This is a genomic window from Thermococcus sp. MAR1 (assembly GCF_012027305.1).
Classification (GTDB): domain Archaea; phylum Methanobacteriota_B; class Thermococci; order Thermococcales; family Thermococcaceae; genus Thermococcus.
In genome coordinates, this window is sequence record NZ_SNUF01000001.1 from 274555 (window position 1) to 495759 (window position 221205).

A 221205-nucleotide genomic window follows, 5' to 3' on the forward strand; every position below is an offset into this window, starting at 1 on the left:
GAGTAAAAGCCTTTCGGCAAAATTTTTAGCGTTCCCGTCGAAATTCCTAACGGTGGGAGAGATGATTGTGATAGACGGTTCCTACGGTGAGGGTGGGGGGCAGATACTGAGGACTGCCATAGCCCTCTCAGTCATCACCAAAAAGCCCGTTAAAATCGTCAAGATTCGCGCTAACAGGCCAAACCCCGGTTTAAGGCCCCAGCACCTCCACGGAATTCTGGCTTTAAAGGAGCTGAGCAATGCGAGGGTTAAGGGAGCGAAGGTTAGCTCAACGGTCTTAGAGTTCATCCCAGGGAAGGCAGAGCCAAAGCACGTCCGCGTTCCGATAAAGACCGCTGGAAGCATAACCCTCGTTCTCCAGGCTTTACTTCCAGCGATGGCCTTCATTGGGGGAAGCTTTGAGATAACCGGTGGAACCGACGTCCCCTGGAGCCCGCCCGTTGATTACCTGAAGAACGTAACGCTCCATGCCCTCGGGAAGATGGGGATTGAGGCCGAGCTCGAAATCAGGCGGAGAGGCCACTATCCCAAGGGGGGCGGGCTGGTAGTTGGAAGGGTCAAGCCATGGGAAGAAAAGAAGCCGTTAAAGGCGCTCGAGTGGAGCAAAATAGAAAGCTTCGCCGGGATAAGCCACGCCACCAACCTGCCGGCCCACGTCGCTGAGAGGCAGGCTAAAGCGGCAAAGGAGAGGATTGAAGAGCTTTACAGCGTCCCCGTGGGAATAGAGACGGAAGTATCGCGCTCCCTCGGGCCGGGAAGCGGCATCGTCGTCTGGGCCGAGACCGATTCGCTCAGGCTCGCTGGAGATGCACTCGGCAAGCGCGGAAAGCCGGCTGAAGTGGTCGGCAGGGAAGCCGCCGACGAGCTCCTCGACCAGCTGGAGCCTAAGAAGGCGGTTGACAGGTTCCTCGGCGACCAGCTGATACCTTTCCTGGCCTTTGCCGGTGGGGAGATAGGTGTGACGGAGGTAACCAGCCACCTGATAACCAACGTCTGGGTCGTGGAGCAGTTCCTCGGCAGAATCTTTGAGGTTAAGGGAGAGATTGGAGAGCCCGGAAAAGTAAAGGTGGTGAAGCGGGCAGAGGTTTAATCCTCCCCAATCTCCACCCCGTAGACTTTCTCAGGGTTCTCGACGTGGATTTTATAAACGTCCTCCTCGGTGAAGAGGCCGTTCTGGAGGAAGGCCTTTGTCCTCTTTGGGACTGTCTTCGGCCCGAGAACTGCACCCGGTCTTCTCTTGTCGTCTATGTAGTCCGTCTCCATCATGAAGCGGTTCCCCTGCTCTATTGCCTCTTTGATGTTCTTCTTGCTCGCGATGATGCTCGGGAAGACTCCGACCTCTTCTGCCACCTTCACGAGGGGCGGTGAGAAGTGCTTGACGACCTTGTACGGCTTTATGCCGACCTCTTTAACGTACTCCCCAAGTTCGCGGAACTTGGCCTCGTCAAAGCTCTCGGTGTGGAGCTGAACCGCGCAGTCGGCCTCTTTGGCCAAACTCATCCCGTACTTCATCAGCTCGATGCTGGCATTCCAGATTTCCTCGCTCACCTCGTAGTGGGGTCTGCCTATCTCGCCTATCGCTATAGCCTTGCCCTCCATGCAGAGCCTCTGGGCGTATTCGAGGGCCTTCATGACTTCGTTTTTAGCGTAGCTTAACCCCTTCTGCTCCGCCAAATAGGCGAACTCCGCAGGGTGAACACCAACGACGGCGTAGGCCTTGACAGGTGTCTCTTTGTTAATTTTCTCGACCAGCTCTATGTGGAAGTCCATCGCCTTCATGAAGTCCTCCGCCTTCAGCCCGGGGAAGCCGTAGTCGTGGGCCGTCTTGTATACGACGACGAGGTGAGTTCCTCCCGCCCTGTGAAACTGCTTCACGGCCTCAAGGAAGAGGCCCTTGTAGGGGTCAACGTGGAAGTGGTCGTCCCAGATTATCATGCCACCACCTCACGACTGGTAGATTTCCAGCTCCTCGCCTTCCTCGCATGGGATTTCGTACTCAAGCATCAAAGCCACTCTATCCCCAGCGACCGCGAAGTCTACCCTTTTGTGGCTTCTCTCTATTCTCATGATGGGACTGACAGCTTTCCCCTTCACCTTATAGCCTGGGTAAATGAGTCCCTCCGTGACCTCACCCACCAGAACCTGTCGATTAATGACTTTGAGGGTCTTTTCAACTCGGAATTTTCCGACGGGTTTCGTGGAGACAACCTCGACTTCATGGTCCTCTATTCTCCCGAGAAGGCGTTTTAGAAAGCTCACATCCACCACCGCAGTATCTCCCTCGGAGAGACGAGCAGATGATCCCTGTGCATGAGCAGGGTGAACACCGACTTTTTCAATTTTATGTCTATGAGTTCGTCCTCGTCTTGGAGTTCTATCACCGACGTCGCAAGATCCTCGAGCATCGGGAGGGGGTTGAAGTCTAAGGTTTCCATGATGGGCGTTTCTAATAGGTACAGGTTGATTCTCCTCTCGTCCCCCAGTTTCTGCTTTATCAGCCCCATGAGGGTGTAAATGCTGCGGACGTCGCTTTGAAGGACCAGCAGTCTCTCCAGGCCAAGGACGAGGTGTACGTACGTGGAATCGCCCGTTATCTTCCGGAGTTCTCTATCGATCTTCTCTTGGTAGACGTAGGGGTCGTTTCCGAACTTTATCTTTGCTATTACTTCCCCTGCTTCCTGGGTTCCTCCGACTTTGACGACCTTCACGTCGGAGTCCTTTATCTGAACCCCCATCAGTCTCAGGTGCGTCATATAAATCGGCAGTGTGTCGAATATGTCCTCGACTATCAGGGGAAGTCCCTTCTTCTTCGAGTATCGTATGAATGCATGGAGTGTGAATTCTATTCCCAGCGATGCCCTGTTCTCGACGATGGTGGTTCCTCCTGGCCAAATCTGCTCCAGCAGTTCGTCGAGATCCCTTTCTTTTATCAGGACGGGTTTTTTGAGGGCCTCCATCAGCTCCACCCCCCTGTGTCTATCCTTGTCTCCATGCCCATCAGGTCTGGATTGATACTCTTCAGGACTTTAACCCCTGCCCCGGTGTGGTACGGTGTCAGTCTGATGACCGTCGTGGAGATTCTTTTCAGCTCGTAAAGGTTCTTAAGGGGAAGGCTTTTCATTATTCCCTCGTTGACCAGGTAGAACGCCTTTCTCCTTTCGTTTCCTGTGAATCTCTGCATGGCCAGTATGATGCGATACGTGTCAAGGGGAGTTCTCGTGACGAGGAAGAGGTTCTCCAGCCCGAGGACGAGGTTTATCATCGGGGAGGGGATTTCCCTGAAAACTTTGACGCTACTCTCCTCGTAGTTTTTGAGGTAAACCCTCGGATCCGGGTGAAACGGAACCCTTGCCAGAACGTTTCCTACCTCGAATTTGCCCCCGGTCTTCAGAACGTAGACGTTGTCCAGGTCCAGGGAAAGTCCCATGGTCTTGGCGCGGATTATAATGGCGTGGAGGGTGTCGAAATTATCATCAATAACGAGGGGGATGTCCTTCTCTCTCGAGTACTCAATGAAGAACTTCAGGACGAATTCGGGGATGTAGGATGTGGTGTATGTTACCAGAACCGTTTCGCCGGGCAGAACAGAGTCGATAATTTCGGCGACCTTTCCCTGTTCCATTGTTCTCACCTTTTAAAGGTTATTTGGGAGGGATATAAACATTTTGGAGAAATCCCCGGCCTGGCACCTTTTATGGGGGGACGTGCGGAAAATAAAAATGGAAAATTTTTTTACCGGCCTAGAGCTTCACCAAGTGCACGGAGCAGGAGATGCACGGGTCGAATGCCCTCACCGTCTCCTCAAGGCGCCCTATCATCCTGCCCTCGTCGACTTCTCCGTAAAGTTCCCTGGCCTCTTTCAGGAGGCTGGCCTCTATCATCGCGTGGTTCAGCGCGGTTGGGGTTATGATGTTGGAGTAAGCGATATTGCCGCTATTGTCTATCCTGTAGTGGTGGATGAGCAGCCCCCGCGGGGCCTCGACGTAGCCGATTCCCTCCCCTTCCCTTGGCTCAACGGGGACGTTTTCCCCTTCGATGCCCCTGTCGAGCAGGGTCTTTGCTATTTCGTTCGCCCTTTCTAGGGAATACACAAGCTCTATCGCCTGGGCCAGGTTGTTGTAGCTGACGTAGCCGGTTTCCAGTTTCTCCCTGTGCTCCTCAAAGAGCCTCCTGGCGGTGGGTGTGAGCATCTCCGACTTCAGGAGAAGCCTCGGTAGCGCTCCGACAAAGAACGCCTCGCCCTTGTAGCGGCTCTGCTTGGCGAAGCTGTAAACGAGGGAGCGCTCCTCTATCCTCTCGGTGTAGTGAAACTCCCCGGGTTCGTCGGATATCAGCTTTTTACCCCAGAGGTAGCCGTCGGTGGCGACGAAGTGTTTCGCTTTTGCCCCGTAGGGGTCTAACTGTGCGAAGAGCCTCACGGCACGTCTTGCCAGTCTTAGAAGGACTTCGCTTTCCCTCTCTATTTCCTCCAGCTCTTCAACGGTCGGATACCTCCCAAATCCTCCCGGCTTGACGTTTATGCCGTGTATCTCCCTGCCGCCCACCATTACCCTGAGCCTGTTGCCAAAGGCTTTGAGCGCCAGTCCCTCCTTCACGAGTTCGCCGTGCTTCGTGGCCATCCTTATTGCGTCGGGGTAGCCGAAGACGTCAGGTGCAACGAGGAGGTATAGGTGGAGTGAGTGGCTCTCAAGGAACTCCCCTATCAGACCGAGCTCCCTGAGGAGCGTTATCTCCTCCGGGACTTCAACCCCAAAGGCCCTCTCGATTCCAATGACCGAGGCAACGCTGTGCGATAAATAGCAGATGGCGCATATCCTCGCTTCAAGGTCCGGAACGTCGTAGTAGTGTCTCCCCAGGGTGAGCAGTTCGAAGAATCTCGGCCCTTCGATGATCTGAAGCCTGACGTCCTTTACCTCGCCGTCCTCGATGACTATCTCGGCTTTGCCGTTGCCCTCAACGCGCGTGAATTCCCGCATCTCAATTATCATGGCTCCCACCTCGCAAAGGTCTTGAACTTCCTTATGATGTACTCGTCATCGTAGCCGAGGCTCTTGAGTATCTCGTACTCGCTGGCCGGGTTCACCTCTCCGGGTAGCGGGCCTCTGCACCCTATGCACCCAAGGCCGGAGCGCACGCAGACGGCTTTGCAGCCGCCGTAGGTTATCGGGCCGAGGCAGGGAAGGCCTCTCTTCACCAGCACACACTCGTACTCGTTGAGCTTGCACTCAAGGCAGACCGGGTAGTCCTTTCTAACGGGCTCGATGCCCTTGGCGATGTCCATGAGTACCTGGTAGACTTCCTCCTTGTCGTACGGGCATCCGGGGAGGGCGAAATCAACGGCGACGTATTCGACGACCGGTTTGGAGTCGAGGGCGCGCATCGGGTTCCCACCGTCTCCGTAGACTGCCTTCAGCTTCTCCCTGATGGGTAGCTCAACGCTCCCCTGAACGGAGCCGTGGGTCGCACATGTCCCCAGGGCTATGAGGTACTCCGAGTGGTTCCTTGCCTCCTTGAGCAGGTTCAGGTCGCGCTGGGTCGAGACGGTTCCCGTTACGAGTGCCACGTCGTAGTGGTTCCCCTCGCTCAGGCTGGTCGCCATGTGGAACTCGGTTATCTCGTAGAACTCGAGGAGGTCGAAGAGCTTCTCGTAGAGGAAGAGAATGTTTAGTGCACAGCCGCCGCAGTCTGTAAGCTCGAAAACCCCCAGCTTGAGCTCCTCCATCATATCAACCCCCTCGTGGAGAGAGCATCCCAGTAGGTGAAGACCGGTCCGTCCTTGCAGACGTACTTGATGGACGTGCTCGTTCCGACGATGCAGTGGCCGCACTTGCCTATCCCACAGCGCATGCGCCTTTCGAGCGTCATGTAAATCCTGCCCGGTGAGAGTTTTCTGTCGAGGAGCTCCCTTATCACGAACTTGTACATGACCGGCGGGCCGCAGATGAGGGCATAGGTCTTCTCCACGTCGAACTCCTCTCCCCTGAATAGGTCTGTGACGACACCCCTGCACACCCTGTCGGAGAAGCCTCTTTCCAGATAGATGCACGATGGACTTTCAACCTCGTAGGCAAGCTTGACGCTACAGTTCATGGCCTCGCCGTGCTTCAGGAGGTGTATTATTTCATCCCTGAAGAGGATGTCCTCGTAGGCCTTCGTGCCGTAGAGGAGCCAGATGTGTTCATATTTTCCTGAATCAATCGCGTACCAGAGGACGGATCTTAACGGCGCCATCCCGAGGCCGCCGGCGACGAGGATAAGGTTCGAGCCCTCCATCTCCTCCATGGGGAAGCCGTTTCCGTAGGGCCCGCGGATCCCTATTATGTCGCCCTCCTTCATCTTGTGTATGAACTTTGTCATTCTGCCGGCTTTTCTAATGCAGAGCTGGAGGTAGCCCTTTCTCGTTGGGGACGAGCATATGCTTATCGGGAACTCTCCGAAACCGCGTATGTCAACGATGACGAACTGCCCGGGCCTGAACTCGAACTTCTCTCCAACTTCGGGGTCGAGGAAGCGTAGTGTGAAGAGCTTCTCCCTCGATGTCAGGTCCTTCACTTCGAGAATCCTTGCGTCGTACGTCTGGTACGGGTTCTCGCTCATTTCAGAGACCCCCTAACCTCCTCAAGAACCTTAACGTGCTCTATCTTCGCCGGGCAGAACTCGTCGCATCTTCCACATCCGACGCAGTTGTAGCCCGCTGACGGGTCAAAGTAGCTCTTGCAGTAGTAGCGGTGCCTGAAGCGGTCCAAGCGGGTCGGCCTGAAGTTGTGGCCTCCGGCAACCAGCCCGTGGTTCTCCATGAAGCACGAGTCGTAGCGCCTCTCGCGGACTGCTTTGTAAGCGTCCATCCAGCGGTCACAGACCTCGTAGCAGCGGCACGTCGGACAGACCATGTTGCAGTTGCCGCAGGCGAGGCATATCTCGGCGTACTTCTTCCACACCGGGCTGTTGTATGCCAGATCGAGCATGTCGGCGAGGCCCTCCTGCGGGAGCTCCTTCTGGAACGCATTTGCGCGCCTCTCCTCGAACTCCTTGAAGTTGGCCAGGTCTTCGTCGGTCACCTCTTCGAACAGCTCACCGTTTTCCCAGGCTATCTCGTGGCCGCGGACGCTGCCTATTCTCACAAGCCATCCGTCGGGCAATTCGTGCAGGAACAGGTCGAAGCCGTCCATGGCGAAGTGCGTGCCGAGGCTCTTGCAGAAGCAGTACTCGTCCGGCATACAGCTTATCCCTATTATCAGGGTCCTCTCGCGCCTGCTCTTGTAGTACGGGTCAGCGGGCTCATCGAGGTACACCCTGTCGAGTATCTTGAGGCCGTGGATATCACAGGAATGGAGTCCAAAGAGAACCATCGGCTCTGCTTCTACCTCATCTTCCCAGCGGCCGTTTTTCAGCCTGAGAATGGCCTCTTTGGGCCTGAAAAAGAACTTCTTTGGCGGGAGCATGGTTCTGTTGTAGTCGAGAGCCATCTCGCTGGGGTCATGAACCTCCTGGAAAGAATATATGCTCCCCTTCCTTACTGGAGCATAGACAGTGCCCCAGGCTTCGAGTGACTTGAAGAACTTCTCAAAGTTTTCGGAAGGCAATTTTATGTATCTCAAGGGCATCACCGCCTCTAACGGGCTTACGATTTTAAGTTTGTAAAGGATTGATTTAAGAATTTTTCAAACAAATGGTTGCCAACCAGACGTTACAAACTTGTACTTTAGTGCACGCTTATAAACATCAAAGTCGAAGTTTTTCCGAAAAACCCTTGCGGTGATGCAAAATGGAATCTTCCCTCGGTTATATCCGCTCTTATCCGCCGGAACCGAGCTCGCTGATTCCCCTTCTCCAGCGAACTCAGGAAAAGTTCGGCTACCTCCCCAGGGAGGCCCTTGAGGAGATAGCGAACTACGTCGGTGTCCCGCTCAGCAGGGTCTACGGCGTCGCTACCTTCTACGCCCAGTTCAGGTTTGAACCCCTCGGAAAATACGTCGTCAAAATCTGCCACGGGACGGCATGTCACGTGAACGGTGCCGTCAATATATCCCAGGCCATAACGGAGGAGCTTGGAATCCAAGAGGGGCAGACGACAGAGGACGGCCTCGTGACGCTGGAGCGCGTCGCCTGTCTCGGATGCTGCAGTTTGGCCCCGGTCATAATGATAAACGACAAGGTCTTCGGAAAGCTGAATCCTGACAAGGTCAGGAAGCTGATGAGAAAGCTAAGGGAGGGGAAGCTCGATGTCTGAAATCAAGGCCATCGCAGTCGGCATGAACTCCTGTGGAATAGCTGCCGGCGCGAGGGAAACCTACGAGGCTATAAAGGCCGAGATTGAGAGAAGAAACCTCGACGTGAAGCTCAAGATAGTCGGCTGTGTCGGCATGTGCTACCGCGAGCCACTGGTTGACATAATCACCGATGATGAGATAATCACCTACGGTCACGTTGACCCCAAGAAGGTCCCCCGGATTATAGAGGAGCACGTCCTCAACGGAAAGCCGGTCGAGGAATGGATAGTCAAGCGCGACTGGTGGGAGGACGGCGAGAGAAAGACGTGGGATGTTGACGGCTACTTCGCAAAACAGAGGAAGATAGTGCTCGAAAACTCCGGCTACATAGACCCCGAGAACATCGACGAGTACATCGCCGTTGGAGGCTACGAAGCCCTCAAAAAGGCCCTCAAAATGGAGCCCGAGGAGATAATAGACGTCATCATGAAGTCCGGTCTGAGGGGGAGGGGCGGTGCGGGCTTCCCGACCGGCCTGAAGTGGAAGTTCGCCAGGGAGGCCAAGGGGGACGTGAAGTATATAGTCTGCAACGCCGACGAGGGCGACCCCGGGGCATTCATGGACAGGAACGTGCTCGAAGGCGACCCGCACCGAGTTATTGAAGGCATGATAATCGGTGCCTACGCGATTGGGGCAACCAAAGGGTTCATCTACGTTAGAGCAGAATACCCGCTCGCCATAAGGAGGCTGAGGATAGCGCTGAAGCAGGCTAAGGAGAGGGGCTTCCTGGGCGAGAACATCCTCGGCTCGGGCTTTTCCTTCGACATCGTCATCAAGGAAGGCGCCGGAGCGTTCGTCTGCGGTGAGGAAACCGCTTTGATAGCATCGATAGAGGGCAGGCGCGGAATGCCGAGACCGAGGCCGCCTTATCCGGCCCAGAAGGGCCTCTGGGGCAAGCCGACGAACATCAACAACGTGGAAACGTGGGCGAACGTGCCGTGGATAATCAAGCACGGCTGGGAGGCCTACGCCTCGATAGGAACCGAGAAGAGCAAGGGGACGAAGGTCTTCGCCCTCTCGGGCAAGATAAAGCACGGCGGAAACGTCGAGGTACCGATGGGAATGACGCTGAGGGAGATACTCTACGAGATAGGTGGGGGGACAAAGACCGGCAAGAGGATAAAAGCCGTCCAGCTCGGCGGTCCCTCGGGCGGCTGTATTCCCGAGTACCTCTTCGACACGCCCGTTGACTACGAGAGCGTGAACGCTACTGGAGCGATAATGGGGAGCGGCGGAATGGTCGTCATGGACGAGGACACCTGTATGGTCGATGTGGCAAAGTTCTTCCTCGACTTTACCGTGAAGGAATCCTGCGGGAAGTGCACCTTCTGCCGTCTGGGCACTAAAAGGATGTGGGAGATACTGGACAGGTTCACCAAAGGCGAGGCAACGGAGGAAGACCTCGAAAAGCTTGAGAGCTTGGCTTATCAGGTCAAGGCCGGCTCTCTCTGCGGCCTCGGGCAGACGGCACCTAACCCGGTTCTGACGACGCTCCGCTACTTCAGGGACGAATACCTCGCCCACATCAAAGGGAAATGCCCCGCCAAGGTCTGCAAGCCGCTCATCAGGTACGTCATAATAACCGAGAAGTGCACGGGCTGTACAGCGTGTGCGATCTTCTGTCCCGTCAAGGCCATCAGCGGCGAGAGGCTCAAGCCCCACGTCATAAACCAAGAGGAGTGCATCAAGTGCGGGACCTGCTACGAGGTGTGCCGGTTCAACGCCATAGAGATAGTCGATGCGGGGGGTGAGTGAGATGGTTAAGATCATAGTCAACGGGAAAGAGATTGATGCCCCGGAAGGAAAGCCGCTCATAGACTTCCTCCGTGAAATAACCCATGTTCCCGGCTTCTGCTACACGAGCGAGCTCGACCCCTACGGCTCCTGCAGGCTCTGTCTCGTCTCCACCAGGAGGGGGGTCACCACCTCGTGCACCCTCAGGCCGATGGAGGGGCTTGAGTTAGAAACGCTGAGCGACGAAGTCGTTTCGATGAGGAAAACGGCGCTTGAGCTAATCCTCTCTGACCACTACGGCGACTGTATCGGCCCCTGTCAGGATGGCTGTCCGGCGCACAGCGACGTTCAGGGCTACCTCTCACTCATAGCGATGGGCAAGTACCACGAGGCGGTCAAGCTGATGAAGGAGAAGTACATCCTGCCGGCTGTGCTCGGAAGGGTCTGCCCGGCCTTCTGTGAGGACGCCTGCAGGAGGAACCTCGTGGAAGAGCCCCTCGCGATAAGGCAGCTCAAGAGGTTTGCCGCCGACTACGACCTTGAGGATAACCCGTGGATGCCGGAGATTCCGCCTTCTACTGGGAAGAGGATTGCCGTCGTGGGTGGCGGCCCCGCTGGATTGGCGTGCGCATACTACCTCAGGACGATGGGTCACGAGGTCACGATAATCGAGGCGATGCCTCACTTAGGAGGAATGATGCGCTACGGAATCCCGCCCTACAGGCTGCCGAGGGACGTTCTGGACAAGGACATAGCGACGGTCATAAACACGGGAATAGAGGTGAAGACCAACACCGCCCTTGGAAGGGACGTGACCCTTGAGGAGCTCCGCGGGAAGTACGATGCCGTCTTCCTCGGCGTTGGGGCCTGGAGAAGCAGAAAGATGGGAATTCCTGGTGAGGATCTTGAGGGAGTGATGCACGGCATAGAGTTCCTCAGGAAGGTCAACACCGGCGAAAAGGTCGAGCTCGGGGAGCGTGTCATAGTCGTCGGCGGCGGAAACACCGCGATGGACGTTGCAAGGACTGCTTTAAGGCTTGGAGCCAAGGTTACCGTCGTTTACCGTCGCTCGAAGGCTGAGATGCCCGCCAACGAGAGGGAAGTTGAAGAGGCCATGGAGGAAGGCGTCGAGTTCCTCTTCCTCACGAACCCGGTGAAGATTCTTGGAAAAGATAAGGTCGAGGAGGTAGAGCTCATCAGGATGCGCCTCGGCGAGCCAGATTCAAGCGGAAGGCGGAGGCCGATACCGATAGAGGGTTCGGAGTTTAGGGTTAAAGCCGACAACGTTATCCTCGCGATAGGCCAGTACTGCGACGAGGAGTTCTTAAAGGCCCTCGGTATCGAGGCAAGGCGCGGAAAGGCGGTCGTTGATGAGGTGACGCTCCAGACGAGCGTTCCAGGCGTATTCGCTGGCGGCGACCTCGTCCTCGGGCCATCAACGGTCATCGAGAGCATAGCCACCGGAAGAAGGGCCGCGATAATGATAGACCTGTACCTCAAGGGCAAGCTAGAGAAGGCTAAAGCCGTTCTCACCGAGCCCGAAAAGCACATCGAGGAAGTTCTAAGCGATGATGACCTTTACAGGGTTCTCTTCGACCTCAGGCCCTACAACCACTGGAAGAAAGTCACCGAGAAGGACTACGAGGGCGTTGAAAGAAAGCCGAGGGCGAAGGTTAGGCTCCTAGACCCGGAAAAGAGGAAAAGAACCTTTGATGAGGTTGAGCCGGCCCTAACCGAGGAGCAGGTTCTTGAAGAAGCGAGGCGCTGTATGAGCTGCGGCTGTATGGAGGTCTTCCGGTGCAAGCTGAGGGAGTACGCGACGCTCTACAACGCTCAACAGCACGCCTTTGAGGGAGAGCAAAAGGGGTTCGAGCTCGACGAGAGCCACCCGTTCGTTACCCTCGACAACAACAAGTGCGTCCTCTGCGGCCAGTGCGTCAACTTCACCCACGAGGTTGCTGGAGAGGGCGTCCTCGACTACCTGTTCCGCGGGTTTAAGACGAGAATCTCACCGCCGCTCGGGGAGAGCCTCGGAGACATGCATGGTCAGTTTATAGGCGAGATGATAGACCTCTGTCCCGTTGGGGCGATAACGGAAAAGACTCCGTTCGTCAAGCCCGGGCCATGGAAGACAACTCCAGTTAAGACCGTCTGCAACGGCTGTTCCTTCGCCTGCGAGATGAACGTTGAAGTTTACGACGGCATGCTCGTGAGGGCTTCAAGGGTAGAAAACTCTTGGAACGGCCACCTCTGTGACGTCTGTCGCTTTAACAGGCCCTGGGCCGAGGATTTAACCGGGCCGCTCCTCAACGGAAAGCCGGTGAGCTGGGAAGAAGCCAAGAAGTTCCTCACCGAGAGGAGCTACGCCCTGATTTTGACGCCGGAGCTTACCAACGAAGAAATAGCCTGGCTCAGGGCCTTCGCTGAGGAGAAGGGCATTCCATTAGGCTCGACAGTTGGTGGAAGCATCTCCACGGCCACACTGGAGGATGTCAGAAACGCCAGGAGGGTTCTCCTGAAGGCAGACCCGGAGAAGTTCCCGCTCCTCAAAGTACTCCTGAAGGACAAGGAAATCGTCGAGGAGGGCTACGACGCGGCCATTCTGGAGGGCCCGGCAGAGCCGCTGGAGGTGCCGACACTGATTCTCCACGAAGGCGTCAATGCCGCTGGTCTTATCAAGGCCGGAATAACTGGAATCCCGGAGAGCGAGGCCTATGTCGTCGTTGGCCGGCCAGCGAAAGAACTGCCCGGGGACGTCCTCGTGGTTCCAGCGGGAGTGTGGGCAGAGAAGAGCGGAACAGTCACCAACGCCTTCGGAATGGAGCTGAAAATGGAGAAGGTGAGGGAAGGCTACTCGCCGGTGGAGCTTTTCTCGTGATTTTTATTTTTCGCTGGTTTCGGGATAACGTTTAAATAGTTCATATGCAATTATCATAATCATGAATGAACTATTTGTGAATAGAACTCGGGAACTGGAAGCGTTGAATAGAGCATATGGAAGCAATAGAAAAGAGCTCGTAATAATCTATGGCCGGAGAAGGGTAGGAAAGACTGCCCTTGTTAAAAAATCCGTGGAGGGTATGAGACATCTGTACTTCTTCGCTGAGGAGACTCTAGAGGAGGAAAACCTGCGGGCTTTTCGGAGTTCAGTTGCCAGGGTACTGAAGAACTCTCTTATTGAGAAGGCCGAACTCTCTTGGGAAGAACTCTTCAAGCTTCTCGACGGTTCCGGAGTGGTCATCATAATAGACGAGTTCCCGAACCTGATAAAATCCAATCGGGCTATAGTATCGAAGTTCCAGAAAATCTGGGAGGGACTAAAGGACATCAAGCTCGTTCTGACGGGTTCATCCATAAGCGTCATGGAGAGCCACGTCCTTGGATACAAAAGTCCACTCTACGGGAGAAGGACGCTTTCCATAAAGCTTGGCCCCCTGGGCTTTTTCCATCTGAGAGGGTTTTTCCCTGAGAAGGACTGGAGGGAGCTTGTAAGGATTTATGGTATAACTGACGGCATTCCCGCATACATAAGGGAGGTTCAGTTCAGGCTGAGGGCTGGAGAAAAGCTCGAAGAAGTGTTTCAGCCGAATAAACTCCTATTCGATGAAGCGGAATTCCTACTTAAAACCGAGCTGAGGGAGCCGGCTCGCTATTTCTCCATCCTCAAGGCCATAGCCTTTGGAAAGACAAAGTTCGGTGAGATAGTGAGCTTTACTGGACTTCCAAGTTCAACTGTTTCCCAGTACCTCAGCAACCTTCAGACACTTCACATAGTTGAGGAGAGGCATCCAGTGGGGGAAGCCGAGAGAAGGAGGAACGCACGCTACTACCTGAGTGACCTCTACTTTACCTTCTGGTTCCGCTTTGTCTACCCAAACCGCTCCCAGCTCTTTGACTTTGGCTATATTGAGAACTTTGAGGAAGAGTACAACTGCTATCTTGGTTTAGTCTTTGAGAAGATAGCGGAGCAGTTCCTCAGGGAGCTAAACAAAGCGGGCAAGCTTCCCTTTAGGTTCACGAAAATCGGCCGCTGGTGGCATAGGAATGAGGAAATTGATTTGCTCGCTTTGAACGAGCGTGAGAAGAAGGCTCTCTTCGTCGAGGTGAAGTGGAAAGACCTTAGCTTGAGGGAAGCTAAAGGAGTTCTGAGAGACCTTGGGAGAAAGGCGAGGCTTACAGGCCTTGAAGACGGGGAGAGGTTTTACGGAATGGTGGCGAAGGGTATTAAAGGGAAGGAAGAGCTCAGGGCTGAAGGCTGGTTCGTGTGGGATTTGGCTGATTTCGAAAGGCTTATCTCTTCTGAAAGCGGAGTTTGAGGGGTGGTGCCTTTGTCGCTTTTGCCTTTGGCTGGGATGTTCATCTTTGGGGGGAAGAAGAAATCGAGCGAAGAAAAAGAAACTGCAGTCCCGAAAAACTTGAGAGATAAGGTAAGAATAGTAGTAATGCGCCACGGAAAGGGGTTGTACTACCTGCTCAGCCGCGCAACGCCGGGACAGGACGTTGCAAGAATCCCAAAGGAAACCTCGAACTCATAGGCCTCTACACGGTAGTGCTTAGGCTGGTTGAAGAAGGAAGTTTGAAGAGGCGGAGAAGCTTCTCCGGGCGTTTTAACTGGAACTAAGAGGGATGTAAAAAGTCATGGGGGGTCAAATCACCGCCGGAACGCCCGGAATCCTTGGGAAGGGCTGCACTTCGGCTATGTGCTTTGCCCCGACCATGTAGCGGACCAGCCTCTCTACGCCGATTCCCGCTCCTGCGCTCGGCCTTAACAGGCCAGCCTTGGCCACCTCCAGATACGGTCTGAAGGCTTCGAGGCTTATCCCAGCTTTCTTCATCTTACTGACTATCACTTCATACTCCCACTCCCTCTCGCCGCCGCTTGAGACTTCTCCATAGCCCTCAGGCAGGTAGAGGTCGTAGTTTCTGAAGTGGCCCGGCTTTTCTGGATCCTCCCTGTCGTAGAACTCCCTCTCGATGTCGGTAACCCAGAAGGGCTCGTCCATGACTTTGCTGGCCTCGTCCTCGTCCCCGAACTCCTCCTTTATCTCCTCCAGCGTGAAGCGCTTGAACGGCGGTTTAACCTTCGGAACCTCCCTCTCAAGACCCCAGCTTCTCGCCTCCCTGAAGAGGCCGCTGATGAGTCCCTCGATGAGGCCCATCACGTCGTCCATACTGGCGTAGGCTACCTCGAAGTCGAGCTGGGTGAACTCGTAGGCGTGCCTTCCGTCGTCGGCTGAGCGACCTTCGAGCCTTATGTTCGGCGAGAGGATGAAGAGCTTATCTATCCCCATCGCCACCGCCATCTGCTTGTGGAGTATCATGCTGTGGGTCAGCCTCAGTCTGGAACCGTAGACCTCGACCTCGGGGGGCTTGAGAGCCTCTTCCGCCGCTGGATCCGGCCAGAGCGGGTCTGTGATGGAGCTGAGCATGACCGGCAGCATCCACTTGAAGCCCTTCGCCACCATGTATCTTGTCATATAGTCAATAACTCTCGTCTGTATTTCCATAACTGGTTCAATTTTTCTGGTCACAATTTGGAGAGCGTTCATATATATCACCTGATTTTTGTCACCGGTTTTCTCCTTTATGGCCTTTATGCAAAAACTTTTGGATTTTGGGCAAAATATGACATTAAATTATAGCTATTTTTGAACAATTGACAATATCTTGGCCGTTAATTGACATTTATCAACGACCGCTGGCGATAGCGTTATAACGCCAGCCGAGAACCCTATACGGTGGTAAAGCATGGGAGTGTACATATTCACGCCTGAAGACCTTGTCCGCTACGGCTCCGCAACCGAGGAGGAGCTTGAGGTTTTGAAGAACGCGATTCTCTCCAAGAAGGACATCCTCGTGGTCGGATCGAGCCGCTCCGGAAAGACCAAGCTCGTCGAGGCCCTGATGCATTATATCCCCGATAACTGGAAGGTCGCTGTTATAACCGCTTACGGCGAGTTCAAGCCCTTCAAGCCGAATATAGTTGTCATAGACACCCAGTTCGACAGCCAGCCCCTGGAAAGGCGCACCTCGGACGTTATATCAAGAATAAAGGCCCTGAACCCGGATTACGTTGTTATCGACACCATCCACACTATCGATGTTTCGAGGGTCTTCCGGGAGCTAATAGATGACTACGCGTTTATAGTGACATCCCTTGCCCTTACCAGTGACATAAAGGACGAAGTCAGGCACTGGCTCAGGATAAGCGGCGAGACCTTCGACAAGTTTGACATCGTCGTGGAACTCAGGAGGGACTTCAGGACAGGCAGGAAGAGTATAAACCGGATATACGAGGTAAAGAACGGGGAGCTAAGGCTGGTCATTTAGTCCTTTAGCTTCTTTTTCAGGTCTTTCCACTCATCTTTGACTTCATTTATGATCCTCATCTGTCCTTCCTTTGTTAGATAGCCCTTTCTCCATGAAACGTACAGGACAATGTTGAACGCAGCTGTGACTATCAGCGCGATTAATAGGGAGCTTACCGCAACGCCCGCTATGGTGTGCTGGGTTCTCCTGAACATCCCGAGGATAACGTAGTCCCCCGGCGTCATGTGCCTCATGGGAAGTGTAACCCTCTCAGTGCCCTCCGCGGGAATAATGGAGAGCATATGGTTCCACGTTACGGAATAGACCTTAACGTGAGTACCATTTTCGGCACAGTCGGGAACGGTTAGGTCCCTCTCGAACCACACACAGCTCCCGTCTGGGTTCACAACGGCCCAAACGTCCGTGTGCTCGTAAGTCTGGAAGTAGACCGTGCGGTTGTGGGGAAAGACCTTCACCACTTCTATGTCCTCTGTTGCTCCCCCGTAAACAAGGGCCCGGAAGAACCGGTAGAGCCTGTCTATCAGCCAGTTGCCGAAGTATTCGTCCTTCCAGACTATGTAGTAGTAGATGTTGCCGCTTCCATCACTCATGTAAAGCAGTTCATCCGGGGGGTCATCGGGTAGTGTGTAAACTATGGGGCCATACGTCCTGGCCTCTTCTGTCTCTCTTGGCAGGTAACCCTCAAGTGAATAACCGCTGGTGTAGAGACCAACGCTCCAGAAGATGAAAAAGTTGAGAACAAACCATGCTGCAATCAGCTTCTTTGAGACCATGCCTTCCACTAAAAGATAAAAAGAAACATCATGCCTTAAGCTTTTCTATGACCTCGCGGAGGTTGGCGAGCATCTCCTCGATGTCATCAAAGGTCATGTACCCCATGTTCCCAATCCTGAAGGTCTTCTCCGCCACGCTTCCGTAACCTTTGGCCAGCTCGAAGCCGCGCTCGCGCATCGCGTTGTAAACGTCGACGCCCTTCATTCCCTCTGGAACGACAACGGCCGTTATCGTTGGGCTCTCGTAGCCCGGCTCGGCGAGAATTCCGAGACCCATCTCCTTGACGCCTTCGCGTATCATCTCGCTCCTCTTCCTGTACATTCCGAGCCAGGCATCTTTGCCGCCCATCTTTTCAACAATTCTCAGAACGACGTTGAGGCCGAATATCTGAGGGAGCGGTGGGGTTGAGGGCGTTCCCTTCTTCTTCTCGTTGAACTTCTTGTAGAGCGGCAGGTCGAAGTACCAGCCGCGCTCAGGCATCTTCTCGGCTATCTCGAAAACCCTCTCGCTGACCGCTGCAACTGCCAGCCCAGGCGGGACGCCGAAGGCCTTCTGCGAGCTGGCGAATATCATGTCGAGGCCCCATTTGTCGAACTTTATGTCCGCGCCACCCATGGCTGAGACAGCATCGACGAAGAGGAGCTTGTCATGCTCGTGGACGACCTTCGCCAGCTCGGGGAGCGGGTTGAGGACGCCGGTCGAGGTCTCGTTGTAGGTTATGGTTACCGCAACGACGTCGGGGTTCTTTCTGATGGCCTCGTCGAGCTCCTCCGGCTTGATTGCGTATCCAGGCTCCTTACTCAGGATGGCGGCTTTCCTACCGTTGCTCTCGACCACATCTTTGAACCTGTCCCCAAAGGCGCCTATGGTGGTGACGAGGACTTTCCCTCCCCTCGGGACGGTGTTTCTAACCGCAGCCTCCATGAAGCCGGTTCCGGAGCTCGGGAAGAGGATTATTTCCCCCTTGTCAGCCTCAAGAAAAGCCTTGAGCCTGTTAAGGGTATCAACGTGAACTTCCTTCGCTTCGGCCGAACGATGGCTGAACATCTGGACGCTCATTATCGCGAGAACCTCCGGGAAACAGGCAACCGGTCCTGCCGTGAAGAGCTTGTATTTCGGCTTGACGAGTTCGTAAACCTCTCTGTAGGCTTCTTCATACTCCATGTTGAACCTAAGCTCCATCAGCATCACCTCGGCGGGAGTTTGGAGATGAAATATAAAAAGGGTTCGCTGGGGGTTTGTGGCAATTAGTTGAAACCCCACTCATTTATTCTCCCTATGATTGAAAAATCTTCGGCATGGCCAAGACTTTTAAAATCTTTATCTAACGTTCAGAAGGTGGTCGTATGGAATCCAGACGTCTCGCCGGAATACTCCTGCTCATACTGTCAGCCTTCACAGGCACGATAGCCTTCCGCCTTGCCACTCCGGCCATAGCGTTCTACACCCGTGATATACTACAGGCCTCTATGCTTTCCGTTTCAATCGTCTCGATGTCGTTTGTGCTCGCGAGGGCATTTTCCTCAGTCTTTGGCGGGCTGATGCTCGAAAGGGGTAAGAGGCTCGTCTATATCGGTGCGGTAGCTATGATGGGAAACGCTCTAGCTGTCCAGCTCTATCCCCTGACCTCAACCTGGTTCCAGGTTGCGGGAATAAAGCTCCTCAACGGCTTTCTAAACGGTCTGAGCTGGCCGATGGCGCAGTTCGTCATAGCCGTAGCGACCCCGAAGGAGATAAGGGCGAGGGTTACCGCGGTCTACTTCTTCTTCGGCAGCATCGCTTCCCTCCTTGGAAACTACGTCTACGCCTACACGATAGACCTCGGACTTGCCAAGCAGATGTGGATTTCTTCCGCGTTCTTTGTCCTGACGGGTCTGATAATGGTGGCCAGTTACCTTCTCCTCTACGAGAGAATAACGCCCAAGAGGAAGAAAACCCCCGACGGTGAAAAGCCGAGCCTCGAACCCAAGAGGGTTCTAATCATCGCCTCGCTGATGGCGGTGATAGTGGCTTTCACTTCCGGTGAGATAACCTACGTCTACGTTTCTGAGGCCCTTGGTATGGAGAAGGCAAGAACCGCCACGCTCATCGGCTGGGCGGGTTTCCTCGCCGCGATGCTCAGCTACTTCGCTTCTTGGCTTGCCGACGTGAGGAGCGAGAGGCGGATGGTTCTGCTCACGTCTCTAATGGCTGCGCTCTCACCGCTCCTTGCCGCTGTAAAGACCGCCCCGACGGTTTTCCTGGGGATATTTCTGGCGCTCTTCGCTTTCCAGAGCTTTCGGCCGATTTCCAGAAAGGTTCTTGCTTCATATCACCGCTCCTCCCTTGCCATCGGGGGCGTTAATGGCGTTCAGAACCTCTCGACTTTCCTGGGAGGAATGCTGTTCGGTTTTGCGTACTCGCTGGGCGAGCTTCACGGCATCTTGACGCTCAACCTCGCACTGCTGGCATTCACACCCGTTTCAGTGGTTCTGCTTTGGCAGAGCGTTAAGCTTAAAGGCGGAGGGGAGTGAGTGCCCTTTGGTGGAAACTCCAAAACTTTTATAAAAGCGACGGCAAGCTAAGTTTAGGCTTAGCTCTCATTGGGATTACTGCGGGTGCTGATAACCCCTTGAAGGGGTAACGGGCCGAAGACCCGGCCTTCGGGCTGATGTCCGAAACCGGCGACGGGAGTAGGAAAAGCCCGTAAACCGATTCACTCGGAGGTCAGGCTCATTTGGAGGTGAGAGTATGGGACTGAGACCAGCCAAGATTGATAGGGACGTTGACAAGCCCGCTTACACGAGGAGGGAATATATACGCGGTGCGCCCGGTCCGAAGATAACGATCTTCGACATGGGCAACCTTTCGGCTGAATTCCAGTACGAGGTCAGCCTTCACGCGGAGCAGGCCATGCAGATAAGGCAGAACGCCCTTGAGGCCATCCGTATCCAGGTGAACAGGTACCTCCAGAAGAACGTCGGAAGGAGCAACTACCACTTCAAGATAAGGGTTTACCCGTTCCAGGTTCTCAGGGAAAACCCGATGGCAACCGGAAGGAAGGCCGACCGTTACGGAAACGGTATGAGGAGGCCCTTCGGAAAGCCGATCGGCTTAGCCGCTCGCGTCAGGAAGGATCAGAAGATACTCACCGTCTGGGTGAACGAGAACCACCTCAAGTTCGCCCTTGGAGCGATGCACAGGGCCAAGATGAAGCTGCCCTACAGCGCCTACTACAGGATCTACGACAAGGAAGGCAACGACATCACCAGCAAGGTTCTCTCGACCATGAAGCGCTAAAGCGCAACGCTGAAGCGCAGCGCTTGTCCTCTTCTACATTTTCGTAATGTGTTTTGTGCCCCTGACCGATGGTTTTTGTCATATATTCATAATGATTATTAACGATGCCACCCAACTTAGACTGGTGGGACGATGGTAAGCTCAGGCTTTAGGGCAACCCTTCTCAAGCTCGGTCTGCCAGAGGACAGGCTGGCGGTTCTTGAGGGCAAGGGTGGAGTTGTGGAGGGGGAATTCGAAGGCATAAGATACGTCCGCTTCCGGGATTCTGCCAAGGGCTTTCGACGCGGGACGGTCGTCTTTGAGAACGGCGATGTTGTTCTGGGCTTCCCCCACATAAAGCGCATTGTCCAGCTGGAGAAGGGGGTAAAAAGGGTCTTCAAAAACAGATCCTTCTACGTCGAGGAGAAGGTGGACGGCTACAACGTCCGTGTCGTGAAGGTGAGGGACAGAGTTCTCGCTCTAACGAGGGGCGGCTTTATCTGTCCTTTCACGACCGAGAGGATTCTCGACTTCGTCAACGATGAGTTCTTCAAAGATTACCCCAACCTTGTCCTGGCCGGTGAGATGGCCGGGCCCGAAAGCCCGTACATCGTCGAGGGGCCGCCCTACGTGAAGGAGGACATAGAGTTCTTCCTCTTTGACATCCAGGAGAAGGGAACCGGGCGAAGCCTTCCGGTGGAGGAAAGATATAAACTTGCCGAGGAGTACGGGATCGAACAGGTGGAGAGATTCGGTCTCTTCAACCGCTCTCGTATAGATGAACTTTATGACCTCATCGAACGGCTCAGTAGGGAGAAGCGCGAGGGAGTAGTGATGAAAACGCCCGACATGAAGAGAATCGCGAAATACGTTACTCCCTACGCCAACATCAACGACATTAAGATAGGCTCGCACATATTCTTTGACCTGCCCCATGGCTACTTCATGGGGAGGATTAAACGCCTCGCTTTCTACCTAGCCGAAAAGCACGTTAAGGGGGAAGAGTTCGATGAGTACGCGAAGGCCCTCGGAAAGGCCCTCCTCCGGCCTTTCGTCGAGAGCATCCACGAGGTCGCCAACGGCGGCGAGGTCGAGGAGGTCTTTACGGTGAGGGTGAAGAGCATAAGCACCGCCCATAAAATGGTGACTCACTTCGAGAGGCTCGGTGTGAAGATCCACATCGAGGACATAGAGGATCTGGGCAACGGCTACTGGAGGATAACATTCAAGAGGGTCTATCCCGATGCAACGCGCGAGATGAGGGAGCTGTGGAACGGGCTGGCGTTTGTGGATTGAAGCCGAAAGGCTTAAATTATTATCCTGTCAAAGATTATCTTGGTGAAGATAATGTTTGTCAATCGAAAAGATGAGCTGGCTCTCATTGAGTCTTTCTACTCTTCTGGCAAAAAGGAGATCCTGATTCTCTACGGGCGCAGGCGAGTTGGAAAGACCGAACTCCTAAAGAGGTTTATTCGGGGGAAGAATGCCCTCTATTTTTTAGCCGACAGGGACGGACTGGAGTCAAATGCTAAAAGATTTTACTTTGAAGCGGTGGAGGTTCTTGGACTTCCTAAGCTGGAGGTGAGGGACTTTAGAGAGGCTTTCGAGTTGATAAAGCTCAGGGCACCCGAGAGGTTTGTCGTTGTCATAGATGAGTTCTCCTACCTTCTCCTCGCGGACAAGAATACTCCTGCGGTTTTCCAGCACGTGATAGATGAAATCCTTGACGACCGATTTTTCCTAATTTTGAGCGGCTCGATAATCGGCCTTATGGAAGGGTTGATGAACTATACCAACCCCCTCTATGGCAGAAGAACGGCACAGCTTAAGCTTAAGCCCTTGAACTTCTTCCATGTTCGAGAATACTTCGAAAACGCGCCCATCGAAACCGTCGTGAGGATATACTCGGTAACTGGCGGCGTGCCCATGTACTTCCGGCTCTTTGAGGGAAAGAACTTCGAGGAGGAACTCCTCAGGGTGGCGTTCTCGCCTACGTCCATACTCTACGAGGAGCCAGAGTTCATCCTGAGGGAGGAACTTGGTGACGTGCACAGGTATTATCTAATTCTTGAGGCGATGGCCCTTGGAAAGCACAGGGTGAGTGAGATTGCGAACTTCGCGGGAATCGAGGCAAAGGACATGCCAAAGTACCTGAGGACTTTAATCTCTCTCGAACTCGTGAGGCGCGAGGTTCCCGTTATAGAGTCTGAGAGGAGCAGAAAAGCCCGCTACTATCTCAACGACAACTTCTTCGCATTCTGGTTCCGCTTCGTAAAGCCAAACCGGGGAAGGATAGAGATCGGGACGTTCGAGATGGACTGGAATGCCTTCAACGCCTACGTGGGAAAGGCATTTGAAGATATGGCGAGGCAGTTCCTCATTGAGCTGAACAAAGCCGGAAAGCTTCCCTTTAGGTTTACGAAAATCGGCCGCTGGTGGCACAAGAGGGAGGAGATCGACATCGTTGCCCTCGACGAGGGGGAGAAGAAAGCCCTCTTTGTGGAAGTCAAGTGGAAAGACCTTAGCTTGAGGGAGGCGAGGGGAGTTTTGAATGACTTGGAGAGGAAAAGTGGGCTCGTTGGGCTGGAAGGGTGGGGGAAGTTTTACGGAATAGTGGCGAAGGGCATTAAAGGGAAGGAAGAACTCAGGGTGGAGGGCTACCTCGCTTGGGATTTGGAGGATTTCGAAAGGCTTATCTCTTCTGAAAGCGGAGTTTGAGGGGTGATGCCTTTGTCGCTTTTGCCTTTATCGGGAAGGGGCAAATAAACGTGGCGAGAGTTCCCAAACCCTCCGGAGAACTTTCCGGGGCAAAGCTCGAAGTCCTCTCCATTCTTCACGGCCTCGAATTTGCGGGCTTTTCTGATGAAGCCAAGCAGAAGGCCATCGAGAGACTCTCCGCAAGGATAGGGGAAGTTTCCGCTGAGAAGCTAACGCCCGAGAACCTTCAAAAGCTTGGCCTCTACGCCTTTGCAATCGAGATAATCAAAAGGAACGAGTTTGGGAGAGCCAAGGAAATCGAGGGGTTTTAACGTCTTTTCCTTGCTTCCTTCATTCTGATGTACTCCTCCTTGGTGAGCGGAAATCCTTTAGCGGACTGGAGGAACGAGTTTATCAGCTTCACCTGTTGCCTGAATACCTCGTCGGGGTTCTCCTTCAACCTTTTCACGTACAGCCTTATGAAGGCCAGCCTCTCCTCCATATCGCGCTTAGAACGGTACTTCGACGTTGAGCCTCTCCGCGTAGTCATTTAGCGCCCTCCTGTCTATCCTTTCCTTGAAAAGCTCATAGAGGAAGAACGCGTCTTCGAAGTCCTTATCACTTCCGAGGTAGAGCTTGTACGCTATCTGCAGTTCTATCGGTGAGATGTAAATCCTCCTGCCGCTGAGCTCCGCGGGAATTCTCATCTCAAGGGCCTCCCGGTGGAAGTAGTCCTTTGGAAACTTTATCTCCGCGTTTGGGATTATCTCCCCCTGCCTTGCCATCCTTATTCCCATTCTCTGGAGGAGCATTTCATAGAGGCCCCCGCAGTCCTCTGGGTTGAGGAACTCGAAGCCCCTTAACTTTGCCTCATCGCACATCTTCAGGAACCTCTGCTCCGAAACCCTCTCCATTACAAAGTCCACGTCCTCAGTTCCACGGGAGCGACCGAAGAGAATCGTGACGTAGCCGCTGACTATTACATAGGGAGCGTATTTTTCTATGAGCTCGACCACGTCCAATACGAACTTATCCAGCTCGCTCAGCTGGCGGTTGATTATGATGGGATTTCCAATCCTAATTCCCATGCTATCCCCATTGATTTTTTGCCCCTTGGTGTATTTATCCCTTTCTCGCTCAACTTGTACCCCCGCAAGTTAAAGCTCCCTGAAGACCTTCGCCAACACGGGGTCGGGGATGAGGTATCTGCCCCCTTTCTTTTCCACGTAGCCCGCTTTGACGAGGTTCTCAAGCAAAGCTGAAAAGTTCGAGTCGTTTACGGGGCCAAGCTTCAGGGAAAGGTAGTCTCTAATGTCCTTCCAGCGGGAATAGTTCAACGCTATCGCCTTCAGTATGAAGCGGTATCTTGGGCTGTAGTTGAAGAGCCTCGACAGCTCGTTTCCAGCTATGGCCTTTGCTTCCCTCAGAACTTCCTCCATGGCTTCATTATGTCCGAGCTTTCTCGTTATCCTTATGTATCCGTAGAGGGAGAGCCAGCCTGGAATGCCATCGAGCTCTTCAACGGCCCCTTCGATTTCCCTTTCCGTAACTTTAAACTTGGTCTCTTCGAAGCCCATTCTCAGAAATTCTCTGCTCAGGTCAGGATTAAAACGCTCAAGGGCTATGTCGTGGTGGTATCTGCCGAAGAGAGGCGCTTCAGGGTCGTTAAACTTCAAGAAGTCAAAGAGAAGACCCACCTCTGAGCCGGTGAGAATGAATGTCAGATTTTCGAGGTTGTCGATGGCATAAGCCAAAATCCCATCGTACCTTGTGGCCCCCCCAAAGCGCAGGTACTGGGCCTCGTCAAAGGCTATAACGACCCTTCCGGCTTTCTCGCCGTATTCGTTGAGCGCTTCCAAGAGCTCGGTTATCGAGAAGTCCTTCGAGGTTATCTCCAACCTGAGCCCGGAAACGCTTACCCCTTTGACCCTCTCAAGGAAGAGCTTCGCCTCCTCAACCAGCTTTTTCCTTCCGCTCATTCCTGAAAGGAGCATCTTCCCGATTACGTACCTGTTGACGGATGAGAGCTCGGAGTAGGTCTTTCTCACGTCGACTTTTATCGAGGGATAGGTGAGCTCGTTGAGTGCAACGTTGAGTAGTGAGCTCTTTCCAAGCCTCCTGAGGCCGAGAAGGAGGATTAGCCTTTCTCCTCTTTCCACTGCCTCCTTAAGCTCCCTGAGTTCCTTATCCCTGTCGAAGAGTTCTTCCCTCTTCGTCTTTGGGTAGGGTGAAAACAGCATTAACTTGCACCCCCACAAGTTACTTGCACCCCTGCAAGTTAAAAGGCTTTCCCCCAACCTTTGCTTTCGCAAAGGTTGATCAAAAAGTCTTCGCCGTTAAAAGGGTATGGAAATGTTTGCATGCTATTTTAATGAGGTGTGTTTTAATGGGTTTGTATCAAATTTCATTGATTTTGGGCGTGTTTTACTCTAACTCAGCGCCCGAAGGGCGCCAAAAATGAAAAACATGAGTAAGAGCTGGCAAGATTAAGAATAAACCCATGTAAAAATAGGCTCATTTAAAAGGCATGCCAGTTTTGATGAAACTTTTTCCAGAAAAGTTTCTTAACGTGGGGCGAAGCCCCACTTCGGGGGTTTGAGAGTACAGAGCAAGCTTTAAGAAAGCTTGACCAAAAGTTTGTAATTTTTTGAGGTAGTGCCCTTGAAGAGGGATTCATTTCAAAATCAGCCATTAGGAAGTTGGATTCCTCGAACAGATTTTTTCACATGGGTTCTACTTCAACCGCGCTCCTTCGGAGCGCTAAAAACGCTTGAACCCTCCTGGAACGCATCCTTAGAATGAATTCATTCTGCCCAAAAAGAAGTCCTCAAAGAAATCCACTCCAGAACACGCTTTTCAAGAGGAATCACCAACCTTGATCAAACGTCACGCAGGCGAACAAGCTTTTAAAAAAGCTTGACCAAAAAGAGTCCTCTTCTGTTAAACCAAACAGAGAATAAAAGCGTGCACATTTAAAAACTACTTGAAAACAAGGTTCAATTCTAATGTCTGGCTGTTACTCGGTTTCACTTTCATTCTGGCGTTCTTCGAACGCCTTGTGGGAGCGAAACGTTGTACCAGTGGCAATTGGAGAGTGAACCACTTAAAAACGGGCATTTTTGAGAAAGCACACCTTCTTTCCGCCAGCGCTTGCGAAGCAAGGGCTGATTGCAAAAAAATTATACACCACCCAACCCAAAAAAGGGTGGAACGGTTCGAAAGCCTTTTAAATACTCTCCATAGACCCCACTTCAGCGTTGAAGTTACCATAGCAAAGGATGACGGAAAAATGGCCTGGCACGTCTTCATTCCGGATTCGCTCCTCGAAGAGACCGACGACCCCAAAATCAGGACGTACAAGGTTGGTCAGATAGCCAGGGCCTGCGCTATATTCGGCGTTGAGCATATATGGATCTACAAAGCTGGCGGCAGAGACGGCAGGTTCATCAAAACCATCCTCGAATATGCGGAAACGCCCCAGTACCTCAGAAAGAGGCTGTTCCCCCTCATGCCGGAGCTCCGCTATGTTGGCGTCATTCCGCCGCTGAGAACCCCCCACCACAAGCTTAAGGGAAAACCAAAGGTCGGCGAAATCCGCGAGGGCTTCGCATTCAGGAAAGGGAAGCGGGTTTACGCGGACATCGGCCTTGACGATCTCGCCATGGTGGAGGGGGACGTTGAGGGACGTGCAACCTTCAGAATCGTCTCAGTAAGGCCGCTCAGGGTGATACCGGCAAAGCCTGCTGAGTACTGGGGCTACAGGGTGCATCTCACGGGGAAGTCACTGGCAAAAACACTTAAAAAGGCCAGGCTGGATTTGAGCATCGCGACCTCCAGGAAGGGGCGCGACATTCGAGAGGTGAAGCTTCCCCCGCTTGAGGGGGAGGTCGGATTCATCTTCGGCTCACCGAGGAAAGGCGTGATGGAGCTCCTCGGCGAGGAGGAATATGACTTTGATCTAATCCTTAACACCGTTCCGAATCAGCGGACGAAAACCGTCCGCACCGAGGAGGCCGTCTTGGCCACACTCGCGGTGTTTAATTTCATAAGGAGGGATTGAGATGGGAAAAATACACAGGCCAAGGAGAGGTTCACTGGCTTACTCCCCTAGAAAGAGGGCCAAGAGCATAGTCCCGAGAATCAGAAAGTGGCCGCAGGACAGTGAAGTCAGGATGCTCGGTTTCGCCGGCTATAAGGCCGGTATGACCCACATCCTCATGATAGACGACAGGCCAGGGCTCACCAAGGGTAAGGAAATCTTCATGCCGGTTACTATCGTGGAAGTCCCGCCGCTCTTCGTCTACGGCATTCGCGCATATAGGCAGGGCTACCTTGGACTTGAGACCGCCACTGAGGTCTGGTTCCACGAGCTCAACAACTACGTTAAGAGGAGGATAAAGACCCTGCCCAAGGAGTACAGCGAGGATGCCTTCAAGGAGAAGCTCGGTCAGCTTGAGGACCTCGTCAACGACGGCGAGATAGTCGACGTCAGGCTTCTCGTCCACACCCAGCCGTGGCTCATTAAGCTCAAGAAGAAGCCGGAGGTCATGGAGTACGCCATCGGTGGCGACGACGTTAAGGCCAAGTTTGACTACGCCAAGGAGAAGATAGGCAGGGAGCTCCGCGCCAGCGAGGTTCTCCACGAGGGCGAGCTCCTCGACGTCATAGCCGTCACCAAGGGTAAGGGAACCCAGGGCCCGGTCAAGCGCTGGGGAATCAAGATACAGTTCCACAAGGCTCAGAGGGCTGGAAAGGCCAGGCACGTCGGTAACCTCGGCCCGTGGCACCCGACGAGGGTCATGTGGACCGTCCCGCAGGCGGGTCAGATGGGCTTCCACCACAGGACTGAGTTCAACAAGAGGCTCATAGCGATAGGCGAGAACGGCAAGCTCAAGCTCGACGAGAAGAACGAGATAGACATTACCCCGAAGGGAGGCTTCCCGCACTACGGCATCATAAGGAGCGACTTCCTCATGATACAGGGAACCGTGCCGGGTTCCTTCAAGAGGATCATCAGGGTCAGGCCGGCTATCAGGCCGCCGAAGAAGAAGCCGCCGGTTGAGAGGCCGCAGATAACCTACGTCAGTAGGGAATCCAAGCAGTGAGGTGAGATAGATGAAGGTTAAGGTTTTCAATCTCGAAGGCGAGCCTGTGGAGGAGATAGAGCTTCCGAAGGTCTTTGCCACTCCATTCAGGCCCGACCTCATCAGGAGGGCTGTCATCGCCTCATGGACCCACAGGATTCAGCCGCAGGGTAGAGACCCGATGGCCGGTAAGAGGCGCGTTACCGAGAACATCGGAAAGGGCCACGGAATGGCCAGGGTTGAGAGGATAAAGACCTCCCCGAGGTTCGCCGCCTTTGTTCCCTTCGCCCGCGGCGGAAGGAGAACCCACCCACCCAAGGTTGAGAAGATAATCTGGGAGGACATCAACAAGAAGGAGCGCAGGCTGGCCATAATGAGCGCCATAGCGGCAACGGCCAACTACGACCTCGTCAGGGCCAGGGGCCACATCGTTGACAACGTCCCGCAGGTTCCCCTCGTTGTCGTTGATGACCTTGAGAAAGTATTCAAGACCGCCCAGACCAGGGAGATATTCAAGAAGCTCGGCGTCTGGGACGACATCGAGAGGGCCAAGAAGAACACCAAGATAAGGGCTGGTAAGGGTAAGATGCGCGGAAGGCGCTACAAGAAGGCTAAGGGCCCGCTCATCGTCGTTGCCAAGAACGAGGGAATCGTCCAGGGAGCCAGGAACCACCCGGGTGTTGACGTCGTTACCGTCGAGAACCTCAGTGCGGAACTCCTTGCCCCGGGTACCCACCCCGGTAGGCTTACCGTCTGGACGAAGGGAGCTATAGAGAGGCTTAGGGAGATTTACGGGTGATGAGAGATGGATCCGTACAAGGTCATCATAAAGCCGGTCGTCACGGAGAAGGCCGTGGCGATGATAGAGAACGAGAACAAGCTCACCTTCATAGTCGACAGAAGGGCAACCAAGGCCGATATCAAGAGGGCCGTGGAAGCGATGTTCGAGGTCAAGGTCGAGAAGGTCAACACCCTCATAACCATGAGGGGAGAGAAGAAGGCCTACGTGAAGCTCAAGCCTGAGTACAGCGCAAGTGAGGTTGCTGCCAGGATAGGATTGTTCTGACGGGGTGAGTGAGATGGGAAAGAGTCTGATTCAGCAGAGGAGAGGTAAGGGAACCACGACCTTTAGGGCCCCCTCCCACAGGTACAGGGGTGCCGTCAGGTACGTTCCGCTCAACCTTACCAAGGAGAAGACCCTCGTCGGCAAGGTCGTAGAGATACTCCACGACCCTGGAAGGACCGCCCCAGTGGCAAGGGTCAAGTTCGAGAACGGCATGGAGAAGCTCATTATAGCTCCGGAAGGAGTCCTCGTCGGCGAGGAGATAGCCATCGGGCCGAACGCCCCGATCAAGATCGGCAACACCCTCCCGCTTGCCATGATCCCGGAGGGAAGCTACGTCTACGACATAGAGGGGGTTCCTGGTGACGGTGGCAAGTACGTCAGAGCGGGCGGTGCCTACGCCCTCGTCGTCAGCAGGGAGAAGGACAAGGTCATAGTCCAGCTTCCGAGCGGTGAGCTCAAGCAGTTCAACCCGATGTGTAGGGCCACCATAGGTGTCGTTGCCGGCGGTGGAAGGCTTGAGAAGCCCATCGTTAAGGCAGGTAAGGCCTACTACATCGCCAAGGCAAGGAACAGGTTCTGGCCGAAGCCGAGGGGTGTCAAGATGAACGCCGTCAACCACCCGCACGGTGGTAAGGAGCACCACATCGGCAGGCCGAGCACCGTTTCGAGGCGCGCTCCGCCCGGAAGGAAGGTTGGTCACATAGCCGCGAGAAGAACTGGTAGGAGGAAGTGAAGATGGCGAGAAAGAAGGAGTTTAAGTACAGGGGTTATACTTTCGAGGAACTGCTCAATATGTCACTTGAGGACTTCGCCAAGCTCCTTCCGAGCAGGCAGAGGAGGAGCCTTAAGCGCGGCCTTAGCCCGGAGCAGAAGAAGCTCCTCAGGAAGATAAGGCTCGCCAAGAAGGGCAAGTACAAGAAGCCGATCAGGACTCACAGCAGGGACATGGTCATTCTCCCAGAGATGGTCGGCATGACCATCCACGTCTACAACGGAAAGGAGTTCGTCCCGATAGAGATCAAGGAGGAAATGATAGGCCACTACCTCGGCGAGTTTGCCCTCACGAGGAAGATCGTCCAGCACGGCTCACCTGGTGTTGGAGCCACCAGGTCATCGATGTTCGTGGCCATCAAGTGAGGTGGTATAGATGAGCAGGGGCAGGTTTTCCTACTCATTCCAAAATTTTGACCCGGACAGAATGGCTCGCGCCAGCGGAAGGGACCTCAGGATATCCCCCAAACACAGCATCGAACTCCTCAGGGAGATAAAGGGCATGATGCTTAACGATGCCATCAAGTACCTCGACGACGTTATCGCTCTGAAGAGACCGGTTCCGATGAGGCGCTTCAACGACAGCCAGGGTCACAAGCCCGGCAAAGGCTTCGGCCCCGGAAGGTACCCGGTTAAGGTTGCGAAGGCCGTCAAGAAGGTCCTCCTCAACGCCAAGAACAACGCCGAGCAGAAGGGCCTCGACCCGGACAGGCTCAGGATAATCCACGCTGCTGCCCAGCGCGGGCCGGTACTTCGCGGATACATCCCGAGGGCCTTTGGAAGGGCCACACCGTTCAACGAGCAGACCACCCACATCGAGATAGTCGTTGAGGAAGTTAGGAGGTGAGACTTTTGGCGATCGAGAGATACTTCATCAAGGAAGGCGTTAAGGAGATGCTCATCGACGAGTACCTTGAGAAGGAGCTCCGCAGAGCGGGCTACGGTGGAATAGACATCAAGAAGACCCCCCTCGGAACCAAGGTCGTCATCTTCGCCGCCAACCCCGGCTACGTCATTGGAAGGGGTGGAAGAAGGATAAGGGAGCTCACCAGGACCCTTGAGAGGCAGTTCAACCTTGAGAACCCGCAGATTGAGGTCGAGGAGATCAAGAACCCCTATCTCAATGCCAAGGTTCAGGCGGTAAGGCTTGCCCAGGCCCTCGAGAGGGGCATCCACTTCAGGAGGGCGGCCTACTCAGCCATTAGGGCCATAATGAGGAACGGCGCCAGGGGCGTTGAGATTCGCCTGAGCGGAAAGCTAACCGGTGAAAGAGCGAAAAGCGTCAGGTTCTACCAGGGCTACCTCGCCAAGGTTGGAAACCCTGCCGAGACCCTTGTCAGCAAGGGCTACGCCCAGGCCAAGCTCAAGCTTGGAGTTATAGGTGTCAAGGTCTCCATCATGCCACCCGACGCCAAGCTCCCGGATGAGATCGAGGTCATAGAGAAGGTTCAGGAAGAGGTGAGCACCAATGAAGCCGAGTGAGATTAGGGAGATGAGCATCGAGGAGATCGAGAAGAAGCTCAGGGAGCTCCGCCTTGAACTCGCCAAGGAGAGGGGTGTGCTCACCATGGGGGCCTCGCTTGAGAACCCCATGGTCATCCGGAACATCAGGCGCGACATCGCGCGCCTGTTGACCATAAAGAAGGAGAAGCTTAGGGAGAAAAGGTGATGGTTAGTGCCTAGGATTGTTAACCCTCTGGATGAGATGCTCTTTAAAGAAGTGCTGAAGGAGCAGCAGAGAATTAGAGTCTACATAGAGAAGGCCCGCTACGGAAAGCTTAAAACCATAATCGAGGGCATAGACGAGAAGGAGTTCGACCTTGAAGATATAGCCAAAAAGCTGAAGGCGAAGCTGGCATGCGGCGGAACGGTCAAGAAAGGAAGGATAGAGCTCCAGGGAGACCACAGAGAAAGGGTCAAGAAATTGCTGGGAGACCTTGGATTTTCAGAGGACTTAATAGAAATCGAGTAACGGCAAAGAACATCATCTGGAGCGAGCTCATAGGGCTGAAAGCAAAAATTATAAGGGCATCTCATCCAGAGCTGGTTGGCATCGAGGGCTACGTCCTTGACGAGACGAGGAACACCCTCACCATCGGCGGTGAGAGGGTCTGGGTTATCCCGAAGGACGTGGTGGAGCTCGAGTTTGAAGTTGGCGATAAAAGGATCCGAATCAACGGAAAAGAGCTGATTGGAAGACCCGAGATGAGATTGAAGAAGAGGTGGCGAAAATGAGAGAGATTGGATTGAAGGTTCAGCCTCCCGCTGAGAAGTGCGACGACCCGCACTGCCCCTGGCACGGGCACCTCAAGATACACGGCCGATACTTCGAGGGAATAGTCGTCAGCGACAAGGGCAAGAAGACCGTCGTTGTCGAGAGGCAGCACTACCACTACCTCAAGAAATACGAGAGGTATGAGCTCAGGAGAAGCAAGGTTCACGCTCACAACCCGGAGTGCATCGATGCAAAAGTCGGCGACAGGGTTCTCATCGCCGAGACCAGACCGATAAGCAAGACCAAGAGCTGGGTTGTTGTTGCAGTCACCAAGAGGGCTGGCGAGAGGTGATATAGATGGCGAAGAAGGGTGCAGGTGCTACGAGAGGTATTAGCCCGGTCAGGCCGACTCGCGCTCTTCCGATAGGCGCTTACCTCAAGGTTGCAGACAACAGCGGCGCCAAGGTCATCCAGATAATCGGCGTTGTTGGCTACAAGGGCACCAGGAGGAGGCTCGCCTCAGCCGGTGTTGGCGACATGGTCATCGCCGCCGTCAAGAAGGGAAGGCCGGACATCAGGCACCAGGTAGTGAGGGCCGTTGTCGTCAGGCAGAGGAAGGAGTACAGGCGCCTTGACGGTATGCGCGTTAAGTTCGAGGACAATGCGGCTGCCATAGTCACCCCCGAGGGTGTCCCGAGGGGGACCGAAATCAGGGGTGCCATAGCCAGGGAAGCCGCTGAAAGGTGGGTCAGGCTCGGCAGCATAGCGAGCATAGTGTTGTGAGGTGAGAATGATGAAGTTGAAGACGAGACAGCCCAAGAAGCAGAGGAAGTTCCTCTACAACGCTCCCCTTCACCTTAGGAGCAAGATAATGGCCGCCACACTGAGCCCAGAGCTCAGGAGCAAGTACGGCGTGAGGAGCCTTCCGATCAGGGAGGGCGACAAGGTTCGCGTTATGCGCGGCGACTTCAAGGGCAAGGAAGGCAAGGTCCTTGAGGTTGACCTCAAGAGGTACAGGATACACGTCGAAGGAGTTACTCAGAAGAAGGTCGACGGAACCGAGGTTTTCTACCCGATCCACCCGTCGAACGTCATGATAATAGACCTCAACCTTGAGGACGAGAAGAGGGAGAAGATAATTAATAGGAGGGCTGGTTGATGGCGAGGAAAGGAGCCAAGAGGCACCTTAAGAGGCTTGCCGCTCCGAATCAGTGGTACATCTCAAGAAAGACCTACAAGTGGGCGGTCAGGCCGAGGCCAGGTCCACACAGCATGAGGACTTCCATACCGCTCCTCTACATAGTCAGGGACTACCTAGGCTACGCCAAGACCGCTCGTGAGGCCAGGAAGATACTCAACGAGGGCAAGATCCTCGTTGACGGCCGCGTTAGGAAGGACTACAAGTTCCCGGTCGGAATCATGGACGTTGTTTCCATCCCCGAGACCGGCGAGCACTACAGGGTTCTTCCGAACAGGATTGGCAAGCTCATACTCCACCCGATAAGCGAGAAAGAAGCAAACATGAAGCCGCTCAGGATAAGCAACAAGCGCATGGTCAAGGGCGCGAAGGTTCAGCTCAACCTCCACGACGGAAGCAACCACCTCGTCACCATGGATGAGAAGGACAAGTACAGGACCGCCTACACCGTCCTTATGAAGGTACCCGACAGGGAGGTCATCGAGGTCATTCCGTTCGAGGTTGGCTCGTATGTCTTCGTTACCCAGGGTAAGAACGTTGCGAGGAAGGGTAAGGTCGTCGAGGTCAGGCAGTTCCCGATGGGTTGGCCGGACGTCGTCACCATTGAGGACGAGAACGGCGAGCTCTTCGACACGCTGAAGGAGTACGCCTTCGTGGTTGGTAAGGACAAGCCGGAGATTTCCCTTCCGTGAGGTGAGATGAGATGCAGATCAACAGAGAGGCTATCCTTGCAGACTGGGAAGCTCACCCGATGAGAAAGCCCAGGATTGCGAAGGTCACCATAAACATCGGAGTTGGCGAGAGCGGTGAGCGCTTAACTAAGGCCGAGAAGATGCTGGAGGGGCTCGTCGGCCAGAAGCCCATAAGGAGAAGGGCCAAGCAGACCAACAAGGACTTCGGAATCAGGCGCGGAGAGCCTATAGCGGTCAAGGTCACCCTCCGCGGCGAGAAGGCAGAGGAGATGCTCAAGAGACTCCTCGCTGCGGTTGACAACAAGCTCAAGGCGAGCAACTTCGACGAGCACGGAAACTTCTGCTTCGGTATAGACGAGCACATCAACATACCAGGCGTCGAGTACGACCCGGAGATAGGCATCTTCGGTATGGACGTCTGCGTCACCCTTGAGAGGCCCGGCTTCAGGGTCGCCAAGAGGAAGAGACAGAGGAAGAAGATACCGAACAGGCACAAGCTGACCAAGGAAGAGGGTATTGTCTTCGCTATGGAGGAGTTTAAGGTTACCGTGGAGGGATTGTGAGATGGCGAAGGCTGACTACAACAAGAGGAAGCCCAGAAAGTTTGGGAAGGGTGCGAGAAGATGCATGCGCTGCGGCCAGTACGGCCCAATAATCAGGATACACGGCCTTATGCTCTGCAGGCACTGCTTTAGAGAGATAGCCCCCAAGCTGGGCTTTAAGAAGTACGAGTGAGGTGAGAGGAGATGACTTTGCTTGACCCGCTGGCAAACGCGCTTTCGCATATAACCAACAGCGAGAGGGTCGGAAAGAAGGAGGTCTACCTCAAGCCGGCCTCCAAGCTCATGGGAGAGGTTCTCAGGGTTATGCAGGAGAACGGCTACATCGGTGAGTTTGAGTTCATAGACGACGGAAGGGCAGGCATCTACAGGGTGCAGCTCATAGGAAAGATCAACAAGGCTGGGGCGATAAAGCCGAGGTTCCCGGTCAAGGCCAGGGAGTACGAGGCCTGGGAGAAGAGGTTCCTTCCGGCCTTCGAGTTCGGTATCCTCATCGTCTCGACCTCCCAGGGTGTCATGACCCACAAAGAGGCCATCGAGAAGGGAATCGGCGGAAGGCTGATAGCCTACGTATACTGAGGTGAGAGAGATGCCGATAGACGCGTGGGTAAGGGAAGAGGTTGAGATTCCTGAAGGCGTTGAAGTCACCGTTGAGAATGACGTCGTCAAGGTCAAGGGCCCGAAGGGAGAGCTGGAGAGGGAGCTCAGGTATCCGGGCGTTCAGATCTTTACCGAGGACGGTAAGGTCGTCGTCTTCAAGGAGTTCCCGAGGAAGCGCGACATAGCCATAGCCAGAACCTTCAAGGCCCACATAGCGAACATGATCAGGGGAGTCACCGAAGGCTTCACCTACAAGCTCAAGGTTGTCTACAGCCACTTCCCCATGACCGTCAAGGTTCAGGGTGACGAGGTCGTCATCGAGAACTTCCTCGGTGAGAAGAACCCGAGGAGGGCCAAGATACTTCCTGGAGTCACCGTCAAGGTCATGGGTTCAGAGGTCATCGTGGAGGGCATCGACAAGGAAGCCGTCGGTCAGACTGCCGCGAACATCGAGCAGGCAACCAGGATAACCAAGTGGGACAGGCGCGTCTTCCAGGATGGAATTTACATCGTGGAGAAGGCTGGTAAGCCGATAAAGTTCTGAGGTGTGAGAAATGAACGAGAAGGCGAGACTCCTTAGGATAAGGGCCAGGATCAAGAGGAAGAAGCCCCGCTTCCTTAGGCAGGAGTGGTGGCGCTATCCGAAGTTCAAGAACGACCCGAAGTGGCGCAGGCCGAAGGGAATCGACAGCAAAATGAGGCTCAAGAAGAAGGGTAAGGCTAGGTCACCGAGCATAGGCTGGAGCTCACCGAGGCTCGTCCGTGGGCTTCACCCGAGCGGCTACGAGGAAGTCCTCGTCCACAACGTCAAGGAGCTCGAAGCGATAGACCCGACCAGGCAGGCCGCCAGGATAGCCAGGACCGTCGGTGCCAGGAAGAGGGAGCTTATACTTGCCAGGGCGAAGGAGCTCGGTGTGAAGGTTCTTAACGCGAGGTGAGACTCATGCTCAAGATGCAGAGAAGGATTGCCGCTGATTTGTTGAAGTGCGGTGAGAACAGGGTCTGGATTGACCCGGAGAGGATTGATGACGTCGCGGCTGCCATCACCAGGGAGGACATCAAAAGGCTCATCAACGACGGCGTCATCAAGAAGAAGCCCGTTAAGGGCCAGAGCAGGGCCCGCGCCAGGGCCTACCAGGAGGCCAGGAAGAAGGGACGCCACAGGGGTCCCGGAAGCAGGAAGGGCAAGAAGACCGCCAGGATGGGTAAGAAGGAGCGCTGGATGATGACCATAAGGGCCCTCAGGAAGGAGCTCAGGAAGCTCAAGGCCGAGGGCAAGCTCGACGAGCACACCTACAGGCGGCTCTACATCAGGGCCAAGGGCGGTCAGTTCAAGAACAAGAGGCAGCTCTACATGTTCATGCAGGAGCACGGTATCTTGAAGGAGTGAGGTGAGAGAGATGGCACACGGACCAAGGTATAGGGTTCCGTTCAGGAGAAGGAGAGAGGGTAAGACTAACTATCACAAGAGGCTCGCCCTCCTCAAGTCTGGAAAGCCCAGGCTTGTCGTGAGGAAGACCCTCAACCACCACATAGCTCAGATCGTCGTCTACGACCCCAAGGGAGATAAAACCGTGGTTTCAGCTCACACCAGGGAGCTCATGAGGGACTTTGGCTGGAAGGGACACGGCGGCAACACCCCGAGCGCCTACCTGCTCGGTCTCCTCATAGGCTACAAGGCCAAGAAGGCCGGCGTTGAAGAGGCCATCCTTGACATAGGCCTCCACCCGCCGACCCGGGGTTCGAGCATCTTCGCTGTCCTCAAGGGCGCAGTGGATGCCGGCCTCAACGTCCCGCACAGCGAGGAGATCTACCCGGAGGACTACAGGATAAACGGCGAACACATAGCCAACTATGCCAAGGCTCTCAAGGGGGAGGACGAGGAGCGCTATAGGAAGCAGTTCTCGGGATACCTCGTCAAGGGTCTCGAGCCCGAGAAGCTCCCCGAGCACTTTGAGGAGGTCAAGGCGAGGATAATCGAGAAGTTTGAGGAGGCGAGAGAATGAGCGACCCGAGGGAGATTGCCCAGAGGGTTTTGGAGGAGTGGGAGCCGAGAACTAAGCTCGGCCAGCTCGTCAAAGAGGGCCAGATAACTGACATTCACGAGATATTCCGCAAGGGATACCAGATCAAGGAGCCCGAGATAGTTGACGTCCTCCTTCCGGAGGTCAACATGAGGGAGAACCAGGAGGTTCTCGACATAGCCCTCACCGTCAGGATGACCGACAGCGGCAGGCGCATAAGGTTCCGCGTTTTAGCTGCCGTCGGCAACAGGGACGGCTACGTCGGCCTCGGCATCGGCCACGGTAAGGAGGTTGGAATAGCCATCAGGAAGGCCATCAACTACGCCAAGATGAACATCATCGAGATCAAGCGCGGCTGTGGAAGCTGGGAGTGCCGCTGTAGAAGACCGCACTCAATCCCTTTCGCCGTCGAGGGCAAGGAAGGAAGCGTCCGCGTCAAGCTCATGCCGGGACCGCGTGGCCTTGGTCTCGTTATAGGTGACGTCGGCAAGAAGATACTCAGCCTTGCTGGTGTCCAGGACGTCTGGTCCCAGAGCCTGGGTGAGACCAGGACGACAGTCAACTTCGCCAAGGCAGTCTTCAACGCGCTCTACAACACCAACCGTGTCGCAATCCAGCCGGGCATGGAAGAGAAGTACGGTATCATCGTCGGAAGAGAAATGCCGGCGAACTTTGAGCTGGAGTGAGGTGAGAGAGGATGGCAAAGCTTGCACTCATCAGGCTTAGGAGCGGGATAAGGGCGAGGGGAGACGTGAGGGACACCCTCGCCATGCTCCGCCTCCACAGGATCAACCACCTCGTCCTCGTTGACGACAACCCGAGCTACAAGGGAATGGTTCAGAAGGTCAAGGACTACATCACCTGGGGAGAGATAAACGCCGAGACCCTCGCAGAGCTCCTCAGGAAGAGGGGCAGGCTCCTCGGCAACAGGCCGATAACCGACGACTACGTCAAGGAGAAGCTCGGGATGACCATCGAAGAGTTCGCCCAGAAGGTCGTTGCCGGCGAGATGAAGCTCACCGACCTGCCGAATATCAAGCCGGTCTTCAGGCTCCACCCGCCGAGGGGAGGACTGAAGGGCAGCAAGAAGCGCAGCTTTAAGGAAGGCGGAGCCCTCGGCTACCGCGGCGAGAGGATAAATGACCTCATTGAGAGAATGCTCTGAGGTGGCGAGAGATGATAAGGAGAAAGAAGAAGGTTAGGAAGCTCCGCGGAAGTCACACTCACGGATGGGGCTGCAAGAAGAAGCACCGCGGCGGCGGTAGCAAGGGCGGTAAGGGAATGGCTGGAACCGGAAAGAGGAAGAACACTAAGTGGACCTGGACAATCAAGTACGCCCCGGACCACCTTGGAAAGCGCGGCTTCCACAGGCCCAAGGCCGTCCAGTACATTCCAAAAACCATAAACCTCAGCGACATAGACGAGAACCTCACCCTCTTCCTCGACATGGGCGTTGCCTACGAGGAGGAGGGGAAGGTGGTCGTTGACGTCACTCAGCTCGGCGTCGACAAGGTTCTCGGAACAGGAAAGCTCACCAGGCCCCTTACCATCAAGGCCTACTACGTCACCCCCAAGGCCGAGGAGAAGATAAAGGCCGCCGGCGGCGAGGTTCTCCTCGCCTGACTCCTCCTTTAATTTAACTTTTGGCGGGTGTTAATCATGGGGTTCAGGAACGTAGTGTTCGCAATTGAGAGGTACTTCCCCGAGGTGGAGCGGCCCAAGAGGCACGTGCCGCTCAAGGAGAAGTTCATGTGGACGGGAATCGTTCTGCTGCTGTACTTCGTCCTCGCGGAGATTCCCCTCTATGGAATCCCGGCACAGATTCAGGACTACTTCGCCACGCTCAGGTTCGTCCTCGCCGGAAGGAGCGGTTCTCTTCTGACGCTCGGTATCGGGCCGATAGTCACCGCGAGCATCATCATGCAGCTTCTCGTCGGTTCCGAGATAGTTCACCTCGATCTATCCAATCATGAGGATAGGAGGTTTTACCAGGCGGCTCAAAAACTGTTCGCGGTATTCATGAGTTTCTTTGAGGCAGCTATCTATGTCTTCGCCGGCGCCTTCGGTAGGGTTGACACCAGCATCGGCGCCTTCCAGACAGTTACGACACCCGCCGGTGAGGCGTACATAGGACTCGGCCTGGCGATACTCATTATACTCCAGCTTGGATTCGCCTCGGTCATGCTCATCCTCCTGGATGAGCTGGTCAGCAAGTGGGGAATCGGAAGCGGTATCAGTCTCTTCATCGCCGCTGGCGTTTCCCAGACCGTCATCACGAAGGCTCTCAACCCGGCAACGACGCCCGACTACATCGATCCGGTCACAGGAGGACCCGCGATAATAGGTGCCATTCCAGCGTTCATACAGCACCTGTTCTACGGCGACTTAACCGGAGCCCTCTACAGGGGAACGCTGCCGGATATGATGGACTTAATGGCGACGATAGTCGTCTTTCTGGTGGTCGTCTACCTTGAGAGCATGCGCGTTGAGATACCGCTGAGCTACGGCCGCGTTACCGTTCGCGGAAGGTACCCGATAAGGTTCATGTACGTCAGTAACATACCGATCATCCTGACGTTTGCCCTCTACTCCAACATCCAGCTCTGGGCCAGGCTCCTCAACAACTTCGGCTATACTTTCCTCGGAACCTTCGACGAGAACGGCTATCCGCTGACCGGATTTGTCACCTATCTCTACCCACCCAGGGACATCTACCACGTCATAGCCGACCCCGGAAGGGCCCTTGTATATGCGCTGATGACGATATTCTGGGCCATACTCTTCGGATTCCTGTGGGTTGAGCTTACCGGCCTCGACGCCAGAAGCATCGCCAGACAGCTTCAGGGTGCCGGCCTGCAGATTCCGGGATTCAGGCGCGACCCGAGGATACTGGAGAGGGTGCTCAACAGGTACATCCCCTACGTTACCTTCTGGGGCTCTTTCACCCTGGCTCTAGTTGCTGTGCTGGCGGACTTCCTCGGAGCCCTGGGTACTGGAACCGGAATCCTCCTTACGGTCGGTATCCTCTACAGGTTCTACGAGGAAATAGCGAGGGAACAGGCCACCGAGATGTTCCCGGCTTTGAGAAAGTTCTTCACCAAGTGAGCCTTTCTTTTCTTTCACAAAACCTTTTAAACCCGGTTCGATTACTTCTTCCAGAAACCTCCTTGGGTGAGCGTGATGCCGTTTGTGGTCATGATAACAGGGATTCCAGGGGTGGGAAAGAGCACCATAACCCGATTGGCCCTCAGGAAGACGAAGGTTAGATTCAGGCTCGTCAACTTCGGCGACCTGATGTTCGAGGAGGCAGTTACAGCTGGACTTGTGAGTCACAGGGATGAGATGAGGAAATTAAACCCCGAGATACAGAAGGAGCTTCAGATGAAAGCTGCCAGGAGAATAGTCGAGATGTCCAAGAGGGAGCCGATACTCATAGACACTCACGCCACAATAAGGACGCCAGTGGGATACCTCCTAGGCTTTCCCAGGGAGGTTATTGAGGTCATAAACCCCAATTTCATAGTCATAATCGAGGCCACCCCAAGCGAGATACTCGGAAGGCGCCTCCGCGATCTGAAGCGTGATAGGGACGTTGAGACGGAGGAGCAGATACAGAGGCATCAGGATTTGAACCGTGCCGCTGCCGTGAGCTACGCCATGCACTCGAACGCACTCATCAAGATAATCGAGAACCATGAGGATAAGGGCCTCGAAGAGGCCGTTCATGAGCTTGTTGAAGTACTTAACCTGGCGGTGGGAGAGTATGATTGAGGGAATATACGCTTTCCTTGACAATCTGTTTGGACCCCTGATACAGGCCCACCACCCGATAGTGGTGGTTACGGTCGCAGGCATAATCCTGGGTGGGCTTTTCACCCTGCTGAACTATCTCTTGGTCGACCAGGAAAAGATGAAAAGACTCCAGAAGAAGAGCAAGGAGTTCCAGAAGAAGTACAAGGAGGCACAGGCTGCAAAGGACGAAAAGAAGCTCAAGAAGCTCCAGCAGGAGCAGATGGAGCTCATGAAGCTCCAGAGTGAGGTCATGAAGGACCAGATGTTCAAGGTTACCCTCCTGACGCTGCCGATATTCTGGATATTCTTTGGCTGGCTCAGAAGGTGGTACGTTGAGGTCGGCATAGTGAAGTCCCCATTCAACTTCTTCGTCTTCGACTGGTTCCACAGGCTCTATCACTCCGGACTGCCCGCGAACGAGCTCGGTTACGTCGGTTGGTACATCATGACGTCGATGATAACCGGTTACATCCTTAGAAAGCTGCTCGACATGGGTTAAATTTAAAAACACTCTGAAAATAGGGGTTGCGAGGTGAGAAAAATGAAGCCGATGTACAGGTCAAGGTCATGGAGAAGGAAGTACGTCAGGACTCCGGGCGGAAGGACCGTTATACACTTCGAAAGAAAGAAGCCCAAGGTTGCCCACTGTGCCATGTGTGGCAGACCGCTCAACGGCGTTCCACGCGGCAGGCCGAGCGAGCTCAGGAAGCTCCCGAAGACGGCAAAGAGGCCTGAGAGGCCCTACCCGAACCTCTGCCCGAGCTGCATGAGGAAGGTCATGAAAGCCCAGGTAAGAGCCGGCATAGCCCTCTGAAGGTGTAATCATGCCGAAGGGCTGCCTCGTCATAACGGTCAGTGGTTTGGCCGGTTCCGGAACAACAACACTCTGCCGGAACCTTGCCAGACACTACGGGTTCAAGCACATATACGCGGGACTAATATTCCGGCAGATGGCCCGGGAGATGGGCATGTCGCTCGAGGAGTTTCAGGAGTACGCAGAGCTTCATCCTGAAATCGATCGTGAGGTTGACAGGAGGCAAGTGGAGGCAGCCAAGGAGTGCAACGTTGTTATTGAGGGCCGCCTCGCCGGCTGGATGGTCAAGGATGCGGACCTTAAGATATGGCTCGACGCTCCGATAATGGAGCGCGCCAGGCGCGTCGCGAGGAGGGAAGGTATCTCCGTCGAGGAGGCCTTCGTCCAGATTGCCGAACGTGAGAAGGGCAACAGGAAAAGGTATTTAAACCTGTACGGTATTGACATCGACGACAAGTCGATTTATGACTTGATAATTAACACCGCTAAATGGGGTCCCGATGGGGTCTTCGAGATCGTGAAGGCCGCCATCGACCACCTATACCCCGACGGTGACGCGGGGTCGGGTGCAAACCCGGGCAACAAAAAATGAGGAGGTGGGATGAATGCCAGCTATGGAAGTCGGAAGGCTTGCCGTTATAATTGCCGGAAGGAGGGCCGGAGAGAAGGTCGTCGTCGTTGACGTCATCGACAGGAACTTCGTCCTCGTTACCGGCGCTGGCCTCAACAAGGTCAAGCGCAGGAGGATGAACGTCAAGCACCTCGAACCCCTTCCGGAGAAGGTCAGCATCGAGCGCGGCGCCGACGACGAGGCCGTCAGGGCCGCCCTCGAGCAGGCTGGAATCAGCCTTGAGTGAGACCGAGGCCTTTTGGCCTCCCTTCACTTCTCAACGCTTTTAAGGTCCTTCTCTGGAGACTCTTTTGGTGATGGCATGAAAACTGCACTTATAACGGGTGCGACCGGCGGCATTGGAAGGCTCCTGGTGGAGGCTCTCGTTGGGAGGGACTACCGGGTTATAGGCGTCGCGAGAAACGAGGAGAGATTGAAGGAACTCCAATCGTTGGGCAACTTTGACTATATCGTGGCCGATCTGCGGGAGAGAAACGTCCCCAAAGTTATCAGAAGTGAGTTGGGGAATCTCGGTGTTGAGAGGCTCGACGTTCTCATAAACAACGCGGGCTTTGGTATACTGAAGCCCTTGGTAGAGCAGAGCGAAGATGAGCTGGAAGAGATTTTCAGGGTGAACACGATAGTCCCGGTGACTCTCACCCGTGAGCTCTTGGACTTAATCCCTCGGGGCGGTAAGGTGGTGATGGTTTTGAGCGGTGTGGTTTTCGTGAACGTGAGGGACTTTCCGTCCTACGGTGCCTCAAAGGCGGCCCTTCACTATCTCTCCGTTAATCTGGAGCACGAGCTTGAGAAGAATGGAATAACGCTCATCCGGGTTTATCCCAAGCAGGTCTCCACGCCCTTCTGGAACGACAAGGTTCCAAAGGGGGCACTACACCCTAAGGAGGTCGTCAGTGCAATCTTCACCGCCATCGAAAAGAACAAGCGCGAGGTATTCGTTCCGAGTTATCTTAAGCTCGTGAAGTACCTCCCCCGCTGGCCTGTCTTCAACTACCGCTTCAAGTTCTGAGGGCAGGTTTATAAAGCGCGAACTCGAGGTTACCACGATAACGCTCATCGGGTGATGCTCATGGCGAGGGACGAAGTGAGGAGAATCCTTCCCGCTGACATAAAGCGAGAGGTTCTGATAAAGGACGAGAAGGCCGAGACGAACCCAAAGTGGGGCTTTCCACCGGAGAAGAGGCCGATGGAGATGCACATGCAGTTCGGGATAATAAACCTCGACAAGCCCCCCGGACCGACGAGCCACGAAGTGGTTGCCTGGATTAAGAGACTGTTCAACCTGAACAAAGCCGGCCACGGCGGAACCCTCGACCCCAAGGTCAGCGGTGTTCTGCCGGTTGCCCTTGAGAGGGCAACGAGGGTCGTCCAGGCTCTCCTGCCTGCGGGTAAGGAGTACGTGGCTCTGATGCACCTCCATGGGGACGTTCCAGAGGATAGGATTAGAGCGGTTATGAGGGAGTTCGAGGGCGAGATAATCCAGAGGCCGCCCCTGAGGAGCGCGGTCAAGAGAAGGCTGAGGACGAGAAAGGTCTACTACATCGAGATACTGGAAATAGAGGGCAAGGACGTTCTCTTCCGCGTTGGAGTTGAGGCCGGAACCTACATAAGGTCGCTTATCCACCACATTGGTCTGGCCCTCGGAGTCGGTGCCCACATGGCCGAGCTGAGGAGAACGAGGAGCGGCCCCTTCAAAGAGGATGAAACTTTGGTGACGCTCCACGACCTCATCGACTACTACCACTTCTGGAAGGACGACGGGATAGAGGAATACTTCAGGAAGGCTATCCAGCCCATGGAGAAGGCCGTTGAACACCTTCCCAAGGTGTGGATTAGAGATTCGGCCGTTGCGGCGGTAACCTACGGCGCCGACCTTGCCGTTCCGGGGATAGTGAAGCTCAACAAGGGCATCAAGAGGGGCGACCTCGTTGCGGTCATGACTCTCAAGGACGAGCTGGTTGCACTCGGAAAGGCCACCATGACGAGCGGTGAGATGCTCCAGAAGAGCAAAGGCATAGCGGTAGATGTGGACAAGGTCTTCATGCCGAGGGACTGGTATCCGAAGATGTGGTGAATTTAACGTTCTCTTTTAATTTTCAAAATCAAAGTTGTAATAACTTTTTAATGGGCCTGCTGGAAACTCGGGAGTGTTCTCTATTTGGATGAGTAATGGTTACAAGAATAGGAATACTGGGGTGTGCTCACTAACTTTCAGCATCTTCATGGAAGAGCAAAAAAAGGAATATTGAAAACCCTTTTTTGAGATTGCACTTGACTTTGTTTTGACTGGACATCATAGTGTCCTTTATTGGCACAGGGGTTATATTCAACGCTTCTAGTTTGGAAACTTTTAAAAGGAGATTTTACAAAATAAAGAACAATCCGCCCAATGGGGGGGGAAGATGGTAAGTATTTTGGAAAGACAGGCAGTTAAAGAGGTTGTGAGTGAGTACTTAGAGTCCATGGTTGAACTTATGAAAGAGGACGAAGACAAACCTTTCAATCTTCTTGCACTTGGTTCTTGGCCTGAGCCTAAAGTGTTTCCAGTGGGATTTGGAATGACGTTTGGGACATTTAGAGATTTTGTGTATCCTCCTATCGAATTACAGAAAGCTGGATATCAGACGTTGGATGCTTGGTTAATGATTGGGGAAAAAAGAACGTATATCGTTGGAGTATACAGCCTACGGAAATTGTTGAAAAAGAAGATGACCTTTGTGTTGGCGGCTCTTCCCCACTATTACATAACTTCAATAAAGTTTAAAGAGGGAGGATTTCTTAGTGATCAGAAATTCGAAGTGAAATGGAGGCAATTTCCATTGAAGGATAGCGAATATGATAAAGCAAAAAGTGCTGTCTTTTGGATATATTTCAAGAAAGGCGCAAAAATAGACTATGTAACAGGAAAAGAACCCCCTGCAAAGATTTTTGCTGGATGGTATGAACTGTTACATAATATGGCGGTAAATAAGAAGTGGAATGTGGAAGGGGTCTTTGTGAAGGAGGAGTTTGATATCTAAGACCTCCAATAATTTTTTGGTCAAAAAGACATGTCCTCTAGTGGAAGATTTATAAGTATTCTTAGCTAATAAACTGCACATGAGCCACTACTACTCCGAGGAGCCGAACGTCCCACTGAAGACCAAGACGATAGAGGTCTGCATTAGAGGTCAGTGCTTCAAGTTCATCACCGCCAGCGGGGTCTTTTCATTCGGCAAACTCGACCGAGGAACTGAGCTACTCATAGAGAGCATGATACTTGATAAAGGCTGGCACGTCCTGGATTTGGGATGCGGCTACGGTGCTATAGGAATAGTCGCCTCCCAATTCGTGGACTACGTCGTCATGACCGACGTGAACAGGAGAGCGGTTAGCATAGCGAGGAAAAATTTAAAAATCAACGGCGTTAGAAACGCCGAGGTGAGATGGGGAAGCCTCTATGAGCCCGTTAAGGGCGAAAAGTTTGATACAATCATCACTAACCCCCCGGTGCACGCGGGAAAGGAAGTGCTGAGGGAAATAGTTATAAACGCTCCCCGGCATCTCAACGATGGAGGCCTCCTGCAGTTAGTGATTAAGACGAAGCAGGGGGCAAAGTATATTAAGGCTCTAATGGATGAGCACTTCACCGAAGTGAGAGAGCTGGCGAAGGGGAGCGGCTACCGCGTGTATGCCGGGATCGCCTAGCCTGGGATGGCGCGGGCCTTGAGAGCCCGTGTCCGCTTGGACACCGGGGTTCAAATCCCCGTCCCGGCGCCAAAATCCTCTCTGAAGGATTGAGATGGAGGTGTATTCGTAATGACGGACAACTTCAGACACATCGTCCGTGTAGCGGGAGTTGATTTGGACGGAAATAAGCAGTTGAGATGGGCCCTTACAGGCATCAGGGGTATAGGCATAAACTTTGCCACCATGGTGCTCAGGGTTGCAGGAATCGACCCGTACATGAAGACCGGTTACCTCACCCACGAGCAGGTCAAGAAGATTGAGAAGATACTGGAAGACCCGATAGCCCATGGTATACCAGCCTGGGCGGTCAACAGGCCGAAGGACTACGAGACTGGCAAGGACATGCACCTCATCACCGCCAAGCTTGTCATGGCCTGGCGTGAGGACGTCAACAGACTCAGGAGAATACGCGCTTACCGCGGCATAAGGCACGAGCTCGGCCTTCCGCTCCGCGGACAGAGGACCAGGTCGAACTTCAGACACGGCTCGACCATTGGCGTGAGAAGGAAGAAGAAGTGAGGTGGTTTAGATGGGAGACCCTAAGAGACAGAGGAAGAGGTACGAGACTCCCTCTCACCCCTGGATTAAGGAGAGGCTCGACCGTGAGAGAGTCCTCATGAGGAAGTACGCCCTCAAGAACAAGAAGGAGCTCTGGCGCCACGAGACCCAGCTCAAAGAGTTCAGGCGTAGGGCCAGGCGCCTACTAGCTGCCCGCGGCAAGCAGGCGGAGGTTGAGAGGGCCCAGCTCCTCCAGAGGCTCAACAGGCTTGGCCTCCTTCCGGCCGATGCAGTGCTTGATGACGTTCTCTCGCTAACCATCGAGGACGTCCTTGACAGGCGCCTTCAGACCCTGGTATACAAGAAGGGCCTTGCCAGGACCATCAGGCAGGCCAGGCAGCTCATAGTCCACGGCCACATCGAGGTCAACGGACAGATCATCCGCTCCCCGGGATACCTCGTCCTCAGGGAGGAGGAAGACGCTATAACCTACTCGAAGACCTCTCCTTTCGCCAAGGAGAGCCACCCCGAGAGGATGGTTATTGAACAGGCCAAGCAGGGTGGTGAGGCATGAGCGAGGAGACTCAGCAGGTTAACCTTAAGAAGAAGGAGAAGTGGGGAGTTGCCCACATATACTCCTCTTACAACAACACCATCATCCACATCACCGACCTCACCGGGGCCGAGACGGTCAGCAGGTGGAGCGGTGGTATGGTCGTCAAGGCAGACAGGGACGAGCCATCCCCATACGCGGCCATGATCGCCGCTAGAAGGGCCGCAGAGGAGGCCATGGAGAAGGGCTTCGTCGGTGTTCACATCAAGGTTCGCGCTCCGGGAGGAAGCAAGAGCAAGAGCCCCGGACCGGGTGCCCAGGCGGCTATACGTGCCCTCGCTAGGGCAGGCCTCAGGATAGGGAGGGTTGAGGACGTCACCCCGATTCCGCACGACGGCACCAGGCCGAAGGGCGGAAGAAGGGGCAGGCGTGTCTGACTCCCAACAACTTCTTTTTTGGTGATGCCGATGGAGCCAAAGTTTCAGATTCTTGAGAGAAGGGAGGACTCGATTAAGTTCATCATCGAGGGAGTTGACGTTCCCTTCGCCAACGCCCTGAGGAGAACCATCCTTGCAGAGGTTCCCACCTTCGCCGTTGACGAGGTCGAGTTCTTTGAGAACGATTCAGCACTTTTTGACGAGATAATTGCCCACAGGCTGGCGATGATTCCGCTCACCACCCCGGTTGAGAGGTTCTCGCTTGACTCACTTGAGCTGGATGACTACACCGTCACACTCTCCCTTGAGGCTGAGGGGCCGGGAATGGTCTACTCCGGCGATCTGAAGAGCGACGACGAAGGGGTAAAGCCCGCCAACCCCGACATACCTATAGTCAAACTGGCGGAAGGACAGAGGCTAACCCTCAACGCCTACGCAAAACTCGGTCGCGGAAAGGATCACGCCAAGTGGCAACCGGGCTTCGTCTACTACAAGTACCTGACGAAGATCCACGTGAGCAAAGAAGTCCCGGAGTGGGAAGAGCTCAAAAAGCTTGCCGAGAGGCGTGGTCTTCCGGTTGATGAGACCGAGGAGGAGCTCATCATCACTACCACGAAGGCCTTCTACCTCCCGAGGAAGTTCGAGGCCTACCAGGGCGATAAGATAAGGGAGGAGGTAGTTCCGAGAACGTTCGTGTTTACCGTCGAGACCAACGGAGAGCTCCCCGTTGAGGAAATCGTGGCCATAGCCCTCAAAATCCTCATGCGGAAGAGCGATAGATTTATAAGCGAACTCCATAAATTAGCGTCCGACTGACGCGGGGGTTGCCGAGCCTGGTCAAAGGCGCGGGATTCAGGGTCCCGTCCCGTAGGGGTTCCGGGGTTCAAATCCCCGCCCCCGCACCAGTATTTACGCTCACCCCGTTGGACCTGTCGGTTTCCCACCTGCGAGAGAGCGTTAAGGAGGTATGTTCATGGTCAAGAGAACCGGACCCACTGACATCAATCTGAGGAGGCTCATCCGCTACCTCAGAAAGAAGTCTAACGAGGAAGGGGTTAAGATATGGAAAGACATAGCCTGGCGCCTTGAGAGGCCCAGGAGGCAGAGGGCTGAGGTCAACGTTAGCAGGATCAACCGCTACACTAAGGATGGTGACACCGTCATCGTCCCCGGAAGCGTCCTCGGTGCAGGAAAGCTTGAGCACAAGGTCACCGTTGCCGCCTGGAAGTTCAGCGAGACGGCCAAGAGGAAGATAGTCGAGGCCGGTGGAGAGGTCCTCACGATTGAGGAGCTCATCGAGAGGAACCCTAAGGGTAGTGGAGTAATCATAATGGAGTGATGGGCCATGAGGATAATTAACGCTGAAGGACTCATACTCGGAAGGCTCGCCTCGAAGGTCGCCAAGATGCTCCTTGAGGGCGAGGAAGTCATCATAGTCAACGCCGACAAGGCCATCATCACCGGAAACCGCGAGGACATCTTCGCTAAGTACAAGCAGAGGACCGAGCTGAGAACCAGGACCAACCCGAGGAGGGGTCCGTTCTATCCAAAGAGGAGCGATGAGATCGTCAGGAGAACCATCAGGGGAATGCTTCCATGGAAGACCGACCGCGGGAGGAAGGCCTTCAAGAGGCTCAAGGTCTATGTCGGCGTTCCGAAGGAGTTCGAGGGCAGGGAGCTTGAGACCATAATCGAGGCCCACATGTCAAGGCTCGCAACTCCGAAGTACGTTACCGTTGGCGAGGTTGCCAAGTTCCTCGGTGGAAAGTTCTGAGGTGAGAGAAAATGAAGGTCATCCAGACTGCTGGTAAGAGGAAGACGGCCATTGCGAGGGCCACAATACGGGAAGGAAAGGGCAGAGTCAGGATCAACCACAAGCCAGTTGAGATAATCGAGCCGGAAATCGCGCGCTTCACCATCATGGAGCCGCTCGTCCTTGCCGGTGAGGAGATAGTGAGCAAGGTTGATATCGACGTTAAGGTCGAGGGCGGAGGCTTCATGGGACAGGCCGAGGCTGCACGTGTCGCCATAGCTCGCGCTTTAGTCGAGTGGACCAACGACGTGAGCCTCAAGGAAAAGTTTATGAAGTACGACAGAACCATGCTCGTCGGGGACAGCAGGCGTACCGAGCCGCACAAGCCCAACCGCTCAACCAAGGGTCCGCGCGCCAAGAGGCAGAAGTCCTACCGCTGATAGCTTTCCTTTAATATTCATTCGAGAAGGTGATACGGGTGATAGTTCCCGTCAGGTGCTTCACGTGTGGAAAGGTCATAGGGGACAAATACTACGAATTCAAGGCCCGAGTTGAGAAGGGCGAGGATCCCGAAAAGGTCCTCGACGACCTCGGGATCGAGAGGTACTGCTGCAGGAGAACCCTGCTGAGCCACGTCGAGCTCATCGATCAGGTAATGGTATACAGGGTATACTGAAAAACCACATTTCTGGGGGGCCGTGGGGTAGCTTGGTCTATCCTCCCGGCTTGGGGTGCCGGAGACCCGGGTTCAAATCCCGGCGGCCCCACCAAAATTTGCACGGGTGGTTGGAATGTTCAGGTACACGAGGTTTGAAAAGGCCCGTATAATTGGAGCAAGGGCCCTCCAGATAGCAATGGGTGCGCCCATACTCATCGACGTCCCGGAAGGAATCACGCCGCTCGACGCCGCGCTACTTGAGTTTGAGAAGGGAATAATCCCCCTCACCGTAATCAGGCCGAGCTGATGAAAGATGACCGTGATAGAGAACGTAATCGGCAGGGTCGCGGTGCTCAAGGGGGGCAAGTATTCCGTCGAGGTAGACGTCATAACGAGCTCGGGCTTTGGAAGATTTGCATCCCCAATAGACGAGAACCCGAGCCTTTACATAGCCGAGGCTCACCGCGCCGTGAGCGAAGTTGACGAGATAATCGGGCCCGAGCTGATAGGCTTCGATGCCAGCGAGCAGGAACTCATAGACAGCTACCTCTGGGAGATAGACGGCACCGAGGACTTCAGCCACATCGGGGCCAACACGGCTTTGGCCGTCTCGATAGCGGTCGCCAAAGCCGCGGCGAGCGTCAAGAGGATGCCCCTATACAGCTACATCGGCGGCACATTCACCACCGAGTTGCCTGTCCCCATACTGGAAATAGCGAGTGGTGAGGCCTTCGATTACTATGTGATGGTCAGGGACCTCATGGAGATAACCGACGTGGTTGATGCGGTTAACAGGGTGCTTGAGCATGCAGGGGCCGGTACTGTGGAGGCCTTCTCGAAGGCCACTGAGAAGGCAACCGACGAACTCGGCCTCGAGGTTGCTCTCGGCCTTGTGCAGAAGGTTCCAATGGACATGGAGGAAGTGCTCTCCGTAGTCGAGGACAACAACGTGGCCTACATAAGGCCCCTCGGCGACGAGGAGCTGTTCCTTGAGCTAATCGCTGGCACCCACGAGGTGTTCGTTGACGGCGAGCACCTCTTCCGCGAGAAGGACATACTGGACAGGCGCTACTACAACGCCCTGTCGATAAAGCCTATAAACCTAGGCACGCTCACCGACTTATACAATCTCGTGAACGACGCAAAGTCGGAGAGGATAACCCCCATCCTCGCGGAGGCTCGCTACGAGTCCTCCGATGAGGCATTGGCCCACCTTGCGGTGGGTCTGCGCTGCCCGGCGATGGTGCTCCGCTCGAACTCCATCGCCAAGCTGAATGAGCTGATAAGAATAGCCGAAGATTTGGGTGAAAGGGGTAGGATAATAACCTTTGAAGGATGAGGAGGTGTGAAGAATGGAGGAATACCTTGTTCCACTCGACCAGTACCTTGCCGCCGGTGTCCACATCGGAACCCAGCAGAAGACCCAGGACATGAAGAAGTTCATCTACCGCGTTAGGCAGGACGGTCTCTATGTTCTTGATGTCAGGAAGACCGACGAGAGGCTTAGGGTTGCCGGCAAGTTCCTGGCCAAGTTCGACCCGGCGAACATCCTGGCCGTTAGCGTCAGGCTCTACGGTCAGAAGCCTGTCAAGAAATTCGGCGATGTCACCGGTGCCAGAGCCATTCCGGGCCGTTTCCTGCCGGGAACCATGACCAATCCGAAGGTCAAGAACTTCATGGAGCCGGACGTCCTCATAGTCACCGACCCGAGGGCCGATCACCAGGCCATGAAGGAGGCCATCGAGATAGGAATCCCAATAGTTGCCCTCGTCGATACCGAGAACTTCCTCAGCTACGTCGATGTTGCAATTCCGACCAACAACAAGGGTAGGAAAGCTTTGGCTCTCATCTACTGGATCCTCGCGAGGGAGATACTCTACAACAGGAAGGAGATAGAGAGCAGGGAGGACTTCAAGGTTCCTGTTGAAGACTTTGAGATGAGGATCATCAGAACCTGAGGGGAAAGCTTTTAATTTCCCTCGCTTTACTCTCCCTCGCGCGGGGGTGCCCGAGCCTGGCCAAAGGGGGCGGACTTAAGATCCGCTGCCGCAGGGCTGCGCGGGTTCGAATCCCGTCCCCCGCACCAAAGCTTTAAAAGTCTATGGGGATAGGTGTGTTGGATTAAGATCATGAGGTGATCACGATGGCGAGATTCCCAGAGGCTGAGGCCAGAATCTTTAGGAAGTACATCTGCATGCGCTGTGGCGCTACCAACCCGTGGAAGGCCAAGAAGTGCAGAAAGTGCGGCTACAAGGGTCTCCGCCCGAAGGCAAGAGAGCCGCGCGGTGGAATGGGACGCTGAGGGCTTTAGCCCTCAAGGGTTTCTCTTTTGCACTTTTCTACGCATTATTAAACAGAGAAAGTTTGGAGAAATTCACTCCTTGAGCTTCGAGAGCATGTCCTCAAGAAAGGCTATCCCTTCCTCGAAGAGCTTCTCACCCTCCGGGGTGAGCCTGTAGTACTTCCTCGACGGCTTCCCCGTTTCGCTCTCCTGCCACTCCGCGGTAACGTAGCCATCCTTCTCCAGCTTGTAGAGGACGACGTACGAGCTAACCGTCGCAGGCTCGAAGTTGAAGGCTTCCCTTATCCTCTCCTTGAGCTCATACGCATACATGGGTCTCTCTTTCAGGAGCCTCAGGATGTAGAGCCACAGAACCTCTTTCGTTATCTTGTTCTTGAGCCTCTCCATTGGGGTCGTCATGGTCTCACACCTACTTTTATGCTTTGGAAATATTTTGAAGTCGTGTAATTTAAACGTTTTGGCAAAAACGTTTTATCCTAGGGAGGTTAGTATTATGCAGGTGAGCGTACTATGGAGTTAAACCTAAGCGCAATGGTTGGTGACGTAGGGGTTGGAGGGATAGCGGGTTTCCTAACGGGGTTTGCCTTAAAGAAAGTGATGAAACTGGCGATGGCTTTAATAGGTGCCTATTTGCTCAGTCTCTTCTGGCTTCAGCAGAAGGGAGTGATAACAATAAACACAGATAAACTGTTCAACCTTGCTGGCGATTTAACGACTCAGATTGCAACCCTTGGTCAAAAAGTACTCGGCATTCTACCTGGTACGGGGGCATTCATAGCCGGGTTCTATATCGGCTTCCAAAAAGGTTAAATTTTTCCTCTTCTTTCTCCACCCATGAGCTACGAGCGCCGGGTCATCCTACGCCATTCACTGGCATCGGTGATTGCCCTAGCCCTCACCGGGCTAACCAGGTTTCTGTACAGTGTGGTGATCGCGAGGCGTTTTGGCCTTGAGGCGCTGGGGATGGCGAATTCTCTTATCTCAAAGGCCTTCTTTGTTGCTATACCCCTGAGCTTTTTCGCAGTAGCTCTCGGCAAATACGCCTCTGAGTTCTTGGGTAGTGAGAGGGAGGATGCAATACGCTCCATAACACTCCCTTCGTTTCTTCTCCCACTGGCCGGCCTGCTCCTCATTCCAGTAAATCTTTACCTGGGAGCCCTCGCAACGCTCCGGGGAATCCAGCTGACCCTTAGAAACTTCCTCTACGGCATCCATAGGGGAGAACATTACGCGTACATAATAACCTTGGCTTTCGTGGGCTTTCTGGTGGGGTTTTTGCTTCCCGACATCTTTGCCCCGTACCTGCTCTTCCTGGGACTGATAGCGGTTTTCTCCGTTGCCTATCTGGCGAGGTTTGATTTCGTCGGAAAACCCCGAAAAAGCGAAATGAACCTACTCCTCTCGTATTCCTCCTTCGCATTCCTAGGAACCCTATCAGGCGTTTTCCTGATACAGGCTCCCTATTTCATGAGTGAGTACCTGTCCAGCCCCGAAGTTGCGGGAGTGGTATCGGCAATACTCTCCGCGGCTTTTCTCCTAACGTACCTACCCCAGGTTCTCCAGTCTTCCATAATGCCCATCTTCTCGTACAAATACGGCAGAAACGAGGGTGACTATGTTAGACTCCTTGCCGAGAAGACAACGGCCTTTTTGATACTTGCCACAGGCTCTGCAGTATTTGTCCTAATGATTCTGGGCAGGGAGGTTCTCTCGGCAATATTCGGCTTCGATGTAGGCCCTGCATTCTACCTTGCCCTCATGGCTGTGGAAATTTACATAACCTACAACCCCAGCATAGTCGCCCTGAACTCAACAGCCTATGTTAAGAGGGGGACGTTTGTGGCGCTCTTTGGAGCCTTGGTGGCTCTTCTCGCGTGGTTCTATCTTATACCAGCGTTTGGGGCCATTGGGGTGATAACTGGCTTGGTAATTGGCTATACTATCATACTCCTGGGCGTGGCCCACTATGCAAGAGCCCTTCTGGATATATCCCCCAGAATATACTCCCCCCTGGCCTTGGTGTTGCTTCTTCAGTCCCTAGTGTTCCTGTCGAAGTATGTCCTTCTTGCTGGTTTCTTGCTTTTTCTTGTCTACGAGAGAGGGGAAATAATGGAGGGGATAGACCTCCTCAAATCCTTCCGTGGTAGAGGATCCTGACGAGCTCCCCGGGAAGGCCTTCCCCGCGTATCCTATCCTCTATGAGCTTCTTGTCGTAGTCAACCTCTATGAACTTTGTGTGGAGTGTATCGACATCAACCAGCGCAAACGTTGCCTTGTGCTCCCTTCCGGGTGGAAAACCTATGCTTCCGGGGCAGATAATCCTTCCGTAGCGGGTCATGGCGTTGACCGGATACCTCGGTGATGCCACGAAGAGTATCTCGTAGTCTTTCACTGAACGCATTATTGTCTCGTAGTAGCTCGTCGGCTGTTCCGGGAGAACGATGCCTCCGAAGGGATCGAGTGGGCTTCCGTAAACACCAAAAATGTCGTTCTTTCCAACCCTGTCGACTAGATAAACTGGAAGGTCACGTATAAACTCCCTGCCATCGTGATCGAGCTTTTCCCACGTGTACTTCAGGGCCCGCTTTATATATTCTGGGTAGTTCACGCGATCGATGTAGTCCGGCCCCTCACTATGTGGATCGCTTTCTGCTATAACCTGGTCGAACTCACCGCGGATGACCTTAACACGGTTGTTCCTTATAAGGTCGTCCAGGGCATCCAGGACCTCTCTCGGATACGGGAACAGGCCAACCACGTTTCCAAGGATGTAGTACTTTTCAATTTCGTAGCCCTCCTCTTTGAGGGTCTCTATCTTTTCAAGAGCCTTTGCAAGGGCTGGGAGGTTGCCGTTTACGTTTGCCAGAACCGCAACGTACACCATCCTCCCACCTCCAGTTTTTTCTTACCAAAATATACTAAAAGAGGTAGGATATTTAAATGTTTTGGGTCGAGAGGTAACTTCAGAATTGAGCAAAGCCCTTCTTTTTCCTGTGCCTCACCTCTACGTTCATGCTTACTAGGTAGAGAAGGATGGCGTCCTCCACCATTTATCTCACCTCCTGGAGTTTCTTTGGGTTTTTTGGTGCCTCCTTACAAAACTACAATACGAGTTAGATTGTAAACTTGAGGCCCGAAGTTTGGGTGAGAATACTTTTCGAGCTTCAGTGTTGAGGGTTTGCCTGTTTTGATGTCAAACGGCATTTATAATAACAATCCCATACCCCCAGGAAACCCTAAAACGAGCCGCAGCCTTTTGATGAATCCTTGCCAGACAACGTTCTTTGACAAAAGTTTCTATGGCGGACCGGCGGGGATTTGAACCCCGGACCTGCGGCTTAGGAGGCCGCCGCCCTATCCTAGCTAGGCTACCGGTCCACTGCCCGCTATTCCCTCCAAGGGAAGGGTATTTAAAGTTTACGGTGTATTCTTCCCGGTGGTGAGAATGGTGGACGAGCTGGACCTTAGGATACTCTCTCTGCTCCAGGAGAACGCTAGGCTCTCTTATCGCGAGATAGCCCGCGAATTGAAGGTAGCGGTTGGAACAGTGTATAACCGTATCAAGAGGATGGAAGAGGAGGGGATAATAAAGGGTTTTGCGCCCATTCTTGACTACGAGAAGCTTGGCTTCGGCCTCACTACAGTCATAGGGGTCAAAGCCCAGGGCAGGAGGATAGTTGAGATAGAGCGAGAAATAGCCCAGAGCAACCGGGTGATAATGGTCTACGACATAACGGGGGAGTTCGACATAGTCGTGGTTGCCAAGTTCAAGGACAGGGCTGATATGAACCGCTTTGTCAAGTGGCTCCTCTCGCTGGAAGGGGTGGAAAAAACGAACACGAGCGTGGCGATGCAGGTTGTGAAGGAAGATCTGAGGCTTAAACTAACGGAGGACTAGAACCTCGTCCAAGAAGCGCTTGGCAAAGTCATCAAAGCTCTCAACCGGAAGCTTTACCTCTTTCCCGTTGACTCTTCCCTCGAATACGAGCATCCTGGCGGTTATCTCGCGTATCTTTTTGAAGTCCGAGTTCTTGGCTATTGTGCTCTCAAGGACCTCTGTAAACTCCTCCTCGTTTGCCAGTCTGACCACGCCCTCTATCACGACCTTCCTGCCGCACTCCTCCTCACTACAGACGAATTTGAAGGGGAGGCCGAGCTCGACCTCCACCGGTATCGTGAGGCCATCGGCGTTGTAGATGAACACCTTCATCCGCATCACTCCAGTCTGATAAGGCTCTCGACGGGAATGCTGTAGTCCTTCTTTAAGTGGTCTATGACATCGCCGACGCTTATGAGGAAGAACATGCCAACTGGTTTCGCTCCGGCCCTTCTGCACATCTCAAGTAGAGCTCTCTGGGTTTCACCGCTTCTGATTACGTCGTCAACGATAAGGACGTTTTCGCCCTTTTTGAGTGCCCACTGTGGCAGATAGAGAGTTGTCACGCTTCCAGAGGCGCTCGGCACGTAGCTGACCTCGTAGAACTTCTCGACTCCGACTTCCTTTTTCTTCTTGGCGTAAACGACATCAACGCTGAGCTCCCTGGCAACGTGGACACCAAGGGCGATTCCGTCAGTTGCCGCGGTGAGCACCTTGTCCACGTTCTTGTCCAGGTACCTGCTCGCAACGTCCTCTGCTATGAGGCTCATCAGAGCCGTGTCGCTGAGGACGGGCATGTTGTCGAAGAACCCGTACTCATCGAATTTTATCCTCTTTCTAACCTCCTCCTCTATGTTGATGTAGGGAAGGAGTAGCTCAAGAAGTTCCTTGGTTCTATCCGCACTGGGCAGAACCTTCCCCCTCACGTACCTGTTGAGCACCGTGATGGGGAGGCCGGTTATTTTGGACAGCTCCTCGTAGGTGTAGCTCTTCTTGAGTAGTCTGAGCACCCTGACGAGTCTGAGCTTTTCCTGGACCGACTTTAGCTGACTCATTCTCTCACCTCCGGTGGCCAAAAATTAACAAAAAAATGTTTAAATACGTTTCGGTCACTCCCGGCTCTTCACAACTTTTCTGTGGTAGGACTCTATGAGATCCCCGTACTCGTGTAGCAAGAACTCCTTGGTTATAGGCTCCCCATCGGGATGGTTGATGCCAGGGCAGAAGGAATCCATCTTGACGTAAACCTCCATGAGGTTTCCCTGCTTCACGAAGACGAAGGGATAGAGTCTGCAGGCGAGGGGCCTCTTCTCGTATATCCTGCATCTTTTGGTCTCGGGGTCGAGAAAAACACAGCCACCGTCGAAGGGGCGCTTTTTGAGGGCGTAGCTCAGAAACTTGTCTCCGCGGTAGAACATCTTCTCATAATCAACGAATTCCCAGGCGTTGTAGCCCAGCTCCTCTATTCTGGCTATGTCCTCATCCCTAACCGGTATCTCAAGCTCATAGCAGCATTTCCCACAGTTTTCGATGCACTTAAATTTAAAAGAAGGGTCGTACTCGACTTCGAGGGTGTCGAGGTGAATCCTGGCGACCCACCTCTTCTCCAAATATTCACCCCCTGAAGGAGCTGGCTATTAGTGTTTCAGTGACCTCTATGTTGCTCACCCTCCTCAGCACTTCGTCGTGGAATTTGTCAAGCTCGTGGATATTCTCGACCTCCACGCGGAGTATGATGTCGTATTCCCCGTATACCCTGTATATTTCCTTTATCTTCCCCTCTTTTGCCAGGGCGTTGTAGACTTTCTCCTCACTTCCGGGCCTAACAACGACCAGCACGAAGGCCTCTATCATATGCCAAACCCTCCAAAGTTAAATTTCCTTGCCATCTTAGAAAGCTTTCTCTTGTCCATGCTCTTGAACATCTTCCTCATCTGGTTGTACTGGTGGAGCAGTTCCCTAACCTCAGCTGTGCTCGTTCCCGAACCTCTGGCAATCCTCTTTATCCTTGAGTAGTTGATTATCTCTGGGTGTTCCAGCTCCTCCTCCGTCATGGAGTCCATTATTATCCTGTATCTCTTCAGTTTCTCCTCGCCGACTTTAACCGCATCGTCCGGGAGGGAATAACCCAGCCCTGGAATCATCTGAAGGACCTGCTTGAGCGGCCCCATCTTCTGCATCGCCTCGAGCTGGGCGTACATGTCCTTGAGGTTGAACTTGCCCTTGAGGAACTTCTCGAGGTCTTCCTCCTTGAACTCCTGCGCCTTCTGGAGTTCCTCGAGTTTCTGGAGAAGGCCCTCTATGTCGCCCATACCGAGCAGTCTGGAAACAAAGCGTTTCGGGTCGAAGGGCTCCAAGTCGTCTATCCTCTCACCGACACCGATGAACTTTATGGGCGCTCCGGTCGCGGCCACCGCCGAGAGGGCGCCTCCACCCTTGGCGGAGCCGTCGAGTTTGGTGACTATTATCGAGCCTATCGGGGTTGCCTCCTTGAAGGCCAGCGCCTGGTTGTGGGCCTGCTGTCCGATGGTTCCGTCAATGACGAGAATGACTTCATGGGGTTTTATGGCGTCGCTTATCTGCTTCATCTCCTCGATGAGGCCCTTCTCTTCCTTGTGCCTCCCCGCGGAGTCGACTATGATAACGTCAACACCCTTGGATTTGAAGTATTCAACGCCCTCCCGAGCGAGTTTCACGGCGTCCTTCTCCTCGGGGTCGCCGAAGACCTCTATCCCGAAGGGTTCAACAAGCTGCTTGAGCTGGTGGTAAGCACCGGGGCGCCAGGTGTCCGAGCAGACAAGGCCGACTTTATATCCGCGCTTCTGGAGGTGTCTCGCCAGCTTTGCAACGCTCGTGGTCTTACCGGAGCCCTGAATGCCAACGGTCAGAAGAATCGTCGGCCTCTCCTTTATTTCAAGAGGCTTAGCCTCGGTTCCGAGAAACTTGGTGAGCTCCTCGTAGACTATTTGGATTATATGCTCCTTCTTTGAGGCCCCCGCGGGGGGCTCCTCCTCAAGTGCCCTCTTTTCTATGGTTTTAGTCAACTGAAGAACCAGTCTGACGTTAACGTCCGCCTGGATGAGCGCCCTCTGGATGTCTCTCACGACCTCCTTGATGGTGGCCTCGTCAACGGTGCTCGAACGGGCGAGCTTCCTTAGGGCCGTGTTTAGTGCCTTCCCAAGCTTCTCTAAAGCCATTTTCTCTCACCGTAGTGATGGAGTCTCCAAAGTTTATAAACAGTTGGGTTGGAAAAGTCTCCTAAAATGTATTCATCTGGTTAAATTCGCCTGTTTATTGCTCCTTTTTCTGTTCACATCTGTGCATTAAACATCAAAATCGGTTTGTGTCGCTTTTCTGAGAGAACTCTGTCCTGAACAGTTCATTCGGGTAATTCAACGGCCTGACAAAGCTTTTAAACCCAAAAGGACCCATAATCAATCGAGAGAGCTCAGAAGGGGGTGAGAGAGATGCTTTGGATGGCAGAACTTTACGGTTACATACTTCAGCGCGAGATGGAAAAGGCGAGAAGAAAGCCCATCCCGGAGGAGCTGGAGTACGTCGAGATGCTGAGGGCTTGATTTATTAAGGCTCTTTTCTATTTCCCCTGGGTGGTCATATGAAAATTCACTACGAGTGCATAGCGTGTGCGGTCAATCAGGCTCAAAAGATAACCGAGATGAGTACGGACGACGTAGCTCGGAGGAAAGGGGCGATGCTCTTCATCGCTCAGAGGCTGGGCGAATTTTTCAGGGAGGATTCAGTCCCCGCGACGGACGGCGGAAGACTGTTCCTGGAACTCTATGAGTTCCTGGGAAACGATGACCCTTTCAGGGAGTACAAGAGAATCTCCACCGAGCTTGCTAGGGATGTGACGGAGGGCATAGGACGCGTGGATGACCTGAAAACCGCCCTCAAACTCGCGATAGCGGGCAATCTGGTAGACTTTGCCATTGGTTACGACCCAAAGAAGATCAAAGAAGACGTTCTCAACCTCGCTTCCCAGGAGCTCTATATTGACCACAGCGATGAGCTTTTCTCCCAACTGAGAAACACGGAATCACTTCTCTATCTCATGGACAACTGCGGTGAGATATACTTCGACAGGATATTCATAGAGCGCATACGCGAGGAGTTCCCTGGTCTGGAGGTGTACGTCGCCGCCAAAGAGGGGCCAATAATCAACGACGCAACCGTTGAAGACCTACGCGAGGCAGGATTCGATGAAATTACAAGGATAGTCTCCACTGGCTCCAGGCTGCCGGGAACGCCCTTGGAGTACGCATCGCCCGAGTTTTTACGGCTCTTTGAAAGGGTGGACGTGATAATCGCGAAGGGGCAGGCCAATTTCGAGACTCTGAGCGACTTAAAAGACCCTAGAATCTTTTTCCTGCTCAAAGCGAAGTGTAGCCCCATATCAAGGGAGCTGGGGGTTCCGAGGGGGTCCATGGTTTGCGCAAGGGGAAGATATTAGACGATTGCCGATATTATCTTTGACGAATGTCTATGGGAAAGCTTTTTATATTTTAAAGTAGTACATACTGATGGTGATATTGATGACAACCGTTATTAGACGTGATTCGGAAAGGTTTCTGAGGGAGCTTAGGGCCCATTACGGCGATGTCTGGAGGATGCCTACCAGTAAGTATCTGTCCAAGCCGGATTTCGTTGTTGTTGACCCCAAGAGCGGCAGAAAAACTAAAGTAAGCTTCGTCTCTCTGGACGACGGAGAGGTCGTCGGCGTGGTTTACGACGAGCTCGGCTGAATTTTCGTTTTTTGACTAACCCTTTGTATTCTGTTTGGGGTGTTGGAAATAATTAAATACCCCGATATCGTAAATTTTCCCGGTGGAAATAATGCCCATGGACGTTTATCGTGAAGCTCTTCGGCTGGCTTCTGATATACGGGACAAGTACCTCAGGGCCGTCACCTACGCTAAAATTGGCTATTATATGTACCGTGCCAAAAAACCAGAGTATAAAACCGCCTTCAAATACGCCTTTAATGCGGCCGCCTCAATTGAAAACCCCGTTCTTCTGGTCAAAACACTAATCGAGATAGGGACGTACCTCAGGCGCACCGACTCAAAAACCGCCCAAAAGGTCTTTCACCAGGCTTATGAATCCATACTAACTTTCCCGGAACCCCTGAGGGATGACCTACTTGAAGAGCTGGTCATACGACTTCTTGAACTGGATATGCCAGACGACGCACTCTTCTACGCCACGGATGTTGAGGACTCCGTGAAGCGCAACGATCTGTTTCTGAAGATACTCCGGGTATACCTCAAGAATGGAAACATGCGCAGGGCGAGGCTCATCATAGAGCAGATAGACGAGGAGCCATGGCACTCCATAGCAGCAATAGAGGCCATAAAGGAGCACCTCAAGAGGGAGGAGTTCGGAAGTGCCATCAGGGTTCTCTCCGAGCTTAAGAGCGAGTACTGGCTTGGGGAGGCCATGAAGGAGGTGGCCGTCTACCTGAAGAACTCGGACGTTCCGACGGCGACCTACGAAAAGTTCGTGGACATAGCACTGGGGATGTCCTCCGACACAGGCTTTGACGTTCTGAGGTCCCTTCTCATAGGCCTCGGCAACCAGGGAGAGCTGGACTTCGTCATGGACATCCTGGACAGGGTTTATCCGGACGAGAGGCTCTCGATAATCGAGGGCATAGTCAAGACTTCCGTGGACAAGGAGGACGTCCTCTTTGACTTGATAAACCACCTTGAAGGGGAGGAGTTTGAGAGGATAGCGGGGTTCGTAATGGATCAGCTGCTCTCAAAGCCTGTCCACGAAAAGTATCGCCGCCTCGTTAAGACTATCGGCGAGCGCACGATGGAGGACTCCGTGAGAGTTAAGGTGGCGACCTATCTGGCCAAGCTTGGTGACTTTGAAGAGGCCATTAAGTTTGCCCAACTCGTTCGCGGCCACTACCTCCGCTCACTGGCGTTCGGAAGCATAGCCGTGGCAAAACTTAAGGCAGGGGACATCGACGGAGCCATTGACGCCGCCCTTGAGGTCAAGGATCCCAAGTGGGGTTCGTGGCTCCTCAGCGAGATCCTGACCAAGATACTGGAACTTCACGCCGAGGGAGAGGTGAGCGAAGACATAGAGGAGAGGGCCAAACATCAGCGGATTCTCTGGGAGAAGGGCTAACGTTTTAAGCTTCCCTTCGTTTTTTCTCTCCAGGTGATACCATGCTGAGGATAGCGATTATTGGAGGTTCCGGAGTCTACGATCCGAAGCTGCTCCAGAACGTCAGGGAGGAGTTCGTAAGCACGCCCTACGGAAAGGTCAGGGTCAAAATCGGGGAGTACAGCGGGGAGGAGATAGCCTTTCTCGCGAGGCACGGCGAGGGTCACAGCGTTCCCCCCCACAAGATAAACTACCGTGCCAACATCTGGGCACTCTACGAGCTGGGTGTTGAGAGGATCCTCTCAACCTCCGCCGTGGGTTCCCTCAACGAGGCGATGAAACCCGGTGACTTCGTTATCCTGGACCAGCTCATGGACTTCACGAAAACGAGGCACTACACCTTCTACGACGGCGAGGACAGTCCACACGGGAGAAAATTCGTCGCCCACGTGGACTTCACGGACCCATACTGCCCCGAGCTCAGGAAGGCCCTCATAACCGCCGCCAGAGAGCTGGGCTTTGAGTACCACCCCACCGGAACTTACGCCTGCATGGAGGGGCCACGCTTTGAGACAAGGGCGGAGATAAGGGCCCTGAAGATACTCGGTGCCGACGTGGTTGGTATGACCCAGTGTCCGGAGGCAATCCTCGCGAGGGAGCTGGAGATGTGCTACGCCAGCGTTGCCATCGTCACCAACTTCGCCGCCGGAATAAGCAGGGAGAAGCTCACCCACACCGAGGTCGTTGAGCTGATGGCCCAGAAGAGCGAGGAGATAAAGTACATCCTCATGAAGTCCATCAGGTACATACCGAAGGAGCGTCGCTGTGGCTGTAAGGATGCCCTCAGGGGCGCCACCGGAGACTGATGCCCTTTCCTGTTCTTTTATCCTCTTAAAAGTGCTTACGTTTTGAACTCGAAGTTAAAGAAAGCGTTTAATAGTAGGCCGCCCTAATTTTCCATGGTGATGGAAAGTGAAGTACGACGTTGTTATTATCGGAGCAAGTGCCGGGGGCCTTACCACGGCTATAGCCGCGAAGAGGTTTTATCCCGACAAGAGCGTCCTTGTCATTAAGAGGGAAGATGTCGGAATGATTCCCTGCGGCATCCCTTATGTCTTTGGAACCTTCGAGAGCGTTGACGACGACATTCTCCCGGCCGAGAAATTCTTGGAGCCGCTTGGAGTGGATGTACTGACCGACGAGGTCACCGAGATCGACGCAAGGGCAAGGCTTGTGAGGACCGCCTCGGGGAAGGAGATTGCCTGGGAAAAGCTCGTCATTGCGACCGGTTCAAAACCCGTGAAGCCGGAGTTCCCTGGCTCGGAGCTGGAGGGAGTTTACACCGTTCCGAAAGACTACCGTTACCTGAAGGAGTTCCGCGAGAGGGTTAAAACTGCGGAGAGAATAGTCATCGTTGGAGGCGGCTTCATAGCCCTGGAAGTCGGTGACGAGATACGGAAGCTCGGAAAGGACGTGACCCTCTTAGTCAGAAGCAGACTGCTGAGGAACTCATTCGACCCGGAGTTCAGCAAAATGGTTGAGGAACGGCTGAGGGAGAGGGGTATAAATGTGGTCTACGGGGACGTTGAGAGACTTCTTGGCAATGAACACGTCGAGAAGGTCAGGCTCGTTGATGGGAGGGAGCTTCCTGCAGATCTCGTGATTTTCTCTATCGGCTACCGCCCGAACGTTGAGCTGGCCGTTAATGCTGGGCTCAGGGTTACGCGCTACGGCATCTGGACAGATGAGTACATGAGAACCTCTTACCCAGACATCTTTGCCGTTGGAGACTGCGTCGAACACAGGGACTTCTTCACGGGAAAACCCTACGGTCTCATGCTGGCTTCAACGGCAACCTTCGAGGCCAGAATAGCGGGTGCAAACCTCTTCAAGCTTCAGATCGTCAGGGAGAACAGAAGGACGATAGGCGTCTATTCCACTCACGTTGCAGGACTTACACTGGCCGCCGCTGGTCTGACGGAAGAAGCTGCTAAGAAAGAAGGCTTTGAGGTCATAGTTGGCTACGGTAAGGGCCCGGATAGGCATCCGGCAAAGTTCCCCGACACCTCTATGGTAACGGTAAAGCTCATCTTCTCCCGCGACAGGGGGGCAATACTCGGGGCGCAGATAGCTGGAGGAAAGAGCGTCGGGGAGATGATAAACGTCCTCGCCTTAGCGATACAGAAGCGCCTTACCGCAAGCGAGCTTTACACACTCCAGATAGCCACTCACCCGCTCCTCACGGCCTCGCCTGTCGGCTACCAGATTCTCCAGGCTGCGGAGGATGCCCTGGCGAAGTTGAGAACATGAGGGGCTTTGTGCGATTTCACAGCTTCTTTTTTGTTTTGGCCTTTTGGAAAAGTTGGTCGAAAATATTCTTCTCTCCGAAATGTAAGAAGTAAGTTGTGCAGTAAGAGACATTTGATCAAACTTTTTCTCCAGAAAAGTTTGTGTGGTGCGGTGGCCGGGATTTGAACCCGGGCCAGCGGCGTGGCAGGCCGCTGTCCTAGACCAGGCTAGACTACCACCGCAGTTCAGGCCCGTAGAATACTCACCTTCGGGCGCTTTATAAATCTTTCGGTGAGCTGAGACGGTTAAATTTATAAAGACTCCCTTAGAAGGGTTAGCGGGCAGTGCCCCGGTGGCCTAGTCTGGATAGGGCGCGAGGCTGCGGACCTCGAGGTCCGGGGTTCGAATCCCCGCCGGGGCGCCACAGAAACTTCGTCTTCACAAAGTTGCTCGGTAGGGGCCATTAAAGTCGGTAGCTCCTTCTGGAAAGCTGAATAGCTAAAAATTTTAATTCACCCAACTACTCCGTTGGCGTAGGTTTAACTTTAAATCAACACCCGAATGGCGTTAATAAGAGATAAAGAAATCTTTGCAGGCGTTTTAAGAAAACAAAAACTTGGTGTCAAACCCTCCTCAGCCCCGGGAACCAGACCTTCTTCCCGGCCTTCTCCTTTTCCTCGTCCCACTCGGCAAGTATCTTGACTGCCTCGCTGGCAACTAATGCTGCCTCCTTCTCCCCCGCCTTGCCGAACTCGTTGGTTATCCGGTTGGCGAAGACCGCACAGACGCATCCTGCGCGCAGTCCGTATATGTTCGCGAGGGTGTAGAGCGTCGCCGCCTCCATCTCGAAGTTGGTGACGTTGGCCTGCCTCAGGTCGTCCATTATGTTCTTTGCGAAGCTCGGGAAGTAGCCGTTCAAGCCGGGCCTCCCCTGACCGAGGTAGAAGCTGTCGGTTGATGCGGTTATGCCGAGGTGGTAGCGGACGCCCAGCGTTTCGGCTGCCTCTATCAGTGCGAGGGTGACTTCAAGGTCTGCAACCGCGGGATACTCAACCCTCACGTACTGCTTCGAAGTTCCTTCGAGCCTAACCGCCGCTTTCGCTATAATCAGGTCTCCTATCTCCATTCCCGGCTGGATTGCACCGGTAGAACCGACCCTTATGAATGTATCAGCTCCTATCGCGGCCAGCTCCTCTATGGCTATGGCAGTTGAAGGCCCACCTATTCCGGTGGAGGTAACGCTTATCGGGACGCCTTTGTATTCCCCCGTGTGCGTTCTGTATTCCCTGTGGAAGGCTATCTCCTTCGCCTCATCCCAGAGGGAACTTATCTTCGGCACCCTCTCCGGGTCGCCGGGGAGCAGGACGTACCTCGAAACGTCCCCCGGCTTGCAGGCGATGTGGTACTGGTAGCCCTCCTTCGTCTGGGGTCTCTCGGCTGAAACGAACTTCTCAACCATGGCAACCACCTTTTTATTCCCTGTGCCATAGATATCAACGCATGTCCTAAAAAGCCTTGGGTGGTACCATGCTCGTCTGTTCACACTGTGGAAAAGTGCACCCTGAGACGTTTCGCTTGGCCTGTGACTGCGGCGGGGCACTGTTTGTGGAGAGGGACTACGTCGATTTCTTTGGTAGCCTCAGGCCCCATATCGATATGCGGCGCTACTTAAATTTCCTTCCGGTGGGAGAGGGTTACCTCCCTCCAGCAACGCCGGCGATAACCCCCGTGAGTCCCCTTCGCATCGGCCAGGTCACTGGATTCTTCAAGCTCGAATACCTCCAGCCAAGTGGTTCCTTCAAGGACAGGGGCACCTACGTGACGGTGGCGAAGCTGAGGGAAGAAGGCATCACCGAGGTTGTCCTCGACAGCTCCGGAAACGCGGCTCTAAGCTTTGCCCTCTACGGACTCTCCACGGGAATAAGGGTTCACACGTTCGTTTCCTACGATACAAGTCCCGGAAAGCTCTCACTCCTCCAGCGCCTTGGGGCGGTGATGCACTTCGTTGACGGCGACAGAATGGCCGTTCACAAAAAAGCTAAAGAGTTCGCGGAGCAGAGCGGGATTATCTACGTCTCCCACTGGCTCAACCCCTACTTCATCGAGGGAACAAAGACTATTGCCTTTGAGGTTTTTGAGCAACTCGGCGTTCCCGACTACGTCCTATCGCCGGTGGGCAGCGGGACGCTCTTCCTTGGCCTCTGGAAAGGATTTTCGGAACTTATGAAGATGGGCGTGGTTGATGAACTTCCGAGGCTCGTTGCCGTTCAAGCCTCCGGCTATGAAAGCCTCTGCGAGCGCTCATCAATGAAGAACGACACTGCGGATGGTATAACGATTCCTGAACCTCCCCGGCTTCATGATATGAAGAGGGCGCTTAAGGAAACCCACGGCCTGTGCGTAAGCGTGGAGGAGCTTGAAACAATGGGAGCGCTCAACTGGCTCAAGAGGCATGGCTTCCTCGTCGAGCCGACCTCCGCGGTAGTTCTCGCGGCCCTCTGGAAGCTAATGGAATCGGGATGGATTGGGGGAGGGTCAAGGGTTCTCCTACCGCTTACAGGCTCCGGGCTAAAGATGGTTGAAGGTATTTAAGGATTGAATCCCAAGAATCCTTGGGGGTGGGAGAATGGTTGAGGTAAGGTATCCCGCAGTTGCAGGCAGCTTCTATCCATCTGGGGATGCTCTCATCGAGATGCTTGAGGAGTTCTTGGGCGACCTCAGAGAGGAGGGGAGCGAGAGGGGGATAACCGCTGGAGTTGCACCCCACGCGGGCTACGTCTTCTCTGGCCACACCGCATCGAGGACATACAAGGCAATCTTTGAAGACGGTCTCCCTGAGACCTTCGTAATCCTCGGGCCGAACCATACCGGCCTCGGTTCACCGATAGCAATCTATCCTTCTGGAAAATGGCGCACACCGCTCGGTGACGTCGGGGTTGATTCCGAGATGGCAAAGGCAATAGCCAAGCTCTCGGGTATAGCGGATTTAGACGAGCTGGCCCACAAATACGAGCACTCGATAGAGGTTCAGCTTCCCTTCATCCAGTACCTGGCTGAAAAAGCTGGGAAGGAAGTCAAAATCGTGCCGATAGCCCTCGGCATTCAGGACGAGGAGGTCTCTGAAGACCTCGGAAAAGCTATCCTTGAAGCCTCTAAGGAGCTCGGCAGGGACGTCCTCGTTATTGCCAGCACGGACTTCATGCACTACGGAGCCATGTACGGCTACGTGCCCTTCAGAGCCAGAGCCGATGAGCTCCCGCACAGGATAAAGGAGTGGGACTTCAGGGTGATAAGGAGAATCCTCGACTTCGACGTTAGGGGTATGTTCAGGGAGCTCCGCGAGATGAACCACACCATGTGCGGTCCCGGTGCCGTCGGAACGGCGATAGTTTATTCCCGCCTTGCCGGAGCGCTTGAGGCGGAGCTGCTCCACTATACGACGAGCTTCGAGGTGAGCCGTTCAACCGATGCCATCGTGGGCTACGCGAGCATAGTCTTCAAACGCTGAACGAAAAGGCCATAAGGGATTTCTCCCATTCTTTACCCATGAAGATTGAGGACGCCGTCAAAAAAATCCTTGAGCTTGGAGGGGAGAGGGTAAAGTTCGTGATCCTCTTTGGTTCTTATGCGAGGGGTGAGGCTCGAAAGGACAGTGACGTAGACCTGTGCGTTTACTACGAGGGAAGCCCCGAAGATGCATTCAAATTCCGGATGCTTGTCCTCGGAAGCCTTCCCGAGAATTATGACGTCCAGATTTTCCAGCTCCTTCCGGTTTACCTCAAAAAGGAGTGCCTCCGGGGTAAGGTTCTCTTCTGCAGGGACGAGACTTTCCTCTACGACCTTGCCTATGAAACCCTCAAGGAGTGGGAGGACTTTAGGCGATACTACTACGACTACCTCGGGCTGGAGGCGATAGAATGAGGGTCGAGGTCATACGCTCCAAGATTGAAGAGATACTTGAGAGTCTCAGGCTGATAAAGGAGAACCTTCCCGACGATTTTGAAGATTTTGAGTCACTCGGAATAGTCAAAGACGGGATCTACAAGCGCGTTGAGTTTGCAATCCAGAACGTCATCGACATATGTGCGATAATAAACTCCGACCTGAGACTCACGATGCCGGAAAGGGAGGAGGACGTTTTTGAAAGCCTTGCGCGCGCCGGGATAATTCCTAAGGAGATGGTCCACAAGCTTAGGCTGATGAAGGGCTTTCGCAACATTCTCGTCCACAGATATGGGAGGATTAATGATAGACTGGCCTTTGAAGTCCTCCACGAGCATCTTAAAGACATTTACGAATTCATTGAGGTAATAGAGAATTTCTTGGAGGGTCAAAGATGAGGGTTCTGGCTTCAGCCCCCGCTAAAATTATCCTCTTCGGCGAACACAGCGTCGTCTACGGCAAGCCGGCTATTGCCGCGGCAATAGACCTCAGAACCTACGTCTGGGCGGAGTTCAACGATAGGGGTGCGATAAAGATAGAGGCCAAAGACATACGCGTTCCTGGATTGACGGTTTCCTTCTCGGAGGATGAGATTTACTTCGAGAGCGACTACGGCAAAGCGGCTGAAGTCCTCAGCTACGTCCGGCAGGCGATAGAGCTGGTGAGGGAGGAGGCCGATGCGAACGGGAAGGGCATAACGGTCTCGATAACGTCCCAGATTCCTGTTGGTGCCGGCCTCGGCTCCTCTGCTGCCGTTGCAGTTGCGACCATCGGGGCGGTCTCAAAACTGCTCGGCCTTGAGCTGACCAACGAGGAGATAGGAAAGCTGGGCCACAAAGTCGAGCTTCTCGTTCAAGGTGCCTCCAGCGGTATAGACCCAACGGTTTCGGCCATAGGTGGCTTCATCCACTACGAGAAGGGGAACTTCGAGCACCTGCCCTTCATGGAGTTGCCCATAGTCGTCGGCTACACGGGTTCGAGCGGCTCAACCAAGGAGCTCGTGGCTATGGTGAGAAGAACCTACGAGGAGATGCCGGAGGTTATAGAACCGGTGCTCGTTGCGATGGGCAAGATAGTCGAGAAAGCCCGGGAGGTAATAACCTCGGACCTCGATGACGAAATCCGCTTCGTCCAGCTGGGCAGGCTCATGAATATCAACCATGGCCTTCTGGATGCCCTCGGGGTCTCGACGAAAAAGCTCAGCGAGCTGGTCTATGCCGCGAGGGTTGCGGGGGCGATAGGGGCGAAGATAACCGGCGCCGGTGGCGGCGGCTGCATGTACGCCTTGGCCCCAGAGAACCAGAGCGAGGTGGCAACGGCCATAACCATAGCCGGCGGGGCGCCGATGATAACGAGGATAAGCCGCGAAGGGTTTCGCATAGAGGAGGTTCTGCCATGATAATCGTCAAGGTTGGGGGAAGCGTCTTCAGCGACAAGAAAGGTGAACCGGAGAACTTTGACCATGAAACTGTGGGAAACATAGCGAGGGAGATAGCGGGCTTTTACCCCCGCGAGGGCTTCATCATCGTCCACGGCGGCGGGAGCTTTGGCCACCATTACGCCAAGAAATACGGAATCAGAGAAGGCCTTCCGGAGGACTGGGATACCGCCAACTTCAGGAGGATAGGCTTCACCGAGACCCATCAGGCCATGCTCCGGGCAAACGCGAACTTTATCAAAGCCTTCATCCGCGAGGATCTGCCGGCATTTTCGGTCTCGACATCGTCCGTCTTCATAACCGAGAACGGTGAAGTTGTTTACGGTGACCTTGAGATAATCGAAAGGCTCCTTGAGCTCAGGTTCATTCCCGTTCTCTTCGGCGATGTCTCCATAGACCTCGCGAAGGGCATAGACATACTCTCCGGCGACCAGATCATCACCTACCTCGCCAAGATGCTCGGGCCGAAGAAGGTGGTTTTCCTCATGGACGTTGACGGCATCTACGACGGCAGGCCCGGCGAAGGGAGACTGATTCAGAACCTCTCGAAGGGAGATATAGACCCCCTCCTCGAAAGGCTCCACTGCACCTCAGCGGGAACCGACGTCACCGGGGGAATCTGCAACAAGCTGAGGGAGGCGAAAAAGATAGCGGAGCACTCGGAGGTCTGGTTCGTCAACGGGAAGGTTCCGGGAAGGCTGAGCGGGGCGATAAGGGGCGACGGCTTTGGGACGAGAATTAAAGGGTAACGCCCGCGAATCGTAAACTTTTTATTTTCATCCAGGTATTCGCCACGGGGATTCGTGATGGGTAGAAAGGCTCTCGCCGTTGTGCTTATCCTTGTGGTCTTCGGATGGGCGTTCCTCGGCATTGAAACGGCCGCCCACTATGGTCTTCTGGCGGGCTACGATGCTGGACCCAATGACCTCAAAATAACCACGAAAACTGTCACCGTGAACGGGACGAAGGTCTTCGTTCTGGAGTGGAGCCTGAGGAGAACTCCAGTCCAGCTTATCCGGAAGGGGAGAGATGCCGTCTTTCTTATGTACCCCATGCACATAACGGGGCCTATGGGAGGGCAGAGCTTTCTAAACGACCTGGACGAAAACGTGACCCTCACAGTAGGTTCTCAGCGGATTCCGCTCTCACTCTTGGCCTTTTACATGGATTACCTTCCGGTTTCAGGGTACCTGTCCTTTAAGCTCGTCCTCCGCTCCACGGAATATCCACTTCCCAAGAAAGCCACCTCCGGCAGAATCGAGATTCCGCTCGTTCCATTCAACGGCTCCAGGTGTTCGGAAATTCCGATAGTCTTTGCCTACTTCCACGACACCGGCGGAAAAAAGCTGGCCCCCGAGGAGGTTCAAATAAGGCTGAAACTTCATCCCGGCCCAGATTATCCCGCATTCGCCAACAGGAGCGTTGAGAGCATCCTCATAGTAAACAGCTCCGAACTCGTCCACAGGGCATTCTGGGGAGACCGCGGTGGATGGCTTAGGGTCGAGGTCTTCAACGTGACGCTGCCGTGCGGCTTCCCAAAAACCTCTTAACCTCCTGCTCCATTCTCTTCTCGGTGGTGTGAATGCAGGCGTTCGATAGGGAGGAACTCACGGTCATCAGGAAGTTTGAGCACATCGAGCACTGCCTGAAGAGAAACGTTCAGGCCCACGTTTCCAACGGTTTTGAGGATGTGCACTTCGTCCACATGAGCCTGCCGGAGGTAGACAAGGAGGAAATAGACCTAGGCGTCGAGTTCCTTGGGAGGAAGTTCGATTACCCCATTTTCATAGCCGGAATGACCGGCGGAACGAAAGGCTCCCAGCTCGCCGGAAAGATAAACAAGACTTTAGCGAAGGCCGCCCAGGAGCTGAACATCCCCATGGGCGTCGGCAGCCAGAGGGCGATGATAAGGAAGCCCGAGACATGGGAGAGCTACTACGTTCGCGACGTCGCTCCGGACGTCTTTCTCGTCGGCAACCTCGGGGCACCGCAGTTTGCCGAGACAATGCCTGACAGGTACGGCCTTGATGAGGCTTTAAAGGCCGTCGAGACGATCCAGGCGGACGCTCTGGCGATCCACATGAACCCCCTTCAGGAGAGCGTTCAGCCTGAGGGAGACACGCAGTACAGGGGTGTCCTGAAGGCCCTCGCCGAGCTGAAGGCCGAGTTCCCCTATCCGATTATAGCGAAGGAAACCGGTGCCGGCGTTTCGATGGAGGTTGCGATAAGGCTTGAGAGCATCGGTATAGACGCCATCGACGTCGGCGGCCTCGGTGGAACGAGCTGGAGCGCGGTCGAGTACTACCGCGCCAAGGATGAGATGGGCAGGAACCTCGCCTTGAAGTTCTGGGACTGGGGGATTAAGACTGCCATAAGCGTCGCCGAGGTCAGGTATTCAACCGAGCTGCCGATTATAGCCACAGGCGGAATGCGCGACGGGATAACTATGGCGAAGGCTTTAGCCATGGGTGCGACCTTCGCAGGTGTTGCGTTGCCTCTCCTCAGGCCGGCGGTGAAAGGCGACGTCGAAGGAGTCATCAAAGTCCTACAGCGCTACATCGAGGAGATAAGGAACGCCATGTTCCTCGTTGGAGCTAGAAACGTTGAGGAGCTCAGAAGGGTTCCTCTCGTGGTCACAGGATTCACGAGGGAGTGGCTTGAGCAGAGGATTGACCTGCGGGCCTACCTTAGGAGGCGGTGATTTTTATTCCTTCCTCCCAATTCTCAAAAATGCACACCTTTTTAAACCCCTGCCCACAACTAAGACCAACGCAGCCCCACGCCTCAGGAGAGGCCTGGGGGCGTAAGGAGGAATAGACATGATAAAAATCCACACAGTTAGCGGTTACGAGGAAGTCGGCAAGAACATGACCGCCGTCGAGTACAACGGGGAAGTCGTTATAATCGACATGGGGATAAGGCTCGACCGGGTTCTCATCCATGAGGACGTCAATATCCAGCAGTTCCCCACGAAGGAACTCCAAAAGCTCGGCGCAATTCCTGACGATTCTTCAATCAGAAACAAGAAGGTTGTCGCCATAACCTTCACCCACGGTCACCTCGACCACATAGGGGCGGTCGCCAAGCTCGCCCCCCACTACCCGGACGTCCCGATATACGGCACGCCCTACACGATAAAGCTCGCGAAGGGGGAAGTTAAAAGCGAGCAGTACTTTGAGGTCAAAAACCCCATGTACGAGACCGAATATGGCGAGATAGTCCAGGTGAGCGAGAACCTGGCGGTGGAGTTTGTCAGGATAACCCACTCAATCCCGCAGTCCGCGATGGTGGTTGTCCACACGCCTGAGGGCGCGGTCGTCCACACGGGCGACTTCAAGTTCGACAACAACAACCCCCTCGGGGAGAGGCCCGACTACAAACGCCTGAAGGAGCTCGGGAAGGAGGGCGTCAAGGTCCTCATAGCTGAATCAACCCGTGTCGCTGAACCAACCAAGACGCCGAGCGAGGCCGTTGCACAGATGCTCCTTGAGGACTTCTTCCTCTACGAGGGCATGGAGGCAGACGGGCTTATAGCTACGACCTTCGCCAGCCACATTTCTCGCCTTCAGGAGCTCATCTGGATAGCCAACAAGATGGGCAGGCAGGCCGTTCTGGTCGGCCGTTCGCTCGCCAAGTACACCGGGATAGCCAAGCAGCTCGGTCTCATTAAGATGAAGGGAGCGAAGGCCGTGAGGAGTCCAAACGCTGTCAGGAAGGTTCTCAAGGAGGTCTCTCAGGCAAGGGAGAACTATTTGCTGATAGTCACCGGGCACCAGGGAGAGCCCGGTGCAGTCCTTACGAGGATGGCCAATGGGGAACTCTACGACATCGGCAAGCGCGATACGGTTGTATTCTCCGCCGGAACTATACCCAACCCCCTCAACAGAGCCCAGCGCTACGTCCTTGAGACGAAACTCAAGATGAAGGGAGTCAGAATGATAAAAGACCTCCACGTCAGCGGCCACGCCAGCAGGGAAGACCACCGCTACCTCATCAGAATGCTGAACCCGGAGAACATAGTTCCAGCGCACGGTGAGTTCAGAATGCTGACCCACTACGCGGAGCTGGCCGAGGAGGAGGGCTACCTGATAGGCAGGGACGTCTTCGTGTCGAGGAACGGCTACAAGGTGGAGATTCCCTGAGGGCAAAACTGATAAAGAGTTGCCCTATTTTTCCTTTAGATTGCTTTCATTACTCACGGGGTGATATGATGGGGAAGTACGATGAGCTGTTCGCAAGGGTTAAAGCCAAAGCTAAGGACGTCGATAAAACAATATTTGACCTCATCCCGGAAAAGGAGCCGAGGGCCCTCTATGAGGCGTCAAGACACTATCCGCTCGCCGGTGGAAAGAGGGTTCGCCCTTTCGTGGTTCTCCGTGCCGCTGAAGCCGTCGGCGGCGACCCAAGAAAGGCCCTATATCCAGCAGCCGCCGTCGAGTTCATCCACAACTACTCCCTCGTTCACGACGACATAATGGACATGGACGAGCTGAGGCGCGGAAGGCCGACCGTCCACAAGCTCTGGGGCGTCAACATGGCCATCCTGGCTGGCGACTTGCTCTTCAGCAAGGCCTTTGAGGCGATAGCCAGGGCAGATGTGAGTCCGGAGAAGAAGGCTAAAATCCTTGACGTTCTGGTCAGGACATCCAACATGCTCTGCGAGGGCCAGGCCCTCGACATCGAGTTCGAGACCAGAAAGGAGGTTACCGTTGAGGAGTACCTCAAGATGATCAGCGGAAAGACCGGTGCCCTCTTCCAGGGTTCGGCCGAGATAGGCGCGATAGTTGGGACCGATAACGGAGAGTACATCAAAGCCCTCGCCAAGTGGGGAATGAACGTCGGAATAGCCTTCCAGATATGGGACGACGTACTGGATTTGATTGCCGATGAGGAGAAGCTTGGAAAACCCGTGGGAAGTGACATACGTAAGGGTAAGAAGACGCTGATAGTGGGGCACTTCTTCAGCAAAGCCAGCGAGGAAGACAAGGCCGAGTTCCTTAAGGTCTTTGGCAAATACGCCGGCGATGCCAAGGGCGATGCGCTGATACACGACGAGCAGGTTAAGGAGGAAGTTGCTAAAGCTATCGAGCTTCTCAAAAAGTACGGCAGCATCGATTACGCCGCAGAATACGCCAAGAACCTGGTTAAGGAGGCCAACGAAGCTTTGAAAGTCCTCCCAGAGAGCGAGGCGAGGAATGACCTTGAACTCCTCGCCGAGTTCCTCGTGGAGAGGGAGTTCTGATTTCTGGCTTTTCTTTGCTTCCCCTACTACTGGATCCCATGCAAAATCTTATAACATCGCTCCCCGAAATGGTTCTCTGGTGGATTAAGTGGGACAGTCCAAGTGGGGAATCCTTGCCATAACGAGCGCTGCCCTCTTCATAATGTTTATCGACACAACGATGATGAACGTCTCCATAAGCGCCCTTGTGAAGGATTTGGACACCACCGTGACCGGTGTCCAGGGGGCGGTAACCCTGTACAACCTCGTGATGGCGGCGTTCATGCTTACTGGAGCAAAGCTCGCCGACATCTGGGGGACTAAAAGGGTCTTCTTCAGGGGGCTGGTTATATATACTATTGGAACGCTGATGGCCGCTTTCGCTCCCAACCTTCCGGTTCTCCTCCTGGGCTGGTCAATCCTCGAAGGCATCGGCGCATCGATGATGACCCCTGCAACCGTCACTTACATCACCAAGGGCTACACCGGAAAGGACAGGGCATTCGCCTTCGGCGTCTGGGGTGGCGTCGGCGGAGCGGCTGCAGCCTTTGGCCCCATAATGGGTGGTTTCTTTACGACGTACTTCACCTGGCGCCTCGGCTTCTTTATGGAGGCCTTTATAGCGGGGGGTATATTCGCCTACATGAAGATACTCCCGGATTACCGGCCCGATAGGAAGATAGAACTCGACCTCGCTGGGGCTTTTCTCGTCGGCATCGGCCTGTTCCTGCTCACCCTATCGGTTCTTATAATGGACCCCCTCTCCAACCCGCCGGTTCTGTTCCTCATGGTTCTCGGCCTCTTCGTTCTGGCTGTTTTCTGGCGCTACGAGGCAAAGCGTCGGGAGTTCGGGAGAGATGTTCTCATCAACGTGGATATATTCAGGTCAAGGGCCTTCACACTTGCAAACATCGTCAGCCTCTTCTTCCAGGTGAGTTTGGGTGGCATAATGTTCATTATACCGATCTTTGCTCAGGGGTACCTCGGCTACAATGCCCTCCAGACGGGCTTCGTGGTTCTTCCCCTGTCAATTATGATGTTCATCTTCTCCCTCAGCGGTGGGAGGTTTTTGAGGTATCTGACGCCCAAGAGGATAATCCAGCTTGGAATAGCCCTCACCTTCCTCGGTCTGTACCTTGTCCTCAGGGTATTAAAGCCGGGAATAACTGGCTCTGACTTTGCCCTCGGTTTTGCACTCTACGGCATGGGATTCGGACTGATATTCTCCCAGATAACCAACCTGGCCATGAATGGGGTCCAATCCGAGGAGCAGGCTGAGGCATCAGGCATCTTCAACGCCCAGAAACAGTTTGGCATCTCCCTGGGAACTGCCTTCATAGGTGCTGTCCTCATCCTTGGTGTTATCAGGAGCCTGACCCGGCAGATTTACGAGTCCGGCCTGTTCGAGGGGAGCAGAGAAGAGATAAGAGAGGCAGTGATTCAGTGGGTTATCCGAATGCGACAGGGGGAGCTTCTCATCCCTCCAGAGTACCACGATGAGGTCGTTAAGCTCTTAAACACTTCCTTTATAGACTCGATGAAACTCGCCGTGATGTTCATAATGGGAATTCTTTTTGTAAGCGTTCTGCTCTCGTTCCTGTTGCCTGAAGGTGAGAAGATAGACTAACCTTCCGCGACCAGCCGGCCGACTGGCGGGTGCTCCGCCCCTTTCTTCCATTTCTCATAGGTCCTACCCACTGCTCAGAAGTTCAGCGCGCTTTCTCTCGTCTTTTATTCACTCCACGTATTCGTGGGGATGTAGGCTGGGTTGCTACTTCCAGGGATAAAGGGAAATAAGCGGAGGATACTTCTCACTCCACAAACACCGCCGGCTTCAGCGGCATCGCGGCCTTCTTCTTTCCTCCTTTGTCTTTCTCCGGGTTGATGATTATCTCGATGCCAAGTTCTTTCTCTATGAACTCCTTCGCCTCTCTCAGGGCCTTCTCCTCGTTGATGCGCTTGACGTCGAAGGCTCTCTCCTTTATAAGGCGCTGTATCAGCTTGCTTATCTCCTTGCCGTGCTTCCTCATCTCTGGGTCTTTCATCAGCTCGGCCATAGCGCTCTTGAAGTCCCTCTTCTCCGCGACGACTTCCACAACGCGCCACTTCCACTCCGGGGCGGTGTAGATGTATGCCCTCCTGGCGTCCTCTATCTTTGCCACGCGGATTATCTCCTTGATGTCCTCGATTAAGCTTTTTACGAACTCCTCCTCGGCCTCGATTGTCTCGTTCCACCACTCTGGAACCGGCTCCGGCCACTTCGCCAGGCTGACGAAGCCCTCTCCGCCCAGCTTCTCCCAGAGCTCCTCGCTGATGTGCGGGGTGAACGGAGCCATGAGCCTGACCCATACATCCGCCAGCGTTCTCAGCACGTAGCGCTTTGCCTCGTCGTCCCTGCCCTCGGTTCTCCTCATGTACCAGCGCAGGTCGTTGAGGACGCTGTAAAACGCCCACTGCACGGCCGTTCTCGTCCTGAACTCCTCCAGGGCCTTGGTGGCTCCCTCGATGGCCTTGTTCAGGCGGTGCAGCATCCACCTGTCGATGTCCTTGAGCGTGGTCTCTTTAGCCTCATAGGTGGCGAACTCACTTATCAGCTCGTAGAAGCGCTCGACCTGCCTGCGGAGCTTTCCGACCTCCTTCCTGCGCCAGTCGAAGTCGCTGTCGTGCTCGGCCAAACCCATTATGTAGAGCCTCACCACATCGGCACCGTTCTCCTCGATGGCATCTATGAAGTTCAGCACGTTGCCCTTGCTCTTGCTCATCTTCGTTCCTTCGAGCGTTCCGAAGCCGTTGACGGCGATGCCCCTCGGCCAGTGCTCCTTTCTGAATATGGCCGTGTGGTTGAAGATGAAGAACGTTAGGTGGTTCGGTATGAGGTCTTTCGCCGAGCAGCGCCAGTCGAGCGGGTACCAGTACTCGAACTCCTCCTTCATCTCGTGGATAACCTCAGCAGGGATTCCGGTCTTCCCCTCAAGTTCTCTCTCCTTCTCTTCGCTGAACTCTTCCAGGAACAGGTAGTCGAAGAACTCCCTCGTGAGCTTCTCGGGGTCGAGTTTGCCCTCTTCGCGAAGCCTGTTCATGTGCCTGCTTATTGTGTAGTACGCCATGTAGATGGTCGAATCGCTCAGGCTCTCGATGACCCAGTCCGGGTCCCACGGGAGCGGGGTTCCCAATCCAACTTTCCTCGCGCAGGCCTTCTTGTCGAGCCAGTCTATCACCGCCTCGAACTGGGCCCTTCTGCTCTCGGGGTATATTGTCATCTCCGCCAGAGCTTCCCTGGCCTTTTCCTTCCACTCGGGGTTTCCGTAGTCGATGAACCACTGGTCGTGGATTATCTTGATGACCGCCTGGTTGCCGAAGCGCGAGATGACCGGTTTTTCCGCGAACTCGTACATTATCTCGGCGATGCCCTTCTCCTGGAGCTCCTTCGCTATCAGGTCCTTCGCCTCCTGGACGGACTTGCCGGCGTAGGGCTCTATCTTGAAGACTCCCTTGTGATACTCGGCCTTGTAGATGTTCTTGGTGGCCTCTTCGAGCTTCTCAACGTCCTTCTGGCTCTTCACGCCGAGCCTCTCTGCCTCTTCAACCGCCGGAAAGTCGCCGTAGCCCTCAAGCTTTATCAGAGAGATGTAGCTTATCTCCTCGACCACGCGCGGGTCGACCTCGTACTTCAGCAGGATTTCGGTCTCCTTCTTGAGGTCTTCAATTGCTACATGGTCGAAGGGGGCATGGGCGGGAACGCTCATGACAACGCCGGTAGCGTTGTCCGGATCAACGAACTCCGCCGGCAGGATTATGACCTCGTCGCCGGTGACAGGGTTCCTTACGTATTTGCCTATCAACCTCTCACCCTTGAACTCCTCGATGACCTCGATCTCCCTGTCCTGGAAGGAAAGCTTATATGCCGCTTCCTTGCTGATTATCCAGGTCTCCACCTTCTCGCCGCGCTTGACCTTTGCCTTGACGTAGGTCGCCTCGGGGTTCAGCCACATGTTGGTTACTCCGTAGACCGTCTCCGGCCTCAGCGTCGCGGCCGGCATGTAGACTTCCTCACCATTCTCCTCCAGGATGAACTTGATGATGACGTACTCGAGAATCTGAACGTCTTCCCCTTCCATTATGTCGTGGTCTCCCAGGGGAGTTCCGACGACCGGATCCCACCTCACGCGGTGAGCGCCCTTGACGACCAGTCCCTTATCCTTGAGCGTCCAGAACTGCCACTCTATGAACTTGCTGAACGGGGGAAAGAGGCTCGTCGTGTGGAACTCGCGCGTCCAGTCAACGGAGAAGCCAGCCCGGATAAAGGTCTCCTTCGCGGCCCTCATGAAGTAGTTGACGATTTCCTTCGGGTCCTCGAACTTCCAGAGTATCTCCTCCGGAACCTTGTAGACGTCGCGGTAGATGTGTATAGTCTTCGGGTCGCGGTTCTTTATGCGCTCTGCGATTCCAACAATCGGCGCCCCCGTTATGTGCCATGCCATCGGAAAGAGCACGTTGTAGCCCTGCATGCGCTTGAAACGCGCTATGACGTCGGGAATCGTGTATGTCCTCGCGTGGCCGACGTGAAGGTGCCCCGAGAGGTACGGGAAGGCGACCGTGATGTAGAACTTTTTCTCCTTGGGTTTTTCATTCGCTTTCGGCTCGAAGGCCTTCTCCTCCAGCCAGCGCTTCTGCCACTTCTCCTCAATGGCCTTGAAGTTAAGCTCAGCCATGGCTATACCTCCTCAGAATTTTTTCAAAAAAGCGTGAGCGATACTCCAGAATAGGGGGGTTATCTGGGAAATCAGGCACGGTTGCGATTCCAGCGATGGAGAAGACACTCCCCCCTCATTGGCATCGGAGCGAGTAGGATTCCTGATATTTAAATCTTTTGCTGGGTTCGGGTGGTTCTCTCCGTTCAATTTTGGTGTCTTCCGAACCAAAGTTGTTATATATCTTGGGTTCGTTTGGTTAAGTTGGTGGGGTGATCGCTGTGGGAAAGCTCGGTGAGGTGTTCCAGTTCCTGGATTCCATCGGATTTGGGGAAACCGTGCTCGTTGAGTACACTTCACCCAACTATACCCTGGACTTCATGGTGCTCCTTCTAAAACGCTACGCCGATGACAGGGGTCATCCGTTCGTCGTCGATGATCATCTGGACACCCTCCACGTTATTAACGAGCACCTCAGGTTCTTTGGGGTGAGAGGGGTTTTCGATGATGCCGTCGTCCTGAAGACCGGGGGAATAATCAACGTTGGAAAGGTTGTGGACAGGGTGAAGATGGAGAGCGAGGCTTCCATCTACCTGCGTCAGTATGAGGAGGCTAGTGCCAGAGTGTTCTCCAATCTTAGCGACTCAATAAATGTGGTCATCGGGCTGGAAAAGCTCTTCGCTTTCGTTAAGGACTACCGCAACTTCTACGAGATAATCTCCAGCATAGACCGGTTCCTCGGAAACCGGAAGAGAAAAGCGTTTTATCTGCTCGACAGGAACATCTGCGAGAGGATTCCCCTCAATCCCCTGCCCGAGCTGGAGAAGATCGCGAGCACCTTTCTGGACGTCAAGCTTGACGGTAACAGGCTGATAGGCAGGATATGCAAGTCCCCGGACATAAGGATGATGGGATGGGAGATAGAGGTTTCGGTTGAGGACATACTCTGATACTTCGAAACCCTTTTCTTTCGTTTTTGCCATCTCTAGTCGGTGATGTGCTTGAAACGTGCTTTTATAAACGGGAACGTCTACGTTTCATTCCGTCCCGTCAAGCGCGTCGAGGCGTTTTTAGTCGTGGGCGGGAGGGTAGCAATGCTCGGGAGCACGGAGGAAATCCTCAAAGCTGCCGAAGTTCTGAACGCTGAGATAATAGACCTCGACGGAGGAACGGTTCTACCGGCCTTCATAGACTCCCACATGCATCTCGACGAACTCGGGGAGTACCTCAACATGCTCGATTTAAGGGGAGTGAGGAGCATCGAGGAGCTTAAGAGAAAACTTAGAGACTTCGCAAAGAAAAAGGACGGTTGGCTCCGTGGCCACGGATGGGATCAGGAGCTCTTCAAGGAGAACAGATGGCCGACGAGGCATGATCTGGATGAGGTTGTGAGTGACAGGCCAGTAATGCTCTCCAGGGTGTGCCTTCATGCGGCTGTCTTGAACACTAAGGCCCTTGAGGAGACTGGGCTGATTGATTGGGATTCCGAGGACGTTCTCAGGGACGAGAACGGGGAACCTACTGGGATCGTGAAGGAAGAGGCCTTCAGTTTTGCCGTCAGAAAGTTCGATGAGAGGGTTGGAGAGGACGAGTACAGGGGATACCTGCTCAGGGCTTCGGAATACGTGCTCTCCAAGGGGATAACCACTGTGGGCTTCGTGAGCGTTGGCGAGAGGGCTCTAAAAGTTCTTGGTTACCTTGATGCCGAAGGTCAGCTGAGGCTCAGGGTGAAAGTCTACCTTAAACCGGAGGAGAACCTGGATGTCCTCGAAGTTCTCAAAAAGCTTGGAATAAGGCGCGGTTTCGGTGGCAGGCGGCTAAAAATAGGTGGTATAAAGGTTCTAGCCGACGGTTCCCTCGGCGCGAGAACTGCATGGCTCTCAAGTCCGTACAACGATGCCGAAACGAGGGGCTATCCAAATGTAGGGAAGGAGTGGCTTGAGGGGGTGGCGTGGGAAACCCACGAAATGGGCCTCCAGCTTGCGGTCCATTCTATAGGTGATGCGACGATGGACATGGTTCTCGACGTTTACGAAGCACTCGGGGACGTCGAAAGGGCGGGCCACCGGATAGAGCACGCATCGCTCATGAGGCCGGATCAAATAGAACGGGCCAAACGCCTCGGTGTCAGACTCGCCCTCCAGCCCCACTTCGTGATAACCGATTGGTGGGTTCTTGAGCGGGTTGGGAAGGAGCGTTCAAAGTGGGTCTATCCCTTCAAGAGCATTTCCAAGGCTGGTATCCCATTCGGGTTAAGCACGGACTCTCCTGTGGAGCCACTGGACCCTTGGGAGACCGTGTATGCTGCAGTAACCCGTGGAAAGTACGAGGGGATTCCACTGGCAGACCTCACCCCGGACGAAGCCCTAACGCTTGAAGAGGCACTCCACGCATACACAGCAGGTTCCGCCGGAGTTCTAATGGAAGAGGATCTGGGAAGCCTTGAGGAGGGCAAGCTCGCGGACTTCATAATAGTCAGCGATGATCCGTTCGAGGTGGATGAAAAGGAACTGAGGGGGATAAAGGTTCTTGAAACGTACATCGAGGGGGAGAGGGTCTTTAAAGCCGGATGAGCTCCCTCTCCGCTCTCGTCAGCCTTTTTCCTCTTCCCTCGTGGACAACGACGTCGTCCTCTATGCGAACCCCTCCGAGGCCGGGGATGTATATTCCCGGCTCCACCGTGAAGGTCATGCCGTTTTCAAGAACCACGTTTCCGTCCGGGCCTATGTAGGGCTCTTCGTGAACGTCCAAACCAAGGCCGTGTCCCGTCCGGTGGGTGAAGTAGTCGCCATAGCCGGCATTCTCTATGGCCTCTCTTGCCGCTCTGTCAACCTCTTTAGCCTCAACTCCCTCACGGACAGCCCTGTAAGCTCTCTCCTGTGCCTCCTTGACGACCTCGTAAATCTCCACGAGCTTCTCGTTAGGTCTGCCTAGGGCTATGGTTCGGGTTATGTCCGAGCAGTAGCCTTTCCACCTCGCCCCGTAGTCGAGTATCACCATGTCGCCCTTTCTGAGCCTCCTATCACCTGGCTCGTGATGTGGGTTGGCCCCGTTCTCTCCGCTCGCCACTATCGGCTGGAATGAGATCCCGTCGCTGAGCTCCCTGATGGCGAGCTCTATCTTCAGAACCAGCTCCCGCTCGCGCATTCCAAGCAAATCCCAGCTCAGAATCTCCTCGAAAACCCTGTCTGCTACCTTTGCCGCATGTCCCATCATCTCTATCTCGTGCTTATCCTTCCTCATGCGGAGCTCCCTCACGAGCGAGCTGAGCGGGTAGAACTCGAAGGGACCGAGCTTTATGACGTTCATCAGCCAGTCGGCGCGCATCGTGTCTTCTATGAGGAGCTTGCCTTTGGAAAGGTGAAACTCCGCCAGGATCCAGGCGAGCTTGTCGTAGGGGTTCTCCCCATCGCGCCAGAAGGTAACCGGAAAGTTCCTGACCACGTTTTCGTAAAGGCTCGGCGCTAGGAGCCTGTAGTCGCCGTCGGCGCTTACGACCAAAACCGTGAGCCTCTCACCAGCTTCGTGTACGCTCAGCCCCGTGAGGTAGTAGAGGTTCGTTCCGGGGCTTATTAGAGCACCGTCGAAGTTGTTCTCCCTCATTAGAGATACGAGTCTTTGAAGGCGCATCGGTTTCACCGTATTAACTACTCCGCAAGGCTTAAAAACTCAACCTCGAACCTCGACCGACTAGGCGGGCCAAGCCCGCGGGATGTTCCCGGGAGGGAGAACCACAAGCTAAGGAGGGAGCAAGATGGGAATGTACAAGTACATTAGGGAAGCCTGGAAGAGCCCCAAGAAGAGCTACGTCGGGGAGCTTCTCAAGGTCAGAATGATAAAGTGGCGCCGTGAGCCGGTCGTCGTTAGGATTGAGAGGCCGACCAGGCTCGACCGCGCTAGGAGCCTCGGCTATCAGGCCAAGCAGGGCTACGTGATGGTTAGAGTCAGAGTCAGGAAGGGCGGAAGGAAGAGGCCCAGGTGGAAGGGCGGAAGGAAGCCGAGCAAGATGGGTATGGTTAAATACTCCCCGAAGAAGAGCCTCCAGTGGATAGCCGAGGAGAAGGCGGCCAGAAAGTTCCCCAACCTTGAGGTCCTCAACAGCTACTGGGTCGGCGAGGACGGAATGTACAGGTGGTTCGAGGTTATAATGGTCGACCCGCACCACCCGGTCATCAAGGCTGACCCCAAGATCAACTGGATATCCGGCAAGGCCCACAAGGGTAGGGTCTTCCGCGGACTCACTTCAGCAGGCAGGAAGAGCAGGGGACTTAGGAACAAGGGCAAAGGGGCTGAAAAGGTCAGGCCCAGCATAAGGGCCAACAAGGGCAAGGGCAAGTGATGCCCTCTATTCTTCTTCCAGACTTTCGAGCTTTATCCTTTTGATTCCTACCTCCTCAAAGGCTTTGTCTGAGCTTATTATTGTCCCCTCACATTTTGCCGCGTGAACAGCATCGAAGGGATTGAGTCTGTGCTCCTTCATGTAGTATGCCGCCCGGAGGTAGTCCTCGTTTTCTTCCCCTATTACCGCCATGACCGCTGCCAAAAGTCTAACAGGGTCAAGGTTGAACTTCTTTGAGAGTATCAGTAGCTCAAGAAACGTTGCTTCTGAAGTTGTTATCTCGTCCATGTATCTTTCGTAGATTTTCCTGGCGTTTTCCTTAAGCCAGTCGGAGGGCTTTAAAAGGGCTAGAAAAAAGTCGGTGTCAGCGTAGACCATTTCACTCACCTGCGAGCTTTTCGGCCTCTTTTAGGATTTCCACCCTGATTTCCTTAATCGGGATGTCCGGAAGGTTTTTTCCAAGCTCTTCAAGCTCCTTTAAGGGGTCTTCTGGCTTGGGAACTATGAGTATGCCATCATCCACCCTGACGAGGTAAACCTCTTTTGGGAGATTCTTCCTCAGCTCCTTGGGAAGGTACAGTCTTCCCTTTGGGTCCACTTTTGCCAGCATATTCCCACCATAGTTAGTTTAATGGGATTTTATTTAAGTTTTTCCCAAACGGTAGTTGCGGTTACCTTTTAAAGCACCGGCCCCAATTTTCCCCGGTGAGGGCAATGGGGAAGATAAGGGCGCACCATGTCAGGATTACCACTTTCATCCAGGCAACGGAAGACGAGGACAAGGTTCTTGAAGCTATTGGGACTTTCATCCCCGAGGATATAGACGACGAGGACATAATCTTTGACATAGACGAGACCACGGGTTTCTTTGGCAACCCCATCAAGGTCGTCAACGTGGAGATAAAGCGGAGCAGGGCGGTTAGAAAGTTCATCGACCACTTCAAGGAACTGCTGAGCGAGGAGGACAAACGCTACATCATCGACAACCTTGACGAGAAGGTTGACGAGGAGGGAACGCTCTACGTGAGGTTCAACAAGCAGAAGGCCTACCTCGGTGATGTCGAGGTGGATGAAGGCGGCGATACTATTCAGGTCAGGATAAAGGTCAAGGCCTTTCCCATGAGGAAGGAAGCGGTAGTTAAAGCCGTAAGGGAGTGGCTGGAGGAATGATGCCGGAGAGTGGAGGAAAACCCGAAGCCGAAATGGAGGGAGCTCCCTTCTCCCGCGACTACTTCGTAGAGATGGATGTGAGGAGTGAAGATGCCCACGCTCTGGCCAGTGAGTGGTTCGATGAGGTGGTCTTCACCAAAAAGCTCGTCCTAGAAAGTTCCCCCGACTGGGGAAAGCTCAAGGATGAGATTAAAGAGCTTCGCGAAAGATACGGAAGGGTGGCTCTCCTGATAGTCACAAAAAAGCCCAGCCTCATCCGCGAGGTGAAGAACCGCAATTTAAAGGTCCTCCTCTACGTTCAGGGCGGGGACATGAGGGTAAACCGCGCCGTCCTTGAGGCCGGCGTTGATGCACTCATAAGCCCGTGGCTGGGGAGGAAGGATCCGGGCTTTGACCACATCCTGGCGAGGATAGCGGCCAGGAGGAATGTCGCGATAGGATTCTCTCTGGCACCGCTGCTTGGGGCGAACCCCTACGAGAGGGTACAGATACTCCGCTTTATGGCCAAGACATGGCAGCTCGTTGACAAGTATTCGGTCCCGAGATTCATCACGAGTTCGGCCGAGACTAAATGGCACGTCCGCTCTCCAAGGGATTTGATGGGCCTCGGAATAAACATCGGTATGGAAATTCCAAAGGCCAGAGCCAGCCTGAACTTCTATCCGAGAAGGATCCTGTCAAGGTTAAAGTAAAAGTTAAAGGTGGGGAAGGCTCATTCTTCCATGGCAGGGAACTGCTTGGGCTCGTAGTCCTCAAGCTTCCCATCGAGGTAGTCCTCGTAGCCCTTGAGGTCAAGCAGGCCGTGTCCGCTCAGGTTGAAGAGAATGACCTCTTCCCTGCCCTCTTCCTTTGCCTTCAGCGCCCTGTCAATGACGCCCTTGACGGCGTGGGCGCTCTCCGGTGCTGGAATTATGCCTTCGGTCTTCGCGAACAGCTCCGCTGCTTGGAAGACCTCGTTCTGGTGATAAGCCACCGGTTTTACAATGCCGTGGTTTATGAGTATGCTCAGCGTTGGGGCTAAACCGTGGTAGCGAAGTCCACCGGCGTGGATCGGCGGGACGTAGTAGGTGTGCCCTAAAGTGTGCATCTTCATCTTCGGCGTGTATCCCCCTGAATCGCCGAAGTCGTATTTATAGACCCCTCTCGTCATGCTCGGTGCGGCCTTCGGTTCAACGGCTATGAACTCGTAGTCCGCTTTTCCGTCGAGGACGTCCTTCACGAAGGGGTAAGCCAAACCCGCGAAGTTGCTCCCGCCGCCGACGCAGCCGATTATAACGTCCGGCTCCTCGAACTCCTTCATCTGCTCCCTGGCTTCCAAACCGATGACCGTCTGATGCATGAGAACGTGGTTTAAGACACTTCCAAGGGCGTAGCGTGCCTTCTCATCGCGGAGAACGTCCTCGATGGCCTCGCTTATCGCTATCCCCAGTCCGCCGGGGTGGTTGGGGTCTTCCGCCAGGAACTTCCTGCCTATTTCGGTTCTGTTGCTCGGGCTTGGATAAATCTCGGCCCCGTAGAGGTGCATTATCGTCTTCCTGTAGGGCTTTTGCTGGTAGCTCGCCCTCGCCATGTAAACCCTTATCTTCAGCCCCATAAGCGCCCCGGCCAGGCTCAAAGCTGTCCCCCACTGTCCGGCTCCAGTTTCAGTTATAAGCTTCTCTATTCCCTGTTCCTTCGCGTAGTACGCCTGGGCCAGGGCGGTGTTTATCTTGTGGCTACCAGTTACTGTTGCACCCTCGTACTTGAAGTAAATCCTCGCCGGCGTTCCAAGGGCCTTTTCCAGGTTGGTCGCGCGGAAGAGCGGCGTAGGGCGGCCAATCTTGGCGTACAGCTCGCGGACTTTCCTGGGAATCTCAACGTACCTTTCGGTGCTCATCTCCTGCTTTACGAGTTCTTCTGCGAAAATCCTCAACAGTTTCTCCGGCTCCATCGGCTCCTCTGTCTCTGGATCGAGGGGAGGCGCCAGCTCCTCCGGCAGGTCGGACAGTATGTTGTACCACCTCTTTGGTATTCTCGAATCCGGCAGAACGGCTTTCATTCTAACACCTCCTTTAGTCCTTTCAAGAAACGTCCCAAAGATGAGGGAATAACGAGCGCAATGGCTAACCCAGAGCGGAACATCTCGGTCGTGAGGTGGGGGCTTAGTCCTCTAAAACCTCCAAAAACGAGCCCCCCTATAATTCAGACCAAAAACGATCCCGCCCTTGAGTCGTTGGACTAACCAGAAGATTCAGAGGGACCTCAGAGACGCCAAAAACAATCACTCCTGGTAATCATGGCGCATCGACCTATGGAGGCCAAACCCCCTTAAGTTCTTTTTGGTTGTTTTATTGACGATAAAACAACGCTCACGCTTTTAGCATCTCCCTCAATCGCCACGGTGACAAAGTATCCTCCCCGCCCGATGCAGATTGACGTCGTATTTCCCCCGGTGTCGAGCAGGTAGCGGGCGTAGTTGCACTGCCATTGAGTGCCGTAAACGAGAACCGTCACGCTCAGGTTTTCGCCCACTAACTTCTCCCCCGCAAGGGCCCAGGGGTTTTGTTCCTGGGCTGGTTTCAGGGCAAAGCTCCCGTTGAGCGCAGACACCACGAGGTTGAGCAGCTCTTTCGGCGTCTTCCCTTCAGCTTTCCGGCCGTTCTTCATCCCGCAGGGCGAAACCTTCTCCGCGGTTCTTTCAACGTCTTCCGTTTTCCCGCTCAGCACGAGGATTTCTTTGCCTTTAATAGCTAGATAGTGTGATTTCTCCCCCCTCGTCCAGAGGGACCACCTGCAGTCCCCGGTTTTTCCCTCCATCCGCTTGACGTATCCAGTTCCTTTGAGCTCGATGCAGATGGCATCGTAGGTGTTCCTTACCCACTCCTCGGGCCATTCCACCGGAGTGAACCTCCCGATTTTAACGCCTTCCTTTGAACTCCAGTTGAAGCGGTACCTCTCAAAGATGGGCGGTTCGCTAACGTTCCAGAGATAGTCGTCGTGCCAGCGAAGTGCGAACCCCTTAACGCCCCTGCACGGACCACGTGCTGAAATAACTGCGAGACCCCCACCGAGAACCCTGGTTTCCATCAGGTAGATACACTCGCTTCCTTTGACGAACAGGGCATCTTTTATGGTGTGGGAGTACGTTCCGTAGTTCTCCACGAGCTTGATGTAGTCTCTGGATTCGAGGCGTTCTGTGGCCTCGCGGTAGGCTTTATCCGCCTTCTCCCGTGGTTCATATAGGGTTACAAAGCCGCCGAGGAGGGGCAGTTCAACACTGACTGATTTCCATGCGACACCGCTGACGCGAACCGTCGAGTACGCAACTATCTCGTTGCAGGAATAGGAGAGCTCTCCCTCGCTTAGAGGCCATATATCCCCTTCCTTTTCCCAACAGCCCGTGGCGAAGTGGAGGCCGAAATAGATGTTGGGGCCGGAGACCGGAGGGGGTTGGAAGAGGAACATCAGGATGAGCGATGCCGCCAGAAACGGTGCCAGCTGGAGGGGCCTTTTGCTGTAGTAGTCCCTGAAAACCGCCGGAGGTATGATGACCGCGGAGATAAAGAGGAGGACTCCGAGGAAGTGGTTGAGCTGGAGAAGTATCCACGCGAGGAAAGAGAGCAACGCCGAGATGGCGGTGGAGACAGCCAGTTTGCCCGCCATGTTCCTCCATAACCTCTACGTCGTGGAGGGTTATAAGGTTTGCAATTGTTTCAAATTATATTGAAGCGTTTCCGGAAGGGTTATTAGAGTGGGTGCCGTAGGGTCTTTGATGTCCCATGCTCCGGCTGGAAATCTACTGCGACGAGGGCGAGGGTGAAAAAGTTAATGGGGTTCTGACCAAGTGGAGCCTCCAGTTCTACGCCGAGGAAGTGCAGAGCAACGGGCACCGGGCGCTCAAATTCACCGTCCTCGTGCCGGATTTCGTGATTAACGACGTCGTCGATGAACTGATGAAGGCCGTTGACCTGCGGAAGGGGCACTCCTCGATAACTTGGGCGCCCGTCAGCGGGAAGTCCGTGAAGTACGCAAACTCGGTAAAGTCTCTTAAAAGGTTCAAGCGCCGCTGGAGTCTCGCTGCCATAGAGGGCCTCATCGAGAACGCCAACAACCAGGCACGGGTCGACCCGATTCAGCTCACCCTTGGTGCCGTTGCCTCGATCATAGCGCTCTTCGGTTTGATAAACGACAGCATAGTGATGATAATCTCGGCCATGCTCCTCTCACCGATCCTCGGCCCGCTCTACGGTTTCTCCCTTAACATCGTCATGGGCAAGGGGAGGGATGCCCTCGATGCCGTTTCCTCAATCTTAAAGCTTCTCGGCGTCATATTCCTCTCGGCTCTCCTTGCCTCCCTGGCCCTCAGGTTTGCAGGCTCAATGCCCCCAGAACCAACCCATGAGATATTCATCCGCGGCGACTCTGGACTGGTGTACATCCTCCTCGCGATAATCCTCGGCTACGCGGGAATAGTTGCCATAGTTAGCAGAATCCCGGAGATTCTGGCCGGCGTCTCGATCGCCGCTGCCCTCGTTCCGCCGACAACTGTCGTAGGGATATCCCTCGCGATGGGCTGGTGGGGAGTTTTTAGGGGCTCTCTTGTCCTCACCGTTGAGAACGTTCTCGGTCTTCTCAGCGGTTCCCTTCTCGGCCTCTACATCCTCAACGTCTCTCCACGGAGCTACTATGAAAAGAGGGCCGCGAAGCTATACACGAAGAGGACTGTGCTGGTACTGGCGGTCATGCTCGCCGCTCTCGTCTTTGTGGAGCTTCTCGGCTAGGCGACCTCGGTCTGTTCGTAGATAGGCCTTCCCTTCCTGTGCTTGACCAGGAGACCGTAGAAGAACTCCTTCATGTCCGGACCCATCTCGTCGTCGAGGAGCAGGTCGGCCCGTCCTTTGTATTCCTTCTCTGCCTTCGTGATAAGGAGGGCTATCTGGGGCGTGAGGTGTTCCAAGAGAGCCCTGACGAGTTCAGGATATACCTCTTCCTCCAGTTCCTCGTCCGATTCGATGCCGAGGTAAACAACAAAGCCCTTCATATGAACCGCAAGAACGAACTCGTCCTCGCTGAGCTCAAAGAAGGAGAAGTTGTAACTCTTGGAGTCGGTTCTGGCAAGAAGGACACCCCTTATTGAAAGGGTCACCGGCTCCTCGTCTATCTCGAACACGAGGTCTTTGGCGAGCTCCCTGGTCGCTATGGCGTACAGCTCCTCGATTGGCATGGGGCTATCTTTTCCCGGGGGAATAAAAGGCTTTCGCGTCACGTTTTTAACGATGACGTCCAAAGAGATTACGGTGGTGTCATGAAGATCACTCGCTTCGGTGTATCGGTTCCGGATGAATTGCTCGAAAAGTTCGACCGTATAATCGAGGAGAAGGGCTACGTCAACAGGAGCGAGGCAATAAGGGACATGATGAGGGACTTCATAGTCAGATACGAGTGGGAGGAGGGAGACAGGGACGTTGCCGGTACAATCACGATAGTTTACAACCACGACGAGGCCGACGTCGTGAAGGAGCTCCTCGACCTTCAGCATGACTACGTTGACGAGATAGTCTCGAGCCTCCACGTCCACATGGATGAGCACAACTGCCTCGAGGTCGTCGTGGTCAAAGGAAAAGCGAGCAGAATAAAGGAGATAGCAGAGAGGCTGATAAGCCTGAAGGGGGTAAAGCACGGAAAGCTCGTGATGACAACCACCGGGAGGGAGTTAGTTTGATAAAATTTGAGAGGTGGCGGAGGTGAGGCTCTTTTCCTTCCTCTCATCCCTGCTGGTCGTGCTCTCCTTTGCCCTGCCGTGGTTCCGCTTTGACGGTGGAGAGATAACATTCATTGGCATCCTACGTGAAGTCCTGAACATCCCGGGTGGGTTCAAGGGAGCATTCTGGTGGCTCAACCCCAACAGCACCGCAGGAATGTTCACCTTCATAGCGTTCTTCGCCGGAGTATTCATGATCCTCGTTGCGGTGCTCTTTGGAGTCCTGGGCGGCAGGCTCGGGCCCGGAATCGGTACTGTCGGGATGTTTGTCTTCACCGTGGTCTCATGGTACGTCTATGGCTCCGGCTACTTCGGAATCCTGGCGGAGGGTTACGTTGTAGCCCTGCTCAGCTTTGTGATAGGTTTCGTAGTCGCGGGCGGCGAAAAGCTCTAACCAACGACCTCGGCTATCTCTCCGTTCCCAGGCGGAAGGACTGCCATAATGTCCTCTTCCCTTACCTTGTAGCCCCACTTTTCGAGGATGCGCTTTATCCTCTTCACCAGCTCGCTCTTCTTGAGTGAGCCGGGACGGATTACGATGTGCCTCTCCGTGTGGGCCTTTATGGCCTCGATGGGTGCACAGACGACGAAATCCTCGCCTTCGTAATTTATCACACCCACCGCCAGCTTGAGCGGAAGCCCGTGGAGCCAGTTCCTTTTTCCATAGACCATGAAGGCCCCCTTGCCCAGGTACTCGCCGCTGGGAGTCTGCTTTGTGACCTGGTTCGGATAGGCCCAGTAGGCGTCCTCGCTGTAAACACCTCTGCTCCACGCCTTGCTCATCGAAACAGCAAACTGACAGGCCTCAAAGATGGTCTTTTCTCCCGCCTTCTGACCGTCCTTGATGACGACGTGCGGAGCACCATAAACGTCGGCGTGGCAGTAGAGGTCGTTCTCGCTCATGTGCCTCTTTATGAGAATCTCGTTGGTGCCGGCGTCTTTACCGGCCAGAACAAGAAACCCCTCGCTTGAAACGAACCAGCGGAACTTCTCGAACCACTTCTTCTTTCTCCGCTCTATGCGCTTGACGTTCAGCTCCTTCTTGAGCTCCTCCTCGATGAGCCCCTCTATCTCGTCCAGCTTCCTCTTTGTGTCCTCGTAGGCCTTTAAGGCGCCCTCGTACTTGTGCCTGAACTTCTTGGCCTTCTCGTAGTAGAGCTCGGCGTTCTCGCCTATGCTCCTGTTGAGGTAGAGCTTTACCTTCTTTCCCTCAAGCTCTATTGTCACCGCTTTTTCCTTCGGGTCTATGGATTTAATCATGAGCGCTATTTTGTTGCCGACCTTCCTGCTCTCCTCGATGCGCTTCTTAAACTCCCCCCAGCCGAGCTTCTCGGTTGCCTTCCTGAATTCTTCCAAAAGCCTTTCGATGAGGGAATAGTTCGCGTAGATCAGGTCCCCGATCTCCTGGTTGGTCTTCGCCCCCTCCTCGAAGCCCTTCAGCATCTCCTCCTGCTTCCTGAGCGTGGCCAAAAGGGCCCTCTTCTTCGCTTCGAGCCTCTTCGTCTGCTCGACCCTCGCCTTCTCAAGGGTTATCTTCCCAAAGTACTCGTCGAGGGCCTCGCTGAAGGTGGTAAAATAGCGCTTCTCGAGCCCCTCGTAGATCCTCAGCTCGATTGGAACGACATCATGCAGATTCCCGTCCTTGTAAACGATGTTCGGCTTCGGTTCGTCGTTGAAGGTGCCTATCATCGCCTCGTATACTTTCAGCAGGTCGTCGTCGCTCAGCTCTTTAACCGGCGTCGTCTTGTCGAAGCCGGTCCGTATGGAGATTTCCTCCGCGTACATGCCGCCCATGTTGAGCTTCCTCGCCAAAGCGCGCACGAGCTCGAGTTCTTCCTCCTCGCGCATCAGCTCGATGAACCTCTCTCTCGTTACCTCCAGCGGGTTCTCCCTCGCCGGCGGAAACCTGTATTCAGCCTTCGGCATTATTCTTCTGTCCTTGTACTCCTCGTAGCGTAACGCCGCAACGATTTTGTTCTCCCCGTCAACGAGTATGACGTTTCCCCTCCTGAATAGCTCACCGATGAGGGTGTAGTCCCCAACGCGGATCTTAACTATTCTGTCGAAGCCGTGCTGCTCTATTTCATCGATGAACCCACCGCTGAGGTGCTTCCTGAGGAGCATGGTGAAGCTCGACGGGCTTTTGGGAGCTTCCTTCACGTACGTCGTCACGTGGAAGCGTTTCCCGGCCTGGAGGATTAAATCCCGCCTTCCCTCCTTTGTCCTGAGCTTTATTCTAATCTCGTCGCCGTCGTGGTAAATCTTGTCAACGCGAGAACCGACCAGCCACTGAAGCTCCCTCACTATGTAGCGGATATCAACGCTGCTCATCTCTTCCTTCATCCTCTCACCCGTTCCGGGTTGTCTCTTCCCCTTTAAACTCCTTCGCTGTCCTGAGATGTGCACGGGCTCAACCCTGTTCCGGATAAGGTTAAATACTCCAAGTACAATAACACTCCCGGTGATACAGAATGAAAGGCTACTTCACGTTCGTCCTCCACACCCACCTCCCCTACGTCCGGAAGCATGGGAAATGGCCCTTCGGCGAGGAGTGGCTCTACGAGGCGATGAGCGAGACCTACATTCCCCTCCTCATGGAGTTTGAACGCCTCCGTTCTTCGGGCATCAGGTTCCAGCTCGTGATCAACATAACCCCCGTTCTGACCGAACAGCTGGCCGACGACTACATCAAGGCCGAGTTCGAGAGGTACCTCCTCCGGAAGATTGAGACCACAGAAGAAGACCTGAAATCGGACAGGTACGATGAAAAGGCGGTTAAAGCCTCTCTCGGCCACTTCAGGAAGGTTTATGACTACTGGAGGGCCATAAACGGGGACATCATAGGTAAGTTCCGCGAGTTCCAGGATGCAGGATACATTGAAATAATAACCTCCGCGGCAACGCACGGCTATCTACCACTCCTCGGCAGGGACGAGGCCATAAGGGCCCAGCTCGCCAACGGGATAGCGACCTACGAGAAGCACTTCGGCAGGAGGCCGAGGGGGATATGGCTCCCGGAGTGCGCCTACCGGCCGGCCGGGGAGTGGGAGCTTCCCGGTGGAAGGAAGGTTGAAAGACCCGGTATAGAGAAGTTTCTGGAGGAGTTCGGCATCGAGTACTTCTTCGTTGAGAGCAGCCTGATTGATGAGGGCCCCGTGACTGGGGGCTACGGTGAGATTCCACTTTACGGGGGTGATAAGAGCACCCTCAGGCCTTACTGGATCAAGGGCTCCCGCATAGCAGTCTTTGCCCGCAACAGGGAAACCGGCCACCAGGTCTGGAGCGCGCACTACGGCTACCCCGGCGACTTCTGGTACAGGGAGTTCCACAGGAAGGCCCCGAAGAGCGGGGGGCAGTACTGGCGCGTGACGGGCAAAAACGTTGAGCTCGGCGACAAGGAGTTCTACGACCCCGATAAAGCGATGGAGCGCGTTGAGGAGCACGCGAGGCACTTCGTCTCGCTGGCAGAGAGACTGCTGGGTGAGTTCGAGGAGAGGTTCGGGGAGAAGGGAATAGTCGTTTCACCCTACGACACTGAGCTCTTCGGCCACTGGTGGTTTGAGGGCGTTAAGTGGCTCGGCAGGGTTCTTGAACTGATGGCTGAAAGGGGAATAACTACGACAACGCTCTCTGCCTTCCTTGACAACTACACCGGTGAGAGGTACGAGATTGAACTTCCGGAAGGTTCGTGGGGAGCTAACGCCGACCACTCAACGTGGTGGAACGAGGAGACCGAGTGGACGTGGGAGGAAATCTATAAGGCCGAGGACAGAATGGTGGCCCTGGCGAGCAGGTACTACGGAGGGGACAGAACCGCCGATAGAATCCTTGAACAGCTTGCAAGGGAGCTACTGATACTCGAAGCCAGTGACTGGCAGTTTTTGATAACGACCGGTCAGGCAAAGAAGTACGCCTGGAGGAGGGTTCTGGTGCACAGCAGGGACTTTCAGGGGCTGGCAAACGAGCTGGTGAGGTACATCAAAACCGGAAACTTCAACGTTGAGCTCCTGAGGAAGCTTGAGGAGAGGGACAACGCATTCAGACCGGTGATTGTTGGCAGCTACGTGAGCGAAAATCCCCCTGAGGTTCCGGAGTACGTAGAACCCCCTGAAGTTCCACCGGAGGAGAGCGAAAGGCCAGCTGAACGGCAGAGAGGAGTTGCCGAGAGGGCCTACGCCACGGAGGCCGTCAAGGAGATGGCAGTTAAGCCACCTGGAAAGGTGAAGAGGCCTGGTCCGGAAGAATCCAGAAAGCCCCGGACGCGGAAGAAGAGGAAACCCTGCAAGGCCGAGAGCGACCTCCTTTCCATAAAGGGCATCGGGCCGAAAACGCTGGCAAAGCTTCAGCGTGCTGGGGTCCATAGCATCGAGGATCTGAAAGGTGCCGACCTTGAGGAGCTGGCCAGAAAAACGCGTATCTCACCTAAACGGCTGAGGAGGTTCCTGGCCCAGGTTTCTTAGTTCCGGTTTCTTATGATTTTTTCACACTTCGAAAGCCTTTTCTGGAGTTTTGACAAATCTCCTATGTGGTTGCCATGAAAAAGGTTGAGGCGATTATTAGGGGAAACGATTTCGACCGTGTGAAGAACGCCCTAAAACAGATCGGGATAGTGCCCCTGACCGCTTACCCCGTCCAGGGGAGGGGTGTTCAGGGGGGCGTTCCGCCCTACGACCTCCTTCCGAAGATGAAGATCGAGATCGTCGTGAAGGACGAAGACCTTGAGAAGGTGATTGACGTCATCATCAGAAACGCGAGAAGCGGAACGCCCGGGGATGGGAAGATATTCGTAATTCCAGTGGAAGACGCGATCAGGATAAGAACAGGGGAGAAGGGCAACGAAGCCCTCTACTGAGGGCTTCTTTTTCACAGGAACGCGTGCCGGTGCTTGTAGAGTTCGACGAGGGAGCTGGCTATTAGGTATATCTCTACCGCCGAGAGGAGGACGAGGAATATCAGGTATCCCTGCGCAAAGGATACGCTCTTCCCCAGGTGCTCCGCTATGGTGCTCACCTGGTTGGGGTCGCGCAGGGCACTCAGGGAATAGACTATCGCGTTGAAGCCCACGACCAGGGGAATTGGGGCCGAGGCGTAGGCCAGCAGGAGTCCGGTGTAGCCCCTCCTCTGAAGGGACAGCATCGACAGGATTATCGGGATGGCCAGGATAAGCGCCGTTATAGCGAAGAACTGATTGAGATATGCCCCCGTCAGGACGAAGAAAGACGTCATTCCGAAGATGTATTTCCGGTATGCCCTCTTCAGCTCGACGAGCTTTTTGGGGCTGAAGTCGTACTCGGCCGACCTGGAATACAGGAGGACCTTGTTCACCGCTTTCAGGTAGTTCTTTTTGCCCTCCTTCTCTATGGCCTTGTCCGTGCTCATCAATTTGAGCTCCTTGGCTTTTTTGAAGAAGAACTCGGCCAGCTCCTCGTTGTCCTTCTCGACCCTGGATGCGACCTCCCGGAAGTTCCCCGCGGCCTCCTCCAGGGATTTCTTGACTTTTGTCTTCTCCTTTTCACTTAGGCTGCCGAGCCTCTCGATCTTTTCAAGGGTTGATTCGAGAACGTCGGCAGTTTCAAGAAGTATTTTTTCGCTTTTCACCTATACCCCCCCAAAATGGGAAAGAAAAAGGGTTTAAGACACTTCCCCTCTTTCCGCCTTGAGCAGCTTGTTGATGCTCCAGCCCATCATGGCGAATATTGCCAGCCACGCTATCAGCATGTAGATTACCCAGCTTTCCATTGCGATCACCTCAGACCCTTATGATGACCTCGTTCTTCTCGAGCTCCTCGCCGTACTTGCGCTTGATGGAGTAGTAGCTTTCCACTGCACCGACGATCCACATGAAGATTATTGCCAGTCTGGCCGGCCACTCGAGGGTTGCTCCTACGAGGCTCTGGGCGGATCCTATCAGCGGTATCAGCAGGAGTATTGGGGCTATGTAGAGCAGTATCGGCTTGTACCATCCGGGGACTTTCATGTAGGCTCCCTGGTGCAGCTCCTTCCAGAAGTTGCCCGGCTTGAAGAGGTACACCGCCACTATGATGTCGAAGAGCGCCAGCAGCGTGAGCTGGAAGCTGACCCATGCGTCAACCTGGTCGAGGTAGCCGCTGATGTACACCACAGGAAGGCCCGCGATGAAGTAGAGCACGAGCACTACCCAGGTTCCGACCTTTCTCTTGATGTTGAGGTCCTCCTCGAGGAGGGCGGTGAGGTAGTTGTACATGGCTATGGCTGAGGTGAAGCCCGCGAACCAGAGGAGGAGGAACCACATTGCTCCGAAGAGCTTTCCTATGTCACCCATGCTGACGAAGACGTTGGGCAAGCTGGTGTAAGAGAATCCGAGGCCGAACTTCTGGCCTATCCACGCGAGGGCCTCACTCTTGCCCTGGGCAAGAACATCGGGCGGCACGATCTTGGGGGCGTAGGCGGTAGCCAGCGGGACGGCGAGTGAACCACCGAGAACTACCTCGGCGAACTCGTTCAGGGAGACCGTTGCGAGACCGCTGAGGGCGACGTCGTCATCAGGGCCGAGGTAGCTGGCGTAGTTCTGGATGATACCCATACCGAGCGAGAGGGTGAAGAATATCTGCCCGGTTGCGGCGAGCATGACCGTCGCGAAGTGGTCCTTGAGGTACGCCCAGTTGGGGCTCCAGATGAACCTGAATCCATCAATGGTGCTCCAGTTGGGGTCTATTGGTGAGCCGAGGACGAACACGTAGCCGACCATTATGATGGCGAAGACGTAGAGGAGCGGCATCATGACCTTGACCCATCTTTCTATTCCCTTGCTGACGCCCTGTCCGACGGCTATGGCGAGGAGGATCACTGTTATGCCCCAGAAGAGCATGACCTGGGCGTGGTTGCCGAGGTAGTTGCCGAAGAACTCTCCGGTGTTCTGGCCGAAGTAGGCTCCAGTGGCGCTGAAGTAGGAGTAAGCCGCGGACCAGCCGATGAGGTGGAGGTAGTAGCTGTTCAGGAGAACGGTCAGTGAAAAGGCCAGCATTCCGCTGATAACTCCCCACCACAGTGCGCCTCTCGGCTTGACGCGCTCCCTGGCCATGAGGTAGTACGTGGGACCGAGGGTGCCGTGACCATACTTTCCACCGTAGCGACCGGCGACCCACTCAATCCACATCACCGGTATTCCCAGGAAGAACAGAGCTATAAAGTACGGCACCATAAAGGCTCCGCCACCGTTCTGGGCAACCTGCGTTGGAAACCTCACGAAGTTGCCCAGACCGACGGCGTTTCCAGCCATTGCTAAAATCAAACCAATCTTAGTTGCCCATTGATCCCTCTGTTGTTCCACAATATTCACCCCCGTTCTTAAATGTCCGGATCATGAAACCCCTGTGTATGGCTTTGGGGCATTATGTATAAGGTGAGGCATTCTATAAAAAGCTTTCTGATAGTTTTTTTCGACAAAAGACGATTTACTCAAGCGTTAAACCATGGTACTCATGCTCTCGCCATTTTTTTAATACGCTAACCGGACGTAAACACCTTTTTGACGTTATGACAATTTCAAGGCCAAAATTATTCAAAATGACAAATCTTTGGCCGATTCCCTCCGCCAAAATATTTAACTGAATGCGATTACAGTTGTAATGGTGCCCGATGATTGGAACGCGAGTGATCTGATGGGTGATGACCGACTTCTCGCTGAGGGCCTCGTTCTAACATTGTTTCATGCATTTATATCCAGTGGTGCTTTTTTATGTGCGTCAATGTATAAAAAATCTTGGATGTACAGTCCCGTTTTTGTCCTAAAATTTCGGGAGGATTTTTCTTTTCGTCGAAAATTTGCGTATATAACTTTTTGTTTAAAATTAACCGTTCTCCGGCCTTCTTTATCGAAAGGTTTATATATGCAAATGCCTAAGAGCCTATCGCAAATTACCGAAACCTGAGGTGGTAAAGATGGTTGAGATTGACCCGTTTGAGATGGCCGTTAAGCAGCTCGAGAGGGCTGCCCAGTTCATGGACATAAGCGAAGAGGCCCTTGAGTGGCTCAAGAAGCCCATGAGGATTGTTGAGGTCTCAGTTCCGCTTGAGATGGACGACGGTTCTGTTAAGGTTTTCACCGGTTTCCGTGTTCAGCACAACTGGGCCCGCGGTCCGACCAAGGGTGGTATAAGGTGGCACCCGGCCGAGACCCTCAGCACCGTTAAGGCCCTCGCCACCTGGATGACCTGGAAGGTCGCCGTCGTTGACCTCCCCTACGGTGGAGGTAAGGGTGGTATCATAGTCGACCCGAAGAAGCTCTCCGAGAGGGAGAAGGAGAGGCTTGCCAGAAACTACATAAGGGCCATCTACGACGTCATCAGCCCGTACACCGACATCCCGGCCCCTGACGTTTACACCAACCCACAGATAATGGCCTGGATGATGGACGAGTACGAGGCCATCAGCAGGAGGAAGGTTCCGAGCTTTGGAATCATCACCGGTAAGCCGCCCGGTGTCGGTGGTATCGTCGCCAGGATGGATGCCACTGCCAGGGGTGCCAGCTTCACCGTCAGGGAAGCCGCTAAGGCCCTCGGAATGGACCTCAAGGGCAAGACCATCGCCATCCAGGGTTACGGTAACGCCGGCTACTACATGGCCAAGATCATGAGCGAGGAGTACGGCATGAAGGTCGTCGCCGTCAGCGACAGCAAGGGCGGTATCTACATGGAGGACGGCATAAACGCCGACGAGGTTCTCAAGTGGAAGCGTGAGCACGGCTCAGTTAAGGACTTCCCAGGCGCGACTAACATCACCAACGAGGAGCTCCTCGAGCTTGAGGTCGACGTCCTCGCCCCGAGCGCCATTGAGGGTGTCATCACCAAGGACAACGCCGACAAGATCAAGGCCAAGATCGTTGCCGAGCTCGCCAACGGCCCGACAACGCCGGAGGCCGACGAGATACTCCACGAGAAGGGCGTCCTCATCATACCTGACTTCCTCTGTAACGCCGGCGGTGTTACCGTCAGCTACTTCGAGTGGGTCCAGAACATAACCGGCGACTACTGGGACACCGAGACTACAAGAGCAAAGCTCGACAAGAAGATGACCAAGGCCTTCTGGGACGTTTACAACACCCACAAGGAGAAGGCCATCCCGATGAGGGATGCCGCCTACGTCGTCGCCGTCCAGAGGGTCTACGACGCCATGAAGTGGCGCGGATGGGTGAAGAAGTGATTTCTTCTCCCTTTTCTATCCGTTTCTTCCGCCCTGCATCCGGTAGAGTCTTGCTATGGCCTGCATCGCCGCGGCCACCATTATGCCCGTGAATATCATCCCCAGTAGGGGCAAAACAAAGGCCGCAAGAAACTTTGTTAGAGCCTTCGTTGGGACTATATCCCCATATCCAACGGTGTAAGCTGAGATAAAGGCGAAGTATATACCGTTCCAGATGTCGATATTTTCCTGGCCTGCTATTACTATCCCAAGGGCGGTTATTATAAGGAACAGCCCGAGGAGAATGCTCCTTACGTAGTAGAGAACCCTCAAAAATTCGTGAAAAAAGGTGCGGAAGCCCACGAGTTCGAACTCGCTTTCTCCCATGGCTCACACCTTGGCCCAGTATTCCTTTTCCTCGACCATGGCTTTTACCATCTCGTCCTCATCCTTGAACATCGTCCTCCGAGATGGATTCTGCATGCCGTAGAACTCCATGAAAGGGCTCGGTCGTCTCTTGAACGGATAGTAGAGGTATATCGCCGCCAGCGTCCTGTATGCCTCGGCCATCTCGCTGATAACGCCGGCGGAAACGCCTTCGGCGTAGTGGTAAACCGCTATGGCCTTGCTGACATCGACGAGGTTGAAGTCCCTCTCGACGAGCTGGCGCCTTAGTATGTCGGTGGCCTGCTCTATGTCCTCTCTGTCGAGTTCCTCGACCTCCTCACCGTCCAGAAGGTGCTTTATCCTGATGCGCGTTATTGATGGGTCTCTGTTGACCTGGGCGTCGTATTCAGCAACGACCCACCAGTCGTCCAGGGCGCCGGGGTCAAGGACTGTAAAGTGTTCACTGAGCTTGTTGTAGAATCCCCTGACCCGCTGGTAGTACTCCTCCTCGTGACCGGTCATCGGATAGCTGAGGTAAACGAGCGGCTTCTCCCCTTCCCTGAATATCAGGTCAAGGAAGACTCCGTAGGGGTGTCTTATGCCGAACTGGAGGATGTAGCGGACCTCGATGCCTTCTTTCTTCAGCTCATGGATGAGGGTCTTGACGTGGTTTATGGCATCCTCGCGCCACATGACGAGGGTTGTCAGCTTTATGTTCTCGGGATCCTCGCCGAAGCGCTCGAACCACTCCTGGTCGTTGATGATGCGTCTTCTGACAGAGAGGACGTCGTCGAGGACTATTATCACACGGTTCGGCCTTAGAAGCTTTAGATTGCTCGTCGTGAACCCTATAACGCTCCCGCTTCCCCAGCGGAAGAGGCTTGGAGTTGAAACGAGATGGAAGTTTTTGTCACTTTCGTCTATTTCCTTTCTTATTCTATTGAAAGCCTCGTCCCGTATCTCGTTCATCAGATCCTGATGGCTTATGGCGAAGTCGAGAACGTTCTTCCTCGTTATCTTGACACCCAGCTCCTTTCCGACCTCCCTGATGTAGTCGAAGACGTGGTAGTAGGCGTAGCTCTCCCCGTCGGCGAGCTTCAGCGCCTCGGTTATGTACTCGTCGCGCCCGTTGAGCGGCGGACCCGTTAGGAGTATAACCTCCTTCATTTTACCACCCCACACCGTCTAAATGTAGGCTTCGGACGAAACCTTTAAATACTATTCCCCTAAATTGGCGTTGTAGAGGTTCTTCTATTCTAAAAACATACCAGCAGGGGTGTTGTAATTGGCTGAAAAGCTAAAGGGAACGACTACGGTCGGCATTGTATGTAAGGACGGCGTCGTCCTAGCGGCGGACAGAAGGGCATCGCTCGGCAGCATGGTGCTTTCAGAGAACGTTACCAAGGTGTTCCAGATAGACGACCACTTGGCCTTGGCCGGTGCGGGGAGTGTTGGAGACATACTCTCGCTCGTCAGGCTTCTGAGGGCCGAGGCCAAGCTGTACAGGGCGAAGGTTGGGTATGAAATGAGCGTGAAAGCCCTTGCTACGCTGACTTCTAACATCCTTCATGGCAGCAGGTTCATGCCGTACTTCGGATGGTTTCTCATAGCTGGCTACGATGTGAAGCCCGGGCTGTACTCGATAGACATGGCCGGGGGCATTACCGAGGATAAGTTCACCGCCGCGGGCTCTGGAATGGAGTTCGCCTTCGCGGTTCTGGAGGATAGCTACACCGAGGACATTAAATTGGAAGAGGGCATAAAACTTGCCCTCCGGGCGATAAAAGCCGCCACAAGGCGTGATGTTTTCACCGGAGATGGGATAACCCTCGTTACCGTGACAAAGGATGGCTACAGAGAGCTGAGCAAGGAGGAGATAGAGGCTCTTCTAAAGTGAGGTGGTGACTTTGATAAGGAGAGAAACTTTCGTTGATGACATATTACGGGACATAAAGGCCGTTATAAGTCAGATGGTTCCCAGGGAAGCCAGGATAACCGATGTTGAATTCGAGGGGCCGGAGCTGGTTATATACGTCAAGAACCCAGAGGCGATAATGCAGGACGGTGATTTAATACGAAACCTCGCCAAGGTTCTCAAGAAGCGCATCAGCGTTCGTCCGGATCCTGAGGTTCTTCTTCCCCCTGAAAAGGCCGAGGAGATGATAAAAGAACTCGTGCCCAAGGAGGCGGAGATAACCAACATAAGCTTTGACCCTTCCGTCGGAGAGGTCCTCATAGAGGCCAAGAAGCCCGGCCTCGTTATAGGAAAGAACGGCGAAACTCTGAGACTCATAACCCAGAGGGTCCACTGGGCCCCTAGGGTCATAAGGACCCCCCCTCTCCAGAGCCAGACCATCTACTCCATAAGGCAGATACTCCAGGCCGAGGCGAAGGACAGGAGGAAGTTCCTCAGACAGGTCGGGCGGAACATCTACCGCAAGCCCGAGCTGAAGAGTGAGTGGATTAGAATCACCGGCCTTGGAGGCTTCCGCGAGGTTGGAAGGAGCGCTCTCCTGGTTCAAACCAATGAAAGCTACGTCCTGGTCGATTTTGGTGTCAACATAGCCGCCCTGCGCGACCCCAAGAAGGCCTTTCCGCACTTCGAGGCGCCGGAGTTCAGGTACGTCCTCGATGCCGGTCTTCTTGACGCCATCATCATAACCCACGCTCACCTTGACCACAGCGGAATGCTACCGTACCTCTTCCGCTACAAGCTCTTCGACGGACCGATATACACCACTCCCCCGACCAGAGACCTGATGGTCCTCCTCCAGCAGGACTTCATCGAGATACAGCAGATGAACGGCGTTGAGCCGTTGTACCGCCCGAGGGACATCAAGGAGGTTATCAAGCATACAATAACCCTCGACTATGGAGAGGTTAGGGACATAGCCCCGGACATGAGGCTCACCCTCCACAACGCCGGCCACATACTCGGTTCGTCTATAGTCCACCTCCACATAGGCAACGGCCTCCACAACATAGCCATAACCGGTGACTTCAAGTTCATCCCGACGAGGCTCTTCGAGCCTGCCGTCAGCAGGTTCCCGAGGCTTGAGACGCTGGTTATGGAGTCCACCTACGGCGGAAGCAACGACTACCAGATGCCCAGGGAGGAGGCGGAGAAGAGGCTCATAGAGGTGATTCACCAGACGATACGTAGGAAGGGCAAGGTTCTCATCCCGGCCATGGCCGTCGGCAGGGCGCAGGAGATAATGATGGTCCTTGAGGAATACGCGAGAGTTGGCGGTATAGAGGTGCCCATATACCTCGACGGAATGATATGGGAGGCCACCGCCATACACACGGCTTATCCAGAGTACCTCAGCAGGCACCTCCGTGAGCAGATATTCCACGAGGGCTACAATCCGTTCCTAAACCCGATATTCAAGCCAGTCGCCAACAGCAGGGAGAGGCAGGACATCATCGACAGCGGCGAACCTGCGATAATCATAGCGACATCGGGCATGCTCGTTGGCGGACCGAGCGTCGAGTACTTCAAGCAGCTCGCCCCCGACCCGAAGAACAGCATGATATTCGTCAGCTACCAGGCGGAGGGAACGCTTGGACGGCAGGTTCAGAGGGGCCTGAGAGAGATTCCACTCGTCGGAGAGGGTGGAAAGACCGAAGTGGTAAAGGTGAACATGGAGGTTCACACCATAGACGGCTTCTCCGGTCACGCCGACAGGAGGGAGCTCATCAGCTACATAGCCAGGCTGAGACCGAGGCCTGAGAGGGTGATAACCGTCCACGGAGAGCCCCACAAGTGTCTTGACCTTTCAACGAGCATCCACAAGAAGTTCGGTATCTCAACGCGCGCCCCCAACAACCTGGATGCAATAAGGCTCAAGTAACCCTGGAGTGATGGGAATGGAGGTTCGCTGCCCCTCCTGTGGCAGGCTCTACTCCTCCCTTATTCCTCCAACGTGCTCCTGTGGGGAGCCGCTTAGAATAACGTACGACTACGAATCCGTGGACGTTTCTGCCTGGAAAGGTAGAAAGCCAGGTGTCTGGAAGTACCGGGAGCTTCTTCCAGATGTAAACCGTGTCATCAGTCTGAATGAGGGCGGAACGCCTCTTTTGAGGGCGAAACTCGGTGAAGAACTCGGGCTGAACGTCTTCATCAAGGACGAAACCAGGAATCCAACCGGTTCGTTCCGCGACAGGCTCATCACCGTGGCGGTCTCCTACGGCATTCCCCACGCAGAGAACGGCTTTGTTGTGGCCAGCAACGGAAACGCCGCCGCTTCCCTTTCGGCCTATGCAGCCCGGGCAGGAAAGCCTGCTTACACTGTCGTTCCAAAACTTGTCGAGCAGGGGAAGCTGAACCAGATAGTGGCCTTTGGTGCGAAGGTGATCCGCTACGGTGAGAGCGTTGATGAGGGCATAAGCTACGCGGAAGGATTGGCTGAGGGCAAGGGACTCTACAACGTCACCCCCGAGAGCAACCTCATTGGTCTGGAGGGGCAGAAAACGCTGGCCTTCGAGCTCTGGGAGGAGCTGAACCCTACTCACGTGGTGGTTCCGACCGGCAGCGGAAGCAACCTCTACAGCATCTACAAGGGGTTCGTTGAGCTCATGGAGATAGGTGCCATTGAGGAGATGCCCAGACTCATAGCGGTTCAGGCCGAGAAGTGTTCCCCCATAGCGAGTGAGGTTCTGGGCGTCGAGCCAAAGGCGGAACCTACAAAGGCGCTGGCGCTCTACGTGAAGAACCCCGTGATGAAGGAGCTGGCTTTGAAGGCCATAGGCGAGACCGACGGAACCGCAGTGATGGTCGGTGAGGATGAGCTCGACCTTGGACAGAGACTGCTTGCCGGCGAGGGAATCTTTGCGGAGTATGCCTCGGCAGTGATAGTTCCGGCCCTACTCAAGCTGGCCGAGGAGGGCTACTTTGAGAGGGACGACAGGATAGCGCTCATCGTGACCAGCTCCGGCCTCAAGGGCCACTACTCCGAGACCAGGGAGAAGTTCAGCATAGGTGGGACGAAGCTCGATATACTCAGACTCCTCGGCGATAGAACCATGTACGGCTACGAGATATGGGAGGCCCTGGAGAAGCCGCTCAAGTACCAGGCAGTTTACCAGCACCTCCGTGAGCTCGAAAGCCTGGGCCTGATAGGAGAATCCCACCGAAAGGGCAGGCGCGTCTACTACAGGCTGACGGATAAGGGCCGCAAGTTCCTGGAGACACTGTCCGGGTAACGGAAAGGTTTTAAAAGGTCTTTTTAAAGCTAAGCGTAGGTGAAGAACGTGGAGCTGGCAATTGAACACAAGTTTTCACTCTCAGTTTACCTCTGGGGACTCATCTGTGGCCTGGTCAGCGGGGTGGCAGCCGCAAAGTTCCAGTATGGCTGGATGATAGGCATTGCCATGTTTCTGGTCATCGACAAGGTAGTCATGGCCCTCATAAAGGAGCTCCCCCCCGACATCGAGGAGGAGCGCCTGATACTCAGGAAGGCCTTCTTTGGTTGGTTCCTGTTCTGGCTGTACTTCACCATGCTCAGCTACACCCTGATGGTCAGCTTCCAACCCCAGTTCTACTCAAACCAGAGCCTGCTGTATCAACTCACACAGAACGGAACGGTGATGGGGTGAGCCTATGGAGGAATTCAAGAGGGCCGTCGCTAAGGAGGCGTTGAAGTTCATCGAGGACGACATGATAGTCGGCCTCGGCACGGGCTCCACTACCGCTTACTTCATCGAGTACCTTGGCAAGCTCATAATGGAAGGGGAGCTTGAGGACGTCTACGGTGTTCCCACATCCTACCAGGCTAGGCTTCTCGCCCTCGAGAACGGCGTTCCGGTAGTCGGCCTGGACGAGGTCGATGCGATAGACATAGCCGTTGACGGCGCCGACGAAGTTGACCCCCACCTGAACCTCATAAAGGGCCGCGGTGCCGCTTTGACAATGGAGAAGATAATCGAGTACCGGGCAGGAACTTTCCTCGTCCTCGTTGACGAGAGCAAGCTGGTCGAGAGGCTCGGCCAGAAGATGCCCGTTCCCATCGAGGTGATTCCGGCGGCCTGGCGCGCCATAGCCGAGGAGATAGAGGTCTTCAACGCCACTGCTGAACTGAGGATGGCGAGCAAGAAGGACGGGCCGGTCGTTACCGACAACGGCAACTTCATTCTCGACGCCAGGTTCCACCGCATAGACGACCCGCTCGACCTTGAGATAGAGCTCAACAACATCCCCGGCGTGGTGGAGAACGGCATCTTTGCGGACATAGCCGACATAGTCCTCGTCGGCACGAGGGAAGGCGTCAAGAAGCTGGAGCGCTGAGGTTTTTCTTTTCCAACCTCTTGCTTGGTGGTTTTCCCTATAATGAATTCGTTCTTTCCACAAGGGCAAAGAGTCAGTCTCCAAAGGTGCACTAACCTTCCGTCATCCGTTAAGGACGCTTGAACGATAGTGAAAGCGGCGCTGAAGCTTTTGGAAAGCTTCACCAAGGAAACTTTGCCTGTGCAAAGTTTCATCAAAGTTCTTGATTCCTTTCAAAAATGCAACTTGGAGAACGTTTGCACTCTCAAATGGCCCTCTTAATCAAGAATTCATTCTTCAGGGCATCAAGACTGGAGGTTAACTCTAAAAGCGCTCCGAAGGAGCGCGGAAGAGTGTAAACCTCAACACGATTACCCAATTAAAAGGAATTCCAAGCCAAAGAGTTTGGCTTGAAAGGCAAACACTCCCGAGAAGACAACTCAAACAGGAATCACCAACCTTGGTCAAACTCAACGGGACTGTCGTCCCGTGCGTTGAAGCTTCGCTTCAACGTCGCCCAGGCGAAGTTTGTGTGGTGCGGGGGCGGGGATTTGAACCCCGGAACCCCTGCGGGAGTGGATCTTGAGTCCACCGCCTTTGACCAGGCTCGGCAACCCCCGCGCACCGCGGGTTTCAAAAAGAATAACAAAAGGCCGGCTTATAAATTTAACGTCCGCGAGCAGAGAAAACGGAAAGAAGGAATTTCAAACCTTAATCGGCGCACCGAAGGCCCTGTCGCCGGCATCGCCGAGGCCGGGGAGTATGTAGCCGTGGTCGTTGAGCTCCCTGTCTATGGCCGCCACGAACATCTCGACCTCCGGGTGGGCTTCTTTTATCCTGCTTATTCCCTCTGGAGCCGCGAGAACCCCAACTATGACGTAGCGCTTGGCCTTTCCGTACTTCTTGACCTCTTCGAGAACCCTGATGAGCGTTGAACCGGTTGCTATCATCGGATCCGCTATGATAACCGTATCCTCCGGCTTAATCTGCGGCACCTTGACGTACTTCATCTCTATCTCGAACTTCGGGGCCTTTCCACGCGATGCTGAGACTATTCCAACCCTTGCGTGGTCGAGAACCTTTATGAGGCCCTCCATGAGGGGAATCGCCGCGCGGAGAACGGTGATTATGACGACGTTTCTCCTGTCTTTGACTATCGTTCCAACGGTTTCTTCAAGCGGCGTTTTTATCGGAACCGTCTCAGTTTCCATCGTCTTGGTCAGCTCGTATGCCATGTAGCGGCCGAGTTTGACGAGCCCCTTTCTGAAGGCTATCGGCCCGGTTCTCTCATCGCGAAGCTCCGTCAGAATCTCCATGATGAACGGGGAGTCCTCGAAGGAGTAAACACCCTTCCACCGTTTATCCTCTATCATCGCTCTCACCGGTGGTGGGTCGGGGGAAGGGTTTATTAGCCTTCCGGCTGTTAAGCCGTGGCCTTCCCGGGCTCGGTTTTTGATTTTTCTTCGATTATCCGTCTCATCCATGTGCCACGCAGGAACCAGGCGAGGGCAACTATTCCAGCTAAGAAGTTGCTCATTCCCATGCCGAAGAATACTCCCTTGCTCGTGAAGTCGAAGAGCCTCGCGAGAGGTATGGAGATTCCGAGGATTGTTATGGCCCCGATGTATCCGAAGGCGTAGCTGAGCGGAATCCTCAGCCCCCAGAGGCGGAATATTCCAAGGGCCATGCTCTTCTTGGTGTGGCCTGCCGAGCTGAAGGTTCTGTTCACGACTATGAAGATTCCGTTGAAGAAGGGCACCGAAATGAGGAAGTACTTCATAACTATCTCGCTCTCCTGGATGACGGCAGGGTCATTGAGGAACACGCGGAATATCTCGACGCGGAAGACCCCGATTATCAGTATCGCAAGGCTCGCTATTGTGAAGTTTATGACCATAGTCCTCTCGGCTATTCTTTTTGCCCTTTCGTAGTTCTCCGCCCCGACGTTCTGTGCTATCATCGTTCCCATGGCCATGCTTATGCCGCGAGAGATGCTCGTGAGGAAGTTCACCAGCCTGGTGGTTATGACGTAGGCCGCGTAGGTGACGTCGCCGAAGCCGAAGATTATCCTAGTAAGGATGACGAAGCCGAAGCTGTTCGCGGACTGGCCGATGCTCGACGGCAGGCCAACCTTGAATATCTTCTTGTAGAACTCAAAATCCGGCTTGAGGCTCTCAAGGCTCAGGCTCAGCCCAACCCTATCGGTGAAGAGAAGGTAGAGGCCTATGAAGGCTCCAACCGAGTTTGCAAAGACCGTCGCTATTGCGGCCCCTGCAACTCCCAGCTTCGGGAAGCCCAGCCAGCCGAATATGAGTATCGGATCGAGGATTATGTTTATCGCCACCGTGAGAAGGGTTATCTTGACCGGTGTTTTCGTGTCCCCAGTTGCCCTCACGAGCGCTCCAAAGGCCATGAAGGTGAAGGAAAATGGGATGCCGAGGAATATTATCGTAGCGTATGTGAGAGAGTATGGATAGACGTTCTCGCTGACCTTCATGAAGTGCAGCGCATACGGTAGGAGGAGCGTTCCGATTATGGCAGTTGCCGTCGCGAAGAATAGCATGAGTGAGTAAAGGGCCCCAGCCGAGCGGTTGGCCTTCTTGTACTCTCCCGCCCCGATGTACTGCCCGACGAAGGCGAAACCGGCAGTAGTGAAGCCCATGCCCAGCGCCATGAGGGTTCCGATTATCGGCCAGGTAACGCCTGGAGCAGAAAGCGCTTCCCTCCCGAGTTTGCCTAACCAAAACGTGTCCGTGATGTTGTAGATAACCTGGACTAGGTTGTTAACGATAAGCGGGCCCGCCAGAACGAGGAGGGTTTTCTCTATGGGCCCGGTTAGTATCTCTTCGCGCATCTTCCCGATTTTCTCGCTCTTCATGTGCAATCAGACCGCAATCGAAACGGTGATATAAAAGGTTTATGATGCGCTCGCCGATTCCTCGATTATCCTTTCCATCCAGCTCCCGGTCAGGAACCAGGCGAGAGCAACAACCGCGCCGAGAACGTTGCTCAGACCCATCCCCAGCCACATTCCGGCGGTGTCCCTCACGAGGATTCCGAGGCCGTAGCTGAGGGGAAGCCTTAACCCCCAGAGGCGGAGCATGCTGAGGAGCATGCTCTTCTTGGTGTGGCCGGAGCTCTGGAAGACATTGTTTACAGCGGAGAATATGCCGAAGAAAGGCAGCGATGCGGAGAAGTACTTAACGACCTTAGCGCTCTCGGCTATTATCGCCGGGTCGTTGATGAAAAAGCTGAATATCTCCACGCGGAAGAAGGCGAAGAGGAGCGTCCCGACGCTCAGGATGGCAAAGTTTATCGCCATCGTCTTCTCGGCTATGGTCTTGGCCCTCTCGTAGAGCTTTGCCCCAACGGTCTGACCCACCATTGTCCCCATCGCCATGCTCATGCCGTCCGAGAAGGCGAACATGAAGTTGGTGAGCCTGTTGGTTATGGAGTAGGTCGCGAAGGCCACATCGGCCTCGCCGAACTGACCGCCGAGGGTGAAGATTATCCTCGTGAGTATGACGAAGCCGAGGGCTGTGGTTGACGAACCAACGCTTGAGGGTATGCCAACGCGGAAGATGCGCTTGTAGAATGGCCAGTCTGGCTTCAGGCCTTCCACCGTGAGGTGTATCCCGACCTTCCCCCTGAAGAGGAGGTATCCGCCGACGAGCGAGCCGAGGCTGTTGGAGAACATCGTGGCTACCGCGGCACCGACGACTCCAAGTTCCGGAAACGGCCCCCAGCCGAATATCAGGAAGGGGTCCAGGATCAGATTGAGAAGCACGGTGGCTATGTTTATCTTAACCGGTGTTTTGGTGTCGCCTATAGCCCTCAGGAGGAAGTTGAAGGCGAAGAGCGTGAAGGCGAAGGGTATCCCGGCGAAGATGACGCGGGTGTAGTTGAGTGCGTAGGGATAGACCGTATCGCTAACGTTCATGAACCCGAGGAGGTACGGGGCGGAGAGGACACCGAATATTCCAACCCCGAGGGCAAAGAACATCATAAGAGAGTAGAGCGCTCCCGCGGCGCGGTTTGCCTTCTCGTACTCCCTTGCACCGACGTACTGGCTGACGAAGGCGAAGCCTGCCGTTGCAAAGCCCATCCCTATGGCCATGAAGAACCACACCAGGGGCCACGCCGTCCCCGGTGCCGCCAGCTCCTCCCTTCCGAGCTTTCCAAGCCAGAACGTGTCGGTGAGGTTGTAAAGAACCTGAACGAGCTGGTTTACGATTAGAGGATAGGCTAGCACGATGAGGGTCCTGACTATAGGCCCGCTGATGATCTGCTCCCGCATCGCCTCTACTTCACGCCTCATTGAGATGACTATCGAAACGTTGGTATAAAAAGTTTATTGTGGATAAAAGAGCCATTTCACGGCAAGACTTTGACATCGAGGTGTACAAAGTGTCTGTCGAAGGTATATATCTCCTCCAATCCTAGCTCTTTCATCTTCAGGTATGCAAGGGCGTCATTTACGCTTATCCTTTTTTCGGACGCTATTATATCGGCTTTTAAATATTCCTCAGGAGTAACTGCTAAAACCTTGACGTTTTGGGCGGTTAGCAGTTCTTCTACGAACTCAATTGCGGTGGTTAAATTTACCTTCGCCTCGATGATGTTAGCGACCTCGCTTAAATGAACAACGGTAGTGACGACTTTTTCACCTTTTTCTATTCTCCTCAAAATCTCCTGTGCCTTCTTTTTTCTTTCTATGACTTCATCTGGAATACCGGGCCTTGGTCTAATCAGGGCATACAAGAAAACGTTGGCATCTATGAACCTCATAATGACACCTCAGTAAAGGCTTTCCAGTAGTTCCTTTTCCAGGTCGGTTCCTTTTATTTCCGCGTCTATTATATCGAAGAACCTAGAGAGTCTTGGTCTCTTTCGGGGGATTATCTCGATCTTGTCCTCAAGCTCGATAACGATTACTTCATTTCCCCACCTCTCACGCCAGGATTTTGGTATGACGAGTCTTCCCTGGGGATCAATTCTTTTAACTTCCACAACAGCCATTGAACCACCATTAAAGAGTCCTAACTGGAATTAATAAGCTTTTAGGTACAGCACACCATGAGGGAAAGGGAACAGAAAAGGGAAGGAAGCTCACTCGAAGAGCCTCTTGCGAGCCGCCTCAAGGATGAGCTTCTGCTCCTCCTGGGCGACAGTCTTCCTGATGAGCTCCACCGCGTCGGGGTTGGCTGAGATGCTGTCGATGCCGAGCCTGACGAGGATCTTGGCCATCTTCGGGTCGCTTCCTGCCTGTCCGCAGATGCTGGTCTCGACGCCGTACTTCTTGGCGACCTTGATGACGTTCTCGATGAGCTTGAGCACCGCCGGGTGCTTCTCGTCGTAGAGGTATGCTATCCTGTCGTTGTCCCTGTCGATGGCGAGGGTGTACTGGGTGAGGTCGTTGGTGCCGAAGCTGACGAAGTCGAGGCCCTCCTTGATGAGGTCCTCGATGATGAGAGCCGCTGCCGGAACCTCGATCATTATTCCCCACTCGACGTCCTTGTGCGGCTCAAGGCCGACTGAGCGAGCTATCTCCTTGGCCTTCCTGATCTGCTCGGGGTTGGCGACGAGCGGGAGCATGACGCCGATGTTGTCGTAGCCCTCTTCGACGACCTTCTTGATGGCCTTGAACTCAGCCTTTAGGAGCTCAACCTGGTCAAGGCTCCTCCTGATTCCGCGCCAGCCGAGCATCGGGTTCCTCTCGTCCGGTTCGTCCTCTCCGCCGGGCATCTCCTTGAACTCGTTGGTCGGAGCATCAAGCGTCCTGTACCAGACAGGCCTCGGGTAGAACGCTGAAGCAACGGTCCTGATGCCGTCGGCGAGCTTCTCGACGAGCTCCTCCTCCTTGCCCTCCTTGATGAACTTGACCGGGTGCTTGCCTATGGTGAGTATCATGTGCTCGGCGCGGAGGAGACCGACACCGTCGGCGCCGGTGGCTGCAGCGCGCTCAGCGACCTCCGGCATGGAGACGTTGACCTTGACCTTGGTGGCGGTGACGAGCGGAGCACCGGCAACGACGACCTGACCTGTGGCCTTCTCTTCCTCCTTCTTCTCGACGAGGCTCTTGACTATGCCCTTGTAGACAACACCCCTGGTTCCGTCAACGGTGACGTAGTCGCCGGTCTTGAGCTTCTTGGTGGCCTCCTTGGTACCGACGACTGCCGGGATGCCGAGCTCACGGCTGACGATAGCGGCGTGGCTGGTTCTTCCGCCCTCGTCAGTAACTATGGCTGAAGCCCTCTTCATGGCCGGAACCATGTCCGGGTTGGTCATGGTGGTGACGAGAACGTCGCCCTCCTTGACCTTGTCGATCTCGTCGGCCTCGAAGATGACGACGACCCTTCCGGCACCTATGCCCGGTGAGGCACCGAGTCCCTTGAGGATGACCTCGGCCTCCTCAACTTCGGCGGCCTCCTGGGCGGTCTCGGCCTCCTTGAGGGTGGTGATCGGCCTGCTCTGGACGATGTAGAGCTTGCCGTCGTCGGCGTCGTAGGCCCACTCGATGTCCTGCGGCCAGCCGTAGTGCTCCTCTATCTTGGCACCGATCTTGGCGACCTCTATGATCTGCTCCTCTGTGAGGACCTGCTTCTCAACCCACTCCGGGCCGAGGTAGTCGGCGACCTTGACGTAGATGGTGCCCTTGCCGGTCTCCGGGTTGCGGACGACCATGACCTCCTTCTTGGCGATGTACTTCTCCTTTATCTTCCAGGTGCCCTTCTCGACGATGTACTCGTCAGGAGAAACACTGCCGCTGACGACGGCCTCACCGAGGCCCCAGCTGGCGTTGATCATGATCTCGTTCCTGTTGTTGGTGACCGGATTGGCGGTGAACATAACACCGCTGGTCTTGCTGTTGACCATCTTCTGGACGACCGCTGAGAGGTAGACCTTGCTGTGGTCGAAGCCCTGCTTGGCCCTGTAGAAGGTAGCGCGAGCGGTCCAGAGGCTGGCCCAGCACTTCTTGACCTTGTCTATGACGTCGTCAACGCCGTAGACGTCGAGGTAGGTCTCCTGCTGGCCGGCGAAGCTGGCCTCCGGGAGGTCCTCAGCGGTGGCAGATGAGCGGACGGCAACATAAACCGCATCCTTGTTGAATCTCTGAGAGAGCTCCTTATAGGCCCTCTCGATCTCTCCGGCTATCTCTGCCGGCATCGGGAGCTCGATTATCTTCTGCCTGATCTTGGCGGTGTTCTCCTGGAGCTGCTTGGAGTCATCGACGTTGGTCTCGGCGATGACACCCATAATCCACTCCTGGAGGGTCTTTCCGTCCTCAAGCTTGACGTTCTCGACGAAGTACTTGTATGCCTCGGCGGTAACACAGAAGCCGGGCGGAACCGGAATGCCGGCGTTGGTCATTTCTCCAAGGTTGGCACCCTTTCCGCCAACAAGAGCGACGTCGCCCTTTCCGAGTTCCTCAAACCACTTTATAAACTTGTATTCGCTCATGCGAATCCCTCCACAATCGTTTACTGCGGGTGATATATCGAAGGTTCATATTTAAAATTAACTATCCAAGGCTGTTCTTTGGCGTACAGGAATGAAAAAGATGGAGAATGTGCTCATTTTTCTATTGAAATCTTTTAGTGTTCTTGATTTTCGAGAAGGTCTTTCCTGAGGAAGATTTCAAACTTGCCATCGTAGAAGTCCTCTACCTTGACGTAGTTCCCACTGGTGATTATGTTGAGATATGTGTTTGGGTTCTTGTGGATAATCAGGTCGTAATAACCATTGGCTATTTTTTCTCTTGTTTTGTTGTTGTACATAATCATTTCAATCCTGGCATTGGGATAGTAGAAACCTGCCATTGTGTACAGATACGGAGACACTAGGAGAGTGGTGGCATGATAGTGCTCTGAGGAGTATTGGAGAACCTCAGAGTCGTATCTTCCAACCACGTTCCAGTCTTCCTTTAGACCTTTGGCCCTTAGTCCCACGGGGGCAATTAGTATCAACCCAAGGAAAAGTACCGTGAAGGGCTTCCATCCAGCAGGGCTTTTGCCCCTAAGCTTTCCTAGCACCAGATCTATGCCATCTCTCAGGAGGAACAGGCCTTCCGCCGCAAGCATTCCCATGGCAGGAGAGAGAAACGTTATGAACCGGGTCTCCTTATGGGTGACCGTGAGTATTCCAGCGAGCCCAATAAAAAGCCAGCTCACTAAGAGCCACCCTTCATCATTTTTCTTTATCCTAAAGAAGCCCGCGAGTGCCAGCAGTGGCAGGAGATATCCAATGTCTTGGAGGAGCATTTTCATGTAATCCGATACTGAGACGGGTCTGTCGAGTGTGACGACCCTTGAGGCTACACTGAAAGGCCTTAGGGCACCACCATAGTAGAGATGCCCCATGTAGAGCCAGGGGGCGAGCGTTATTGCCAAAATGAGGAACCCCACCCAGTACTCCTTTTTCCTAACCCACTTCCAGTCATCTACCAGCCAGAGATATGCCAAGAAAACTCCAAAGATTGAGAGTCCAGTGTATCTAGTGAGTATTGCCAGGCCCGCAGAAACGAAGGAAAGGTATATCCTTGTGATATTTCCTCTTTTCCTTCCGCTGTAAAGCATGTAGAGGGATAGGGTATAAAACAGAGTGAATTCGCTGTGGACTAGCTCCCTTGTGGCCATTGTAAACGCGAGGGGATTGAATATATAGAACCCAGAGGCTATGATAGCTTTTACTCGATCACCCAACATCTCCACAACCAATAGGTAAACAAGAAGTGCGGTAAGTCCAAAGCTCAAAAGGGAGACCAATCTCGCTACCGTAAGGTGGAGTTCCATAGGTGTAACTCGAAAGAAGACCGAGAGTGTGTAGGGATACAGCGGTGGCCTGTACATCATGTACACTCCTTGATACGTAAAATTGGTTATGTCTTCGGCCAGATTGCGGGCTATGTTTATGTAAAGGGCGCCATCGTAGGTTAATGTGTTCCTTGATGGGAACGTTGCAATTCCCACTAACATCGCCGCCAGAAATGGAATCAGACCCAGTGTTCTGTTCTTTCCCATGTCTTCACCCCCAGTGCTAGATATGCCAAAAATGCCGTGGTTGGAAGGAAGAATCCGTCTATTCCAATGGGTATCATGAGAATAAAGAGCGTTAGGGCGAGCACTTCCGTAACCCGGGTTCCCTCGGTATCTTTGAGTATTCCTCCGAGTAGGAAACCCTCGCCCAAGCCCAAAATTCCAAAATCATGAACAGGTTGCCCAAAAATTGTGTAGTTGTAAACAACACTGCTCCCAAAGAGCCTCCCAACATAGCCCTTTGGATCCGTCGAGATAAGTATTTTCAGGTCACCCCAGGGTATTCCAATCTCAAACAGCCTCTCATACACGCTGTAAGTGAATCCCATCCTGTAGAAGAGCGTTTCAAAGAAGCCCAGCTTCCACTCCGGATAAGTGTGCAGCGTTGCATAGTACCTCACCAAGAAGAGCGCCATGACGCCCGCCGAGAGAGTCCCTATCTTCAATAACCATTTTTCTGCCCCTGCCTTTAAGTTGCCTTCTTGGACTAACTTCAACAGATATGCTATCGTTACAGCCAGTCCCACAGTCCTGAACGTTGAGATGATAGCTATTGCCAAACCGATCAGGAAAACTCTGAAATCCGAACGTACGGAGAGCGCTGAGACCACCAAGTACCCTGAGGCCAGGTAGAAAAATCGGACATTCGTATACCTTACTTGAGGGTGGAGGAGGGGCATCTTGCCCATAACAACTGGAATCATAGCCAGTATGAGGGCAACTGCGACCAATAGTACATCTATCGTTACTGCAACAGTGGTGGGAGCTTTCTTGATTTTCCTACCCTCCTCTCTCGCTAGCGCGGCAGGCATTGCGATGGCTGCTAGGGCCACGGGAAACCCCCACCATCCCGTGGCGGACAGGACGAGGAGTACTGTGAGGACATACGTAACAGCTCGAACCCTTCGGGGGATTATCCTCGCAACGGCATATCCAGAGGCCATTGCGATAGCAAAGGCAACGGCATAAAGAAGTGGGAATGTTCTCGGAGGAGGGAGTAGCTCAGGAAAGACCAGTTTTGCAATTATCCCGGAAATCGTGTAGATGGCCAGTAACACCCAGAAAACCACACTCAGCCTCATGCCTCAACGCCTCAGTTTCTTGAAGCCTTTAAGGCCTTTTATCACGATGTACGCTCCGAGTGCGAAGAGCAGATAGACGGGCAGATCAAGTATGCCAGTTTCAACTCCGACTATTCCATAGGCTAGGGTGGAGTAATACAGGGCCCTTGTGGAGTTATGGGTTGCTCCGCTTATACTCCCGTAGTAAACACCTAGGAGAAATCCCTCAATAAGGGCGAGAATACCAAAATCGAGGTACATTCCCCCGAGCAGAGTTGCGGTCATGGTTACCCCCGTTTTAATGTAAAGGAACTTGGCGATGAGTCCGCGCGGGGAGTATCCCCCTAGCAGATAGGAGGTTACTCCGCTGAGTTGGAGGGCACCGTGATAGAAACCGTGCCACCTCGTTCGCAGGACTATTACATCCAGGACGGAAGTTGTTCCCTGCACCCTTGTCCAAATGCTCTGGACGGCCTCCCCCCTTATAATGCTGATTCCCGCACCGAGGAAAGTCGCGATAAGCAGAATTCCCAGTAGGTGGTAACTCCTCAGTTTTCTATGTTCCATAGCGCTTTCGTAGTATGCACTTCCAATGGCTATAACACTTACTAAGACGGGTGTTCTGTAAGCGTAGAGGGCCACTATAAAAGGATAGAGGAGTGCATATTTCCTCCCCCCTAGGAACAGATATACGCTTGCGGGAACCCCCAGGAAGTATGTGAGGGCCGTCAGGCGGGGATTTAGGCTAGTTCTAATAGCAGGGTTCAGAAGAGGGATACCCCTTAGAATTAAGATCTGAATAAATATTATGGCGATTGAAATCCAGAACGCCCAAGTCATGTACTTTTCCTCAATATCAATGCCAGTATCCACCCACTCTATCTTTTGTCCTTTTAATATTCCAATTACCATTGCAATTGCAAAAAGGGCACCCACAAAGAGCGTCTTTGGCTGGGCCAGTCCCAAGGATATGAACGCAATGAAGAGTACTGGGATGAGTACCGGAAGATTTCTCATCCGCTCCTCACCTCAAGCACTTTCAGGGGGAGGTTGCGCTCCTCTGAGTTGACGTACAGTGTGCCGTACATGTAAACGGTATAGTTTGACAGGCCTCCCTTCAGAAAGGAAAGAGGCACCATGTTAGCCGTTAATATCGCTCCTTCCGAGCTTACGTGGTTTATCGTGAGGGAGCCGTAGCTTAAGTAATCCGCCTGGTATTTCAGGGTTCCGAGCTCGATTGGACTGATGTGCCCTTTTACATAGATAATACCGCTGAACCTCTCGGAATAGGCGTCTACCGTCAGATTGGCGATGACATCTTTCATATTCCCGTACACGGGAGGTAGAAGCTCATAGACATAAACTTTTCCTCTATAGTGAAGTGTTAGGAACTTTGCTTTTATGTCCTCTTTGGTCGCGCTGGGTCCACCGATGGTAACGATTTCTCCATGGGAGAGTATGGTTATTGTAGATCCCTGGACACTAATCAAGGTTCCCTCGATGGTTTTTCCATCGATGCTCTCTGCCCGGAGAGTGACGTTGAAACCTTTTGTGAGGAGGCTGAAGCCCCTGTTGGCCGCTTCATATATCTCAGCACCTTGATAGTGCTTCACATAGCTGTTTACCATAAATCCAAAAGCCACTATCAGCACTATAATCGCAACGGGCTTCTTCCACTCCATGTTCGTCACCACACCTTTCACTAAATCCCCTTGAGAGTGAAGCGGTTTTATATCTTTTGTTGATGCGTTTTTCTTGGTGGTGTGGTTACAGTACTTAGATTGAATTTTATCGGCATGGGTATGAGGTTTCAACATGACATTGTTCTTTGTGAAACTGCTCCAGAGACATCTGTATTGGACTAATTTAGTCACTATAGGTGTTATATGGCATATACTGCCTACTGAACAACTTTGTAGGCCGAAATGTTTATATCGGTGCTCTATCAACAGTATGGGTGAGCATTACAACCTGGAGGTGTCAGGATGAATCGGAAGGCGTTGAGTCTTTTGATTGTGGTAGTAATGTTGTTGGCAGTAATCCCAGCGGCGTATTCAGGGGTTGCAGCAACAGAACTCACCAGGAGCCTTGGAAATAATATAAACTCCCTCTCTGAAAAAATATCAACTAAAGAAATAACAGATAAATCCTCGGCAGTGATTCCTAAGTCCGTTATTGCTGAGATGATATATGCCAAGGCTCTTGGAAAAGATTCTGTACCCCTAATCGTCCAATTGAGACCGGGATATTCATCAGAAATTCTTGAGACTCTAGGCTTTGAGGTTAGAAAAGACTTTGGTCACTTTGGCTTAGTAGCAGTTTCAATATCACCTTCCAACGTTGATGCGTTATATCAGGCTAGCAAATACCTCAAGCATGTGTGGGTTAGCAGACTTTACAAGTTAGCTCCTCCTGCACCACGTCCGAATTGGTTTGCAGGCAATGTTACCCTAAATATGACAGAAGTCCAAGAACTTGCCAACATTAGCACTGAAACCACAGGCGCAAAGGACATGTGGGCATTAGGTTATGACGGAAGGAATGTTACTGTGGCAGTTATAGATACTGGCGTTGATCCTGGGCATCCGGATCTTCAGTGGACGACCGATGGAAAACCTAAGATAGTTGATTACGTTGATCTTAGTTACTGGGACACAATATCAGAACAGTATGGGCTTCCAAACAAGCCCGTATCAGGATGGTTCAATACTTCCACGATAGTTAAAGCCCAAGGCGATACCGTCATATATAAGGGGAGAACCTTTGAGCTACCTACTGACGCAATCTCCAAGAGTGGAAATTACCACATTGGACATGTGGAGGAATGGGGCGTTGAGCTTGATGGAGACTTCGTTAATAACCCCAACCACTGTCCTTACACAAATGATCCCCTACTCGAGAGTTGTTACTTGAACCACCATGATCCTTGGGCAGGGGCCATTCTCGTAGTTGACAATCAAACCGCAGGAGTATATGACTTGGTTTATGTCGACACTGACGATGATGGAAGTTTTGCTGACGAAAAGCCATTAAGGGTGTACAGGACTGCGCCTGGTCCGGACAATGTTGGTGCTTGGATCTGGAATGAAACTCTGGGACAGAAGAAGGACTTTGTTGTCTCTGACATAGATCCACAGGGCAACTGGGTTGTCTTGGGTTATGACATGGGAGACCACGGAACCCACGTTGCTGGCACTATCGCGGCAAATGGCTTCATTAAAGGGGTTGCTCCAGGCGCTCAGCTTATGGTAATAAAGGTTGGAACAGACTTTGGAGGATACATACCAACAGAATCCATCATCGATGCGTTCCTCTATGCGGCGTTTGGTCCAGATGGCGAACCCAACACTGGAGATGAGGCTGACGCCATTAGTATGAGCATTGGATGGACGCCGATATTCCAGGGATGGCCACTTATTGAGGATGATGCAAATGTTTTGGACTATGTAGCGGAGCTTACGGGAATTCCTTTCTCAATCTCCGCTGGCAATGAGGGGCCTGAGGTTAACTCAATTGGAAGCCCTGCGGATGCATTTAATGCGATAGCCGTTGGAGCATACATTGAAAAAGAAAGGATGGACTGGCTTGACCAGCACATGTTCAACACCCCCGAATACGGAGCTGGGTTCTTCAGTGTCGCCTGTGCAGGTTGCAACGTTACTGGAGATCCAATATCGGGCTTTGAAATGGCTACTGATGCTGTAGTTGGTTTTAGTTCAAGGGGGCCAACTGACACGGGAATACTAAAACCTGAAATAGTGGCTCCTGGCGATGCAATAATGTCAACAATGCCGCTTACCATGCTTGGGGATTATAACCCACAGGGATATTACAATGCAGAACCTACAATTGCATACCAGTATATGCAGGGAACGAGCATGGCGGCTCCACACGTTGGTGGTGCTTTGGCAATACTGATTGGTGCTTACAAGGAGAAATACGGTGTTAAGCCGACTGCTGACATGCTCAAACTCTCCCTTGAGCTTGGAGCGGATGACCTAGGGATGCCCTTTGCGGATCAGGGATTCGGAGCATTGAACATAACCAGTGCGTGGAGCCTTCTTGATTCATTCAATGGAGAGATCATCAACGAGCCGATTGTCTACTCCGGATACTACGCCAGAAATATCGGCTACAAGAATTTGATCTTTGGAGACCCTGCACTCATAGATTTTGCAACGGATTGGGAAAACGGAACCTTCAGTGACATCGGCTTTGCCTTGGCCCCAGGTTATGACTTCCCAATTGGTGCATTCTGGATAAAGAATAATGGGGACAGGAATATTACCCTCAAGTTTGCGGGGGCTTCCCTCGGAGCGGGAGATGGAATCACGATATTCAATGATCTAGCATTCTTCGACATAGTGACTGGAGATCCAGTAGATCCATACAATCTGACTATACCTTCCCATGGTTTCCTCTGGCTCGGCTTCACAACTCCATACTACTGGGGAGACACACTGCCATCGGGACTCAATGAACTCATCCTCTACTGGGACGACCCGGATTCCCCACTTCCAGTTGACGCTATAACCCCGATAACAATAGTGGTTCCAGAGGACATTGGAAATGGAAACATAGTAAAAAACGTTCACGTTAGTAAAATGGACGTCCCGCCGACCAGAATCTTCTTTGACATTCCTGAGGACGTTGATCTGGTGGGGATCACAATAAACCAGACTTCTGGTGGTGACCTATGGACAGGCATATACTATCCAATAGCCAGTAGCTTTATCTATGATGCATTCAGAACTACTGGCCCGGATTATCCGTGCAACTGTACTTACACCCCAAGCAACCCCACTAACTGCTCTAACTACGGAGGTCCATTTGAAGCCACCAGCATCAGCAAAGAGAGTGTAGTTAGTCCAGTATTAATACCGGGAACTTGGGAGATATTCCCGAGTACTTCAATGATAACTGCTTGGCCGCAGACTGGGTTCTTCCCAGTTTTAACGGATGTAGACGCAACCTTTAACATTACATACTATGGCATTACAGCCACTCCGCCCGGTGAAGAGATTCCGACTGTAGAGTACTCTAGTGGGACTCAGGAATTCAATTACACGCTGGTTAACAAGTACTACAAAATCCAGGGCAATATATCGGCAGTTGGTGTCGGACCCTACAACTCGACTATTGAACAGATAAAGGAAGCTGACTTTGCGTATCTTGACTTTACCGTTCCAGAGGGTGCAGTAAACGCTCACTTCGAAATACAGTACGTGAATGATTCGACGGCAGATCTTGACCTCTACGTGATCGCACCCGATGGTACCGTGTACTCCTCAGCTACCGCTAGTGCCAATGAGGTAGTGGATATATCAGATCCAGTGCCTGGAGTTTACCACGTAATGGTTTACTGGTGGGTTCTGAACCCAGCAAGCATTGAAGTGCCAAAAATCGCAAACTTCCAGATTGCCCAGTATGCAATAGTTCCAGGTACCCTTAGTACCGAGCAAAACACGATCAACTTGGAGACTGGAGCAACAACCAACATAACCCTAATGCTCAATGCTACTGAAAACGTGCTACCAGGACTCAACATAGGAAAGCTTATACTGACTCCAGATGTGCCATGGCTAGAGGGTACTGTAACAACAACAATACTCGTCAAGGTCGGAGGTTCATCCTTTGCAGTAGGCCTCGAAAAGAATCAGCTTGAACTCGGAAAAGAGGCTCCGACAATACTCGTTAGAGATGCACTTACAGGGGTGCCTGTACCTGGTGCCGAAGTGTACATCAACGGTGAATACTACGGGCTTACGGATGAGAACGGAAAACTTAAACTTGAGCTTGAACCAGAAATGCTCAGCATAGGGAAGCATACGGTCGATGTAACTGTCAAGAGAGAAGGATACGCTGAACTCTCTAAGGAACTTACATACACCGTTGTTGACGCTGCTCCAGGTAAGGTGCTTGCTCCAAGTGACGTTGAACCATTCATAGCCATCGGGGAAGGTAGTGTAACCGATGTAAACGTGGACAAAACAACTATAACAATAACAGCAGATGGTCCAAGTGGAAGCGTTGCTTACTTGGTAGTCACATTGCCTGTGGACACCCAGTACATCAACATTGCTGGAACTCACGTACTTAGCTACTACACTACCTCTGGAGAGAACGCAATTTATCTCATCATTAAAGTTAAGTACGCCTCTCCGGTCACCATAACCGTCGAGTACAAGACTGCCCGCTGGATCGTCAGCACCTGGAACTACGTCTGGTACATGCTCTACTGGAGGTACGACCAGAAGTTCGACCCGCTCTACCAGAAGGCGGTTGAACTCGGCGTCGACAATGAGACCCTCCAAGAGGCCATGCAGTACAAGCAGCTTGCCGACCAGTACTATGAGGAGGCCAAGAAATACATCACTCCTGGCAGGGAGAACCTAGCCATCGCGGCACTACCTTACATCCGCAAGGCTTACATCAACATCCTCAAGGCTTACAGCATCCTTGAGGAGGCCATTGAGGAACTTGAGGCTCAGGGATGAGCCATCTTTTTCTTCTCCATTTTACCCAAGACTTTTAAACCTTCAGGCGTTTCCTCCTCCGGTGTCGCTCCATGATATACGTTAAAATCTACCGCGTTCAGGGGGAAGTTCTCCTCGCTGCCTGCGATGAGGAGCTCCTCGGAAAAACTTTCAGGGAAGGCGAGCTGAAGCTCGAAGTGAAGGAGCGCTTTTACAAGGGGGAGCTGGTTGACGAGGATGCTCTGGATGCCATGCTGGAAGAGGCAACCATCGCCAACCTTACGGGTGAGCGTTGCGTTGGAAAAGCAATAGAGCTCGGTTACATTGATGAGGCGAGGGTACTCAGGATTCAAGGGGTTCCCCACGCTCAGATGGCGAAGCTCTTTCTCTGAGATTAGGTTTTTAAACTTCCTTCCTCACTACCTTCCGGTGAGAGAGATGAGCGAGAGATTCTGTTACCGCTGCGGGATAAGCGAGAGCGAGGGAGGACCGCTGATAGATGGTCTCTGTCAGGTATGTTACCGAAAAGAAAACCCCGTCCTGCTCATAGAGGGAGAGATAAATACCGAGCTCTGCCAGAACTGTGGGAGCTACAAGCGCAGGGGTGTTTGGGTAGATCCCCACAGTTACGACCTCGAGGAGCTGATATTCGAGGTTGCAGATAACGCCCTGCTGGAGACCATTGGGGATTCGCTGGACGAGAGGATAAGAGAGTTCGAGATAGTTCACTTCGATGAACTTGAGGAGACGACGGAGCTTCCAATTGGAAGAGCCCTCGTTGCCTTCCGGCCCCTCGACTGGCACATAGAGTACTTCCCAGCCATAATTACCTATGAGGTCCGGGTCAAAGCCAGAATACACGAGCTCCAGCGTGAACTCCATGATGAGGCCAAAAAAGTCACAGTCTATGTAAGGCAGACCGTCTGTCCGCGCTGTTCCAAGTTCCTCGGCGGCTACTTCGAGGCGATACTCCAGGTTCGAGCCGAGGACAGGCCACTAACCGATGAGGAGAGAAAGGCGATTGGGAAGCTCGTCGAGGAGAAGGTGGACGAGATAATGCGCAGGGACCGGATGGGCTTCATTCAGGACACAATAGAGAAGGAAGAGGGCTTGGACTTCTATATGGGCTCAACGTCGAGTGCAAGGAAGCTGGCACAGGCAATAAGGGAGCGCTTTGGTGGGACGATAAGCGAGGCCTATGAGCTAGTCGGCGTTGACAGGCAGACGAGCAGAGAAGTTTACCGCACCAGCGTGAGCGTGAGGATTCCAAAGTTCCAGAGGGGGGATATCGTAGCGGACAGGCACGGCAACGTCTACGAGGTCGAGCGGGTTGACGGCAAGGGCATGAGTATGAGGAATCTGGCCACTCTTGAAAGCGAATATCGTGATTGGAAGACGATTAAGCGTGAGGGTATGGAGGTTGTCGAGGGAGAAATGAGCGAGGCGATGGTGACCAGTATAACTCCGACCGAGGTCCAGCTCATGGACATGGAGACCTACGAGACCTACGAACTCGAAAGACCTCCCATGGAGCTCAGAGAAGGCGAGGTCTACCGCATGGTGGAGGTCAAGGGCAGGAAGTACTTTCTCGGCAGAAAGGAATGACCCGTTTCTGTCCCACCAATCTTTTTAACCTTAGGTTTTGAACCTTTCCTGGTGATGCTCATGAGGAAGACGGTGGTTATCATAGGCGGTGGAGCTGCAGGAATGAGCGCGGCTTCGCGCGTTAAGAGGCTCAAACCTGAATGGGACGTCAAGGTTTTCGAGGCTACCGAGTGGGTCAGCCACGCTCCCTGTGGAGTTCCCTACGTTGTTGAGGGTATCTCCCCAAAGGAAAAGCTGATGCATTACCCCCCTGAGGTCTTTATCAAGAAGCGCGGCATAGACCTCCACATGAAGGCGGAGGTGGTTGAGGTCGGTCAGGGCACCGTGCGAGTTCGCGAGGAAAATGGGGAACACACCTACGAGTGGGACTACCTCGTCTTCGCCAACGGTGCATCGCCGAGGGTTCCCGCGGTGGAGGGCGTTGATTTGCCCGGCGTCTTTACTGCCGATCTGCCCCCGGATGCAGTGGCGATAAGAGATTACATGGAGAAAAACAGCGTTGAAAACGTCGTCATAATAGGTGGGGGCTACATCGGCGTTGAGATGGCGGAAGCATTCTCCGCCCAGGGAAAGGAAGTCACCCTCATTGAGAGGAACGAGAGGGTCATGGCCAAGGCCTTCGATAAGGAAGTCACCGATGTCCTTGAGGAGGAGATGAGGCGGAGGATCAACCTCCACCCCCAGGAGATAGTCCTGAGGATAGAGGGTAAGGAACGGGTCGAAAGGGTTATCACCGACGCCGGGGAGTACAAAGCCGACCTCGTTATCCTCGCGACTGGCATAAGGCCCAACGTCGAGCTGGCCAGGGAGCTCGGCGTTAGGATGGGTGAGACCGGCGCGATATGGACAAACGAGAAGATGGAAACCAGTGTCGAGAACGTCTATGCTGCTGGAGACGTCGCCGAGACGAGGCACCTCATAACCGGAAGGCGCATCTGGATTCCCCTCGCCCCGGCCGGAAACAAGATGGGCTACGTCGCCGGAAGCAACATAGCGGGCAAAGAGCTTCACTTCCCAGGGGTTCTTGGAACGAGCGTAACGAAGTTCTTCGACGTGGAAATAGGCAAGACTGGTCTGACGGAGACCGAGGCGATAAGGGAGGGCTACGATGTCAGAACGGCCTTCATAAAAGCAGGCACTAGGCCGCACTACTACCCAGGCTCAAGACCGATATGGCTGAAGGGCGTCGTTGATAACGAGACCAATAAACTCCTCGGCGTCCAAGCTGTAGGTGCAGAGATACTGCCCAGAATAGACACCGCTGCTGCAATGCTAACTGCCGGCTTTACTACCAAGGACGTTTTCTTCACTGACTTAGCTTACGCGCCGCCCTTCGCCCCTGTCTGGGACCCGCTCATAGTCCTTGCCAGGGTTCTCAAGTTCTGACTTCTCTTACTTTTTCAGCAGGGCGATGCTCCCCCCGATCAGGACAAGCCCGAGGCCAAACGCCGCACCAAATCCCGCCGATGATATGAGTGCCCCGCTTATGGCGCTGCCCGTGATGTATCCGGCTGAGCCCACGACGTTGTAGGTCCCCATTGCGCTGCCCTTCTTCTTTTCTCCAGCCTTTTCACTCACTATTGCGGTGGAAGAGACCCCGATGAAAGCCCATGAGTAGCCCGCCAGGATGTAGGAGGCAAAGGCCAGTGGAAGCAGCGCTGGAGCGATTAGGGTTCCGAGAATCATCGTAGCGAAGGCTCCGGCACGGAGGAGCAGTCCCTTTCTCAGGACCCCTTCCTTTATTCTCCCCATTGCGGCCCCGACACGGGTGTAGTTCATCGCTGAGACCGCGGAGTTTGCTATGAGCGCCAGGTACACGACTTCTCTCGTGTAGCCCTCACTCGTAAGGAGCACCGGCATCTGAGGGAAGTAGAGTCCAGCCGCTATCCAGAAGAGCAGGAAGGCTACGTAGAACCTCCCTAAGCCATCGGGAAGGCTGAAGTTGGTGTGCAAGATGAAGGACGGCATGTATCTGGCCTTTTCAACGACGTAGTTCCCGAACGCTCTAATAGCTTGCCTGTTGATGTATATCGGAGCCTCCCGTATCATCCGCTTCCCCATGAAGACCGATGGCAAGCCCAGGATTGCGAATGCCATGAACAGCTGTGGTATGCTCAGGGACCCCGATAGGCCGAAACCGAGAACCAGTCCGAGAACCCACCCCCAGCCGCTTATCTCGTTGAACTTTCCAATGGCGTGGTCCCAGCTGTGCTTCCTGACGCTCCTTAAAACAAGCGCTATGGGGACCGATAGAGTAGAGGCGAGGAAAAATGCGTATACCGTGTTTACCACGATGAGCTGGGCGGGGGTCTTCACAAAGGCCATCGCCGTGAGGAAGAGCGGAACGCTGGCAAAGCCAAGGAGTATGAACGGCTTTCTTCTCAGCGTTTTGTCGCTCAGCCTTCCCCAGAACAGTGCGCCGAGCATTGAAGCCAAACTCGCAAGGGCAAAGGCAATTCCAACGGTTGAGGCGTTTCCCCCGAGTTCCAGGAGGTAGAGGCTCACCAGGGCGGAGCTTCCACCCGTGGCTACTTTGAAGGGCACGAAGGAGTAGAACCACCCCGGCATCTTGGGGATGTAGCGGTAGCGGTTTGCTACCGATGCGTTCCTCACCGCGATGGCAACTCTCTGACTCATTTTTCTCACCTTGAGGCCTCCGGGAGGCCAGTTTGGTTTAAAAAGATTCGTGACGTTAGTGATACTTCAAAGTCCAAAAATGGCCATGTAGTGGGGATGGAAGAAATGGAACCTCAAACTTCGAGAACGTACTTTCTGCTCTCGTCGGAGAAGCCCCTGAAGCGTCCGAGCTTCAGGTGAAGTATCGCCCTTTCAACATTCATGACCTTCATGGCTCCAACGTGTGTTACCCCGGTGCCCTGGAGGAACTCCGGGAGAACCTGTCCAGTGGGACCGGTCAGGAGAAAAATCTTGGCGTTCTTTGACCTCTCTAAAAGCATGTCAATGGTTCCATTGAGCATGCATGAGGCACTCGCTATAACCGCCTCAACCTCCGGCAGGAGCCAGTACTCCAGGGAATCGCTCAGCGTTTCCCTGTCCCAGAGCTTCGGGTTTCTCTCGAAGACGTAGAGCTTGAAGCCCCTCTCCCTGAGATTTCTGACTATCGGCGGCATGTTTCCGATGACCGCTACCTTCTCGATGTCCTTCTCAAGAAGTTCCACGGCGTCGATCCACTTTGCACTGCCGAGGTCGATGTAGTACTGCGAAACCGCGTTTATCGCGGCTAAACCAATGGTTCGCTCGATGATGTTTAGGCTGTCGGCCCGTTCAATGAACGCCTCAAGCGTGGGCTCCTCTATGGAGTTGTCGAACCTCCCTATCTCCTCGGGGAGGGTCATGGCAACGCCGAGGGCTTTTCCCAGCTTCCCCTCAATCAGCACGTAGGTGTAGGGCAGGCCGAAGGAGAAGTCTAGGAGCTTGAAATCTTCATCGATGAGCCCCAGGGTCTTTTTCTTGAGCTTAGCCAGCAGCATGGAAACACCCCGCTTTCCGTCTTGATTAATCTGGTACCGCTCCAATTTTAACCTTCCGTTTGGGTTGGGCAAACCTTATACGCTTTTAGGTTAACCTAATTCCGGTGGTGATATGATAGCCTTCGGTCCGGTTCCGTCGAGGAGACTCGGTAAGAGTCTTGGGATAAACAACATACCCGACAAGGTCTGCTCCTACGCCTGTCTTTACTGTCAGATAGGCAGAACGTTAAAGATGGAGGTTGAGAGGAGGGCTTTTTACGAGCCAGAACTGGTATTTGAGGAGGTGTCGAAGAAGGTCGAGGAGGCTGAAGCTGCCGGGGAGAGGATAGACTACATCACATTCGTTCCCGACGGGGAGCCGACGCTCGACGTGAACCTGTCCAGAGAGGTTGAGATGCTGAAAACCCTCGGAATACCCTTGGCGATACTCACGAACTCGTCCCTGATCTGGAGGGAAGACGTCAGGGAAGACCTGTTTGAGTTCGACTTTGTCTCCCTGAAGCTCGACGCGGTCAGCGAGCCCCTCTGGAGAAGAATTGACAGACCCCACAAGAGCCTCTCGCTTGAGAAAATCCTCGACGGCATGCTGGCCTTCGCGGAAGGTTTCGGGGGAAGGCTCATCACCGAGACCATGCTGGTAAACGTTGATTACGGCGGGGAGCTTGAAAAGATCGCCGACTTCCTGGGTGAGCTCAAACCGGAGAAAGCCTACATAGCCATTCCCACCAGGCCTCCTGCCGAGCCATGGGTGGAACCCCCTTCGGAGGAGACGATACACCTCGCCTACCAGCTGTTCTCGGAGAGGCTCAGTGGGAGAGTCGAGTACCTCATAGGCTACGAGGGGAATGCCTTTGCCTCAACCGGGAACGTCGAGGAGGACCTGCTGAGCATTACGGCAGTTCACCCGATGAGGGAAGAAGCGGTTAGGGAGCTTCTGAGAAAAGCCGGAGCCGACTGGGACGTGGTGGAGAGACTCCTCAGGGACGGAAAGCTGATCAAACTCGAATACGGGGGAAGGCGCTTCTACATGCGCGCCCTACCGAGCAGGAGAAAACCTTAATTATTTGGGAAACTAGTTTACCGGGGAGAGCCATGTGCGAGTACACCTACGAGAACGGGCAGAGGTGCAGACTGAAGCCCATCGAAGGCTCCGCCTACTGTCCACTGCATATCCCCTACGACGAAGGCGAGAAGCTCTTGGGGGATGAAATAAAGAGGGTGAAGGAGGAGACCTTTCTCAAAAGGCTCAAGGCCGGCCAGACCTATTTTGAGGGAGTCTACCTTTACGATGTCAAAATAAGCGATTTCAAGGCCGAGAAGCCGATAGTCTTTAAAAACTCGCAGATCAGGACGGTGCTCTTCGACGGCCTTAACGTGCCGGGTGTAACCGTCTACAACTCCACGGTGGGAAGGCTGGTCGTCTTTGAGAGCAGGCTGGGGACATTCACGGTTCACGATTCAAGGGTTTTCGGCCTGAACCTGCTCCGTGTCGGGTTCTCCAACTCGGTCTACATCAGGAATTCGAGCGTTCGCTACGTCATGATAAACTCGACCGAGTACATCGGCAAGGGGGCTGAGGGGGAGAGGGAGTACGGAGAAAAAAGAACCGCCACTGGAAGGATAGAGCTGAGCGGCCTGAACGAAGTCCGCAGGATTGGAATAAACGTCCGTTATCCCCTTCTGCGGAAAATCCTTGAGGAGCATGGGGTAAAGCCATCTGAATCGCGTGAGAGGGCCGTTAAGGCCACAGCCCTTGTTCTCCGGGACATAGACTTCGACCAGTCGGCGCGCTTCAAGAGACAGGTCAGGCTCAGCATAAGGCGGTTCCACGGCAACCTCGTCCTTGAGAACCTCAACGTCTTCGGCCACGCCGAGATCCTGGGAAGCTGGCTCAGGAATCCCGAGTTCGTGCATACGAGGGTCATGGGCAACCTGATATTCCGGAAGGTATCTTTCCACGGCGACTTTGCCTGGAACTCCACGGTTCTGCCCAACATCCCGGTGGAACTCAGCGTTGAAGGCTTCGTTGAAGTCGAGGACTGTAAGTTCAACAGCCACCGCGCGGCGGAGGTTCTCTACCGTCTGGCAAGAATAAGCTGGGAGCGGAACGGGGACTTTGAGAGGGCCGACCGCTACTACTACCTGGAGATGGTGGCCAAGAGGAACTCCCGGCTGAGCGGCAGGAGAAAGGGAATCAAAAGGCTCTTCATGAGGATGGAATCCGTCTTTGAGTGGCTCTTCGCGGATTTGACCTGCAAGTACGGTACCGACTGGAAGAGGCCCATACTCATATGGCTCGGTGCGGTAAACGTCTTCTTCCCGGTTCTCTTTTACCTGACCAGAAGCGTTGAGGGACTCTCCGGAGCGCTGAGCTTCCTGGACTACGAGTACTTCAGCGTTGTTACCGCCACAACCCTCGGCTACGGCGACTACCATCCGATAGGCGTCGGCAGGGTTATAGCGTCGGTCGAGGCCCTCTTTGGCATGTTCATGTGGGCGGTCTTCCTGACGGTGTTCGCGAGGAAGTACATGAGGTGATACCATGAGGATAGGGCTCATAATCAACCCCATAGCGGGAATGGGAGGCAGAGTGGCGCTCAAAGGTACTGACGGTGTCGTTGAGGAGGCGATACAGAGGGGTGCAAAGCCCATCGCGGCTGACGTTGCGAGGCTTTTCCTCCACGAGCTGAACAACTACGCGGAGGGAAGGGGGGTCGAGTTTTTAACCGGCCCCGATGGTTTGGGGGAAGAGGTTCTGGCGGAGTTCGATTTCCCCTACGAGGTCATCAGACACAGGGATGTACGTTACCGCGAAGTCCTCGGCGTTAGGATTCCGGATACGGATAGCGAGGACACGAAGGAACTTGTGAAGAGAATGCTCGACCAGGTTGAGCTGATAGTCTTTGCCGGCGGCGACGGAACCGCGAGGGACGTTTTCAGCGTCGCCGGGAGAAAGGTTCCAATACTCGGCGTTCCGACGGGCGTTAAGATGTTTTCTGGAGTCTTTGCGGCATCCCCAGAGGACGCGGCAAGGCTCGTCGCCGAGTTCCTCAAAGGGAACGCCGAGCTGGTGGAGCGGGACGTCATGGACTTGGACGAGAACGCCTTCAGGCACGACGAGGTGAGGCCGAAGCACTATGGAAAGGCCCAGACCCCCTACGCCGAGCTCCTCCTTCAGGGTGCGAAGGAGCCCACGAAGACGGACGAGGCCGAGGATGTGGATGCCATAATAGAGGCCCTGGCCGAGGAGCTTGAGGATGGGATATATTTCCTCGGCGCTGGCTCGACCCTCAAGAAGCTCAAAGATCTGCTTGGGATAAACGGAACTCTCCTGGGCGTTGACATCGTCGAGATTAAGAACGGTGAGGCCAGGCTCCTCGTTAAAGACGCCGCGGAGAAAGACCTGCTGAGGTTCGCGGGGGAGAACACAAGGGTAGTTGTAACCGTAATCGGGGGCCTTGGATTTCTCTTCGGTAGGGGAAACCAGCAGTTCTCGGCGGAAGTCCTTAGGAGGATTCCGAAGGAGAACATAATCGTCGTGGCGACGCCTTCCAAGCTCAGGAATGGCTTTGTCAGGGTTTACACAGGAAATAAGGAGGTTGATGACAAGCTGCGCGGCTACATCCGCGTCCGCGTCAGCCCCTGGATGGAGCGTATGGTGAGGGTAATCTAAGCCAAACCAGAAGTCGTTTATAGGACCTTTCCCTATTTTCAGTCGGTGAACCGTATGAAGTACAGCCGTATAGCGGTTAGGCTCTTTGAGAGGGAGGGGGAGGACACGTTCTACGACCCCGTTTACCATGGCAGGACTCTCAAGGTTTTCGGAATGGACGAATGGCCGGGAAAGGCCCTTAAGTACCTGGTGGATAGATACCGGGAGATTGATTACGGGACCGTTATCTTCGACACTGAGGGGGACTTTCCGGAGGATGGGTTTGACACCATCATCCGGGTGAAGGACGGCGAGGGAACGGGCCTTGACCCGATAGCCCTTGCGAGGAAGGGCCTTTTGGACGGCTACACCGCGGCAACGATAGTCCAGACCGTCTATGGGTTGGACAGAACCCTGACGGAGAGGCTCTACGCTGACTTCCTTGCCGGGAAGGTGAGGAGCGTTCCAGAGGCCATGAAGTCGGACGGAAAGTACGCCGAGGTTATCAGGGAAAGCTACACGCCCCTGGACGAGGCATTCTACTCTGGAAAGCCTCCTGAGTTCGGAAAGAACATCCTGGTGGAGCTGGGGGAGACCTACAGCATAACAATGGCTGGTATAGCTTTTCTGGTTGTGAGCGCGGTGATTAGACACAGGAGGAACACCATGATAGGTGTCAACGATGCGGCCGTTTTGGCCTACACAACAGCCGGTGGTGCCGCCATACCGTTAATAACGAGGCCCATAAGGGCGAGGGTGACGGTCCTCGCAACTCAGTACGCGATAGACTCGATAATGAACTTGGCTGGCCCGAGCTTGGTTCTCTACCACGACCCTGACACTCAGAGCGTTATCTACGAGACGAACGGAGTTCCACCCGGCCCGATGAGGAAGCACGTCCACAAGGGAGAGGCGGCCTTTATCTACCGCACTCCGGAGACGATAAACGTGGAGTGGGGGGAGCTACCCCGCTGATTTACCTTTTCTTGAACGGCAGTCTTTCAAAAGGAAAAGAGGGAAATCACTTCAGGCTCCTCACCAGCTCCTCCATGACGCCGAGGAAAGTCTCGACCTCCTCAATGCTGTTGTAGACGTGGAACGAGGCCCTCACCGTGCCGTTTATTCCGAGCTTCTTCATCACCGGTAACGCGCAGTGATGGCCGGAACGAACCATTATATTGTTCTCGTCGAGTATTGCTGCAACGTCGTGAGGGTGAAGCGGAGGAACGTTGAAGCTCACCACACCGGCGTGCTTCTTCAGGTCTCTCGGCCCGTACCAGGGAATTTCGAGTTCATCGAGCCCCTTGGTTATGCGCTTGACGAGTTTATGCTCCTGCCTTTCAATCTTGTCTATCCCGATCCGCTCGATGTACCTTATTCCGGCGGCGAGGCCTATCGCACCGCCTATGTTTGGGGTTCCCGCTTCGAACCTCTCCGGCGGTCCGGTCAGCTTATAGGAGTCGAGCTCAACGTCCTCTATCGTTCCCCCACCTATCAATGGAGGTTCAAAGGTATCGAAGAACTCCTCGTTGATGTAGAGGACTCCAATTCCCGTCGGTCCCATCGGCCCCTTGTGGCCCGAGAAGGCAAGAAAGTCCGCGTGGAGCTTCTTCACGTCCACTTCCATGTGGCCGGCACTCTGGGCGGCGTCAACCACAAAGATGGTCCCCTCTTCCTTTGCCATCTTCCCGAGCTCCTCAACCTCATGGATAACGCCCAGGGCGTTGGAAACGTGCTGAACGGCAACGAGCTTTGCACCTTTAATCTTCCTCTCAGCGTCGCTCAAATCCAGGTTGCCCTCGTTGTCTCCTTCAATGAACTCAAGCCTTAGTCCGAGCTTTTTAGCCAGCCTCTGCCAGGGGAGTAAATCTGAGTGGTGCTCGTAGGGAGTCGTCACTATCTTGTCTCCGGGCTTGAAGAGGTGCTCAAGGCCGAGGGCGACGAGGTTTAAACTCTCGCTCGTGTTCTTGGTGAAGACGATCTCTTCAAAGCGCGCATTGAGGAAATCCGCAACGATTTTCCTGCTCTCCTCGTACCTGTGGGTCGCCATCTGGGAGAGCCTGTGTATCCCCCTGTGGACGTTGGCGCGGTATCTAAGATAGTACTCGTCCATCGCCTCCACAACCGGCCTCGGCGTGAGCGAAGTGGCCGTGTTGTCGAAGTATATGACTTCCCCTGTCAGCGGGATGTCCTTTCTAACATCCTCCGGAATCCTCATGAAATCACCTCCAGAACTCCAGCGCAGTCGTATATGATTCGAGCGAGCTCCTCACCCTTCTTTGCGTCCTCTAGGAGCTTGATTATTATCTTGCCGCTGGGATAGACGCTCGTTTCGTAGTCGTCGATCTCAAGAATCAGCATCATTCCGGGCAGGAGCTTCTTCACGGTGTAACCCTTCTCCTTCAAGCACTGGGCTGTTCTCGTGAGGTCTATCTTTACCTGGCGCTCCCAGGAGTAGCCGCTTATGACGATGCCCTTCATGGTTACACAGGGTTTTGCTATTATCATACTCTCACCGGTTCGAAATTGGAAAAAGGGCCTTATACGGCTTTCCTAAACCGAAGGTTAAGGACAAAAGTGGGAATCGGGAAAAGGGCTCAGCAGACCCTCGGAACAGGGTCTCCTGCTGGAGGCTCCAAAAAGCGTTTTCCGCCTATGCCGGTCTCGACCAGAACCTTGCCCCTGTAGTCTCCTATGACCTCGCCGATTATCGCCGCGTTCTTCCCTTTTTCTGTGCCCCTCATGGCCTCCAGTGCCTCTTCCGCGTGCTCTCTGGCAACAATAATCACGACCTTGCCCTCGTTGGCAACGTCGAAGGGGCTTATGCCCAGCATGTCGCTCGCTGCCCTGACTTCCGGCCTGACCGGCACATCGGCTTCCCTTATGAGTATTCCCACGTTGGCCTTTCTCGCCATCTCGTTGAGCGCATTGCTGAGCCCGCCCCTCGTGGGGTCTTTCATTGCATGGATGTTCTCCCAGCCAATGGCTTTGGCAACCCCCTCAACCACCTCCCAGATTGGAGCCACGTCGCTTTCCAGCTGTGTCTCGAAGGCTATTCCCTCCCTGTGGCTCATTAAGGCGATGCCATGGTCGCCTACCGTTCCGCTGATTAAAACCAAGTCGCCGACCTTCGCTCCGGCGTCGCTTATCGGCCTCTCGGCTATTCCAATCCCCGCTGTTATGACGAAGATTCCTATCCCGTCCTCAACAACTTTGGTGTCGCCGGTGACGATTGGAACGGGGACTTCCCTTGCAGTTTCGTCCATCGAGTTCAGGATTCTCTTCAGGTCTTCGCCGTCGAAGCCTTCGCCGATTATCATGGAGTTGGCCAGGGCGAGGGGCTTCGCGCCCATTACCGCCAAGTCGTTCACGGTTCCGCTGACGGCTAATCTTCCGATGTCTCCGCCGGGGAAGAATAGGGGCCTGACTGTGTGGCCGTCTATTGTAAAGACGAGGTGCTTATTGCCGAAGGGTATAGTTGCACCATCGTCGAGCTGGTCAAGTCCGATTCCACCGGCAGATTTCAGGCTGAGATTTTTGAGTATGACGTCCCTCAGGAGCTCCTCCATTATTTCCCCGCCCGCTCCGTGTTCTAGCTTTATCTTCTCCACCATACTCATTCCTCCAGAAAGCCCTTGGATGAGAGGTATTCTTTCGTGAATGCGAGGAACTCTTCGGCGCGCCTTATGTTCTCGCGCGCCTCTTCCTCGGTTATATCCACCACAAAAGAGTAATCCGCCGTCTGCCTGAGGTTGAATGCAGTTCGCAGGTGTGTGAAAAACTTATGAGGAACCTCACCTGTTTTAATAAACTCTCTCCCGAAGAGCGCTATTAGGGCAGAATGCTTTGAGACGCTGATGCCTTTTGTCAGGAGGAGGGCCTCCGAGCAGTAGAACATTGTGTAGTATGCCCTCGATAGTGCGAATCCATAGAACCCCCTCTTCAGCAGAATTTTAGCCGCTTCAAGGCTTTCCTGGGCCTTTTTCAAGATTTCCTTGTATTGCTTCATACCTTGATGCCCTCCGCCTGGACGTTTTGAATCAAAGGATCATATTTCATTTTCCTGCTGAGAGGATATACGATCAGCGAGACGACGATTCCCCTCTCCAGAACGTATCTATCCGTTACTTCGGTTAGCTTATCGTGCTCTTTGAGCGTTAGCTTTCTCCTCACCACCACGAGAACGTCAACGTCGCTGTCTTCCCTTGCTTCTCCCCTCGCGTACGAGCCGAAGAGTATGACCTCCACCAGGTCATCTCCGAGGATTTCCTCCAGCTTTTCCTTAACCTCACGGAGGATCTTTTCCAGCTCGTCTCTCTGGATTACCGGCATCAACCACACCCATTTACACAGTTGTGTTTTTTAGTTAAATCCTTATCTCACAGCATCAAATCCTCCCTCGTCAGGTAGCCCTCAAGGTAAAGCCCTCCGAGGAAGGCCTGGCCGACGTTTATTCCGTTGTCGCCGCGCGGGACCTCGTGTGTTGTGTGGAACTTCAGGCCAGCGGCCTCTACTATTTTCCTGGCGGTCTTGACTATGAGCTCGTTGTAGGCAACGCCGCCGCTTATTCCGACGTTCTTGACACCGAACTCTCTTGCCCTCTCCACAGCTGTTTCAGCGAAGGCCCTTCCAAGGGCGAGGTGTGCCGAGTAGGCTATGTCCGCGGGACTGGCGGTGTCAATGACGTCGAGTGCCTGCGAGAATAGCTCCTCAACCTTTATCAGCTCTCCCTCCACCGGAACCTCAAACTTCAGGTCGTTCTTGCCGCGCATCGCGAAGCTTTCCAGCTTCATTGCCGGCTCGCCCTCGTAGTGCCTTCTGTACGCCACGTTGAGGAGAACCGAGAGGGCGTCGAGGACCCTACCGGTTGAGGATGCGTAGCTCGTGTTGACCTCCTTCGCCAGCTGGGTCAGCACGACGTTGAACTCTACCTTTCCATAGCGGAGGCCCTCGATGGCCTTCGGGCAGCACCCCCCTATTATCCCCTCGAGCTCATCTATGCTATAGACCTTGCTCAGGATTCCCATCAGGGCCCTCAGCGGGTAGTAGCTGGCCAAATCGCCACCTGGGAGCGGGTAGTAGTCTATGTGGGCCAATCTTTCAACATCCTCGTAGCTCAGGTAGAGAACCTCTCCTCCCCAGGTGTGGCCGTCCGTCCCGTAGCCGACGCCGTCAACGGCTATACCTATCATCTCGTCCAGCTTCCTCTCGGCCAAAACGCTCGCTATGTGTGCGTAGTGGTGCTGCACCTGGAGGAACTCCACGTTTAGCTCGTTTGCCATCTCCATGGCGAGTTTAGTGGTGTTGTAGCTCGGGTGAAGGTCGGCTATAATGAGGTCGAACTCGTTCACGCGGAGAATTCTCTTGAAGTGTTCTATGGCCTTCTCCATGAACTCAAGGACTTCGATCTTCGAGGTGTTCCCGATGTACTGGCTTGGGTAGACTTTCCCGTTTTTAGCAACGCCAAAGGCGTTGAGAAGCTCGGCTCCCACTGCCAAGCCACGGTAGCTGAAGGGAATCTCTATGGGCAGCGGCACGAAGCCGCGGGAGCGCCTTATCACCGCTCTCCTCCCGTTGACGAACCTGATGACGCTGTCATCCGCGCGGTTGAGTATCTCCCTGTTGTGGAGGAGGAAGTAGTCGGCAACGTCCTTTAACTCCTCGAAGGCCCGGTCGTTGTCCTTCACCATGGGCATGCCCGGGTAGTTGGCCGAGGTCATCACGTAGACTTTGCTTTTGCTCCAGTGGAAGAGTATGTAATGAGTTCCCGCGTAGGGGAGCATGACGCCTATGGTGTGCAGTCCCGGTGCGAGGTTTTCAGGCAGGGGAAACGGCTCCTTCTTGCGGAGGGTTATTATCGGTCTCCTGTAGGAGGTCAGCTCCTCAAGTTCTTCCCTGCTTAAAAAGGCGAACTCCTCAACCGTTTCGACGTCCTTCGCCATTATCGCGAAGGGCTTCTGCGGCCTGTGGGTTCTCCGTCTCAGCTCCGCGACTGCCTCCTCGTTGGCGGCGTCACAGGCAAGGTGGATCCCGCCTATCCCCTTGATGGCGACGATGTATCCCCTATCTATCAGCTCCGCCGCCCTCTTCAGCGGGTCTCCAATGATTTCCTCCCCGTCGTTCGTGTAGAGGCGGTAACTCGGCCCGCAGACTGGACAGCAGACGGGTTCGGCATGATAGCGTCTGTTGAGTGGGTCTTTATATTCACCCTCGCAGTAGCCGCACATCGGAAACTCTCTCATCGTCGTGTTGATTCTATCGTAGGGGAGGTCTTCGATGATTGTAAACCTGGGTCCGCAGTTGGTGCAGACTATGAATGGGTACATGTAGCGCTTGTCGGTCGGGTCAAATAGCTCTCTCAGACAGTCGTCACATATCGCTATGTCCGGTGGGATTATTGAATCCCCACCTTCTCCGCCCTGGGAGCTCTTCTCGATGTAAAAGCGGTCGAAGCCCTGTGGGGGGAGCTCCTTCTTCTTTATCGTCTCTATCCGCGCGAGTGGGGGAAGCTTCTCCCTGAGGTCTCGCAGAAAAGACTCTATGTCCTCCTCCCTGCCCTCAACGACGATCTCAACGCCGGCATCGCCGAGGTTCTTGACGTAGCCCCTCAGGCTGTGCTCGTGGGCTATCCTGTAGACGAAGGGCCGGAATCCGACGGCCTGAACGATGCCCTGAACGTGAAGCCTGTAAGCTTTCATTCCTCTCACCGGTTTCTTCTTCGTAATTCGGGCCTTTATAGGTTTCTAAAACCAAAAGTTAAAAACCGGAGAGGAGTTTTCAACCTTTGGTGTCAGAACAAAGCTCCGTACTTGTAGAAGATGCTGCATGTTCCCTCGTAGGAGACCATGCACGGCCCTATTGGACTCCTCGGCGTGCAGGTCTTGCCGAAGTGCGGGCACTGTGGGGGTAGCGCCAGACCGCGAAGGATGGCGCCGCAGATGCAGCCCTTTTCGAGGTCTGGAAGCTCCGGAACCTCCGGATCGTAGTACGTCCTTATCTCCAGCTCCTTCCACTCCTTCCTAAGCTCAAGTCCGCTTTCGGGTATGGTCCCGAGGGCGCGCCACCTGGCGTCCTTGACTTCGAAGAACTTCTCGATGAGCCTCTGAGCCGTTACGTTGCCCTCGTACTTGACAACCCTCGTGTACTCGTTGAGTATCCTGACCTCGCCGTTCTTAACCATCCGTATGAGGAGCAGAATAGCCATCAGCATGTCCACCGGTTCAAAGCCCGCTATGACCTGCGGTATGCCGTAGTCGGTCGTTATGTACTCCCAGCCCCTTACGCCGATTATCGTTGAGACGTGACCAGGGTCTATGAGTCCGTGGAAGCGCGTTCCGGCCTTCACGAGGGCCTCAACGGCCGGGGGAGTTAGGCGGTGGACGGAGTATATCTTGAAGTTCTCTAGGCCTTCTTCAACGACGGCGTTCAGCATTCCAGCGGCGGGAGCCGTTGTCGTCTCAAAGCCGGGACTGAAGTGGACGACGGTTCTCTCCGGGTTCTCTTTGGCTATCTTGTAGGTGTCAAATATTGAGTAAACAACGCGCACGTCGTAACCCTCGCCCCTCAAATCCGCGAAGCTCCCGAGGGGAGTTGGTATTTTGTACATGTCGCCAAAGGTGGTCAGGATTATCCTCTCTCCCTCCGCGTAGGCCTCCTTCATAATCTCGCGCATCTTGACGATGTCCTCGACCGGAGTTATACAGACAGGACAGCCCGGCCCGCTGACTATCTTGACGTTCTCCGGAAGGAGGGAGCGTATCCCGGAGCGGGTTACAGTGTCTTCGTGCGTTCCGCAGACGTGCATGAACCGGAGCTCATCGAGGCCCTTCGCCTCCTCACGTATCTTCCTCACGACCTTCTGGGCCAGCTCCCTGTCCTTGAAGGCGTTCAGGACGTCAGTCACGTTCATCCCTCCAGGGCTCTCTCCACTTCGGCCCATGCCTCGAGTATCTCCAGTGCCCTTTCCTCGTCGAGCCTCTCTATTGCGAAACCCGTGTGAACTATGACGTAGTCCCCGACCCCCACCTCAGGGAGCAGATCGAGGCGAACCTCCCTCCTCACTCCTCCAAAGTCTACAACTGCGGTTTTTCCTGTGATTTCGATTATCCTTCCTGGAATCGCTAGGCACATTTTCTCTCACCTGTGATTAGTTCTCACAGGCCTTTTTAGGGATTTTTTAAACCTCTGGTTTTCAACCGTCAACCCTAAAAGCCCGGAGTCCAATGGATATCATGCTCGGTGCGGTTCTTGCAGGGGGTAGGAGTAAGCGCTTCGGAGGCGACAAGCTCCTCTTCAGGATAGGTGGAAGGCCGCTTATTTCGTACGCCCTTGAGAGAATTGAGTCGGCGTCGCTTATCAAGGAAGTCGTTATCGTGGCATCTCCCGACAACGCCGGGAGGCTCAGAAGCCTCGGCTACGAGGTGGTGGTTGACGAACTCTCTATTGGACCTATGGGTGGAGTTTATACCGCATTGGGCGTCGGTGATTCGTTCGTCGTCGCGGGGGACATGCCGCTTATCGTCCCGGAGTTCGTTGACCGAATGATCCGGGAATTCCGGGGGAGTGAAAAGCTCGTCTGCGTTCCCCGCTGGACCAACGGATACCTTGAACCCCTCCATGCGATATACTCAAAGGCGTTCCGCCGGGTTCTCAAGGGCAGGATACGCGATGGGGACTACTCGCTGAACGGTGCGATACGCTTTGCCGACGTATGCTATTTGAATGTGGAGAAGTTGCCCCCTTCGTGGAGGGAGAGCTTCTTCAACGTTAATCGCCGGAGCGACCTCAGAAAGCTCGTGGGGGACTCAAAGTGACTTCGCTAGTATGATAACCTCATCCAGGGGTGTTATGCCGAACTCCAGCCTTCCGCTTACCAGCTTTCTGCTGAGGCTCGTTCTGAGGGTTTTGAAGCCCCTGCTCCTCGCAAGGGTCGCGAGCTTTCTCAGACCCTCCAGGCCGTCCTCCCCCCAGAAATAGGCCGTTGCTGTCTGTCTATCGAAGAAGCTGCCCTCAAGAACGTAAAAGCCTCCCTCAATGCTCCCGCTCTCGAAGTGAACCCTCCCGTCCACATCGGCGATCCTGTCAACGAACTCTGAGAACCAGTGGTTGTAGGAGCTCTGAAACTGCCCCAGGCTGAGGGGCAGCCCTCTCAGGTCGTCCCAGTCGGGGATCAGTTCGGCAGCAGTAGGAGCCCTCCTCCCGGTGTCCGTTGAGATGTCTGCGATAATCCCTTGGTAGACTGTTCTGTTAAATCCAAGCTTTCTGTAGAACCCGAGGGCCTTCTTCTCGGGGGTCACCGTGAGGAGATCGCAACCCTTCTCCTTTGCCAGCTCCACCACGCGCTCCAGCAGGGCCCTTCCGACGCCTTTTCCCTGATACCACCGTGCTACTTCGATGACGCTGAGGTGTGCGGTTTTTACGAGCTCCCCGTCCCAGACTTCATCGCTTATGAACACCTCGGTCTCGCCGGCTATCTTTCCGTTCAGCTCAGCCACGAGCGCTATTCCGCCAGCAAGTTTGAGGTTGTTCAGGTGGATCGCACAGGTCTCCTCCAGCCCCCAGGGGCCGACTTGAAGGTATGTCTCGTAGGGCGAGTCCTTCCAGGGCGAGTTGGAGAGGTATATGCCCACTATTCTCCGGCAGTCCCAGATTGTGGCTTCCCTAACCCTCAGTTTCATTGAGAACACCGGCCATGGATTTTGCGAGAACCTCGGCCCTTTCAACCACAACCTCGCTTGGCTTCTGGAAGAGGCCCAGAACGGCCGGCTGGCAACCGACGAGGACGAACTCCGCGTTGAGGCGCGTCTTCAGGTAGCCCACCAGAACCTTGAGCGGCAGGCTGTGGGTCGAGACCGCCTCTCCGAGCGTTCCCTCTGGGTCGGCGAGTATGACTTCACCGTGCTCCCCGCCGAAGTCAACTGCATCAACGAAGACCACCAGATCCGGCTCGAATTTTGTTATCTTCCCTGTATAGCTCTCCGGAACCTCCCCGCAGTTGAGGATGAGAACGTTTGGATTGCTCACCAGCTCCTTCAGCCTCTCGGCAACGAGGACGCCGAATGCATCGTCACCCCTAACCTCGTTCCCTATTCCGCAGACGACGACACGTTTCGCCTTTCTGAGGAGTTCGGAGAGTTTCATAAATTTATTCCCCCAGCCGTCGAATGATAAAATCCAGAACCTGCTTTGCAGTTTTTATTGCTTCCTCTGCTAGTTCTTTTGGCACAGGGTAGTAACCAGGATATCTAACCTCAACGGCAAAGTCCGAGAGGTAATGAGCTCCTAAGTTGTAGAGTTCTTCAAAAGAGGGGTCTATCTCTTTACATTTCTCAATAAGGTAAGCTATCTCATGAGTTCTTACCAGCGGTTTGTTGTTTTTGAGAAGGAATGCCTTTAGGAACTTTTCAACGGCCTGTTGGGCATGAAATGCAGCATAGTCAGGAATATCATTCTCCAATGCGAGTTCGGCTAACCTGAGGTCGTCTTCTCCCTTTCGTATCCAATCGAGATAACTCATACTGGGATACCCTCCCTAACGGCATAGTAGTATATGTACTCCTTAGAGTCCCTAAGCCTTTCAAGCTCCTCCTTGGATACAACGAGGATGTCCATGGCTAGGCCCTTCTTCGCAAGTCTTTTCCTTATTTCCCCGGTAAGATGCACTCTTTTTCTCCATTTCACTTGGTTCTCCGTGACGAGCAGAATGTCCCAGTCGCTGCCTTCTCTGGAGGTGCCCTTGGCCCTCGACCCAAAGAGTATTATCTCAACTACATTAACTCCCTGTTCCCTGCAGACGTTGATTACTGTGTCATGAATCAGCTTTCGCACTTCCATGCTTTCACCCATTAAGCCTTTGCAATGAAGAAAAGAAAAACCCTTCGCTAAATCTTCTCCGCGACTTTCCTTATCTTCTCCGCGAACTCGGTCTTCAGGAGCTCTTCAACGTTCCCAATCTTGGATTCGAGGTCCGGATAAAAGGGTATTCCGGCAAGGTATGGGACGTTGTAGCGCTCCGCGAGCTTTTTAACATCCCTTTCGTCGAGTTGCCCCGGACGGAGAACCATGTTCTCGACGACTCCCATGATTCTGTGCTCCCTCTCCCTGAGAAGGGTCAGAAGCTTTTCAACGACGTTGATTGACAGCTTCGACGGCGTTGCAACGACGAGGAACTCGCCCCTCTTGAGGAACCTCAGCACGTCGAGGAACTGGTCGCCGAGGCCGGGGGGCATGTCTATGATGAGGTAGTCCAGCTCGTCCCAGCGCGTTATGGCGAGGAGCTCGATGAGGGCATCGCTTATCTCCATGCCCCTCATGGGTGTGGGTTTGTCCTCGGAGTAGTAGACGATGCTCATGAACTTTATTCCGTGAACCGTCGGCGGGATTACACCGTACTCCTCCTCGGGGAACTCCTTTGGCTCGAAGCCGAGAATCACGTGGTCGCTCGCGCCGTGGAAGTCGAGGTCAAGCAGTCCAACCTTGTAACCCTTCTCCGCCAGAACAAGGGCGAGGGTTGTTGAGACGAGCGACTTTCCAACGCCGCCCTTCCCGCTGACGACGGGAATTATGCGCTTCACCTTCTCAAGCCTGCCCTCTATGCCCTTGACGCGCGGGTCTATGCTTATCATGCCTCTCCCTCCTTCTCGATCTTTATGCCGCTTATGTAGACTCCCCTCCCCTGGAGAACCTCAAAGTCCCTGCTCCCGCACTTCGGACAGGCTAGAAACGCGTGTACTACCTCGGGGATGAAGTGTATGTCCTCCTTTATGCGCTCGTCGAAGTTTCCCTTGACCTCCTTCAGCTTCCACTCGTGACCGCAGTTGCGGCACTTAAAAACCGCCTCTTCCTCGATGAACTCTATCTCTGCCCCCTCTCCTATCGTCCCCTTGAGGAGCTCCTTCATTGCGAACTCGACTATCTCGGCGTTGACGTCCTGGAGTTCGCCGAGAACGACCTGGATCGCGAGGAGCTTTGACGCGCCTTCCCTTTCAGCGTAATCTAGGGCAGTTCTAACTATACCATCGGCGAGTGCCCACTCGTGCATCTCAATCCCTCCGTTCAGATTTTATTCCTGAACGCTTAAAAATGGGCGGGTTTCAAACCTTGGGTTCACTGGCTTCCATCTCCCTCAGCTTCCACGCGAGAACCGCGAAGGTGACCACGCCTAGGAGGGCCTCACCCCTCACGCCGTTGACCTCTAGGATTACATCGTAGGGCACGAGCCAGAAGGCCAGGAAGCCCAGGGCTAGGGCATACTTTCTCCTCTCGTCAAGATGGGAGGGTGTGGAGTAGAAGTGGAGGGTTACCAGAAGTCCGAGGACAGAGGGCACAACGGGGTGTGCTGAGGAGTGGGGGAAGGCTGTGAAGATAAAGAACAACGCGAAGGAGACAGTGAAGCCATAGACGAAGGGATGTCTCCTTGGAATGCCGCGCTTGAAGAGAGTCTCCCTTTTTACCTTCCTTGCGAGGATCAGCAGGAGCACCGTGAGGAGGATGGTGAGGGAATACTGAACTGCCGGCGGGCGGTACTGGGCCAGGAACGCTGAGAACACCGCAGCGGAGGCTCCGAAAGAGAGTGCCGTCACGGTTATCCCCCGCGTTCCAAGGAGTGTTTCATTGGAGAACTCTGGATAGAGGGCATCGACAACCATTATCGGCATCGCTATGCTCATCAGGGAGTGAAACATCGTCAGCCACACCGCCCAGACTGCGTTAACTCCCCATACCCTCCCATAAACGCTGAAAACGTCCAGGTCTGGCCATTTCGGATTGAACCACGACTTTACGACGAGTCCCTCCTCCACGATTCCATAGACAAAGCCGAGGAGCATGAGCCTAACGTAGTTCCTCCCCCACCTGATCCAGGCCTCGCGGACGAGGAGAACGCCAGCACCGTAGTAGGCCCACAGAAACGGAAACGAGAGGGGATTCGTGAGGACTTCTAGGGGTGGGGTGGAGCCGCTCAGCACCTCTGCGAAGAAGGGCGAGATTAGCGAGAGGACTAAAGCGACCCTGGTTTTGGAGTTCATGTATTGAACTCGGCTCTCCTGTTTAACACCTTTTTGGATGAGAAAATTTTTAAATGAGGTTCTTCTCATTTTGTTTGGGTGACCTAAAACGAACTACCCTGAACTCGCACTTGTTGCCTTTATCCTCAGTATCGTCTTCTCGATAGGGGGTGTTGGTTCTGCAATAGCCATAGTCCCGGTCATGGGCTGGCTTGGGGTTCCTCTCATGACCGCGAAACCAACCGGTCTGTTCATCAACACACTCTCAATGCTCTCCGCAACGCTGAAGAACATCAGACATGGCAAGCTCGACGTTCGATTCGGCCTGCCAATCCTCATCGTGACACGGCTATTTCTCCGATTGGTGCATACTCCGGGAAGTTCATACCTCGTCGCGTTGTCCTTGTCGTTTTCGTGCTCTTCCTGCTTTACTCAGGCACGATGATGCTCTTTTTCCGGCCCAGAAAGCGGAGGGGAGGGGGAAACCACGTCATTGAGGGCTCGCTCATCGGTGGAATAGCAGGCTTTCTGGGTGGACTCCTCGGTGTTGGGGGAGGCGGAATAATCAGTCCCGCATTGATACTTCTCGGCTATGAACCGAAAAAAGTCGCCTCGACAACAGCATTGATAGTGTTCTTCTCGTCCCTGAGCGGGTTCCTGACGTACTGGGGCATGGGAACTTTGGACTTAAAACTGCTCCTCTGGGTCTCCGTTCCTGCAATAGTCGGGGGCTGGCTTGGAACGCACCTGATGCACTTTAAGATGAGCTCCGACCAGGTGAAAAAGATGATAGGGGTCATAATGTACCTCATAGCCCTTAAGACGCTTCTCGTTGCTCTGAACCTCTGAAGGCGAAGTTTCTGAGCGTAAGACCTCCAGTGACCAGCCATATCGCCAGGAGGAGCCAGTAGAGGACGAATCCAAAGTCTGTGATGGCGTTTATCCCGAAGGTTGTCCCTACGTTGAAGGTCGCACTAACGTAGGCTCCAAGCGGGAATATGAAGGCCCACCAGGCGAGGCTGTAGGGGAGGTTGAGCTTCCTGAGGTAGTGGAGCGTCATCAGAATCGCCATGAGAAGCCACCATATTCCAAAACCCCAGAGGAGCAGTCCAAAGACTAAGAAAGGCTCCTTCACCGTTACGAAGTCGCTCGCCTTTATTAGTGCGTAGAGGGTTGAAGTCCCGGCTCCGATGGGTCCGAGGTTTATCCATATTGCTGGCGCCATACCGCATGGCAGGGGTTCGTGGGTTATGAACCTGTGCATGACTATCGCAAAGAGCGCCAGGTAGAGAAAGAAGCCGGAGCCCCAGGCAAAGTAGTTTATCGCATATGTGACCTCCCTGGTGGCTCCAGCGAGTGTTGAGGCTATCACCGAGCCGCTGAGTGGAATCACTATCAGTCCAACCGGGGGAATAAACCACGCGGGAGTCACGGTTCTGATGTCTATTCCCCCCTCGATAAACATCAGGTATGGAATCAGCAGGGCAAAGAACACCGTGAGAACTGTTCCTGTGGCCCAGAATACCACTGCAACGAATTCCCTCCGGAGGATGAAAAGGTAGTCCGCTGAGAGGACGAGCATTGCCACCGCTATTGTGCCGTAGAAGTGGCATATGACGGGATGCCTCAAGTCACCGAGGGCGTCTTCTCTATATCTTAGCCACCTCAGAACCCAGGGCACCAGCAGGACGAAGAACAGAACGGTGTTGATGTAAGTCAGAAGCTCTGCAAAGTTCCCTAGGGGTGGGAGTTTCCCCGAGTATGCCTTGCTCACGAGCGCTAGAGCACCGGTTCCCATAACGCTCGCGAACCAGCTCGGTGCGAAGTCTTTGATTCCCATACGACCACCAAATTAAATGAAAAAAATTTCATTTAAAAACTTTTTCACTGGTGCTTCGTCGCCTCTATCCTCTCCCTCCAGTGAGGGTCGACCTCAAGAACCTGGTGTATGAAGGCCTCAACGACGTTTTTAACCCTCCCGTAGGCCCCGGTGACGACGGTTATTCCTAGGCCCTCGAAGTATGCCATGGCCTTTCCTCCCATCCCGTAGGCAAGCACAACCTCCCCGCCGTGCTCCTTCACGAAGTTTGGGATGTCACCTGGGCCGTGCTCTTCGAAGGGAACCTCGACAACCTCGAAACCTTTGATGGTGGCATCATCGACCTCAACGAACGCGAAATATTTTGCCCTGCCAAAGTGCTCACAGACCTCGCTCTCCAGCCCTCTATCATCCTTAAGGGGGACCGCGATTCTCATGAAACCACCAATACTATGAAAAAGTCTTCAAATATAAAGTTTGTGCATATGCACGCTTTTCTAAAGCACCAACACCAAAGGTTAATAACACCTAGCTCAAAAAATCGTTAAAAAATGTGTTACCCAATTCGCCTTTGGTGATACAATGCTCGCTCTCAACAGGCTGGTGGAGGAGGGTGACGCTCGGGGAATCCTAGAGTACGCCAGGGAGTTTCACGGCCACGTCTGTCCCTACCTGGCGCTCGGAATCCGGGCGTCGCTCATAGCCATGGAGGAACTCGGTGTTGGAAGGCTCGACTACTCTGGAAGTGTTGACGAATCCGTTCTCGCCATAGTCGAGATCAATAGCTGCTTCACCGACGGTGTTCAGGTGACGACAGGCTGCACCTTAGGAAACAACTCTCTGATATACCTCGACTTGGGAAAGACAGCCCTCACACTGGTGAAGCGCTCCATCTGGGAGGGGGTTAGAGTTTATGCAGATGCCGAGGAGCTGAGGAAGTATTACCCACCAGATGCCACAGAGCTCTTCAGGAGGGTAGTCAAGGAAAGAAAGGGAACCGAAGAAGAGCGGAGGCGCCTCTGGGAACTCTGGGAGGATATAGCATACACCATGCTGGAGCTCCCGAGGGAGGAGTTCAAGATTGAACGGGTTAAGTTTCCCCCGATAGAGCAGGCGCCGATAGTGGAGAGCGTCCGCTGCTCGGAGTGCGGGGAGCTGGTTATGGAAACCCGGGCAGTTTACATAAACGACGAGCCCTTCTGCCTCCGCTGTGCCGGGGAAACCTACCGGGCGGTGGTTGGTAGGGGAATAGTGAAAGTCTCGCCAAGGGGGTGCTGAGATGAGAAGGTTCCTTGCCCTGTTTTTAATCCTGCTCGTGGTTTCAATAAGCGGCTGCATTGGGAGCAGCACGAACACCGAAACCGGAAAGGCTACGATAACCGTCACGGACGCCCTTGGGAGGAGCGTCGAGGTTTCGGCGAAGGTGAACCGGGTCGTTGCCGTCGGTCCCGGAGCGCTACGGCTGGTGGTTTACCTGAACGCGAGCGATATGGTGGTCGGCGTTGAGGACTTCGAGAAACGCTACAACTTTGGAAGGCCCTACATCATAGCCCACCCTGAACTCCGGGAGCTGCCGACCGTCGGACCGGGCGGGCCTGGCAAACTGCCGGACTTCGAGGCGCTCATAGAGCTGAAGCCCGACGTTATCTTCATAACCTACGTGGACAAGAAGACGGCCGATGATATACAGGCCAAGACCGGAATCCCCGTCGTCGTCCTCAGCTACGGCCAGCTGGCGACCTTCGAGGACGAGGAGCTCTTCAAATCCCTCGAACTGGCGGGCAGGATACTCGGAAGGGAGAAGAGGGCAGAGGAGGTAATCAACTTCATCAATGCAACCCAGAAGGACCTGATGAAGCGCACCTCTGGAGTTGAACCGAAGACCGTTTTCGTCGGCGGAATCGGTTACAAGGGAGCCCACGGAATTGAGAGCACGGAGGCCAGTTATCCGCCGTTCATCGTCGTTCACGCCAAGAACGTTGCCGACGGGCTTGGGAGCGGCCACCAGTTCATCGACAAGGAGAAGCTCCTCGAGTGGCAGCCCGAGTACATATTCATCGACGAGGGTGGCCTTAAGCTGATCCTCGACGATTACTCAAAGAATCCGGACTTTTACGCCTCTCTTAAGGCCGTCAAGGAGGGCAACGTCTACGGCATACTTCCCTATAACTTCTACACCACCAACGTTGGAACGGCCTTGGCCGATGCGTACTTCATCGGGAAGGTGCTCTACCCCGAGAGGTTCAGCGACGTTGACCCGGCGAAGAAGGCCGACGAGATATACGCCTTCCTGCTCGGAAAGCCCGTTTACGATACCATGAAGGAGCAGTTCGGGGGATTCGGGAAGATAGATCTCTCCAACGGAACGATTAAATACTCACTGCCGACCTCACCGTGATGGGAATGGACTACGAGGGCTACGTGGCCAGGAAACTGTCCATCGGCCTTTTCCTTCTTCTTTCCATCCTCGCAGTTAGCCTGTACTCCCTCTCCCACGGTGCCTACTTCCTCTCGGTGAGGGAGGTCGTTGATGCACTCCTCGGCGGCGGGACGGATGGCGCCAGAGTGGTAGTTTGGAACATAAGGATGCCGAGAATAGTTGCAGGTCTCCTGGTCGGTGCCTCCCTTGCCGTGGCCGGTGCCGTCATGCAGGGCTTTCTGCGGAATCCATTAGCGACCCCTTTCACAATGGGTGTCTCCCACGGGGCGATGTTCGGTGCTTCCCTTGCGATACTCCTGGGGGCAGGCTATGCTGAGAGTTCCGGAAGGATTTCGCTTGACAACCCCTACGCCGTTGTGCTCTTTGCCTTCATCGGCGCCATAAGCGCCACGGCCGTGATTCTTGCACTGGCGAGACTGAAGGGACTCAGCCCGGAGGCCATAATTCTGGCGGGGGTTGCCATGAGTTCACTCTTCGTTGCACTAACTACCCTCGTCCAGTATTTCGCCGACGAGCTCCAGCTGGCGGCCATGGTCTACTGGAGTTTCGGCGACCTCGGAAGGGCCACTTGGCGGGAAAACGCGATAATGCTCGTTGTGTTCGTTCCAATCTTCGCGTACTTCGTCGTTAAGCGCTGGGATTTGAACGCCTCAGTTATGGGGGACGACGTTGCAAAGAGCGTTGGGGTTGACGTTGAGAGGGTTCGCCTTATCTCGACCTTCCTGGCGGCACTGATAACCGCGGTGAGCGTTGCCTTTGTAGGTGTCATCGGCTTCGTTGGCCTCATAGCACCCCACGCCATTAGGCTTGTTGCCGGCGGTGACTATCGCTTCCTCATTCCCCTGTCGGCCCTCGCCGGCGCCCTGCTACTCGTGGCCGCCGACACTATTGCCAGGCTGGTTTTGTCCCCGATGATCCTTCCGGTGGGCATAGTGACTTCTTTCCTCGGTGCCCCCGCGTTCATATACCTCCTGATAAGGATGGAGGGACGGAGATGAAGGCCGTACGGGTGAGGAACCTCCACTTCACCTATAACGGCTCGGAGGCCCTCAGGGGTGTTGAGCTGGAGATTGAAGAGGGGGAGTTCGTGGCGATACTCGGCCCCAACGGTGCCGGAAAGTCAACCCTCCTCAAGTGCATCGCTGGAATCCTGGACTGTGGGGCGGTTGAAGTGCTTGAACGCCCGGTGGAGAATTACTCCAGGGATGAGCTGGCGAGGATTCTCGCTTACGTGCCCCAGAGGTGCGAGCCAGGGTTTATGACGGTTTTTGATACAGTTCTGCTCGGCAGGAGGCCCTACATGGGGCTGAGGCCGTCGAAGCGAGATGTTGAGACCGTAAAGAGAGTCCTGAGGATGATGGGTATAGCTCACCTTGCGCTGAAGCCCACCAAGGAGCTGAGCGGCGGGGAACTCCAGAAGGTGAGCATTGCGAGGGCCCTGGCTCAGGAGCCTAGAATACTCCTCATGGACGAGCCGACCAACAACCTTGACATCAAGAGCCAGCTGGAGGTTATGGAAACTGCTAAGAAGTTCGCGGAAGATGGGAAAACTTCGATCGTGGTCATGCATGACGTCAACCTGGCCCTTCGCTTCGCCAGGAGGTTCGTCTTCATGAAGGGTGGAAGGATTGTGGCCGACGGTGGGAGGGAAATACTGAAGCCTGCTCTCTTCGAGGAGGTCTATGACGTGAAGGTTGGGATAGAAGAGGTAGGGGGAATCCCCGTCGTGGTTCCCCTCTCACATCTCGGCCTCTCCGAGGAACTCAAGGAGGTCTAGCAGGCGCGGGTCCTTGACCTTTTCTATAGCCTTTCCTGCCTCTTCCGCCTCGATCTTGCCGTCCTTGTAGAGGGCTATCGCCTTCACGGCCTCAAAGAAGTCCGCCAGCTCCGGCATTGCTTTGGCGAACATATCCATGTGCAGGTAAACCGTCTCGAAGTCGTCCTCAAGGAACAGCTGCCAGAGGACGTCCATCAGCGAACCGAAGGTGATATCCTCGTAGTCGCTTCCTCTGGCATGAATCAGTGCGTAGAGGCACTCCTGCAAAGCAGCATCGTAGTTCTCGTCCTCCTCAAATATCTCCTCGAAGCTGAGGTGTATCTCAACGAGGAGGTCGCTCTTGTCTAAGACTCTTGGTAGAAGGCCGGCGAGCATTGCCTTTGCCTCGTAAGTCTCTCCCGACTCGAAGAGAACGTAGGCCTTGTGGATGGCTATCCTCAGGACCTCGTCCTCGTTTTCGAGCTCGCGGTATATCTCCTCCGCCTTTTCCATGAGCCCTATGGCCTTTTCGTACTCTTGGAGTTCCTCGTGGATGAGCGCCATGGCGTAGTAGATTTTCGCTATGTTCTCCCTGTTCCCCTTCTCGGTCTCCTCTTCAAGCAGTGCCCTGTAAAGGTCGAGGCCCTTTTCAAGCTCTCCTATCAGGTAGTAGAGGTCGGCAAGCTCGAACTTTACCTCAAAGGTGTCCTTCTCCTCGGCCATCTTTTCAAACTCGCTCAGCTTGTCTATGCCCAGAAGTTCGTGGAAGTAGTAAACGGTGAGCTTGTACAGTTCGAAATCTCCACACTCCAGGGCGAGCTTTTCGGCCTTTTCGAGGACCTCTTTAAGCTCCTCGTCGCCCAGCTCGTCAACCCTGTGGTACAGAAGGGTTGCAACCTTTTTGCAGTCCTTTTCCTCGATTGCCTTCAGAATCTCTTCCATCTCGGAACACCTCAGAATAATTAGCCGTCCGGAGGTATTTAACGCTTTGGTCAAAATTAAATGGAGGAGTCAGCGCCTCCTCCAGAGGGCAACTAGGATCGCCAGAACCGCTATCACTCCCGGGCCGCAGGTGCCCCCTGACTCGGTCGGGGATGGTTGGGTGCTGGAGGGACTCGTCTCTGGAGAGCTAGTTGTCCCACTCGGCGTGCTCGACGTCGTCTCAGGTGGTGTGGTGGTAGTTAGGGCTTCGGTTGATGTAGTCTCGGTTGGAGAGGGGCTCTCCGCGGCTCCAACCGTGATGGTGATTTTCTTGACGTCCTCCCCTCCTGCGTCGTCCGTTACCGTCAGCGTTACAGTGTAGTTGCCGGCCTTCTCGAAGGCGTGAACAGGCTCGGCCTCGCTTGATGTGCCTCCGTCTCCAAAGTCCCAGCTCCAGCTCACCACTTCCCCATCTCTGTCGTGGGACTTGTCTGCAAAGCTTACCTCCTCCCCGGCCTTCGGCTCCTTCGGTAGGAATGTGAAGTCCGCGGTGGGCAGGTAGTTCCTTGGTTCAACGGTTATCTCCTTGGAGTAGGCATTCTTAAGGCCGCTCTCATCCTCGACCGTCAGCAGGACGGTGTATTTGCCCGGCTGAGAATAGGTATGCCGGGGGTTCCTCTCGGTCGAGGTGCTTCCGTCTCCGAAGTTCCAGTTCCAGCCTGCAACTTCTCCATCAGGGTCAGTGGAGCTGTCTATGAATCTTACCTCTTCACCGACCTTCAGCTCCGCTGGCGAGTAGCTGAAGAGTGCCGTGGGTTCTTTGTTCTGCTGGACGTTGATGGTTGCGCTGCACGTCGAGTTCTTGCCCCATGAGTCGTAGACCGTGAGGAGTGCGTTGTAAACTCCTTCTCTGTCGTAGACGTGGTCAAGTTCACTCCCGTTGCCCTCAACGCTGAAGCCGTCCCCGAAATCGAGCTCCCAGCGCATGGTGTCGTTGTCGGGATCGTTCAGGTGGAGCTGGAAGTTCGCCTTTAGTGGTCTCTTCCCGGCTGTGGGAGTTACCTCCATGGTGCACTCGGGGGGATTGTCCATTGCCAGGAGGACGTTGTAGTTGAAGTGGAGGAACCCGAAGTTAAACACTATCGGGCTGTTTTCACGGTTCTTGTAGTAGTCTCCCTTGCTCGGCACGTAGAAGTCGAGAACTAAATGCCCGTCCTCGCTGTCAGTGTAGATAACGCCAGTGGCGTTGTACCACTTGTCCCTGTCATCTATCCTGCCTTCATACGCGACCAGGATGCTCGTTTCGTCGGAGAAGGTCACTTCGTGGGTGCTGACCCTCTCATATCCGTAGTTCCCCTCCATACTGCCCTCGACGGTCGTGATCCCCGAGACGCCTCCGCCTCCCTTGGCGCTCAGGGAGACACCGACGGTGAAGGTGTTCTTGCTCTTCTTCCAGTTCAGCTGCTTTGTGTACTGCTCGTAGGAGCTCCCAACCTTTCCAGCTTCGATTGTGAAAACTCCGAGGACGTTCCCGACCTCGTAGTTCTTCAGCTCGGTTATCTTCGTGGGGTATGTGTTGATGTCCCCTATTTCGTGCAGCTGGGAGTCGTAGTTCACGAAGTGGACGTTGGGCGGCCCCTTGGGGATGCTGACGAGGATGTACTGCTGCTCGCCGTTGATGATGGCAAGCTCGGGAGGGCTTATTATTGGGAACTCGTAGACCTCGTAGTCAGTGCTCACGTAGAGCGCCCCATCGGCCATGTCCGAGAGCATCTTGTAGGTTATGGCAGTCTCATAGGACTTCCCGGTTTCCCTCTGCATCTTGAAGCCGAGGGAGGTTTTTAGGGAAAACTCGCTTCCACCTCCCAGTACCTTGCTGCCGGTCTTCACGGTGAGCCCTATCGTCATCTTGACGTCGTGGGTGGCCTTGACCGATGCCACCTGCTTCTCTCCCTTCTTGTTCTTGTACTCCGCGTAGAAAACCCCGGTATCGTTTATCACATCAAAGTCCACTGGCGGTGCGTTGATGACCGCTATCACTTCGTCAACGACGCTCATAGTTGCTTTGTTTGGCGGTCCGACGATTATGGAATCGCCGTTCACATCTCCAACCGCCAGTCCGGCCCCGTAGGTGAACTCCGTCTTCAGGCCCTTCGGTCCGTTGAGCAGTTCTCCCCCCATGTTGTAGGCCTTGACGTATCCGTCTTGCGATGCCCAGAGTATCTCATCAACGCCGTCGGTGTTGACGTCGCCAACCGCTATCCTGTCTCCCTTCTTGAAGGGGACCGTGAACTTGGCTATCTCCGAAGCTTTGTACTGACCGCCGTTCTTGCTCAGGGAGAAAACGTGTATCCCCACCGTCGGGGTGTCCCGGCTCGCTATGACTATCTCGTCCAGTCCGTCGAGGTTCACATCGCCGGTTGCGAGTTCGTCCCTGTCCTTGAGGTTGAAGTAGTCCTCGGTTGAGAAGCTCCCCATGACGTTGCCGCTTGTGTCGTATATCCTCACGGTATCCTCGTCGTAGTCGGCATGGACTATCTCCGCTTTCCCGTCGCCGTCAAAATCGCCGGCCCCTATCGAATCGCCTATCTCGAAATCATCCACCTTGAACTTGCCCAGGACGTTGAAGTTCCCATCAAAGACCTTTATCCAGTTGTTCCTGTCGGCGAAGATTATCTCCTCCTTTCCGTCCCCGTCAACGTCGCCGCATGCCAAATCGTCCCCTTCCTCAAAGTTCACGTCGTGCTTTCCAAGCTCATCGCCGGTCATGGTGTAGATGTATATCTTATCGGTGCTCCTGTCTCCCTGGATTATCTCCGCCTTTCCGTCGCCGTTGACATCGCACGAGACGAGCTCGTCCCACTTTTCATAGCCGGTGTGGAACTGGACGACGTAGCCACCGGTCTCGTTTTCATAGCCCCAGATGTAGTCTCCCCTATCACCTATGATGATCTCTTCGTTCGCTATCACCATTCCCCCGGAACCATAGAGAAGGTCGGCCTCTCCAGCCTTCACTGAATGGGAGGGCACGGCAAGTAGGGAGATGATAAGAAATAACCAAACCAGAAGGGCAGTTCCCTTTTTCATAAATTCGCCCCCTTTCGATAGGAGTTTACAAAGACCTGCAAAAGAGCAGACCTAAGTAAACTCATGATACCATTGGACTTTGAAATATAAAAGGCTTTTCACCCATCGTGTTACGATTCTCGGTTATAACTCCTGGGAGAGCTTTTTAAGTCCCCCTTCCTATGATGTAACATGCTCGAAGTGATTTTCCTCGGCACGGGCGGCATAATGCCCACCAGGGAGAGAAACGTTCCGGCCATAGCGCTCCGCTACAACGGTGAGATTATACTCTTCGACGTCGGGGAGGGCACTATGAGGCAGATGAACACGGCAAAGCTCAGCCCAATGAAGGTGGAAAAGATTTTCATCACCCACTTCCACGGCGACCACTACCTCGGTTTAGCCGCGCTGATCCAGACGATGAACCTGTGGGACAGGGAAAAACCGCTCCATATCTACGGCCCCAAATACACCTTCGAGTTCGTCCAGCACTTCCTCCAGAGCGGCTTCTTCAGGCCGGGCTTTGAGATACACGTCCACGAGATTGGGGAAACCCGCTTGAAGTTCAATGGTTATGAAATCTGGTCATTCAAGGTCGAGCATGGAATTCCGGCTCTGGGCTACGTTTTTAGGGAAAAAGACCGGCGCGGGAAGTTCCTGCCGGAGAAGCTGAGGAAATACGGCCTGAGCGAGGGGCCGATACTCGGGAAGCTTGAGCGTGAAGGTAAAATCGAGTGGAACGGAAAAACGATTTACCTTGAGGACGTCACCGGGCCGAGGAGAAAGGGACTCAAGATAGCCTACACCGGCGACACCGAGCCCGCTGAAAGGGTCAGGCTCTTCGCCGAGAGGGCAGACCTTCTAATCCATGAGGCCACCTATCTGGATCCGGCCCATAGGGGCGACAGCTACCACTCAACGGTGGAGGAAGCCTGTGAGGTCGCTAAGAGGGCCAAGGTGAAGCTTTTGGCATTATTCCACAGGGCCTTCCGCTACACCTACGACGAATACACGAGCGGGGCCTCGCGAATATGCCGTGATTTTGGAGTGGATTTCGTAGTTCCGAGGGATTTTGATGTCCTGGAGTTTAAATCCGGCGAATTCAGTGTGAGAAACCTTCTGGAGGAGAGGGGATGAGCTACCTTCGTTACGTCAGGCTCATAGGCACGATGCACGTTTCGCCGAGGAGCAGGGAGGAGGTAATCAGGACAATACTCAATGAGAGGCCCCATGCTGTTGCTATAGAGCTCGACAGAGCGCGCTTTTTGGCGATGAACGAGAACAGGAGGCTAACTCTGGAGGAATCACTGCGCTTCGGCAGGAAGGGGCTGATAAACTACGTTTTAGCCAAGGTCGAGGAGAAGCTCGGTGAGGAGTTTGGCATGAAGCCCGGAGAGGAGATGAAAGCTGCCATAAACGCCGCCCAGAGGCTGGGTGTCCCGCTCTACCTCATAGACGAGGACATAAACCTCATACTCTCGAAGATTCTCGCCGCACCGGGAAGGGAGAAGCTCCTCATGGCGCTGGAGGCGCTTGGAATATTCCTGCCGGTTAAGTCCGGTGAAATGGCCGACCCGATGGCGGAGTACAGGGTCATGATGATTCAGTTTCGGAGGAGATACCCCTACCTCTACCGCGTCCTGGTCGAGGAGCGCAACGAGGTCATGGCGAGGAATTTGATCTCAATCGTGGAGAACCTCAAGCTCCGGGGGGTTAAGAGGCCCAGGGTTGTGGCCGTTGTCGGCCTCGGCCACAAGCCCGGGATAGAGCACCTCCTCGAGAGGGCGAAGGAGAGAAGGTTTCTCTCGCCCTACTGGACTGCGGGGGTGGTATGATGGAAAGGAGGCATCTGGTCTGCCCGCTCTGCGGGGGAACGGACTTTGATGTTGAGGAAGGCAAGATAGACAGCAAATGGGGGTTCACCGCCCACAAGGTGAAGATAGTCATCTGCAGGAACTGCGGCTACGTAATGATGTTCTACAAGGGCAGAACCATCTGGGACTTCGACTGATTCGTTACTTTTATATTTGAAAGAGCCCCAGCATTCTTGGGGATCACCATGAAGGACAGACTCGAAAAGATGCTCAACGTCAAGATTCTTGAAATCGAGGAGCTTGAGGACAAGATAGTCGTTTACGTCCCGGAGGATCAGGTGAGGATAGCCGTTGGGAGCGGCGGCGCGGCCGTTAAGGCGGCAGAGCTCGTAATCGGTAAGAAGATTGAAGTGAAGGGCAGGTGAACCTCCCCGTGGGGCGTTCTGATGAACTACGAACCCTGGCGCACCGTGAATAAACCCCGGAGTGCCGGAAGGAGGGAGATCGAAGACCTGCTGGTTTCTTTTTTAGTCCTTACTCTGCTGTTTTCCAACTTTGACCCCTACGCCCTCCCCTACGCGGCCGTGGCAGTTCTGACGGCGTTCCTCTTCCACGAGCTCGCCCACAGGCAGATTGCGAGGCACTACGGCTACAGGGCGTACTACCGCAGATGGGACACCGGCATACTTCTGGCGCTTCTCATGGGTGTAGCGACGCGCCTTCTCACGGGGAGCACCTGGATATTCGCCGCCCTCGGTGCCGTCCAGGTCTACGCTCCCTACGCTGTGGATTCCAGGGAGGCCTTTGGAAAGATAGCCCTTGCGGGTCCGCTTACCAACATAGCCGTTGGCATAGTAGCTCTAGTTGTTTTAAGAACCACTCACCCATTCACGACCCTCTGGTGGATTTTCAGGACGACGGCAACGGTCAATCTGTGGCTGGCCTTCTTCAACCTGCTCCCGTTCCCGCCGCTGGACGGCTCCAAGGTCGTTCGCTGGAACGCCGGGGCATGGGCAGTTTCCATCGGCGTCGCCTACCTCCTCTTCAGACTGCTGTAACACTTTCGGTGATACAGAAGGGAAAGGTTAAATAGGCCCACCCTCACTTCTATCACGGTGATTCCAATGGAGTACAAGAACCCGCTGGGTGTTGATATTGACCTCGAAACCGGTGTCATTCCCGGGGCCAAAAAGCTCGTCAGAAGGCTCAGCGACCTGAAGGGATACTTCGTCGATGAAAAAGCCTACGAAGAGCTTCTCAAGGAGAACCCGGTCGTTTACGAGGTTTACGCGATTGAGCAGGAAGAGAAGGATGGAGACCTGAACTTCGCCACGACGGTCCTCTACCCGGGCAGGGTTGGAAAGGAGTTCTTCTTCACCAAGGGCCACTACCACTCCAAAGCTGACAGGGCGGAGATATACTACGGCATCAAGGGGAAGGGCGGAATGCTCCTCCAGACCCCGGAAGGAAAGGCCGAATGGATAGAGATGAGGCCCGGAACGGTCGTCTACGTCCCGCCATACTGGGCGCACAGGACCGTCAACACGGGCGACGAGCCGTTCATCTTCCTGGCGATATATCCGGCCGATGCCGGCCACGACTACGGCAGCATAGCCGAGAAGGGCTTCTCTAAACTGGTCATCGAGGAGAACGGGGAAGTCAAGGTCGTGGACAACCCGAGATGGAAGGAGTGAATCTTTGATTTTTCTTCTTCTCACCGCAACCCTTATTAACTTTCAGCAGTTACATCACTCCCGGTGATATAATGCTCTGGGACGCTCTCTACTCATCGGCCTTCGATAAAGTTCGAAGAAACATCGGGAAAATCGGTGGGGTTCTCCTCGCGTACAACACGAACATCGACGCCATAAAGTACCTGGACTCCGCAGATCTGGAGCGGCGGATAAACAGTGTGAGAAAAAATGAGATCATGAGGTACTCCGAGGAGCTTCCGGAGAAGATAACCTCCGTTGAACAGCTCCTCGGCGGAATCCTCTGGAGCGTTAAGCGGGGCAAGGCGGCGGAGCTCTTCGTCGAGAGCTGCACCGTTAGGTTCTACATGAGGCGCTGGGGCTGGGACGAACTCAGGATGGGAGGACAGGTTGGGATAATGGCCAATCTCCTCGGCGGCGTTTACAACGTTCCGGTAATAGCCCACGTCCCCCAGGTTTCGAGGCTTCAGGCGGACCTCTTCAAGGACGGGCCGATCTACGTGCCGAAGGCCGAGAACGGAAAGCTCAGGCTCGTCCACCCGAGGGACTTCGCCGGGGACGAGGAGAACTGCATCCACTACATCTACGAGTTCCCGCGCGGGTTCAGGGTTTTTGACTTCGAGGCGCCGAGGGAGAACCGCTTCATCGGTGCGGCCGACGACTATAATCCTAACGTCTACATAAGGCCCGAGTTCAGGGAGCACTTCGAGGAGATAGCCGGAAGGGCGAGGCTGGCAATAATCAGCGGTCTCCAGACCTTGACGAGAGAAAACTACCGTGAGCCTTTTGGGGAAATGAAGAGGCACCTTGAAATCCTGGGCGAGAAGAACGTCCCGGTTCACCTTGAGTTCGCCTTCACCGCGGACGAGACCGTCAGGAAGGCACTCGTCAACGTGCTCGGCTCCTTCCACAGCGTCGGTCTCAACGAGGTCGAGCTGGCATCGATAATGGAGGTTATGGGCGAGAAGGGCCTCGCCGAGAAGCTCCTCGCCGACGACCCCGTGGACCCAATCGCGGTCACCGAGGCCATGCTAAGGCTCGCCGAGAGGACCGGCGTGAGAAGGATTCACTTCCACACCTACGGCTACTACCTGGCACTGACCGACTACAAGGGCGAGTTTGTTAGAGATGCTCTGCTCTTTGCGGCTTTAGCTGCTGCAGCCAAGGCGAAGCTCGGCGACGTCCGTTCGATAGATGAGGTGGTCAAGGCCATGGACGTCCCGGTGAACGAGAAGGCTGGGGCGGTGGAGGAGAGGCTTGCCAGGGAATACGGCATGAAGAATGGCATTGCCGACGTCGATGGCTACCAGCTCTCCTTCGTCCCGACGAAGATAGTGGCGAGGCCGAGGAGCACCGTCGGAATCGGTGACACCATATCGAGTTCCGCCTTCGTCGGTGAGTTCCCACTGCGCCCGTAAAACAAACCTTTTTATTTTCGTGGTCCCAAATTTTTTACGGGGTTTCCTTTTCATACCCGAAAATTATCAAGGGGTGGTTGAATTGCTTTTGGAGGCTCCGGTCTACAAGGAGCTGTTTGGAGCGGTTGAGATTTACGAGGTTCAGAAGGTCATCAAGCTGGACACTCAGACGCGAGACGTGAGGAGCTTTACTGTCACGAACGTGCCCCGCGAGGACATCTACGAAATTCTTGAAGACATCGCGATAGTCGTCCCGATGAAGAACGAGAAGCTCCAGCTTGTCGACGGTGTTCTGAAAGCCATACCTCATCAGTGCCCGATAATAATCGTCTCGAACAGCAAAAGGAAGGGACCAAACCTCTTCAAGCAGGAGGTTGACCTCGTCAAGCACTTCTACAACCTCACCCACTCGCGTATAATAATGGTTCACCAGAAGGATGTGGGGGTCGCCGAGGCATTCCGTGAGGTGGGGTACACTGATATCCTCGATGAAAACGGAAGTGTGAGGAGTGGAAAGGGCGAGGGGATGCTGATAGGAATTCTCCTTGCGAAGGCCATAGGGGCCAAGTACGTGGGCTTCGTTGATGCCGACAACTACATTCCCGGCTCCGTCAATGAGTACGTAAAGGACTATGCCGCTGGCTTTCTGATGAGCGAGAGCGAATATGCGATGGTCCGTCTGAGCTGGCGCCACAAGCCCAAGGTCAGCACGAAGGGGCTGTACTTCAGAAAGTGGGGCCGCGTGAGCGAGATAACAAACCGCTACATGAACGCCCTCTTTGGCGTGGCCACCAACTTCGAGACGAACATCATAGTGACCGGAAACGCCGGTGAGCACGCTATGAGCATAAAGCTGGCCGAGATAATGCCGTTTTCGACTGGTTACTCGATAGAACCCTTTGAGCTGGTTTACCTCTTCGAGACCTTCGGGAGGTGGGGTGAGGATCCCCACACGGACGTTTACGACCAGGGGGTTGAGGTGTTCCAGATAGAAACGCTGAACCCCCACCTGCACGAGGACAAGGGACAGGAGCACGTCGTTAACATGATCCTCAGCTCCCTCGGGACGATATACCACTCCAAGCTGGCGACGGAATCCATAAGGAACCAGATACTGAAAGAGCTTCGCCTTCACGGCCTTCTAGGTGAGAATGAGGAACCGCCGAGTCCCAGGGTCATGCCCCCCATAGAGAACATAGACGTGAACCAATGGATGGAGACCCTAGAGGACAACGCCGAAACGCTCCTGCGCTTCGAGGTGTGACGATGAGGGTGCTCTTCCTCGACCTCGACAGAACACTACTCGGCAACGACTACTCCCCCAAACCGGCCAAACCAGTCATTGAATCATTTCTCAAGGCGGGCTTTGAGGTCGTGCTAAACTCCTCTAAGACCCTCGCTGAGCAGGAGTACTACAGGAAGGCCTGGGGGCTGAAGGGTCCGTTCATAGTCGAGAACGGAAGTGCCATCGTGATTCCGAAGGGCTACTTCCCCTTTGACGTTTCCGGAAGGGAGCGGGGCAGGTACATCCTCATTGAACTCGGGGAGAAGTACTTGCGAATAAAGGCGGCACTTGATGACGTTGCTCCCAAATACGGCCTCAAGTACTACGGCAACTGCACGCTCGATGAAGTTATGGCATTTACAGGGTTGCCCGAGAATCTGGCGAGGCTTGCAGGGAGGAGGGATTACAGTGAGACGATATTCGCATGGGAAAGATCAGGCTTTGAGGATTTACTTTCCGAGAGGGGTCTCAGGGTGTCGAGGGGCAGCAGATTCCTGGGCGTAACAGGGGACACCGATAAGGGTCGGGCCGCAGTGGAGCTTCTGAACCTATACTCCCGATTGGATAGGGTCGAAAGCTACGCCGTTGGAGATGGGGAGAACGACTTCCCACTCCTCGACGTTGTTGACCATGCCTTCCTCGTTGGAACCCTCAGGCATAGGAGGGCTAAAAATATAAGCTCGATCGACGAACTACTGGGGGTGGTGTTATGAAGACGCTGATTCTTGCCGGGGGAAAGGGGACGAGGCTCTGGCCCCTCAGCAGGGAGCTGATGCCCAAGCAGTTCATAAGGATGTTCGATGAGTATTCCCTCTTTCAGAAGACGGTCCAGAGGGCTCTTGTGTTTTCCAAACCGGACGAGATTTTCGTGGTCACCAACAGGGACTACAGGTTCCGTGTCCTCGACGACCTTAGGGAGATTGGCCTGGAACTTCCGGAGGGCAACATTCTGCTTGAGCCTGAGGGAAAGAACACCCTGCCTGCCATCTACTGGGGCATAAAGCAAATTGAGGAGACCTTTGGAGACTCAATCGTCGCCGTTCTTCCAAGCGACCACATGGTAGAGAGCAACGAAAACTACGTAAGGGCCTTTGAGAACGCTGAGAAGCTGGCTAAAAAGTACCTTGTGACTTTTGGCATAAAGCCCACCAAGCCTCACACCGGCTACGGCTACATAAAGCCTGGGGAAGGAATTGAGGGTGGTTATCTGGTGGCCGAGTTCAAGGAGAAGCCGGACCTTGAGACGGCGAAGCGCTACGTTGAGAACAACTACCTCTGGAACAGCGGAATGTTTATGTTCGACACCGAGGTTTTCAGGGAGGAAGTTAAGAGGCACGCCCCAGAGGTCTACGAGGCATTTGAGAACGCTGAGAGCATCGAGAAGGCCTACGAGCTAGTTCCCGAGATATCGGTTGACTACGGTGTCATGGAGAAGACAGACAAAGCCGCCGTTGTTCCGCTCAACGTCTACTGGAACGACCTGGGCAGCTTTGATGCAATCTATGAGGTTATGGGAAAGGACGAGAACGGAAATGCCGTCAAGGTCGGCGGTAGGAAGGGCTATCATGTCGGCGTTAACTCTCGCAACAATCTCATAATGACTGGCCGCCTAACAGCAACGGTCGGAGTGGAGGATTTGATAATCATAGACACCGACGATGCCCTTCTCGTAGCGCACCGCGGGGAAGGGCAAAAGGTGAAGGAAGTCTACAAACTGCTCAAGGAGCATGGGGACGAGAGAGTCTTCGTTCACAGAACTGCCTACCGCCCCTGGGGAAGCTACACCGTTCTGGAGGAGGGAGACCGCTACAAGATAAAGCGCCTGACGGTTCTACCGGGCAGGAAGCTCTCCAAGCAGATGCACTACCACCGGAGCGAGCACTGGGTCGTCGTCAGGGGCACCGCAAAGGTTCACGTTGGGGAGAAGGAGGTCCTCCTCAGGCCGGGCGAGAGCACTTTTATTCCAGCCGGCGTCGTTCACAGGCTTGAGAATCCTGGCAAGGTGGTTCTTGAGGTCATCGAGACCCAGATCGGGGAGTACCTCGGCGAGGACGATATAGTCCGATTTGAAGACGATTTCGGGAGGGAGTGATGATGGCTGAGGATGGGAAGGAGCAGAAGAAGGAGAAGGTCAAAAACTGCGGGGACGAGTGGGAGCGGTTCAGCAGCTCCATATCCTCCCTTTCGCTCAGCCTTCTGCCCACGCTGCTCTTCGTGCTCATAATGTCCTACATAATCGTCGTTGGTCTGCAGAACGCCGATATAACCTTCACGGTCCAGGGACAGGAGGTCACCATAACTTACCCTCAGATTAACATACCCGTGGACTATTCGGCCATAAAGAACGCGGTGGTTTACCTGTTTGCCGCGATACTGATAGGCATACCCGTCCCCCTGCTTTCCGGCAAGTGGAAACCGCTGAAGATACTCGTCTCCCTGATTCAGGCCGGAGCGTTCGTCTACGGGCTCTACATCTTCGTGATGATGATAATCAACTTTGCCAGTGCTCTAATGTGAGGTGATTGCAATGGGAAGGCTCTTTGGTACCTTCGGCGTCAGGGGAATAGCAAACGAGATGATAACCCCAGAGTTTGCCCTCAGGATGGGTATGGCCTTCGGAACGATGCTCAAACGCGAGGGAAGGGAGAAGCCCCTCGTAGTGGTCGGCATGGACACCCGCGTCAGCGGGGAGATGCTGAAGAACGCCCTTATAAGCGGGCTTTTAAGTACTGGCTGTGACGTCATAGACGTCGGAATAGCCCCAACCCCCGCGATACAGTTCGCGACTGCTCACTTCAATGCCGACGGCGGGGCAGTTATAACAGCTTCCCACAATCCACCTGAGTACAACGGCATAAAGCTGCTTGAACCCAACGGCATGGGGCTGAAGAAAGAGAGGGAGGCAATAGTTGAGGAGGTTTTCTTCAGCGAGGACTTTGACAGGGCAAGATGGGACGGGATAGGTGAAGTCAGGGAGGAGGACATCATCGGGCCCTACATCGAGGCGATAAAAGCCAGAGTTGACGTCGAGGCGATCAGGAAAAGGAAGCCATTCGTCGTCGTTGACACATCCAACGGCGCTGGTTCGCTTACGCTTCCCTACCTGCTCAGGGAGCTCGGCTGCAAAGTGGTTAGCGTCAACGCCCATCCGGACGGTCACTTCCCGGCCAGAAACCCGGAGCCGAACGAGGAAAATCTTAAGGGCTTTATGGAGATTGTAAAAGCCCTTGGGGCTGACTTCGGAGTTGCCCAGGACGGTGACGCCGACAGGGCGGTGTTCGTAGACGAGAACGGACGCTTCATACAGGGCGACAAGACCTTTGCGCTCGTAGCCGATGCTGTTCTGAGGGAGAGCGGCGGTGGGCTTTTGGTTACAACCATAGCCACATCCAACCTTCTCGACGATATAGCTGAAAGAAACAACGCGGAGGTTATGAGAACCAGAGTCGGCGACCTGATTGTCGCTCGTGCCCTCCTTGAGCACAACGGGACGATAGGGGGAGAAGAGAACGGCGGCGTTATCTTCCCGGACTTCGTCCTCGGCAGGGATGGAGCGATGACCACAGCAAAGATAGTCGAGATTTTCGCGAAATCCGGCAAGAAGTTCAGTGAGCTGATCGATGAACTGCCGAAGTACTACCAGTTCAAGACGAAGAGAAAGGTTGAAGGAGACAGGAAGGCGATAGTCGCCAGGGTCGCCGAGCTTGCCAGGGAGAAGGGCTACGATGTGGACACAACGGACGGGACGAAGATTCTCTTCCCTGACGGCTGGGTTCTGGTCAGGGCCAGCGGAACCGAACCGATAATCAGGGTTTTCAGCGAGGCCAAGAGCGAGGAGAAAGCTAAAGATTACCTTGAGCTGGGACTTGGGCTTTTGGAGAGGGCGATTGGGGCTTAGCCCCTCTTTCCTACCCCTGTACTCCAACCCAATTGTGTGAAAACATCCTGCGGAATAGCAAAGAAGAAATGGAGGCTCAGAGGTAGCCCCTGTCTTCCTCCTCCGGGGCGGGAGGCATCTGCTGCTCCAGCATGGCCCTCTGCATCTCCTGGACCTTCCTGAGTATTTCCTCCGTCTCCTTGGCGCGCTCTTCGAGGGCAGTCATGTCCAGCTCAAGACCGAGGATTTTGGTTACCGCCAGAAGGACGGACTTCGCGGCCTTGGCATCAACGATGTAACCAAGGCTCTCGCCGAGAAGACTTATCCCGTACATCGAGCGGAGCTTACCCATGCCGAGGAGCAGTCCAGCGGCGCCGACTATTGCCCCCCCCTCGTCCTCGCGCCAGATAACCTCGATGCCACAGCCTTCCAGCTTTCTCTGGTAATACTCTACCAGCTCCTCGTGGGTTACTGCCGCTAAAACCCTCGGCTCCCCCTGGAGCTCGGGCACCTGGTAGCCGCCCATCGTGATTATCTCGCGGACACCAAACTCGTTGACGAAGTCCAGCATCTTTCCGACGACCTCGAAGTGGCCGGGGCTGTCCGTGGGCGGAACCTGCTGGTCTCCGGTGATGATTATGATGTCCCTGCCGTTTTCGTCTGGGTTCTTCCAGTAGTAGAACTCGTTCTTCATAAGCTCAACCACGGAGTTCTTCTTGATGAGAACCTGGTGCATAAAGTGCGGCGAGTAGAGTTCCGCGAACTTGACCGCGTTGAGCTCTTGGATTAGGTGTTCGGCAGCCAATTTCCCAACGAGGCCTATACCGGGGAGCCCTTCGATGAATACGGGGTCCCTGAGATGGGGCCTCTCATACACGTGGATAACGGATTCTTTCATCTCAATCCCTCCCGGTAATGCCCAGCTGCTCGCGCTTCAGCCTTCTCCTGTACTCACCGTACGGATCCTCCGGTGAGAAGCGCGGCGGGTGGGCTACCTTTGTTTTAGCCCCGCAGAGGGGGCAGGTTTCTTTGAGGGTGTAGCGCCCGCACTCTGGGCACTTCCTTATGCGGAACCTCATGCCCCTCTCCTCTTTATCTTCTTGATTCTCTTCTCTTTCCTGATGAGCGTCGCTTCACCGCCCGCTTCCTTTATGACACGCAGTATCTCCTCGGCGATGTCCTCAAGGACCTCCTCTGCCTTGTAGTAGTCCGGGGCGGTGATGTCGATCCTGTACCTCGGCGCCCCCTGATAGGAGAACTTAACGTCTATCTCCTTCTCCTCGTTGGCCCTGTCACGTGCCCTGATTAGGGCTTCCTTGATTATCTCGACCCCGTTCGGGCTGGGAACAGTTATCTCGAACTCGGCATCGATGGTAACCGTGGGTATCTCGACGTAGGCCTCTATGACAGGCCTAAGAGCCTCGATCCACTCCCTGCTTATGAGGTCTTCAAGGACTTCCATCCCGTTCTGGGCGGCGTCTTCAAAGGCGGCGTAAACTTCGCCGTACTCCTCCTCGAGGGGAACCCAGACCTCTTTCCAGGCGGTTTCGAAGTCCTTTCCTATCTTTTCCGCCGCCATCTTGAGGAGGTTCTCCGCTTTCTGGGCGCGCTTGTACTCCTGGAGCTTGGCCTTCCTCTGCTGCTGGTTCACCCTCTTGAGGCTCAGGTCAATGTGCCCCTTGCTCGGGTCAACGCGTATAACCTTGGCGACTATTTTCTGACCTTCCTTCACGTAATCCCTGATGTTCTTGACCCATGTTGATGCGACCTCACTTATGTGCATGAACCCTTCCTTGCCTGGGTACTCGTCGAGCTTGAGAAATGCACCGTAAGGGTGAATGCTCTTCACAGTGGCAACCACAAACTCTCCCTCTTCGGGATACTCTTTGGCTTTCCTCGGCATTTTAACCACCTCAAAATTTTCTCTGCCGGGTTAAGTTACGAAAAGAGGTATTTAAAGTTTAGCAGAAGCCTCCGGAAACGGAGGCAAAGGAAAGGAAAAGGTTCACTCGAGAACCTCGAGTATCTTGGCCTTGATGACACCCTTTCCGCCGGTCGGCTCGACAAGGGTCGCGCCGCAGACGAGGCAGCGAACGGTGGTCGCTGGATTGCTGAAGACTATCTGCTCGTTGCCGCAGTCTATGCACTTGACGCGGAGGAACCTGCTCCTGGGCATCGGAATGAGGTTCTTCGGGAGCGCCATGCTTCACACCTCCACCAGCTCGAACTTCTTAACGCGGAAGCCCTGTCCCCTAGTGTGGGCCTTGCCGCAGACGGTGCAGCGGAAGCGGAGGTCGAGCTTCTTGACCGGCTTCTCCCTTCCGGCCGGGTTCGGCCTCGGGAAACCGCGGTAACCCTTCATGATTCTCCTAAAGCGCCTCTGGCCCTGGCTGAGCTCGCTCCTCGGTCTCTTCTTGACCTTCTCGACCTTGTGGATAGTGTGCTTCTTACAGTAGGGGCAGTAAGTCCTTATCTGCTTCGGATACTTCATTCTCTCACCTCCACGCAGAGGCCCGGTGGGTTCCTACTCGCCCCAGCCTCGGACACCCCCGAGCCGTGAGGCATGATAGTGCCTGCAGGCATCGGTAGGGGTGAGGCTTTAAAAAAGTTTTTGCCTTGGTGGGTGGAAGGCGGGTATAAATTAGTGGAGAAGGGGAACGCATCACTCCGCCGGGGCATAGTAGCAGCGCTTTGGAGATATTATCTTGCCTTCCTTTTTGAGGATCTTGATAGCCTTATCAACCTCTTTCTTGTCGATTCCAGCGAGCTCGGCTATTTCCTTGCTCTTGAGGGGCTTTCCAGCTTCCTTTAGGACCTTGAAAACGAGTTCAACTTCAGCCATCTTCGTCACCCCGTAGGTTTGTCAACAGAACCTAAAATGTTTGAACTTAAAAGGTTATTGGTCAGAACTGTAGTATGAATGGAACCACGAACGGCACCAGCGCGGTGAGGACGAAGCCGTGAACGAAGGCTATAAGTGCGACCTCACTGCCCCCGAACTTCGTCATTATAGGTAGCGTCGTGTCCATGGTTGTGGCGCCGCCCATAGAGACCGCCAGCTCCCTTCGGACCCTTTTGATAGCAACAGGGTACAGCAGGACGGTGAATATCTCCCTGGTGAGGTTGGCAAGGAAGCCAAGGGTGCCATAGACTGCTGAGTACTGGGCGATCAGAGGTCCGGTGAGGCTGTACCAGCCGCAGCCGGCCGCCACAGCCAGCCCCCACCTGAGTTCTATCCCCAGAATCAGGGAAGCAAGCAGGCCGCCAAGGATCGAGCCCAGGAGTGTGCCGAGGGGCAGCTTTATGGCGAGCTTTCCGAGTTTCCTGATCTCCCCTAGACGAAAGCTCTGCCCCAGGTCAATTCCGATTATCAGTATAAGCAGATATAGCATGACCTCGTAGAGGTTGCCGAATTCCGGGGCGTAGAAGTGGCCTGTGAGTATGCCTGAAATCAAAGCTACCAGAACGTAGACTAGAAACCTCATTCCCTTCCCCCCATGAGAAGAGCAATACCAACGCTTCCGGCTATGGTCAGAGCGGCGAAGACAACGGACGAGCTGAGGAGCCATAATGCGTCTATCCTTACCTTCCCTGCCTCGACACCCATGAAGAATATCAGGAGCAGCAGTGCGGCGCTCATTGGAAGATCAACGTTCACCCTGCGCTCTTTCCTGCGGAGAACGTATCCGATGATAACACCCGCAATGAGTGGGATGAAGATGTTCATGTAAAGACCTTCCTCTAAAGGTTAATAAACGTATCGAGGGGCTCGGTGGGTGTTCACGTCATCATGGTGCATCTCTTCAGCATGCTTGCTAGTCGTCATCGCCCGTAATCCGTTATCCTCGCTTCTTTTTAAACCTATGTGGGCAAAGCTTTTTACCACAAACCTCTCACCATTCAAATGGTGATCCACATGATTCGTGCATCCGAAAGGGCTATGGGAATTGAGTACGCCATCAGGGATGTTGTTCTCCCTGCCAGGGAGCTTGAGAAGAAGGGAATAAAGGTCATCCGCCTCAACATAGGCGATCCTGGAAAATACGACTTCCAACCGCCGAAGCACATGAGGGACGCTTACTGCAAGGCCATTCAGGACGGCCACAATTACTACGGTCCCAGCGAGGGACTTCCAGAGCTTAGGGAGGCTATAGTTGCGAGGGAGAAGAGGAAAAACGGTGTTGACATAACTCCAGAGGATGTTCGCGTTACCGCGGCTGTTACAGAGGCGCTACAGTTCATATTCGGCGCCCTCCTCAACCCGGGAGACAACATCCTCGTCCCGAGCCCCAGCTACCCGCCTTACGTTGGCCTCGTCAAGTTCTACGGCGGAATCGCCAACGAGTATCTGACTGTTGAGGAGAACGGATGGCAGCCCGACATAGACGACATGAGAAAGAAAATCAACGAGAGAACCAAGGCAATAGCGGTCATCAACCCCAACAACCCAACGGGGGCCCTGTACGAGAAGAAGACTGTGAAGGAGATACTGGATCTGGCGGGAGAATACGACCTTCCTGTGATCAGCGATGAGATATATGACCTCATGACCTATGAGGGACAGCACGTTTCCCCCGGTTCTCTCACCAAGGACGTCCCGGTTATAGTGATGAACGGTCTCTCCAAGGTTTACTTCGCCACGGGATGGCGCTTAGGATACTTCTACTACGTCGATCCCGAAGACAAACTCGCCGAGGTCAGGGAGGCTATTGACAAGATGGCCAGGATAAGGATATGTCCCAACACCCCCGCCCAGTTCGCAGCCATAGCTGGCTTAACAGGCCCGATGGATTACCTTGAGGAGTATATGGCCAAGCTTAAGGAGAGAAGGGACTACATCTACAAGCGCCTTAGCGAGATTCCGGGTATAAGCACTACCAAGCCCCAGGGGGCGTTCTACATCTTCCCGAGAATAGAGGAGCGCTCAAAGTGGAAGAACGACAAGGACTTCGTCTTGGATGCTCTCAATGAGGCCCACGTGCTCTTCGTCCACGGCTCCGGCTTTGGCTACGCCGGCGAGTGGCACTTCAGGATAGTTTTCCTACCGCCGGTTGAGATACTCGAAGAGGCCATGGACAGCTTCGAGGAATTCATGAGGAAGAGGCTTGGGGCTTGAAGCCTCTCTTCTGTTTTATTGTCATCCCCCAGAAACTACGGGAATGACCTCCACGTAATCACCATCTTTCACCTTCTCGTCCTCCAGAGCAACGCGCCCGTTGAGCTTCGCTATTGCGCTTTCTGTATTAAAGCCGACCTCGCGGAGAACGTCTGCGACCTTCATACCTTTCTGCCACTCGATTTCTTTCTCTATTCCCCTTCCAAGGACCTTTATCCTGATCATCACTCACCACCGATTGGAAGTTCAACGGGGGATTTATAAGTTGAGCGGCCTCGGGAGTGGTGGCCCTCCACACCGATCGGTGCCAGGCTAACCGCTCAGCCCGAAGGGAGCGTAAGCGCATCGGGGTCACACGGAATTTCATGCGTCCAAAAAACTTAAAAACCCTCCCCGGCTCATATAACCTGGGTGCCGTGCCGCGGTAGCCTAGCCTGGTAGGGCGCCGGCCTGCTAAGCCGGTGGCCGTTGGCCACAGGGGTTCAAATCCCCTCCGCGGCGCCAAATCTTTCTGGGGGTCAAATGCCGGGATAGCCTAGAGGCGAGGCGAGGGACTGCAGATCCCTTCCACCCGGGTTCAAATCCCGGTCCCGGCTCCACAACAAACTTTTGCAGGGCAAAAGTTTGATCAAAGAAACTTTGCTTGTGCAAAGTTTCATCAAAACGGGCATGCCCTTTAAGTGGGCTAATTTTTGCATGGTTTGCTATTCTTGCTTGTTCTTGTGTTGTGTTTTTCTGCTTTTAGCGCCCTTTGGGCGCTGGTTTGAGGTAAAACACCTTTCAACAGCTTATTTAAACGTAAAACCCCAAATTCTTGCCTACTTGGAAGGCATGCAGCTATTCACGACTCCTAAAGAAGAGCCTGAATATTTGATGAAACTTTTCGCAAGAAAAGTTTCTTGGGGAACAAACCATAAATACCTCCCCGCGTACCTACCTTCGATGGTCGAGCTCTTCAACTCAAAGCTCTGTGCGATATGCAAGGGCAGAAAGCTCCTCTGTGGCAGGCCAACCTGCCCTATTCTTGAGCGCTTCAGGGTAGCCCGCACCGTCGAAAGAAAACTGAACAAACGTCATCTCTTCGGCTCTTCCCCACCGAGTATCTTCGTCGGTGAGTACGGCTATCCTAAGGTTCGCATAGGCCCGCTCGTGCCTCCGATCGAAGGAAACACAAGCTACCTTGATAATCCCCTAAAGTGGGAGGACAAAACGATTCGCGATATTCTATACTACCGCTCGCTTTTGGTTATGGGTGAGACCAAAGCTGATATTCACGTGAGGAGGAGCGGCAGAATCCTGGGAGAAGTCCAGGAGCTGGTCATGTCAGTAAAGCCAGTTGACAGCGAGATTTTGCTGAAGAAAAAGCCCGTCCTAAAGATTCTACCGAGCGAGTTCGCGCCGCCAATAGGGCCGAAGGCGGAACTTTTAGATTTTGAACTCACGGAGAATCCCCGCATTCCGAGGAGGACGGACTACGTCGTTAGTGACGAGCTGAAGGCCGAGCAAGCTATAATGCGCCTGTACAACTGGGGCTTCGACGAGTACTATATCATAAGGCTCCTTTCAGCGGGCCTTCTCGGGATCGACAAGAGGCTCGTTCCCACGAGGTGGAGCATCACTGCCGTTCAGGACACGATAGGAAAAAACCTCAGGCGTGAAATCCTTCATTACCCTGAGATAAACGACTACGAGGTCTACTTCTACCGCTTCCTTGGCAACCGCTACGCCGTTCTGCTCATGCCCGAGAGCTACGCCTTTGAGCTTTTGGAGGTCTGGCTTAAGGGGTCTCTCTTCGGTGCGAGTGAGCCGAGTGTAATCCACGACTACGAGGACTTCCGGGGAAGAAAGGAGTACGTGAAAGAAACGGCAGGAGCCTACCACGCGGCAAGGCTGAGTGTCTTAGAGGCCCTGAGGGCAAGAAGACGGCAGGCCAGAGCGGTGGTTTTCCGTGAGGTCACGCCAGAATATTATGCCCCTGTTGGCGTCTGGCAGATTCGCCTTGGAGTGAAGAAGGCGATGAGCAATTTAATCGGACGCTTCGAAACGCTCAACGAGGCCCTCGATGCCATAAAGCGTCGCCTTGAGCATCCATTTGAGAAATACCTTGCGAGAAGCTACATCCTCGGAAGCCTCGCGAGGCAGAAGACTTTAGACGAGTGGCTCGGAAGGAATTTATACCGCATCACCGGAGAAAGGGCAGGTGGATGATGATCACTCCATCCCACTGAAGATGATGAGTGCACGTCAGGCTGACACCGGTTGGGGGTGATAACGTGGAGGGAGTTGATGTTATTGGGGAGCTCATGAGGATTAAGGAAAAGCTTGAGAATATAGAGAAACTCTTGAGGGAGCTACTTGAGAGGGAGGAGAGCTACGCCCTGATGAAACTCTCGGAGGAATCACTAAAGGAGTTCCTCGAGAACGAGCCGGACATATACTCAGAGGAAGACCTTAAGGTGAGATACAGATGAAGGGGAAGATAGTTCTTGTACCGTTTCCATTTACGAGCTTAAGGGGCACTAAACTCCGTCCAGCTCTCGTATTATATGAAGACAGAAACGACGTTACACTCGCCTTTATCTCCTCAAGGATTGAGCACTATAACTCCAAAACTGACGTTCTAATTGAACAGGCCCATCCCGAGTTCCATCTAACCGGTCTCAAGGTTTCGTCGTTCGTTCGACTTACAAAGATAGCAACAGTCCAAAAGGACATCCTCGTCGGTGAACTTGGGGAAATTGGACCACTTCTCAAAACGAAGATAAACCAGAAGATATGCTCTCTTCTGGGGTTTGAGCCATGAGAAAGAAGCTCGCCCTCATTAGCCTTGACGGCTGTGGGGTCTACAACCTAAAGCACATGCCCTTCCTGAGCGAGTTAGCTGAGAGCGGGAGCTTTGCCGTGGTCGATTCCATTTTCCCAACGCTGACCGATTTAGTCCACACGAGCGTGATGACCGGAGTTTGGCCCAGAGACCACGGCGTCGTCGAGAACGGCTACTACGACCGCTTAACGGACAGGAAGGTTAACTTCTACGACTATGAGGTGGCCTTTAATCCCCACGAGGTCATTAAGGCCCCGACCATCGTTGACCTGTTGCGGCAGAAGGGTGTTAGAACCGCCAGTGTCTCCGGCTATACCATGCCACCATTCAGCGGAACCGACGTGAGGATCTTTCCCCCATTCTTCGCGGGCGATAAGATGTATCGCCAGCACGGAAGGGACTGGCGAAAAGACCTCTGGGTTCTCAACTCTGCCCTCTACCTCTACGAGGAATGCAAGCCGGATTTGCTCCTCGTCCACTTCGCCTCGATTGACGGCATGAGCCATGACCATGGCCCCCTGAGTGAGGGTTCTCTAAAGGCTGTCGAGACTGTGGATACGGCCGTGAGAACCCTCTGGGAGAGACTGAAGGAAGAGTACGCCTTCATCATTTTCGCCGACCACGGGCAGGAAAGCGTACACACCTGGGTAAACCTAAGGACGTATCTGAGAAAACATGGAATAGAAACCCTCAGGGTTTCCTCTGGCGGGGGAGTTCACGTTTATCTCAGAGACCCGAACCAGACCGAGGAAGCCTTTGAAGTCTTGAGGAGGGCTCCAGGCGTTAAGGAGGTTTTCTTCCGCGAGGATTTTGAACACCTCAACAGCCCGAACAGCGGTGAGCTTATAGTTTCTGCCAAGCCGGGCTACTGGTTCTGTTCACATAGAATGTGCAAAGGAATAAAGGGAGTGAGCCACTGGGTCAAGGGAATGCACGGCTCGATGAACGAGCCGGTAATGAAGGTTCCGCTCATCCTCTGGGGCTTCGAGAGGGTGGAACTTGACGAACCGAGCCTCATGGACATAGCGCCCACTATTCTGAAGTTCTTTGGCTTAGAGAAGCCGGGGAATATGGTGGGGGAGAGTTTGATTTAGTAAACAAAACTTACAGCCAGTTTCTTTGAAGGTTCTCCATTTCGTCTTCATTTGCATAGTCCTCTTGCTTTTCCCCATATCTGTCTTACCAATACCTTATTAAAAAAGGTATGGATGCGATATTTGCCTTATCGGCTTGCTTTATGATAGACAAACCCTCTCTCGTAACTCGTAAACTGGAACCGAAATAGCTTAAATATGAATCCAAAGCCATATATACTTTGGGCGTGTAGGGTTAAGTGAGAATAACTCTTCTTCAATCAATTGAAGCCGGGAGCTGGTTTTATGAAAAAGCACTCTGAGTACTTGATTGTTGGTTCTGGGGCAGGTGGGGCTACCCTTGCGAGGGAGCTGAGTAATGCCGGGAAGGAGGTTCTGATCGTTGAGGCCGGCAGACGTGAGGAGCGCCTGGGGACCCTCAGAGACTCTTTTGGTTATTTTGACATGACCGCCTACAAGACTCCGAGCACGTCCAGGGAGGGCGTCATTCTCTGGAGGACTATAATGGCTGGGGGCTCCACAGTAGTATCGTGCGGAAACGGAACCCGCTGTCTCCAGGAGGATTTCAAGGACCTTGGAATAGACCTGGAGATCGAATTCCGGGAAGCGGAGGAGGAGATGGGGATCGTCCCCACGCCCAGGGAGGTTCTCTCGGAGGCATCACTGAACATGCTCGAGGCCTCCGCAGACCTCGGCTATACGATGGAGCCCATGCCGAAGTTCGTTGACTTTTCGAGGTGCATCCGCTGTGGCTGCTGCGTATTTGGGTGTGCCCAGGGGGCAAAATGGACTGCCCTTGAGTACCTGAACGATGCCCTATCTCACGGTACCGAGGTAATCTACGAAACTACCGTTGAGGAAGTAATGATAGAAGATGGAAAGGTTGCTGGAGTCAGGGGGCGCGGTAAAAACGGCTACGTTGAGGTGTGGGCAGACCACGTCATTCTCGCAGCAGGGGCGCTGGCAACGCCGGTAATACTCCAGAACTCCGGCCTGGAGTGCGCGGGAAAGGGTCTCTTCATCGATGCCTTTGTGAACGTTTACGGAAGGGCTGAGGGCATGCACCAGGTGATGGAACCGGCCATGGCGCTCGTTGACCACGAGTTCCACGACGATGGAGGCTTCATACTCTCTCCCTACATAAACGCGAGCAGGACGGTGAGGTTCATGGAGGCCGGTAGGAGGGGCTTCATGATGCCCACGGACAAACTGGTCGGCATCATGGTGAAGACCTCAGACGATCCTTCAGGGAGGGTCTACCCAAGCGGCAAAGTCTCGAAGGCGATTACAAGGGACGACAGGAAGAGGATTGACGATGGTGTCGCTGTGGCCAAGGAGATACTCGAGGGCATAGGCGCCGATCCAAGTTCCTTCGTCGTTTCCAAGCCCGAGGGAGCCCACGTGGGTGGAACCGCGACCATCGGAACCGTGGTTGATGGCTACCTTGAGACAAGGGTCAGAAACCTTCACGTCTGTGACGCCAGCGTTCTGCCGCATTCTCCGGGAATGCCGCCGATACTGACGATAGTGGCCCTCGCCAAGTGGCTCGGAAAAGCGCTGGCCCACTGACCTTTAATTTTTGGACAAAAGCCAAGAGAATAGGAAAGGAGAAACCAGCCAGCCCTCAGCGTGAGGACTGGGCGATCCTCTCGATCTCTTCCTTCTTGCTGTAGGCGAAGCTCTTCGGGTCCTTGTTGGCGGCGGCGATTATCTCCTCGGCGAGGGCCTGGGCGTAGCTGGTCTTGTTCCTGTAGCACTTGGCGCTCGCTCCAAGGGCGATGTTCTTGAGGGCTATGTCGAGCCTCCTGAGCGGGGAAACGTCAACCGCCATGTGGTAGCGGATTCCACCGAAGGCGATGGTGGTGGTATCTTCCCTCGGGGCGGAGTTCTCTATGGCTCTCACGAGAACCTGAATGGGGTTCTGCTTGGTCCTCCTCTCGATGATCATGAAGGCCTCCTTGACGACCTCATAAGCTTTCATCTTCTTGCTCATGAGCGAGCGGTGCTCCCTTCTCATGAAGTGGCCGCCGACCTTGTGGCCGCTGGCGCCGCTGCGCATGACCTTGTTAATCAAGCGCTCGACGATGTGAACCTGGGCCTTTCCAAAGGACTTCTTGGCGTGTCTTCCGTGGCTGTGCGGGAGTATACGGGCATCAAGGTTGATGTAGGGCCTGAGTGACGGGTCGTTCACAACGACGTCCTCAACGCTCCATCTGCCCATGACCTTAAGCTCCTTGGGCTGGTAAAAGCGCTCGGTGATTGCCTTGGCCATTCACTTCACCTCCTCGGCTTCTCCTTCCTTCCCTTGACGAGCTCCTTGAGGGAAACCCTGTTCACCTTGACGACCTTGTACCTGATTCCCGGTATATCACCCATGGAACCGCCCTTAGGACCGCCGATTCCCTCGATGATGACCTCGTCGTGCTCGTCGATGTGGTTTATAGCTCCGTCACCGGGGGTGAATGCGGTAACGACCTTACCGTTCTTGATGAGCTGGACACGGACTGCTTTACGCATAGCTGAGTTCGGCTGCTTTGCCTCAACCGCGATCTTCTCAAGGACGATTCCCTTGGCCTGCGGAGCACCCTCAAGCGGGTCGCTCTTCTCCTTGAGCCTGAGGACTCTCCTCTTGTACCTGATGTCGCTCCAGCGGAACTTCTTTCTCTTGAGCTTGAGCTTCCTACCGGCAAACTCTCCATACGGGGCCTTCTTTCCAGGCATGATCATCACCTCAAATTATGATCACATCATGAATGCCGTGGTGTCTCTCCATCAGCTCTTTCACGAGGTTGATGTTCTGGCCGCCCCTTCCGATGGCGCGCGGCTTTTCACGCGGGCCTATATCGAGGAGGGCGACCTTTTTACCATCACGCTTCTCAGTGATGTGAACCTTTTTAACCTTAACCCCGAGGCTCTTATAAATGTTCCTTAAGAACTCTTCGGGGTTCTCCGAGTGCTCGATGAGCTCTATGTCCTTTCCGAGCATGTTCTGGACACGCTTGACGTTAGCTCCCTTCTTTCCAAGGGCCAGTCCCATCTCGCCCTTCTTGATGACGTAGATGAGCCTGTTCCTGTTCGTGTCTATGAGGCAGTCCATGACGGTCGCTCCGGTCATGCTCTCGAAGAGCGCTATGAACTTGATCTGGTCTGTGTTGAGCTTAAGCGGCATTACTCCTTACCCCCAGCCAAGGCCAGTATCTTGCTCTCACCGGGGTCTATCACGGCGAGGGCCGAAACGGTGTGCGGCCTTCCGAGGAGGGTTCCGAGCTCGACGCTGGTTCCCTCGAACTCGTAAACCGGTATGCCGCTGAGCTTGGCGTAGTACTCGATGTCCTCTCTGATGTCGGGCCTGGCGTTCCTGGCGACTATAATCAGCCTGGCCCCACCCATCTTGGCGTACTGGATGCTCTTCTTGGCACCCATGATTATCTTTCCGGTCTCCTCAGCCTTCCTAAGCTCGAATGCAAAGTCAACCATTAACTACACCTCCCTACTCCCTTTTCGGTCTCAGGGGGAGATTCATTGCCAGTTTGACGATTCCCGTACCGACGGGTACGGGCTGTCCGATGAGGACGTTCTCGACGACACCGTTGAGCGGGTCGGTTTCACCCCTCTCAGCCGCCTCGAAGAGGTGCTGGGTGGTGATCTCGAAAGCGGCCCTGGCAAGCACGCTGGCCTTCTCCCCAACTATACCGTGCCTGCCTATGGGCAGTATCACGCCGTCGAGCGTCATCATATCGGCGACGAGCATGATGTGTCTGACGTCAACCTCAAGACCCTGCTCGCGCATCGTGTTGACGATTTCCTCTATGATGGCGTTCCTTGCCGCTTCAATGCCGAGCACCTCGGCAATCTCGTGGATGTTGTTTGTTCTTGTTCTCGTAGGATCAACGCCCGGAACCTTAATGACCTGCTTGAAGTTGGAGCCCTCGGTGTAGATGACGTACTCGTCGCCTTCCTTCCTTATGATGGTCTTCCCGACGCCCGAGAGACCCTTAAGGCGGTGCTTTTTAACCTTTTCGGAGAGCCTCCTCAGGTCGGAGAGCTTCCCGACCTTCTTGGGGCGCATTATGACGGTGTATCCGTCAACTTCAAACTCGGCGCTCTTGAAGGAGCTCTCCAGCTTTCTCTGGATCCTTTCCATGTCGAGACCGGCCTTTTCGAGCCTCTCAGGGTCTATTTCGACTATGAACTCAAAGTTGAGGATGTCTATGCTCATCTCCCTTGCAAGGTTCTCAAGGCTCGTTCCCTCAATGCGTCTCGCAACTTCCAGGGCCTTCTCGCGGTCATAGCGGTGCTTCTCGTCGAGGTAGACAGTCATAATCGGCGTTGAGGGGTTCTTCCTTGCATCGACGATCTCGATGATCCTCGGCAGACCGAGGGTGACGTTGATTTCAGCAACACCCGCGTAGTGGAAGGTGTTGAGGGTCATCTGCGTTGACGGCTCACCGATGGACTGTGCGGCGACCGTTCCTATCGCCTCGCCCGGCTCGATGAGGGCCCTCTGGTACTCATTGACGGCCTCATCTATGATGGCCTGGACCTCGGCCTTTTTGAGCTTGTACTTCTTGTTGTACTCGATGAGCTTGTTGTAGAGCTCTTCCTTGATGTTGTCAGGAAGCTCGGCCTTGTCAACCATGCTCTTGATGGTTTTTGCAGCGACCATCTATCTCACCCCTTCCCCCTCACTTTGAGCAGGGTTTTTATAATCACCCTATCAACGTCCACGGTCTTGCCTCCCCAGCTCTTCATTGGGTCTATTCCATCCTCGCCGTACTTGAACTGTACGATGATGCCCGTTGGATCCCTGACGGTTCCGTCGTAGTCCACCTTGAGGTCCTGGAGTGCGTTGATGAGCCTGCGCTGCATGTAACCGCTCTGCGCCGTCCTGACCGCGGTGTCGACAAGTCCCTCACGTCCACCCATAGCGTGGAAGAAGTACTCTTGGGGCGTAAGCCCGCTCTTGTAGGAGTTGGTGACGAATCCCTTCGCCCTGGCTCCGAGGTCTTCCGGCTTGAAGTGCGTGAGAACCCTTCCGCGGTAGCCGCGGTAGAGGCGCTTTCCACGGATGGACTGCTGGCCGAGCATCGCTGCCATCTGGGTGATGTTGAGCATCTTACCCCTCGCACCGGTCTTGGCCATTATGACCGCGTGGTTGTTCATACCGAGGTATCTCTCGGCGACCTTACCCGCGTTATCACGCGCCTCAGCTAGGACTGCCATTATGTTGCTCTCTAAAGTTTCTTCGAGGGTCTTGCCCGGTAGCGGTTCGAGCTCGCCGTTCTTGTAAGCCTCTATGAGTCTGTTAACCCTCTCCTCGGCCTCGCGGATTATCTCCTTAATCCTGTCGAGGGCCTCGCTCGGAAGGTCCTCGTCGTCTATCGCAGTGGTAAAGCCCTTGTGGGTTATGACCCAGATCGCGAGCTTGGTGACCTGGTCGAGGAACTGCCTCGCCCTCTCGACGCCGTACTCCCTCACTATGAGGTCGAGGAGCTTTCCGTCCTCCCTTCCGTAGGCCTTCTTGTCTATCGCACCGCTGAGGAGCTTCCCGTTGAGGATGTAGGTAAAGCCGTCGTAGGCGAGCTTTCTGACCTCCTCCTCGTCGGGGATTAGCTTCTCCTCTATGAGCTTCTCGAGAGCCTCACAGCGCTCTGGCTCGTCGCAGAGCTTGTTGCGGTACCAGATAGTAAGGTCGTCCGGCAGGAGGAGCGAGAATATCGTCTTTCCGCTCCAGAGCTCAACGCCGTTCTCAACCTTGTCCGGCTTGGGGAGCTCCTCCACGTCAACGCCGGCGAACATGAGCATCTGTTCGACCTCTGAGCGGGTGAAGTAGGCTCCCTCGCGCGTGAGCAGGTAACCGCCGGATATGTGGTCCTGGATTCCCGCGATGAGCGGGCCTCCATACCTCGGCGAGATGATGTGATTCTGAACCTCCATGAGTATCTTTGCCTCAGCCTGGGCCTCTTCCGTCTGTGGCACGTGGAGATTCATCTCGTCACCGTCGAAGTCCGCGTTGTATGGCGGGCAGACTGCAAGGTTAAGGCGGAAGGTTCTGTAGGGCATAACCCTAACGCGGTGGGCCATTATACTCATTCTGTGCAGGGATGGCTGTCTGTTGAAGAGGACTATGTCGCCGTCCAGCAGGTGTCTCTCAACCGTCCAGCCCAGGTCGAGCTTTTCCGCGATGAGCTCGAGGTTGTTCTCCATGAGGCGTATTCTCCTTCCTTCGGGGTCTATAACGTAGTTGGCGCCCGGATACTTCTCGGGCCCGTTTAGGACCATCTTCTTGAGCTTCTCGAAGTTGAACTCGGTTACCTTCTCTGGAACTGTGAGCTCCATGGCTACAGCTATCGGGACACCGACCTCGTTGATGCTTATCATCGGGTCGGGGCTGATGACGGTACGAGCGGAGAAGTTAACGCGCTTACCGCTGAGGTTTCCTCTGAATCTTCCCTCCTTGCCCTTGAGCCTCTGAGCGAGGGTCTTGAGGGGTCTTCCGCTCTTGTGCTTGGCCGGCGGGATTCCCGAGGTCTCGTTGTTGATGTAGGTGGTGACGTGGTACTGGAGGAGGTCCCAGAGGTCTTCGATGATAAGCTGTGGCGCGCCTGCCTCGATGTTGCTCTTAAGGCGGTTGTTGATGCGGATAATATCGACGAGCTTGTGGGTGAGGTCGTCCTCAGCGCGAATACCGCTCTCCAGGGTGATTGACGGTCTCATTGTAACCGGCGGAACCGGAAGGACCGTGAGGACCATCCACTCTGGCCTGGCCTTCTCCGGGTGCAGGCCGAGGAGATGGAGGTCTTTGTCGGGTATCTTCTCAAGCCTGTCTCTAACTTCGCTCGGCATCATCCTGTGCTTGTACTCGTTGCCCTCCTCGTCCTTCCTGAGCTCCCAGTAGATGGTCGGCCTCTCGAACTTAATCGGGAACTGAGGGGCACCGCAGTGCGGGCAGACCATTCTCTCCTTGGCCTTCTTGTGTATCTCCTTGATGAGCCTGTCCTTGGCCTTCTTCCTGTCGCCCATGACCTCGAACTTGTGGGTGTACTCCTCTATCTCCTCGTCGGTGAGCTTTATCCTCCCGCACTCGCGGCAGGTGCTCTCCAGAACGCGGTGGATCGTTTTGGCGAAACCGACGTGGATTATCGGTCTGGCGAGTTCAACGTGACCGAAGTGGCCGGGACAGTCCCCGGCTCTCGCTCCGCAGGTCTCACAGCGCAGTCCGGGGTCGATGACACCAAGCCTCTTGTCCATGAGGCCGCCCTCAATGGGGTAACCGTCATCGTCGTACGTGTCGGGGACGCTTATCTCGGCCGCGCTCATCTTTCTGATTTCCTGGGGTGAGAGGATTCCGAACTCAATACTCCCGATGACCTTTTTCATCGACTGCATGGTGATCACACCCTATCAACTATGTTGAGAGACGGCCTTATTCCCATCGCCTTCAGCTCGTCCAGCAACAGCTTGAAGGCGTAGCTCATCTCCACCTTGCTTATCTTCTCTTCCTCTCCGCAGACAGGGCAGTAGACCTTTCCTCTGCGCTTGTCTTCGAGTGCCAGATGTCCACAGCTCTCGCAGACCCATACCTCGGTCTTGTCACTCTCCTCAAGGAGACGCTCAATGAGCAGCATCGCAGCACCGTGGCCGATGAGGACGTCACGCTCCATCTCACCGAACCTGAGACCGCCTTCCCTTGCCCTTCCCTCGGTCGGCTGCTTGGTGAGAACCTGCACCGGACCCCTTGAGCGCGCGTGCATCTTGTCGGCGACCATGTGGTGGAGCCTCTGGTAGTAGATGACGCCGACGAATATGTCTGCCTCAAGGCGCCTTCCGGTTATGCCGTCGTACATGACTTCCCTTCCGCTGTGCTTGAATCCGAGCTCCTCAAGCTCCTTCCTGAGCTTCTCCTCGGGCTCACCGATGAAGGCTGTGCCGTCAACGCGCCTTCCCTTCAGCGCCGCGACTTTTCCGCCGATAGCCTCAATCAGCTGCCCGACGGTCATACGGCTCGGGATACCGTGCGGGTTGACTATGAGGTCTGGGACGATTCCGCTCTCGGTCCAGGGCATGTCCTCCTGCGGGACGATGAGGCCTATGACACCCTTCTGGCCGTGTCTGCTCGCGAACTTGTCTCCGAACTCGGGGATACGGAGATCCCTGACGGTTACCTTGACGAGCTTGGTTCCGTCGCCCGTCTCGGTCAGGATAACCTTGTCGACGATGCCCCTCTCGCTCGGCCTGACGGCAACGCTCGTTTCGCGCCTCTCCTGGAGGATTATACCTCCGAGGCCGCTCTGCTCCTCAAGGAACCTCGGCGGTGAGGTCCTTCCAACGAGGACGTCCTTGCCGGAAACCTTTGACTCGGGGAAGATTATACCGTCCTCATCGAGGTGCCTGTAGTACTTCTCACCGAGATAGCCTTGTATGGTTGGGTCAGGGACCTCGAAGCGGTCGGTCTGACCGCCGAGGTACCTCTTCTCCTCGGCCTCGTAGGTTCTGAAGAAGGTTGAGCGAGCAAGACCGCGCTCTATGGAGGCCTTGTTCATGATAACTGCATCTTCCATGTTGTATCCGCCGTAGCTGAGGACAGCAACGACGAAGTTCTGACCGGCAGGCCTCTCCTCGAAACCGACGGCCTTCATTATCCTCGAGTTAACGAGCGGAACCTGGGGGTAGTGCATGAGGTGCCCGCGGGTGTCAACACGGATCCTGAAGTTGGCCCAGCCGAGGCCGAGGCTCTGCTTGGCCATACCAGCGCCGTAAGTGTTACGCGGAGCCGCGTTGTGCTCCGGGTATGGAACGAGTGAAGCTGGAATACCGAGTATTGCAGCGGGCATGAGTTCGAGGTGAGTGTGCTCTTCAGTGACTTCCCACGGCCAGGTGGCAACGTAGGCGTTTTCCTCCTCCTCTGCATCGAGATACTCGATGACGCCCATCTTTACGAGGTCGCTCCAGGTGAGGGTGCCGTTCTTTATTCCCTCGATGTGTTCCTTGGTGAGCTTTGGCTTGCCGTTTTCAACTATGATGAGCGGTCTTCTAACCCTGCCGTCGTCGCTGTTGACGTATATCTCCCTAACCTCCTCGTCCTGGTAGAGGGCAACGTTGATTGCGTCGCTGATTCTTCCGCTTCTCCTGTCGGTTCTTATCCTGTTCACGAGGCTTTCTCCGTCCTCAACGGTTCCGATGAGAACACCGTTTAGGTAGACACGCCAGAGGTTTGGATTCGGCCTCTGTTCCTCTATCGGGATAACCCCGAGCCTGTTGAGATACTCCCTGGCTTCTTCCTCAGGGATTCCGGTGGTTATCTGGGCCATCAGGGCGAGGTTCTTAACGAGACCACAGTTCGGACCCTCTGGAGTCTCGGTGGGACATATCCTGCCCCAGTGGGTACCGTGAAGGTCACGCGCCTCGAAGTGGGGCTGATCCCTGCTGAGCGGGGAAGTGACACGCCTGAGGTGGGAGAGAGTTGACATGTAGTTGGTTCTGTCGAGGAGCTGGCTCACACCGGTTCTTCCACCCGGCCAGGCACCGGTCGCTAAAGCGTGCTCAATCCTCTCGCTGAGAACGTCGGGCCTTATCGAGTTCCTCACAAAGCGCTGGATGTTCTCGAAAGTGTAACGCTCACCCTTTCTCTGGTAGGTCTTGGTCATCTGGTACTGCATGTCCTTGACTAGCTGGCCGAAGGCAACACGGAAGAGGTCTCTGAGGAGGTCTCCCGCTAACTTAAGCCTCTTGTTGGCGTAGTGATCCTTATCGTCCTCACCGCGGAGTCCGAGCGAAAGTTCAAGAACCTTGAGGGCCATCATGCCGAGATAGTAAGCTTTCGCGCTCCTATCTTTTTCCTCAACGCCCATATGGGGTAGGAGGTTGTTGTCTATTATGTGCTGGGCTCTTCTGAGCCTGTACTCCTTCGGCTGGCCGGGAAGGGCGAGCTTTCCTATGTAGTCGAGCGCATCTTCCTGGGTGGTTATGTCGCTTGCGTCCTCAAGGTTGTCGAAGAGAACCTGCTGTATTCTTGGATCATCACTCACGGCTTCGACTATCTCTTTGTCGCTGAGAACGCCCAGCGCGCGCATGACATAGACGAACTTGACGGGCCTTGGAACGTTCGGGATGTTGACGTAGAGAATTCCGTCCTTTCTCCTTTCAACGGTGATTAAAGCTCTGTAGCCGTGTCTGTAGGAGAAGCACTTGGCTATCACCCTGTTCTGCCTCTCGTCCCTCTCAACAAGGGTCTTGTTCGGAGCGAGGTCTTCGATAGAGACAATAACCCTTTCAGAACCGTTTATAATGAAGTATCCTCCCGGGTCCTTTGGGTCTTCGCCGAGCTTTATCAGCTCTTCGTCGCTGAGGCCGTAGAGTCTGCACGCCTTGGATTTGAGCATTATCGGAAGCTCTCCGATGCGAACCTCGACGGCCTCCTGGGCGATACCGTTGACGACGGGAATGAGTTCCAGGTACAGCGGGGCGGAGTAAGTGAGGTTCCTTATGCGGGCATCCATCGGGTAGAGGGGCTTTCTCTGCCCCTGGGCCTCCTGGAATTCGGGTTCGCCGAGGCGGACCTTTCCAAACTTAACCTCGAAGTCGGGGATGTCCGGCTTGATGCCGCCGAACTCGTCTATGACCTTCTGCATCCCATAGTCGATGAAGGCGTTGTAAGAGTCAAGGTGCTGTCTAACGAGTCCCTTCTCCTTCCAGTATGCCTCCATAACGAGCCAGAGGTCGTCGGGAGTAACATCAACAACGGTCGGTCCTCTCGATGCCATAATCTCACCTCGCAGAATCAGTCCTCAACCACCAGGCGGTAGTAGTAATAGTAGCCCGCCGTCGGGCTCTTCCTTTTGATCTCAAGAACATCTCCGGGCTTTGCGCCAAGAGCGACAACAGCAGGGTCTGAAGCCTTGATCTGCGGAAGCTGGGAAATCCTAATTCTGTACTTTCTGAGGAGTTCTTCCTTCTCCTCCTCGCTCAGTATTCTGTGCTCAGGAACCAGTTCGTGGGTGAATATATCAAATTCTTTTTTCGCCGCCACCGAGAATTGCCCCCTTAACATTTTTTAAGAACGATTATCACTACCTCCCACCTGCGGGTTTCGGTATATAAGCTTTTCGAGTGATAACTCGCCCACAGGGGTTTATATCGGTTACGAAAAGTTTAAGAACCTTTTTCATGTCGAAAAGCTACCTTGATGCACCCCTATGTTCACCCCTCATGGGAAAGGCTTATAAAGACTCAGCACGGGTTCGATGTTCGAACTTACTGAAAACTGATCGGGCTTCCAAAATCGATTGGAATTTTGACATCTCTTGCCAAAAAGATTGTCTTTATGCCATTTTTTAGAGGTTTTAATGGCCATATTTTGGCAAACATGGGGGTAAACTTGGTCAACTTTTCATGAAAATTAGAAAAATAAGAGGGCTCCAAATCCTGAATGTGCCATTGCCAAAGCGTATCCACGTGAACAACTGAATTTGGTGCCTTGGTTGCTGAAATATTGGCGCCCCCTAGCTCTACTTGGCACCTACTGGGCCAGTAGTCAACAAAGATCCTCGGAAATTTTATTTTAGGACAAATCGTAAGGCCAGCAATTGGAGACTAAACGTGAGGAAAATAAGCACCTTAGAATTGCCCGAAGTTTCCATCAACGCCTCGTGGGGAGCGAAGCTTCCCGACGTGTTGAGACAAAAGTCCCAACATGCAGAGCAGGGGCTGTAATGGAGCCCCGGGCGGGATTTGAACCCGCGACCGGCGGATTACAAGTCCGCCGCCCCGCCAGGCTAGGCTACCGGGGCACGGTTTTAAGAGAGCTAGCGCAGAATATAAAGTTTTCTCTCCAGCCTGACCATCACCGTAAGTTTTATAAATCCCCCCTGTATTCCCTACATTGGGTCGTGCCGCCGTAGCTTAGTCGGTAGAGCGCCGGACTGTTAATCCGGCGGTCCCCGGTTCGAGTCCGGGCGGCGGCGCCATTCGTGGGCCCGTAGCTCAGCCTGGTCAGAGCGCGCGGCTCATAACCGCGTGGTCGGGGGTTCAAAGCCCCCCGGGCCCACCATGAAACTCTTCTGAAAACGCTGCTTGAGCGGATAGACCTTTTGAGTGGAAGCTCCCTTAGTGGTAGGCTACGTTCCACTTCCATCTGGAAGCCGGGTCACGTGAACAGGCCACGTTCTGTAACCATCCTGGATGTAGACCTCAAGAACCTCCGCTCCGGCGTATCTCACTTCCCTCACAATTAGCTTCTTTCCGCTCCTCCCCCTGAGGATGTCCTCGTGAACGTCCCTCGGAAGCTCCTCCGTGACCGGAAGGATGCCGCCTTTCACGTACACTCCCTCAAGCCTGCCGTCCTTGAAGAGAAACCCCCTCACGGGCACCTCATATTCCTCAATGACGTCCTCATAATGGAGGGCCGCATACTTCCCAAGGATCTTGTCCATCTCCATCACCCATATGTAATTTTCCTATTACATATTGATCCGGACGGGTCTTTATTAATTTTTTGGTACATATGTGGGTAATAGCGGACAAAGATAATAGAAAAGAATTGCCAAAAAGAGAGGGGGCCGTGTTCCTTAGATATCGACCTCTCCCTTCTCCTTCAGCTCCCTGTACATCCGCCAGGTGATTATCGGTCTCTTTGCCGCCAGAACGTCGTCCACCCTCTTCACCGCTGTGTTGTGGGGTGCGTTCTTGACGACCTCCGGGTTGCTGTAGGCTTCCTCACTTATCCTCTTCAGAGCCTCGACGTACGCGTCGAGTTCCTCCTTGCTGACGGTCTCGGTGGGTTCTATCATGAGCGCCTCGTGGACTATCAGCGGGAAGTAGATGGTCGGAGCGTGCATTCCAAAGTCGAGAAGCCTCTTAGCCACGTCAAGGGCTTTAACCCCCGTTTCCTTCTTCATGGGTTCTGCACTGAACACAACCTCGTGCTTCCTGAGCTCCTTATGGGGCAGCTCGTAGCCCCTCGTTCCCTTCAGCTTCTGGGTGAGGTAGTTGGCGTTGAGAACGGCTATCTCACTGACCTCCCTGAGGCCTTCCCTGCCCATCACCTTTAAGTATGTTAACGCCCTGACCATCACAGCAAAGTTGCCGTAGAGCTCCTTCACCTTGCCTATGCTCTTTGGCACGTTGTAGTCGAGGTAATAGCGATCGTTCTCCTCGTCGTAGCCCACGAGCGGAACCGGCAGGTAGTCCTTGAGGAAGTCCTTGACGCCAACTGGCCCGCTACCAGGGCCCCCGCCGCCATGCGGGGTCGAGAACGTCTTGTGCAGGTTGAGATGTACGACGTCAAAGCCCATATCTCCGGGCCTGACCTTTCCGAGGACCGCGTTGAGGTTTGCCCCGTCGTAGTAGAGAAGCCCACCTGCCTTGTGGACTATCTTTGCTATCTCAAGTATCTCGTCCTCGAAGATGCCGAGGGTGTTGGGGTTCGTGAGCATTAAACCCGCGGTTCTCTCGCTCACGGCGTTCTCCAGTGCCTCGAGGTCAACGGTTCCGTTCTCGTTGGAGGGTATCTCGATGACCTTGAAGCCTGCCATGGCGGCACTGGCGGGATTAGTTCCATGGGCAGAGTCTGGAACGAGCATCTCCATCCTCTGGGTGTCCCCCCTGTCGAGGTGGTAGGCCCGAATTACCATCACTCCGGTGAACTCGCCGTTCGCTCCGGCAGCCGGCTGGAGGGTGAAGCGGTCCATGCCGGTTATCTCTTTCAACCACTGTTCCAGCTCCCACATTATCCTTAGCGCTCCCTGGACGGTTCTCTCGTCCTGGTAGGGATGCACGTAGGCAACTCCCGGATGGCCGGCTATCTCCTCGTTTATCTTGGGATTGTACTTCATTGTACAGGAACCGAGAGGGTATATGCCCGAGTCAACGCCGTAGTTCATCTCGCTTAGTCTCGTATAGTGCTTGACGACCTCAGGCTCGCTCAGCTCGGGAAGGTTGAGCGGGCTTTTTCTCCTCAGCCTCTCCGGAATTTCAACCTCAACGTTCTCAATAGGCTTTGGCATGGTGTAGCCGACCCTTCCCTCATGGGAAAGCTCAAAGATGAGCGGTTCGTTCCACTTGGCCTGGCGGAACATTCAGGCCACCTCCTTGAGGGCCTCTATTAGTGCATCGACCCATTCTTTTCGCGTGGTCTCAGTTGCGGCGAAGAGAGCGCTCTCTCCCAGCTCCGGGAAGTGCTCCCCAATGTAGTAGCCGCCGTGGACGTTCCTCCCAAGAAGGGCCTCGTGTATCTCGTTGTAGGGCTTGCTGAACCTCACAAGAACATCCTTGAAGTTGATTCCTTTGAAAGGAATCTCGGCGACCTCTGAAAGCCTCTTCTTGAGGTATGCGGTGTTCTTGAGGATGACTTCTCCGAGTTCGGTTAAACCCTTCGGCCCAAGGGTCGCAAGGTGTATTGCCGCTGCAACAGCCACTAGCGCCTCATTTGAACATATGTTCGAAGTTGCCTTGGCGCGTCTTATGTGCTGCTCCCTGGTCTGGAGGGTCATGACGAAGGCCCTCCTTCCCTCGGCGTCTTTGGTCATTCCGATTATTCTTCCGGGCATCTGTCTTATCAGCTTCCTGTCATTCTTAACCGCGAATATCCCCGCCCTCGGGCCGCCGAAGTTCATTGGGCTGCCGAAGTAAGCCGCCTCTCCAACGACAACATCGGCTCCTAGTTCCCCGGGTGCCTCCACCACACCGAGGATCGTTGGATCGACGCCGACTACGAAGAGCGCTCCAGCGTCATGAGCGATTTCGCCGATGGCGATGATTTCCTCCTCGAGCATTCCGAAGAAGTTTGGAATCTCTATGTACACCCCAGCGGCGCCATCAACCGCCTCCTTGAGCTTCTCCAGGCTCAACTGGCCGTTTTCGTTCCAGTCCACGTACTCGATCTCCAGCCCCGGGCCTGCGGTGTAGGTGTGGAGAACCCTTTTCTTCTCTGGGCTGAGTGCTTTGGGAGCTATGAACTTGTTTCTTTTAGTAACCCTTGCGGTCATCAAAGCTGCCTCGGCCATAGCCGTTCCCCAGTCGTACATTGAGGCGTTAACTATTGGTAGCCCAACGAGTTCCGCGATGAGACTCTGGTACTCAAAGAGTGCCTGGAGCATTCCCTGGCTTATCTCCGGCTGGTAGGGCGTGTAAGCCGTCAGGAACTCGCTTCTCTCGATGAGGTATTTCACGTGGGCTGGAACGTAGTGGAAGTACGTCCCAGCTCCAAGGAAGCTGGGCATCTCAAGAACGGTTCTGTTTTTGGAGAGAACCTCGTTGAGTTCGAGAAAGACCTCGTACTCACTCTTTCCGTCGGGGAGGTTGAACTCCTTGACCATGCCCTTTGGAACGTCGGAGAAGAGCTCCCCAATGGAAGAAAAACCTATATCTTCGAGCATCTCATCCCTATGCGCAGCGTTGGGGAGGTAGTGCCTTCCCATGCGTATCACCCTCTGAACTTTAAGACAGTCGTTGAAAATAGGGTCGGCATTGTTATATGCTTTGTGTTTGGGATCCTGAAAGAAAACCCTTAAAGCCCGTATTGGAAAGCTTTGGGAGGGGTCATCATGATAATAGGATTCGACTTCGACGGCACACTGGCTGACACGTATTCATGCATAGAGGAAGCCTTCAAGAGGGCCTTAGAGAAACGGTACCGCTGGCTCCCCCTCAAAGGTCTCTGGGCCAAAGCACTCACCAAGTTGGAGAACTACTTCGAGAGACCCACCTTTGGAAGCCACAAGAAAACTTCGAAGCCACCCTTCTTTCTGCGCACGAAATTCTTCGAGACATGGTTCGAGGAGAGGGCAAAGCTGAGCAAGCCCCTCGACGATGCCCCAGAACTGCTGAAGAAACTCAGGGAGGATGGCCACACGGTCATTTCCTTCTCGGCCGAGGATTTCATTGACGGGATGAAGGTTAGAAGGCTTAAGGAGATGGGGATCTACGATCTCTTTGACGATGTTATAGTTTTCGGGCGTGAAATGACGATAGACGAAGCCTTCAGAAAGGTTCGGGAGAAGTACGGGGAGGAGATATTTGTATGGGTTGACGACAAGCCCTGGCGATTCATAGGGCATGGCGATGAGAACACCGAGTACGTCTGGTACTACTTCCCGTTCAGTGCGAAGTTCGTCGAGAAAAACCGCGAGAGGCTCGCCCTAATACCACACCTTCATGTGATACGCGATCTGTGGAGCATATTCGACGTGATAGAAAGGATTAAACAGGAGCGCTCAACCTGAATCCGCATTGGTGTATTCTATCGTGTCCTCGACGAACTCGTCGTAGGTTTCCTTGTCAACCTCCTCGAGCTCCATCATGAACTCCCTTCCCAGGGCCCACCTCACGGCCACCTCTCCCCTGTTCGTTTCCGCCATCACCAGGCCGAAGGGCAGGTCGCCCGCCCAGTGGTGCTTTGAGAACTCGATGGAAAAGCCCCTTCTTTCCAGCTCTCTCAGTATGAGTTCGTACGTTTTGACCGGTCCGTGCGGACTCCTCACGAATCCAATATAGGGCATTTTTACTCACCATTGTTCCCTTTGTGGACAGATTTAAAACCTTTTCGGTTGCCCTAACAAAGTTTAAAAGTCGAAGGCCAAACTCCGACACATGAGACCCACACCGCTACCGGGCAAAGCGCTGAAACTCGGGAGGGTGCTCATCATAGCGGACCTCCACCTGGGCTACGAAGTCAGCATGGCGAGGGAGGGCTTTTACCTGCCCCGGGTGTTCAACGAAGTCGTTGGAAGGCTGAAGTCCCTCCTCGAGCGGGAAAAGCCGAAAATACTCGTCGTGGATGGTGACCTGAAGCACTCCTTCGTGCCCGAGTGGCGGGAGAGGGAAGAGCTGAGGGCGTTCGTTGAAGAGGTTGGACCTTTAGTTGACGAGCTGATTCTCGTTAGGGGCAACCACGACGTTGGAATCCTCTGGCTCAAGGAGCTGGGCGTCGAGATCGTTGATGAGTTTGAACTTGCCGGATGGAAGCTGGTCCATGGTCACAAACTCGTCGATGGGGAGCGCTTCATCATAGGACACGAGCATCCATCGATACGCCTCCGCGATGAGGTGGGAGCGCTCGTCAAGGTGCCCGTCTTCTTGATGGGTGAGAAACTGATCGTCCTTCCAGCCTTTAGTCCCTGGGCGTACGGAAACGACGTGCTCAGGGAGATAGTTTCCCCATTCCTCAGGGTATATGACGTCTCCAGCGCGAGGCTTCTGGTTCCTCTGGACGAGGAACTCCTGGACTTCGGCAGACTCGCCGACTTGAGCAGGGTCTTGGGCTCGCTCTGATGCCAACCTTTTAATACCTGGAGCTGAACTACTCTCCGGGTGATAGGATGAGAAAGAGATCCCTGGGAATCATCGGCGCGATGCTCGTTCTCATGATTCTCGTTTCAGGGTGCATCTCCTCTGGGGGAAGCAACTCCACAACTACCACAACGACGTCATCAAATCTGCCCTTCACGAAGGAGCAGCTTGAGAGCGCCGTTGCTGGAATAAATAGCTATGAGTACGTTATGGACGTTAAAACGTACAACGGAACCAAACTCGCTGCGACGCTCCACTCCTCTGTTGCCATAGACAAGGAAAACAAGATGAAATCCTCGGTTACAGTGGCCAACAAGACGGGCAGGCTCATCTACGCCGTTTACTACTACACCACCAAGGCCGGGTTTGTAACGCTGACGAACAAGAGCGGCCTTGTAAACTGGCAGTTCTCGTGTTATGATACTGGTAAAGGGCCGGAGATGAACTCAACACTTCTAGACAACCTGTGGAAGGATTTTCCGCTTGAAAACGCGACCGTGACGGCGGAGGCCGACTACTATCTCATCACTGTCAACCACACGATCTGGAGCGAAAAGGGGAATGAAAAGGACTACAGTGGCACCGTGACGGTAAAACTGACCAAAGACCTTATTCCTGTCGAGATAGTCCAGAGAACATACTACAGAAGGGATGGGCAGAGGTGGGTGGACGAGGTAAAGATAGAAATACAGAACGTTAACTCCGTCTCTGTAAAACCTCCGGAGCCCCTTGTGGACTACCTTAAGAGTCAGGGGGTGGATTTGGAGGAACTTCTTGGAAAATGCTAAAGATTTAAATTCTTCTTTCCCTATTTCCCTCTGGTGGAATGAGGTATGGACGTATTGAGTGCCCTGGTGTTCTTCGCATACGCGCCTGCCCTGGTGATACTCTGGTACTTCTATCACGCCGACAGGTATGAACCCGAGCCCAGGAGGTACGTCATAGGGACCTTCCTACTGGGAGCGACGATCTCAGTCGGCATAGCTTACATAATAGAGAGTTTCCTGACGCTGGGGGGAGCCGTCACCCCGGTTCTCCCGACGACGGCTTTCTACGTGGCCATGATTGCCGGAATCGTTGAGGAGCCGGCAAAGGCGCTGGCAATAAGGTGGCCATTCAAAGCCAACCAGATGGATGGTATAATGGACGGTCTCGTCTACGGTGTTGCCGCTGGACTGGGTTTTGCTGCGACGGAGAACTTCCTCTATGGGCTGGGATACGGTGTCTCAGTGACCATCGTGAGGGCGTTCCTGACGCCGTTCGCCCACGGTGCCTGGAGTGCGGTGATAGGTGTTGGCTACGGAATGAAAGCCGAGGGAAAGATAGACTCCCTTACGCCGTACTTTCTCCTCGCGATGCTCTTACACTTCATCTGGGACTACTACGCCTTCCTGAGCCGCGAGGTTCCGGCGTACAACATCATCCTTATACTGCTCATACTCGTGAACCTCGCAATACTCCGCTACTTCCTGATAATGGGTCAGGCCGAGGACGTCGACCGGCTTTGGTACTACTGGTTCAAACGGAGGGATGAGGTATGAAGCTGGAAGAGGCCCTGTTTGAAGCGAGGCCATACGTGGAATACTACGAGAGGCTTGAAAGTCTAGTGAAACGTCTCTGGGAGGAATCCGTTGATGAAAAGGACTTTCTCCAGCTCCTCCGAGGAGAGATAGAACGCGCTCAGGAGCCTTTTAAGACTGACCTCAGGATATTCCTCCAGAAGTTCGAGGTGCTTTAGTTTTTATTTTTTTAGGGTAATCCTTATAATCAAAACCAGCATTAACTTTTTTGGTGGGTTCGATGAGAAAAGAGATCATCATTGTCAGCGTTCTTCTGCTGGCAGTGTTTATTTGGGCCATAGAAAGCCATATTAAAAGCCCACCTTCGGTGGAAGACGTTATATCTTCCATCGAAAACCAGGATTCATTCTGCTGGAGGGCGGAGCTTACTGACAATCTCACGAAGGAAGAAATCTTTGCCTGCGTGAACTATAAAAACCAGAGCGCCTTCTGGAAGGTGACTTCGGGTAACGGAAACTCGCTTATCAGGGCGTTTCCTGGCGATGAATTCTACGGCCTCAACTGGGATCTTGCGCTCCATAGCAAAGGTGTTGAGTGGAACGTCATGAACTTCGCGGCCTGGGTTCTAAAGGAAGGGACCATTGATAACGTGACCCATGTAAGTGATAACGAATATGAGATACGGGCTACCCTCCGCTGGGTGGAGAGCTACGCGGTAGGAACCATCGAAAATGGGCATATCGTCAGGGTCAAGAACGAGGTCATAGCTTTCTTTAGGGTAAACGAAGACGGTAAGCTGCTCGGAGGACGCTTTATCTGGAAACAGGGGGAGAACTGCGAGGGTAGTGAATGCCAATGCAAAGAAAAGATGGGAAGCTTTGAGGTTCTCGGACCTTGGGGAGGCTGAACCAGGTGGTCCGTATGTCGAGGCTGAGGAGGGCGCTAGTGGTTGCCCTCCTCCTTCTCCTTGTCCCCATGTTCTTCGAGGGCTATACCTACCGCTATGAGCTTGAAAGCCGGGGTTTCATGTCGTTCTCGGAGATGGGCTTTGGCGTCGCCTGCCCAGGCATCCTTCGGGCCTATTACCAGATAAACGACGAGTGGGAGGTGAAGTTCGTTAGCTCTTACTTCCCGGGGGAGAACGATTCCAGGAAGTTCAACGACCCCAACGCGGTGATAGCGGAATTCGAGCGGAAGGCCCGGTCAAGGAGGCTCATCAGCGCGGGCGATTACTCCGTTTTAGTTCTCTCCAGAGACGAGAACGGCAGTTTTTTGAGCACCCATTACCGGCTCAAAGCCGTTTACGAGCAAGAAACCCTCAGGAAGGTTTCCTTCAACATCACCCACTCCCTCAACTACGGCCCGGGGAACAGTAGCGTCTTGGTGGACTACGTTGATATTTACAAGACTTACGACGTTAAGGAAACCCGTTGCTGGCAGGTCCTTATCGGCTGGTTCAAGCCCTTGCTGAAGAGGTATCTCCGGCGCAGGCTCGGTGATGTGCCTTACCCCAATCCATGGGACAATGAACCCTGGTGACTTTTCCACTTTTTGTAAACTTTTATTAGTGGTGTGCAAAATCTGAATAGAAAAAGTATTTAAGTCCACCCGCGCACATTCTGATGAAACTATGGGAGGTAGTACCATGAGGAAGGTTACGGCCCTTTTGCTGGTCGGTCTCATCGTACTGGCAAGCGGGTGCATTGGGGAGAACGTCGGCCTGACCAAGGAGAAGGTTCTGAACGCCATCGAGAACATTGAGACGGCCAAATACGACCAGAACTTCTCGATGACCATGCACTTCGTTGATCCGAGGACAAACAGGGCCGTCAACATAACGATGTCTGGTCACGTCATCGGGATGTTCAACAAGACCGCAGGCTTGGAAAAGGGAAACATGAGCATGAATACGCACACCATGGGGATGGACATCAACTTTGACTGGCCCTACTTCGTCAACGGCACCAGCACGTACATCAACGTTGACGGAAAGTGGTACCGCGTCTCCAGCAATGATACCATCTACTCCCAGGCGAAGGGTTCACTCAACGTCGCCTACATAGAGAACCTCTTGAAGAGGAAGAACGTGACCATCAAAAAGCTAGCCGACGGATATGCCTTCCGCGTCAACGTCACCTTCTGGGAGTTCGTTAACGCCACCAACCAGACCGGCTACCTCGACGAGGTCTGGGGAACTCTCCCCGGCAGCGTGACCGTGGATACAATATCCGGATGGGTCGAGGTTCATCTCAGGGACGATGGAACGCCGATCTTTATCGAGACATACATGAGTATTGTAATGACGATAACCGCAATCTCCAAGAAGCCTGTGGAAGTCCACATGACGGTTCACGAGGAGGTCAGGTTCTCTGACGTGAACAAGCCGGTGCATATAGTGGCTCCCGAGGGAATTGAGAACGCCAGCAACTTTGGTGAAATGTTCTGGTGAGAACATCGCCTGTTACTTTTTCTTCTCTTTCTGTTTGCCACCGAATCTTCATGAAGAATCTCGCGAGATGATTATGAGGAGAGTTCCCAACGACACGATGAACACCCAGCTGGCCAGTACTCTTGATGTCCTTGAAAGACGGTTGGATAGGACCGCTTCGTTCCATGGGGAGATCCACAGTTCTACCAAGGTCTTGTTGTATCCCTTTTCCAGTTTCCCCCTCCTGCAGATACTGCTAAGGTTGAAGTACGAGACATCCCATCCCATGTCCCTGGAGACATTCTTGATTTCCCCGATATCTGAACTGGTGACAACCGTTGAAAGCACTATGAGGTCTCCCTCTTCTTGGGTTTTGTAGAGTCTGATTCCCGTTTCATTCTCGAAGTACCTTAGGTGTGAAAGTGTTCTGGATCCGGAGGGGACGGATATTCTTATAATTCCGCAGTAATCCTCCGTCACCTTCCCCCATTGATACGTTGATGATATCCTCTGGTACTCGCCGATGCTCTCCGAGTACCCACTGAGGGCGACGGCAAACTTACCGGTAAAATACATGCTCATCACCAAGATCAACAACAGAGATACGCCCAGGGGCTTAAAGGACCTGCAGAGAAACCAGCAAACTATTGATATAGCCGTTACAGAGACCCATGAAAAGAGTAAGAGGTAGAGTTCCCCAAAAGAATAAGCCGATTTCAGAGTTAGATAATAAGCGATTGCCGTTATGGACAGTACTGCGGTTATTGACGCAGTTCTAATGGAGGGTCTAAGTGTCATGTGTGGAAATAAGCTAAAAAATTAAAAATCTTTACCTGAGCCCAAGCGTTTTAAGATACTCCAGCATCTTTTTCACATCGTTCGCTATGACGACGTCGAACAGTCCCTTAAGCCTGGCCAGATTGTCATCTTTGTAGAATAGGACGTCGCTCTCCGTCCAGAGTGTCACTCTGAGTCCAAGGGAACGCGCCCAGTGGAGGGCCTGAACCGTCTTTTCAAATCCAATGAGGGGTATCGCCTCCATGGGGACGTTTATCGACCAGAGGTTGAGCTCTTTCTTCAGCTTTGGAATCAGTGGAACAACCTCTTCGCGGTCTATTAACAGTCCCATCACGGTCTCTCTGTCGTGCTTCCTGTACTCTCTGAGCGCATCTATGATGAAGGAGGACACCATGACCCTTTCCGGATCGTTCCGAGTCACTATTCTAGCGACTTCTCCTGCCGCATCGGTGTCTTTAAGCTCGATGTTGATTAGGGCATTCTCTGGGAGGACTTCAAAAACTTCCTCAAGCGTCGGGATTCTTTCGCCCATTCCTATGTCTGCCCTCTTCAGCTCTTCTAGTGTCATCTCCTTCTGCTTTCCGACCATGTCACTCGTCCTGTCTATGGTCTCATCGTGCATCACTATTGCTTCTCCATCCTTGGTCAGCCAGACGTCAAGTTCGATTCCATCTGCTCCTGCCTCAATCGCCTTCCTAAATGCCAAAAGGCTGTTCTCAGGGTAGGCGCTCATGTATCCCCTGTGCCCAAGGACGATAACCCTATCACGTTCCCACATGTGAATCGCCCTCATTCAATACACCCTTGGCGTAAAAACTTTTCCTAAGTCTCGCGGGGTCATCGGAGATTATAACATCGGCCGAGGATAAAAACCTCGGAATCCACCTCAGCTCATCCATTTGGTAGTTCCAAAGGTAAATTTTAAGTCCGCGCTTTCTGAGAACGCGCAGAAGAACCACAAGCGGTCGATAACCGATGTATGTGACCGCATCAATCGGCACGTGGATGGAGTAAAGCCCGTCCAGTTTTGGTATCCACCAGAGTGAGGAATAGCCCACTATTGAAAAGCCGGCCCTGCAGTCCGGGCACTCCCTGATAATAGCCTGAACTATCTTAGAACTCTCCGATGAGAACACCGCCTTTCCAAGTGCCTTGTGTCTTCCTACGAGCTCAATTGTCTTTTCAACTGCATCAGTTTCCTTGACGTCCACATTCAGGAGCACTCCTGGAAATTTCTGAAGAACCTCCCCAACAGTTGGGATCAAGCTTCCCAGCGGGTGCAGTCTCCTTAGTTCCCTTAAGCTCAGCTCTTTGAGCCTGTACCACGAGCCGTTTGCCTGGAAGGAATCTTCGTGGTATGCAACCAACCTCCCATCGCCCGTAAGCCTGACGTCGAATTCTATTCCATCCGCGTATTCGAGGGCCCTTCTGAATGCTGGCATGGTGTTTTCGAGCCTCCCCCTAAACCCTCTGTGCCCCAAAATGGGGGGCAGTTCACTGTTCATAGTTGTCACCTTCTCAACCGCTCAAAAATGAACTCACAAGTCTTAAAAGTTTCATCCATGTATTCCCCTCGTTAATGTAACCTATGGCGAAATGGAGGTGAAAGGACTTGGAGTTCAAATATTCGAGAATATTCCTGCTTGGCTTCGGTTTCTTTGGTATAAGCATAATATGGGCGCTGTACAACGCCTACGTACCGATATTCCTGCAGGACACATTCCACCTCAGCAAGACGGTGACCGGCTTCATAATGACCATCGACAACCTGTTTGCGGTCCTACTGCTCCCGTTCCTTGGTGCACTGAGCGATATGACGCGAACGAGGCTGGGGCGTAGAAAACCCTATATCCTCCTAGGCGCGCCCTCGGCAGCAATAATGTTTGCACTCATACCGGTTTCGAGGATGTATGAAAACCTTGCCCTATTCATGGGAACTATAATCTTCATGAACTTCTTCATGGCACTGTTCCGCTCCCCCGTCGTTGCCTTTATGCCCGACATAACCCCAAGCGAGAAGCGCTCCCAAGCCAACGGGATAATCAACTTCATGGGCGGTCTCGGGGCACTGTTGGCGTATTTCGGTGGCAAGGCCCTCTACGACATGAACTACGCCTACCCGTTCTACTTCGGTGCTGCAATAATGCTCCTCGCAAACCTTCTCGTCGTTCTCTTCGTTCCCGAGCCAGAAGAATACCGCGTTCCCGGGAAGAAGATTGAGATACGGAAGCTGCTCTCCGAGACATCCCACAAGAGCTTTGGGGAGCTTAAGGAGAACCTCAAGGACGTCTTTGCCAGCCATGAGAGGAGCCTGCTCGCGATCCTCCTTGCGATATTCCTCTGGTTCATCGCCTTCAACTCTCTGGAGACGTTCTTCACTAGCTACGCCAAGTACTACCTCGGCATCGAGGAGAGCACGGGGGCGTTTATGCTCGGCCTGTTCTCCCTGAGCTTCATGATATTCGCTATTCCCGCGGGCTTCATTGGTGCCAGGCTGGGTAGGAGGAGAACCATAACCCTGGGCCTTATAATAATCATAGGAATACTGGTGGGAGCGTATCTCGTCGGTGAGGGCCAGAAACCGGAATCCAGCTCTCTCTCGGACCCTGTGGTCATGACGTTCATGGGGCTGTTTTTCATAGGTGGAATGGGCTGGGCGATGGTCAACGTGAACTCCCTGCCGATGGTCGTTGACATGACGACCGAGGAGAAGCTCGGCGGCTACACCGGGCTCTACTACTTCTTCAGCCAGGCCGCAAACCTAGTTGCGCCCCCGCTGGCGGGAGCATTCCTTGACCTCATCGGTTACAGGACGCTGATACCGTTCTCGATAGCCTTCTTTATCCTCTCGGCAATAGCGATGCAGTTCGTCAGGCGCGGAGACATCGTCCGGCGTAAGGGCAAAGCACTAGACTACGTTCCGGACATGGACTGAGGCCCTTTCATTTTTACAGTTTTTTAGCCCTTTGAACCGAAAATGTAAAAACCTCCTTTTGACATAACGATGTCAAAATAAGGGGGTGAAACCATGAAGGGAAAGGGATTCAAATGGGGCACCGTTCTGGGCCTTGCCCTGCTCGGGTTCAGCAGGAGCACCGGCTGGGCTCTAAACAAAGGTCTGTCTTTTCCTCTGCTCTCCAGTTATACCGGTTCGGCATTCCTTAAAGGAACGATTTTGGCCGTTGAGGGTTTCATCGGTCTGTTTATTCCAGTTCTCCTCGGTTATTACAGCGATACGCTTAAGTCGAAGCACGGACGGAGGAGACCGTTCATAATGGCCGGTGGAATCCTCGCCGGCATCACAGCGCTCATGATATACGGTTCCTACGTCATGGGAGCACCCCTCTGGGGCTTTGCGCTGGTTCTGGGACTCTTCTATCTCTCGATGCATCTCTACACCGCACAGTACCGTGCCCTGATGCCGGATACAATCGAAAGCGGTCAGAGAGGAAAGGCGAGCGGAGTTATCACACTCCTCGAATGGGCAGGCAACCTCTTCCTGTTTGGCCTCGCCGGATTCCTGATAGCGAAGGCAGTAGCTGAAACCGGAGAGAACGAAGGAATAAAGGCGCTGGCACAGACACCCTATTTGAAGGTCCCCTTCCTTGTGACAGCGGCCTTCCTTATAGGTGCGGCGCTCTTCGTGTACTTCATCGTCAAGGAGCCAGAAGCCCCTGAAATCGAGGAGGACGAAAACCTCTGGGACTACCTCAAGAGCATTGTTGAAAACCGCGATTTTCTCAAGTTCTACGCGGCACAGACGCTCTGGTGGATGAGCTTTGAGTTCATAGCCATCTTCCTCTACGGCATCCTCGCCTACATCCTGTACGGCTCGGCGAGCGAGGAGAACATAAAAGCTGTGACGTCCCTTGGCCTCTACCTGATGGCCCTCTTCAACGTCACGGTTCTCCTAGGAGCACTGCCGGGGGGGATAATCTACGACCGGCTTGGGAGGAGGTTGAGCATAATCCTCGGGGGACTTATATTCGCCCTGCCCCAGCTGTGGGGATGGTTCATAAAGAGTCAGACCGAGATAGTGATAGCCCTTGGGCTGGCGGGCGTGGGATGGGGGGTTCTGATGGCGGCCTCGTACCCGGTAATCGGCGACCTGCTGACCCGCTTCGAAAAGGAAGCTTTCACCGGCAGGTACTACGGCTTCTTTGAGGCCACACGCTCCCTACCGCTTCTCCTCGCTGGAGTTCTAGGCGGTGCCATTGTTGACCTGACCGGGGAGAACTACAGGGTTCTCTTCCCCATAGGGGCCATGATGGTTCTCCTTGCAATGCCCATGATATGGCGCATGAAGAACCTTGACGTCGAGAAAGGTTAAATATTCCCACCTACAATTTTTTACCGGTGGGAGTGTGAAGTCTTTGGAGGAAATTACAAAAATCCTCAGAGCACACATGGAAGAACTCCGGCGAAACTACGGTGTTCGAGAAGTTGAAATTTTCGGTTCCTACGCGAGGGGGGAGCAGAGTGAAAACAGCGACCTTGATCTGTTGATTGAGTTTGAAGAACCAGTAGGACTTCTAACCATCTCCATGCTCCAAATTTATCTATCAGAACTCCTCGGAATCGAGGTAGATGTTATACCAAAGAATTCCCTCCGGAAAGAGCTCTGGGACGACGTCATCAGGGAGGCAGTTAAAGTATGAGACGGTATGGCGTGTACCTAAAGGATATCATTGAGCACATTGAAAAGGCCCAACGATTTGTGGAGGGAATGAGCTTTGAAGACTTTCTGGAGGACGAAAAAACCGTCTATGCTGTGATAAGGTGCATAGAGGTAATTGGCGAGGCCGCAAAGGCCCTTCCGGCGGAAATCCGCGAGAAGTATCCGGAGGTGCCCTGGAAAGCAATGGCCGGAATGAGGGACAGGCTAATACATGGCTACTTTGGGGTTAACCCCGAAATCGTGTGGATTACCGTCGTTAGGGACTTGCCTCCACTAAAAGAAAAGCTGAAGTTAATTCTAGACGAGATTGGTGATGAAAAATGATAGGCGTTTTGATTCTCCTCATTGTAGTGGCTTTCCTGGCCTTTTTGGCCTTTGTAGCCTACAAGATGGTCAAACCACCGCGCTTTGTCGGGGACTGGACACCTAAAGACCTCGGCTTTGACTATGAGGACGTTGAGTTCACAACCGAGGACGGCCTGAAACTCAGCGGCTGGTGGATTGACAACGGAAGCAATAAGACTGTCATTCCGCTCCACGGCTACACCAGAAGCAGGTGGGATGAGGTTTATATGAAGGACACCATTGAGTTTCTCCTCAAGGAGGGCTACAACGTTCTGGTCTTTGACTTCCGGGCTCACGGAAAGAGCGAGGGAAAGTACACGACGGTTGGCGACAGGGAACTGCTCGATGTCAAGGCGGCAGTAGCGTGGCTGAGGCGGAACCATCCCGAACGTGCCCAGGGGATAGGGCTTGTAGGTTTCTCCATGGGTGCCATAGTCACGATACGCTCACTCGCGGAGATTGATGGAATCTGCTGCGGTGTTGCCGACAGTCCCCCCATGTATCTAGACAGAACTGGTGCCAGGGGACTCAGATACTTTGCAAAGCTCCCTGAGTGGCTCCACATCCTGGTCGGGCCGCTCACAAAGCTCTTCAGCGGCGGGAAAGAGGTCCATCCCATAGAGTACGCCGAGACGGTCAGAAAACCCCTCCTCATCGTAGCGGGGGAGAAAGACCCCCTGGTGATGGTCGACGAGGTCAGGGAGTTCTACGAGAAAAACAGGGAAATAAATCCGGACATTGAGCTCTGGGTTACCGACGCTCCCCACGTCAGGACGCTGAAGCTCCATCCGGGGGAGTGGAAGAGAAAAGTTGGGGAGTTCCTTAAAAAGTATCTTTAGGGGCTCTGCTCCCCGCTTTTCTGCTTTTTGTCCGAAATAGGGTCAAAATGGCCTCGGCTAACCCTCTTCTCCTCACCGCTCAGCGTGGCTAACGCTCGTCATCGGCCGGAAGAATTTCAGGGGAACCTTTTAAAAAGCAACCGCTGAAGGGAGAAGGGGGATGAAGAGCGTTTACCGGTCGGATTTTGGGATGAAGAGACTGGCACTGGCCGACCCCATCACTTCTTGAAGAGCTCGTGCTCCACCAGCGCCACTATGTCGTTGTGGATGTCCTCCACACTGGCCAGGGCGTTGACTATCCTCATCTCGGGGAAGCGCTCGGCTAACTTGAGGTAGTTCTCGCGCACCCTCTTCTGAAGCTCCGCTATTTTATCGAATTCTGTCTTTATGCTCCGCCCGTTTATGCGCTTCATGCTCTCCTTAACGGGCAGATCGAGGAGAATCACAAGGTCGGGCCGTATCGCGAAGCGGTTCAGGTCGATCAGCCACTCAAGGTCAAGACCACGTGCCCACTGGTATGCGAGGGACGAGTAGAAGTAGCGGTCCGAAATTACCACCTTTCCCGCCTCAACGGCGGGTTTTATCAGCTTGCTTACGTGCTCGGCCCTGTCGGCGGCGAAGAGAAGCGCCTCAGCCTCGTGGCTTATCCTGGCGCCGTCGATTATACCCTCCCGCCCTCCGGTAAGAACCAGTTTCCTTATCAGCTTTCCAAATGCTGTATCTGTCGGTTCCTTGGTTAGAACCACATCGTAGCCCCTTTCCTCAAACCACTTTGCCAGAAGTTTTGCCTGGGTTGATTTACCCGCGCCATCGATGCCTTCCATGACTATGAACGCTCCCACAGATGTCACCCCCAAAATGGACGGAGGATTATAACGGATCCGCCCCTTTTAACGCTTTTCTCTTAAAGATTTCGAGGGATTTAAAAGGAAGGGCAAAAATTCAAAGGTTCTTCTTCATGTGGTCGAGGAGCTTCCACATGCTCCCGAACTCGAACTCTTCCCCCTCCTTGTAGAACTCCACTATGCCATCTGGCCTAAAGCGCAGTCCGAAGTCGTATTCGCCCTTCTGGAGCTTGTGCATAAAGACCTCCTTGGGCTTTGGCGGAAGGTAGCTCGTCATCATGTCGTTTATCAGCTCAACCTCGAAGCCGAAGTGGTCGCTCATGCGCGGGAAGAACAGCACGGCGGGAGTGTTCATGGCGTCAACTAGAGCCTTACCCTCCACCCTGAAGTTGTAGTACTTGAATACCTCGTGGAGGAAGTCATCTAGGGCGTTTGGATAGTACACGGTCGCCCCGATGTCGTTCGGCTGGGCCTCGATGAAGCTCTTGCTCTCCATTATTGCCCCTATCTCGTCGCTGTCTATGCCGCTGACATAAACACGGACACCGCCGTAATAGTACACGTACGCCAGCGGAAGCCCTTTCCTATGGGCAAAGTCCTTCAGGGCTATCAGCGGAATAAGCCTAACGTCCATTATGGTGGAACCGGTGCTGACGATTCCGACCACCATCGCCCTCTTCCCGTATCTGGATATCGCCCTGCCGTCCCTTCCGACTATTATCGTGCCGTGGGATATCGTTCCTATGGCCCTTCCGAGAAGGGCGAGCTCCTCGGGGTTGAACCTCTGGGAGTAGTACACTTCCACTTCTACCACCTCAATCAGGGAGTATTATACTCTCCTTACCGATCCTGGACTCCACCCAAATCTTAACGTTGGAGCCTATCTTGCTGAAATCCTCTATGAGCGTGTTGTCACCGATAACGCTGCCGGGCTGTATAAGGACGCCCTTTCCCACGTGGACGTTTTCCCCTATTATGGCCTCCCTAATCTCGGCGCCCTCCTCTATGATAGCCCCTGAAAATATTACCGAACGCTCTATTTTAACGTTTCTGCCTATCTCCACGTCGTCCCCGAGCACGGCGAATCCCCTGACCTCCGGCCGCCTCAGGACGCAACGCCTGCCGGTTATTAGGGCGCCCCCGTACTCCAAGTTCCCCTTGAGGCTCTCGGTTCTCAGGCCCGGCAGAACAAGTCTGCCTAGGAAGACGTCCTCAGTGGCCTGAAGGTAGCTTGATGGCCTTCCAACGTCGTTCCAGTACTCGTTGAAGGGAAACCCGTAGAGGGCTAGGTCGTTCTCAAGCATCCTAGGGAACAGATCCTTGGAAAAATCGAAGTTCTTGCCCTTGGGGACGAGGTCAAACGCCTCCGGCTCGAAGACGTAGATGCCCGCATTGACGAGGTTGCTGAATGCCTCCTCCGGCTTCGGCTTCTCCTTGAAGCGCAGGATCCTGCCTTCCTCGTTGATTATCGCGATGCCGTACTGGGTTGGATCCTCTACCTTTGAGAGGGCTATCGTGGCGAGAGCTTTTTTTCTTCTGTGGTACTCGTAGAGAGCTCTGAGATCCAAGTTGGTGAGCACGTCGCTCGAGACTACGAAGAAGGCATCGTCCATCTCCTTAACCACCTTCTTGGTGGCACCAGCAGTCCCGAGCTTCACGTTATCCTTGTTGGAGTAGTGTATCTGAATCCCCCACTGGCTGCCGTCGCCGAAGTAGTCCATTATGCGCTCCTTGAGGTATCCGACGAGAACGTATATCTCGTCAACGCCTGCTTTTATAAGACTTTGAACGGCATATTCCATCAGCGGCCTGTTGAAGAATGGTATCATGGGCTTCGGTCTGTAGACGGTCAGCGGTAGTAGCCGTGTTCCCCTGCCCCCGGCCAAAATCACTGCCTTCATTACGCGCACCACTGGACTATATCACCGCTAGTTAATATACTTTGCGCCGGAGGTAGGTAGATGAACATCGGTCACTAAATTTGGACACCGAGCACCTGTCGTTGTGACAACTGGACCCTCTGTTTTTGCAGGATCGAGGCAAGAAAAGCTCTGAATTGGGCTTTCAGCTGGTCACAACGACGAAGAATTTTTAAGTTTAAATCCAACTCCCATCGGAGGCGATATTATGAACGCCTTGGAGAGGCTCGAAAGGCTCCTCGACAAAGAGCAGTTTGAGAAAATCAGAGCGATAAACAATCCCGAACTCCACGAGTTTTTGGCAGAATGGATAGAATGGCTTGAGCCGGATAAGGTTTTCGTTTGCACCGATAGCGAAGAGGACGAGGGTTATGTTAGATGGAAGGCCCTCTATTACGGTGAGGAAAAGCTCCTCGAAACACCAAATCACACCGTCCACTACGACAACTACTACGATCAGGCCAGGGACAAGGCCAACACCAAGCTTCTCGTTCCTGGCGGGAAGGAGATTCCATTCCTCAACACCAAGGACAGAGACGAAGGGCTGAAAGAGATACGTGAGCTCATGAAGGGGGTCATGAGAGGCAAAGAGCTCTTCGTGTGCTTCTTCGTCCTCGGGCCGAAGAACTCGGTTTTCACGATTCCAGCCGTTCAGCTTACCGATTCGGCATACGTTGCCCACTCCGAGTTCATCCTCTACAGAAAAGGTTATGAGGAGTTCAAACGCCTTGGAAGGGGGGCCAGATTCTTCCGCTTCGTCCACTCAGCTGGAGAGCTCGACGAGAGAAAAACGAGTAAAAACCTCGATAAGAGGCGCATCTACATAGACCTCGTTGGGGAGACTGTTTACTCCGTCAACACCCAGTACGGCGGCAATACCATCGGGCTCAAGAAGCTCGCCTTCAGGCTCACCATTCAGCGAGCCGTCAGGGAGGGCTGGCTCAGCGAGCACATGTTCCTGATGCGCGTCAACGGCCCCAACGGGAGAAAGACCTACTTCACCGGCGCCTATCCGAGCATGTGCGGAAAGACTTCCACCGCCATGATAAGCTGGGAGAACATAGTTGGCGACGATCTTACCTTCATAATGCCCCTCAACGGCGTTGCTCGGGGAGCCAATGTCGAGAAGGGTGTCTTCGGCATCATCCAGGGTGTCAACCCCGAGGACGACCCGATTATTTGGCAGGTTCTTCACTCGCCGGTGGAGATAATTTTCTCCAACGTTCTCGTTAATGACGGGAAGCCCTACTGGAACGAGATGGGCATAGAGATTCCCGATGAGGGTGAGAACCACAGTGGAAAGTGGTGGCGCGGTAAGAAAGATAAGGAAGGAAACGAGATACCGCCGAGCCACAAGAACGCGCGCTTTACGGTTTCACTTGAACACTTCCCGAACGTTGACCTGGAAGCCCTCGAAGCCCCGTGCGGGGTTGAGGTTGGCGGAATGATATTTGGCGGCCGCGACAAGGACACGTGGCCGCCGGTTAGGGAGGCTTTCGACTGGAAGCACGGCGTCGTTACGATGGGTGCCGCCCTTGAGAGCGAGACCACAGCGGCAACCCTTGGCAAGGAAGGCGTCAGAGCATTTAACCCAATGGCCATCCTGGACTTTATGAGCGTTCCACTGGGGGACTACATCAAGAACTACCTGGAGTTCGAGAAGAAGCTGAGGAAAACGCCAAAGATATTTGCCGTCAACTACTTCCTCCGTGACGAGAACGGCAACTGGCTCAACCACAAGCTTGACAAGGCTGTCTGGCTCAAGTGGATGGAACTCCGCGTTCACGGTGACGTTGACGCCATCGAGACGCCTATAGGCTACATTCCGAAGTACGAGGACCTGGCGAGGCTCTTCAGGGAAGTTCTCAACAAGGATTACAGCAGGGGAGACTACGAGAAGCAGTTCACGGTAAGGGTTCCAGAGCTTTTAGCAAAGATTGAGCGCATCGAGAAAATCTACCGCGAGCAGGTGAGGGAAGTTCCTGGGGAGCTCTTTAAGGTCCTTGAGGAAGAGAAGAAGCGCCTCCTTGAGGCCAGAGCGAAGTACGGCGACTACATCAGCCCCTTTGTCCTTGAAAAAAATTGAGCCTCTCTTTTCTCCTTTTCGTTGAATGCCGGACGGCAAGACTTTTTAAGGTTGACTCCAAATATTTATCACCCATGATGATACACGGGTGGTTGCCATGGTTGAGGTTTTCAGTACCCAGGATGTAATCAGGGAGAAGCTTCCCCATCCATTGAAGGATCTGGCGGAGCTGGCTTACAACTACTGGTGGAGCTGGAACAGAAGGGCAACAAAGCTCTGGGAGTACATAGACCCGGAGCTTTGGATGGAGCACAAGAACCCGGTCAAGCTTCTTCTTGATGTTCCTGAGAAGAGATTCCGCGAGCTTCTCAAGGATGACGATTTTATGAACCTCTACGACCTTGTCACAGAGCAGTTCGAGGACTATATGAACCCATCATCGACCTGGTTCTCTACCAACTATCCCAAGTGGGACAAACCGATAGTGTACCTGTGCATGGAGTACGGCATAAGCAGGAGCCTGCCCATCTATTCTGGCGGCCTTGGAATTCTCGCCGGCGACCACGTGAAGACCGCGAGCGACCTTGGTTTGCCGTTCATAGCTATAGGCCTCCTCTACAAGCACGGCTATTTCAGGCAGGAGATAGGAAGGGACGGAAGGCAGAGGGAGGTTTTTCCGGAATACAAACCCGAGGAAATGCCTATCAAGCCAGTCCTTGGCAAGGACGGAAAGCCCCTACTGGTGGAGGTCCCGGTGGAGGACAGAATCATCTACGCGAGGGCCTTTGAGGTCACGGTTGGCAGGGTGAAGATATACCTCCTCGATACTGATGTGCCTGAGAACGGCGCCGACGACAGAACGATATGTGACTACCTCTACAACGCGGAGATAGACAAGAGGATAAAGCAGGAGATACTCCTGGGAATCGGTGGAATGAGACTGCTTAAAGCCCTCGGAATAGAGCCCGGCGTGGTTCACCTCAACGAGGGACACCCTGCCTTTGCGAACCTCCAGAGAATGGCCTGGTACATGGAGGAGGGCCTTACCTTTACCGAGGCCCTCAGCATAGTGAGGGGCACGACGGTTTTCACCACCCACACCCCGGTTCCGGCCGGCCACGACAGGTTTCCGATAGAGGAGGTCAGGAAGCGCCTTACTAAGTTCCTTGAGGGCAGGGAAGAACTGCTGGAGCTCGGGAGAGAGGGCGACCAGCTCAACATGACCCTGCTCGCGATAAGAACGTCGAGCTACGTCAACGGCGTAAGCAAACTTCATGCCGAGGTAAGCAAGCGTATGTGGAAGGACCTCTGGCCCGACGTTCCCATAGACGAAATACCAATCGAGGGCATCACCAATGGAATCCATACCATGACGTGGGTTCACAACGAGATGAGAAAGCTCTTTGACCGCTATCTTGGCAAAATCTGGCGCGAACACACCAATCTAGAAGGCCTCTGGTACGCCGTTGAGATGATTCCCGCTGAGGAGCTTTGGGAAGCACACCTAGAAGCCAAGAGGCAGTTCATAGAGTTCCTCCGGAGAAAAGTCATGAGGCGGAACGAACGCCTTGGAACAGACGACCCCCTACCGGACATGGACGAGAACGCACTCATAATAGGCTTTGCCAGGCGCTTCGCAACATACAAGCGCGCAACCCTTCTATTCACGGATCTTGAGCGGTTGAAGAGGATACTCAACGATCCCGAGAGACCCGTTTACCTTGTCTTCGGTGGAAAGGCCCATCCGATGGACGAGGCTGGAAAAGAGTTCCTCAGGAGGGTTTACGAGGTCAGTCAGATGCCCGAATTCAGGGGCAAGATATTCGTGATGGAGAACTACGACATGGGCAGTGCCAGGCTCATGGTTGCCGGCGTTGACGTCTGGCTCAACACGCCGCGCAGGCCGATGGAGGCCAGCGGAACGAGCGGCATGAAGGCAGGACTAAACGGCGTTCTCAACGCGAGCATCTACGACGGCTGGTGGGTCGAAGGCTACAACGGCAAGAACGGCTGGGTCGTTGGCGAGGAGACAACTGAGCCTGAAACCGAGTCGGACGATGTGAAGGATGCACAGGCCCTCTACGACCTCTTGGAGAGGGAGATAATCCCGACCTACTACGGCAACAGGGAGAGATGGATATACATGATGAAGGAGAGCATCAAGAGCATAGCGCCGCGCTTCAGCACCCACAGGATGGTCAAGGAGTACGTCGGCAGGTTCTACGCGAAGGCTATGAGCAACCACATCTGGCTGACAAGGGAGAACTACAGGGGAACCAAGGAAATAGCCTCTTGGAAGGATCGCGTCACGGCGTCGTGGGACAACGTGGTGATAGAAGACCTCCAGATCAGGGAAGACAGGAACGGCTTTGATGTCACCGTGTACCTCGACGGGCTTGCACCGGAGGATGTGAGGGTCGAGCTCTACTATGGAGTCAAAGCTGAGGGCTACCACGTGGAGAAGCCCTACATCATTGAGCTGAGGCACCCAAAGGAGCTCGGTGGGAACCGGTGGCTTTACACTTACGAGGGAACTGCCCTGAGGCATCTTGGTGACCCCTGCTGGCACTATGCACTCCGTGTTTACCCGCACCACGAGAAGCTGCCCCACAGGTTCCTGCTTGGACTGGTTAAGTGGAGGGGCTTCAGCTGAGGTTTTCGTTTCCCCTTATATTCTAACTTTGTGTTATTCTTGATGTGGCTGAGGCTCTGGTGATGGCATCAAATGGGCTATCCATGGCAAATTATGCAGGGTTACATTTTTAATCTTAAGTGGGTCAAGTGAAGATTTGGTAAAATTCCCGGGGGTGAAGTCATGAACGAGATCAAAAAGTGGACTCTCTACATGATGTTCCTGGTAGCTGGTTTCGCTACGGGAATAGGGACCTTGGGTCTGTTTCCCCAGTTCTGGCTTAAATATGGGCTCACTGGCCTTGTAGTTCACGTGCTGTTCCTGGCGCTCTTCACGTATGTGGCGGTGCTTGAGACAGAAACCGTCATGAAGTCCGGCTACTACTTTGTCGAAATCTACCACAAGCTCTTCCGAAGAAGGGCCATGATAGTCTCGATCTTGGTCGCAGTGATCATTTTCCTCTCGTACTACACCGCAAACACCATGCTCAGCATCCTGGCCCCTCTGCTCGGAACCGGAACAGTTGGCAGGCTTGTTGCAAAAGTACTAATGTTTGCATTGATCTTCGTGGTTCTTACCAGGGCCAAGGAGAAGTCCTTCGCGATAATGGCCGTTGGCTCTCTGGTTTTCGTTGTTGCGGTTGCTGTAACCGCGGTGGCGTTTAAGACCCAGATTCCTGAAAACGCCACTTTCCTTGGAATGGCAAAGCACATGCTCGTTGCAAGAACCTCGTTAAGCCTGGATCTGATCAGAGACGCCGCGATGAGGGCTGCCTATGGAGTTGGTCTTGGATTTGCGTTTTACCTGATGCTTGGAAGCTTCCTTAACGAGAGATTCAACCCCAGGTTGATCATTGGCACCGGAATACTGCTTCAGTTCTTCGTCAGCATTCTCTCGACTGTCATAGTGGTCTATGCCATTGCTCCGTCGACTCCCGACAGACTTCTAACGTATGTTTACGGTGGAGACGAGGGGGCGATTGCCCTCATGGGAGACCTGCCCATCATTCTCAAGGAATATCAGGTTCTCCTGTTCCTGATAGCCATCTCAGTTTTCTTCGCCGGCCTCACGAGTCTCCTTCCAACGGCGGAGGTAGGGCTTCAGATAATCGAGTCAATGTTCAAGATGGGAAGAAACAGGGCAACAACGTACCTTTTGGGGGCTTCTCTGGCCGTTGGGGTCATCGATGCCGCGCCGGCAATCGCGGACATGGCCTTGAAGGCCGTAACCGTCTCAATATTCTTCACTTCAATCTTTGAACTCTGGCCGGTGCTGAATTCAAAGGAAAAGAGCCCAGCAATCATGGGGGCAAGTGTCCTCGCGACGCTGCTCTTCGTGGTGGGTGGCATCTACGCATTGATAATGACCTTCAGAGCCGGAGGAGTTTACCTGCTCTCGGGAATACTGGCGGTGCTCATTGTGGGCTTTGGGTTCCTCGGCGACAGACTGCTTCCGGCTCGGGAGGAGGCCTGATCGGCCTTTCATTTTTTAGTTTTTTAAACTGGAAGAAAAAGAAGCGGGAAAGGAAAATGCCCATCATTTGTGGGCGAATATCGCCACGACCTTCTCCCCAACCTCGTCGATTCTTACGAAGCCGAAGCGCTCGAACTGGACGATATCATCAACCTTAACGTCCGCATCGCTCTCCAGAATGCCCTTCCTGACAATCAGCTCGTCCCCTTCCGGCACGAGAACCTCGCAGGGCTTTCCTTCGGTCACCCAGTGGACCATCCTCCAGCGATGTTCCTTGGCCACCTCGTACTCGACGCTGTGGAACTTTGCCCTGATTCCATCTTCGCTCGCCTCGACTATCTCGACGTTGAAGAGGTCCTTCAGGCGGACGAAGTTGCCCGGCTTGAAGAGCTCCATATCGTCCCTTGAGACGTAAACAGGCTCTCCCGGCCTGAACTTGAGCTTTCTTGTTCCCCTCTCTGGGTGGTCAGGGTGGAGCGGTATCTCCGCTATGAACTCTTCATCATAGCCCTCTATGTACATGGGTATCGGATCGGCAACGAAGAAGTACCTGTTGGCTATCGGTTCTACGATGTGCCTGTTTATCGCAGCAAGGTTGTCCCAGCTTATCGTAGTGTCGCTCCGCTTGAGACCGACCTCGATGATGAGCTGCCTTATTGCCTCCGGCCTTATGCCGCGCCTCTTGAGGGCCCTGATGGTTCCGAGCCTGGGGTCGTCCCAGCCGAGGTATTTTCCTTCCTGGATTCCCCTCCTCGTCTTGGACTTGCTGAGGATTACTCCCTCTATGCTGAGCCTTCCGTGATGGACTGTAACCGGGTACTCCCAGCCAAAATAGTCGTAGATGTAGCGTTGCCTCGTCTCGTTTTCAGCATGTTCCTGGCCGCGGAAGATGTGAGTGACGCCGAGCTCGTAGTCGTCTATGGCCGAGGCGAAGTTGTAGAGGGGCCAGACGCGGTATTTGTCCCCAACGCGCGGGTGGTCGGGGTTGTCGATTATCCTCAGCGCCGGCCAGTCCCTGACAGCGGGATTTGGATGGCTCAGGTCGGTCTTTATTCTTACCACAGCCTCTCCTTCCTTATACTCGCCGTTCAGCATCTTCCTCCAGCGCTCCAGCTGAACCTCAACCGGCTCCTCCCTGTGGGGGCAGGCGATGCCCTTGTCGCGAAGCTCGCGGAACTTCTCAGGCGGGCAGGTGCAGACGTAGGCTTTTCCTCCCTTTATGAGCCTCTCAGCGTAGTCGTAGTATATCTCCAGCCTGTCGCTGGCGATGTGTATCTCGTCTATCTTGAAGCCGAGCCATTCGAGGTCCTCGATTATCCAGTCGTAGAAGATAGGCTCGGGCCTCTTGACCTTCGGGTCAGTGTCGTCAAAGCGAAGGATGAACTTCCCACCGTAGAGCCTCGCGTACTCGTGGCTCAGGATGGCTGCCCTCGCGTTTCCAAGGTGGAAGGCTCCATCGGGATTGGGAGCGAAGCGGGTAACGACCTTTCCCTTCTCCGCCTTTGGAAGGGGTGGCAGACCCTTCTTCTCCTCCTTTTTGACCTTTTTCTCTTCGAAGAACTCTGGATAAATCTCCCTCAGCTTGGTCTCCTGCTCTCCGAGGTCCATACCGTTGACTCTCTCAACGATTTCGTTGACGAGGGGGATTATCTCCTTCGCCTTGGGTCTCAATTCGGGATTCTCACCCAGAACCTTTCCGATAACGGCCTTGGCGTTTGCCTTCCCCTTGTGGGTGTAAGCGTTTATGAGCGCGTACTTCAGTATAAGCTCCTCCACGTTCATTCTCCTCACCGGGGGGAGAAAGGCGGGAGTGGTTATAAAGTTAGTCCTCAAGAATGGAGAAAAGATGGCGGAGCTCACTCCGCGAAGGTAACTATCTTGAGGTTTATTGGGCGCCTGACAACGTTGTACTTTCTGGCTCCAACGAGGTACTTGACACCGCTCTCGCTCACGGTGTCTATGAGCCTCTGAGTTATGACGCCGTTGAAGACCACCGCGTAGACGTCCTTGCGCTCCTTGAGCTGATTTGTGAGTTCCCTAACGGGGATCTCTGCAATGATGTTCTTGTCTTTGTCAAGAAGGAGCGCCATTGACTCCTTGGAGGCCTTGACCTTCTCTATGAACTGGCCGAATTCGTCAAGCTCGCTCGGCTTCGGCTGCTGGATGGGTTTTATTATGCGTTCCTCCCTCCTGGGCTCCGGCTGGGGTTTCCTCTCCTCGGCCTTTACGACCGGTGGAGCTGGAGTAGGAGGCTTAACCTCTCTCTTCTCCTCCCTGGCCTTTGCCTTCTCCTTTTCCTTTATGACGTCGTAGAAGTTCCTGCCCTTGTAGAATATCTCCGTTATGACCTGCTCGGCCGGAACCTTGCTCCTGAGGGACTTGACTATCTCCTTCTTGGTCAGCTCCTCGACTTCCTTGCCCTCCGGTGCCCTTGCTACGTAGTCAACATCCGCCACCTGGAGAAGCTCCTTGAGTATGAGCTCACCTCCGCGGTCACCGTCGGTGAAGGCCGTGACGATCCTCTCCTTGCTGAGCTTTATTATGGTCTCCGGAACGGAGGTGCCCTCCACGGCTATCGCGTTCTTTATGCCGTGCTTGAGCAGGTTGAGAACATCAGCCCTACCCTCAACGACGATGATTGAGTCAGAGAACGGCACATGGGGTCCGGCTGGGAGCTTCTCGGGGCCGTACTCTATGAGTTCCTTGGCACGGACGGCCTTCTTAACCTCCTCGGTAAGTTCCTGGGTTTCCGGTATTTCCTGCTCCATGAGGCTCTCGAGTATCTCCTTGGCCCTTTCGATTATGTACTTCCTCTTGGTCGCCCTGACGTCTTCGATGCGGAGAACCTTTATCTTGGCCTCGGCCGGGCCAACGCGGTCGATGGTTTCGAGAGCAGCCGCCAGGATGGCGGTCTCAACCCTGTCAAGGCTCGAAGGAACGGTTATCGTTCCGTAGGTCTTTCCAGCCTTCGTGTGAACTTCAACCCTTATCCTTCCAATCCTTCCAGTTTTCTGAAGTTCCCTTAAATCGAGATCGTCACCCAGAAGGCCCTCAGTTTGACCAAAAATAGCACCGACGACGTCGGGCCTTTCAACAATTCCGTTCGCTTCAAACTCCGCATATATCACGTACTTTGTGGTTCCAAACTCGTCTTTGGCTGACATACCACCACCCTCTTTCCGTTTTTCAAACTTCTGCTTTTCAGCCAAAATGTGGTGAAGCACTGTCTTTTTCCTCTTCATCGAATCCCCTCCAACAGGGGGTCAGAAACGGAGACGACCTTAAGGTAAAGACCGTAGAGGTCCTCGATTCCTTTGATGTCCTTCTTTGCTATTCTCTTGAGCTCCCTGCGCGTCTCTGAATCAACCCTGCAGGGATAGCCCTCCAGATACCGGAGGAGCTTCCTTGCGAGCTCTTCGCCCTTTCTGTCGAAGTCCGTAAGTATCATGACCTCTTTATGGGATGACGCGATGAGCGCAACTTCCGTTAAAGGTAGGCGGGAGAGCCTTATTATCTCCGCCCTGACCCCCAGATTCCTCAGAGCCACCTCGTCTCGCGGGCCCTCCACGATGAGGGCTCCCTCAAACTCTCGCAGTTTATCTATAAGCTCCAGGAATCTTTTATAGTTTTCGGCGTACATATTGCCGTCGGTTAGGTAACGAAAGAATGTGGTTATAAGTTTATTGGATGATTTTTGACGCTTTTTTGTCTATCTCAGCAGACGTTACGCACGGGCACCGTGTGGCTCATCGGCTCCTCGTAGAACTCGTCCATAAGTTTCCGGAGTTTTCTGGAGAGTTCAACCTGCATCCCCCACGAGCCCTCTATCTTCCCCCTAGCCGCCATCCTGCCGAGGAACTTCTTCATCTCGTCGCTCAGTGGGGAGGGTTTACATTTTGCCCAGGGAGTTCCAGGGAGCGGCATGAAGTAGTGGGCCCTCACCTTCCCACCCTTTCGCATGATCCACCTCATCAGCTCTATGCTTTTGCGCTGGCTCTCCTCGCTCTCGTTTGGAAGGCCGACGATGAAATCGACGACCGGCTCGAAGCCGTACTCGAGCATGTACTCGACCGCTTGCTTAACGTGCTCGACCCTGTGAATCCTGTGCATGGCCCTGAGCATCGCATCGTCTCCGCTCTGGGCGCCTATCGCCAGCCTTCTGTTGTCGGCGTAGTCGAGAAGGAGCTCCAGGGTCTCAGGAAGGACGAACTCGGGCCTAACCTCGCTCGGAAATGTCCCGTAGTAGAGCCTTCTGCCCTCTTTTCGGAGGGGCTGAAGGGCCTTGAGAAGGGCCTTGAGCTTGTTGAGCTTGAGTATTGCACCGGGCGAACCGTAGGCGAAGGCGTTCGGCGTTATGTAACGCATATCCCTCATCCTGCGGGAATACTTGACTACCTGGTCTATTGGCCTGTGCCTCATCCTTAGCCCCTTGATGTATGGGGTCTGACAATAGTAGCAGCCGAAGGGGCAGCCTCTCGTTATCTCGATGGGGGATATCAAGCGAACGCTCTCGGGATACGGCGGAAAGCGCCAGAAGTCCTCAACCTTCGCAAAGCCCGTAAAGACGAACTCGCCGTTGATGTAGAAAGCAAGACCAGTAATGTTGAGGAGCTCCTTAGTGATTCGGTACCCATTCTTTTTCAGAACGGTGAGGAGCCGGTAAAGAACCTCTTCCCCCTCTCCTATAACGGCGATATCAAAGCCGAGCTGGTTAAGGGTATGCTTGGGCATCGCTATGGCGTGATAGCCGCCGGCTATTAATAGCGCACCTCTTTCCTTGAGAATCTGGATTTCCTGGGGAAGACCTCCCCATATCTCTTCAGTGAAGAACGAGTAGAGGACAACTTTCGGCCGTGCCTTCAGAATCTCGCTGAAGTCCTTCGTTATTAACAGTTCTCCAAGGTCAAAGCCCTGACTCTCCAGGGCGCCGAGGAGATGGACGAAGGCGTTGTGGTTGCGCTTGGTCATTCGGACGGCTATCTCAGGCATGGTGGAACCATCAGAAGAGCCTTTTAAAAATTTGATGACGTGCAAAATCAAGAAGGAAAAGGCCTTCAGGCCTTGATGGCAAGCTTGATGTCCTCGGCCTTGACGGTCTTTCTGCCGGCGTGCCTGGCGTACTCCACGGACTTCCTGCCGACCTCAATGGCGTACTCTTCGAGGTACTCGGCGAGGATCTTGGCGGCCTCCTCGCTGACCCTCTCAGCGCCGGCCTTCCTTATAAGCCTGTCAATCGGGGCAATCGGCAACTCAGCCATTCACAACACCTCCAGGAAGGGTTTTTCGGTATTTTTTAAGGAATTGGAGATATATAAACCTTTCGGTAAACGGAGCCATCTACGTCGATTAGATGCCCAATGCGCCTTTGGATATAATCGGCTTGACCAGCCGAATATTTTTATGAGGATTCCCCGCTATAGGTAACCTAGTAAAAGCATAAGGTGCCATAGGAGGCTTTACCCAGATGGTGCCTTCCAACGGCTATAACCGGGTGATACCGGGGCCTATCGGCTGAACGGTCGTGGGGAAATGGGAATTGGTTCGTATCTACATGGGAACGCCCTAAGAAATAGAAAGAGGGTCAATGGGCAGATTTGGTTATTTCGACTTCCTCTTTGAGAATGCGAGGTGCTGGCTCCCCTGGTAGTTTCCGCGGTAGGGACTTTTTGCAGGCCCCTCCAGCCTTATGAAGGCTATCTGTACGAAGCGCTCTCCGTAGGCGAGCTCAACCGGTTCGTCTGATGCGTTGTAGATTCCGAGGGTAAGATTGCCGTCCCAGCCTGGATCAACCCACGCAAAAGAGCCGAGGAGGCCTTCCCTTGCAAGACTGCTCCTGAGCTTCATGTCGCCCATCACATCGTCGGGGAGTTTAATCCTCTCAAGGGTCAGGATGAGCGCATACGTCTTGGGGGGGATTGCAACTCTACCGGCCTCTTCAACGTCTATCAGTTCTCCATTTATGTACGCCTCCCTCCCAACGCGCAGGTCGTAGCCTGCTGACTGGAGGGACTTCTCGCTGAATGGCTCGATTAGAATTTCCTTTCTGATTTTCCAGTCCGGGAGCATCATTACCAACCACCGCAAGCTTTATTTTACCACCCCTTAAAACACTTCCGAGGGCCCGTGGCCTAGGGGACATGGCGCCGGCCTTCGGAGCCGGTAGTCGCGGGTTCGAATCCCGCCGGGCCCGCCATCGAAACTTTGCTTGTGCAAAGTTTGCCTGCGATAGCAAAGCCTGCTTAGCCCCCAATGATAAAGAGAAGAGTAAGGCATCACTCCTGGGTCAAGCCGCGTATCAGGTCGTCCAGAGCTTTGTAGGCTTCGCTGGTTGAATACACCTTTTCCATGGTTTTCATTATTTTGTAGTGGGCATCAACGCGGTAGGCGCCGATATTTTTTCTCAGTCCATACGGGCCGACGAGAACTTCGCTTACCATGCTTACCCATTCGGTGTAGACGGCCATGAGCTCCTCAAGAACCATTATCTTGGAGGCCATCCCCATCTCTTGGAGGGCCTCGCTGAGGGGTTCGCCCCCGGTTTTTTCGAGGGTTATGGGCATGGAGACCACCAGAGAATTATGGTGCTTATGATATTTAACGATGGCGAATGGATTCAAAGAAAAGTGATTGGGTGTCCGCCCGAAGGCGGACAAGAGGGAAAAGGATTTCAGCCGAAGAGGGCGCCGAGACCGGCGAGGGCCTCTTCCTCGCTGGCCTCCTCTTCCTCTTCCTCCTCTTCCTCAGCGGCCTCGGCCGGAGCCTCGGCAGCCGGAGCAGCGGCAACTGCCACCGGAGCTGCAACCGGCATGGCGGCCTTCTCGATGACCTCGTCGATGTTGACGCCCTCAAGGGCGGCAACGAGGGCCTTTATCCTGGCCTCGTCCGGGCTAACACCAGCGGCCTCAAGGATGGCCTTGATGTTCTCCTCGGTTATCTCCTTACCAGCGGCGTGGAGCAGCAGAGCGGCATACACGTACTCCATTTTTCGCACCTCCAATCATCTTCATTTTTTCATTCATTTCACACGGATTTGTTCAGGGATACGAGGGAAATGGAAAGTTCAGCCGAAGAGCGCGCCCAGTCCGGCGAGCGCGTCCTCCTCGGAGGCCTCCTCCTCTTCCTCTTCTTCCTCCTCAGCCTCCTCAACTTTTTCCTCCGGCTGAGGAGCGGCAACGGCTATTTGTGCCTGTTGGTTTAAAAGCTCTTTGGTCTTCTCGTCAAGCAGCTCCTCTGGCAGCTCTTGAGCTATGAGCAATACTGCACGCAGAGCCCTGCCAAAGACCTCCTCGACGGTCTCGGGTGTAATGTAGCCAGCCTCGACTGCAACGTTCTTGGCGCCAAGGAACGCCTTCTGGATGATCGCCTCGATGGTCTGGCTCGTCGGATAGGCGGTGTTGACTGACAGGTTGAACGCGTGCATGTAGGCCTGCTGGAGCAGGTTTATGTACTCGCTCTCGTCGATCGCTAGGACTTCGGGGGTGTAGACGATTCCGTCCTCGTAGGCCGCGAGCAGATTGAGGCCGACCTCGAGCGGCTCGATTCCGAGCGCATTGAGGATTCTCGCGAGTTGGTCGGTTATGACTTCACCTGCCTTGAGGACGGTGTAGTCCTTCTGGATGCTGACCTTACCCTTCTCGATTCTCGCGGGTATGCCAAGAGCCTGCATCTCACCGACGAGCGGGCCCGGTGAGATTGAGGTCGGACCGGCTGGGATCACGACGTCCTTGGGAACCGCAACGCCTGGCTTCGCTGGGGCCGGCGTCTTGCTCTCCTCAAGGAGCTTGTAGAGCTTGAAGGGGTTCATCTCGGTGGCGAGGATTCCTGCTCCGCCCTGGATGTGGTCAATGAGCTTCTCGAGGTCCGGGTTGTTGAGCTCCTGGGCGGCCCTCTTTATAGCGAGCTCTATGAGGGTGTTCCTGCTGACCCTGAGGAGCGCCTTGCCTCTGAGCTTCTCACGCATCTTGCTGAGCGGGTAGGCTGGAACGTTGGCGACGTCAACGAGCGCTATCACTGGGTAGCTCTTGATGATGTTGGCGAGCTCTTCAACTTCCTTCTTCTTCCACTCGGCTACGTGGGCCATCTCCCTCACCTCTCCACCTTAACTGCCGGTCCCATGGTGGTCTTGACGTACACTGACTTCACTTGGTTCTCGCCGCGCTCCAGCTTGTTGATGATGGCGTTGAGAACGGCCTCTGCGTTCTCTGCCAGCTTCTCGTCGTCCATGTCCTCGGTTCCTATCCTGGCATGCACAACCGGGTTGTTCTTGAGCTGCAGCCTGACGGTTCTCTTGAGCCTTGCCACTATCGGTTCGAGGTTGGTCATGGTCGGCGGCACGACCTGCGGCATCTTGTTCCTCGGACCGAGGTACCTACCGAGGTACCTACCGATCTTCGGCATCAGGGGAGCCGCCGCCAGGAAGAAGTCGTAGTTCTTCGCGAGCTTCCTGGCTTCCCTTGGGCTCTTGGCAAGTTCCTCAAGCTGCTCTCCACTAATCACATCAAGCCCGAGCTTTTTAGCCGCCTCGGCAACGGCACCATCAGCGATGACCGCGATCTTTGGTTCTTTCCCACGACCGTGGGGCAGCACAACCTCAAGCTTGAACCTGTTCTCCGGCTTGCGGAGGTCTATATCCTTGAGGTTGACTGCCATTTCGACGGTCTGTGTGAAGTTGCGCGGCTTAGCCCGGGCCTTCGCCTCCTTCACCGCTTCCACGAATTTCTGCCTGTCATAGGCCATTTACAGCCCTCCTTTCGTTTTTGATTTAAGCAACGAAAAGTCAAAAATGCGTAAAAAGAGGGATTTTTAAACTTTTCCCTCACTCTTCTTTTGCGAAAATCTCGTCGTAAACGCCTTCGTCAATCTCTTTCTGGACTTCACGGGGATCCTTGCCTTCAACCGTAACGCCCATGCTGAGGGCAGTGCCGATGACCTCCTTCGCTGCGGCCTTGAGGTCGGCAGCGAGCATCTGTTCCTGCTTGGCCTTCGCTATCCTGATTACCTGTTCCATGGTCAGGTTCCCGACCGGGCTGTGACCAGGCTCGCTGGAGCCCTTTGGGGCGCCTATCTCTTTCTTGATGAGCTGGCTGACCGGCGGGACACCGACCTCTATCTCGAAGGTCTTCTTCTTCGGGTCGGTGACGATGATCTTGACGGGAACCTGCATCCCCTCAAAGTCCTTGGTGGCCTTGTTTATCTCGTCAACGACCTGCTTGACGTTGAGTCCAAGCGGACCAATGGCGGGACCGAGCGGGGGTCCGGGTGAAGCCTTTCCTCCCTCAACGAGCACCTCAACAACCTGTGCCATTTTTCTCACCTCTGTCTGTTGACCGTTCACTCCTTCTGGCGTTTGCTTATAAGTCTAACGTATTCGCCCCTCACCGTGACCGGAATCGGGACGATTGAGCCTATGAGTTCAACGACTATCTCGTCCTTGGCTTCGTCGACCCTTACGACCTTTGCCTTCTCGCCCTTGAACGGTCCGGCAATGAGCTCGACTATGTCGCCGGGTTCGAAGCCGCTGACAGCCGGTTTCTCCTCAAGGAAGTGCTCTATCTCCTCAAATTTAACCTCGCCCGGAAGGGTGCCCTTTGCGTGGCGTATACCCTTTATGGCCTCGTCAACGGCGCTCTTGTTGGGCGCCTCGACGAAAATATAACCCTTTACCTTTGATGGGGCGAGTATAGCGTAGACTGGCAGGCTGTACGTTTTAATCTTGCTGTATATCAACTTGGCCGTGGTCTCTTCCTGGCCGACGGTGACTCGTACTGTAAATATTCTGCCCTCGCTCATTTCTATCACCTGTTGCTGGCTCAGGAGCCAGTGATGAGGTAGCCGAACAGACGAATAACAAGGCCTAT

Annotated in this window: 248 protein-coding genes and 14 tRNA genes (1 of these 262 only partly in view); 153 read left to right on the forward strand and 109 right to left on the reverse strand. The window is 54.1% G+C overall.

Annotated features, from left to right (window positions below):
- Nucleotides 1–61 precede the first annotated feature (61 nt).
- Nucleotides 62–1090 carry an RNA 3'-terminal phosphate cyclase gene (gene rtcA / locus E3E25_RS01540; RefSeq protein WP_167892588.1) on the forward strand — a complete coding sequence of 343 codons (1029 nt, stop codon included), beginning with the start codon at nt 62–64 and terminating at the stop codon, nt 1088–1090.
- On the opposite strand, the gene E3E25_RS01545 is transcribed toward rtcA, so the two are convergent.
- The 8 genes from E3E25_RS01545 to shyB form a co-directional block, all read right to left on the reverse strand.
- The gene (locus tag E3E25_RS01545) at nt 1087–1935 is read right to left on the reverse strand and encodes a TatD family hydrolase (protein ID WP_167891554.1); all 849 of its coding nucleotides are present in this window, start codon (nt 1933–1935) and stop codon (nt 1087–1089) included. The two genes, rtcA and E3E25_RS01545, sit on opposite strands and share 4 nt — an antisense overlap.
- Before the next feature lie 9 nt (nt 1936–1944).
- The gene (gene pbp11, locus E3E25_RS01550; protein WP_370456634.1) at nt 1945–2265 is read right to left on the reverse strand and encodes a tRNA-binding protein Pbp11; all 321 of its coding nucleotides are present in this window, start codon (nt 2263–2265) and stop codon (nt 1945–1947) included.
- Nucleotides 2256–2957 (reverse strand): DUF257 family protein, encoded by a 702-nt coding sequence (locus E3E25_RS01555; protein ID WP_167891555.1) that lies wholly within the window; start codon nt 2955–2957, stop codon nt 2256–2258. The genes pbp11 and E3E25_RS01555 overlap by 10 nt, the downstream gene beginning before the upstream one ends.
- Nucleotides 2957–3622, reverse strand: a complete 666-nt coding sequence (locus E3E25_RS01560) for a DUF257 family protein (RefSeq protein ID WP_240910770.1) — start codon at nt 3620–3622, stop codon at nt 2957–2959. The genes E3E25_RS01555 and E3E25_RS01560 overlap by 1 nt, the downstream gene beginning before the upstream one ends.
- Nucleotides 3623–3740: 118 nt before the next feature.
- A complete protein-coding gene (gene shyA, locus E3E25_RS01565; protein ID WP_167891557.1) occupies nt 3741–4988 on the reverse strand; it encodes an NAD(P)-dependent hydrogenase/sulfhydrogenase 2 subunit alpha in 1248 nt (415 codons plus the stop codon).
- On the reverse strand, nt 4985–5725 hold the full coding sequence (gene shyD, locus E3E25_RS01570) for an NAD(P)-dependent hydrogenase/sulfhydrogenase 2 subunit delta (RefSeq protein WP_167891558.1): 741 nt from the start codon (nt 5723–5725) through the stop codon (nt 4985–4987). The genes shyA and shyD overlap by 4 nt, the downstream gene beginning before the upstream one ends.
- The gene (gene shyC / locus E3E25_RS01575) at nt 5722–6597 is read right to left on the reverse strand and encodes an NAD(P)-dependent hydrogenase/sulfhydrogenase 2 subunit gamma (protein WP_167891559.1); all 876 of its coding nucleotides are present in this window, start codon (nt 6595–6597) and stop codon (nt 5722–5724) included. The genes shyD and shyC overlap by 4 nt, the downstream gene beginning before the upstream one ends.
- Nucleotides 6594–7598, reverse strand: coding sequence for an NAD(P)-dependent hydrogenase/sulfhydrogenase 2 subunit beta (gene shyB, locus E3E25_RS01580; protein ID WP_167892590.1), 1005 nt, complete (start codon nt 7596–7598; stop codon nt 6594–6596). Before shyB ends, shyC begins: the two co-directional genes overlap by 4 nt.
- 167 nt (nt 7599–7765) lie before the next feature.
- Between shyB and nuoE the strand changes: the two genes are divergently transcribed.
- The 5 genes from nuoE (at nt 7766) to E3E25_RS01605 (ending at nt 14539) form a co-directional block, all read left to right on the forward strand.
- Nucleotides 7766–8230, forward strand: a complete 465-nt coding sequence (nuoE, locus tag E3E25_RS01585; protein WP_055429634.1) for an NADH-quinone oxidoreductase subunit NuoE — start codon at nt 7766–7768, stop codon at nt 8228–8230.
- Entirely contained in the window at nt 8223–10025 is a 1803-nt protein-coding gene (gene nuoF, locus E3E25_RS01590) for an NADH-quinone oxidoreductase subunit NuoF (RefSeq protein ID WP_167891560.1), read from the forward strand. Before nuoE ends, nuoF begins: the two co-directional genes overlap by 8 nt.
- Before the next feature lies 1 nt (nt 10026).
- Nucleotides 10027–12882 carry an NAD(P)-binding protein gene (locus tag E3E25_RS01595; RefSeq protein ID WP_167891561.1) on the forward strand — a complete coding sequence of 952 codons (2856 nt, stop codon included), beginning with the start codon at nt 10027–10029 and terminating at the stop codon, nt 12880–12882.
- A gap of 61 nt (nt 12883–12943) precedes the next feature.
- Nucleotides 12944–14320, forward strand: coding sequence for an ATP-binding protein (locus E3E25_RS01600; RefSeq protein ID WP_167891562.1), 1377 nt, complete (start codon nt 12944–12946; stop codon nt 14318–14320).
- Between the two features lie 3 nt (nt 14321–14323).
- Nucleotides 14324–14539: a hypothetical protein gene (locus E3E25_RS01605; RefSeq protein ID WP_167891563.1), complete on the forward strand. Its 216-nt coding sequence runs from the start codon at nt 14324–14326 to the stop codon at nt 14537–14539.
- A 111-nt stretch (nt 14540–14650) separates the two neighbouring features.
- Here E3E25_RS01605 and E3E25_RS01610 read toward each other — a convergent pair whose 3' ends face one another.
- Nucleotides 14651–15559, reverse strand: coding sequence for an asparagine synthetase A (locus tag E3E25_RS01610; protein ID WP_370456663.1), 909 nt, complete (start codon nt 15557–15559; stop codon nt 14651–14653).
- A 193-nt stretch (nt 15560–15752) separates the two neighbouring features.
- Here E3E25_RS01610 and E3E25_RS01615 point away from each other — a divergent pair, with 193 nt between their 5' ends.
- On the forward strand, nt 15753–16334 hold the full coding sequence (locus E3E25_RS01615) for a Flp pilus assembly complex ATPase component TadA (protein WP_167891565.1): 582 nt from the start codon (nt 15753–15755) through the stop codon (nt 16332–16334).
- Here E3E25_RS01615 and E3E25_RS01620 read toward each other — a convergent pair.
- Together E3E25_RS01620 and E3E25_RS01625 are read right to left on the reverse strand one after the other, a co-directional pair.
- Complete coding sequence (locus tag E3E25_RS01620; protein ID WP_167892591.1) at nt 16331–17107, reverse strand: hypothetical protein; 777 nt, start codon at nt 17105–17107, stop codon at nt 16331–16333. The two genes, E3E25_RS01615 and E3E25_RS01620, sit on opposite strands and share 4 nt — an antisense overlap.
- A 28-nt stretch (nt 17108–17135) precedes the next feature.
- The gene (locus E3E25_RS01625) at nt 17136–18290 is read right to left on the reverse strand and encodes an alanine--glyoxylate aminotransferase family protein (protein ID WP_167892592.1); all 1155 of its coding nucleotides are present in this window, start codon (nt 18288–18290) and stop codon (nt 17136–17138) included.
- Between the two features lie 164 nt (nt 18291–18454).
- Between E3E25_RS01625 and E3E25_RS01630 the strand changes: the two genes are divergently transcribed.
- The 5 genes from E3E25_RS01630 (at nt 18455) to E3E25_RS01650 (ending at nt 23395) form a co-directional block, all read left to right on the forward strand.
- On the forward strand, nt 18455–19621 hold the full coding sequence (locus tag E3E25_RS01630; protein WP_167891566.1) for an MFS transporter: 1167 nt from the start codon (nt 18455–18457) through the stop codon (nt 19619–19621).
- Nucleotides 19622–19838: 217 nt separating this feature from the next.
- Complete coding sequence (locus E3E25_RS01635; RefSeq protein ID WP_167891567.1) at nt 19839–20387, forward strand: 50S ribosomal protein L16; 549 nt, start codon at nt 19839–19841, stop codon at nt 20385–20387.
- 132 nt (nt 20388–20519) lie between these two features.
- Entirely contained in the window at nt 20520–21662 is a 1143-nt protein-coding gene (locus tag E3E25_RS01640) for an RNA ligase (RefSeq protein ID WP_167891568.1), read from the forward strand.
- Nucleotides 21663–21713: 51 nt separating this feature from the next.
- Nucleotides 21714–23084, forward strand: coding sequence for an ATP-binding protein (locus E3E25_RS01645; protein WP_167892593.1), 1371 nt, complete (start codon nt 21714–21716; stop codon nt 23082–23084).
- 50 nt (nt 23085–23134) lie between these two features.
- The gene (locus E3E25_RS01650; RefSeq protein WP_167891569.1) at nt 23135–23395 is read left to right on the forward strand and encodes a hypothetical protein; all 261 of its coding nucleotides are present in this window, start codon (nt 23135–23137) and stop codon (nt 23393–23395) included.
- On the opposite strand, the gene E3E25_RS01655 is transcribed toward E3E25_RS01650, so the two are convergent.
- The 3 genes from E3E25_RS01655 to E3E25_RS01665 all read right to left on the reverse strand — a co-directional run bounded on the left by E3E25_RS01655 (nt 23392) and on the right by E3E25_RS01665 (nt 25303).
- On the reverse strand, nt 23392–23613 hold the full coding sequence (locus tag E3E25_RS01655; protein ID WP_167891570.1) for a hypothetical protein: 222 nt from the start codon (nt 23611–23613) through the stop codon (nt 23392–23394). The two genes, E3E25_RS01650 and E3E25_RS01655, sit on opposite strands and share 4 nt — an antisense overlap.
- Nucleotides 23573–24151 (reverse strand): hypothetical protein, encoded by a 579-nt coding sequence (locus E3E25_RS01660; protein ID WP_167891571.1) that lies wholly within the window; start codon nt 24149–24151, stop codon nt 23573–23575. Before E3E25_RS01660 ends, E3E25_RS01655 begins: the two co-directional genes overlap by 41 nt.
- 69 nt (nt 24152–24220) lie before the next feature.
- A complete protein-coding gene (locus tag E3E25_RS01665) occupies nt 24221–25303 on the reverse strand; it encodes an ATP-binding protein (RefSeq protein WP_167891572.1) in 1083 nt (360 codons plus the stop codon).
- A 1049-nt stretch (nt 25304–26352) separates the two neighbouring features.
- Between E3E25_RS01665 and E3E25_RS01670 the strand changes: the two genes are divergently transcribed.
- The 51 genes from E3E25_RS01670 (at nt 26353) to E3E25_RS01920 (ending at nt 52440) form a co-directional block, all read left to right on the forward strand.
- Nucleotides 26353–27123 (forward strand): putative RNA uridine N3 methyltransferase, encoded by a 771-nt coding sequence (locus E3E25_RS01670; protein WP_167892594.1) that lies wholly within the window; start codon nt 26353–26355, stop codon nt 27121–27123.
- 1 nt (nt 27124) lies between these two features.
- Nucleotides 27125–28168, forward strand: coding sequence for a 50S ribosomal protein L3 (locus E3E25_RS01675; protein ID WP_167891573.1), 1044 nt, complete (start codon nt 27125–27127; stop codon nt 28166–28168).
- Nucleotides 28169–28178: 10 nt separating this feature from the next.
- Nucleotides 28179–28946, forward strand: coding sequence for a 50S ribosomal protein L4 (gene rpl4p, locus E3E25_RS01680; protein WP_074631425.1), 768 nt, complete (start codon nt 28179–28181; stop codon nt 28944–28946).
- Between the two features lie 6 nt (nt 28947–28952).
- Nucleotides 28953–29213, forward strand: a complete 261-nt coding sequence (locus E3E25_RS01685; protein WP_055429651.1) for a 50S ribosomal protein L23 — start codon at nt 28953–28955, stop codon at nt 29211–29213.
- A gap of 13 nt (nt 29214–29226) precedes the next feature.
- Nucleotides 29227–29946, forward strand: coding sequence for a 50S ribosomal protein L2 (locus E3E25_RS01690; RefSeq protein ID WP_074631423.1), 720 nt, complete (start codon nt 29227–29229; stop codon nt 29944–29946).
- Nucleotides 29947–29948: 2 nt separating this feature from the next.
- Nucleotides 29949–30350, forward strand: a complete 402-nt coding sequence (locus tag E3E25_RS01695) for a 30S ribosomal protein S19 (protein WP_167891574.1) — start codon at nt 29949–29951, stop codon at nt 30348–30350.
- A 10-nt stretch (nt 30351–30360) separates the two neighbouring features.
- Entirely contained in the window at nt 30361–30831 is a 471-nt protein-coding gene (rplV, locus tag E3E25_RS01700; protein WP_167891575.1) for a 50S ribosomal protein L22, read from the forward strand.
- Between the two features lie 5 nt (nt 30832–30836).
- Nucleotides 30837–31466, forward strand: a complete 630-nt coding sequence (locus E3E25_RS01705) for a 30S ribosomal protein S3 (RefSeq protein WP_167891576.1) — start codon at nt 30837–30839, stop codon at nt 31464–31466.
- Complete coding sequence (gene rpmC / locus E3E25_RS01710) at nt 31453–31653, forward strand: 50S ribosomal protein L29 (RefSeq protein WP_088179849.1); 201 nt, start codon at nt 31453–31455, stop codon at nt 31651–31653. Before E3E25_RS01705 ends, rpmC begins: the two co-directional genes overlap by 14 nt.
- Nucleotides 31654–31689: 36 nt before the next feature.
- Nucleotides 31690–31956 (forward strand): stress response translation initiation inhibitor YciH, encoded by a 267-nt coding sequence (yciH, locus tag E3E25_RS01715; RefSeq protein ID WP_206204009.1) that lies wholly within the window; start codon nt 31690–31692, stop codon nt 31954–31956.
- On the forward strand, nt 31842–32219 hold the full coding sequence (locus E3E25_RS01720) for a ribonuclease P protein component 1 (protein ID WP_167891577.1): 378 nt from the start codon (nt 31842–31844) through the stop codon (nt 32217–32219). The genes yciH and E3E25_RS01720 overlap by 115 nt, the downstream gene beginning before the upstream one ends.
- Nucleotides 32216–32551, forward strand: coding sequence for a 30S ribosomal protein S17 (locus tag E3E25_RS01725; protein ID WP_088864076.1), 336 nt, complete (start codon nt 32216–32218; stop codon nt 32549–32551). Before E3E25_RS01720 ends, E3E25_RS01725 begins: the two co-directional genes overlap by 4 nt.
- Nucleotides 32552–32556: 5 nt before the next feature.
- Complete coding sequence (locus E3E25_RS01730; RefSeq protein WP_055429656.1) at nt 32557–32982, forward strand: 50S ribosomal protein L14; 426 nt, start codon at nt 32557–32559, stop codon at nt 32980–32982.
- A gap of 10 nt (nt 32983–32992) precedes the next feature.
- Nucleotides 32993–33358, forward strand: coding sequence for a 50S ribosomal protein L24 (gene rplX / locus E3E25_RS01735; RefSeq protein WP_167891578.1), 366 nt, complete (start codon nt 32993–32995; stop codon nt 33356–33358).
- Entirely contained in the window at nt 33358–34089 is a 732-nt protein-coding gene (locus E3E25_RS01740; protein ID WP_167891579.1) for a 30S ribosomal protein S4e, read from the forward strand. The genes rplX and E3E25_RS01740 overlap by 1 nt, the downstream gene beginning before the upstream one ends.
- An 11-nt stretch (nt 34090–34100) precedes the next feature.
- Nucleotides 34101–34652 carry a 50S ribosomal protein L5 gene (locus tag E3E25_RS01745; protein ID WP_167891580.1) on the forward strand — a complete coding sequence of 184 codons (552 nt, stop codon included), beginning with the start codon at nt 34101–34103 and terminating at the stop codon, nt 34650–34652.
- 1 nt (nt 34653) lies between these two features.
- Nucleotides 34654–34824, forward strand: coding sequence for a 30S ribosomal protein S14 (locus tag E3E25_RS01750; RefSeq protein WP_014012546.1), 171 nt, complete (start codon nt 34654–34656; stop codon nt 34822–34824).
- Between the two features lie 11 nt (nt 34825–34835).
- The gene (locus tag E3E25_RS01755; protein WP_088179855.1) at nt 34836–35228 is read left to right on the forward strand and encodes a 30S ribosomal protein S8; all 393 of its coding nucleotides are present in this window, start codon (nt 34836–34838) and stop codon (nt 35226–35228) included.
- Nucleotides 35229–35238: 10 nt separating this feature from the next.
- Nucleotides 35239–35793: a 50S ribosomal protein L6 gene (locus tag E3E25_RS01760; RefSeq protein WP_167891581.1), complete on the forward strand. Its 555-nt coding sequence runs from the start codon at nt 35239–35241 to the stop codon at nt 35791–35793.
- 10 nt (nt 35794–35803) lie between these two features.
- On the forward strand, nt 35804–36187 hold the full coding sequence (locus E3E25_RS01765; RefSeq protein ID WP_055429662.1) for a 50S ribosomal protein L32e: 384 nt from the start codon (nt 35804–35806) through the stop codon (nt 36185–36187).
- 5 nt (nt 36188–36192) lie between these two features.
- On the forward strand, nt 36193–36639 hold the full coding sequence (locus E3E25_RS01770; protein ID WP_167891582.1) for a 50S ribosomal protein L19e: 447 nt from the start codon (nt 36193–36195) through the stop codon (nt 36637–36639).
- A gap of 10 nt (nt 36640–36649) precedes the next feature.
- A complete protein-coding gene (locus E3E25_RS01775) occupies nt 36650–37255 on the forward strand; it encodes a 50S ribosomal protein L18 (RefSeq protein ID WP_167891583.1) in 606 nt (201 codons plus the stop codon).
- A complete protein-coding gene (gene rpsE / locus E3E25_RS01780; protein WP_088179860.1) occupies nt 37252–37959 on the forward strand; it encodes a 30S ribosomal protein S5 in 708 nt (235 codons plus the stop codon). The genes E3E25_RS01775 and rpsE overlap by 4 nt, the downstream gene beginning before the upstream one ends.
- 11 nt (nt 37960–37970) lie before the next feature.
- Entirely contained in the window at nt 37971–38438 is a 468-nt protein-coding gene (locus E3E25_RS01785; protein ID WP_167891584.1) for a 50S ribosomal protein L30, read from the forward strand.
- Nucleotides 38439–38449: 11 nt separating this feature from the next.
- Nucleotides 38450–38896 carry an uL15m family ribosomal protein gene (locus E3E25_RS01790; protein ID WP_167891585.1) on the forward strand — a complete coding sequence of 149 codons (447 nt, stop codon included), beginning with the start codon at nt 38450–38452 and terminating at the stop codon, nt 38894–38896.
- A gap of 36 nt (nt 38897–38932) precedes the next feature.
- Nucleotides 38933–40378, forward strand: a complete 1446-nt coding sequence (gene secY / locus E3E25_RS01795) for a preprotein translocase subunit SecY (RefSeq protein WP_167891586.1) — start codon at nt 38933–38935, stop codon at nt 40376–40378.
- Nucleotides 40379–40453: 75 nt separating this feature from the next.
- Nucleotides 40454–41044: an adenylate kinase gene (locus tag E3E25_RS01800; protein WP_167891587.1), complete on the forward strand. Its 591-nt coding sequence runs from the start codon at nt 40454–40456 to the stop codon at nt 41042–41044.
- The gene (locus tag E3E25_RS01805; protein ID WP_167891588.1) at nt 41037–41564 is read left to right on the forward strand and encodes a DUF106 domain-containing protein; all 528 of its coding nucleotides are present in this window, start codon (nt 41037–41039) and stop codon (nt 41562–41564) included. The genes E3E25_RS01800 and E3E25_RS01805 overlap by 8 nt, the downstream gene beginning before the upstream one ends.
- A gap of 42 nt (nt 41565–41606) precedes the next feature.
- Nucleotides 41607–41879 (forward strand): 50S ribosomal protein L34e, encoded by a 273-nt coding sequence (locus E3E25_RS01810; RefSeq protein ID WP_088855846.1) that lies wholly within the window; start codon nt 41607–41609, stop codon nt 41877–41879.
- A 10-nt stretch (nt 41880–41889) separates the two neighbouring features.
- The gene (gene cmk, locus E3E25_RS01815; RefSeq protein WP_167891589.1) at nt 41890–42471 is read left to right on the forward strand and encodes a (d)CMP kinase; all 582 of its coding nucleotides are present in this window, start codon (nt 41890–41892) and stop codon (nt 42469–42471) included.
- Between the two features lie 13 nt (nt 42472–42484).
- Nucleotides 42485–42736 carry a 50S ribosomal protein L14e gene (locus E3E25_RS01820; RefSeq protein WP_167891590.1) on the forward strand — a complete coding sequence of 84 codons (252 nt, stop codon included), beginning with the start codon at nt 42485–42487 and terminating at the stop codon, nt 42734–42736.
- Between the two features lie 75 nt (nt 42737–42811).
- Nucleotides 42812–43519: an SDR family oxidoreductase gene (locus tag E3E25_RS01825; RefSeq protein WP_167891591.1), complete on the forward strand. Its 708-nt coding sequence runs from the start codon at nt 42812–42814 to the stop codon at nt 43517–43519.
- A gap of 60 nt (nt 43520–43579) precedes the next feature.
- Nucleotides 43580–44584 (forward strand): RNA-guided pseudouridylation complex pseudouridine synthase subunit Cbf5, encoded by a 1005-nt coding sequence (locus E3E25_RS01830; RefSeq protein ID WP_167892595.1) that lies wholly within the window; start codon nt 43580–43582, stop codon nt 44582–44584.
- A gap of 328 nt (nt 44585–44912) precedes the next feature.
- Complete coding sequence (locus E3E25_RS01835; RefSeq protein ID WP_167891592.1) at nt 44913–45530, forward strand: hypothetical protein; 618 nt, start codon at nt 44913–44915, stop codon at nt 45528–45530.
- Between the two features lie 79 nt (nt 45531–45609).
- A complete protein-coding gene (locus E3E25_RS01840) occupies nt 45610–46197 on the forward strand; it encodes a class I SAM-dependent methyltransferase (protein WP_167891593.1) in 588 nt (195 codons plus the stop codon).
- A tRNA-Ser gene (locus E3E25_RS01845) sits at nt 46183–46269 on the forward strand. Before E3E25_RS01840 ends, E3E25_RS01845 begins: the two co-directional genes overlap by 15 nt.
- A gap of 39 nt (nt 46270–46308) precedes the next feature.
- Nucleotides 46309–46758 (forward strand): 30S ribosomal protein S13, encoded by a 450-nt coding sequence (locus E3E25_RS01850; RefSeq protein WP_167891594.1) that lies wholly within the window; start codon nt 46309–46311, stop codon nt 46756–46758.
- A 10-nt stretch (nt 46759–46768) separates the two neighbouring features.
- Nucleotides 46769–47311: a 30S ribosomal protein S4 gene (locus E3E25_RS01855; RefSeq protein ID WP_167891595.1), complete on the forward strand. Its 543-nt coding sequence runs from the start codon at nt 46769–46771 to the stop codon at nt 47309–47311.
- Entirely contained in the window at nt 47308–47727 is a 420-nt protein-coding gene (locus E3E25_RS01860; RefSeq protein WP_167891596.1) for a 30S ribosomal protein S11, read from the forward strand. The genes E3E25_RS01855 and E3E25_RS01860 overlap by 4 nt, the downstream gene beginning before the upstream one ends.
- A 30-nt stretch (nt 47728–47757) precedes the next feature.
- Entirely contained in the window at nt 47758–48543 is a 786-nt protein-coding gene (locus E3E25_RS01865; protein WP_167892596.1) for a DNA-directed RNA polymerase subunit D, read from the forward strand.
- A gap of 1 nt (nt 48544) precedes the next feature.
- A tRNA-Leu gene (locus tag E3E25_RS01870) sits at nt 48545–48632 on the forward strand.
- 68 nt (nt 48633–48700) lie between these two features.
- Nucleotides 48701–49066 (forward strand): 50S ribosomal protein L18e, encoded by a 366-nt coding sequence (locus E3E25_RS01875; RefSeq protein WP_055430133.1) that lies wholly within the window; start codon nt 48701–48703, stop codon nt 49064–49066.
- A 6-nt stretch (nt 49067–49072) separates the two neighbouring features.
- A complete protein-coding gene (gene rplM, locus E3E25_RS01880; protein WP_167891597.1) occupies nt 49073–49501 on the forward strand; it encodes a 50S ribosomal protein L13 in 429 nt (142 codons plus the stop codon).
- 11 nt (nt 49502–49512) lie between these two features.
- Nucleotides 49513–49920, forward strand: coding sequence for a 30S ribosomal protein S9 (locus E3E25_RS01885; protein ID WP_167891598.1), 408 nt, complete (start codon nt 49513–49515; stop codon nt 49918–49920).
- A gap of 38 nt (nt 49921–49958) precedes the next feature.
- Complete coding sequence (locus E3E25_RS01890) at nt 49959–50156, forward strand: DNA-directed RNA polymerase subunit N (protein WP_055430130.1); 198 nt, start codon at nt 49959–49961, stop codon at nt 50154–50156.
- 16 nt (nt 50157–50172) lie between these two features.
- A tRNA-Pro gene (locus E3E25_RS01895) sits at nt 50173–50250 on the forward strand.
- A 21-nt stretch (nt 50251–50271) separates the two neighbouring features.
- On the forward strand, nt 50272–50445 hold the full coding sequence (locus tag E3E25_RS01900; RefSeq protein WP_055430129.1) for a DNA-directed RNA polymerase subunit K: 174 nt from the start codon (nt 50272–50274) through the stop codon (nt 50443–50445).
- Nucleotides 50446–50451: 6 nt separating this feature from the next.
- The gene (locus tag E3E25_RS01905; protein ID WP_167891599.1) at nt 50452–51477 is read left to right on the forward strand and encodes a hypothetical protein; all 1026 of its coding nucleotides are present in this window, start codon (nt 50452–50454) and stop codon (nt 51475–51477) included.
- Nucleotides 51478–51490: 13 nt separating this feature from the next.
- A complete protein-coding gene (rpsB, locus tag E3E25_RS01910) occupies nt 51491–52096 on the forward strand; it encodes a 30S ribosomal protein S2 (RefSeq protein WP_167891600.1) in 606 nt (201 codons plus the stop codon).
- 40 nt (nt 52097–52136) lie between these two features.
- Nucleotides 52137–52224, forward strand: a tRNA-Leu gene (locus E3E25_RS01915).
- A gap of 57 nt (nt 52225–52281) precedes the next feature.
- On the forward strand, nt 52282–52440 hold the full coding sequence (locus E3E25_RS01920) for a 50S ribosomal protein L40e (RefSeq protein ID WP_012571071.1): 159 nt from the start codon (nt 52282–52284) through the stop codon (nt 52438–52440).
- A gap of 72 nt (nt 52441–52512) precedes the next feature.
- Here the strand turns inward: E3E25_RS01920 and E3E25_RS01925 are convergent, their stop codons facing one another.
- Nucleotides 52513–52839, reverse strand: a complete 327-nt coding sequence (locus E3E25_RS01925; protein ID WP_088179880.1) for a PadR family transcriptional regulator — start codon at nt 52837–52839, stop codon at nt 52513–52515.
- A 111-nt stretch (nt 52840–52950) separates the two neighbouring features.
- Between E3E25_RS01925 and E3E25_RS01930 the strand changes: the two genes are divergently transcribed.
- Nucleotides 52951–53250: an FUN14 domain-containing protein gene (locus E3E25_RS01930; protein ID WP_167891601.1), complete on the forward strand. Its 300-nt coding sequence runs from the start codon at nt 52951–52953 to the stop codon at nt 53248–53250.
- A 24-nt stretch (nt 53251–53274) separates the two neighbouring features.
- The gene (locus E3E25_RS01935) at nt 53275–54597 is read left to right on the forward strand and encodes a lipopolysaccharide biosynthesis protein (RefSeq protein WP_167891602.1); all 1323 of its coding nucleotides are present in this window, start codon (nt 53275–53277) and stop codon (nt 54595–54597) included.
- Here the strand turns inward: E3E25_RS01935 and E3E25_RS01940 are convergent.
- Together E3E25_RS01940 and E3E25_RS01945 are read right to left on the reverse strand one after the other, a co-directional pair.
- Nucleotides 54569–55324 carry a metallophosphoesterase gene (locus tag E3E25_RS01940; RefSeq protein ID WP_167891603.1) on the reverse strand — a complete coding sequence of 252 codons (756 nt, stop codon included), beginning with the start codon at nt 55322–55324 and terminating at the stop codon, nt 54569–54571. The two genes, E3E25_RS01935 and E3E25_RS01940, sit on opposite strands and share 29 nt — an antisense overlap.
- Before the next feature lie 416 nt (nt 55325–55740).
- A tRNA-Arg gene (locus E3E25_RS01945) sits at nt 55741–55818 on the reverse strand.
- Nucleotides 55819–55885: 67 nt separating this feature from the next.
- Here E3E25_RS01945 and E3E25_RS01950 point away from each other — a divergent pair.
- Complete coding sequence (locus E3E25_RS01950) at nt 55886–56338, forward strand: Lrp/AsnC family transcriptional regulator (RefSeq protein ID WP_206204638.1); 453 nt, start codon at nt 55886–55888, stop codon at nt 56336–56338.
- Here the strand turns inward: E3E25_RS01950 and E3E25_RS01955 are convergent.
- The 5 genes from E3E25_RS01955 to E3E25_RS01975 are packed head-to-tail and all read right to left on the reverse strand — an operon-like array spanning nt 56324 to nt 59514.
- Nucleotides 56324–56650 (reverse strand): hypothetical protein, encoded by a 327-nt coding sequence (locus E3E25_RS01955; RefSeq protein ID WP_167892598.1) that lies wholly within the window; start codon nt 56648–56650, stop codon nt 56324–56326. The genes E3E25_RS01950 and E3E25_RS01955 overlap by 15 nt on opposite strands.
- Nucleotides 56651–56655: 5 nt before the next feature.
- Nucleotides 56656–57372, reverse strand: coding sequence for a phosphoribosyltransferase family protein (locus E3E25_RS01960; RefSeq protein ID WP_167891604.1), 717 nt, complete (start codon nt 57370–57372; stop codon nt 56656–56658).
- A gap of 54 nt (nt 57373–57426) precedes the next feature.
- Nucleotides 57427–57927 (reverse strand): YkgJ family cysteine cluster protein, encoded by a 501-nt coding sequence (locus E3E25_RS01965; RefSeq protein ID WP_167891605.1) that lies wholly within the window; start codon nt 57925–57927, stop codon nt 57427–57429.
- Between the two features lie 4 nt (nt 57928–57931).
- Entirely contained in the window at nt 57932–58171 is a 240-nt protein-coding gene (locus E3E25_RS01970) for an Lrp/AsnC family transcriptional regulator (RefSeq protein ID WP_167891606.1), read from the reverse strand.
- Nucleotides 58168–59514: a signal recognition particle protein Srp54 gene (locus E3E25_RS01975; RefSeq protein WP_167891607.1), complete on the reverse strand. Its 1347-nt coding sequence runs from the start codon at nt 59512–59514 to the stop codon at nt 58168–58170. Before E3E25_RS01975 ends, E3E25_RS01970 begins: the two co-directional genes overlap by 4 nt.
- 419 nt (nt 59515–59933) lie before the next feature.
- Between E3E25_RS01975 and E3E25_RS01980 the strand changes: the two genes are divergently transcribed.
- The 5 genes from E3E25_RS01980 (at nt 59934) to E3E25_RS11705 (ending at nt 64762) form a co-directional block, all read left to right on the forward strand.
- Entirely contained in the window at nt 59934–60788 is an 855-nt protein-coding gene (locus E3E25_RS01980) for a damage-control phosphatase (RefSeq protein WP_167891608.1), read from the forward strand.
- Nucleotides 60789–60870: 82 nt separating this feature from the next.
- Nucleotides 60871–61080, forward strand: coding sequence for a hypothetical protein (locus E3E25_RS01985; RefSeq protein WP_167892599.1), 210 nt, complete (start codon nt 60871–60873; stop codon nt 61078–61080).
- A gap of 91 nt (nt 61081–61171) precedes the next feature.
- Nucleotides 61172–62473, forward strand: a complete 1302-nt coding sequence (locus tag E3E25_RS01990) for a hypothetical protein (RefSeq protein ID WP_167891609.1) — start codon at nt 61172–61174, stop codon at nt 62471–62473.
- Nucleotides 62474–62514: 41 nt separating this feature from the next.
- Nucleotides 62515–63318, forward strand: coding sequence for an S-methyl-5'-thioadenosine phosphorylase (mtnP, locus tag E3E25_RS01995; protein WP_167891610.1), 804 nt, complete (start codon nt 62515–62517; stop codon nt 63316–63318).
- Between the two features lie 106 nt (nt 63319–63424).
- Nucleotides 63425–64762 carry an FAD-dependent oxidoreductase gene (locus E3E25_RS11705; protein ID WP_167891611.1) on the forward strand — a complete coding sequence of 446 codons (1338 nt, stop codon included), beginning with the start codon at nt 63425–63427 and terminating at the stop codon, nt 64760–64762.
- Between the two features lie 143 nt (nt 64763–64905).
- Here E3E25_RS11705 and E3E25_RS02005 read toward each other — a convergent pair.
- Nucleotides 64906–64983: transfer RNA gene (locus E3E25_RS02005), tRNA-Gly, on the reverse strand.
- 104 nt (nt 64984–65087) lie between these two features.
- Here E3E25_RS02005 and E3E25_RS02010 point away from each other — a divergent pair.
- Nucleotides 65088–65165, forward strand: a tRNA-Arg gene (locus E3E25_RS02010).
- 198 nt (nt 65166–65363) lie between these two features.
- Here E3E25_RS02010 and udp read toward each other — a convergent pair.
- Entirely contained in the window at nt 65364–66200 is an 837-nt protein-coding gene (udp, locus tag E3E25_RS02015; RefSeq protein ID WP_167891612.1) for a uridine phosphorylase, read from the reverse strand.
- A 68-nt stretch (nt 66201–66268) separates the two neighbouring features.
- Between udp and E3E25_RS02020 the strand changes: the two genes are divergently transcribed.
- The 11 genes from E3E25_RS02020 (at nt 66269) to E3E25_RS02070 (ending at nt 76969) form a co-directional block, all read left to right on the forward strand.
- The gene (locus tag E3E25_RS02020) at nt 66269–67333 is read left to right on the forward strand and encodes a pyridoxal-phosphate dependent enzyme (RefSeq protein ID WP_167891613.1); all 1065 of its coding nucleotides are present in this window, start codon (nt 66269–66271) and stop codon (nt 67331–67333) included.
- A 34-nt stretch (nt 67334–67367) separates the two neighbouring features.
- Nucleotides 67368–68249, forward strand: a complete 882-nt coding sequence (locus tag E3E25_RS02025) for an MEMO1 family protein (RefSeq protein ID WP_167891614.1) — start codon at nt 67368–67370, stop codon at nt 68247–68249.
- A 38-nt stretch (nt 68250–68287) separates the two neighbouring features.
- Nucleotides 68288–68662 (forward strand): nucleotidyltransferase domain-containing protein, encoded by a 375-nt coding sequence (locus E3E25_RS02030; protein ID WP_167891615.1) that lies wholly within the window; start codon nt 68288–68290, stop codon nt 68660–68662.
- Complete coding sequence (locus E3E25_RS02035; protein ID WP_167891616.1) at nt 68659–69081, forward strand: DUF86 domain-containing protein; 423 nt, start codon at nt 68659–68661, stop codon at nt 69079–69081. Before E3E25_RS02030 ends, E3E25_RS02035 begins: the two co-directional genes overlap by 4 nt.
- On the forward strand, nt 69078–70082 hold the full coding sequence (locus E3E25_RS02040) for a mevalonate kinase (RefSeq protein WP_167891617.1): 1005 nt from the start codon (nt 69078–69080) through the stop codon (nt 70080–70082). Before E3E25_RS02035 ends, E3E25_RS02040 begins: the two co-directional genes overlap by 4 nt.
- Nucleotides 70079–70870 carry an isopentenyl phosphate kinase gene (locus tag E3E25_RS02045; protein WP_167891618.1) on the forward strand — a complete coding sequence of 264 codons (792 nt, stop codon included), beginning with the start codon at nt 70079–70081 and terminating at the stop codon, nt 70868–70870. The genes E3E25_RS02040 and E3E25_RS02045 overlap by 4 nt, the downstream gene beginning before the upstream one ends.
- Before the next feature lie 54 nt (nt 70871–70924).
- Nucleotides 70925–71671: a hypothetical protein gene (locus tag E3E25_RS02050; protein WP_167891619.1), complete on the forward strand. Its 747-nt coding sequence runs from the start codon at nt 70925–70927 to the stop codon at nt 71669–71671.
- A 32-nt stretch (nt 71672–71703) separates the two neighbouring features.
- Nucleotides 71704–72822: a type 2 isopentenyl-diphosphate Delta-isomerase gene (fni, locus tag E3E25_RS02055; protein WP_167891620.1), complete on the forward strand. Its 1119-nt coding sequence runs from the start codon at nt 71704–71706 to the stop codon at nt 72820–72822.
- Nucleotides 72823–72940: 118 nt separating this feature from the next.
- Nucleotides 72941–74263: an RNase J family beta-CASP ribonuclease gene (locus E3E25_RS02060; protein WP_167891621.1), complete on the forward strand. Its 1323-nt coding sequence runs from the start codon at nt 72941–72943 to the stop codon at nt 74261–74263.
- Nucleotides 74264–74331: 68 nt separating this feature from the next.
- Complete coding sequence (locus E3E25_RS02065; protein ID WP_167891622.1) at nt 74332–75363, forward strand: polyprenyl synthetase family protein; 1032 nt, start codon at nt 74332–74334, stop codon at nt 75361–75363.
- 88 nt (nt 75364–75451) lie between these two features.
- A complete protein-coding gene (locus E3E25_RS02070) occupies nt 75452–76969 on the forward strand; it encodes an MFS transporter (protein WP_370456635.1) in 1518 nt (505 codons plus the stop codon).
- A gap of 184 nt (nt 76970–77153) precedes the next feature.
- Here E3E25_RS02070 and leuS read toward each other — a convergent pair whose 3' ends face one another.
- Nucleotides 77154–80054, reverse strand: coding sequence for a leucine--tRNA ligase (gene leuS, locus E3E25_RS02075; RefSeq protein ID WP_167891623.1), 2901 nt, complete (start codon nt 80052–80054; stop codon nt 77154–77156).
- 260 nt (nt 80055–80314) lie between these two features.
- Between leuS and E3E25_RS02080 the strand changes: the two genes are divergently transcribed.
- Nucleotides 80315–80983, forward strand: coding sequence for a DUF257 family protein (locus E3E25_RS02080; protein WP_167891624.1), 669 nt, complete (start codon nt 80315–80317; stop codon nt 80981–80983).
- 51 nt (nt 80984–81034) lie between these two features.
- Nucleotides 81035–82606 (forward strand): amidohydrolase, encoded by a 1572-nt coding sequence (locus tag E3E25_RS02085; protein WP_370456636.1) that lies wholly within the window; start codon nt 81035–81037, stop codon nt 82604–82606.
- On the opposite strand, the gene E3E25_RS02090 is transcribed toward E3E25_RS02085, so the two are convergent.
- Nucleotides 82593–83663: a Xaa-Pro peptidase family protein gene (locus tag E3E25_RS02090; protein WP_167892602.1), complete on the reverse strand. Its 1071-nt coding sequence runs from the start codon at nt 83661–83663 to the stop codon at nt 82593–82595. The genes E3E25_RS02085 and E3E25_RS02090 overlap by 14 nt on opposite strands.
- A gap of 124 nt (nt 83664–83787) precedes the next feature.
- Here E3E25_RS02090 and E3E25_RS02095 point away from each other — a divergent pair, with 124 nt between their 5' ends.
- The gene (locus E3E25_RS02095) at nt 83788–84372 is read left to right on the forward strand and encodes a 50S ribosomal protein L15e (protein WP_167891625.1); all 585 of its coding nucleotides are present in this window, start codon (nt 83788–83790) and stop codon (nt 84370–84372) included.
- Nucleotides 84373–84378: 6 nt separating this feature from the next.
- Here E3E25_RS02095 and E3E25_RS02100 read toward each other — a convergent pair whose 3' ends face one another.
- Both E3E25_RS02100 and E3E25_RS02105 read right to left on the reverse strand, forming a co-directional pair.
- Nucleotides 84379–84750: a type II toxin-antitoxin system VapC family toxin gene (locus E3E25_RS02100; protein ID WP_167891626.1), complete on the reverse strand. Its 372-nt coding sequence runs from the start codon at nt 84748–84750 to the stop codon at nt 84379–84381.
- A 1-nt stretch (nt 84751) separates the two neighbouring features.
- Nucleotides 84752–84982 carry an AbrB/MazE/SpoVT family DNA-binding domain-containing protein gene (locus tag E3E25_RS02105; protein WP_167891627.1) on the reverse strand — a complete coding sequence of 77 codons (231 nt, stop codon included), beginning with the start codon at nt 84980–84982 and terminating at the stop codon, nt 84752–84754.
- A gap of 104 nt (nt 84983–85086) precedes the next feature.
- Here E3E25_RS02105 and E3E25_RS02110 point away from each other — a divergent pair, with 104 nt between their 5' ends.
- Both E3E25_RS02110 and E3E25_RS02115 read left to right on the forward strand, forming a co-directional pair.
- Nucleotides 85087–85542, forward strand: a complete 456-nt coding sequence (locus E3E25_RS02110) for an RNA-binding protein (RefSeq protein ID WP_167892603.1) — start codon at nt 85087–85089, stop codon at nt 85540–85542.
- A 32-nt stretch (nt 85543–85574) separates the two neighbouring features.
- Nucleotides 85575–86234, forward strand: a complete 660-nt coding sequence (locus E3E25_RS02115; RefSeq protein ID WP_167892604.1) for a Ribonuclease P protein component 3 — start codon at nt 85575–85577, stop codon at nt 86232–86234.
- A gap of 20 nt (nt 86235–86254) precedes the next feature.
- Here E3E25_RS02115 and E3E25_RS02120 read toward each other — a convergent pair whose 3' ends face one another.
- Entirely contained in the window at nt 86255–87580 is a 1326-nt protein-coding gene (locus tag E3E25_RS02120) for a TrpB-like pyridoxal phosphate-dependent enzyme (RefSeq protein WP_167891628.1), read from the reverse strand.
- Nucleotides 87581–87849: 269 nt separating this feature from the next.
- Nucleotides 87850–89184: a hypothetical protein gene (locus E3E25_RS02125; protein WP_167891629.1), complete on the reverse strand. Its 1335-nt coding sequence runs from the start codon at nt 89182–89184 to the stop codon at nt 87850–87852.
- A 116-nt stretch (nt 89185–89300) separates the two neighbouring features.
- On the opposite strand from E3E25_RS02125, the gene E3E25_RS02130 reads away from it, so the two are divergent.
- Nucleotides 89301–90302 carry a TIGR00341 family protein gene (locus E3E25_RS02130; RefSeq protein ID WP_167891630.1) on the forward strand — a complete coding sequence of 334 codons (1002 nt, stop codon included), beginning with the start codon at nt 89301–89303 and terminating at the stop codon, nt 90300–90302.
- Here E3E25_RS02130 and E3E25_RS02135 read toward each other — a convergent pair.
- Nucleotides 90299–90745 carry a hypothetical protein gene (locus tag E3E25_RS02135; RefSeq protein ID WP_167891631.1) on the reverse strand — a complete coding sequence of 149 codons (447 nt, stop codon included), beginning with the start codon at nt 90743–90745 and terminating at the stop codon, nt 90299–90301. The genes E3E25_RS02130 and E3E25_RS02135 overlap by 4 nt on opposite strands.
- An 81-nt stretch (nt 90746–90826) precedes the next feature.
- On the opposite strand from E3E25_RS02135, the gene nikR reads away from it, so the two are divergent.
- The gene (gene nikR / locus E3E25_RS02140) at nt 90827–91243 is read left to right on the forward strand and encodes a nickel-responsive transcriptional regulator NikR (RefSeq protein WP_167891632.1); all 417 of its coding nucleotides are present in this window, start codon (nt 90827–90829) and stop codon (nt 91241–91243) included.
- A 22-nt stretch (nt 91244–91265) separates the two neighbouring features.
- Nucleotides 91266–91676, forward strand: coding sequence for an amino acid permease (locus E3E25_RS02145; RefSeq protein WP_167891633.1), 411 nt, complete (start codon nt 91266–91268; stop codon nt 91674–91676).
- On the opposite strand, the gene rqcH is transcribed toward E3E25_RS02145, so the two are convergent.
- Complete coding sequence (gene rqcH / locus E3E25_RS02150; protein ID WP_167891634.1) at nt 91673–93625, reverse strand: ribosome rescue protein RqcH; 1953 nt, start codon at nt 93623–93625, stop codon at nt 91673–91675. The genes E3E25_RS02145 and rqcH overlap by 4 nt on opposite strands.
- A gap of 128 nt (nt 93626–93753) precedes the next feature.
- Between rqcH and E3E25_RS02155 the strand changes: the two genes are divergently transcribed.
- Together E3E25_RS02155 and E3E25_RS02160 are read left to right on the forward strand one after the other, a co-directional pair.
- Nucleotides 93754–95742 carry a 1,4-alpha-glucan branching protein gene (locus E3E25_RS02155; protein WP_167891635.1) on the forward strand — a complete coding sequence of 663 codons (1989 nt, stop codon included), beginning with the start codon at nt 93754–93756 and terminating at the stop codon, nt 95740–95742.
- A 74-nt stretch (nt 95743–95816) separates the two neighbouring features.
- Nucleotides 95817–96134 (forward strand): P-II family nitrogen regulator, encoded by a 318-nt coding sequence (locus tag E3E25_RS02160; protein WP_167892605.1) that lies wholly within the window; start codon nt 95817–95819, stop codon nt 96132–96134.
- 11 nt (nt 96135–96145) lie between these two features.
- Here E3E25_RS02160 and E3E25_RS02165 read toward each other — a convergent pair whose 3' ends face one another.
- Entirely contained in the window at nt 96146–96880 is a 735-nt protein-coding gene (locus tag E3E25_RS02165) for an alpha-glucosidase (RefSeq protein WP_167891636.1), read from the reverse strand.
- Between the two features lie 151 nt (nt 96881–97031).
- Nucleotides 97032–98591 carry a sodium-dependent transporter gene (locus E3E25_RS02170; protein ID WP_167891637.1) on the reverse strand — a complete coding sequence of 520 codons (1560 nt, stop codon included), beginning with the start codon at nt 98589–98591 and terminating at the stop codon, nt 97032–97034.
- A gap of 611 nt (nt 98592–99202) precedes the next feature.
- Here E3E25_RS02170 and gdhA point away from each other — a divergent pair.
- Nucleotides 99203–100462 carry a glutamate dehydrogenase gene (gene gdhA, locus E3E25_RS02175; protein ID WP_167891638.1) on the forward strand — a complete coding sequence of 420 codons (1260 nt, stop codon included), beginning with the start codon at nt 99203–99205 and terminating at the stop codon, nt 100460–100462.
- A 15-nt stretch (nt 100463–100477) separates the two neighbouring features.
- On the opposite strand, the gene E3E25_RS02180 is transcribed toward gdhA, so the two are convergent.
- Nucleotides 100478–100828 carry a potassium channel family protein gene (locus E3E25_RS02180; RefSeq protein ID WP_167891639.1) on the reverse strand — a complete coding sequence of 117 codons (351 nt, stop codon included), beginning with the start codon at nt 100826–100828 and terminating at the stop codon, nt 100478–100480.
- 3 nt (nt 100829–100831) lie between these two features.
- Nucleotides 100832–101995 (reverse strand): hypothetical protein, encoded by a 1164-nt coding sequence (locus tag E3E25_RS02185; protein WP_167891640.1) that lies wholly within the window; start codon nt 101993–101995, stop codon nt 100832–100834.
- 118 nt (nt 101996–102113) lie between these two features.
- On the opposite strand from E3E25_RS02185, the gene psmB reads away from it, so the two are divergent.
- Genes psmB through rpiA form a run of 5 tightly spaced genes read left to right on the forward strand, consistent with a single transcriptional unit; the run spans nt 102114 to nt 107114 of the window.
- A complete protein-coding gene (gene psmB / locus E3E25_RS02190; RefSeq protein ID WP_167891641.1) occupies nt 102114–102725 on the forward strand; it encodes an archaeal proteasome endopeptidase complex subunit beta in 612 nt (203 codons plus the stop codon).
- A gap of 10 nt (nt 102726–102735) precedes the next feature.
- On the forward strand, nt 102736–104682 hold the full coding sequence (locus tag E3E25_RS02195; protein ID WP_167891642.1) for a beta-CASP ribonuclease aCPSF1: 1947 nt from the start codon (nt 102736–102738) through the stop codon (nt 104680–104682).
- Nucleotides 104683–104698: 16 nt separating this feature from the next.
- Nucleotides 104699–106033 (forward strand): pyridoxal-phosphate dependent enzyme, encoded by a 1335-nt coding sequence (locus E3E25_RS02200; RefSeq protein WP_167892606.1) that lies wholly within the window; start codon nt 104699–104701, stop codon nt 106031–106033.
- A gap of 39 nt (nt 106034–106072) precedes the next feature.
- On the forward strand, nt 106073–106426 hold the full coding sequence (locus tag E3E25_RS02205; protein ID WP_370456637.1) for a hypothetical protein: 354 nt from the start codon (nt 106073–106075) through the stop codon (nt 106424–106426).
- A 4-nt stretch (nt 106427–106430) separates the two neighbouring features.
- Entirely contained in the window at nt 106431–107114 is a 684-nt protein-coding gene (gene rpiA, locus E3E25_RS02210; RefSeq protein ID WP_167891643.1) for a ribose-5-phosphate isomerase RpiA, read from the forward strand.
- Between the two features lie 512 nt (nt 107115–107626).
- Here the strand turns inward: rpiA and E3E25_RS02215 are convergent.
- From E3E25_RS02215 to E3E25_RS02265, 11 genes are all read right to left on the reverse strand, one after another.
- A tRNA-Leu gene (locus E3E25_RS02215) sits at nt 107627–107714 on the reverse strand.
- A gap of 83 nt (nt 107715–107797) precedes the next feature.
- Nucleotides 107798–108466, reverse strand: a complete 669-nt coding sequence (gene upp / locus E3E25_RS02220; protein WP_167892608.1) for a uracil phosphoribosyltransferase — start codon at nt 108464–108466, stop codon at nt 107798–107800.
- Nucleotides 108467–108516: 50 nt separating this feature from the next.
- Nucleotides 108517–109971, reverse strand: a complete 1455-nt coding sequence (locus tag E3E25_RS02225; protein ID WP_167892609.1) for an MATE family efflux transporter — start codon at nt 109969–109971, stop codon at nt 108517–108519.
- 39 nt (nt 109972–110010) lie between these two features.
- Complete coding sequence (locus E3E25_RS02230) at nt 110011–111411, reverse strand: MATE family efflux transporter (RefSeq protein ID WP_167891644.1); 1401 nt, start codon at nt 111409–111411, stop codon at nt 110011–110013.
- A gap of 56 nt (nt 111412–111467) precedes the next feature.
- A complete protein-coding gene (locus tag E3E25_RS02235; protein WP_167891645.1) occupies nt 111468–111881 on the reverse strand; it encodes a type II toxin-antitoxin system VapC family toxin in 414 nt (137 codons plus the stop codon).
- 9 nt (nt 111882–111890) lie between these two features.
- Complete coding sequence (locus E3E25_RS02240; protein ID WP_167891646.1) at nt 111891–112112, reverse strand: AbrB/MazE/SpoVT family DNA-binding domain-containing protein; 222 nt, start codon at nt 112110–112112, stop codon at nt 111891–111893.
- A 90-nt stretch (nt 112113–112202) separates the two neighbouring features.
- The gene (gene ppsA, locus E3E25_RS02245) at nt 112203–114554 is read right to left on the reverse strand and encodes a phosphoenolpyruvate synthase (RefSeq protein ID WP_167891647.1); all 2352 of its coding nucleotides are present in this window, start codon (nt 114552–114554) and stop codon (nt 112203–112205) included.
- A gap of 134 nt (nt 114555–114688) precedes the next feature.
- A complete protein-coding gene (locus tag E3E25_RS02250; protein ID WP_167891648.1) occupies nt 114689–116113 on the reverse strand; it encodes a glycosyltransferase family 39 protein in 1425 nt (474 codons plus the stop codon).
- Nucleotides 116086–117210: a hypothetical protein gene (locus tag E3E25_RS02255; protein ID WP_167891649.1), complete on the reverse strand. Its 1125-nt coding sequence runs from the start codon at nt 117208–117210 to the stop codon at nt 116086–116088. Before E3E25_RS02255 ends, E3E25_RS02250 begins: the two co-directional genes overlap by 28 nt.
- A gap of 3 nt (nt 117211–117213) precedes the next feature.
- On the reverse strand, nt 117214–118206 hold the full coding sequence (locus tag E3E25_RS02260; RefSeq protein WP_167891650.1) for a hypothetical protein: 993 nt from the start codon (nt 118204–118206) through the stop codon (nt 117214–117216).
- Nucleotides 118203–118871 (reverse strand): hypothetical protein, encoded by a 669-nt coding sequence (locus tag E3E25_RS02265; RefSeq protein WP_167891651.1) that lies wholly within the window; start codon nt 118869–118871, stop codon nt 118203–118205. Before E3E25_RS02265 ends, E3E25_RS02260 begins: the two co-directional genes overlap by 4 nt.
- Nucleotides 118872–119174: 303 nt before the next feature.
- Here E3E25_RS02265 and E3E25_RS02270 point away from each other — a divergent pair, with 303 nt between their 5' ends.
- From E3E25_RS02270 to cdr, 4 genes are all read left to right on the forward strand, one after another.
- Nucleotides 119175–123686 (forward strand): S8 family serine peptidase, encoded by a 4512-nt coding sequence (locus E3E25_RS02270; RefSeq protein WP_167891652.1) that lies wholly within the window; start codon nt 119175–119177, stop codon nt 123684–123686.
- A 71-nt stretch (nt 123687–123757) separates the two neighbouring features.
- A complete protein-coding gene (locus E3E25_RS02275; protein WP_167891653.1) occupies nt 123758–124057 on the forward strand; it encodes a DUF424 domain-containing protein in 300 nt (99 codons plus the stop codon).
- A gap of 46 nt (nt 124058–124103) precedes the next feature.
- Nucleotides 124104–125270 (forward strand): 60S ribosomal export protein NMD3, encoded by a 1167-nt coding sequence (locus tag E3E25_RS02280; RefSeq protein ID WP_167892610.1) that lies wholly within the window; start codon nt 124104–124106, stop codon nt 125268–125270.
- Between the two features lie 60 nt (nt 125271–125330).
- Nucleotides 125331–126656, forward strand: coding sequence for a CoA-disulfide reductase (gene cdr, locus E3E25_RS02285; protein WP_167892611.1), 1326 nt, complete (start codon nt 125331–125333; stop codon nt 126654–126656).
- 6 nt (nt 126657–126662) lie between these two features.
- On the opposite strand, the gene E3E25_RS02290 is transcribed toward cdr, so the two are convergent.
- A complete protein-coding gene (locus E3E25_RS02290) occupies nt 126663–127907 on the reverse strand; it encodes an MFS transporter (RefSeq protein WP_167891654.1) in 1245 nt (414 codons plus the stop codon).
- A 113-nt stretch (nt 127908–128020) separates the two neighbouring features.
- Complete coding sequence (locus E3E25_RS02295) at nt 128021–128761, reverse strand: Rossmann-like domain-containing protein (RefSeq protein WP_167891655.1); 741 nt, start codon at nt 128759–128761, stop codon at nt 128021–128023.
- Between the two features lie 112 nt (nt 128762–128873).
- On the opposite strand from E3E25_RS02295, the gene E3E25_RS02300 reads away from it, so the two are divergent.
- The 4 genes from E3E25_RS02300 to E3E25_RS02315 are packed head-to-tail and all read left to right on the forward strand — an operon-like array spanning nt 128874 to nt 133388.
- Entirely contained in the window at nt 128874–129821 is a 948-nt protein-coding gene (locus E3E25_RS02300; protein WP_167891656.1) for a radical SAM protein, read from the forward strand.
- A 32-nt stretch (nt 129822–129853) separates the two neighbouring features.
- Nucleotides 129854–131299 carry a potassium channel family protein gene (locus E3E25_RS02305; RefSeq protein WP_167891657.1) on the forward strand — a complete coding sequence of 482 codons (1446 nt, stop codon included), beginning with the start codon at nt 129854–129856 and terminating at the stop codon, nt 131297–131299.
- Nucleotides 131300–131303: 4 nt separating this feature from the next.
- On the forward strand, nt 131304–132434 hold the full coding sequence (locus E3E25_RS02310; RefSeq protein ID WP_167891658.1) for an ATP-NAD kinase family protein: 1131 nt from the start codon (nt 131304–131306) through the stop codon (nt 132432–132434).
- 54 nt (nt 132435–132488) lie between these two features.
- Nucleotides 132489–133388 carry a hypothetical protein gene (locus tag E3E25_RS02315; RefSeq protein ID WP_167891659.1) on the forward strand — a complete coding sequence of 300 codons (900 nt, stop codon included), beginning with the start codon at nt 132489–132491 and terminating at the stop codon, nt 133386–133388.
- A gap of 46 nt (nt 133389–133434) precedes the next feature.
- On the opposite strand, the gene E3E25_RS02320 is transcribed toward E3E25_RS02315, so the two are convergent.
- The 8 genes from E3E25_RS02320 to E3E25_RS02355 all read right to left on the reverse strand — a co-directional run bounded on the left by E3E25_RS02320 (nt 133435) and on the right by E3E25_RS02355 (nt 140543).
- Nucleotides 133435–134631 carry an aminotransferase class V-fold PLP-dependent enzyme gene (locus E3E25_RS02320; protein ID WP_167891660.1) on the reverse strand — a complete coding sequence of 399 codons (1197 nt, stop codon included), beginning with the start codon at nt 134629–134631 and terminating at the stop codon, nt 133435–133437.
- Complete coding sequence (locus E3E25_RS02325) at nt 134628–134921, reverse strand: hypothetical protein (RefSeq protein WP_167891661.1); 294 nt, start codon at nt 134919–134921, stop codon at nt 134628–134630. The genes E3E25_RS02320 and E3E25_RS02325 overlap by 4 nt, the downstream gene beginning before the upstream one ends.
- A gap of 89 nt (nt 134922–135010) precedes the next feature.
- Entirely contained in the window at nt 135011–136027 is a 1017-nt protein-coding gene (gene hypE, locus E3E25_RS02330) for a hydrogenase expression/formation protein HypE (protein ID WP_167891662.1), read from the reverse strand.
- 2 nt (nt 136028–136029) lie between these two features.
- Nucleotides 136030–136422 carry a HEPN domain-containing protein gene (locus tag E3E25_RS02335; RefSeq protein WP_167891663.1) on the reverse strand — a complete coding sequence of 131 codons (393 nt, stop codon included), beginning with the start codon at nt 136420–136422 and terminating at the stop codon, nt 136030–136032.
- A complete protein-coding gene (locus E3E25_RS02340) occupies nt 136419–136745 on the reverse strand; it encodes a nucleotidyltransferase domain-containing protein (protein WP_167891664.1) in 327 nt (108 codons plus the stop codon). The genes E3E25_RS02335 and E3E25_RS02340 overlap by 4 nt, the downstream gene beginning before the upstream one ends.
- Nucleotides 136746–136792: 47 nt before the next feature.
- Nucleotides 136793–139111 (reverse strand): carbamoyltransferase HypF, encoded by a 2319-nt coding sequence (hypF, locus tag E3E25_RS02345; RefSeq protein WP_167892612.1) that lies wholly within the window; start codon nt 139109–139111, stop codon nt 136793–136795.
- A gap of 92 nt (nt 139112–139203) precedes the next feature.
- Complete coding sequence (hypD, locus tag E3E25_RS02350; protein ID WP_167891665.1) at nt 139204–140322, reverse strand: hydrogenase formation protein HypD; 1119 nt, start codon at nt 140320–140322, stop codon at nt 139204–139206.
- Nucleotides 140319–140543 (reverse strand): HypC/HybG/HupF family hydrogenase formation chaperone, encoded by a 225-nt coding sequence (locus E3E25_RS02355; RefSeq protein ID WP_014012431.1) that lies wholly within the window; start codon nt 140541–140543, stop codon nt 140319–140321. Before E3E25_RS02355 ends, hypD begins: the two co-directional genes overlap by 4 nt.
- Nucleotides 140544–140644: 101 nt before the next feature.
- Here E3E25_RS02355 and mobA point away from each other — a divergent pair, with 101 nt between their 5' ends.
- Entirely contained in the window at nt 140645–141226 is a 582-nt protein-coding gene (gene mobA / locus E3E25_RS02360) for a molybdenum cofactor guanylyltransferase MobA (RefSeq protein ID WP_167892613.1), read from the forward strand.
- Here the strand turns inward: mobA and E3E25_RS02365 are convergent.
- Genes E3E25_RS02365 through E3E25_RS02395 form a run of 7 tightly spaced genes read right to left on the reverse strand, consistent with a single transcriptional unit; the run spans nt 141218 to nt 145438 of the window.
- Complete coding sequence (locus E3E25_RS02365) at nt 141218–142090, reverse strand: GNAT family N-acetyltransferase (protein ID WP_167891666.1); 873 nt, start codon at nt 142088–142090, stop codon at nt 141218–141220. The two genes, mobA and E3E25_RS02365, sit on opposite strands and share 9 nt — an antisense overlap.
- Nucleotides 142074–142553, reverse strand: a complete 480-nt coding sequence (locus tag E3E25_RS02370; protein ID WP_167891667.1) for a hydrogenase 3 maturation endopeptidase HyCI — start codon at nt 142551–142553, stop codon at nt 142074–142076. The genes E3E25_RS02365 and E3E25_RS02370 overlap by 17 nt, the downstream gene beginning before the upstream one ends.
- Before the next feature lie 4 nt (nt 142554–142557).
- On the reverse strand, nt 142558–142929 hold the full coding sequence (locus E3E25_RS02375; RefSeq protein WP_167891668.1) for a HEPN domain-containing protein: 372 nt from the start codon (nt 142927–142929) through the stop codon (nt 142558–142560).
- Entirely contained in the window at nt 142926–143246 is a 321-nt protein-coding gene (locus E3E25_RS02380; protein ID WP_167891669.1) for a nucleotidyltransferase domain-containing protein, read from the reverse strand. Before E3E25_RS02380 ends, E3E25_RS02375 begins: the two co-directional genes overlap by 4 nt.
- A 47-nt stretch (nt 143247–143293) precedes the next feature.
- Nucleotides 143294–144037 (reverse strand): Mrp/NBP35 family ATP-binding protein, encoded by a 744-nt coding sequence (locus E3E25_RS02385; protein ID WP_167891670.1) that lies wholly within the window; start codon nt 144035–144037, stop codon nt 143294–143296.
- Complete coding sequence (hypA, locus tag E3E25_RS02390; RefSeq protein WP_167891671.1) at nt 144034–144453, reverse strand: hydrogenase nickel incorporation protein HypA; 420 nt, start codon at nt 144451–144453, stop codon at nt 144034–144036. Before hypA ends, E3E25_RS02385 begins: the two co-directional genes overlap by 4 nt.
- A gap of 52 nt (nt 144454–144505) precedes the next feature.
- Nucleotides 144506–145438 (reverse strand): hypothetical protein, encoded by a 933-nt coding sequence (locus tag E3E25_RS02395; protein WP_167891672.1) that lies wholly within the window; start codon nt 145436–145438, stop codon nt 144506–144508.
- Nucleotides 145439–145601: 163 nt separating this feature from the next.
- Here E3E25_RS02395 and E3E25_RS11630 point away from each other — a divergent pair, with 163 nt between their 5' ends.
- Entirely contained in the window at nt 145602–145862 is a 261-nt protein-coding gene (locus E3E25_RS11630) for a hypothetical protein (protein WP_370456664.1), read from the forward strand.
- Nucleotides 145832–146266, forward strand: coding sequence for a sulfite exporter TauE/SafE family protein (locus tag E3E25_RS02400; protein ID WP_370456638.1), 435 nt, complete (start codon nt 145832–145834; stop codon nt 146264–146266). Before E3E25_RS11630 ends, E3E25_RS02400 begins: the two co-directional genes overlap by 31 nt.
- Here E3E25_RS02400 and tdt read toward each other — a convergent pair.
- Both tdt and E3E25_RS02410 read right to left on the reverse strand, forming a co-directional pair.
- Entirely contained in the window at nt 146235–147257 is a 1023-nt protein-coding gene (tdt, locus tag E3E25_RS02405) for a tellurite-resistance/dicarboxylate transporter (RefSeq protein WP_167891673.1), read from the reverse strand. The genes E3E25_RS02400 and tdt overlap by 32 nt on opposite strands.
- A gap of 44 nt (nt 147258–147301) precedes the next feature.
- Nucleotides 147302–147673 carry a NifB/NifX family molybdenum-iron cluster-binding protein gene (locus E3E25_RS02410; RefSeq protein WP_167891674.1) on the reverse strand — a complete coding sequence of 124 codons (372 nt, stop codon included), beginning with the start codon at nt 147671–147673 and terminating at the stop codon, nt 147302–147304.
- 145 nt (nt 147674–147818) lie between these two features.
- On the opposite strand from E3E25_RS02410, the gene E3E25_RS02415 reads away from it, so the two are divergent.
- From E3E25_RS02415 to E3E25_RS02430, 4 genes are read left to right on the forward strand one after another with little or no spacing between them, the layout of a single operon-like run.
- The gene (locus E3E25_RS02415) at nt 147819–148514 is read left to right on the forward strand and encodes an FmdE family protein (protein WP_167891675.1); all 696 of its coding nucleotides are present in this window, start codon (nt 147819–147821) and stop codon (nt 148512–148514) included.
- 1 nt (nt 148515) lies between these two features.
- The gene (locus E3E25_RS02420; protein ID WP_167891676.1) at nt 148516–149634 is read left to right on the forward strand and encodes an iron ABC transporter substrate-binding protein; all 1119 of its coding nucleotides are present in this window, start codon (nt 148516–148518) and stop codon (nt 149632–149634) included.
- 5 nt (nt 149635–149639) lie between these two features.
- On the forward strand, nt 149640–150674 hold the full coding sequence (locus tag E3E25_RS02425) for an iron ABC transporter permease (RefSeq protein ID WP_167892614.1): 1035 nt from the start codon (nt 149640–149642) through the stop codon (nt 150672–150674).
- On the forward strand, nt 150671–151453 hold the full coding sequence (locus tag E3E25_RS02430; protein WP_167891677.1) for an ABC transporter ATP-binding protein: 783 nt from the start codon (nt 150671–150673) through the stop codon (nt 151451–151453). The genes E3E25_RS02425 and E3E25_RS02430 overlap by 4 nt, the downstream gene beginning before the upstream one ends.
- Here the strand turns inward: E3E25_RS02430 and E3E25_RS02435 are convergent.
- Nucleotides 151415–152374, reverse strand: a complete 960-nt coding sequence (locus E3E25_RS02435; RefSeq protein WP_167891678.1) for a tetratricopeptide repeat protein — start codon at nt 152372–152374, stop codon at nt 151415–151417. The two genes, E3E25_RS02430 and E3E25_RS02435, sit on opposite strands and share 39 nt — an antisense overlap.
- A 69-nt stretch (nt 152375–152443) precedes the next feature.
- Nucleotides 152444–155440: a PKD domain-containing protein gene (locus tag E3E25_RS02440; RefSeq protein ID WP_206204598.1), complete on the reverse strand. Its 2997-nt coding sequence runs from the start codon at nt 155438–155440 to the stop codon at nt 152444–152446.
- 171 nt (nt 155441–155611) lie between these two features.
- Between E3E25_RS02440 and E3E25_RS02445 the strand changes: the two genes are divergently transcribed.
- The 12 genes from E3E25_RS02445 (at nt 155612) to glmM (ending at nt 165546) form a co-directional block, all read left to right on the forward strand.
- Nucleotides 155612–156556 carry a ribonuclease Z gene (locus E3E25_RS02445; RefSeq protein ID WP_167891679.1) on the forward strand — a complete coding sequence of 315 codons (945 nt, stop codon included), beginning with the start codon at nt 155612–155614 and terminating at the stop codon, nt 156554–156556.
- Complete coding sequence (locus E3E25_RS02450; protein WP_167891680.1) at nt 156553–157254, forward strand: TraB domain-containing protein; 702 nt, start codon at nt 156553–156555, stop codon at nt 157252–157254. Before E3E25_RS02445 ends, E3E25_RS02450 begins: the two co-directional genes overlap by 4 nt.
- Nucleotides 157254–157430, forward strand: a complete 177-nt coding sequence (locus E3E25_RS02455) for a hypothetical protein (protein WP_162840170.1) — start codon at nt 157254–157256, stop codon at nt 157428–157430. The genes E3E25_RS02450 and E3E25_RS02455 overlap by 1 nt, the downstream gene beginning before the upstream one ends.
- 48 nt (nt 157431–157478) lie before the next feature.
- Nucleotides 157479–157658: a KH domain-containing protein gene (locus E3E25_RS02460; RefSeq protein WP_139680288.1), complete on the forward strand. Its 180-nt coding sequence runs from the start codon at nt 157479–157481 to the stop codon at nt 157656–157658.
- A gap of 21 nt (nt 157659–157679) precedes the next feature.
- On the forward strand, nt 157680–158291 hold the full coding sequence (locus E3E25_RS02465) for a site-2 protease family protein (RefSeq protein WP_167891681.1): 612 nt from the start codon (nt 157680–157682) through the stop codon (nt 158289–158291).
- Nucleotides 158292–158357: 66 nt separating this feature from the next.
- The gene (gene pgiA / locus E3E25_RS02470) at nt 158358–158927 is read left to right on the forward strand and encodes a glucose-6-phosphate isomerase (RefSeq protein WP_167892616.1); all 570 of its coding nucleotides are present in this window, start codon (nt 158358–158360) and stop codon (nt 158925–158927) included.
- Between the two features lie 71 nt (nt 158928–158998).
- Complete coding sequence (locus E3E25_RS02475) at nt 158999–160363, forward strand: ADP-specific glucokinase (protein ID WP_206204599.1); 1365 nt, start codon at nt 158999–159001, stop codon at nt 160361–160363.
- Nucleotides 160364–160445: 82 nt separating this feature from the next.
- Nucleotides 160446–161627, forward strand: a complete 1182-nt coding sequence (gene mpgS / locus E3E25_RS02480) for a mannosyl-3-phosphoglycerate synthase (RefSeq protein ID WP_167891682.1) — start codon at nt 160446–160448, stop codon at nt 161625–161627.
- 2 nt (nt 161628–161629) lie between these two features.
- Nucleotides 161630–162361 (forward strand): mannosyl-3-phosphoglycerate phosphatase, encoded by a 732-nt coding sequence (gene mpgP / locus E3E25_RS02485; RefSeq protein ID WP_167891683.1) that lies wholly within the window; start codon nt 161630–161632, stop codon nt 162359–162361.
- Complete coding sequence (locus E3E25_RS02490) at nt 162358–163740, forward strand: mannose-1-phosphate guanylyltransferase/mannose-6-phosphate isomerase (protein ID WP_167891684.1); 1383 nt, start codon at nt 162358–162360, stop codon at nt 163738–163740. The genes mpgP and E3E25_RS02490 overlap by 4 nt, the downstream gene beginning before the upstream one ends.
- Nucleotides 163740–164165: a hypothetical protein gene (locus E3E25_RS02495; RefSeq protein WP_167891685.1), complete on the forward strand. Its 426-nt coding sequence runs from the start codon at nt 163740–163742 to the stop codon at nt 164163–164165. Before E3E25_RS02490 ends, E3E25_RS02495 begins: the two co-directional genes overlap by 1 nt.
- Nucleotides 164166–164175: 10 nt before the next feature.
- Nucleotides 164176–165546, forward strand: coding sequence for a phosphoglucosamine mutase (gene glmM / locus E3E25_RS02500; RefSeq protein ID WP_167891686.1), 1371 nt, complete (start codon nt 164176–164178; stop codon nt 165544–165546).
- Between the two features lie 76 nt (nt 165547–165622).
- Here glmM and E3E25_RS02505 read toward each other — a convergent pair whose 3' ends face one another.
- The 8 genes from E3E25_RS02505 to E3E25_RS02540 all read right to left on the reverse strand — a co-directional run bounded on the left by E3E25_RS02505 (nt 165623) and on the right by E3E25_RS02540 (nt 169252).
- The gene (locus tag E3E25_RS02505) at nt 165623–166423 is read right to left on the reverse strand and encodes a proteasome assembly chaperone family protein (RefSeq protein ID WP_167891687.1); all 801 of its coding nucleotides are present in this window, start codon (nt 166421–166423) and stop codon (nt 165623–165625) included.
- A 1-nt stretch (nt 166424) separates the two neighbouring features.
- Entirely contained in the window at nt 166425–166604 is a 180-nt protein-coding gene (locus E3E25_RS02510) for an RNA-protein complex protein Nop10 (RefSeq protein ID WP_167891688.1), read from the reverse strand.
- On the reverse strand, nt 166601–167428 hold the full coding sequence (locus E3E25_RS02515; protein ID WP_167891689.1) for a translation initiation factor IF-2 subunit alpha: 828 nt from the start codon (nt 167426–167428) through the stop codon (nt 166601–166603). Before E3E25_RS02515 ends, E3E25_RS02510 begins: the two co-directional genes overlap by 4 nt.
- 102 nt (nt 167429–167530) lie before the next feature.
- Nucleotides 167531–167728 (reverse strand): 30S ribosomal protein S27e, encoded by a 198-nt coding sequence (locus tag E3E25_RS02520; RefSeq protein WP_012571194.1) that lies wholly within the window; start codon nt 167726–167728, stop codon nt 167531–167533.
- Nucleotides 167729–167731: 3 nt separating this feature from the next.
- Nucleotides 167732–168016 (reverse strand): 50S ribosomal protein L44e, encoded by a 285-nt coding sequence (locus E3E25_RS02525; protein ID WP_014012391.1) that lies wholly within the window; start codon nt 168014–168016, stop codon nt 167732–167734.
- 171 nt (nt 168017–168187) lie between these two features.
- Nucleotides 168188–168367 (reverse strand): HTH domain-containing protein, encoded by a 180-nt coding sequence (locus E3E25_RS02530; RefSeq protein WP_167891690.1) that lies wholly within the window; start codon nt 168365–168367, stop codon nt 168188–168190.
- Between the two features lie 61 nt (nt 168368–168428).
- Nucleotides 168429–169010, reverse strand: coding sequence for a lysine exporter LysO family protein (locus E3E25_RS02535; protein ID WP_167891691.1), 582 nt, complete (start codon nt 169008–169010; stop codon nt 168429–168431).
- Complete coding sequence (locus E3E25_RS02540; protein ID WP_167891692.1) at nt 169007–169252, reverse strand: hypothetical protein; 246 nt, start codon at nt 169250–169252, stop codon at nt 169007–169009. Before E3E25_RS02540 ends, E3E25_RS02535 begins: the two co-directional genes overlap by 4 nt.
- A 189-nt stretch (nt 169253–169441) precedes the next feature.
- On the opposite strand from E3E25_RS02540, the gene E3E25_RS02545 reads away from it, so the two are divergent.
- Nucleotides 169442–170641, forward strand: coding sequence for a pyridoxal phosphate-dependent aminotransferase (locus E3E25_RS02545; protein WP_167892618.1), 1200 nt, complete (start codon nt 169442–169444; stop codon nt 170639–170641).
- 21 nt (nt 170642–170662) lie between these two features.
- On the opposite strand, the gene E3E25_RS02550 is transcribed toward E3E25_RS02545, so the two are convergent.
- Entirely contained in the window at nt 170663–170866 is a 204-nt protein-coding gene (locus tag E3E25_RS02550; protein ID WP_167891693.1) for a MoaD/ThiS family protein, read from the reverse strand.
- A gap of 193 nt (nt 170867–171059) precedes the next feature.
- Here E3E25_RS02550 and E3E25_RS02555 point away from each other — a divergent pair.
- From E3E25_RS02555 to E3E25_RS02585, 7 genes are all read left to right on the forward strand, one after another.
- Nucleotides 171060–171145, forward strand: a tRNA-Ser gene (locus E3E25_RS02555).
- A 20-nt stretch (nt 171146–171165) separates the two neighbouring features.
- Nucleotides 171166–171240 (forward strand) — tRNA-Cys (locus tag E3E25_RS02560).
- Nucleotides 171241–171583: 343 nt separating this feature from the next.
- Complete coding sequence (locus E3E25_RS02565; protein ID WP_167891694.1) at nt 171584–172849, forward strand: Nre family DNA repair protein; 1266 nt, start codon at nt 171584–171586, stop codon at nt 172847–172849.
- 65 nt (nt 172850–172914) lie between these two features.
- Nucleotides 172915–173112, forward strand: coding sequence for a hypothetical protein (locus E3E25_RS02570; protein ID WP_167891695.1), 198 nt, complete (start codon nt 172915–172917; stop codon nt 173110–173112).
- Nucleotides 173109–173444 (forward strand): type II toxin-antitoxin system PemK/MazF family toxin, encoded by a 336-nt coding sequence (locus E3E25_RS02575; RefSeq protein ID WP_167891696.1) that lies wholly within the window; start codon nt 173109–173111, stop codon nt 173442–173444. Before E3E25_RS02570 ends, E3E25_RS02575 begins: the two co-directional genes overlap by 4 nt.
- Nucleotides 173441–174559, forward strand: coding sequence for an alkaline phosphatase family protein (locus tag E3E25_RS02580; protein ID WP_167891697.1), 1119 nt, complete (start codon nt 173441–173443; stop codon nt 174557–174559). Before E3E25_RS02575 ends, E3E25_RS02580 begins: the two co-directional genes overlap by 4 nt.
- Before the next feature lie 285 nt (nt 174560–174844).
- Nucleotides 174845–176128, forward strand: coding sequence for an FAD-dependent oxidoreductase (locus E3E25_RS02585; protein WP_167891698.1), 1284 nt, complete (start codon nt 174845–174847; stop codon nt 176126–176128).
- 55 nt (nt 176129–176183) lie between these two features.
- Here E3E25_RS02585 and rpsG read toward each other — a convergent pair whose 3' ends face one another.
- From rpsG to E3E25_RS02630, 9 genes are all read right to left on the reverse strand, one after another.
- Complete coding sequence (gene rpsG, locus E3E25_RS02590) at nt 176184–176831, reverse strand: 30S ribosomal protein S7 (protein ID WP_167891699.1); 648 nt, start codon at nt 176829–176831, stop codon at nt 176184–176186.
- Nucleotides 176832–176836: 5 nt separating this feature from the next.
- Nucleotides 176837–177280 carry a 30S ribosomal protein S12 gene (locus E3E25_RS02595; protein ID WP_014788295.1) on the reverse strand — a complete coding sequence of 148 codons (444 nt, stop codon included), beginning with the start codon at nt 177278–177280 and terminating at the stop codon, nt 176837–176839.
- 10 nt (nt 177281–177290) lie between these two features.
- Nucleotides 177291–177728, reverse strand: a complete 438-nt coding sequence (locus tag E3E25_RS02600) for a NusA-like transcription termination signal-binding factor (RefSeq protein WP_167891700.1) — start codon at nt 177726–177728, stop codon at nt 177291–177293.
- Nucleotides 177728–178036: a 50S ribosomal protein L30e gene (locus E3E25_RS02605; RefSeq protein ID WP_167891701.1), complete on the reverse strand. Its 309-nt coding sequence runs from the start codon at nt 178034–178036 to the stop codon at nt 177728–177730. The genes E3E25_RS02600 and E3E25_RS02605 overlap by 1 nt, the downstream gene beginning before the upstream one ends.
- A 13-nt stretch (nt 178037–178049) precedes the next feature.
- Nucleotides 178050–179225 carry a DNA-directed RNA polymerase subunit A'' gene (gene rpoA2, locus E3E25_RS02610; RefSeq protein ID WP_167891702.1) on the reverse strand — a complete coding sequence of 392 codons (1176 nt, stop codon included), beginning with the start codon at nt 179223–179225 and terminating at the stop codon, nt 178050–178052.
- Nucleotides 179226–179230: 5 nt separating this feature from the next.
- Nucleotides 179231–181948: a DNA-directed RNA polymerase subunit A' gene (locus tag E3E25_RS02615; protein WP_167891703.1), complete on the reverse strand. Its 2718-nt coding sequence runs from the start codon at nt 181946–181948 to the stop codon at nt 179231–179233.
- A gap of 5 nt (nt 181949–181953) precedes the next feature.
- On the reverse strand, nt 181954–185322 hold the full coding sequence (locus E3E25_RS02620) for a DNA-directed RNA polymerase subunit B (RefSeq protein WP_167891704.1): 3369 nt from the start codon (nt 185320–185322) through the stop codon (nt 181954–181956).
- 17 nt (nt 185323–185339) lie between these two features.
- Complete coding sequence (locus E3E25_RS02625) at nt 185340–185588, reverse strand: DNA-directed RNA polymerase subunit H (RefSeq protein WP_088865748.1); 249 nt, start codon at nt 185586–185588, stop codon at nt 185340–185342.
- A gap of 683 nt (nt 185589–186271) precedes the next feature.
- Nucleotides 186272–186348 (reverse strand) — tRNA-Thr (locus E3E25_RS02630).
- A gap of 101 nt (nt 186349–186449) precedes the next feature.
- Here E3E25_RS02630 and E3E25_RS02635 point away from each other — a divergent pair.
- Both E3E25_RS02635 and E3E25_RS02640 read left to right on the forward strand, forming a co-directional pair.
- A tRNA-Asn gene (locus tag E3E25_RS02635) sits at nt 186450–186525 on the forward strand.
- A gap of 5 nt (nt 186526–186530) precedes the next feature.
- Nucleotides 186531–186608: transfer RNA gene (locus tag E3E25_RS02640), tRNA-Ile, on the forward strand.
- A 67-nt stretch (nt 186609–186675) separates the two neighbouring features.
- Here E3E25_RS02640 and E3E25_RS02645 read toward each other — a convergent pair.
- From E3E25_RS02645 to gcvPA, 3 genes are all read right to left on the reverse strand, one after another.
- Nucleotides 186676–186996, reverse strand: a complete 321-nt coding sequence (locus E3E25_RS02645; protein WP_167891705.1) for a hypothetical protein — start codon at nt 186994–186996, stop codon at nt 186676–186678.
- Between the two features lie 129 nt (nt 186997–187125).
- Nucleotides 187126–188634 (reverse strand): aminomethyl-transferring glycine dehydrogenase subunit GcvPB, encoded by a 1509-nt coding sequence (gcvPB, locus tag E3E25_RS02650; protein WP_167891706.1) that lies wholly within the window; start codon nt 188632–188634, stop codon nt 187126–187128.
- On the reverse strand, nt 188635–189975 hold the full coding sequence (gene gcvPA / locus E3E25_RS02655) for an aminomethyl-transferring glycine dehydrogenase subunit GcvPA (RefSeq protein WP_167891707.1): 1341 nt from the start codon (nt 189973–189975) through the stop codon (nt 188635–188637).
- 126 nt (nt 189976–190101) lie between these two features.
- Between gcvPA and E3E25_RS02660 the strand changes: the two genes are divergently transcribed.
- On the forward strand, nt 190102–190779 hold the full coding sequence (locus E3E25_RS02660; protein ID WP_167891708.1) for an HAD family hydrolase: 678 nt from the start codon (nt 190102–190104) through the stop codon (nt 190777–190779).
- Here the strand turns inward: E3E25_RS02660 and E3E25_RS02665 are convergent.
- Nucleotides 190771–191055 (reverse strand): hypothetical protein, encoded by a 285-nt coding sequence (locus E3E25_RS02665; protein WP_167891709.1) that lies wholly within the window; start codon nt 191053–191055, stop codon nt 190771–190773. The genes E3E25_RS02660 and E3E25_RS02665 overlap by 9 nt on opposite strands.
- A gap of 91 nt (nt 191056–191146) precedes the next feature.
- On the opposite strand from E3E25_RS02665, the gene E3E25_RS02670 reads away from it, so the two are divergent.
- From E3E25_RS02670 to E3E25_RS02700, 7 genes are all read left to right on the forward strand, one after another.
- Nucleotides 191147–191827, forward strand: coding sequence for a metallophosphoesterase (locus tag E3E25_RS02670; RefSeq protein WP_167891710.1), 681 nt, complete (start codon nt 191147–191149; stop codon nt 191825–191827).
- 47 nt (nt 191828–191874) lie between these two features.
- Nucleotides 191875–192633 (forward strand): hypothetical protein, encoded by a 759-nt coding sequence (locus tag E3E25_RS02675; RefSeq protein WP_167891711.1) that lies wholly within the window; start codon nt 191875–191877, stop codon nt 192631–192633.
- 45 nt (nt 192634–192678) lie between these two features.
- Nucleotides 192679–193386, forward strand: coding sequence for a PrsW family intramembrane metalloprotease (locus tag E3E25_RS02680; protein WP_167891712.1), 708 nt, complete (start codon nt 192679–192681; stop codon nt 193384–193386).
- Nucleotides 193383–193583 (forward strand): hypothetical protein, encoded by a 201-nt coding sequence (locus E3E25_RS02685; protein ID WP_167891713.1) that lies wholly within the window; start codon nt 193383–193385, stop codon nt 193581–193583. The genes E3E25_RS02680 and E3E25_RS02685 overlap by 4 nt, the downstream gene beginning before the upstream one ends.
- Before the next feature lie 62 nt (nt 193584–193645).
- On the forward strand, nt 193646–194272 hold the full coding sequence (locus E3E25_RS02690; protein WP_167891714.1) for a hypothetical protein: 627 nt from the start codon (nt 193646–193648) through the stop codon (nt 194270–194272).
- A 14-nt stretch (nt 194273–194286) separates the two neighbouring features.
- Nucleotides 194287–194904 (forward strand): hypothetical protein, encoded by a 618-nt coding sequence (locus tag E3E25_RS02695; protein WP_167891715.1) that lies wholly within the window; start codon nt 194287–194289, stop codon nt 194902–194904.
- Nucleotides 194905–195010: 106 nt separating this feature from the next.
- Nucleotides 195011–195814, forward strand: coding sequence for a hypothetical protein (locus E3E25_RS02700; RefSeq protein WP_167891716.1), 804 nt, complete (start codon nt 195011–195013; stop codon nt 195812–195814).
- Between the two features lie 48 nt (nt 195815–195862).
- Here the strand turns inward: E3E25_RS02700 and E3E25_RS02705 are convergent, their stop codons facing one another.
- From E3E25_RS02705 to E3E25_RS02715, 3 genes are read right to left on the reverse strand one after another with little or no spacing between them, the layout of a single operon-like run.
- Nucleotides 195863–196591: a hypothetical protein gene (locus tag E3E25_RS02705; protein ID WP_167891717.1), complete on the reverse strand. Its 729-nt coding sequence runs from the start codon at nt 196589–196591 to the stop codon at nt 195863–195865.
- A gap of 31 nt (nt 196592–196622) precedes the next feature.
- Nucleotides 196623–197369, reverse strand: a complete 747-nt coding sequence (locus tag E3E25_RS02710) for a glycerophosphodiester phosphodiesterase family protein (protein WP_167892619.1) — start codon at nt 197367–197369, stop codon at nt 196623–196625.
- Complete coding sequence (locus tag E3E25_RS02715; RefSeq protein ID WP_167891718.1) at nt 197356–198096, reverse strand: glycerophosphodiester phosphodiesterase family protein; 741 nt, start codon at nt 198094–198096, stop codon at nt 197356–197358. The genes E3E25_RS02710 and E3E25_RS02715 overlap by 14 nt, the downstream gene beginning before the upstream one ends.
- A 107-nt stretch (nt 198097–198203) precedes the next feature.
- Between E3E25_RS02715 and E3E25_RS02720 the strand changes: the two genes are divergently transcribed.
- The 5 genes from E3E25_RS02720 (at nt 198204) to E3E25_RS02740 (ending at nt 202453) form a co-directional block, all read left to right on the forward strand.
- Nucleotides 198204–199526 (forward strand): SLC45 family MFS transporter, encoded by a 1323-nt coding sequence (locus tag E3E25_RS02720; protein WP_167891719.1) that lies wholly within the window; start codon nt 198204–198206, stop codon nt 199524–199526.
- Between the two features lie 93 nt (nt 199527–199619).
- On the forward strand, nt 199620–200921 hold the full coding sequence (locus tag E3E25_RS02725) for an MFS transporter (protein WP_167891720.1): 1302 nt from the start codon (nt 199620–199622) through the stop codon (nt 200919–200921).
- Nucleotides 200922–200955: 34 nt separating this feature from the next.
- Entirely contained in the window at nt 200956–201249 is a 294-nt protein-coding gene (locus tag E3E25_RS02730; protein ID WP_167891721.1) for a nucleotidyltransferase family protein, read from the forward strand.
- Nucleotides 201246–201593, forward strand: coding sequence for a DUF86 domain-containing protein (locus E3E25_RS02735; protein WP_167891722.1), 348 nt, complete (start codon nt 201246–201248; stop codon nt 201591–201593). The genes E3E25_RS02730 and E3E25_RS02735 overlap by 4 nt, the downstream gene beginning before the upstream one ends.
- The gene (locus E3E25_RS02740; RefSeq protein ID WP_167891723.1) at nt 201590–202453 is read left to right on the forward strand and encodes an alpha/beta hydrolase; all 864 of its coding nucleotides are present in this window, start codon (nt 201590–201592) and stop codon (nt 202451–202453) included. Before E3E25_RS02735 ends, E3E25_RS02740 begins: the two co-directional genes overlap by 4 nt.
- Nucleotides 202454–202671: 218 nt before the next feature.
- Here E3E25_RS02740 and tmk read toward each other — a convergent pair whose 3' ends face one another.
- The 3 genes from tmk to E3E25_RS02755 all read right to left on the reverse strand — a co-directional run bounded on the left by tmk (nt 202672) and on the right by E3E25_RS02755 (nt 205199).
- Nucleotides 202672–203295: a dTMP kinase gene (gene tmk / locus E3E25_RS02745; protein ID WP_167891724.1), complete on the reverse strand. Its 624-nt coding sequence runs from the start codon at nt 203293–203295 to the stop codon at nt 202672–202674.
- A gap of 100 nt (nt 203296–203395) precedes the next feature.
- Nucleotides 203396–204103, reverse strand: coding sequence for a phospho-sugar mutase (locus tag E3E25_RS02750; RefSeq protein ID WP_167891725.1), 708 nt, complete (start codon nt 204101–204103; stop codon nt 203396–203398).
- Between the two features lie 10 nt (nt 204104–204113).
- Nucleotides 204114–205199 (reverse strand): sugar phosphate nucleotidyltransferase, encoded by a 1086-nt coding sequence (locus E3E25_RS02755; protein WP_167892620.1) that lies wholly within the window; start codon nt 205197–205199, stop codon nt 204114–204116.
- A gap of 226 nt (nt 205200–205425) precedes the next feature.
- Here E3E25_RS02755 and E3E25_RS02760 point away from each other — a divergent pair, with 226 nt between their 5' ends.
- The 3 genes from E3E25_RS02760 (at nt 205426) to E3E25_RS02770 (ending at nt 211348) form a co-directional block, all read left to right on the forward strand.
- Nucleotides 205426–207303, forward strand: coding sequence for a phosphoenolpyruvate carboxykinase (GTP) (locus E3E25_RS02760; RefSeq protein ID WP_167891726.1), 1878 nt, complete (start codon nt 205426–205428; stop codon nt 207301–207303).
- A gap of 97 nt (nt 207304–207400) precedes the next feature.
- On the forward strand, nt 207401–209896 hold the full coding sequence (gene malP, locus E3E25_RS02765) for a maltodextrin phosphorylase (protein WP_167891727.1): 2496 nt from the start codon (nt 207401–207403) through the stop codon (nt 209894–209896).
- A 162-nt stretch (nt 209897–210058) separates the two neighbouring features.
- Nucleotides 210059–211348, forward strand: a complete 1290-nt coding sequence (locus E3E25_RS02770; protein ID WP_167891728.1) for a sodium-dependent transporter — start codon at nt 210059–210061, stop codon at nt 211346–211348.
- 63 nt (nt 211349–211411) lie between these two features.
- Here E3E25_RS02770 and E3E25_RS02775 read toward each other — a convergent pair whose 3' ends face one another.
- The 6 genes from E3E25_RS02775 to dcd form a co-directional block, all read right to left on the reverse strand.
- A complete protein-coding gene (locus tag E3E25_RS02775) occupies nt 211412–213130 on the reverse strand; it encodes a glutamate--tRNA ligase (RefSeq protein WP_167892621.1) in 1719 nt (572 codons plus the stop codon).
- A gap of 74 nt (nt 213131–213204) precedes the next feature.
- A complete protein-coding gene (gene dnaG, locus E3E25_RS02780) occupies nt 213205–214590 on the reverse strand; it encodes a DNA primase DnaG (protein ID WP_167891729.1) in 1386 nt (461 codons plus the stop codon).
- On the reverse strand, nt 214587–214988 hold the full coding sequence (locus tag E3E25_RS02785; protein ID WP_088180027.1) for a toprim domain-containing protein: 402 nt from the start codon (nt 214986–214988) through the stop codon (nt 214587–214589). Before E3E25_RS02785 ends, dnaG begins: the two co-directional genes overlap by 4 nt.
- A 74-nt stretch (nt 214989–215062) precedes the next feature.
- The gene (locus E3E25_RS02790) at nt 215063–216337 is read right to left on the reverse strand and encodes a TIGR04013 family B12-binding domain/radical SAM domain-containing protein (protein WP_167891730.1); all 1275 of its coding nucleotides are present in this window, start codon (nt 216335–216337) and stop codon (nt 215063–215065) included.
- Nucleotides 216338–216402: 65 nt separating this feature from the next.
- Nucleotides 216403–216606, reverse strand: a complete 204-nt coding sequence (gene hpkA, locus E3E25_RS02795) for an archaeal histone HpkA (protein ID WP_167891731.1) — start codon at nt 216604–216606, stop codon at nt 216403–216405.
- A 340-nt stretch (nt 216607–216946) separates the two neighbouring features.
- Nucleotides 216947–217417, reverse strand: a complete 471-nt coding sequence (dcd, locus tag E3E25_RS02800) for a dCTP deaminase (RefSeq protein ID WP_167892622.1) — start codon at nt 217415–217417, stop codon at nt 216947–216949.
- Between the two features lie 48 nt (nt 217418–217465).
- Here dcd and E3E25_RS02805 point away from each other — a divergent pair.
- Nucleotides 217466–217541 (forward strand) — tRNA-Arg (locus tag E3E25_RS02805).
- Between the two features lie 79 nt (nt 217542–217620).
- On the opposite strand, the gene E3E25_RS02810 is transcribed toward E3E25_RS02805, so the two are convergent.
- The 7 genes from E3E25_RS02810 to E3E25_RS02840 all read right to left on the reverse strand — a co-directional run.
- The gene (locus E3E25_RS02810) at nt 217621–217917 is read right to left on the reverse strand and encodes a hypothetical protein (RefSeq protein WP_167891732.1); all 297 of its coding nucleotides are present in this window, start codon (nt 217915–217917) and stop codon (nt 217621–217623) included.
- Nucleotides 217918–218015: 98 nt separating this feature from the next.
- On the reverse strand, nt 218016–218330 hold the full coding sequence (rpl12p, locus tag E3E25_RS02815) for a 50S ribosomal protein P1 (protein ID WP_167891733.1): 315 nt from the start codon (nt 218328–218330) through the stop codon (nt 218016–218018).
- Between the two features lie 78 nt (nt 218331–218408).
- Nucleotides 218409–219428, reverse strand: a complete 1020-nt coding sequence (locus E3E25_RS02820; RefSeq protein ID WP_167892623.1) for a 50S ribosomal protein L10 — start codon at nt 219426–219428, stop codon at nt 218409–218411.
- A 5-nt stretch (nt 219429–219433) separates the two neighbouring features.
- On the reverse strand, nt 219434–220084 hold the full coding sequence (locus tag E3E25_RS02825) for a 50S ribosomal protein L1 (RefSeq protein WP_088866562.1): 651 nt from the start codon (nt 220082–220084) through the stop codon (nt 219434–219436).
- A 79-nt stretch (nt 220085–220163) separates the two neighbouring features.
- On the reverse strand, nt 220164–220652 hold the full coding sequence (locus tag E3E25_RS02830) for a 50S ribosomal protein L11 (RefSeq protein ID WP_167891734.1): 489 nt from the start codon (nt 220650–220652) through the stop codon (nt 220164–220166).
- A 26-nt stretch (nt 220653–220678) separates the two neighbouring features.
- Entirely contained in the window at nt 220679–221137 is a 459-nt protein-coding gene (locus E3E25_RS02835; RefSeq protein WP_167891735.1) for a transcription elongation factor Spt5, read from the reverse strand.
- Nucleotides 221138–221157: 20 nt separating this feature from the next.
- Nucleotides 221158–221205 carry the end of a protein translocase SEC61 complex subunit gamma gene (locus E3E25_RS02840; RefSeq protein ID WP_167891736.1) on the reverse strand. 138 nt of this gene lie beyond the right edge of the window, so 48 of the gene's 186 nt are visible here — the last part of the coding sequence; the start codon falls outside the window, past its right edge; its stop codon occupies nt 221158–221160.

Coding starts and splice junctions, on each gene's coding strand:
- E3E25_RS02620 (WP_167891704.1), bottom strand. CDS start 185,322: ATGGCATCGAGAGGACCGACCGTTGTTGATGTTACTCCCGACGACCTC.
- E3E25_RS02585 (WP_167891698.1), top strand. CDS start 174,845: ATGAAAAAGCACTCTGAGTACTTGATTGTTGGTTCTGGGGCAGGTGGG.
- E3E25_RS02685 (WP_167891713.1), top strand. CDS start 193,383: ATGAAGCTGGAAGAGGCCCTGTTTGAAGCGAGGCCATACGTGGAATAC.
- E3E25_RS01980 (WP_167891608.1), top strand. CDS start 59,934: ATGAAAATTCACTACGAGTGCATAGCGTGTGCGGTCAATCAGGCTCAA.
- E3E25_RS01985 (WP_167892599.1), top strand. CDS start 60,871: ATGACAACCGTTATTAGACGTGATTCGGAAAGGTTTCTGAGGGAGCTT.
- E3E25_RS02435 (WP_167891678.1), bottom strand. CDS start 152,374: ATGGAAGAGATTCTGAAGGCAATCGAGGAAAAGGACTGCAAAAAGGTT.
- E3E25_RS02465 (WP_167891681.1), top strand. CDS start 157,680: ATGAACTACGAACCCTGGCGCACCGTGAATAAACCCCGGAGTGCCGGA.
- mobA (WP_167892613.1), top strand. CDS start 140,645: ATGCTCGGTGCGGTTCTTGCAGGGGGTAGGAGTAAGCGCTTCGGAGGC.
- hpkA (WP_167891731.1), bottom strand. CDS start 216,606: ATGGCTGAGTTGCCGATTGCCCCGATTGACAGGCTTATAAGGAAGGCC.
- E3E25_RS02030 (WP_167891615.1), top strand. CDS start 68,288: ATGAAGATTGAGGACGCCGTCAAAAAAATCCTTGAGCTTGGAGGGGAG.
- rpsB (WP_167891600.1), top strand. CDS start 51,491: ATGGAGGAATACCTTGTTCCACTCGACCAGTACCTTGCCGCCGGTGTC.
- E3E25_RS02450 (WP_167891680.1), top strand. CDS start 156,553: ATGAGCTACCTTCGTTACGTCAGGCTCATAGGCACGATGCACGTTTCG.
- upp (WP_167892608.1), bottom strand. CDS start 108,466: ATGATAGAGGATAAACGGTGGAAGGGTGTTTACTCCTTCGAGGACTCC.
- E3E25_RS02035 (WP_167891616.1), top strand. CDS start 68,659: ATGAGGGTCGAGGTCATACGCTCCAAGATTGAAGAGATACTTGAGAGT.
- E3E25_RS01940 (WP_167891603.1), bottom strand. CDS start 55,324: ATGGTGTACGTTGCGGTTCTGGCAAACGTAAACGGCAACCTCCCAGCC.
- E3E25_RS02275 (WP_167891653.1), top strand. CDS start 123,758: ATGATATACGTTAAAATCTACCGCGTTCAGGGGGAAGTTCTCCTCGCT.
- E3E25_RS02490 (WP_167891684.1), top strand. CDS start 162,358: ATGAAGACGCTGATTCTTGCCGGGGGAAAGGGGACGAGGCTCTGGCCC.
- E3E25_RS01560 (WP_240910770.1), bottom strand. CDS start 3,622: ATGGAACAGGGAAAGGTCGCCGAAATTATCGACTCTGTTCTGCCCGGC.
- E3E25_RS02420 (WP_167891676.1), top strand. CDS start 148,516: ATGAGAAGGTTCCTTGCCCTGTTTTTAATCCTGCTCGTGGTTTCAATA.
- E3E25_RS02110 (WP_167892603.1), top strand. CDS start 85,087: ATGGGGAAGATAAGGGCGCACCATGTCAGGATTACCACTTTCATCCAG.
- E3E25_RS02135 (WP_167891631.1), bottom strand. CDS start 90,745: ATGCCAATCGAGGAGCTGTACGCCATAGCGACCAGGGAGCTCGCCAAA.
- E3E25_RS02320 (WP_167891660.1), bottom strand. CDS start 134,631: ATGAGGATTCCGGAGGATGTTAGAAAGGACATCCCGCTGACAGGGGAA.
- E3E25_RS02130 (WP_167891630.1), top strand. CDS start 89,301: ATGCTCCGGCTGGAAATCTACTGCGACGAGGGCGAGGGTGAAAAAGTT.
- E3E25_RS01790 (WP_167891585.1), top strand. CDS start 38,450: ATGATAAGGAGAAAGAAGAAGGTTAGGAAGCTCCGCGGAAGTCACACT.
- E3E25_RS02355 (WP_014012431.1), bottom strand. CDS start 140,543: ATGTGCCTAGCGATTCCAGGAAGGATAATCGAAATCACAGGAAAAACC.
- E3E25_RS02155 (WP_167891635.1), top strand. CDS start 93,754: ATGAAAGGCTACTTCACGTTCGTCCTCCACACCCACCTCCCCTACGTC.
- E3E25_RS01685 (WP_055429651.1), top strand. CDS start 28,953: ATGGATCCGTACAAGGTCATCATAAAGCCGGTCGTCACGGAGAAGGCC.
- E3E25_RS02230 (WP_167891644.1), bottom strand. CDS start 111,411: ATGAGGCGTGAAGTAGAGGCGATGCGGGAGCAGATCATCAGCGGGCCT.
- E3E25_RS01645 (WP_167892593.1), top strand. CDS start 21,714: ATGTTTGTCAATCGAAAAGATGAGCTGGCTCTCATTGAGTCTTTCTAC.
- E3E25_RS01800 (WP_167891587.1), top strand. CDS start 40,454: ATGCCGTTTGTGGTCATGATAACAGGGATTCCAGGGGTGGGAAAGAGC.
- leuS (WP_167891623.1), bottom strand. CDS start 80,054: ATGGCTGAGCTTAACTTCAAGGCCATTGAGGAGAAGTGGCAGAAGCGC.
- E3E25_RS02375 (WP_167891668.1), bottom strand. CDS start 142,929: ATGAGTTATCTCGATTGGATACGAAAGGGAGAAGACGACCTCAGGTTA.
- E3E25_RS01595 (WP_167891561.1), top strand. CDS start 10,027: ATGGTTAAGATCATAGTCAACGGGAAAGAGATTGATGCCCCGGAAGGA.
- mtnP (WP_167891610.1), top strand. CDS start 62,515: ATGCTGAGGATAGCGATTATTGGAGGTTCCGGAGTCTACGATCCGAAG.
- E3E25_RS02790 (WP_167891730.1), bottom strand. CDS start 216,337: ATGCCTGAGATAGCCGTCCGAATGACCAAGCGCAACCACAACGCCTTC.
- E3E25_RS01670 (WP_167892594.1), top strand. CDS start 26,353: ATGGCCTGGCACGTCTTCATTCCGGATTCGCTCCTCGAAGAGACCGAC.
- E3E25_RS02260 (WP_167891650.1), bottom strand. CDS start 118,206: ATGAGAAATCTTCCGGTACTCATCCCAGTACTCTTCATTGCGTTCATA.
- E3E25_RS01950 (WP_206204638.1), top strand. CDS start 55,886: ATGGTGGACGAGCTGGACCTTAGGATACTCTCTCTGCTCCAGGAGAAC.
- E3E25_RS01655 (WP_167891570.1), bottom strand. CDS start 23,613: ATGACTACGCGGAGAGGCTCAACGTCGAAGTACCGTTCTAAGCGCGAT.
- E3E25_RS02415 (WP_167891675.1), top strand. CDS start 147,819: ATGCTCGCTCTCAACAGGCTGGTGGAGGAGGGTGACGCTCGGGGAATC.
- E3E25_RS01920 (WP_012571071.1), top strand. CDS start 52,282: ATGGCGAGATTCCCAGAGGCTGAGGCCAGAATCTTTAGGAAGTACATC.
- rpiA (WP_167891643.1), top strand. CDS start 106,431: ATGGAGGAATTCAAGAGGGCCGTCGCTAAGGAGGCGTTGAAGTTCATC.
- E3E25_RS02310 (WP_167891658.1), top strand. CDS start 131,304: ATGAGGATAGGGCTCATAATCAACCCCATAGCGGGAATGGGAGGCAGA.
- E3E25_RS02785 (WP_088180027.1), bottom strand. CDS start 214,988: ATGTACGCCGAAAACTATAAAAGATTCCTGGAGCTTATAGATAAACTG.
- gcvPA (WP_167891707.1), bottom strand. CDS start 189,975: ATGGGAAGGCACTACCTCCCCAACGCTGCGCATAGGGATGAGATGCTC.
- E3E25_RS02370 (WP_167891667.1), bottom strand. CDS start 142,553: ATGAAACTCTCCGAACTCCTCAGAAAGGCGAAACGTGTCGTCGTCTGC.
- E3E25_RS02300 (WP_167891656.1), top strand. CDS start 128,874: ATGATAGCCTTCGGTCCGGTTCCGTCGAGGAGACTCGGTAAGAGTCTT.
- E3E25_RS01930 (WP_167891601.1), top strand. CDS start 52,951: ATGGAGTTAAACCTAAGCGCAATGGTTGGTGACGTAGGGGTTGGAGGG.
- E3E25_RS02705 (WP_167891717.1), bottom strand. CDS start 196,591: ATGACACTTAGACCCTCCATTAGAACTGCGTCAATAACCGCAGTACTG.
- E3E25_RS01675 (WP_167891573.1), top strand. CDS start 27,125: ATGGGAAAAATACACAGGCCAAGGAGAGGTTCACTGGCTTACTCCCCT.
- E3E25_RS02615 (WP_167891703.1), bottom strand. CDS start 181,948: ATGCAGTCGATGAAAAAGGTCATCGGGAGTATTGAGTTCGGAATCCTC.
- E3E25_RS02475 (WP_206204599.1), top strand. CDS start 158,999: ATGCTCTGGGACGCTCTCTACTCATCGGCCTTCGATAAAGTTCGAAGA.
- E3E25_RS02700 (WP_167891716.1), top strand. CDS start 195,011: ATGAGGAAGGTTACGGCCCTTTTGCTGGTCGGTCTCATCGTACTGGCA.
- cdr (WP_167892611.1), top strand. CDS start 125,331: ATGAGGAAGACGGTGGTTATCATAGGCGGTGGAGCTGCAGGAATGAGC.
- E3E25_RS02340 (WP_167891664.1), bottom strand. CDS start 136,745: ATGCCGGTAATCCAGAGAGACGAGCTGGAAAAGATCCTCCGTGAGGTT.
- E3E25_RS02095 (WP_167891625.1), top strand. CDS start 83,788: ATGGGAATGTACAAGTACATTAGGGAAGCCTGGAAGAGCCCCAAGAAG.
- gdhA (WP_167891638.1), top strand. CDS start 99,203: ATGGTTGAGATTGACCCGTTTGAGATGGCCGTTAAGCAGCTCGAGAGG.
- E3E25_RS02725 (WP_167891720.1), top strand. CDS start 199,620: ATGAAGGGAAAGGGATTCAAATGGGGCACCGTTCTGGGCCTTGCCCTG.
- shyD (WP_167891558.1), bottom strand. CDS start 5,725: ATGATGGAGGAGCTCAAGCTGGGGGTTTTCGAGCTTACAGACTGCGGC.
- E3E25_RS02240 (WP_167891646.1), bottom strand. CDS start 112,112: ATGGCTGTTGTGGAAGTTAAAAGAATTGATCCCCAGGGAAGACTCGTC.
- E3E25_RS01805 (WP_167891588.1), top strand. CDS start 41,037: ATGATTGAGGGAATATACGCTTTCCTTGACAATCTGTTTGGACCCCTG.
- E3E25_RS02270 (WP_167891652.1), top strand. CDS start 119,175: ATGAATCGGAAGGCGTTGAGTCTTTTGATTGTGGTAGTAATGTTGTTG.
- E3E25_RS02455 (WP_162840170.1), top strand. CDS start 157,254: ATGGAAAGGAGGCATCTGGTCTGCCCGCTCTGCGGGGGAACGGACTTT.
- rpsG (WP_167891699.1), bottom strand. CDS start 176,831: ATGGCCAAGGCAATCACCGAGCGCTTTTACCAGCCCAAGGAGCTTAAG.
- E3E25_RS01865 (WP_167892596.1), top strand. CDS start 47,758: ATGGAGCCAAAGTTTCAGATTCTTGAGAGAAGGGAGGACTCGATTAAG.
- E3E25_RS02305 (WP_167891657.1), top strand. CDS start 129,854: ATGTGCGAGTACACCTACGAGAACGGGCAGAGGTGCAGACTGAAGCCC.
- E3E25_RS02115 (WP_167892604.1), top strand. CDS start 85,575: ATGGAGGGAGCTCCCTTCTCCCGCGACTACTTCGTAGAGATGGATGTG.
- E3E25_RS02675 (WP_167891711.1), top strand. CDS start 191,875: ATGAGAAAGAGATCCCTGGGAATCATCGGCGCGATGCTCGTTCTCATG.
- rpl12p (WP_167891733.1), bottom strand. CDS start 218,330: ATGGAGTACGTGTATGCCGCTCTGCTGCTCCACGCCGCTGGTAAGGAG.
- E3E25_RS02690 (WP_167891714.1), top strand. CDS start 193,646: ATGAGAAAAGAGATCATCATTGTCAGCGTTCTTCTGCTGGCAGTGTTT.
- E3E25_RS01955 (WP_167892598.1), bottom strand. CDS start 56,650: ATGAAGGTGTTCATCTACAACGCCGATGGCCTCACGATACCGGTGGAG.
- dnaG (WP_167891729.1), bottom strand. CDS start 214,590: ATGAAGAGGAAAAAGACAGTGCTTCACCACATTTTGGCTGAAAAGCAG.
- E3E25_RS02535 (WP_167891691.1), bottom strand. CDS start 169,010: ATGAGGTTTCTAGTCTACGTTCTGGTAGCTTTGATTTCAGGCATACTC.
- E3E25_RS02525 (WP_014012391.1), bottom strand. CDS start 168,016: ATGAAGTATCCGAAGCAGATAAGGACTTACTGCCCCTACTGTAAGAAG.
- E3E25_RS02430 (WP_167891677.1), top strand. CDS start 150,671: ATGAAGGCCGTACGGGTGAGGAACCTCCACTTCACCTATAACGGCTCG.
- E3E25_RS02060 (WP_167891621.1), top strand. CDS start 72,941: ATGATAAAAATCCACACAGTTAGCGGTTACGAGGAAGTCGGCAAGAAC.
- E3E25_RS02295 (WP_167891655.1), bottom strand. CDS start 128,761: ATGCTGCTGGCTAAGCTCAAGAAAAAGACCCTGGGGCTCATCGATGAA.
- E3E25_RS02770 (WP_167891728.1), top strand. CDS start 210,059: ATGAACGAGATCAAAAAGTGGACTCTCTACATGATGTTCCTGGTAGCT.
- nuoF (WP_167891560.1), top strand. CDS start 8,223: ATGTCTGAAATCAAGGCCATCGCAGTCGGCATGAACTCCTGTGGAATA.
- E3E25_RS01555 (WP_167891555.1), bottom strand. CDS start 2,957: ATGGAGGCCCTCAAAAAACCCGTCCTGATAAAAGAAAGGGATCTCGAC.
- E3E25_RS01905 (WP_167891599.1), top strand. CDS start 50,452: ATGACCGTGATAGAGAACGTAATCGGCAGGGTCGCGGTGCTCAAGGGG.
- rplX (WP_167891578.1), top strand. CDS start 32,993: ATGAAGTTGAAGACGAGACAGCCCAAGAAGCAGAGGAAGTTCCTCTAC.
- E3E25_RS01660 (WP_167891571.1), bottom strand. CDS start 24,151: ATGGGAATTAGGATTGGAAATCCCATCATAATCAACCGCCAGCTGAGC.
- E3E25_RS01960 (WP_167891604.1), bottom strand. CDS start 57,372: ATGAGTCAGCTAAAGTCGGTCCAGGAAAAGCTCAGACTCGTCAGGGTG.
- E3E25_RS01855 (WP_167891595.1), top strand. CDS start 46,769: ATGGGAGACCCTAAGAGACAGAGGAAGAGGTACGAGACTCCCTCTCAC.
- E3E25_RS01840 (WP_167891593.1), top strand. CDS start 45,610: ATGAGCCACTACTACTCCGAGGAGCCGAACGTCCCACTGAAGACCAAG.
- E3E25_RS02670 (WP_167891710.1), top strand. CDS start 191,147: ATGAGACCCACACCGCTACCGGGCAAAGCGCTGAAACTCGGGAGGGTG.
- E3E25_RS01835 (WP_167891592.1), top strand. CDS start 44,913: ATGGTAAGTATTTTGGAAAGACAGGCAGTTAAAGAGGTTGTGAGTGAG.
- E3E25_RS02335 (WP_167891663.1), bottom strand. CDS start 136,422: ATGAAGCAATACAAGGAAATCTTGAAAAAGGCCCAGGAAAGCCTTGAA.
- gcvPB (WP_167891706.1), bottom strand. CDS start 188,634: ATGTTCCGCCAGGCCAAGTGGAACGAACCGCTCATCTTTGAGCTTTCC.
- E3E25_RS01785 (WP_167891584.1), top strand. CDS start 37,971: ATGGCAAAGCTTGCACTCATCAGGCTTAGGAGCGGGATAAGGGCGAGG.
- E3E25_RS01900 (WP_055430129.1), top strand. CDS start 50,272: ATGTTCAGGTACACGAGGTTTGAAAAGGCCCGTATAATTGGAGCAAGG.
- rpsE (WP_088179860.1), top strand. CDS start 37,252: ATGAGCGACCCGAGGGAGATTGCCCAGAGGGTTTTGGAGGAGTGGGAG.
- E3E25_RS01615 (WP_167891565.1), top strand. CDS start 15,753: ATGGGAGTGTACATATTCACGCCTGAAGACCTTGTCCGCTACGGCTCC.
- E3E25_RS02255 (WP_167891649.1), bottom strand. CDS start 117,210: ATGAGGCTGAGTGTGGTTTTCTGGGTGTTACTGGCCATCTACACGATT.
- nikR (WP_167891632.1), top strand. CDS start 90,827: ATGAAGATCACTCGCTTCGGTGTATCGGTTCCGGATGAATTGCTCGAA.
- E3E25_RS01760 (WP_167891581.1), top strand. CDS start 35,239: ATGCCGATAGACGCGTGGGTAAGGGAAGAGGTTGAGATTCCTGAAGGC.
- rplV (WP_167891575.1), top strand. CDS start 30,361: ATGAGCAGGGGCAGGTTTTCCTACTCATTCCAAAATTTTGACCCGGAC.
- rpmC (WP_088179849.1), top strand. CDS start 31,453: ATGAAGCCGAGTGAGATTAGGGAGATGAGCATCGAGGAGATCGAGAAG.
- rtcA (WP_167892588.1), top strand. CDS start 62: ATGATTGTGATAGACGGTTCCTACGGTGAGGGTGGGGGGCAGATACTG.
- E3E25_RS02540 (WP_167891692.1), bottom strand. CDS start 169,252: ATGAACATCTTCATCCCACTCATTGCGGGTGTTATCATCGGATACGTT.
- E3E25_RS01830 (WP_167892595.1), top strand. CDS start 43,580: ATGGCGAGGGACGAAGTGAGGAGAATCCTTCCCGCTGACATAAAGCGA.
- E3E25_RS02125 (WP_167891629.1), bottom strand. CDS start 89,184: ATGGCGGGCAAACTGGCTGTCTCCACCGCCATCTCGGCGTTGCTCTCT.
- E3E25_RS02775 (WP_167892621.1), bottom strand. CDS start 213,130: ATGAACGTGGAGGAGCTTATACTGAAGTACGCGCTCATAAACGCTTAC.
- E3E25_RS02460 (WP_139680288.1), top strand. CDS start 157,479: ATGAAGGACAGACTCGAAAAGATGCTCAACGTCAAGATTCTTGAAATC.
- E3E25_RS02715 (WP_167891718.1), bottom strand. CDS start 198,096: ATGAACAGTGAACTGCCCCCCATTTTGGGGCACAGAGGGTTTAGGGGG.
- E3E25_RS01635 (WP_167891567.1), top strand. CDS start 19,839: ATGGGACTGAGACCAGCCAAGATTGATAGGGACGTTGACAAGCCCGCT.
- tdt (WP_167891673.1), bottom strand. CDS start 147,257: ATGGGAATCAAAGACTTCGCACCGAGCTGGTTCGCGAGCGTTATGGGA.
- E3E25_RS02105 (WP_167891627.1), bottom strand. CDS start 84,982: ATGCTGGCAAAAGTGGACCCAAAGGGAAGACTGTACCTTCCCAAGGAG.
- rpoA2 (WP_167891702.1), bottom strand. CDS start 179,225: ATGGTCGCTGCAAAAACCATCAAGAGCATGGTTGACAAGGCCGAGCTT.
- E3E25_RS02595 (WP_014788295.1), bottom strand. CDS start 177,280: ATGCCTGGAAAGAAGGCCCCGTATGGAGAGTTTGCCGGTAGGAAGCTC.
- E3E25_RS01755 (WP_088179855.1), top strand. CDS start 34,836: ATGACTTTGCTTGACCCGCTGGCAAACGCGCTTTCGCATATAACCAAC.
- E3E25_RS01545 (WP_167891554.1), bottom strand. CDS start 1,935: ATGATAATCTGGGACGACCACTTCCACGTTGACCCCTACAAGGGCCTC.
- E3E25_RS01750 (WP_014012546.1), top strand. CDS start 34,654: ATGGCGAAGGCTGACTACAACAAGAGGAAGCCCAGAAAGTTTGGGAAG.
- hypF (WP_167892612.1), bottom strand. CDS start 139,111: ATGAAAGCTTACAGGCTTCACGTTCAGGGCATCGTTCAGGCCGTCGGA.
- E3E25_RS02605 (WP_167891701.1), bottom strand. CDS start 178,036: ATGGTTGACTTTGCATTCGAGCTTAGGAAGGCTGAGGAGACCGGAAAG.
- E3E25_RS02120 (WP_167891628.1), bottom strand. CDS start 87,580: ATGAAAGCCGTTCTGCCGGATTCGAGAATACCAAAGAGGTGGTACAAC.
- E3E25_RS02395 (WP_167891672.1), bottom strand. CDS start 145,438: ATGAACTCCAAAACCAGGGTCGCTTTAGTCCTCTCGCTAATCTCGCCC.
- E3E25_RS02225 (WP_167892609.1), bottom strand. CDS start 109,971: ATGAAGAGCGAGAAAATCGGGAAGATGCGCGAAGAGATACTAACCGGG.
- E3E25_RS01765 (WP_055429662.1), top strand. CDS start 35,804: ATGAACGAGAAGGCGAGACTCCTTAGGATAAGGGCCAGGATCAAGAGG.
- E3E25_RS02185 (WP_167891640.1), bottom strand. CDS start 101,995: ATGAAGGAGGTTATACTCCTAACGGGTCCGCCGCTCAACGGGCGCGAC.
- E3E25_RS02580 (WP_167891697.1), top strand. CDS start 173,441: ATGAGAAAGAAGCTCGCCCTCATTAGCCTTGACGGCTGTGGGGTCTAC.
- E3E25_RS01885 (WP_167891598.1), top strand. CDS start 49,513: ATGAAGGTCATCCAGACTGCTGGTAAGAGGAAGACGGCCATTGCGAGG.
- E3E25_RS02710 (WP_167892619.1), bottom strand. CDS start 197,369: ATGTGGGAACGTGATAGGGTTATCGTCCTTGGGCACAGGGGATACATG.
- hypD (WP_167891665.1), bottom strand. CDS start 140,322: ATGAACGTGACTGACGTCCTGAACGCCTTCAAGGACAGGGAGCTGGCC.
- E3E25_RS02835 (WP_167891735.1), bottom strand. CDS start 221,137: ATGAGCGAGGGCAGAATATTTACAGTACGAGTCACCGTCGGCCAGGAA.
- rpl4p (WP_074631425.1), top strand. CDS start 28,179: ATGAAGGTTAAGGTTTTCAATCTCGAAGGCGAGCCTGTGGAGGAGATA.
- yciH (WP_206204009.1), top strand. CDS start 31,690: ATGCTCTTTAAAGAAGTGCTGAAGGAGCAGCAGAGAATTAGAGTCTAC.
- E3E25_RS01620 (WP_167892591.1), bottom strand. CDS start 17,107: ATGGTCTCAAAGAAGCTGATTGCAGCATGGTTTGTTCTCAACTTTTTC.
- E3E25_RS01875 (WP_055430133.1), top strand. CDS start 48,701: ATGGTCAAGAGAACCGGACCCACTGACATCAATCTGAGGAGGCTCATC.
- E3E25_RS02510 (WP_167891688.1), bottom strand. CDS start 166,604: ATGAGGTTCCGCATAAGGAAGTGCCCAGAGTGCGGGCGCTACACCCTC.
- E3E25_RS02235 (WP_167891645.1), bottom strand. CDS start 111,881: ATGAGGTTCATAGATGCCAACGTTTTCTTGTATGCCCTGATTAGACCA.
- E3E25_RS02755 (WP_167892620.1), bottom strand. CDS start 205,199: ATGAAGGCAGTGATTTTGGCCGGGGGCAGGGGAACACGGCTACTACCG.
- E3E25_RS02250 (WP_167891648.1), bottom strand. CDS start 116,113: ATGGGAAAGAACAGAACACTGGGTCTGATTCCATTTCTGGCGGCGATG.
- E3E25_RS02545 (WP_167892618.1), top strand. CDS start 169,442: ATGATTCGTGCATCCGAAAGGGCTATGGGAATTGAGTACGCCATCAGG.
- dcd (WP_167892622.1), bottom strand. CDS start 217,417: ATGATGCTCCCGGACTGGAAAATCAGAAAGGAAATTCTAATCGAGCCA.
- E3E25_RS02045 (WP_167891618.1), top strand. CDS start 70,079: ATGATAATCGTCAAGGTTGGGGGAAGCGTCTTCAGCGACAAGAAAGGT.
- E3E25_RS01820 (WP_167891590.1), top strand. CDS start 42,485: ATGCCAGCTATGGAAGTCGGAAGGCTTGCCGTTATAATTGCCGGAAGG.
- rplM (WP_167891597.1), top strand. CDS start 49,073: ATGAGGATAATTAACGCTGAAGGACTCATACTCGGAAGGCTCGCCTCG.
- E3E25_RS02740 (WP_167891723.1), top strand. CDS start 201,590: ATGATAGGCGTTTTGATTCTCCTCATTGTAGTGGCTTTCCTGGCCTTT.
- E3E25_RS02265 (WP_167891651.1), bottom strand. CDS start 118,871: ATGGAGTGGAAGAAGCCCGTTGCGATTATAGTGCTGATAGTGGCTTTT.
- E3E25_RS02495 (WP_167891685.1), top strand. CDS start 163,740: ATGATGGCTGAGGATGGGAAGGAGCAGAAGAAGGAGAAGGTCAAAAAC.
- E3E25_RS02425 (WP_167892614.1), top strand. CDS start 149,640: ATGGACTACGAGGGCTACGTGGCCAGGAAACTGTCCATCGGCCTTTTC.
- rqcH (WP_167891634.1), bottom strand. CDS start 93,625: ATGAAGGAAGAGATGAGCAGCGTTGATATCCGCTACATAGTGAGGGAG.
- glmM (WP_167891686.1), top strand. CDS start 164,176: ATGGGAAGGCTCTTTGGTACCTTCGGCGTCAGGGGAATAGCAAACGAG.
- hypA (WP_167891671.1), bottom strand. CDS start 144,453: ATGCACGAGTGGGCACTCGCCGATGGTATAGTTAGAACTGCCCTAGAT.
- E3E25_RS02315 (WP_167891659.1), top strand. CDS start 132,489: ATGAAGTACAGCCGTATAGCGGTTAGGCTCTTTGAGAGGGAGGGGGAG.
- E3E25_RS02830 (WP_167891734.1), bottom strand. CDS start 220,652: ATGGCACAGGTTGTTGAGGTGCTCGTTGAGGGAGGAAAGGCTTCACCC.
- E3E25_RS01860 (WP_167891596.1), top strand. CDS start 47,308: ATGAGCGAGGAGACTCAGCAGGTTAACCTTAAGAAGAAGGAGAAGTGG.
- E3E25_RS01695 (WP_167891574.1), top strand. CDS start 29,949: ATGGCGAGAAAGAAGGAGTTTAAGTACAGGGGTTATACTTTCGAGGAA.
- E3E25_RS02180 (WP_167891639.1), bottom strand. CDS start 100,828: ATGGGAGAAAGCGAGTTCGAACTCGTGGGCTTCCGCACCTTTTTTCAC.
- E3E25_RS02325 (WP_167891661.1), bottom strand. CDS start 134,921: ATGATAATAGCAAAACCCTGTGTAACCATGAAGGGCATCGTCATAAGC.
- E3E25_RS02365 (WP_167891666.1), bottom strand. CDS start 142,090: ATGAAACTGAGGGTTAGGGAAGCCACAATCTGGGACTGCCGGAGAATA.
- E3E25_RS02025 (WP_167891614.1), top strand. CDS start 67,368: ATGGTTGAGGTAAGGTATCCCGCAGTTGCAGGCAGCTTCTATCCATCT.
- E3E25_RS02665 (WP_167891709.1), bottom strand. CDS start 191,055: ATGCCCTATATTGGATTCGTGAGGAGTCCGCACGGACCGGTCAAAACG.
- E3E25_RS01600 (WP_167891562.1), top strand. CDS start 12,944: ATGAATGAACTATTTGTGAATAGAACTCGGGAACTGGAAGCGTTGAAT.
- fni (WP_167891620.1), top strand. CDS start 71,704: ATGCAGGCGTTCGATAGGGAGGAACTCACGGTCATCAGGAAGTTTGAG.
- E3E25_RS01935 (WP_167891602.1), top strand. CDS start 53,275: ATGAGCTACGAGCGCCGGGTCATCCTACGCCATTCACTGGCATCGGTG.
- E3E25_RS01745 (WP_167891580.1), top strand. CDS start 34,101: ATGCAGATCAACAGAGAGGCTATCCTTGCAGACTGGGAAGCTCACCCG.
- E3E25_RS01665 (WP_167891572.1), bottom strand. CDS start 25,303: ATGCTGTTTTCACCCTACCCAAAGACGAAGAGGGAAGAACTCTTCGAC.
- nuoE (WP_055429634.1), top strand. CDS start 7,766: ATGGAATCTTCCCTCGGTTATATCCGCTCTTATCCGCCGGAACCGAGC.
- E3E25_RS02760 (WP_167891726.1), top strand. CDS start 205,426: ATGAACGCCTTGGAGAGGCTCGAAAGGCTCCTCGACAAAGAGCAGTTT.
- E3E25_RS02645 (WP_167891705.1), bottom strand. CDS start 186,996: ATGGAGATGGACAAGATCCTTGGGAAGTATGCGGCCCTCCATTATGAG.
- secY (WP_167891586.1), top strand. CDS start 38,933: ATGGGGTTCAGGAACGTAGTGTTCGCAATTGAGAGGTACTTCCCCGAG.
- E3E25_RS02440 (WP_206204598.1), bottom strand. CDS start 155,440: ATGAAAAAGGGAACTGCCCTTCTGGTTTGGTTATTTCTTATCATCTCC.
- E3E25_RS02200 (WP_167892606.1), top strand. CDS start 104,699: ATGGAGGTTCGCTGCCCCTCCTGTGGCAGGCTCTACTCCTCCCTTATT.
- ppsA (WP_167891647.1), bottom strand. CDS start 114,554: ATGAGCGAATACAAGTTTATAAAGTGGTTTGAGGAACTCGGAAAGGGC.
- E3E25_RS01720 (WP_167891577.1), top strand. CDS start 31,842: ATGCGGCGGAACGGTCAAGAAAGGAAGGATAGAGCTCCAGGGAGACCA.
- E3E25_RS01740 (WP_167891579.1), top strand. CDS start 33,358: ATGGCGAGGAAAGGAGCCAAGAGGCACCTTAAGAGGCTTGCCGCTCCG.
- E3E25_RS02600 (WP_167891700.1), bottom strand. CDS start 177,728: ATGCCGCTTAAGCTCAACACAGACCAGATCAAGTTCATAGCGCTCTTC.
- E3E25_RS02380 (WP_167891669.1), bottom strand. CDS start 143,246: ATGGAAGTGCGAAAGCTGATTCATGACACAGTAATCAACGTCTGCAGG.
- E3E25_RS02565 (WP_167891694.1), top strand. CDS start 171,584: ATGGTCGAGCTCTTCAACTCAAAGCTCTGTGCGATATGCAAGGGCAGA.
- E3E25_RS02520 (WP_012571194.1), bottom strand. CDS start 167,728: ATGGCGCTCCCGAAGAACCTCATTCCGATGCCCAGGAGCAGGTTCCTC.
- E3E25_RS02550 (WP_167891693.1), bottom strand. CDS start 170,866: ATGATCAGGATAAAGGTCCTTGGAAGGGGAATAGAGAAAGAAATCGAG.
- udp (WP_167891612.1), bottom strand. CDS start 66,200: ATGGTTGAGAAGTTCGTTTCAGCCGAGAGACCCCAGACGAAGGAGGGC.
- E3E25_RS01625 (WP_167892592.1), bottom strand. CDS start 18,290: ATGGAGCTTAGGTTCAACATGGAGTATGAAGAAGCCTACAGAGAGGTT.
- E3E25_RS01850 (WP_167891594.1), top strand. CDS start 46,309: ATGACGGACAACTTCAGACACATCGTCCGTGTAGCGGGAGTTGATTTG.
- E3E25_RS02660 (WP_167891708.1), top strand. CDS start 190,102: ATGATAATAGGATTCGACTTCGACGGCACACTGGCTGACACGTATTCA.
- E3E25_RS02020 (WP_167891613.1), top strand. CDS start 66,269: ATGCTCGTCTGTTCACACTGTGGAAAAGTGCACCCTGAGACGTTTCGC.
- E3E25_RS02290 (WP_167891654.1), bottom strand. CDS start 127,907: ATGAGTCAGAGAGTTGCCATCGCGGTGAGGAACGCATCGGTAGCAAAC.
- E3E25_RS01810 (WP_088855846.1), top strand. CDS start 41,607: ATGAAGCCGATGTACAGGTCAAGGTCATGGAGAAGGAAGTACGTCAGG.
- E3E25_RS02160 (WP_167892605.1), top strand. CDS start 95,817: ATGAAAAAGGTTGAGGCGATTATTAGGGGAAACGATTTCGACCGTGTG.
- E3E25_RS01640 (WP_167891568.1), top strand. CDS start 20,520: ATGGTAAGCTCAGGCTTTAGGGCAACCCTTCTCAAGCTCGGTCTGCCA.
- E3E25_RS01730 (WP_055429656.1), top strand. CDS start 32,557: ATGGCGAAGAAGGGTGCAGGTGCTACGAGAGGTATTAGCCCGGTCAGG.
- E3E25_RS02515 (WP_167891689.1), bottom strand. CDS start 167,428: ATGCCGAGGAAAGCCAAAGAGTATCCCGAAGAGGGAGAGTTTGTGGTT.
- E3E25_RS02445 (WP_167891679.1), top strand. CDS start 155,612: ATGCTCGAAGTGATTTTCCTCGGCACGGGCGGCATAATGCCCACCAGG.
- E3E25_RS02065 (WP_167891622.1), top strand. CDS start 74,332: ATGGGGAAGTACGATGAGCTGTTCGCAAGGGTTAAAGCCAAAGCTAAG.
- shyC (WP_167891559.1), bottom strand. CDS start 6,597: ATGAGCGAGAACCCGTACCAGACGTACGACGCAAGGATTCTCGAAGTG.
- E3E25_RS01630 (WP_167891566.1), top strand. CDS start 18,455: ATGGAATCCAGACGTCTCGCCGGAATACTCCTGCTCATACTGTCAGCC.
- E3E25_RS02410 (WP_167891674.1), bottom strand. CDS start 147,673: ATGAGAATCGCGGTCCCCCTTAAGGATGATAGAGGGCTGGAGAGCGAG.
- E3E25_RS01725 (WP_088864076.1), top strand. CDS start 32,216: ATGAGAGAGATTGGATTGAAGGTTCAGCCTCCCGCTGAGAAGTGCGAC.
- E3E25_RS01690 (WP_074631423.1), top strand. CDS start 29,227: ATGGGAAAGAGTCTGATTCAGCAGAGGAGAGGTAAGGGAACCACGACC.
- pgiA (WP_167892616.1), top strand. CDS start 158,358: ATGGAGTACAAGAACCCGCTGGGTGTTGATATTGACCTCGAAACCGGT.
- E3E25_RS01775 (WP_167891583.1), top strand. CDS start 36,650: ATGGCACACGGACCAAGGTATAGGGTTCCGTTCAGGAGAAGGAGAGAG.
- E3E25_RS02680 (WP_167891712.1), top strand. CDS start 192,679: ATGGACGTATTGAGTGCCCTGGTGTTCTTCGCATACGCGCCTGCCCTG.
- E3E25_RS02385 (WP_167891670.1), bottom strand. CDS start 144,037: ATGATAAGCATAGACCCGCGCGTCAAGGGCATAGAGGGCAGGCTTGAG.
- E3E25_RS01970 (WP_167891606.1), bottom strand. CDS start 58,171: ATGATAGAGGCCTTCGTGCTGGTCGTTGTTAGGCCCGGAAGTGAGGAG.
- E3E25_RS02280 (WP_167892610.1), top strand. CDS start 124,104: ATGAGCGAGAGATTCTGTTACCGCTGCGGGATAAGCGAGAGCGAGGGA.
- E3E25_RS02825 (WP_088866562.1), bottom strand. CDS start 220,084: ATGGCCTATGACAGGCAGAAATTCGTGGAAGCGGTGAAGGAGGCGAAG.
- malP (WP_167891727.1), top strand. CDS start 207,401: ATGGTTGAGGTTTTCAGTACCCAGGATGTAATCAGGGAGAAGCTTCCC.
- E3E25_RS02695 (WP_167891715.1), top strand. CDS start 194,287: ATGTCGAGGCTGAGGAGGGCGCTAGTGGTTGCCCTCCTCCTTCTCCTT.
- E3E25_RS01975 (WP_167891607.1), bottom strand. CDS start 59,514: ATGGCTTTAGAGAAGCTTGGGAAGGCACTAAACACGGCCCTAAGGAAG.
- E3E25_RS02575 (WP_167891696.1), top strand. CDS start 173,109: ATGAAGGGGAAGATAGTTCTTGTACCGTTTCCATTTACGAGCTTAAGG.
- E3E25_RS01990 (WP_167891609.1), top strand. CDS start 61,172: ATGCCCATGGACGTTTATCGTGAAGCTCTTCGGCTGGCTTCTGATATA.
- cmk (WP_167891589.1), top strand. CDS start 41,890: ATGCCGAAGGGCTGCCTCGTCATAACGGTCAGTGGTTTGGCCGGTTCC.
- shyA (WP_167891557.1), bottom strand. CDS start 4,988: ATGATAATTGAGATGCGGGAATTCACGCGCGTTGAGGGCAACGGCAAA.
- E3E25_RS02505 (WP_167891687.1), bottom strand. CDS start 166,423: ATGAAAGAATCCGTTATCCACGTGTATGAGAGGCCCCATCTCAGGGAC.
- E3E25_RS01770 (WP_167891582.1), top strand. CDS start 36,193: ATGCTCAAGATGCAGAGAAGGATTGCCGCTGATTTGTTGAAGTGCGGT.
- hypE (WP_167891662.1), bottom strand. CDS start 136,027: ATGGTGGAGAAGATAAAGCTAGAACACGGAGCGGGCGGGGAAATAATG.
- E3E25_RS02530 (WP_167891690.1), bottom strand. CDS start 168,367: ATGGCTGAAGTTGAACTCGTTTTCAAGGTCCTAAAGGAAGCTGGAAAG.
- E3E25_RS01825 (WP_167891591.1), top strand. CDS start 42,812: ATGAAAACTGCACTTATAACGGGTGCGACCGGCGGCATTGGAAGGCTC.
- E3E25_RS02735 (WP_167891722.1), top strand. CDS start 201,246: ATGAGACGGTATGGCGTGTACCTAAAGGATATCATTGAGCACATTGAA.
- E3E25_RS02100 (WP_167891626.1), bottom strand. CDS start 84,750: ATGGTCTACGCTGACACCGACTTTTTTCTAGCCCTTTTAAAGCCCTCC.
- mpgP (WP_167891683.1), top strand. CDS start 161,630: ATGAGGGTGCTCTTCCTCGACCTCGACAGAACACTACTCGGCAACGAC.
- E3E25_RS02040 (WP_167891617.1), top strand. CDS start 69,078: ATGAGGGTTCTGGCTTCAGCCCCCGCTAAAATTATCCTCTTCGGCGAA.
- E3E25_RS01925 (WP_088179880.1), bottom strand. CDS start 52,839: ATGACGACCCCAATGGAGAGGCTCAAGAACAAGATAACGAAAGAGGTT.
- E3E25_RS02090 (WP_167892602.1), bottom strand. CDS start 83,663: ATGCGCCTTCAAAGACTCGTATCTCTAATGAGGGAGAACAACTTCGAC.
- E3E25_RS02820 (WP_167892623.1), bottom strand. CDS start 219,428: ATGGCCCACGTAGCCGAGTGGAAGAAGAAGGAAGTTGAAGAGCTCGCC.